A 226,079-nucleotide genomic window follows, 5' to 3' on the forward strand; every position below is an offset into this window, starting at 1 on the left:
CCTCCGTCGGCGCCCTCGGGTCGGCCCCCGGCGGAGCGGTCCCCTCGTGACGGTCTACATCGACCCGCCCACCTGGCCGGGACACGGCCGTATGTGGTCCCACCTCGTGAGCGACGTGTCGTACGACGAACTGCACGGCTTCGCCGAGGAGTTGGGCGTGCCCCGGCGCGCCTTCGAGCGGGATCACTACGACATCCCGTCGCATCGTTACGCGGATGCGGTGGCCGCCGGGGCGGTGGAGGTCAGCAGCCGGGATGTGGTGCGGCTGCTGACGGGGGCGGGGCTGCGGAGGCCGAAGGGGCGGCCCTAGGGCCTGTCCGGCGGATCATGCCGGTGTCGCGGGGCCTGGCACGCACATCTGCGGCGTTGTCGTCGGTTGACGACGCTCCGCGTCGCCGCCCTCCTCCGCCTTGCAGCTGCACGCACCAGGCCCCGCTCACCCGCGCTGACAGGCACCGCTTACTAAGGCCGGCCTGATCCGCCGGACAGGCCCTAGCCTCGGAGTTCGTGGATGAACAGTCCGTCGTCCTCGCCCACCTTGGTGAATCCGGCGCGGGTCACCACGCGCTGCGACGGCAGATTGTCCTGTTCGACCTTCGCGAGGATCCGCCGTACGTCGTCCCGGGCCAGGGCCCACGTCGACAGTGTGCGCAGCGCCTCCGTGGCGTAGCCGCTGCCACGGCCGCCCTCGACCAGGTCGTAGCCGATCTCCACCTCGCCCGCCTCGTCCGGCGCCGCGTGGAAGCCCATCCCGCCGACCGCACGGCCGTCCTCCCGCCGTACGAGGACGAACACACCGAACTCCGGCCGGAGCACGCCCTCTTCGTACGCCTTCAGCAGCAGCCCGGCGGCCACCCGGGTGCCCTCGAACGGCTCGCCGTCGACCCACTCGAACCCGCCGTCGCCGCCCTCGTGCAGGTCGGCGGCGGCCGCGGGGGTGACGCCCTCCAGGGTGAGGCGGTCGGCGGGGAGCACCAGGTTGTTGTGCCAGCGCCACTGGGTGACGGGCGCGCGACCGGGCAGCTCGCCGCGGCCGGTGGCCCACAGCAGGGTGGGCCAGGGGGCGGGGCCGGGGCGGACGTGCGGGAAGATCGTGGTGAGGACGAACTCGCAGAGCTCCGCGGAGGGTTCGTACGCCAGGCCCAGTCCCTCGGCGATGTCATGCGTGTGCACGAGCACCTCCGCGATCCCCATCGCCGCGAAGCCCTCGCGGTTCGCGTTGCGGAACGGGTACGGGTGGAACGCGCGCACCTCGCGAGAGGTGGTGTGCAGGGTGGCCTTGAACAGGGCGCCGGTCGTCTCGATCACGTCGAGCACGCCCGCGTTGTCGACACCGTCCTCGGGGACGATCTCGAACGGGACGTACCGATCCTGCGCACGTCCGGCGAGCTGGCCGGCGTACGCGAGCAGGTCCTCGGCGATGTGGAACGCGGTGTCGCGGCAACTCCACGTCAGCCCACCGGCCTTGACGCCCTCCCAGTCCCGGTCCGTGGCCGTCCGCAGTACGGCGACGCAGCCCGCAACGGCTTCCTGCACCCGATCCCCACCCGTGTTCCGCATGCGGTGCAGGCTAGGCGACGGACCTCAGCCGAGCGACAGCATTTCCAGCTCCGACCGCAGGTTGTACCGGGCCGTCGCCTCCCACTCCCGCTCGCCGTACGGCGTGTGGAACAGACGGGGCAGGTCGAGGAGCTGACGGAGGATCGCCGAACGGCCGTCGCGGAAGGCGTCGTTCGGCACGAAGTGGTACTCCTCGCGGACGGCCGCGGTGTAGGCGGCGTACCCGGACGGCGCGGACGCGAGGATCGCCAGGTCGGCGTCGCACAGCACCTGGCCGTCACGGTCCTCGCCGACCGGGGCGTGGGTGACGGTGAGCCGGACCAGCCGGGCGACCTCGGCGGTCTTCGCGGCGGACAGACCACCCTCCGGCAGCGCGCGCTCGGCGAGACGCGCCGACCGCTCCTCGTTCTCGGACCGGTCCGGGAGGTACACCGCGTCATGGAACCACGCCGCCAGCCGTACGACGTCCGGGTCGTCCGCGTGCTTCTCCAGGACGTCGATGTGGTCGAGGACCGCGGTGAGGTGCGTGAGCGTGTGGTACCGGCGCTGGGGTTCCTGCCAGCGGGTGAGGAGGTCGTTCGCGTACGGGGCGGGGTCGGGGGAGTCCACGGGCGCGCGGGCCGCTCGCAGGGCCCCGGTGAAGCGGGTGCGGAGGGCGTCGAGGTCGGGCATGTGTCCATTCTCCCGTGACGAGGGCCGTGCGCCCTAGCGTGTGGGGCATGACTTCTGCTGACGTACGCGACCCTGAACTGCCCGGACGGCTGCTGACGATCGAGCGGGACGCGCTGGTTCCGCTGCTGCGGGGGCGGCCGGACCCGGACTACGCGCTGCCGGTCGCCGCCTGTCCGGGGTGGAGTGTGCGGGATGTGCTGGCGCACTGTTCGGCCGCGCTGCTGCGGGTGGTGGAGAACCGGTTCGAGCAGGGCGTCTTCTCGCCCGAGGCGAACGACCGGGACATCGCCGAGCGCGCCGACCGGACGAACGCGCAGATCGTCGACGAGCTGGAGCGCGGGATGACCGGCGCAGGGCCGGTGATCGCCGGTGCGGGCGGGGCGCTGGACGGCATCGCGCTCGGCGAGTGGGTGCACGCCGGGGACGTCCGGGAGGCGTGGGGGGAGCCGGGAGCGTATGCCGGTGCGGGGCTGCCGGACGCGCTGGAACTGCTGGTCCGGGTGACCCGCGACCGGGGGCATCTGCCGTTGCACGCCGACCTCGACGACGTCGACGAGCCGGTGCGGCTGGGCGACGTGTCCGGGGTGCGCACACCGGCGCGGTTCATCGGCGACGCGCCGACGCTCCTGCGGCTGTACTCGGGCCGTCCGGCCTCGGGCGCCGCGTACGAGCTGGCGGGGGTGAAGGAGGGGGAGCTCAACATCTTCGGGTGAGCGGCGTCGGGCCCGGCGGGCGGGCGTAGTCTTTGATTGGACTAGACCTGTAGCCGCCCGACGAATGGGGTCCCATGAGCAAGCGTGCAGTCCTGGAGGTGATCGCCCTCGACGCCGAGGACGCGGTCGCCGCCCAGGCCGGAGGCGCCGATCGCCTCGAACTGGTCACCGACATGGCGGCGGACGGCCTCACCCCGTCCGCCACGACCTTCGCCGGGATCCGTTCCGCGGTCGACATCGACCTGCGCGTGATGCTGCGACTCGCGGACGGCTTCGCCGCGGGCGATGTCGGACGGCTGGTGGGCGTCGCCCGCGAGCTGCGGGAGGCGGGGGCGGACCAGTTCGTGCTCGGATTCCTGGACGCGGAGGGCGACGTGGACCTCGACGCCGTGGAACGGGTCGTGGCCGAGCTGGACGGCTGCCGCTGGACCTTCCATCGGGCGATCGACCGGGCCGGCGACCGCGACGCCCTGCGCAAGCACATCGCCGACCTGCCGGGCCTCGACACCTACCTCACGGCCGGTTCCGCAACGGGCGTCGACGACGGCCTCCCCACGCTGCTCGCAGAGGCGTCACGACGCGGTGAGCCGGGGTACGAGCAGCAGATCCTGGTGGGCGGCGCCCTACGGCTGGACCATGTGACGGTGCTCCAAGCCGCCGGGATCGACGCATTCCACATCGGCGGCGCGGCGAGGCCACAGGGCTGGGAGCACCCGGTCTCGGCGGAAGCGGTACGAGAGTGGCGCCAAGTCCTGGACGAACGCTGACCGAATCGCCCTTAGGGGCGCGGGGAACTGCGCGACCAGCCCTCACCGGCCGGCACCCGACAAACAACCGAAAAACTCACAACTCCGCCGGCAAGGCGCCCGCATGCGTCACGATCAACCCCGAGACCGCCCGGGTCAGCCCCACATACAACCGCCGCAGCCCCGTCCGCTCATCCGGCTCACCATTCACCACCGCCTGCGGCTCATCGAGCACCACGTAGTCGTACTCAAGCCCCTTCGCAAGCGACGCCGGGACCAGCGTCAGGCGGGTCTCGGCCGTCGTCTCCTCACCCGGCGCCAGGTAACCGATCCCGGCCTCCGCCAGCGCCTCGGCCAGCACGGCGACCCGCGCGTCCGCCGCGATCAGGCCCGTGGACCCCTCATTGCGCAGCAACTCCTCGCAGGCAGCCACCACTTCCTCCGAGCCGGAGACCGGACGGACCTCGAAGAACCCCGGGTTCTCCCGGACCGACGCCACCGGCGTCAGCCCCGGCGCAATGTGCGGAAGCAGCTTGGACGCGTACGTGATGACGTCCGTCGGCACACGGAAACCGGCCGTCAGCTCCTCGACGACGGCGTCCGTCTTCCCCAGGTGGCCGAGCGCCTCGTCCCAACTCCGTGTCGCCCAGGGCGTCGTACCCTGCGCCAGATCGCCGAGGACCGTCGCCGAACCGGTGGTGCAGCGGCGGCCGACCGCGCGGTACTGCATGGGGGAGAGGTCCTGCGCCTCGTCCAGCACCACATGCCCGAGTGAGTGCGTGCGCTGCACCAGATCCGTCGCCTCGTCGATCAGCACGGCGTCCGCGGCGGACCACTTGGCGGCCTTGACCGACCGCACCGGCTTCGACCACTGGATCGTCTTCTGCTCGTCCTCGGTGAGGACACCCGCCGCGTGCACGGCGAGGAAGTCCGCGTCCGTCAGCAGCCGCAGCACCAGCTTCGCCGGGTCCACCGGCGGCCAGATCCCCTTCACGGCCGCCTTCACCGCGGCGTTGCGGGCGACGGCGTCCTGCACTCGGTCGTCCGGGGCCTCCCCGGAGCGTTCCATCTGCACCAGGACGGCGTGCGCGATGCGCTGGGGGAGGGCCTCGCGGGCGGCGCCGTAGCGGATGTCGCGGTCGAGCAACTCACTGACGATGCCCGCCAGTTCGTACGCCGGGACCCGCCACCGGCGCGAACCGCGCACGACGACGACCGGCTCGGTGGGCATGGTCACATGGGAGCGGACGGCGCGTCGCAGTACGCCCGCCATCCTCGCGTCGCCCTTGATCACCGCGGCCGCCGAGTCATCGGTGCCCCGCACCTCGACGTGCGCCACGAGGTCGTCGACCGTCGCCTGGCGGACCGCCAACTCCCCCAGGGCGGGGAGCACTTGCTCGATGTAGTGCAGGAAGGAGCGGTTCGGCCCGATGACGAGCGTGCCGGTGCGGGCGAGCCGCTCGCGGTGGGCGTAGAGGAGGTAGGCCACCCGGTGCAGGCCGACGGCCGTCTTTCCGGTGCCCGGCCCGCCCTGTACGCACACGGTCCCGCCCAGGCCGCTTCGTACGATCTCGTCCTGCTCCGGCTGGATCGTCGCCACGATGTCGCGCATCGGGCCGACGCGCGGGCGCTCGATCTCCTGCTGGAGCAGCTTGCTGGTGCGGGCCGCCTCAGCAGGGTCGGAGAGGTGCTCGTCCTCGTACGCGGTGAGATCGCCGCCCGTGTACCCGAAGCGGCGGCGCAGCGCGATGTCCATCGGGTCCTTCTTCGAGGCCCGGTAGAAGGGTTGGGACACCGGAGCGCGCCAGTCGATGACCATGGGGTCGCCGTCGTGGTCGTGCACATGTCGGCGCCCGATGTAGAACCGCTCGCCCTCGGCCCCCTCCGCCCGCTCGGCACCCGGTGCGTGCAGATAGTCCAGCCGGCCGAAGAACAGCGGGGTGTCACTGAGGTCGGCGAGGGCCTTGATGCGCTCGCCGATCTGGTGGGCCAGCACCTCGGCGTTGACCCAGTTCGCGGTGACGTCGTTGATGTCGAGGGACTCGACGTCCTCGCGCATCGCCCGCAGGGCGGCACGGGAGGAGGAGAGATGGGAGCGCTCTCGTGAGAGGGGATCGGCGGACGACGGCGTGGACAAGGGGTGCCTCCGTTGGATCCAGACAAGAGCGGAGATTCTAGGTCGGCGCGAGAGGCGGATGCCAACGGTTTTTCCGTCCCGCCCGTCATCCCCTAGGGGAACGCGCTCTCCGCCCTAAGGGGCATGGCTAGGCCCGGAGGCGTACGAACGGGCGGTACGGGTTCGCCCCAGAGACCGATGCCCTCCTTATGGGGGGAGAGTCACCATGGATACATGAGCGCAGCAACCTTCACCCCAGCCCCCGGCCGCGCCTCAGGTGCGACCTCCGTGACTCCCGCCCAGCACCGTCACCGCCTCGGCGACGCCCTGCGTGCCGTCAAGGTCTTCGCGGGCGCCGCCCTCGACGTCGTCATCCTCGGCGAGTACAGCGAGGAAGTCGGCGTCCGCCGCAGGAACTGAGTCAGCTCTCCGCCAGCAACTCGTCCGCGTCGATGATCCGGTAGGCGTACCCCTGCTCCGCGAGGAACCGCTGCCGGTGCGCGGCGAAGTCCTGGTCGATCGTGTCCCGCGCCACCACCGAGTAGAAGTGGGCCTGGTGTCCGTCGGCCTTGGGCCTGAGCACCCGTCCCAGCCGCTGCGCCTCCTCCTGACGCGACCCGAAGGTCCCCGACACCTGGATGGCGACCGTCGCCTCCGGCAGGTCGATGGAGAAGTTCGCGACCTTCGAGACGACCAGGACGCTGATCTCGCCCTGCCGGAAGGCCTCGAAGAGCTTCTCGCGCTGGGCGTTGGAGGTCTCGCCCTTGATCACGGGGGCGTTCAAGTGCTCGCCCAGCTCGTCGAGTTGGTCGATGTACTGGCCGATGACCAGGGTCTGCATCCCGGCGAAACGCCGGACCAGCGCCTCCGTGACCTTGCGCTTGGTGTCGGTCGTCGCGCAGAAGCGGTACTTCTCCTCCTGCTCGGCGGTGGCGTACGCCAGCCGCTCGGCGTCGGTGAGATTGACCCGTACCTCCACGCAGTCGGCGGGCGCGATATAGCCCTGCGCCTCGATCTCCTTCCAGGGAGCGTCAAAACGCTTCGGCCCGATCAGCGAGAACACGTCCGACTCCCGGCCGTCCTCCCGGACCAGCGTCGCCGTCAGCCCGAGCCGGCGCCGCGCCTGAAGATCCGCCGTGAACTTGAAGACCGGCGCGGGCAGCAGATGCACCTCGTCGTAGAGGATCAGCCCCCAGTCGCGGGAGTCGAACAGCTCCAGGTGCGGATAGACGCCCTTCCGCTTGGTCGTCAGCACCTGGTACGTCGCGATGGTGACCGGCCGGATCTCCTTCTTCGTGCCGCTGTACTCGCCGATCTCGTCCTCGGTCAGCGAGGTCCGCTTCACCAGCTCGTGCTTCCACTGCCGGGCCGAGACGGTGTTGGTGACGAGGATCAGGGTGGTGGACTTCGCCTGGGCCATGGACCCGGCGCCGACCAGCGTCTTACCGGCCCCGCAGGGCAGCACGACGACACCGCTGCCGCCGTGCCAGAAGTTCTCCACGGCCTGCTTCTGGTACGGCCGGAGCGCCCAGCCGTCCTCGTGCAGCTCGATCGGGTGCGCCTCGCCGTCGACGTATCCGGCGAGGTCCTCGGCCGGCCAGCCCAGCTTCAGCAGCGTCTGCTTGATCTGCCCGCGCTCGGAGGGGTGCACGGCGACGGTGTCCGGGTCGATCCGGGCGCCGACCAGCGGGGCGACCCGCTTGGAGCGCAGGATCTCCTCCAGGACCGGGCGGTCGGTGGTCGTCAGGACCAGGCCGTGCGTCGGGTGCTTGGACAGGGTCAGCCGCCCGTACCGGTCCATCGTCTCGGCGACGTCGACCAGCAGCGCGTGCGGCACCGGGTAGCGGCTGTACTGCACCAGCGCGTCGACGACCTGCTCGGCGTCGTGTCCGGCCGCCCGCGCGTTCCACAGTCCGAGGGGCGTCACCCGGTAGGTGTGGATGTGCTCCGGTGCCCGCTCCAGCTCGGCGAAGGGCGCGATGGCGCGACGGCAGTCGTCGGCCTGCTCGTGGTCGACTTCCAGGAGCAGCGTCTTGTCGGACTGGACGATGAGGGGACCGTTCACGCGCGGCATCCTTCCGTAAGGCCGAGTCGGCCAAACGTCCAGTGTGCCTGATCGTTTCCCGGTCAGGGCGGGGTCGGGTGTCCCGTCGTACAGGATGTCTATTCATTCCTGTGAGTGGCGTGGTTTCACCTGTACGGCGGCGAATGCGAAGAATGGCCGACCGTGCAGCTCCTCACCCGTGATCCGTCCACGCCCTCCACCACTCTGGGGTACGCCCTGTTCGCCACTCGCTGGCTTCAGGCCCCGCTGTACTTCGGCCTGGTGGCCGCCCAGGGGGTCTATGTCTACAAGTTCTTCAACGAGCTGTGGACCTTAATCCTGCGGTGCGTCACCGGGCAGGCGAACGAGACCTACGTCATGCTCGCCGTGCTGAAACTGGTCGACGTCGTCATGATCGCCAATCTGCTGATCATGGTGATCGTCGGCGGCTACGAGACCTTCGTGTCGCGCATCGGCCTCCAGGGCCACCGCGACCAGCCGGAATGGCTCTCGCACGTCAACTCCAACGTGCTGAAGGTCAAGCTCGCCACCGCCATCGTGGGCATCTCCTCCGTCCATCTGCTCCAGATGTTCGTGGATGTGCACCACACCCCGCGGCACTCGCTGCTGTGGGGGACGGTGATCCATATGGCGTTCATCGCCTCGGCGGCGATTCTGGCGTACATGTCGGGGCCGATGGCCGCACATGCCGAGCGTGACCGGCACCGGCCGCACGAACACCGGGCCGTCCCGCCTCCCGCCGCGCCGATTCCGGCCCAGGCGGGACCGCCCGCCGTGGAGACGGGGGCCGAGGAGCGGATCCGGGCCGCCGGGTTCCCGGCCCGGAAGCTGCTGGAGGAGTTCGACGCCGAGCATCCCCGGGCCTTCGACCGGGAGACGGTGGCGCGGCTCGGCAAGCTGGACTTCGTCGGGGACCGCGCCAACGTGGTGTTCGTCGGGCCGCCCGGCACCGGCAAGACACATCTGGCCCTCGCGCTCGGCGTGCGCGCCTGCGAGGCCGGACACCGGGTGCTCTTCGACACGGCCGCCGGATGGGCCGCCCGCCTGACCGCCGCGCACACCGCGGGCCGGCTCCCCGAGCAACTGGCCGACCTCGACGCCTGCCCCCTGCTGATCGTCGACGAGATCGGCTACGTCCCCTTCGAAGCGGACACCTCCCGACTCTTCTTCCAACTGGTCGCCCACCGCTACGAACGGGGATCGCTGATCGTCACCAGCGACCGCCCGCTCGACAGATGGGACGAGGTCTTCGGCGGCCCCACCGCCCCGGCGATGGTGGACCGCCTGGCCCACCACGCCGAGCTCGTGCGGCTGGAGGGGGACAGCTACCGCTTGCGGCGGACGGCTTCGGACTGGGCGGGCCGGGTGTGACCTGCGGACGTCTGCCTCGGCGGTCGGTCGCCCTCAGCGACGGCGGACCGGGCGGCTCGGCATGCCGAGGTTGTGCGGCTGGAGTGGGGACAGCCATCGGTGCGCCGGGTTGCTTCGGACTGGGCGGGCCGGGTGTGACCTGCGGACGTCTGGCCTGGCGGTCGGGCTACTTCAGGTGGGGCAGGTCGAGGTTGTTGACCAGGGGCTGGGCGAAGACGTGTCCGTCGACGTTGACGAGAGGGTCGCCGGCGGCTCCGGCGATGGAGAGGGGAAGCGGGAGGGCGGGGGCTGCTGAGGCCTCGGGGGCGAGGGCGGCGAGGAGTGCTGCCACGGAGACCAGTGCGGCGGCGGAGATGACGACGGCGGTGGAACGGGTGCGTGTGGGGAGCTTGGCAGACATGGGGACGTCAGGGACCTTTCACATCACGTACGGGGGATCGATCGGGGAGGGCCGGACCGGGGGACACCGGGACCGGCCCTGGGAGTAGGAGCGGGCGGGTCAGATGGCCGGTGTCTCGAGGACCAGGCCGGCGACATCGATGCCGATGGCCGCGGCCTGGGTGGCGAAGGCGCCGATCATCACGGCGGTGGCGGTCAGGACGGCGGCGGCACGACGGACAGCACGCATGGGCGGGGTTTCCTTTCGACTGCACTTCCGTCCGAGCCCCCTGCCGGGCGGCTCGGACTTGATCAGGACACCCCGTGACTGCCCGGCGCCCCACCCCGGAATGCGGGATGACCTGCGGGTTCCCTCATGGGTGGGAAGTGCACGGCGTGGCGTGCATGAACGCGTGCGTACACCCGTCCGAGCGAACCCGTGATCACATCTGGTCGTCGGCCAGCTCGGAGACGCCGGTGATCCGGTGCAGCGGATAGGTGCGGACCTCGTCCGCGGTGTGGTCGTACGCCGTCACGAAGCCGCCCTCGACCCGGATCGGGGCGATGACGCGCTGGCTGGCGGAGCCCTCGGCGTTCACGTAGCCGATCCACAGCGCCTCGCCGGTGAGGACGGCGGCCTGCATGGTGGCGAGGGTCTCGGCGGACCCGGTGCGCGGGAGCGTGCCGTTCGCCACGGGGGTCTGCTTGCGCGGGGTCGTCGAGGCCAGGTCGCCCGCCCGGATCGCACGGATCGCGGCCGTCAGGAGCGTCGCGTCGGGCGCCGGAGGGCCGTCCGGGACCGGCTCGGGGGCCGTGCGGGGAGGCGTGCGGTGGGCATGGGCGCGGGTGATCAGGACGTCGCCCTCGGCGGACTCCGCGGCCGGCGCGAACCCCATCGCACGCAGGCCCTCCAGCAGCGTCGCCGGATCGGCCTGGGCGGCCAGCACGGTCGGGGCGAGGCGACGCAGCGACAGGCCGGCGGCGCGCTTGTCGGCGAGGATCTCGTTCAGCACGGCGTCGTCGTCGCAGCGGACGTACGCCGACGCGGCGCCGATGCGGAGATGGCCGTGCTTGCGGGCCACGTCGTCGATCAGATACGCGAGCGGCTGCGGAACCGGCGTACGCGAGTGCGCGGTGAGGAAGGCGTGCAGGTCGGAGGCGCTGCGGCCGGCGTCCAGCGCACGGCGTACCGAACCCGGCGTGAACCGGTAGACCGTCGCCCCGCCCTTGGACTCCACGTCGGCGAGGACACCGAGCATGTCGGCGAGCGGGCGCTGGAGCGGGCCGGGGGCGACCGCCGTCAGGTCGGCCTGGAGGAGGACGTGGTCCAGCGGCTCGGGGAGGAGCGGGGCGAGCAGACGGGTGGCGGTGGCGGAGGCGACGGTCTGTTCGGCGGGGGTGAGGGGTTCGCGGGCCGGGATCCGCAGGTGCTTGTGGTGGACGGGGAGCTTGGCGCCGGGGCCCGACGGCTCGTCCGCGGCCGGCTTCGCGGCGGGCGCCCCGATCAGCGCCCGCCCGTGCGCGGACAGCGCGCCGCGGCCGGTGATGCCGAGCTGCTCCGCCTCCGAGATCGTCCACCGGGCGAGCCGGGTACGCAGGTTGTCGTCGCGTTGCGGGCCGCGCAGCGGGCGCTCCCAGCGCAGCCGGGCCAGCACGGACTCGGCGGACGGCGCGGCGCCTTCGGGCAGTTCGGCGAGCAGGTCCAGCACCCGGTGCCGTACGTCCGGCGTGGCGGAGCGGTCCAGGCCGGGGCCGAGGGCCGACAGCGTGCGGTCCTTGGCGTCCCGGCCGCCGACCAGGCCCGCCGTGCGGGTCGCCGCCAGCCACGCCTGAGCGAGCTGCGCCCAGCGCCGGCCTGCGGGCTGCTCCAGCCACTCGTCGTAGGCCGGGGTCGCCGCGTACCGCTCCTCCGCCTCGCCGTCCGACGCGATGAGGCCCGCCGCGTACGCCAGTTCCACCCAGAACGCCGCGACCGGCTCCGTCACATCGAGGGCGACGGCCGTCCGCTTCAGGTCCCGGACGCTCAGGCCGCCCGCCCGCAGCACGGCAGGACCGCCCTCGTCCCAGTCCTTCAGCAGCTCCTCGACGGTCGCCAGCGCCGTGTACGCCTGCCCGGCCGCCGTCCCGTCCACAACCTGTGGACGATACGTGCCGGCCGGCTCGATGAGGGGCGGCAGCGGCTCGGTGGCACGGTGGGCGCGGCCGTCACGCAGGCGCAGGGCCACTTCGCGGGGGAGCACGACGGTCCCCGGCGCCGTCGGCAGCAGCAGCCCGCGGTCGAGGAGCCACCGCAGCCGGGGCGCGGGATCGGCGGTGACCTGCCCGTACGGCGGGCCCCAGACCAGGCGGTGCAGGACCTCCAGGGACTCCTCGGGGGCGTCGGCGAGCAGGGCCGTCATCCGCTTGCGGTTCTTGAACAGGGAGGTGAGCGCCGTGACCGCCGACACCGCGTCGTGCGTGGACGTCAGCCCGGCCGCCGTGACGATCTCCTGGATACGCCCCGGCGACATGCCCGCCGTCGCCTCCTGGACGGTGGGGCCCAGGCCCGTCGGGGACGGGTGCTGAGGGGACGGGGACAGCAGCTCACTGGCCGTGCGGACAAGACGGAGCCGGTCGTCGGGGCCCCAGACCAGGGCCTGTTCGCGGAGGGTGGCGAGGGCGTGGGGAAGCGCGGCGGCGACGGTCTCGTCCCGCTCGTCGCCGGTCAAAAGGCCGAGGAGTTCTTCGTACGGTGCCGGGTCCGCGGCGACGGCCAGCGCCTCCGCCGTCTGCAGCGCGAAGCGGTCCAGCCGCTCCAGGGCACGCACGACCGAGGCCCGGGTGCCGGCGCGGGTCGCGAGTTGCGTGAGGTCCGTCGGGACGGGGGTGATGAGGTCGGGGCGGCTGCGCAGAAGCGCGGCCAGGGCGGCGTCGTCCTGCCCGCGGAGCGCCTCCGCGAGCGATCGCGGGGCGGCCGGCTTGTCCACGGTGCTCATCCGCCTCACGGTAGCGGGTTGCCTCCGGCGGTTGCGCGGCCCAGGTGCGGTTCGGTCCGGCCCCGTCCCCGAACGCCGGACGGGCCGAGCGTGCTCGGCCTGCATCAAGAGCGGTAACGTCACTCCCCACGGGGTATCCAACGCAGCCGCCCCGGAGGGGACTTCGTGGGGATCGAGAGCGACCAGGTCGTCTACGAGTATCTGAGCCGCGTCGGTGACGTGGCTCAGCAGCAACAGTTGCCGTCGGCCACACGGATGCGGCTGGTGTCGGAGTTGCGGAACGAGATCGACCGGCGCCGGTCGAAGGCGCCGGTCGACAGTCCCGCCGCCGTTCGCCGCATCCTCGCCCGGCTGGGCAGCCCGGACGAGGTCGTCGCGGCGGCCGACGGCGGCGGCGGTGCGTTCGAGGCGCCGGAGGCCGCCGTCCCCGTACAGCGCAGGGGGTTGCGTCGTGTCGTGCCCCGGCCCCGGCCCGCCGAGGACAGCGGCCCTTCCGACGTGCCCGCCCCGCCGCACCTCGCCGGTGCGGACGAGCTGGGTGGCAGTGCGACGCAGCCCGACTGGTGGCGGGTGGGCGACAGCCCGTTCGGGCTCGGGGACGAGGTCCCCGGGTTCGTCGGCGGGGTGGAGATCCCGGAGCTGCTGAAGCCTCCGCCGCCGAAGGAGACCGAGAAGACCGGCAAGGGGGAGAAGGGGGCGAAGAAGGAGGTCGTCGAGGACGAGCCCGTCGCTGTGGAGGAGGCCGAGGAGGCCGCGTCCAGGCGCCGTCTGCGCCTTCCCCGCCCCGGGAACTGGAGCAACCCCCTTCTCCTGATCGGCGCCGCCCTCCTCGTCGCCGGTGCCGTCCTGGGGAACCTGCTCGTGCTCCTCTTCGGCTGGCTCATCGCCTACGCCTCCCGGCGGCTGACCCCGGCGGAGCGGAAGTGGGCCGTCATCGTGCTGCCGGGCGCGGCGCTCTCCGCCGGGATCGTCTGGCTGTGGGGACGCAACGAGGGGCGGTGGGGTGACCCCATCGCGGAGGGGCACATGAACGACGCCGTCTCCGACACCTGGCCGTGGGTCATCAGGGGCGCCGCGATCGCCTCCGCGCTCTATGTGGTGTGGCGGTCCCAGCGGCAGCGGTGACGCTCCGCTGGGTTGTGCCGCTGTGGGTCGTTGGTCGTCTGCGGCGCCGTTGTGGCTGGTCGCGCCCACGCGGCGGAGCCGCATATCAGATACAGCCCCGCGCCCCTTTGCGGCGCTGCCGAACCGCCCGGACTTCGCCAGACCCGCCTGAAGCAGCCGTTGTCTTGATCGGTGGCCCGCCTGGGCACAATGGCTCATATGACTTCTCCCTCCCTCACCGTCGGCTTCGACCTCGACATGACGCTCATCGACTCCCGCCCCGGCATCCACGCCTGCTACACGGCGCTCGCCGAGCGGACGGGGACGTTCATCGATGCCGACCTGGCGATCACGAGGCTCGGGCCGCCGCTCGCGGAGGAGTTGATCAACTGGTTCCCGGCGGAGCGGATCGAGGAGATGGGGGATCTGTACCGCTCCATGTACCCGACGATCGCCATCGCCGCCACACCCGCCCTGCCCGGCGCCCGTGAGGCGATCGCCGCGGTGCGCGCGGCCGGCGGTCGGGCGATCGTCGTCACCGCCAAGTACGAGCCCAACGCCAAACTGCACCTGGAGCACCTCCGCATCGACGCCGACGCGGTGATCGGCGACCTGTGGGCCGAGCAGAAGGCGCAGGCGCTGCGGGAACACGGTGCGGGGGTGTACGTCGGCGACCACATCGGCGACGTGCGCGGCGCCCGTACCGCCGAAGCCCTGTCCGTGGCAGTGGCGACCGGGCCGTGCGACGGCGACGAACTGCGCGCGGCCGGAGCGGATGTGGTCCTGCCGGACCTCACCCACTTCCCGGCCTGGCTCGCGGACTACCGTCCGGCCCGCGCCTGACGGCGGCCGGCCGCGATCGATTGCAGGACCCCGGCACCGGCCACCAGGAACCCGACGCCCATGAGCATGCTCAATCCGAACATGTACGTCGGAAATGGCGTCGTACCGAGAAGAAGCGGGGCCACGGTGACGAGTGTGGCCACGGCACCGATGAAGAAGACGATGGCTCCGGCACGGATCAGTCGGTCACCGGGCGCGGCGGAATTCGTTTGGGTTTTGTCACGCACCGGACCAGGGTAGTTCCCTGCCCGAAGGAACAACCGGGTGACGTCTTGTCACCGGGTGGAAGACCATTAGCCTTGGTACCGGCGGGTCCACACGACCCGCCCCAGTGCTATCAAGAGCAGTTCCTGAGCGGTTTCCGAAGCAGTTTTCCGACGAGTACGAGGACGAGGACAGACGTGCCTACCGGCAAGGTCAAGTGGTTCAACAGCGAGAAGGGCTTCGGCTTTCTCTCCCGTGACGACGGCGGCGACGTCTTCGTCCATTCCTCGGTCCTCCCCGCCGGAGTCGAGACGCTCAAGCCGGGCCAGCGAGTTGAGTTCGGGGTCGTCGCCGGGCAGCGCGGTGACCAGGCACTTTCGGTCACGATCCTTGACCCGACCCCTTCTGTCGCCGCCGCCACTCGCAAGAAACCGGACGAGTTGGCCTCTATCGTCCAGGATTTGACGACTCTCCTCGAGAACATCACGCCGATGCTCGAGAGAGGCCGTTACCCCGACAAGGCCGCCGGCTCGAAGATCGCCGGTCTGCTGCGGGCGGTGGCCGACCAGCTCGACGTATAGATCCTGTAGAACCTCTGGATTTCTAGGGGAAATCCAGTGCATCCGGGCCGAGGGGCGGCAACAGCCCCTCGGCCGCTGCGCGTGTGAGCAGACCCCTGACCGCCGCGTAGCCGTCCACGCCGAGGTCGTGGGTGAACTCGTTGACGTACAGGCCGATGTGCTGGTCGGCGACGGACGGGTCCATCTCCTGGGCGTGTTCCATGACATACGGGCGGGAGGCCTCGGGGTCGTCCCAGGCGGCCTTCACGGACGTACGGATGGACTCGGCGAGCAGCCGCAGCGTGTCCGCGCCCAGCGACCTCTTCGCGATGATCGCGCCCAGCGGGATCGGCAGCCCGGTGGTGTTCTCCCAGTGCTCGCCCATGTCCGCGAGCTTGTGCAGACCGTAGTTCTGGTACGTGAAACGCGCCTCGTGGATGACGAGTCCCGCGTCGACCTTCCCGTCCCGCACGGCCGGCATGATCTCGTGGAACGGCATGACCACGATCTCGCCGACCCCGCCGGGGATCGTGTCCGCCGCCCACAGCCGGAACAGCAGATACGCCGTCGACCGCTCGCTCGGCACGGCGACCGTACGCCCCGTCAGGTCTCCTGGCCCCCGGGTGAGGACGAGCGGGCCGCAACCCCGGCCCAGCGCACCCCCGCACGGCAGCAGCGTGTACTCGTCGAGGACGTACGGCAGCACGGCGTACGACACCTTCAGCACGTCGAACTCGCCGCGCTCGGCCATGCCGTTGGTGATGTCGATGTCCGCGAACGTCACGTCGAGCGCGGGGGCGCCCGGCACGCGGCCGTGGGCGAGGGCGTCGAAGACGAAGGTGTCGTTCGGGCAGGGGGAGTACGCGATCTTCAGAGGCTCAGCGGTCATGCCTGTTCCAACTCTCCAGTACGGGCGCGAGCTTCCCGAAACCCTCGGTGAGGGCCGCGAGGGCGTCGCCGATGCGCCAGGCGGCGCGGTCGCGCGGGCCGACGGGGTTGGAGACGGCGCGGATCTCCAGCACGGGAACGCCGTGCGCGGCGGCCGCCTCGGCGACGCCGAAGCCCTCCATCGCCTCGGCGAGGGCGGTCGGATGACGGTCGAGGAGCGCGGCGGCACGGGCGGCGGTGCCGGTCACCGTGGAGACGGTCAGTACCGCGCCGGCACGGGCTCCGGTGGCCGCCGCGACGTCTCGTACGAGTGATTCCGGCGGACGGTGGGTGACGGTGCCGAAACCCAGCTCCGTGACCGGCAGAAAGCCGTCGGGTGTCTCGGCGCCCAGATCGGCGGCGGTGATCTCGTCGGCGACGACGAGGGAGCCGACGGGGGCGAACGGCTGGAAACCACCGGCGATTCCGGCCGAGATCACCAGGTCGTACGGGGCTCCCGCGAGGGCCGTCGCGGTGGTGGCCGCGGCGCGGGCGGGACCGACGCCGACGGCGCGGACGTCACCCGGGAACGTGCCCGTGAACGCCTGCGCCACCGCGTCCCGTTCGGCGGGGACGGCGGTGGCCACGAGGACGCGTACGGCAGACGTGGTCAGTCGTCCTTCTTCAGCTTGAAGGACCACAGGCCGGTGACCGTCTGGCTCTCCTTCTTGCCGTCGGCCGCCTTGATGGAGACGAGGGTGGAGTTGCCCTGGGCGCCGTACTGGGCGTTGAAGAACACGCTGCCCGGGATCGTGCGGTACGTCTTGTCGGTGTCCTCGGTGAGCGGCTGACCGTTCATCAGGATCGTCCAGCGCTTGTCGGCGACCTCGGGGTCGACACCGAAGCGGACGGTCTCGTCCGGGTCCACGGTGATGGACTTGATGTCGGTGTCCTTCAGGCACTGCGTCAGCTCCGCCGACTTCAGGGCGTCGCCCTCACCGCCACAGGTGGCCTCCTCGCTGACCGAGGACCTGCCGACGGTGATCGTGGACAGCGGCGTCGGCTTGTCGCAGGCCGACAGGACGAGCAGTCCGGCGGATACGGCGCCGGCGGCGGCGAGCGCGCGGCGGCGTCGCACAGCGGATTGCATGGTCATGGGCGAAGGCTATCGGGCACGTGCCGCGGGGCTGCCATGCGGGGTCCGGCGTGCCGGGCGCTCCGCGGGGTGGGCCGGGATGGGTTGTCGGTCGGCTGCGGGCCGGTGGGGGCTGGTCGCGCAGTTCCCCGCGCCCCTTCGGGGCGCTGTCGTTACTCCACGCGTGTGCGTGGGCCGTTGCCGTGCCTGGCCGAGGCGAGGAGGCCGCGGACCGTGCTCAGCCAGCCGACGGCGACGATGGTGGCGGCCACCGACAGGCCGAGGGTGCCGTTGAGCGGGAGGACGATGCCGATCGAGCCGCCGAGCACCCACGCCACCTGGAGCAGCGTCTCGGAGCGGGCGAAGGCGGAGGGACGGACCGTCTCCGGTACGTCCCGCTGGATCAGCGCGTCCAGGGACAGCTTGGCCAGCGCCTGCGCGAACCCGGCGATCGCCGCGAGACACGCCACCATCGCCGCCCCGAAGAAGAGCGCCGCGACGATCGCCGCGCCCAGTACGAACGCCACCACCGTCACGACGATGATCTCGGGGGCGCGTGATCTGAGCCAGGCCCCCACCGCCGTACCGATCGCGTTGCCCGTGCCCGCCGAGACCGCCACTATGCCCAGCGACACCGCCGCGCTCTCGCCGGTCAGCGGATGCTCGCGCAGCAGGAAAGCCAGGAAGAAGATCAGGAAGCCGGAGAGACAGCGCAGGGCGGCGTTGGCGCCGAGGGCATGGGTGACGGCGGTGCCCACGGTGCGCAGGCCGGGGCGCTGGACGGGCTTGCGGTGCGGGCCGTGCAGATGCTGCTCGTCGGCGGCGAGCAGGGCGGTGTCCTCGCCCTTCGCCGAGTCGACCTTCGGCGGGAGCGAGAAGGAGAGGAACATACCCGCGATGAAGATCACGAAGGCGCCGTAGAGGGGCCATCGGGGCCCGATGGCCTGTAGCCCCGCCCCGATGGGCGCCGCCACACCGGTGGCGAGCAATCCGCCGAGCGTGACCCGTGAGTTGGCTTTCACCAGGGAGAAGCGGGGTGGCAGGAGCCGGGGTACGACGGCGCTGCGGACGACGCCGTACGACTTGGACGCGACGAGTACACCCAGTGCGGCCGGGTACAGCTCGATGCCGCCGGTGATCACCGCGCCCGAGAGGATCAGCGCGAGCAGCGCCCGGGCGAGCATCGCCATCGCCATCGCCGCACGACGGCCGTGCGGGATGCGGTCGAGGAGCGGGCCGATGACGGGCGCGAGAAGCGTGAACGGCGCCATGGTGATGCCGAGGTAGAGCGCGACCCGGCCGCGGGCCTCGTCGGTCGGCACCGAGAAGAAGACGGTGGAGGCGAGGGCCACGGTGATCATGACGTCACCTGCGCCGTTCACCGCGTGCAGCTCGATCAGCTTGCCGAGGCCGGACTCGCCCGCGCCGTGCGCGTGCGTCGCCTTGCGGATCCCGCGCGCGGGCCCCGTCACCGGCAGGTGGAGGGCACGGCCGACCGCGCGGAGGGGGCCGCCCACCCGACCCGATCCGCTGCTCCGACTGCTCCCCTTGACCCCACCGACACCGGTGGCACCCTGGGGCGACCTTGCGGCTGCCATTCCGCCATAGTGCCCCGAGATGGGGGTTGGTATCGCGGTTACGGCACGGATGGCGTTGTACTTTTGCGGCACTTTCCAACCGGGCGAGTCCGGTGCGGGGGTGGGAAACAACCCGTCGGTGTAGGCCCAGCGGCAGCGAGCAGGTAGCGTGCGTAGCGCGTCGTGGCGAACGTTCTCGGCCGCGCGCCTCTCAGTCATCCCGCAGAATGGATGGAGTAGGTGCGCCCGAGCGCGATCGGGCGTGGACGTTGACGCGGCCCAATGGTCCGCTCCGTTCCGCCTGACCGCCTTCAGGCAAGGCGCACCCGAGAGACGGCGTAGGAGAGAAGCGATACCTGTGAGCGCAGCGACCACGCGAAGCCGCACCCCCGACCGTCTGTGTGCCGAGGCCGTCGACCTCGCCCGCGCCGCCGCCGAGGAGGCTGCCGCGCCAGGAGTTGTGGGAGAGCACGCGGGACTCGTCTCGGAGGGCGACCGCGTCGTCACGCACTACTTCGAGTGCAAGGAGTTCGGCTACCGCGGCTGGCGCTGGGCCGTGACGGTGGCCCGCGCCTCCCGCGCCAAGGTCGTCACGCTGGACGAGGTGGTCCTCCTCCCCGGCCCCGACGCCCTGCTGGCCCCCGAGTGGGTCCCGTGGAGCGAGCGCCTGCGCCCCGGCGACATGGGCCCCGGCGACCTGCTCCCGACCGACGCCGAGGATCTGCGCCTGGAGCCCGGTTTCTCCGACGAGGACGATCCACGTCTGGAGCCCGGCTACTCCGGCGAGGACGAGCCGTCGCCCAACGCCGCCGTCTCCCACGAGATGGCCGAGCTGGTCGAGGCGGAGGACGCGGAGGTGACGGCCGGGCCGCCGGCGAACTTCCCGATCGCCCCCTCGCGCGGCTCCATCGCGGCGGTCGCCGAGGAACTCGGCATGCGCCGGGCCCGTGTCCTGTCCCGCTACGGCCTGCATGTCGCCGCCGACCGCTGGGAAGACTCGTACGGCCCCAAGACCGCGATGGCCCAGGCGGCCCCGGCGTCCTGTGTGAGCTGCGGCTTCCTCGCCCCGATCGGCGGCTCGATGGGCCAGGCCTTCGGCGTCTGCGCCAACGAGTTCTCCCCGGCCGACGGCCGCGTCGTCTCCCTCGCCTACGGCTGCGGCGGCCACTCCGAGGCCGCGGTCATGCCCAAGCCCCCACGTCCGGCTCCCCCGGTCATCGACGAGACCCGCGTGGACCCGTTCCCGCTGCGACCCTCGCCGGATTCGGGGTCGGTGTCGGTGGGGGCGGATGAGGACTCGGGGGAGTTGGGGCACTCGTAGGGCCCTGACTTCTACGCCCGCCACGGCTGGAGTCACCTCCCCGATGGTGGAGCTCTCCTCCTCGGTCTGCCGCCCACGCTCAGCCATGCCGACCGACCTCGGTGATGAGTTTTCGCGCTCACTCCCGTCACACCTACGACGGGACACGACGAGGCGGAAGGATGACGTGATGAGTGCGGACACGCTGCTGGAGGAGCTGGGCGTGAGCAGTCTGGGCGAGGTCGACGAGCCGGCGTTCTCGGGGCTGGCGGAGCGGTACCGGCGGGAGCTGCACGTGCACTGCTACCGGATGCTCGGGTCGTTCGAGGACGCCGAGGACACCGTGCAGGAGACGTTCCTGCGTGCCTGGCGGCGGCGGGAGACCTTCGAGGGGCGGTCGACGTTCCGTGCCTGGCTGTACCGGATCGCCACCAACGCCTGCCTGGACCTGCTCGCCAAGCACCGGCCCGAGCCCGCGACCGGCGGCGAGGTGCTGTGGCTCCAGCCCTACCCGGACCGGCTGCTCGACGAACTGCCCGCGGGCGACACGGACGAGCCGGAGACCGTCGCCGTCGCACGGGAGACGATCGAGCTGGCGTACCTGGTCGCGGTCCAGCACCTCGCGCCGCGCCCGCGGGCCGTGCTGATCCTGCGGGACGTGCTCGGCTGGCCGGCGAAGGAGGTCGCGGGGCTCCTCGGGGACTCCGTCAACTCCGTGAACAGCGCGCTGCAACGGGCCCGCGCCGGCATGCGGGAGCACCTGCCCGCCGAGCGGCAGGACTGGACCGGCGGCGAACAGGACGCCGGGACGCGCGAGCTGGTGCGCCGTTACACCGACGCCAGCGTCGCCACGGACGTTCCGGCGCTCGCGGCGATGCTGCGGGACGACGTCCGCAGCTCGATGCCGCCCACGCCGGGCCTGTACGTCGGCCGTGACACGGTCGTGAACTACTGGGTCGAGAGCGGCTTCGAGGGCATGAAGGGCCTGCGTGCCGTCCCCACCTCCGTGAACCGGCAGCCCGCCATCGCCTTCTACCTCTGGCAGCAGCAGGAGAACGCGTACCTGCCGCTGACGATCGACGTCCTGCGCGTCACCGGCGGGGCGATCGCCGAGATCGTCACGTTCCACGACGACCAGTTCCCGCGGCTCGGGGTGCCGGAGCGCCTGCCGGCGGACGGCACGGAGTAGTCCCGGTGCGGACACTCACGCTGCGCGGTGGCGCGCGCGTGGCGGTGGTCGCGGCCCAGTGGCACGACGCGTTCGGCGTCGTCACCCGCGGGCGGGTGCAGCTGGAGCTGCGCGACGGCGAGCCAGGGCCGGTCCTCGGACCCGACGCCGGCTTCTGGCTCCGCGGCACCGGCGTCCGCGCCCTGCGCAACCCCGGCCGCCGCACGGCGAGGGTGCGCATCGTCACACGCCGGTCACCGAACGAAGGAGGAACGACGTGAGCAGGACGCATGACCCAGGTGCCGTCGCAGGCCCGGCATCGGGCGAGACCAGCCGCCCCCACCCCCACCGATTCCGCGGGCTCGCCGGCACCGGCCTGATCGCCACCTTCGCGGCGACGGTGGCCACCACCCTCGCCGCGGCGCTTGCCCGGGCCGCCGGCGTCGACTTCGAGGTCTCCGACGGCGGCGAGACGATCCCGTTGTCCGGGTTCGCCGTGGTGACCGGCTTCTTCTCTCTCGTGGGCCTCGTCATCGCCGTCGCTCTTCTTCGCTGGAGCGCTCGCCCCGCCGAGCGATTCATCTGGACGGCAGTGTCACTGACCGCGATCTCACTGATCCCGCCCCTCCTCTCCGGGGCAACCGCCACCACGACCACCGCCCTCCTCGGGCTGCACCTCGTGCCCGCGGCGGTGATGATCCCCATCCTGACGCGGAGCGTCCGCGCTCGCACCGATTGACGATCCCGGACGCGCGGCGAGGTTCGTGTCAGCCGCTCTCCGCGTCCAGGAAACCGGGTTCGAAGCCCAGTGCCTGAACATCCCTCCGTACCGTGGCCACGAATTCCTGGATGGACCAGCCTCGGTTTGCTGGATGCGGAGGGTGCCTTTCTCCTCGTAACTCATCGACTCCCATTCGAAGTCCGCACTCTGGAAGTGGGGCAGCCTCGATGTTCACCAGCAACTCGGCGAAGATCGTGCCGCGGCGGGTGGACCCGTTCCCGCTGCGGCCCTCGCCGGATTCGGGGTCGGTGTCGGTGGGGGCGGATGAGGAGTCGGGGGAGGTGGGGCACTCTTAGCGAGGCGGTTCAGAAGCCCAGGTAGGTGATCTGGACGATGTAGACCCGCTCGCTTCGTACAACCACCTGGTACCGGATCATGCCTCCGGAGACGGGGAGCTGGCGGCCTTGAGGGTTGAGGCCCTCATGGGCCCGGCCTTGGACATGAAGAGCTTCAGCCGCCCTGACCAACTCGTCGGCCGCGGCTTCGATGGTGGCCAGGAAGTCCGGCGGGAGGGAACTGGCGGCCTCTGAGGCTCCGAAGGCGTACTCCCATTTCCAGCTCACTCGCGAACTGCCTTCATCGCCTCGTCGAGAACGGCGCTCAGCTCGCGAAGGGCTTCCCATGCGATGGCCGGATCCTCGTGTTCCAGCTTGCTCTGCGCCTGGGCGTAGCGAGCGGATAGGGCTGGGCGACGGGCGATCTCGATCTCCTGAGCCCAGATCAGGACCCAGCTCTGGACAGGGCTCAGAGACTGCCACTCGACTGCCTTGGCGAAGGCCTCGTCCTTCATGGCCTGCATCTCGTCCAGGCGACCTGGCGCGACGACGGCAAGGGCTGCACGCAGGGCATCAGGGGTCAGTTCGGGACGAGGGATGAGTTCGTTTCCGTGGTCGGCCTGAGTGCTCATGGTGTCCTCCAGGGGGTGCCCCGGCCAGACTAGCCGGGCTGAGGCACGGGAACGGGACACAACGGGCTCAGACGGCGGCGGCAGCGGGAGTGCGGCAGTCATGGCAGCGTCCTGGGGTCGGGGAACGGAAGGCGCGGTCGCAGCCATCGCAGTTCTGGAGTGGGTATCGGACCGTCGGCGGTGGTACCGGGGCATGGAACGGCGGCGGTGGGGGCAGCTGGGCGGCGAGACGGTGGGCCAGGAGGGCGGCAGGCCGTCGTAGGCCTTCGGGTGGGAGGTCGGTGGTGAGTGCGTGCCGTACGGCGGTGGCGGCGACGTCTCGCTCCAGCCATGCGGCGACGCCGGAGGCGAGGTGGGCCGTGTCGCAGGTGGAGAGGAGGAGGCGTGGCTCATCGCGACGGAGGCCGGCGAGGAGGTGAGTGGCCTTCTGGAGGAGCGTGGGGGAGGGGTAGGCCGGTTGCGGTACGGCGCAGAGAGCCTTTTTGCGGGGCGGTCGGCGTTTCTTCGCCGGGGCGTGTTCCGTGTGGCTGCGGCCGGGCTGGTTGCAGGAGATCGTGCGGGTGACGATGCGGCCGCCGGGGATGCGTTCGCGCTCTCGGCGGAGGTAGCCGTGGGCCTCCAGCTCGCGTAGCGCGGCGGCGATCCTGGTCGCTCCCTCGGGGAATCGGGCGGCGAGGGTCTTGATGTCGACGCGGGCGCGTGCGGGGAGGGACTGGATGTACAGGGCCAGCCCCCTTGCGACGAGCGAGAGTTCGGGGTGCTGGGCGAGGTGGTTGCCGATCACCGTGAAGCGGGTGGTGTGGCGGGTGTGGTCGTGTTCGAGTCCGCCGGCGCGGGCGTCCCGGTGAGGGTGGTTTTTGCCCGCGATACGGGACTGGGTGCGCGGGGGCGCGCTAAGGTCGTTCGTGTCCATCGGGAAGGGGCTTTCTTCCTTGGTGGTCAGGCCCTCGCACTGGGATGCCAGTCCCGGCGAGGGCCGTTGCATGTCTGCGGTTGTGTTGCGCTGAGAGTAAGGCAGGCAACCGGGCCGAAATCCAGCCGAGTTGGTGATGTTCACCCGCGAGGGTGAGCGGCGGCTGTGGGCGGGTGGAGCGGGCGGGTGGGGTGGGGCTTGGTGGGGGTTCTTTCCCTCTCAGGTCCTTTGGGAATGACCGCCGGTGGCACCGGAGCACGGGTTTCTGGAGTGCGGTGGAAGAGCGACTTCGGCCCAGACGGTCTTGCGCGGGGCGGGCCCTTCGGCAACTCCCCAGCGGTCGGCGAGCGCGCCGACGAGGAGGAGACCGCGGCCCGATTCGGCATCCGGGGCGGGGTCTTGGGGGCGGGGCGGACGTTCCCCGGCGGTGTCGGTGACCTCGATGCGCAGGGTGTCGCCGATGACGTAGAGGGTGAGCCGGAAGTCGCGGCCCTGGACGCGGCCGTGGGTGGCGGCGTTGGCCGCGAGTTCGGCGACGACCTGGCCCGCCGGGTCCAACGGGAGCCCCCAGCTTCGGAGTTGCTCGGTGGCGAGCAGGCGCGCGAGGCGGGCTCCGCGGGCTGTGGGGGACAGCTGCACGCTGAAGTTGCGGACGGGGGCGGCGGGTTCAGCGGGTTCGGCGGATTCCTGGATCACGTCACTCAGAGTGGCCGTGGACGCCTACCGTAACCAGTGACGACGCCGTTGCGTACGGTGACTGTCCGGAGGTTGTCCGGTCGTGTCCGGGCTGTCGGGACGGGTCGCAGGGGTAAGGGCCGTCGTGATTCGGTGGTACGGCGGAGGGGTGCGGGATGTCGGTGGAGGCGGACGCGGGGCGGCTCAAGACGGAGGCGGATGAGCCGGGGTGGGAGGTGGATCCGGACGATGAGTGGGGTGTCGCCGTCGTCGCGACCGTGGGACGGCAGCTGAAGCTGCGCCGGGAGGCGGTGGGGATGCGGGCCGCCGAGTTCGGGAGGGCCCTCGGGTACGGCGAGGACTTGGTCTACAAGATCGAGGGTGGGAAGCGGATTCCCAGGCAGGATTATCTGGACAGGGCCGACGAGGTCCTGGACGCAGGTGGGCTGATCTCCGCCGCGTGGGAGGACGTGAAGAAGGTCCGGTATCCGAAGAAGGTGCGGGACCTGGCGCAGATGGAGGGCAAGGCGGTCGAGCTCCAGCTCTACGACCCGCTGAACATCCACGGGTTGTTGCAGACGCCGGAGTACGCACGCGGGCTGCTCCTCATGCGACGCCCCGCGTACACCGAGGACGAGGTGGAGCGGTTCATCTCGGCGCGCGTGGCCCGCAAGGCGGTATTCGAGCGAGACCCGGTACCCGAACTCAGCTTCGTCCTGGAGGAGTGGACGCTTCGGCGCCCGCTCGGAGGACGGGAGGTGCTGCGCGGCCAGCTTGAACATCTGCTGGAGGCTGGGCGGTTGAGGAATGTCGAGCTTCAGGTGATGCCGATGGATCGCGAGGAGCACGCGGGACTGGCGGGTGGCATTGAGGTGCTGAAATTCGAGGACGGCTCCGCGGTGGGGCGTACACAAGCGGTGGCCAACGGCCGACCGGCCTCCGAACCCAAGCAGCTCCGTATCCTTGAACTGCGGTATGGCATCATCCGAGCCCAGGCTCTCACGCCCCGTGAGTCGACGGCCTTCATCGAGCAACTGCTGGGGGAAACATGATTCGTAGCACCTCGGCCGGGGACGCCTCCGATCTGGCGTGGTTCAAGAGCAGCTACAGCAGCAGCAGCGAAGGCGACTCCTGCGTCGAGATCGCGGCAGCGCCCCGCACCATCCACGTCCGCGACTCCAAGCACACCGACGGCCCCCGACTCACGCTCACCCCGCAGGCCTGGGCCGACTTCCTGCCGTACATCTCCGAATGACGCCGCTGCGCTCCGCGCGCCCCGCCGACGTGGACGGCATCACCGACCTGCACACCCGGGCCCGTACGGCGTACTACCGGGCGGGTGGCTGGTCCGATGCCGGGCTCACCTCCCCCGACGCGTGTGCCGAGCGGCGGGAGGGCTGGGCGTCCTGGCGAGGGGCCCGCCCTACGAAGCCGACGTCGATGCCGCCACGGTGGGTCAGCTATACCAGGTCCATGTCCGTCCCGGTCTGTGGGGACAGGGCGTAGGCAGCCACCTGCACGCCGCATTCGTGAAGTTCCTCCGCGACGCGTCCCTCTCGTCGGGTGTGTTGGAGGCATGGGAGCGCAACAGCCGGGCCCAGGTCTTCTACGCCCGCCACGGCTGGAAGCCGGACGGACACCATCGGCCCGGTCCGGATGACGTGAACTGCGTTCGCCAGGCCGAGTGATCTCCCTCGCGCACCTTGTCTTGGTGCGGGTCCGAAAGGAGCTCCGCCTACCCGGACCTGTCATCCACGCGGTAGGCCATGCACCGATCCCAGCCGTGACGACCGTGCACGACGTCAAAGACACCGTCATGGGCGTACAGCCTGCAGTTCGCCGCCCTGCCCCGGAGAAAGTCCGCGTCGGCGCCACCGGCCACAGCGTCGTGGCCATCTCCGCCATCAAGCCTGTCGTCGCCGTCTCCGCAGATGATGTCCCTTCCCGGCCCGGCGTTGATGCCGTAGCAGCGCGGCGGGTTCGCGGCGGCGGCGTCCGTCTGGGTGGCCGCCGTGGCTGCCAGGGCGAGCGCTGCTGCGCCGGCCCCCGCGAGGATCTTTGTTCGGTTGGTCCTCGGCTTGGTTCGTCCGTTCATGGGCCCTCCCCCTTCATGGCCCCCGGTCGAGGGGGCGGATGTTCTGTGGTCCACGGTGGCTCCGCCCCCTCCTGACCACCATTCGCCAATCCGCGAATCCTCCGGACCCCGGACCCCGGACCCCGACGAAGGGCGTACCTTCGAAGCAGGTCGGGGCTGTCGACAGGGGGCGCGGCCATGAGCCGTCACTCGATCACCGAGCGCCATATGCGGGCGATGCTCGACGTCATCGACGAGGCACGGCACGACAAGGGGGACGAGGTCCCGCCGCTGTCGTTGCTGGAGGGGCTGGGGCGGCTGGTGCCCTGCGACCTGGCGGAGTTCGGCGAGGTGGATCTGCCTACCCGGTGCTTCTTCGGGGACCAGGAGGTGGAGTACGGCGGCCACTACCCCGTGCCGGACAGCGAGATCTGGTGGCGCTTCAAGCACCAGCATCCCCACTGCGTCGCGGTCGAGCACAGCCACGGTGATCTGGAGGTTTCCCAGCTGACGGACTGGATGGCCACGCGGGAGTTCCGGAACCTGGCCCTGTACACCGACTACTTACGCCCCTTCCCCAACATGCTCGTGGTGCCCCTGCCCACCGCCCCCGGACGCATCCGCATGTACACCTTCAGCCGCGAGAGCACGCGTCCCTTCAGCGAACGGGACCGGCTCACACTGGAGTTGATACGCCCGCATCTGTACGACATCTACCGCGAGGCCGCCCTGCGCCGGCGGACGCCCGTACGGCTGACGCTCCGCGAGCTCGACGTCATGCGGGCCGTGGCGAAGGGCCTGAGCAACGGTGCCATCGCCGGGCAGCTCGTGGTCGAGCCGAGCACCGTCCGCAAACACCTGGAGAACGTCTACCGCAAACTCGGGGTGTCGAGCCGTACGGCCGCGGTCGCGAGGCTGTTCCCCGAGACACCGTGACACCAGGGCAGGCCGCCGGGCGAGTCACTCCACCCTCATCGCGCGGTACCTTCATCGCGACGCCGATGAGGAGAGTGAAGGTACGTGAGTAAGTTCGTGCGGCCGGCTGCCGAGGGGGCGGACCCCTTCGGGACGGCCCGCCTGCGTCGCGGCGTGCTCGACGCCTGGGCCACCAGCCCCGCCCGGTTCCGCGAGGACGCCAACGCCGAGGAGGACCTCGTCCTCGGCGGCTATCGGGACCGGCTCGTCGTCGAGCTCGCGCAGAACGCCGCCGATGCCGCGGCCAGGGCAGGCGTGCCCGGGCGGCTCCGGCTCACCCTCCGCGACGGCGTCCTGTTCGCCGCCAACACCGGCGCTCCCCTGGACGCGGCGGGCGTCGAGTCCCTGGCCACTCTCCGTGCCTCCGCCAAACGGGACGCCCGCGATACGGCGGTCGGCCGCTTCGGCGTCGGATTCGCCGCCGTACTCGCCGTGACCGACGAGCCCGCGGTCGTCGGCCGGCACGGCGGTGTCCGCTGGTCCCTCGTCGAGGCCCGCGAGCTGGCCGCGGAGACGGCACGGCACAGCCCCGGCCTCGGGGACGAGATCCGGCGGCGCGACGGGCATGTCCCGCTCCTCCGGCTCCCCTTCGCCGCCGAGGGCACGGCCCCGGACCCGTACGACACCGTCGTCATCCTCCCGCTCCGCGACACGGCCGCCGCCGACCTCGCCGAGCGCCTCCTGCACGCCGTCGACGACGCCCTCCTCCTCGCCCTGCCCGGCCTCGAAGAGGTCGTGATCGAGACCGATGACGTCCGCACCCTGCGCCGCCGCACCGAGGGCGCCCTGACGGTCGTAGAGGACAGCAGGGAGGGCACGACGGGGTGGCGCAGCGTGTCCGCGCACGGTCCGCTCACGCCCGAACTGCTCGCCGACCGGCCCACCGAGGAGCGCCTGCGCCCGCACTGGTCCGTCACCTGGGCCGTCCCGGTCGACGACGACGGTTCCCCGGCCCGCCCCCGCACCAGCGCCGTCGTCCACGCGCCCACCCCCAGCGACGAGCCCCTCGGCGTGCCCGCGCTGCTCATCGCCTCCTTCCCCCTCGACACCACCCGGCGGCACACCGCCCCCGGCCCGCTGACCGACTTCCTCGTTCAGAAGGCCGCCGACGCGTACGCCGAACTGCTCGCCGACTGGCGCCCGGTGAGCACCGGCATCATCGGCCTCGTCCCCGGGCCGCTAGGCAAGGGCGAGCTGGACGGCGCGCTGCGGCAGGCGATCCTCGATCGCCTGCCGCGTACGTCGTTCCTGCCCCCTGCCGTCCACGGCACCGAAGACGACGAACTGCCCGAGTCGCTCCGCCCCCGTGACGCCGAGATCGTCGAGGGCGCCGGTGCCGACACGGTGAGCGTCCTCGCCGAGGTGCTGCCCACGCTGCTGCCCGCCGGGCTCGAACGGCGGGTGGAGCTGCGGACGTTGGGGGTCGCGCGGGTTCCGTTGACCGATGCGATCGATCGCCTCGCCGGGCTGGAGAAGGAGCCGGGCTGGTGGCGGCGGTTGTACGACAGCCTCGCCGGGGTCGACCCGGACCGGCTCTCCGGCCTCCCGGTCCCGCTCGCCGACGGACGTACGACCATCGGCCCCCGGCAGGTCCTGCTCCCCACCTCGGACGCCTCCCGTATCGACCCGGAGATGCTCGCCCGGCTCGGGCTCAAGGTCGCCCATCCGGACGGCGCGCATCCGCTCCTGGAGAAGCTGGGCGCCCTGCCCGCGACCCCGCGCGCCGTGCTCACCACTCCGCAGGTACGGGCCGCCGTCGCCGCTTCCCTGGACGAGGACGGCGGGCTCTCCTGGGAGGAGGACGCCGCGCTCGACGCCGAGGAGCTGGCCGACACCGTCCTCGCGCTCGTACGGGATGCGGCGCTGGAGCCCGGCGACGAGCCGTGGCTCGGTGCCCTGGCCCTGCCGGACGAGGAGGGGGATCTGGCCCCCGCGGGCGAACTCGTCCTCCCCGGCAGCCCGTTCGCCCAGGTCATGCGGGAAGGGGAACTGGCCGCGGTCGACACCGAGCTGGCCGAGAAATGGGGCGAGCAGCCGCTCGCGGCCTGCGGCGTACTGGCCGGCTTCGCGCTCGTACGGGCCACGGACGTCGTCCTGGATCCCGATGAACTGGAGCCGCGCGAGGGCGACTTCGCCGAGCCCGACGACGCGGGTCTGCTGGACGCGGTGGACGTCTGGTGCGAGGACATCCTCGACCGCTTCCCGGACACGCCCGTACCGCCGGTGGCCACGGAGCTGGTGGCCGTACGGGACCTGGACCTGGTGGACGACGACAGCTGGCCCCAGGCCCTCGCCCTGCTGTCGAAGCCGCCGCTGCGCGACGCGATCGTCGAGCCCGTCCGGATCCTCCTCCCCGACGGCACGCACGAGACCGTACGGCCGTACACCGCATGGTGGCTGCGCGGGAACCCTGTCCTGGACGGCCGCCGCCCGGCCGGTCTGCTGGCCGCCGGCGGCGACCCCCTCCTCCGTGGCCTCTACGACGAGGCCGACGCGACCGGGTTCGAGGACGAACAGGTACTGCGGGCACTCGGCGTACGGACCTCTGTCGCCGCCCTCCTCGACGAGCCCGGCGGCGCCGCCGAACTCCTGGACCGCCTCGCCGACCCCGACCGCGAAGTCACCGGCGCCCAACTGCACGCCCTGTACAGCGCGTTGGCCGACCTGGACCCCGAGCAGGTGACCCTGCCGGACGACCTGCGAGCGGTGGTCGACGGCGACGTGGTCGTGGTGGACGCGGCCGACGCGGTCGTGGTCGACTCCCCCGACCTGCTCCCCTTCACGGACGGCGTGCCCTTGCTGCCGGTCCGCCCGTCCCGAGCGGCAGAGCTGGCCGAACTGTTCCAGGTACGGCGGTTGAGCGAGTCCGTCACCGGTTCAGTGGACTCGGAGGGCACCGAACACGAGGTACCCGATTCGGTACGCGTACTCCTGGGCGCGCTGACCCCGTCCTCGTACGTCGAACACGACGAACTCGTCGTCGACGGCGTGGAAATCGACTGGCGGCTGACGACTGACGGCGTCCTGCACGCCGCAACCCTGGAAGGCGTCGCCGCGGGCCTTGCCTGGGCGTCCCGTCAGTGGCCTCGGCGGTTCGAGGTGGCGGCGTTGCTGGAGGATGCTTCGCGGACGGAGGAGCTGGCTCGGGATCGGTGGTTCGACTGAGCCCGAAACGGCCGGCCCACCGGAGGGGAATCCGGTGGGCCGGCCGTCTGCGTAGTGCAGCCGGTCTCGGCTAGTCGCCCACCCGCTCGGCCAGGAAGGCGAGCAGTAGATCGAACAGGTGGTCCACGGCGGGCTGTTGCTGGCTCTCCGTCAGAGACTTCCAGTGCCGGATGCCGGTTCCGGGGAAGGCGTCCTCGAGGACGGTTGGGATCCATGTGAAGCTGCTCTCCTCGCCCTTGCGAGCGAGAAGCCACTCACGGAACCCCTCCAGCAACTTCCCTGACGTGCCGATGTCAAGGCCGGTGATGAACATGGCCGTCGGATAGTAGGTGCCGTCCAGGCCGTACATCCCCGGCCGGTCGCGGATCTTCTCAATGAACTTCTTGTCGTTCACTTGCCTCCCAGCACCCGATCCGCGAAGCACTCCTCCGTCACCTCGCGAACAACTGGCGTTCACTCAGCGCGAGTTCGCAAGCGAGTTCACCGTATCCGTACAACCTTTCACGACTGCTACGGATCTCCTCACGGGAGTCAACAGACTCCACCATCACTTGGGTCCCGCGCCGATGACGAGCCGTGAGGAACGACCGGTGTCGGGGTCCGCACACCACGTGGGGAACGCATGCGCATACGAACCACCGTGGCCGCCCTCTCCGGCGTCCTGGCCCTCTCCGCCTTCGCTGTTCCGGCCGCTCAGGCCGACGTGCAGGGCACCGTGAGCATCGACAAGCCGAGTGCCCAGGAGCGCTTCGGGGGCTCCTCGGCCAGGTCCGGGTTCGCCGCCCAGGCGGCGCCCGAGGTGTCCAACGTGACCGTCAACGCCGGCAAGGCGCTGGTCTTCGGCACCACGACCGTCAGAACCTTCGAGGTGTCCCTGACCGCCAGCCACCCCAGCGGCATCGTGGATGCCTACATGGACCTCTGGCACGGCACGGACCCCGAGAACGACATCGACGGCTACCTCCCGCCGAACGAGGAGGCGGCCACCTGCACGGCGATCAGCGCCACGACGTCGACCTGCAAGCTCACCATCACGGCCTCGCCCGGTCTGCACGGCGACGGGGTCGGCGAGTTGTACGCCAACGCGCTGGCCGGTACCTGGCACGTCACCGCGGCTGCCCTGTCCGCGGATGGCGAGGTCTACGCGAACGACTTCTACAAGACCCACAAGGTCCAGCGCCTCGCGAAGCTGACCACCGACGCCGCACCGGAGCCGGTGAACGCGGGCCAGACCATCTCGGTGACGGGCAAGCTGACCCGCGCCGACTGGGAGACCGGCAAGTACGTCGGCCTCAGCGGCCAGGCGCTGCACCTGCAGTTCCGTGAGTCGGGTGCCAGTGCCTACGCGACCGTGAAGGGCATCAAGTCCACCACGGGCGGTGCCGCGAAGACGACCACGACGGCGACCGTCGACGGTCACCACCGCTTGAGCTACCCGGGTATCTCCAGCACCGCGCAGGCCGTCGCAACCGGCGACTACGTCGGCGTGCGGTAGGCATCGCACGTTTGTAGTCCGGCCCCGGAGCCGTCCGGGGCCGGACTCGTGAGGGACCTTGATATTTTCCGTACAAATCTCGCGCCATCCGCACAACCATTCCACTACGCCGCAAATCTGATCACGCGAGTCAACAGACTCCATGATCACTTGGGTCCCGTGCCGACGACGAGCCGTAGGGAACGAACAGTGCCGGGACCCCCTTCTCCACTTGGGGAATGCATGCGCACAAGAGCCACCGTGGCCGCCGTCACCGGCGTCCTGGCCCTCTCCGCCTTCGCCGTTCCGGCCGCAGAGGCCGCCGACGCACCCTCCGGCAAGGCAACGTTCAGCTCCGCCTCCGCCGATGCGGCGTCCAGCGCCGCCGCTGACACGCTGGACGTCACCTTCTCCAACATGAAGGTCAACAAGGGCAAGGCGATCGTCGTCGGTGCGACGGCCCAGGTCACGGTTACCGCCACCTACACCGTTACGCACCCCGCGAGCCTCAGCGCCGGCTCCTTCGACAGCGGCCCGCTGCTCTACCGCGGCACGTCGGTCACCTCGCCGACGGACCTCTTCGGTGGCGACAACCCTGGCACCTGCACCGCCGCATCCTCGACCGTCCTCAACTGCACGGCCAAGATCCAGTTCCGCCCGGCTTCCTCGAACGAGGACGCGGACCTGGCCAACGGCAGGGCCGGCACCTGGAAGGTCGGCGCCCTCGCCCTCGGTGACAGCGACTACAAGTGGCAAGGCGACCTGGGCACCCAGAAGGTCCAGCGCCTGTCGAAGCTGACGGTCAACGCCTCGCCGGAGCCGGTGAAGAAGGGCAAGACCATCACGGTCACCGGCAAGCTGACCCGCGCCAACTGGGACACCAACACCTACGCGGGCTATGGCAGCCAGAAGGTGGTCCTGCAGTTCCGCAAGGCAGGCACCACCAACTACACCAACGTCAAGGGCATCACGTCGACCTCGACGGGCGCCCTGAAGACCACGGTCACGGCCGCCACGGACGGTTACTACCGCTTTACCTTCGCGGGTTCGGCGACAACGGCACCAGCGACTGTCGCCGGTGACTACGTAGACGTGCAGTAGAACGCGCCCCTTTGGGGGCGCGGGGAACTGCGCGATCAGCCACGACGGTGCCGCAGCCGAAAGCGGACCGTCGTGGCTGATGCCGAGCGCTAAGCGGAGAAGTGGCGGTCGACCCACCTCCACAGCACCTCCAGGGCGGCCGCCGCGACCACGGCGATGCCGACGGCGATCCACGGCATCGTGACGCCCACCAGCTTCAGGGCGAAGAAGTTCTGGAGCCAGGGGACGATCAGGACGATCAGGAAGCCGGCGCCCATGGCGGCGACGAGGAGGATGCGCCACCAGGTGTAGGGGCGGGCGATGATGGCCAGTACCCACATGGAGATCAGGAACAGGGTGAGGGTGGCGGCGCTGGTCTCCGCGTCCAGGGCGCCGTCGCCGGTGTAGTAGTGGCGGGCTATCAGGTAGGTGGCGAAGGTGGCCAGGCCTGCGAGGACGCCGCCGGGGATCGAGTAGCGCATCACCCTGCGCACGAAGTGTGGCCTCGCCCGTTCCTTGTTGGGCGCCAGGGCGAGGAAGAACGCCGGGATGCCGATGGTCAACGTCGACAGCAAGGTCAAGTGGCGAGGCAGGAACGGGTATTCGACCTGCCAGCAGACCACCAGGATCGCCAGCAGGACCGAGTAGACCGTCTTGACCAGGAACAGGGTCGCCACCCGCGTGATGTTGCCGATGACCCGTCGGCCCTCCGCCACCACCGAGGGCAGCGTGGCGAAGCTGTTGTTCAGCAGCACGATCTGGGCTACGGCTTTTGTGGCTTCCGAGCCCGAGCCCATGGACACGCCGATGTCGGCGTCCTTCAGGGCGAGTACGTCGTTCACGCCGTCGCCGGTCATCGCGACCGTGTGGCCGTGGGACTGGAGGGCCCCGACCATGTCCCGCTTCTGCTGCGGGGTGACCCGCCCGAACACCGTGCCCTCGTCGAGGGCCTGCGCCATGCCGGTCTTGTCGGTGGGGAGGCGGCGCGCGTCCACCGTCGTGCCAGAAAGGCCCAGCTTGCTCGCCACCGCGCCCACCGACACCGCGTTGTCGCCGGAGATGACCTTGGCGCGGACGTTCTGCTCCTCGAAGTAGCGCAGGGTGTCGGCGGCGTCGGGGCGCAGTCGCTGCTCCAGGACGACCAGGGCGGTGGGGTGGGCGTCCGCCGCGACCTCGGGGTCGTCCAGGTCGCGGGAGACGCGGGCGAGCAGCAGTACTCGTAGGCCCTGTTCGTTGAGGCGGTCCGTCTCGGCGAGGGTCGGGTCGTCGTCGGTCAGTAGAACGTCCGGGGCGCCCAGGAGCCATGTGCTGGACTCGCCGTTGCCCTCGCTGAAGGAGGCGCCGCTGTACTTGCGGGCGGAGGAAAAGGGGAGGGACTCGGTGCAGCGCCAGGAGTCGGAGTCGGGGTAGGCGTTGATGATCGCCTGCAAGGACGCGTTCGGGCGGGGGTCCGACTCGCCGAGCGCGCCCAGCACCTGGCGTATGTACGGCTCCTCCGCGCCCTGGAGGGGGCGGAGTTCCGTGACGTCCATGCCGCCCTCGGTGAGCGTGCCCGTCTTGTCGAGGCAGACGGTGTCGACGCGGGCGAGGCCCTCGATGGCGGGGAGTTCCTGGACGAGGCACTGTTTCCGGCCAAGGCGGATGACGCCGATCGCGAAGGCGACCGAGGTGAGCAGGACCAGGCCCTCGGGGACCATGGGGACGATGCCGCCGACGGTGCGGGCGATGGAGTCCTTGAAGTCGTTGTCCTTGACGACCAGTTGGGTGATGATCAGGCCGATCGCGGCCGGGATCATCATCCACGTCACGTACTTGAGGATCTCGGAGATGCCGGTGCGCAGCTCGGAGTGGACCAGCGTGAAGCGGGAGGCCTCCTCGGCGAGCTGGGCGGCGTAGGCCTCACGGCCCACCTTGGTCGCCTGGAACGCGCCGCCGCCCGCGACGACGAAGCTGCCGGACATCACCTGGTCCCCGGGCCGCTTGAGGACCGGATCGGCCTCGCCGGTGAGCAGCGACTCGTCGATCTCGAGACCGTCGGCCTCGATGCACACCCCGTCGACGACGGCCTTGTCGCCCGGCCCGATCTCGATCAGGTCGTTCAGGACGATGTCCGACGTACTGACCTCGGAGGCCACCCCGTCCCGCCGTACCGTCGGCCGGGCCTCGCCGATTACCGCCAGGGAGTCGAGGGTCTTCTTCGCCCGCCACTCCTGGACGATGCCGATCGCGGTGTTGGCGAGGATCACAAAGCCGAACAGGCTGTCCTGGACCGGCGCGACGAACAGCATGATCACCCAGAGCACGCCGATGATCGCGTTGAACCGGGTGAAGACGTTGGCGCGGACGATGTCGACGGTGGAGCGGCTGCTGCGCACCGGGACGTCGTTGACCTCCCCGCGCGCGACCCGCTCGGCCACCTCGGCCGCGGTGAGCCCGGTCACCGCCACGTCGGTGGGTATGGGGTGCACGGGATCGAGTTCGGCGCCCGCGTCGATGTGCGTCATGCATTCGACGGTACGTGCGGATTTACGCCTTCACCCGCCGAGTGGGCGGAAGTTCCGACTTGGGGAGGAGGGGTGTCGTGCCCTGGTTGTAGGGCGCGGACTCATCAGGACGACTGGGGTTCGCCGGTCGTTTCCCTGGGCTGATCGAGAGCCGCTCGCTTGAGCGCCGCGTCGCGGCCCCGGACGTACCAGATTCCGATGAGGCCGAGGCCGCCGCCGGCCAGACAGGTCCACAGCCACCAGGTGTGGCCATGGTCGTCGAACCAGCCGTAGAAGGGCAGCTGTGCCAGGAAGAGGACGAACCAGAGGATCGTGCCGCCCGTGACCGTACCGACCACGGGGCCCTCCAGGGGCTCCGGCGCCTCGCGTGTTGGGGTCCACTTCGCCATGCAGGACAGCTTACGAGGTAGATCTGTCTACGCGCGGAGATAGCGCCTATCGAGTCATACGTTCATACTGAAACCGTTTGTCTTTGACCACTTCTGTTCGTAGGAAAGACCAAATCGGGCTTGGGGGAGTCCGCTGGTGATGAGGAACCGCATGTCCACCTCGGCCCCTGCCAAGGCCCCCGCGCCCGAAGGGCCGGGCGCACAGCCCGGCTACGGCGCACTCGACCGCTTCTTCAAGATCTCCGAGCGGGGCAGCTCGCTGCCGCGCGAGATCCGCGGCGGTTTCGCCACCTTCTTCGCGATGGCCTACATCATCGTGCTGAACCCGATCATCCTGGGCAGCGCGAAGGACATGTACGGCAACCAGCTCGACAACGGTCAGCTGGTCACCGCGACGGCCCTGACGGCGGCGTTCACCACGCTGCTCATGGGCGTCATCGGCAATGTGCCGATCGCGCTGGCCGCCGGTCTGGGCGTGAACTCGGTGGTCGCGCTCCAGCTCGCCCCGCGGATGTCGTGGCCGGACGCGATGGGCATGGTGGTCCTGGCCGGTTTCGTCGTGATGCTGCTGGTGGCCACCGGGCTGCGTGAGCGCGTCATGAACGCCGTGCCGTACAGCCTCCGCAAGGCCATCTCGATCGGTATCGGCCTGTTCATCATGCTGATCGGCCTGGTCGACTCCGGTTTCATCTCCCGCATCCCGGACGCCGCCCAGACCACCGTCCCGCTCCAGCTCGGCGCCGACGGTCACCTCAACGGCTGGCCGGTGCTGATCTTCATCCTCGGCACGCTGCTCACGCTGGCGCTGATCGTGCGCAAGGTGTCCGGCGCGATCCTGATCTCGATCGTCGCGATGACGGCACTGGCCGTCATCATCAACGCGGTCGCGGACATCCCCTCCTGGGGCCTGACGACGCCGACCTGGCCCGGAAACCCGGTCGCCACCCCCGACTTCGGCCTGATCGGCGAGGTCAGCCTGTTCGGCGGCTTCGGGAAGGTCGGCATCCTCACCGGCGTCCTCTTCGTCTTCACGGTCCTGCTGTCGTGCTTCTTCGACGCGATGGGCACGATCATGGGCGTCAGCGACGAGGCGAAGCTGACCGACGCGCAGGGCCAGATGCCCGGCATCAACAAGGTCCTCTTCGTCGACGGCATCGCGGTCGCCGCGGGCGGTGCCAGCTCCTCCTCGGCCACCACCTGCTTCGTGGAGTCCACGGCCGGCGTCGGCGAGGGTGCCCGTACCGGCTTCGCGAACGTCATCACCGGCGCGTTGTTCGCCGTGGCGCTGTTCCTGACGCCCGTCGCGACGATGGTCCCGTCCCAGGCGGCCACTCCGGCGCTGCTCGCGGTCGGCTTCCTGATCCTGGCCGGCTCGGTCAAGGAGATCGACTGGGCCGACTACACGGTCGCCATCCCGGCCTTCGTGACGATGCTGCTGATGCCCTTCACCTACTCGATCACCAACGGCATCGGCATGGGCTTCATCACCTTCGTCGTCCTGCGCCTGGCGGCCGGCCGCGGCAAGGAGATCCCGGTGGCGATGTACGTCGTGTCGGCGGTGTTCGCGTTCTACTACCTGATGCCGGCGCTCGGCCTGACGTGAGCGGCGCTCACGTGACCCCGTAGAACCTCTCCGTCTCCTCGACGGCGGTCTGGAACCGCTCGTCGAAGTCGTCGCGAATGAGCGTCCGGACCACATAGTCCTGGACGCTCATTCCCCTTTTCGCCGCATGGTCACGGAGCCGGTCGAGCAGCTCCCCGTCTATCCGCAGGCTGAGCACGCTGGTCCCCATGCGTACGAGGGTCGCCGGATCGAACCGGGCGCCGCGTCACTTTCCGGAATCAACTCACCCGTACGGGTGACGAGAGGGTTCCGTGGCCGGGGTCATGGGCATTTGCGCGCACGGGAGTGGTCTTTAGAGAGGGTAATGAGTTACGCTAAAGAACATGTCGGACCTTAACCATGGCGACGACGCTGCCGCCGTGAACTCCTTGCGATCTGCCGTCATGCGGCTGTCCCGTCGGCTCAAGCACCAGCGCGTCGACGAATCGCTGAGCCCCACCGAGATGTCGGTGCTCGGCACCCTCGCCCGCTGCGGCACCGCGACCCCGGGCGAACTCGCCCGCAAGGAGCATGTGCAGCCGCCCTCGATGACCCGCATCGTCGCGCTGCTCGAAGCCAAGGGGCTGGTCCGCCTTGAGCCGCACCCCGAGGACCGGCGGCAGAAGGTCGTCACCCAGACCGAGCAGGCCGAGGCGATGCTCGAGGAGAGCCGCCGCAAGCGGAACGCTTTCCTGGCCACCCTGACCGACGGGCTCGACGAGGACGAGTGGGCGAAACTGCGCGCCGCCGCCCCCGTGCTGGAGAAGCTCGCACATCTGTAGAAGTCAAAAGAGGAGGCGAACGCTGTTGAGTACGGGACCCGGAGCAGACTCCGCACCCGCACCGACCACCCCCGACACCCCTGACGATCCCGTGGCACGCAAGTCCTCGATGTTCAGCTCGCTCAAGGTCCGGAACTACCGCCTCTTCTTCATGGGCCAGGTCGTCTCCAACACCGGCACCTGGATGCAGCGCATCGCCCAGGACTGGCTGGTGCTCAGTCTCACCGGCTCCTCCACGGCCGTAGGCATCACGACCGCTCTCCAGTTCCTCCCGATGCTGCTCTTCGGTCTGTACGGAGGCGTCCTCGTCGACCGTCTGCCCAAGCGCCCCACGCTGCTGGTGACGCAGACGGCGATGGGCCTGACCGGCCTGGCGCTGGCGTTCCTCACACTCTCCGGCCACGTCGAGGTCTGGCATGTCTACCTCGCCGCTTTCGTGGTCGGTCTGGCCACGGTCGTCGACAACCCGGCCCGCCAGTCCTTCGTCTCCGAGATGGTCGGCCCCGACCAGCTCCAGAACGCGGTCAGCCTGAACTCCGCGAACTTCCAGTCCGCCCGCCTGATCGGCCCCGCCGTGGCGGGCGTCCTGATCACCGGCGTCGGCACCGGCTGGGCGTTCCTCTTCAACGGCCTGTCGTTCATCGCCCCCATGACGGGTCTGCTGCTGATGCGGGCGCGTGAGCTGCACGTCGTCGAGCGCGCCCCGCGCGGCAAGGGTCAGCTCCGCGAGGGTCTGCGGTATGTCGCGGGCCGTCCCGAACTGATCTGGCCGATCGTCCTGGTCGGCTTCACCGGCACGTTCGCCTTCAACTTCCCGGTGTATCTGTCGGCCTTCGCGGACGACATCTTCCATGCGGGCGCCGGCTCCTACAGCCTCTTCAACACGCTGATGGCCGTGGGCTCGGTGGCGGGAGCGCTGCTCGCGGCCCGCCGGGGCACGGCGAAGATGCGGGTGCTGATCGCGGCGGCCGTGGCCTTCGGTCTGCTGGAGGTGGTGGCCGCGCTGGCCCCGTCGCTGTGGCTGTTCGCCCTGCTGATGGTCCCGATCGGCGTCTTCGCGATGACGGTGAACGTCACCACGAACACCAGCATCCAGATGGGCACCGACCCGGCCATGCGCGGCCGGGTGATGTCCCTCTACATGATGGTGTTCCTCGGCGGCTCGCCGGTCGGCGCACCGATCGTCGGCTGGATCACGGACGCGTACGGCGCCCGGGTCGGCTTCGCCATCGGCGGCACCATCGCCGCCACGGCCGCCGCCGTGATCGGCCTGATCCTGGCCCGCGCGGGCAATCTGCGCCTGTCGGTGGGCTGGACCCGTGGGTACCCGGTGGTGCGGTTCGTCCCGAGGGAGCAGCAGGAGGAACTGACGGCGGTGGCATGAGCACCTGACGGGGGCGGCGCAGGGACGCGGCTCCGGCGGGCTACACCCGCCGGGCCAGCACCTGCCCCGGCCAGTCGCCCTTCGCCTGGTACGCCTCGGTGCGGACGAAGCCGTTGCTCTCGTAGTAGCGGACGAGCTTGCCGTCGTCGCCCGCATAGCAGTCGACCCGCAGCAGTGAGACGCCCGCCCGCCGGGTCTCCTCGGCCGCGTGCGCGATGAGGGCGCTGCCCACGCCGTGGCCCTTGAAGCGGCGGTCGGAGGCGAGCCAGTGGATGTACCGCTCGGGTTCGCCGGGCGGCGGGAGGTGGGCCAGATAGGCGCCGGGCGAGTCGGTGAGGGTGAGGGTGGCGGCCGGCACGCCGTCGACGTCGGCGATGAAGACGTCGCCCTCGTCCATGTACCGGACGACCGACTCCACCGTGTTCGAGTGCTCCGACAGGGGCTTCGTCCCCCACTGTCCCGGGCGCCCCTGCGCGACCAGCCACTCCACGCAGCTGTCGAGCATGCCGAGTATCGCGGGGACGTCGTCGGGCCCGCCTTCTCTGATGGTGATCTCCATGCCCCCATGGTGACAGGCTGGACCCCATGAGACTCTTCGCCGCCGTACTGCCGCCCGAGGATGTCGTCCGCGAACTCGCCGCCGAGATCGACGAGTTGCACAAACTGCCCGGAGCGGACGCGCTGCGCTGGACCGGCCGCCCCGGCTGGCACTTCACGCTCGCGTTCTACGGTGAGGTCGACGACGACCTCGTACCGGATCTGTCGGCCCGGCTGGAGCGCGTCGCTCACCGCAGCGAGCCGTTTCCGCTGGCCGTACAGGGTGGTGGGCAGTTCGGGCGCGGGAAGGCGCTGTGGGCGGGAGCGGAAGGGAACCTCGCGGCACTGCGGCTGCTGGCGGAGCGTGCGGAGGCCGCCGCGCGGAAGGCCGGGGTGCCGATGGGGGAGCACCGGCGGTACAAGGCTCATCTGACGGTGGCGAGGAGCCGGGACGCGGTGGATGTACGGCCGTATGCCGAGGCCCTCGACGGGTTCACCGGCCGGACCTGGTCGGTGGACGAACTGGCGCTGGTCCGCAGTAATCTGCCCAAATCGGGCGCGCCGGGGGAGCGGCCGCGGTATGAGGTGGTCGCCCGTTGGGTGCTGGGGGCGGCCGGTTAGTCTCGATGCGTGGAACCGAAAATCCGGAACCGGATCATGGCCGGTGCGCTTGTTCTTTTGTTCATTGTCGTTGCGTTGGCTTCCGCGCTCGGCAGGTAGCGCGTAGTGCGTAGTGCTCTGCGGTGGGGCTGGGGAACTGCGGGTCGTGGTGACCTGCGGGCCGGTGGGGGCTCGTCGCGCAGTTCCCCGCGCCCCTGAAGGGGCGCTCCTGTCGCCGGGGTTGCCGGGCGCGGGCCCGGAGAGGGTCCGGGCCAGCGGGTCTGTGGTGACCTGCGGGTCCGGTGGGGGCTTGTCGCGCCCACGCGGTTGAGCCGCAGATCAACACAGCCCCTCGCCGGGGTTTACCAGGCGAAGGCCTCCGGGGAGGGGCCCGGGCCGGGGAAGATCTCGTCTAGGCCGGTCAGCAGGTCTTCGCTCAGCTCCAGCTCGACCGCCCGCAGCGCGGACTCCAGCTGCTCGGCGGTTCGGGGGCCCACGATGGGACCGGTCACGCCGGGGCGGGTGAGCAGCCAGGCGAGAGCGGCCTCACCCGGCTCGACGCCGTGCTTCTCCAGCAGGTCCTCGTACGACTGGACCTGCGCCCGGGTGGCGGGGTTGGCGAGGTAGTCGGCGGCCCGGCCGCTCGCCCGGCGACCGCCCTCGACCTCCTTCTTGATGACCCCGCCCAGCACACCGCCGTGCAGCGGTGACCAGGGGATGACCCCGAGGCCGTAGTCCTGCGCGGCCGGGATGACCTCCATCTCGGCGCGCCGCTCGGCCAGGTTGTAGAGGCACTGCTCGCTCACGAGGCCGATGGTGCCGTCGCGCCGGGCGGCCAGCTCGTTGGCCTGGGCGATCTTGTAGCCGGGGAAATTGGACGAGCCGACGTAAAGAATCTTCCCCTGCTGCACCAGCACGTCGATGGCCTGCCAGATCTCCTCGAAGGGAGTGGCTCGATCGATGTGGTGGAACTGGTAGACGTCGATGTAGTCGGTCTGTAGCCGCTTCAGGCTGGCGTCGACCGCCCGCCGGATGTTGACCGCCGACAGCTTGTCGTGGTTCGGCCAGGCGGGGGCGCCGTCCGCGGCCATGTTGCCGTAGACCTTGGTGGCGAGCACGACCTTGTCGCGCCGCTCGCCGCCCTTCGCGAACCAGTTGCCGATGATCGATTCGGTACGGCCCTTGTTCTCGCCCCAGCCGTAGACGTTGGCCGTGTCGAAGAAGTTGATACCCGCGTCCAGCGCCGCGTCCATGATGACGTGGCTGTCCGCCTCGTTGGTCTGCGGACCGAAGTTCATGGTGCCGAGAACGATTCGGCTGACCTTCAGTCCCGTGCGTCCTAGCTGCGTGTACTTCATGACTACCTAGCCAACGTCGTGGAGTGCGCTCTAGGCAAGCGACGCGAGGAAGGTGGACCAGGTGGTCGGGGTGAGACGGAGGGTGGGGGCGGTGGGGGTTTTGGAGTCGCGGATGTGGATGGTGGTGGGGGTGTGGGCCACTTCGACGCACTCGCCGCCCTGGCCGCTGCTGTAGCTGCTCTTGAACCAGTTCAGGTCCGTGCTCATAGCCTGCCCGCCACCTCGCTGATCAACTGCGCCGACTCCTCGGGATTGAGGGCCTGCGCTCGCAGAATGCCATATCGCGCGAACATGTGGCCCAGGTCGGGCTGTTCGCCGACGAAGTAGCCATTGCTGGGTCCTTCGACGTAGGCGATCCGGCCGTCGTCCTTGGTCTCCAGCAGGATCATTGGACCGTCGAGCCCTGCGTGGATCAGGCGGTCAGTTGGCATCACCTGGATCTCGACGTTGCGCCGTTGGCCGACCTCCAGGATGTGGCCCAACTGCTCCTTGAGGGACTGTTCGCCGCCGAGCGGGCGTTTGAGGACGTGCTCCTCCAGTACGAAGCCCACGACCGGCAGGGGTTTGCGCGCCAAGACCTGTTGCCGGTCGAGGCGCGCCGCCAGGCGGGCCTCGATTTCGTCGTCCTCCAGGGGCGGTCGGTAGACGTCGAAGGTTGCTCGTCCGTAGGCCGCGGTCTGGAGCAACCCGGGGATCACGTGGTTCGCGTACATATAGATCGCGGTCGCCTTCGCCTCCAGCTCCGCGTAGTCCTCGAACCACGACGGAAACCGGCTTGCCTTCAGCTTCCTGCCCGCCGCCAGAAGTGCACCTTGTGCACCGAGGACCTCGTCCGCGATTTCGATGAGCTTGCCCTTGGGTGGTCGTTCTCCCCGCTCCACCATGGCCACCTGGGACTTGGAGTACTGGACGTAGCCGCCCAGGTTCTCCTGTGTCATCCCGGCGCGCTCGCGATAGAACCGCAGCAACGAGCCGAACATTTCAAGGTTTCCCGAGCCCCGTTCACCGGAGTGCACAACAACCTCCCCAACTGCACAGCCCCGCACCACCCTTGCAAACCCCTGGTCACAGTATGTGAGCGCCCGGAACCATTTGCGGCATGAACGAGGGAATCGCCGCCCCCTGGATCCCGGCCTGGATCCCCGCGTCCGGCCACGCCCTTCGACACGCCGGCATCCACTTCGATGCCGTACGCATCAGAGGAGCTGAAGGGGAACGCGTCGCCAACGAGCTGATGTCCGCCACGGACTTCGACGCGGGACCGGTCGTCCAGGAGTTCACGGGCGAGCGGAACATGTACTTCCTGTTGCCTCCGCAAACCGCGTCCGCGCACCGCTGGCCGCCCGGCGTCCGTGCTCTCACGCGCGGTGACGGCATCCTGGCGTACGTGGGCGTACCGGCACTGACGGGGGTCACGTGGCCGTTGGGGTGGCGGTCGGTGCCGTCGGCTGAAGTGCCGTTCGTGGTGGGGGAGTTGTTGTCGGCGGTGGTGGCGGCCGCCTGACGGTCAGGCGCCGACGGACACGAACAGACCGCGGGTCCGTGAGCCGTCCGGCAGGTTCCAGGCGCCGATGACGTGGCCGAAGGCTCCCTGGGGAGGGACGGCGGTGGCGGGACGCAGGACCCGGCGGAGACGGAGAGGCGTGCCGTCCTGGGCCAGCAGTTCGGTGCCCTCTTCGTCGTCCTTGGCGGAGGCGATCGTGGGGAGGGGGCCGTCGCCGGTGTAGGAGCGGGTGACCTCGCGGTCGGGGGTGTCGCTGGTGCTCTGCGCCTGGGCCTGCGTCCGGCCCTCGATCAGGGCGAGCAGCTGCGCGGCCGACACCGGGTCGTGGCAGCCGTCGTAGGCCCAGCGGGGGCCCAGGACGCCGTGCTCCATGGTGCCGATGAGGGCGGCTTCCGCGCCGGGCAGCGGGGCGCCGCGGTAGGTGAGGGGCACCAGGTAGGCGGTGGGGTGAGGGCCCGAGGTGTCCATGGCCACCATGAACTCGATACCGACCTCACCTGCCGGATCGTCGAGCCGGAAGCCGCCGGCCTTCGTCAATTCCGGTGTGCCCTGACCGACGTACCACGGGCGGGTGGGCAGCCAGGTGGTGAGCAGTTCCAGCTTGGTGGGCTTGAGGGTGGTGCGGTGGATGATCGCCATGCGACGGGATTCTGTCAGTCGCGGGGGAACTCGTCGGTCTTGAGGGTGAGGTCGACGACGGTGCCGGTCAGGTCGATGTCGGTGCCGAAGTCGACCCTCGTCCTCGTGATGTAGTCGCCTGCCTTGGGCTGGGTGTAGACGTAGCACGTGCCCTTGTAGGGGTCGGCGATGACGTACACGGGGACTTCGGCGGTGGCGTAGGCGGTCTTCTTGGGGCCGTAGTCGTTGGCCGCGGTGCCCTTGGAAATGACCTCGGCGACGAACTCGACGTCTTCGTGGCGCCAGTGGCCCTTCTCTGTCTTTGCCGCGCCCTCCTTCACGACCGTCACGTCGGTGGCGAAGCCGTTGAGATGACCCGGGTAGTCGATCCGGACGTCGGATTTCACTCGCTTCCGGGGGTACTTGGTCCGCAACTGCTCGACGATGTCCAGGATGATCTCCCAGTGGGTGTCCCGCTGCGGCGACATGTAGACGGTCCCCTCGACGATCTCGACCTTGTATCCCTCGGGGACGGGCATCGTCTCGAGCCGGTCGAACATCTCGTCGAGCGTGCTCTCGTTGTCGCTCTCGGCCATCGCGATCCTGTCTTCAAGGACGGTCATCGTGGCGCTCCTCCCCGGCTGACCCATGCACCAGCCCAGCCGCGCAGTACAACGATACGCACGGCGACCTGGGCACTGAGAGGAAAGCCACACCCCGGTCGAAGGTCAGGCCTCGTACGGCTCGCCCACGTCCCACGCCTGATACATCGCGTCCGCGAAAGCCTCCGCGATCTTGTGCTCGCCGCTCGCGTTCGGGTGGGTGCCGTCGTAGGTGTCGAGGTTGATGTCGTACGACGACGGCGGCGAGGCCAGCAGAAGGGGTGAGCGGGGCTCGTCCAGGTCGGCGACCGCCTTCGCCAGCAGCTCGTTGAAGCGGGCGACCTCCGCGGCGAAGGGGGCGTCCGTCTCGGCCCGGACGTTCGGGATCACCGGAAGGATCGCCATCCGCACCCGCGGGCGCGCCGCCCTCGCCTCGGCCACGAAGCGGTGGACGTTCTCCGCGGTCTGCTCCGCGTTCGTGTAGAAGCCCAGGTCGATCAGGCCGAGCGCGACGAGCAGCACGTCCGCCTTGCACGACCGCACCGCCTCGCCGATCAGCGGAGCCATCTGCAGCCAGCCCTCGCCCCAGCCCGCCAGGTGGGCGCGGGGGAATTCGGGGTCGGCGTACTCGTACGACGTGGGGACGCCCGTCGCCTTGTCGTAGAGCGTCTCGCGCGGGCCGACCAGGGCGAAGGGGCCGCCGTATGTCTCGCGCAGGTGCTGCCACATTCGGTAGCGCCATGTGTGTTCGCCCGCGCTTCCGATCGTCTGGGAGTCGCCGACGGGCATGAACCTGAGCATCCGCTCATGATGGACGATCAGCGGAGCGGGTGGGGTGTGAGGCCCGCCACCTCCCTCGAACCAACGGCCGGGATGGCAGTCTTGGGGACATGCGCCGACTGCTCGCGTTCCTTGCCGGGGTCCTCCTCGTGGGTGCCTTCACCGTGCCCGCCTCCGCCGCCGACGGCGACGAGACCTTCACCATCAGCGACCCCCGCATCACCGAGTCCAGCGGCCTCGCCGCCTCCCGCCAGCACCCCGGCATCTACTGGACGCACAACGACCAGGACGACGGCGCCTACCTCTACGCCGTGGACAGCGGCACCGGCAAGACCGTCGCGACGATCACCATGACCGGTGTGGGCACGCCGCGTGACGTCGAGGCCATCGCGATCGGTCCGGACAACCAGATCTGGGTCGGCGACATCGGCGACAACGACGGAGTCACCTGGCCCTATGTGTGGATCTACCAGCTGCCCGAGCCCAAGAACCTCACCGACCAGAGCGTCAAGGCCACGCAGTACGTGGTGAAGTACTCGAACGGCTCCCGTGACGCCGAGTCGATGGTCGTCCACCCCAAGACCGGCCGCGTCTACATCATCGACAAGCAGGAGGACGGCGGGCATCTCTACGAGGGGCCGGCCAAGCTCTCCTCCTCCGGGACCAATGTCTTCAAGCCCACCGTCGCCGTCGACCTGTGGGCCACGGACGCCGCCTTCTCGCCCGACGGCGAACAGCTCGCCGTACGCGGATACTTCGGCGGGATCTCCTACGAATGGAACGGCGGGAAGATCAAACGCCAGGGGCGGATCAGCGTGCCGCTCGGGCAGGGGGAGTCCGTCACCTACAGCGTCGACGGGAAGAAGCTGATGCTCGGGAGCGAGGGGGCGGGCAGCGAGGTGGAGGCGAAGGACGTGCCCTACGGCTCCTCCGGGTCCTCCGACTCCCCTTCCGGCAGCGGGAGTTCGGCGGCGGGCGGTGACGGGGACAACGACAACCTCAAGGTCGGCGCCCTCGCCGTCGCCGTAGGACTCGCCGTCGTACTCGGGTTCAAGAGGCTGCTGCGGCGACGGTCGTAGGCCTGTCCGCTTCAGTCCTGCGGCTTCTCCTCCACCGGCCGTACCTCGTAGTGCAGCGTGCGCGTCCGCATCACCTTGTGGGTCAGTGGCACGAACACCCCCTGCATGAAGGGGTACTTCTTCCGCAGCAGCTGGGAGGCGTGCTTGTCCTCCTCGCTGCCCTGGTCCAGCAGCCGGGCCCGCGCGTGGATCTCCGGGCCGGTCGGGGCGCCGCGGACGGTCGAGGGGGCGATCTCCACCTCGGGGTTGTTGCGCAGGCGCTTGACCTTTCCGGCGCTGCCCGGGGTGCGGAAGTACGCGTGGTCACCCTCGACGGCGATGCCCACGGGGGTGCCGACACCGGTGCCGTCCCTCTTGTGGCTGGTGAGGAGGACGGCCCATTGCTTGATGAAGGGGGTGAGCTCGGGGCTCGTACTCGGGGTATTCATGCCTTCCATACAGGCACTGATCGCTCGCTTTGTCACCCTTTGCCGCGCTGGGCGACGAACACCTCCAGCCCGTCCAGGATCCGCTGGAGCCCGAATTCGAAGTGGTCGAAGTCGGGGCCGAACGTGTCCTCGGAGAGGGAGGCCATGACCGGGTAGCGGCCCGACGCGAGGACCTTCTCCAGCGTCGGCACCTGGGCCTGCCAGAACTCCGCGTCCGTGAGGCCGGTCCGGCGCTCCGCCTCCTGGTGGTACAGCTGCGTGCGGGCGGCGCCGACGACGTACCCGTCGATCGCGATGATCGCCGACACCAGCTCGGGGTCGGTCAGTCCCATCGGCCGGATGAGCGAGAGCACCTTCTCCATGCCGTCGAGCGCACTCGGGCCGAGGATCGGGCGGGACTGGTTGACCTGGAGCAGCCAGGGGTGGCGCCGGTAGAGGGCGAGGGTGGCGTGGCCCAGGCTCTCCAGGGCCGAGCGCCAGCTGCCGTCGCCGAGATCGGCCGGGTTCTCGGAGGGCTTCTGGACGCGGTCCAGCATCAGGTCGAGCAGCTCGCCCTTGCCGGGGACATAGCGGTAGAGGGACATGGTGCCGGTGCCGAGTTCGGTGGCGACGCGGCGCATCGAGACCGCGTCCAGGCCCTCCGCGTCCGCGACCCGGACGGCCGCCTCCACGATCTGGTCAGGGCTCAGCCCCGGTTTCGGGCCGCGACTGGGGCGCCGGCCGGTGTCCCAGAGCAGTTTCAGCGTGCGCCCGATGTCGCCGCTGCCGCTGGTCTCCGTACCGCCCTTGCCGCTCGTCATGCCGCTCAGCTTAAATCCTCGGCGAAAAACTGGGTACGGTGTACGCGCAATCGGGTACGGTGTACTCAGTTGAGGAGAAGGGGGACCCATGAGTGACGGTTACGCGGTGCAGGCGGAGGGCCTGGAGAAGCGGTACGGCGAGAAACACGCCCTCGACGGCTTCGACCTGGCCGTGCGCGAGGGCACCGTGCACGGGCTGCTCGGACCGAACGGCGCGGGCAAGACCACCGCGGTCCGCATCCTGTCCACGCTGCTGCGACTGGACGGCGGACAGGCGACGGTGGCCGGCCTGGACGTCGTACGACAGCCGCGCGAGGTGCGGGCGAGGATCGGGCTGACCGGGCAGTACGCCGCCGTGGACGAGGTGCTCACCGGGCGGCAGAACCTGGAGATGTTCGGCCGGCTGTTCCACCTGGGCGGGAAGCGGGCGCGGCTGCGGGCCACCGAGCTGCTGGCGCAGTTCGACCTGACCGACGCCGCCGACAAGGGCGTCGGCGCCTACAGCGGCGGCATGCGGCGCCGCCTCGACCTCGCCGCGTCGATGATCCTCACCCCGGCGGTCCTCTTCCTGGACGAGCCGACGACGGGCCTTGATCCCCGTGGGCGGGGTGAAGTCTGGGAATCCGTAAGGGCGTTGGTGGCCGGCGGCACCACGGTGCTGCTGACCACGCAGTACCTGGAGGAGGCCGACAAGCTCGCCTCCCGCATCACCGTCATCGACCAGGGCCGGTCGATCGCCGACGACTCCCCGGAGGGTCTGAAGGACCGCGTCGGCGGCGACCGCATCGAGGTCGTCCTCAGCGAACGCGCCGACATCGCGCGGGCGGTGAAGGTCGTCGCCCGGGTCTGTGACGGCGAACCGGAGACCGACGAGACCGAACTGCGCGTGCACGCCCCGGTGACCGACCGCGTGTCGGCCCTCACCGAGGTGGCCCGCACACTCCAGGACGAGGGCGTGCCGGTCGAGGACATCGGGCTGCGCAGGCCGAGCCTGGACGACGTGTTCCTGCGGCTGACCGGACATCGTACGGAGACCACGGACTCCAAGGAGGCGGCGAAGTGAGCACGTTGGACCTGACCGGGCCCCCCACGCGCAGCCGCACCCACTGGGCTCTCGTCGACTGCTGGAACATCGTCCGCCGCGGCCTCACCCACTACCAGCGCCAGCCCGTCAACATCGCCTGGCAGCTGGGCTTCCCGATCCTGTCCGTCCTGCTGTACGGCTATGTCTTCGGCAGCGCGATGAAGGTGCCCGGCGGCGGTGACTACAAGGACTTCCTGATGCCGGGCATGTTCGTGATGACCATGGCGTTCGGCTTCATCAACACGGCGACGGTCGTGGTGTACGACTCCACCAAGGGCGTCATCGACCGGTTCCGCTCCATGCCGATGGCGTCGTCCGCGGTGGTCGCCGGACGCGGGGTGACCGACCTGCTGGTGGCCTGCGCGGAGCTCGGCATCATGATGCTGACGGCGTTCGCGATGGGCTGGCGGCCGGACGGCGGATTCGGCTTCCTCGCGGCCTTCGGCCTGCTCCTGTGGCTGCGGTTCGCGCTGATCTGGATCGGCGTGTGGCTGGGCCTGCTCGTGCCCAACCCCGAGGCGGCGGGCGGACTTTTCGCGGTCGCCTTCCCCCTGACGATGATCTCCAGCATCTTCGTCGCCCCGCAGCTGATGCCGGACTGGCTCGGCTGGGTCGCGGCCTGGAACCCGATCTCCTCCACGGCGGCGGCCACCCGCGACCTGTTCGGCTCACCGGGCGCGGTCGGCGACTCCTGGGTCGAGCAGCACGCACTGCTGATGGCCGGGGTGTGGCCGGTGGTGCTGACGCTGATCTTCCTGCCGCTCGCGGTGCGGCGCTTCCGAAAGCTGAGCCGCTGAGCTGTGCGGATGTGCGGGGTGCCGCCCCCGGGCGGAGACTGGAAGGGGGATGAGTCAGGAGGAATCATGACGGCTGCGACGAAGGAAGGTACCGCGGTCGCCCTTGAGGGTGACGGTGTGGAGCTGCGCAAGGCCGAGATCGGCGGCGAGATGAGCGTGGCCTTCATCCACCTGCCGAAGGGCACCGACATGACCCCGGGTGTGAAGGGCCTGCCCGGCGACATGTGCCAGTGCCCCCACTGGGGCTATGTGTTCAAGGGCCGTCTACAGCTGAAGACGACCGAGGGCGACGAGACCTACGAGGCGGGCCAGGCGTTCTACTGGAGGCCCGGCCACATTCCGGTCGCTCTGGAGGACGTCGAGTTCATCGACTTCTCGCCGACCCTGGAGTTCGACCGCGTCCTCGACCACGTGAAGTCCCAGATGAGCTGATCAGGCCCCGGCGACACGAGGGGCGCCCCGGGAAGTTCCGGGGCGCCCCTCATCGTCGTACCGCTGCGATCAGAGCTTCTCGATCACGTAGTCGACGCACTTCGTCAGCGCCTCGATGTCGGCCGGGTCGATCGCCGGGAACATGGCGACGCGGAGCTGGTTGCGGCCGAGCTTGCGGTAGGGCTCGGTGTCGACGATGCCGTTGGCGCGCAGGACCTTGGCGATGGCGGCGGCGTCGATGTCGTCCACGAAGTCGATGGTGCCGATGACCTGCGAGCGCTTGGCCGGGTCGGTGACGAAGGGGTTCGCGAACTTGATGTCCTCGGCCCAGCCGTACAGGGTGCGTGCGGAGGTGGCCGTGCGGCGGACCGACCAGTCCAGGCCGCCCTGGCCGTTGATCCACTCCAGCTGGTCGTTGAGGAGGAAGAGGGTGGCGAGGGCGGGGGTGTTGTACGTCTGGTTCTTGAGGGAGTTGTCGATCGCCGTGGGGAGCGAGAAGAACTCCGGCACGTGACGTCCGCTCGCGTGGATGCGCTCGGCGCGCTCGATCGCGGCGGGGGAGAAGACGCCGATCCACAGGCCGCCGTCGGAGGCGAAGGACTTCTGCGGGGCGAAGTAGTAGACGTCGGTCTCGGCGATGTCGACGGGCAGGCCGCCGGCACCGGACGTGGCGTCCACGAGGACGAGGGCGCCTTCGTCGGCGCCGGCCACGCGCTTGATCGGCATGGCGACGCCGGTCGAGGTCTCGTTGTGCGTGTAGGCGTAGACGTCGACGCCCGCCTCGGCGACTGGCTCGGGGTGCGTGCCGGGGTCGGCGGAGATGACGTCCGGTTCGGCCAGCCAGGGGGCGAGCTTCGCGGCCTTGGCGAACTTGGAGGAGAACTCGCCGAACGTGAGGTGCTGCGACTTGTTCTCGATCAGTCCGTGCGTCGCGACGTCCCAGAACGCCGTCGAGCCGCCGTTGCCGAGCACGACCTCATAGCCGTCGGGCAGCTGGAACAGCTCACGGACACCCTCGCGCACCTTGCCGACCAGGTTTTTCACCGGGGCCTGGCGGTGGGAGGTGCCCATGAGGGACGTACCGGTGGCGGCCAGCGCGTCCAGCGCTTCCGTCCGCACCTTGGAGGGGCCCGCGCCGAAACGTCCGTCGGCGGGCTTGATGTCAGCGGGAATCTGGATCTCAGCCACGGAAGGGAGGGTAGCCGTTGGGGGAAACCTGGGCGAAACGTGGTCCGTCGGGTGAGACGGGGTCGGTGATTGGGTTGACATATGTCTGATCTTGAAGCGGAGCTGCGCAGGGCCGTCCGGGGTGAGGTCGGTTTCGACGTCACGTCCCGGGCGCTGGTCACCATGGACGCGTCCAACTACCGGCGGGTCCCGCTCGGCGTGGTGGCGCCGCGGGACGCCGATGACGTGGCCGCCGTACTGGAGGTGTGCCGGGAGCACGGGGTGCCGGTGGTGGCGCGCGGCGGAGGCACCTCCATCGCGGGCCAGGCCACCGGCACGGGCGTGGTGCTGGACTTCACCCGGCACATGAACCGGCTGGTGTCCCTCGATGCGGAGGCGCGTACGGCCGTCGTCCAACCGGGCCTCGTCCTGGACAGTCTCCAGCAGGCCGCCGCCCCGCACGGGCTCCGGTTCGGCCCCGACCCGTCCACCCACAGTCGCTGCACGCTCGGCGGGATGATCGGGAACAACTCGTGCGGGTCGCACTCGGTGGCGTGGGGGACGACCGCGGACAGCGTGCGGGAGCTGGACGTGGTCACCGCGCGGGGTGACCGGCACCGGCTGGGGCAGGGCTGGGCGGGCGCGCCGGAAGGGCTACGGGCGCTCGTGGACGGGGAGTTGGCGCGGCTGCGCACCGGGTTCCCGGACCTGCCCCGCCGTATCTCCGGATACGCACTGGACGCGCTGCTGCCCGAGAAGGGCGCCGACGTCGCCCGTTCCTTCTGCGGCTCCGAAGGCACGCTGGGCGTGCTGACCGAGGCGGTCGTACGACTGGTCGAGGCGCCACGCGCGCGTGCGCTGGCCGTGCTGGCGTACGCCGACGAGGGCGCGGCGGCCGAGGCGGCGGCCGGGCTGCTGCCGTACCGGCCGCTGACGGTCGAGGGCATGGCGGCGGACCTGGTGCCTCCCCCAGAGGGGGTACCCCCAGCGGCCGCGCTGCCCCGGGGCGGTGCCTGGCTGTTCGTGGAGACGGGCGGGTCGGACGCGGCGGAGGCACGCGCGCGTGCGGAGGCGATCGTGCGGGCCGCCGATGTCGTGGACTCCCTGGTGGTGACGGACGGCGCCGGACAGCGGGCGCTGTGGCGGATCCGGGAGGACGCGAGCGGTACGGCGACACGGATGCCGGACGGGAGCGAGGCATGGCCCGGGTGGGAGGACTGTGCGGTGCCGCCGGAGCGGCTGGGAGCCTATCTGCGCGACTTCCGCGGCCTGTTGAACGCACACGGCCTGCGCGGCACGCCGTACGGGCACTTCGGCGACGGCTGCATCCACGTCCGTATCGACTTCGACCTGATGACGGACGCGGGCGTCGGCCGCTTCCGGCGCTTCTCGGAGGAGCTGGCGGAGGTCGTCGTGGCGCACGGCGGCTCGTTGTCGGGGGAGCACGGGGACGGCCAGGCGCGGGCCGAGCTGCTGCCCAGGATGTACGGCGACGAGATGGTGAGCCTCTTCGAGCGCGCGAAGGGCGTATGGGATCCGGACGACCTGCTCAACCCGGGGATGCTGGTCCGGCCGTCCCCGCTGGACGCGAACCTCCGCTTCTCCGTCCTGCCACGGAAGCCGGTCGACGTGGAGTTCGGCTACCCGTCCGACGGCGGCGACTTCTCCGCCGCCGTCCGGCGATGCGTGGGGGTCGCGAAGTGCCGTACGACGTCGGTGTCGGGGCCCGCGGTCATGTGCCCGTCCTTCCGCGCGACCGGCGAGGAACGCCACTCCACGCGCGGGCGTGCCCGGCTGCTGCACGAGATGCTGGCGGGCGACGTGGTGACGGACGGCTGGCGTTCTCAGGAGGTGCGGGACGCGCTCGACCTGTGCCTGTCCTGCAAGGGGTGCCGCTCCGACTGCCCGGTCGAGGTCGACATGGCCACGTACAAGGCGGAGTTCCTGCACCACCACTACGCGGGGCGCCGCCGCCCGGCCGCGCACTACAGCATGGGGTGGCTGCCGGTGTGGCTGCGGGCGGTGGCGCGGATGCGCGCGGCACGGCTGGTCAATGCGCTGGCAGGCATCCGGCCGTTGGCCTGGGCGGCCAAACGGCTGGGCGGGATCGCGCCCGAACGGCAGATTCCGCGGATGGCGACGGAGACGTTCAGCCGGTGGTGGGGACGGCGGGTCCACGAGCGGGCCGGCCGAGTGCTGAGGCCCGTCACCGAAGGCGACCCCTCCTTCGGCGACGGCCTGCACACGGTCGCCCTCCTGTGGCCCGACACCTTCACCGAGCACCTGTCGCCGTCGGTGGGCCAGGCGGCCGTACGGGTCCTGGAGGCGGCGGGCATCTCGGCGGTACTGCCGCCGACGAAGACCCTCGCGGGACGCCGGGGCCGCGTCTGCTGCGGTCTGACGTACGTCTCGACGGGCCAACTCGACCGGGCGCGCGCCGTGTTGGGCCGCACGCTCGATCTCCTGGAGCCCCTGCTGGAACGGCCCGTACCGGTCATCGTCCTGGAACCGAGCTGCGCGGCCGCCCTCCGCGCCGACCTCCCCGAACTCCTCCCCGACGACCCCCGCTCCCACCGCCTGGCCGACCGCGTCCTGACCTTCGCCGAGGCGCTGGAGCAACTCGCGCCCGACTGGACACCGCCCCGCCTGGACCGGCCGGCCGTCGGCCAGACCCACTGTCACCAGCACGCGGTCCTGGGAGACGCGGCCGATCAGCGGTTGCGTCAATCGGCCGGACTGACAGGTGACTTGACCGGTGGGTGCTGCGGCCTCGCCGGCAACTTCGGCTTCGAAGAAGGGCACTTCGAGGTGTCGGTGGCCTGCGCGGAGGAGCAGCTGCTGCCGGCGGTGCGGGAAGCGGGCGAGGGGACGGTGGTGCTGGCGGACGGGTTCTCCTGCCGGACGCAGTTGGAGCAGGTGGCGGGGGTGCGGGGGTGGCATTTGGCGGAGGTGTTGGGGGAGGGGGTGGATGGGGGGTGATGTTTCACCACAAGGAATCCCACAGTTCGAGGACTGCGGGGAACATGGCGCATAACTGTGCCGCGCGGTGAAGCAGGGGCCAGTGAGCCCGGGTGAGGGCATTGAGGCCGGTGAGGTTCTCAATGCGGCCAGTGCGGTACCGGACCGTCTTTTCATGGATGTTCAGGGCCGCTGCCACAGCGCGCACAGAACCGTCGTGCCGGTCCAGGGACTCCAGGGTTTCCAGCAGCGGAATCCGCTGGTTCTCGGGAAGCCGCAGGATGGGGCCGATCACTTCTTCGACGTAGTCGCTGACGAACTCGACCTGCTGGTTCGCGAGCATTCGATGCCAGAGCAGCCTTCTGGCATCGATGATCCGGTCGCCTTGGTTGGCCGAGTCGGCGTGCGGGAGGACATCCCAGGCCGCGGCGTACCGGGCGGGCGCTTCGTCGAATGCGACGGCTCGGGTGTACACGGTCGTCGTAGTGACAGTTCGGCGGAGCCATGCAGTGAAGGCGCTGATGTCGCCGGCCGAGCAGAGCATGAGCGTGTGCGGTTCCGGCACGGAGACAGGCGCGACGATCACGTGGACGGACCGACCGATCCGGATGGTCGTGGCCTCGGTGTGCTCGAAGACGTGGCCGCGGGCGATGGCGATGGAACCGGGGAAGACCGAGTCCAGCCCACCTTCCAGGACGATCTTCGTCAGGTAGGAGCGTCGCCACGACTGCGTCGGTTCGGTGATCAGGGCGCAGAGTGCGTCGATCGGCCGAAGATGCTCACCACTCTGGTGACGGGAGTGACGTTGCTCCGCGTATCCATCCGCAATGAGGTTGACCATCTCCTCACTAATTTCCAGAAGTCGCTTCCCGTGCCGCTCCAGCCGTGCGGTCTCGGCCGTGACGAGGCCACTCTCGTCACAGGTGCGAAGGGCCTCGCTGTGCCCGAGAAGAAGGATGCTGTGGATGACCACCAGGCTTGGTGGGCGCCCGCCCGACTGGGCGATCCGCTCCCCGAGCCGGTGCAGTTCATCGCGTTCCTGGTCATGGAACGGCCGCTCCTGGAGGCAAGCTCCCAAGCCGATGCGCAGACAGCGTCCGATGCGGTTGAGCAGGTGTGACTCTTCGGGAGCGGCCCGGTCAAAGATGGCTCCGGCGAGAGCCCTCACGCGTGGGGCGGCGGCACTCGTCAACAACGCGATGCGCTCTGCGTCAGGAAGGCCATTGGGATCGTCGGGAAGCTGGTCGGCAAGGTCGTCGGATGGTCTCCGCATTCCTGTGTTCCCCCTGTATGTGCACGCGCGTAGAACCACAACGCACATCTCAGGTATCGACCATCGCTGACGGAGGACCAGGGTTCCATGAGTGCCACGGGATGATCACCAAGATCGCCCGAGACGGACATGACGGTCTTTCAAGTTCTTCACATGACGAAAACCGCAAGTCAAAGTGATGACCTGCGGCTTCCGGTGGTGCGGTGGGGATCGAGCGTGCAGAGGGTCAGCGGCTCATAACGCTTTCGAAGAGTTCAAACGCCTGGTTGAGCTGAGGCCAGTGACTCCGAGTGAGGGCATTCAGCCCCGTGAGTGCTTCTATACGGCCCACTCGATAGCGGAGTGTTTTCTCATGGATGCTGAGGGCCGCGGCCGCCGCGCGCACCGAGCCGCCGTGTTTGTCGAGGCAGTCGAGGGTCTCGAGGAGTGGGATGCGCTGGGTTTCCGGCAGTTGAAGGATGGGGCCGATCACCTCCTCGACGTAGTCGCCGACGTGCTCGATGCGCTGGTTGGCCAGCATGCGTTGCCAGAACAGTCTCCTGGCATCGATGTAGCGACCGTCGTGATCGTTCGTGTCGCTTACCGCGAGGATGTCGCGGGTTGCCGAGTAACGGGCCGGTGCTTCTTCGAACGTCACGGCCCGGGTGTACACAGTGGTGGTGGTGACCGTCTGTCGAAGCCACTTCATGAAGGCGTCAGCCCTGGCGCTCGGGCAGAGAATGAGCGTGTGGGGGTCGGGAGCGGCGACGGGGGCGACGACAATGTTTGCGGAGTTGCCCATCCGTACGATTTCCGGTTCGGTTCCTGTCCCGACATGTCCATCAGCAATGGCCATGACCGCCGGGAATAATCCGTCGAGACCGCCCTTTCGGACGATCTTGGTGAGGTAGGAGTGTCGCCATGACTCGGTGGGCCCGGTAATGAGGGAACAAAGGGCGTCGACAGGGCGCCTTGTCCGCCCAGTTCTGCTGCGGCCGAAGCGTTCGTCCGCATATCCGTCCATGATGCAGTTGGCCATTCTCTCGCTCAGCTCGAGGAGCCGCTTGGCCCCGTCTTCCAGCCGAGCGGTAAAGGACGGGGGCAGTGCGTTTTCCTGGCAGGCACGGATGGCTTCGCCGTGCCCGAGGAGCAACACGCTGTGGATGCCGACGAGTGCTGGGGGACGTGCTCCGGAGGCAGCGATCGCCTTGCCGATGCGGCGGAGTTCGTGGCGTTCGTCCTTCAGGAAGGGACGTTCGTGCAGGCAGGCGGCCAGCCCGATGCGCAGACAGTGGGTGATGCGGTGCAGCAGGTGCGACTCGTCGGAAGCGGTTCGGTCGAAGATCGCTCCGGCGAGGGCGGCTACCCGTGGTGCGACGGCCCTGGCCAGGAGAGCTGTGCGTTCCCGGTCCGCGACCGTGAGTTCTTGTCCTGCGGGTTTCGGTCGTGGCACCCGTTCTCCCACCCCGTTGTACACAGTCTTCCCAATCCTTGAGTAGGCGGCTTCGGTTGCACCGGGCCGGATCGCATCATGAGATCCCCGTCAGAGCTTGGGAATGATCTGCAGCCGCTCGTCCATGTCATTGAGGTCCTCCTGCATGCTGGACAGAGTGGTGTTCATTCCTCCCATCTGAGTGGAAAGATCCTTGATGCTCGACTTCATCGACTCGACGTTCTTGGCCACCGTGGGGAGCGACGAAGCGTCCTTCTCCAAGGCGCTGACGCTGCTGTTGAGGTCCGAGATCTGAGTACTCAGCGTCGATATCTTCGAGGCCATTCCGGGAAGCGGCTCCATCAGCTTCCGCATGGCTGTCATGCTCTGATTGAGCAGCAGCATCCGCTGCTTGAGGTCGCCCAGCGCGTTGAGCTTCCTGTTCGTTGTGCCCAATTGCTTGTTGGTGACGGCGAGTTGTTTGTTCGTCGTCCCCAACTGACTGTTGGTCGAGTCGAGCTTCCTGTTGGTCTCGGTGAGCTGCTCGTTGGTCGAATTCAGCTTCTTGTTCGTCTCGCTCAGCTGCTCGTTCGTCAACTCGAGCCCGGACGTCGTGCCGCCTTCGATGTGCACGAGCGCGTCGTGCATCCGGGAGAAGTTGAACTGCAGGACGCTGAGGATTCCGAGGTAAAGCAGTGGGGCGATGAAGAAGATCCGGCGAGGCATCCCCCCGCCGGTGGGCTTCCTCTTCTCGCGTGCCTCGTTCTCCTCTTCGGTCCCGGACGGGGAATCGAGCCCGTCTTCCCTGGCGGGGACCGCGGTCAGCTTGTCGCTCATGGGTAACCTCGTCGTTCCGTGGGGGGATGGCGATCGGCGTCCTAAGCCGACGGGAGCGCGTCGTCGCGCAGGCAGGTGTGCAGGATGAGCCGGGAACAGATGTCGGTGGCCTCCTCGTCGCTGAGGTGGGTCCACGGAGGCAGGTGCAGGCCTTCGATCAACCCACACACAGCAATGGCCAGTTGGTCCAGATCGATCTCCGGACGCATCCCGGGGTGAGCGGAGAGCAGCTCCAGACGGTCCCGCAGCTGCTTGATGATGCTGTCGCGGATGCTGGTCTCCAGTTCGCGCATCTCGGGATGATCGATGCAGGCGTCGGCCCATGCGGTCAGCAGGCCGGCCGCTCCGCGACGGCGAGTCACCACCAGGGCGACGGTTGCTCTGAGCCCGTCGGCCGGGTCATGGAGGAGTTCGGTGAACTCGGTCGTCTCGACCAGTCCGGTGATCTCCTCAAGTCGTTCGCCCACGACCGCGAGCAGCAGGTCGCGCTTGCTGCCGAAGCGGGTGTACACGCTGCCCACCGACGTTCCGGCCGCCGCCGCCACCCGTTCGACGGAGGTTCCGCGCCAGCCGTCGGCGCTGAAGCCGGCATCCGCCGCGCGGAGCAGAGCGGCGTGTGTCTCCTGGCTGCGCCGTTGTTGCGGCTTGCCCGGGCCGCGGGCGAGCGGTCGGCTCCCGTACGAGCTCATCGCAGCTCCAAAATCTGAATTCGGATTCGTAAGTCGGATTCATGTTTCTCCGTGCTGCCCGGATGTGTCAACCGTCGACCCAGTGGGGTGTCCGGCCGCCGGAGCTCCGAGTAGGGGTCCTGACCTGCGATGTTCGTCCCCGGGTACCAAACCTGGGAGACGCCGATCTGGGTAGTGGTGATATTGCTGGTGGCTCTTCCCGACAGAGAGGCTGCAGACGTCGCACAGCACGTCGACCAGCACGAGGTCGCACGACAACGGGGAGAGCTGTCGAGATGATCACTGGGCCGCGCATCCTGGCGTTCGGTCACTATCGGCCCGAGCGCATGGTCACCAATGAGGAACTGGCCGCTCGGGTGGACACCAGTGACGAGTGGATACGCAGTCGTGTCGGGGTTTCCAACCCACACATCGCGGCTCCACAGGAGTCAGTGACCGACATGGCCGTGTCTGCCGGAGCGAAGGCGATGGCCGCAAACGGACTGCCGTCCGACGAGATCGACCTGGTGGTCGTGGCGACCTGCAGACAAGAGCCCCAGATATCCGCCGCCGCGCCTGGGGTCGCGCACCGGCTGGGGATCGAGGCGCCCGGGGCCCACGACATCGTCGACTCCGGCAACACCTCCGCCGCCTCGGTCCCGCTGGCGCTGTCCCGGATGACCGAGCAGGGCCGATTGCACTCCGACGATCCCGTGCTGCTCCTGGGCTTCGGCCAAGGCCTCACCTGTGCGGCCCAGGTCATCACCGCCCCCTGATCAGCCCTTCGCTTCCCCTCTCGCATCTCACCCGCCGCGCTATCCGGAGGACAGGTATGTCCGAATGCACCAGTTACCTCGGCCCCAACGCCCTATTCGACTGGCTCGATGCGCAGGACGGCCAAGGGACCGTCGATGTGGTCCTGCTGACGCATCCCCGTGACGAGGGGGACGCCCCGCGCCTGTTCCCCTTCATCGACAAACTGGCCCCGCATGAGGTCGCGGGACTGCAGCGCCACCTCAACCCCATGTTCGGCGAGATCATCAGCACCGGTTCGTTCACCGTCGGCATCATGTTCCTGCCCTTCTTTGCCCACGAGTTGATCGAGCCCAAGAGCCGCCGGCGCTGCGCACAGATCCTCCAGGAGGACGCTGTCCGCATGGCCGCCAAGGTCGGGGCGAAGATTCTCTGCCTCGGAGGGCTGACGGGGGCTCTGTCCCTCTACGGCCGCCGCCTGGTCGAGCCGGCTGAACGGGCGGGAATGACGCTGACCACGGGCCACGCCCTCACCGCCGTTGGCGTCCACCAGACCTATGGTCAGGCACTCAAGGAACTGCACCGGGATCCCGGCATGCAGCGTCTGACCGTGCTCGGCGTCGGCAGCATCGGCCGCGCCTTCACAGAGTTGCTGGCGGCGAGCGGGCATCCGCCCAGGGAGTTGGTCCTGGTGGACCGACCCCAGGCCGCGGGCAAACTGGAAATGCTGGCCCGCGAGTTTCAAGAGCGGACCGGTACCGTCACGCGCACCGAAGTGACCGACGCCATGGGTGCCCTCGTCCCGGGGACCGCCTGCTACGACACCGACGTTCTGGTCAGCGCCGTCAGCACCCCGTATGTCGTGGATATCGACAAGGTCGCGCCCGGCACCGTCCTGGTTGACGACAGTCAGCCGTACTGCTGGGACCGAGAGAAAGCGTGGCAGCGCTGCGTCGACGCGGCCGACATCGTCCCGTGCGACGCGGGCCTGGTCGACTGCGCGAGCCTCGGCTACTCGTCCCGCTTCTCCTTCGACTTCGCCGACATGGACGCCGACGGAGCCAGCACCACGGCCTGGACCTGCCAGACCGAGGGGATGCTCCTCGCGCTGGACGAGCGGCTGCCGCGCACGGTGGGCGAGCCGTCCATCGAGACGATCCTCGCCTATGAGGACGCCTTCCTTGGCAAGGGGCTGCGCATCCCCACGCTGCAGTGCGGCCCCAACCCCCTGCCCGTCGACAAGATCCTGGCTGCCGCCGCCTCCGGCACCGCCGCCTGATTCTCAAGGGAGCAGACAGTGACGACACCGACACCTGACGACTCCGTCTGCCGACGGTGCGGTATGCCGTTGGCGTACGACGCCTTCCTCCTCTCCGCTCAGGGAAAGCCGGCCTCGCCCGATCCCGAGCTGTGCATGCACTGCTCCACCGGAGTCAAGGTCGAGGACCGGACCGGGCAGAGCGCCGACAACAAGTGGATCCTCGACCTGATCCTGCGCACCTACCAGGCCAAGAGCCGCGGCACCCGGGGCCTGGCCTCCGTCCTCGGCAAGGTCAACTCCGTGCTGCCGTCCGGCATCCGCTCGCTGACCGAACTCGTGGGCAGCGTGCCGGACAAGAGGCCGGGCACTGTCGACGCCATGGTGCTCTACAGCGGCGGCAAGGACTCCAGCTGGATGCTCATCGAACTGGCGAAGCGCCAGGAGTTGAACGTCGTCGCCTGGATGCTGGACCAGGGCTACCAGTCACCGGCCGCAATCCGGAACGCGCAGAAACTGTGCGACAAGTTGGGCGTCGAACTCGTCATAGCCAAGCCGCCTCGTGACCCGATGGACACACTGTTCCGGCTCGGCTTCACCGTGAACGAGACCGGTGACCCGGAACTGATGCGGTCGGCCATGACGTACGGCTCGGCCTGCTGGCCGTGCTTTGCCACCATCGCCGCACAGGCCACGCTGTACTGCCACGAGAACGACGTCGCCTTTTGCTTCATCGGCACCCAGAAGGGCCAGAACCGGATGGACCTGGCTGGTTCCCCGGCGCTGTCCGGCGGCGCGCTTCCCCCGGTGATGAGCATGCTGGACAAGTTCGTCGCCCCGATGCGGCAGCACGCGGAGGCCAACGCACCCGCCTCCGCCCAACTGTTGCAGACCGCCGAATGCCGCAGCGTGCTCATCCCGTTCTATGAGTTCGTCGAAAAGCCCCCGTTCAAGGAACAGATCGCCGACTTGGAGAAGGCGGGCTGGCACATGCCGAAGAACACCGGTGCCTGCAGCACGAACTGCATGATGAACGAACTAGGTCGCAAGGTCATGCGGAACCAATACGGCTTCGACCTCTACCAGATCATCGACGCCCACGAGCGGCGGCTCAGCGATGATCCGACGCCGGCCCCTGTCGCCGCGGTCGACGAGGACGCGGTCCGGACGGGCGCGAAGCTCATCGAGTTGACGCCCGTGGAGCGCCTGAAGTTCGGGGTGGACACGTGACGAACACCTCGGGCACGCAGAAGAACAGGGCGGACATCGGCGGCTACCGTTTCGTCGATCACGTCGCCCGCCGAGCGGTCAGCTCGCTCTCCCACGTCATCGGCGTCAAGAACGTCACCCGGCCGTTCTGGAACCGCTGGCGCATGTCCGGCATCGATGACGAGACCCTCATGAGGTTCCTGTCCGGCATCGAAAGCATCGACGACTGGCCGTACGCCGCAATGGAGTTGGTGTATCTGGCCGAGCGCGAGCTGGGGACATCGACGACCCACACTCGCGAGCGGCGGGTGGAGCTCCTGCGGCGGCTGTCGTATCTCGCGCACATGGCCCAGTGGGGCTCGCTGCCCATGACCGACCTCAAGCGTGACGCTTACCGGAAGTCGCGCGACTACTACATCGAGGCCGAGACGCTGGTCTGGGGCGAGAACTACCTGCGGGTCCGCGTCCCTTTCGACGGCCACGAATACGCCGCCAACCTGCACCTTCCGGAGAAGCCCGAAGATGCGGAACGAGGCCTCCCGCTCATCGTGATCCTCCATGGCATGGACGACACGAAGGAAGAGCACCTGGCCACCGAGAACGAGCTGTGCCAGGCGGGTTTCGCCGTGCTCGGCATCGACGGGCCGGGCCAGGGCGAGAGCCTCATCCTCGACGAGAAGACCTGGCCAGGAAATTTCCACCAGATCGTTCCGGCCGCAGTCGACGCCCTGGCCGGTCCTTACGGCCTCGACCCGAATCGGGTCGGCGTGATCGGTATCAGCTGGGGCGGCCTGTGGGCCCTCAAGGCCGCCGCGGCCGACGAACGCGTGGCAGCCGTCTACGACCTCGGCGGCCCCGTCGACGCAGGCCGCTGGAAGAAGCTGCCGTACTTCCTCAAGAGCAAGTACGGCCAGGTCCTCGGGATCGAGTCGCCGGACGAACTCCCCGACTACCAGAGCGTCTTCTCCATCACCGATCCCGAGGTGTTGCGCCGGGTCCGGGTGCCGGTGCGCATCGTTCACGGCGCCAAGGACCCGCTCGTCAAGGTCCGCGACAAGCAATGGCTCCGCGAGACGCTCCTGACCATGCACCCCGAACAGGACGTGACCCTGCTGACCTTTGCGGACGGCGACCACTGCTGCACCGCCCACGGGGCCGAGATCCGCGCCGACGGCGCCGCCTTCTTCAGCCGTGTACTCGGTGTGTCCCAGCCCTCGCAGCTCACCTTCTGACCCGCAGCGGTCGCCGTAGCCGCTGCAGAAGAGAAAGGAACGGAACATGGCCACCGACATATCAGCCACCACCGGGATGAGCACCGAACAGCAGGAGGTGCTCACCAAGCTCGCGGAGATCATCGAGGAGATCGCCGAAGTCCCCGCCGGCGACATCTCCTTGGACAAGCGCTTCGTCGACGATCTGGACATCGACTCCCTGTCCATGATCGAGATCGCCGCGCAGACCGAGGCCACCTTCGAACTCGACATCGCGATCGAGGCCCTGGCGGAGCTCCTCACCGTGGGCGACGCGGTGGATCTCGTCCTGGCCAAACGGCCCTGACGATCCTCTATCCGCGCGGAGGGAGCCATGAGCGACAACGACATCGTCGTCACCGGCCTGGGAGCGACCACTCCTCTCGGCGGTGACGTCTGGTCCACCTGGAACGAGATGCTGACCGGACGCAGCGGCGTGCGAAGACTGGACGCCGACTTCGTCGGGAAGTACCGGCTGCCGGTCACGATCGGGGCTCCGCTCGTGGTGGACCCCGCCGCCGTCCTGCCGCGCGGCGTGGCCCGCAGGCTGGACCGCTGTGCCCAAGCGGCGCTCGTGGCCGCCGAAGACGCCTGGGAGGACGCCAAGGCCAGGGATCAGGCTGATCCGGACCGGATCGGTGTCGTCGTCGGAACCGGTATCGGAGGTGTGCGGACGCTCCTGGAGCAGGCCGAGTTGTTGGCCAGGGACGGTCTGCGCCAGATGTCCCCGCTGACGGTGCCGATGCTGATGCCCAACGGACCCGCCGCGCACGTCGCTCTGGTCCTCGGCGCACAGGCCGGCGTGCACGCACCGGTCTCGGCGTGCGCGTCCGGAGCCGAAGCCTTGGTCTGGGCCTGGCGGATGCTGCGCGCGAACGAGGCGGACATCGTGGTGGCCGGCGGGGCGGAGGCGAGCCTCACCGGCGTCACGATGGCCGCGTTCGCCCGGGCTCGCACCCTGAGCCTGCGCAATGACGACCCCGAGAGAGCGTCGCGGCCCTGGGACGCCGACCGGGACGGATTCGTCCTCGGCGAGGGTGCAGGGATCCTGGTGCTCGAGCGGGCTGAACACGCAAGGGCCAGAGGCGCCAAGGTATACGCGCGCCTGGCCGGCGTCGGCACGAGTGCGGACGCCCACCACATCACGGCTCCCGACCCGACCGGGCGGGGCCAGGCAAGGGCCATCCGGGCCGCGGTGCGCAGCGCCGGCCTGCGCCCCACCGATGTGGGACACGTCAACGCGCACGCCACGTCCACGGTGGTCGGTGACATTCCTGAGACGGTCGCGATCCGGTCCGCGCTCGGCGACCACCCCGTACTGACCGGTCCGAAGGGCGCTTTGGGGCATCTTCTCGGCGCCGCGGGAGCCGTCGAGGCGATTGCCACGGTGCTGACGCTTCATCACGGAGTCATCCCGCCGACCGCCAACCTGGAGCGGCTCGACCCCGAGGTGCAGCTGGATGTCGTGGCCGGTGAACCCCGGCAGACCGGCACGGCTGCCGCCGTCACCGACTCCTTCGGCTTCGGCGGCCACAACGTCACGTTGACGTTCACGAAGGCCTGACCACGGAGGAGAAGAACGGGAACGTGACGCAACTACGCATCGCCCTGGCCCAGATCAACACCGTTGTCGGCGACCTGAACGGGAATGCCGACAGAGTCGTCGAATGGACACAGCGCTCCGCCGAGGCAGGGGCGCACCTCGTGGTCTTCCCCGAGATGGCGGTCACCGGTTATCCGGTGGAGGACCTGGCCCTGCGGCCGTCGTTCGTCGACGCCTCGATCGAGAAGCTCGACTCCACGGCGCGCCGCCTGGCCGCCGAAGGCCTCGGTGGCCTTCCGGTAGTCCTCGGCTACCTCGACCGGCGGGAAACAGGGACCGGTCCTTCTGCTCTGAACGCCGCCGCACTGCTGCACCGAGGACAGGTCGTGCTGCGCACGGCCAAGCACCATCTGCCCACCTACGGTGTGTTCGACGAAACCCGTTACTTTGCCCCGGGCCGCCGACTGCCGGTGTTCCGCCTGCACGGCATCGACATCGCCGTCGCCATCTGTGAGGACCTCTGGCAGGACGGAGGCCCGGTGGCGCTGACCCGCGACACCGGAGCCCGGCTGCTGGTCGTGCTCAACGCCTCGCCGTACGAACGCGGCAAGAGCGAGGTGCGTCGGGAGCTGTGCGCGCGCAGGGCCCGGGAAACCGGGGCGGCACTGGCCTACTGCAACCTGGTCGGCGGACAGGACGAACTGGTCTTCGACGGAGCCTCGATGATTGTTGACGGCTCCGGCGAGCTGCTGGCCCGCGCCTGCCAGTTCGAAGAGCAGTTGCTGGTGGCCGATTTGGATCTGCCGGCCCCCGCGCGGGCCAGGGCGGTCAGGCCCTGGCGGACGCTGCCCGGACTGGCGGAGACCGGCACCGCGTACCCCTCGCTCACGGTCGAGCGGACCGTCGTATCGCACACCCCTCCTCCGCCGTACGAACCTGCGCCTCAGCCTCGCGCCCAACTCCTCGGCGAGCTCGACGAGGTGTACGCGGCACTGGTTCTGGGGGTGCGGGACTACGTCCGTAAGAACGGATTCGGGTCGGTGCTTCTCGGCCTGTCGGGCGGTGTCGACTCCGCCCTGGTCGCCACGATCGCCGCGGACGCGATCGGCCCGGACAACGTCCATGTCGTCCTGCTGCCCAGCCGATATTCCAGCGAGCACTCGATCACCGATGCGGACGAACTGGTCAAGCGGCAGGGGCTGAACGCCCGGACGGTTGCAATCCGCAGTGTCGTCGACGCCTTCGAGGCCGAGATCGACGTACACGGGCTCGCGGCCGAGAACCTCCAGGCGCGCGTGCGGGCCGCGATCTGGATGGCTCTGTCCAACGAGCACGGTCATCTTGTACTCACCACCGGCAACAAGAGCGAGATCGCGACCGGATACTCCACGCTGTACGGCGACTCCGCGGGCGGTTTTGCCCCGCTCAAGGACGTACCGAAAACTCTGGTCTGGCGGCTGTGCCGTTGGCGGAACGAGCAGACCGGCCACACCGCATGGCTGCACCCGTTCGGTGTGGCCCCGATTCCGCAGCACATCATCGAAAAACCGCCGTCGGCGGAGCTGCGCCCCGACCAACTCGACAGCGACTCGCTTCCCCCGTACGACGTCCTGGACGCACTCCTTCAGGACTACGTCGAGAACGACGTGGGGAGCCGGGCGCTGATCGAGGCGGGCCATGATCCCGACCTCGTGGCCCGCGTCGTCCGGCTGGTGGACCTGGCCGAGCACAAACGGCGCCAGTACCCGCCCGGCCCGAAGATCACGCCGAGGAACTTCGGCCGCGACCGCCGGCTGCCCATCACCAACGGCTGGCGTGAGGGCGCCGGCCGGCTTCGCGAGAGGAAGACCGATCATGCAAAAGGCCCCGCAGCAGACGCCGTTTGAACAGGACCGTGACGACCTGGTCACCGTCCTGCGCAGATGGGCCGGCGAGCAGGGCGACCGTGTCGCCACGGTCTATCTGGAGGACGGCACACCGGGGTCGGGCGAGATCGTCTCGAGCTATGCCGACCTGGACCGGAGCGCCCGCCGTATCGCCGCCTGGCTGCAGGCCCGTACGCGTCCCGGTGATCGGGTGTTGCTGGCCCATCTGCCCGGGCCGGCGTTCCTGGACGCGTTCCTGGGATGCCTGTACGCGGGCGTGATCGCCGTGCCCGCGCCGCCCCCCGACGGCCGCCGACGCAGTCTCGCCCGCCTGTCCGGCATTGTGGCGGACGCCGGTATCGGCCATTTGCTGACCGATACCCCGACCATGCCCCTGCTGCGGGAGTGGCTGGACTCCGGCGACACCGGCCTGGAGTACGTCGCTTCCGACGATCTGGACGCCTGCTCCGAGGACTGGCAGCCGCCTCGACTCGACGGCGACACCGTCGCGTTCCTGCAGTACACCTCGGGTTCGACCAGCACGCCCAAGGGGGTGATCGTCACTCATGGAAACATCGTCGCCAACCACGAGGCCATCCGTGAGGCCGCCGAGTCCACGAGCGAGATCCGGGGGGTGGGCTGGCTGCCGCACTTCCACGACATGGGACTGATCGGGCAACTCCTGCACCCCCTCTACGTGGGCGGCACCCTGTACTACATGTCGCCGCTGGCCTTCCTCAAGCGTCCCTGCTCCTGGCTCGAGGCCATCAGCCACTACCGCGCCACCATCACCCCGGCCCCCAACTTCGCCTACGAGCTGGCCGCTCGCCGGGTCAGCGACGAGCAACTGGCCCAACTCGACCTGTCGTCGCTGGAAGTGGCGCTCAACGGTGCGGAACCGATCAGCATCCCCGTGCTGGAGCGCTTCGCCCGCCGATTCGCCCCGGCCGGCCTACGAGCCGAGTCCCTGAGCCCGTGCTACGGCCTGGCCGAGGCAACCCTGCTGGTGACCGGGACCCCGCGACTGCGCGGCCTGCGCACTTATGCCGCCGACGCGGCGTCCTTCCAGCAGGGGTGGCTGACGCCGGCGTCATCGGGCGCAGCCGTCCAGCATCTGGTCAGCAGCGGGCGCGCGGGCATCCTGAGCGTACGCATCGTCGACCCCGCCACCCTTTCGGGGCTTCCCGAGGGACGGATCGGGGAGATCTGGGTGACCGGCCCCAGTGTCGGTGCCGGTTATTGGAACAATCCCGAGCTGACGGAGGAGACCTTCGCCGGCACCACCGCCGACGGACAGAGCGGCTTCCTGCGCACCGGGGACCTGGGCGTGCTGCTGGATGGGGAGCTGTACGTCACCGGCCGCATCAAGGACCTGATCATCGTCAACGGGCGCAACCTCTACCCCCACGACATCGAGGAGTCCGTACGCTCCCTGCACCCGGCACTGGCCACGGGGGCAGCCGCGGCCTTTTCGCTCGGCGGCCACCCCGAGCACGTGGTCCTGGTCCAGGAGATCAAGCCCAGGTACCTCGACGGCACGGGTACCGCTGAACTGGCCGCCACTGTGGCCAGCCACATCCGGCACACCTTCCAGATACCGCGGGCCTCGACGCTGCTGGTCGCACCGGGTTCGGTGGAACGCACGACGAGCGGGAAGATTCAGCGGGGCAGGATGCGGGAGTTGTATCTGCGGGATGCGTTGACTGCGTTGGAGGTCGCTCCTGCTGAGGAGACGGTCAGCGCTGGGGGTTGATGAGGAGGGGCCGCAGCCCAAGCAGCAGCGCTTCTTCGGCCAGCCGGGTCCGGCGCCCCGGTGTGAGGCGGGCCGACAACCAGGCCCATGCCGCCGCGGCAAGCGGGGCGAAGTGCTCGGGAGCGCAGTGTGTGGCACCGCGGATGATCCACACTGTGGTGCCCGTCCGCCCGCCCAGGCCGGTGACGTCGGCCCGCGGAATGTACTGGTCGTCGGAGCCATTGGCGGCGAGGAGTGGCGAGCCGCCTGTCGCCGCCAGCAGCCCTTGCCGGCGCAGCGAGAACTGCCCGAACAGGTCCGCGAAGGCCTCGTCGTCGGGCAGCTCGTCCAGGCCGAGAGCGTTGCCGACGATGCCCGGCATTCCATAGGGCATGGCCATGAGCTCCTGGGGGCTTCGGTCGGCGATGCCCGTCGGCCCGCCCACGTCGACTGCGGCATCGACCCGGCCGAGCAGGGCGAGCTTGGCGGCCCAGTGACCCCCGAAGCTCAGGCCGAGGAAGCCGACCGGCTTCCCGTACTGCTTACGCAGCAGATCGATGACGCCGGAGAGGACGGAGTCGCTGTCAGGCCTGAGTGGCAGTGCCGACTCGCCCGTACCGGGCATGTCCATCGCGACCACGAGCAGACCGGTGGCCAGCGAGGACCCGACTAGGAGCCGGTGCAGGTCCATCTTCCAGGTGTCGACTCCGCCGGAGACCAGGAGCACTGCACGAGGTTCGGGCGCTCCACCACCGCGGCGTCGGAACAGATGCACGGGGACCGGGGTCGTCCCTGTGCCGTGCGGCACATCGAGGACCAGCCGTTGGAAGCGTACGGGGAAGTGACGGGCGGCCTTCAGGTAGCAGTCCAGCTGCCGCTCCTGGGCCGATTGCCGCTCGGGCGTGGCGAGTGCGGGGAAGCGGGCTGCGCCCCAGCACAGCGAAGCCAGCAGCAACTTTCCTTCCAACTCGGCGCGTTCGGCCTGGCGAGCCCACAGCGGCACCCAGTCTGCGTTTCGCGTCCCCCACATTTCGTCGATCTCCGCAGCCGCCCGCGCCACGAGGGCGGCCGGGATGCCGAGCCTGGTCAGCTGCCGGGTGCGCTCCTGCAACAGGGCCTGGGGATCGAGGGGGAAGGTGAACACGGCTTCTCCTGTCCGGGCTGCCGACACCGGCTGCCGACAAAAGGGTCGCTCCTGCGGCCGGTGCGGCCGCAGGAGCACGGATACGAGTCGCCGACGCCGGCTACAGCGGTTCCATGACGAAATCGCTCTTGGCGGCGCCGCATTCGGGGCAGAGCCAGTCCTCGGGGACATCCTCCCAGCGAGTACCGGGCGGAATTCCGTCTTCAGGAGCGCCCAACTCCTCGTAGTAGACCCAGCCGCACAGCAGACACATCCACGCTCGCCGGGCGGTCCGGCCACTGAGATCGCTCATGGAGCCCTTCAGCCTGCCTGTTCGGGAAGTCCGAGCTCCTTGGCCAGGTGACCGCTCAGTTCATCGATGGTCGGGTACTCGTAGAGCAACCCTGGAGAAAGCCTCTGCTCGACGACCTTCTCCAGTGCGCCGGAGAATTGAACTGCAACCCGGGAGTCGAGCCCAAGCGATTCGAAGCTGAGCGAGGTATCGATATCGTCCTTGGCGATCTTGAGATGGTCGGCGACGTGGTCGACCAGCCATTCGCGCAGCGCGTCCCGCGTCAGTGGGCGGCTCTGCCTGACAGTCTTCTTCTTGAACATGCCGACTACTCCGCCTTCTTGGTGGTGGAGCGGGCGGCGGACGTTGCCGGTGCCCGCTCACGCTTCTTCCGTATCTGCTCCCTGGACGGTTCGCGCATGTCCCACACCACACCGGCCTTGCCGAGACCGGCGAGGATCCATCCGCTGAGGTCCGGCTCCAGCCAGCTGACGCCGTGCCGGTATGAGCCAGGAAATGCGTGATGGTTGTTCTGCAGGCCCTCGCCGAACGTGAGCAGTGCCACCGGCCAGTTGTTGGCGCTGCGGTCCTCGTTCGCAAACGGACGCCCGCCTATGGCGTGGCAGATGGAACCGACCATCCAGGCTGCCTGGTTGGCCAGGAAGATCCGAGCCAGGCCACCGAACACGAATCCGGTGAGGGCGGACATGGCCGTCCCTTCGGCGGCCCAGCCGATCAGCCCCGGGAGGATCACACCGCTGATGACCCAGATCGGGTAGGTGCGGTGGAAATACATCAGCCGACGGCTGCGCAGGACATCCGGGGCGAACACCGACCACCTCGAGTTCTCGGCACTGAGCATCCACGGCATGTGGGCGTACCACAGGCCGTGCAGCCGCTGTTTGAGAGCGATCCCGTGCAGATTGGGTGAGTGGGGGTCGCCTTCCCGGTCACTGAACCGATGGTGGCGACGGTGTGTTGTCACCCACCACATCAGGGGGCCCTGGGCTCCCATCGAACCGGTGATCATCAAGATTGCTTCGAACGCCGGCGCGGTACGGAACGCCTTGTGCGCCAGGTACCGATGGAAACCCACCGTGATGCCAAACATGTGGACGAAGTACATTCCCGCGAACAGCCATATGTCGATGGCCGTGAAACGGCCGGTCAGCAGGAACAACGCTGCCGCAGCGGTACCGGCCAGCGGCAGGATCATCGTGGTCAGTGCGGCGAACCGCTTGGTTCGGAGGCTGATCGGGTCCAGTCGGACGATGGCTTTCGTCAACACCGCCGAGTCGGTACCGGTTGTGGACATCACGCAACTTCCTTTCGTCTCAAAGGCTTTCGCTCGGGGTAGCGCACATCGGAGACCAGGCCGAGCATGTCCAGGACTCGGATGACGGTTCCGGTCGGGTCGAGCTGCCAGAATCCGTGTCGGTTGTGCGCGAGTGAGGGACGGGCATGGTGGTTGTTGTGCCAGGCACCACCGACCGAAATCGGCACCAGCGGCGGCACGTTCCTGCTGCCGTCGCGGGTGCGGTAGGGCCGGTTCCCGAGCGTGTGACCGATGGAGTTGACGGCCCATGTCACATGATCGAGCAGGAAGATCCGCGCCAGGCCGCCCCACAGCAAACCGCCCAGGGCCCCGCGGGCTGTCCCCGTCAGGAGCCAGCCGAGCAGAGTGGGCAGCGCCAGGCCCAGCAGCACCCACCCGAAGTAGTACTGGTTCAGCCGCATAACCAGTCGGCTGCGCACCAGATCGGGGACGCGTTTGGCCCAGTCCTGCCGACGCACCTTGAAGAGCCAGCCCACATGCCCGTGCCAGAGACCTCGCAGTGGAGCCAGGCGGCCGTTGCCCAGCGGTCTGGGCGAGTGCGGGTCACCCTCCCGGTCTGTGAAGGCATGGTGCTGGCGGTGGATCGCCACCCAGAACACCACGGGCCCTTGGGCGGCCATGCTGCCCGCGATTGCCCACAAGGAGGTCATCACCGGTCTGGCGGAGAACGAGCGGTGGGAGAAGAAGCGGTGGAAGCCGCCCTCGACGCCCAGTGACGTCACCATGTACATGCCTGCCAGCAACAGGAAGTCCACTCGGCTGAATCCGTGGCGCAGCGCGAACACCACCGCGGCGATGGTGCCCAGTGTCGGGACGCCCACGGTCACATAGGCGAGCCGCCGTGCCGCGACATCGACGTCACCCTCTTCGAGTTCGTGCCCGGCCACGGCCGTCATCGTGCGGCTCCACCGGCGGACGGCACAGACGCCACTGACGGCCGTGCGAAACGCTTCAATCGGCCTTGCAGGAAGGCGTCCCGAGTCGCCCGACGCCGAACCTTGCCGCTCGTCGTCGTCAACACCGTGCCGGGCGGGCCGAAGTACAGCTCGGCGGGCCGCACCCCGTGGTCGGCGGTCACTGCCGCGATCACTTCGGTACGCAGCATCCGCTCCATTGACGCGAACTGCCGGGACCGTCCCCAGTATTCGGCGACGACAACCACCCGCTCCTCCTCTGCATTGCCCGTTGCCCCGCCGGGCATGGAGAAGGCTGCGGCCCGCCGCAGCTCCTCACGGCAGCGCTCGACCGACGCCTCGAGATCCTGCGGATACAGATTGCGGCCGTTGACGACGATCACGTCCTTCAGCCGCCCGGTCACGAACAGTTCACCGTCATGTACGAAGCCCAGGTCACCGGTGCGCAAGTACGCCTGGTCCGTCTCGCCCGACCCGGACAAACGGGCGCCGAAGGTTTCGGCACTCAGCTCCGGCCGCCGCCAGTATCCCGTCGTGACATTCGGACCCGCTGCCCAGATCTCACCGACCTGTCCGTCCGGCAGTGCCTTGGCGGTCTCGGGATCGACCACCAGGACCTCATGGTCCGCAGCCGTGACCCCACAACTGACCACCCGGGTGCCGGATTCGGCGCCGAGAACCGGCTCCGTCCGCACGGCACCACTCGTAGCCCGCGGCCTGCCTGTGACGAACAAGGTTGCTTCGGCCAGCCCGTAGCACGGAATGACCGCAGCCTCGTCGTACCCGCAACGGGCGAACCGCTCCCGGAACCGTTCCAGCGTGGCGGCGGACACGGGCTCGCTGCCGCAGAACACCTGGCGTAGCGAGGACAGATCGAGCTCGGTGAGAGTCTCGTCGGGGATCGACGAAGCGCACAGGTCGAAAGCGAAGTTGGGGCCCACGGTGATCGTCACCCGGTACTCGGTGACCGCCTTCAGCCAGCGGTGCGGATCCTGTACGAAGTGCCCCGGCGCCATCATGACCAGTGGCCAACCCCCATGGACGGCCAGCATGATGGTGCCCATCAGACCCATGTCGTGATACGGCGGCAGCCAGGAGCACCCGACCCGGTCGGGTTCCATTCCCACATGCGCCTCCAGAGTCCGGCAGTTCGCTGCCAGATGCTCGTGCGTCAGCACGATGCCCTTGGGATCGCCGGTCGAGCCGGAGCTGTACTGGATCAGGGCCGGGTCCGCGAGTTCGGGTGACGCCTCGGCATCGATGTCGCAGGCAGGAAGCGGTTCGTCAGGGAAGATCCACTGGACCCCTCGGCGGGGGCCGTCGTCCGCGAAGGAGCTTTCGAACTCGGATGTCTTCGAGGCGAACCGGCCGTCGGTGAGTACCGCCCGGGGCTCACAGTCCGCAAGGATGGACCGAAAGCGCGCCACCGCACGGCGACCGGACGGCGGGAACGAAGGCACCGCGGTGCACCCGGCCCGGAGGATGCCGAACAGACCAGCCACGTAGTCGAGTCCGGGATCGAGCGCCAGAACCACCCGACCACCCTCGATCCCACGTCGACGAAGATCTTCACGCACCGCGCGTGACCTTCGATCTACATCCCGGTACGTCCAGTCCACCGGGTGATCCGTCGTACCGTCGGGCAGAAAGCGGAACGCCAGGGCCTCCGGGTGCGCCTGCGCACGGGCCACGAGAATGTCCGGCAGTGAGAGTCCACCGGGCGGACTTGCGCTTGGTTCCATCGGGCCACTCCCGTTCGCCGTTCGACCGACGAACTGCAGCCTGGCTTCCGTCGAGCGCTGCGGACAATGGCACCGATGCCCAGAATCGGGCGGCCCGGGCTTTCCCTCTCGCGTGGATCCCGCAGGTCACACGGGCTGCTGTGGCTCGGCCTCAGAAGTCCCCGCCCGCGAAGCGGTCCTGGCTGAGCCTGAGTTCGCCACCCCGGCCCCGCCACCCCGTGCCCGCCCGCCCCAATGCTGCAATCGCATCCGAGGACTGCCGTCGGCCGCCCCCGGCGCTGCGAGTCAGGCGAGCCAGTCGGTGTAGCGCGTCGCGGCGAGGTGGGCGTCCTTGTCGGTGAGGACGTCGCCCTTGACCGCGGCGAACATGCCGGCGGTGGGGTCGATGACGACGGTTCGCTTGTCGCCCTTGTGGGACAGGGTGATCCGGCCCAGCTCGTCCAGGGAGAAGATCTCGGGGCCGCCGATGTTGTGAATGCCGTTGAGCGGGGTGCCCATGGCGACCTCCGTCACCGCCCGGGCCACGTCCTTGGCGGCGATCGGCTGGATCGGCGTGGCGGGCAACCGGACGGTGTCGCCGTCGGCGGTCCAGGACAGGACGGCGTCCATGAACTCCATGAACTGCGTCGCTCGGACGATCGAGTAGGGGATCGGCCCGGCCGCGAGGATGGTCTCCTGGAGTGTCTTGGCGCGGTAGTAGTCCAAGGCCGGCACCTGGTCCACGCCGACGATCGAGAGGATGACGAAGTGGCCGACGCCGCCCTTGTGGGCCGCGGCCAGCAGGTTGTCCATCGAGGTCTGGAAGAAGGCCGGGGACGCTTCGTCGAAGGTCGGGGAGTTCGTCAGGTTGACGACGACGTCGGCTCCCGCCACCGCCTCGTCCAGTCCCTGGCCGCTGATGACGTCGACTCCGGTGGACTGCGAGTGCGGCACCGCCTCGTGCCCGGCGGCGTTCAGATTCCTGACGACCTGCGACCCGATGAGCCCGGTACCGCCGATGACCGCGAACTTCATGGCATGCCTTTCGTCTTTCGTCGGAGATTTATCCGCAATGTCGCATGTGAATGCCCGGGTGGGCAGTGCACGCGTCTAACTCGGATAAGTTCTGTCCGAGACTATACCCGGACAAGGTTTGTCCGAGTCAAGGTGGCTGATTAGAGTGGCCGGGTGAAGATGTCCGGCGGAGTCGAGTGGGCCCTGCACTGCTGCGTCGTGCTCACGTCGGTCGAGGAACCCGTCCCGGCGACCAGGCTGGCGGAACTGCACGACGTATCGGCGAGCTACCTGGCCAAACAGCTTCAGGCGCTCTCCCGGGCCGGGCTGGTGCGCTCGGTCCAGGGCAAGGCGGGCGGCTATGTGCTCACCCGGGAACCCGCCTCGATCACGGTGCTCGACGTGGTCGAAGCGGTGGACGGTACCGAACGGGCGTTCACCTGCACGGAGATCCGCCGACGCGGCCCCTTCGCCACCCCGGCCGAGGCGTGCACGGTGCCCTGTCCGATCGCCCGCGCGATGACCGCGGCGGACGCGGCCTGGCGAGAGGCGCTGCGTGCCGTCTCGATCGCCGATCTGGTCCAGGACGTCGCGTCCGACTCCGGTCCCGACGCGATCGCCCGGATCGGTACGTGGCTTTCGGCGCCGCAGGTCTGAGGGCTCGGCGTCGGCGACCGTCCGCGAACGTGACCCGGTGACCCGGTGACCCGGTGACCCGGTGACCCGGTGACCCGGTGACCTGGCGGCTCCGGCCGCTCGGGCTGCTACCGCCGCTCCGTCCGTCCAGACTTCGAGACAGCTGCATAACGGGTTCACGCGCCTGACGAAGTCCACTACCCTGGACCGAGCAGTGCATCATGATGAACGCGAACCTCGAGTCAAGTCATTGGAAGGCCCCGTGAGCACCCCCAGCGCCGCCGCCCCGTCCGACCCGACGTCGGTCGGCCCCGTGGCGGATCATGTGCCCGCTTCCGTCGGCGCCCCGCGTCGTCGGGGTTCCCTCGGGCCGGTGGGCCTGGTGCTCGCCGGAGGTGTCTCCGTGCAGTTCGGCGGGGCCCTGGCCGTGACGTTGATGCCGCGGGCAGGTGCCCTGGGTGTGGTGACGCTGCGGCTGCTGGCGGCCGCGATCGTGCTGCTGCTGATCTGCCGCCCCCGGCTGCGCGGTCACTCCCGCACCGACTGGGGCACGGTCGTCGTCTTCGGCGTCACGATGGCCGCGATGAACGGCCTCTTCTACCAGGCCGTCGATCGCATCCCGCTGGGCGCCGCCGTCACCCTGGAGGTGCTCGGCCCGCTCGCCCTCTCGGTCCTGGCCTCCCGTCGAGCCGTCAACCTCATCTGGGCCGGACTCGCCCTCGCCGGCGTCTTCCTCCTCGGCGGCGGAGGCTTCAGCAGCCTCGACCCCATAGGAGTGGCCTTCGCCCTGGGGGCCGGCGCCATGTGGGCCACATACATAGTCTTCAGCGCGCGTACGGGCCGACGCTTCCCGCAGGCCGACGGCCTCGCCCTCGCGATGGCGGTCGCGGCGCTGCTGTTCCTGCCCCTGGGCGTCGCCGAGTCCGGGACGAAGCTCCTCGAACCGAAGACCCTCGCGCTGGGCTCCGCCGTGGCGATCCTGTCGTCCGTCCTCCCCTACACCCTCGAACTCCTCGCCCTCCGCCGCCTCCCCGCCTCCACCTTCGCCATCCTCATGAGCCTGGAACCGGCCATCGCCGCGACAGCGGGCTTCCTCATCCTCCACCAGTCCCTCTCCGCCATGGAGGCCGCCGCAATCGCCCTGGTCATCGCCGCCAGCATGGGCGCGGTGCGGACGCAGGTGGGGCGGGGGAAGGCGAAGGGGTTGGGGAGCGGTTCCTGAGCCGAGCCCGCGCCGGTCCGGCCTCGCGGCTCGCCGGGGAAAAATGAATGCAAGCACGCTTGCTTGTTTTTCGCCCCGCTGCCATGCTCCGTAGCGCACCAACCCCGCACCACCCCGCACATCGCCGTGCACGAGGGGAGCGCTCCGTGTCCGAGACGATGCCTGTCATCGATGACCTGCGTGAGGAGAGCGAGGAACTCGATCGACTTGTGGGGGAGTTGAGTGAGGGGGAGTGGGCGCTGGTGACCCCGGCCGTGGGCTGGACCGTTGCTCACCAGGTCGCGCACCTCGCCTGGACCGACCGTCGGGCGCTTCAGGCCATGACGGACCCGGACACCTTTCGCCGTGAGATCGAGAAGGCGCTCGCCGCGCCGGACTCCTTCGTCGACGAGGGTGCACAGGAGGGCGCGGCCCGGCCTCCCGCCGAGTTGCTCGCCGACTGGCGGGCCGGGCGCAAGGCCCTCGACGACGCGCTGCGGTCGGCACACAAGGGTGCGCGCTTTCCCTGGTACGGCCCGCCCATGTCGGCAGCCTCCATGGCAACCGGCCGACTTATGGAGACCTGGGCCCATGGGCAGGACGTCGCGGACACGCTCGGTGTGATCCGCCCACCTACGGACCGGCTCCGGCATGTGGTCCGCATCGGGGTGCGGGCCCGGGACTATGCCTTCGGTGTGCGTGGCCTCACGCCGCCTGCCGATGAGTTCCGCGTGGAAGTCCTCGGTCCTTCCGGAGAGTTGTGGACCTACGGTCCCGAAGACGCCGCCCAACGCGTCACCGGCCCCGCCCTCGACTTCTGCCTCCTGGTCACCCGGCGCGCCCACCGCGCCGACCTCGCCGTACGGGCCGAGGGGCGGGACGCCGACCGCTGGCTGGACATCGCCCAGGCCTTCGCGGGCCCGGCCGGCGCCGGACGCCCGCCGAAGGGAGCCGAGGCGTGACCCTTCGGATCGGCAACGCCTCCGGCTTCTACGGCGACCGCTTCGACGCCATGCGCGAGATGCTCACCGGCGGTGAACTGGACGTCCTCACCGGCGACTACCTCGCCGAACTCACCATGCTCATCCTGGGCCGGGACCGGCTGAAGGACCCCACCGCCGGTTACGCCCGCACCTTCCTCCGCCAGCTGGAGGAGTGCCTCGGCCTCGCCCACGAGCGCGGCGTCAAGATCGTCACCAATGCCGGCGGGCTCAACCCGGCCGGACTCGCGGACGCCGTAAGGAAGTTGGCGGACAAGCTCGGCATCCCCCTGCGCATCGCGCACGTCGAGGGCGACGACCTCACCGCACAGCACCCCGGCAGCCTCGCCGCCCACGCCTACCTCGGCGGATTCGGTATCGCGGCCTGTCTGCGGGAGGGCGCCGACATCGTGGTGACCGGGCGGGTGACGGACGCGGCCCTGGTCATGGGGCCCGCAGTCGCGCACTTCGGCTGGCAGCCGGGGGAGTACGACCGGCTCGCCGGCGCCGTCGTCGCCGGGCATGTGCTGGAGTGCGGAGCGCAGGCAACCGGCGGCAACTACGCGTTCTTCCACGACGGCGACATCCGCCGCCCCGGCTTCCCGCTCGCCGAGCTCCACGAGGACGGCAGCTGCGTCATCACCAAACACCCCGGCACCGGCGGATTCGTCGACGTGGGCACGGTCACCGCCCAACTCCTGTACGAGACCGGCGGCGCCCGGTACGCCGGACCCGACGTCACCGCCCGGCTGGACACCGTACGGCTGACCCGGGACGCCCCCGACCGCGTCCGTATCGACGGCGTACGCGGCGAGGCCCCGCCCCCGACCCTCAAGGTCGGCCTCAACCGGCTCGGCGGCTTCCGCAACGAGGTCGCCTTCGTCCTCACCGGACTCGACATCGAGGCGAAGGCCGGTCTCGTCCGGGAACAGATGTCGCAGACGCTGGCCAAGTCCCCGCCTGCCGACGTCCGTTGGGATCTCGTCCGCACCGACCGGCCCGACGCCCCGACGGAGGAGACCGCGAGCGCCCTGCTCCGGCTCGTCGTACGCGACCCCGACCAGGACACCGTCGGACGGGCGCTCTCCAGCGCCGCCGTGGAGCTGGCGCTGGCCAGCTACCCCGGATTCCATGTGCTCGCGCCACCCGGAAAGGGCGCGCCCTATGGGGTCTTCGAGGATGTGTACGTCCCCCATGGCGCCGTCCCACATATGGCCGTCCTCCATGACGGGCGCCGCATCCCTGTGCCCGCGGCCCACGACACCGCCGTCCTCGATGACGCCGTGCCGAAGCCATCGCTTCCTGAGCCGCCGCTGCCCGAGCCGCTTCCGGGCGGGCCGACGCGGCACGCCCCCCTCGGTCTCGTCGCCGGGGCCCGTAGCGGGGACAAGGGCGGGAACGCCAACGTCGGTGTGTGGGTGCGGACGGACGAGGCGTGGCGGTGGCTCGCGCATGAGCTGACCACGGACCGATTCCGGCAGCTGATCCCCGAAAGCCGCACGCTGACCGTCACCCGGCACGTCCTGCCCGACCTCCGTGCCCTCAACTTCGTCGTCGAGGGCATCCTCGGTGAGGGCGTCGCCGCCCAGCACCGTTTCGACCCGCAGGCCAAGGCCCTCGGCGAATGGCTGCGCTCCCGCCACCTGGACATCCCGGAGGCCCTCCTGTGACGGTTCTCAGTACCGCCCTCGACCTCAACGGCACGGACTACCAGGCGAACCGCGACGCCATGCTGGCCAAGCTCGCCGACCTCGACGCCGAGCATGCGAAGGCGCTCGCCGGGGGTGGTCCGAAGTACGTCGAGCGGCATCGCAAACGCGGCAAACTCCTCGCCCGCGAACGCATCGAGCTGCTCCTCGACCCCGACACGCCCTTCCTGGAGCTGTCGCCGCTGGCCGCCTGGGGCAGCGAGTACACGGTCGGCGCCTCCCTCGTCACCGGCATCGGTGTCGTCGAGGGCGTGGAGTGCCTGATCACCGCCAACGACCCGACCGTACGCGGCGGCGCCAGCAACCCCTGGAGCCTGAAGAAGGCCCTGCGCGCGAACGACATCGCGCTCGCCAACCGGCTGCCCTGCATCAGCCTGGTGGAGTCCGGCGGCGCCGATCTCCCGTCCCAGAAGGAGATCTTCATCCCGGGCGGGGCCATCTTCCGTGACCTCACCCGGCTCTCCGCCGCCGGGATCCCGACCCTCGCCGTGGTCTTCGGGAACTCGACCGCCGGCGGCGCGTACATCCCCGGCATGTCCGACCACGTGATCATGGTCAAGGAACGCGCGAAGGTGTTCCTCGGCGGACCGCCGCTGGTGAAGATGGCCACCGGCGAGGAGAGCGACGACGAGTCCCTGGGCGGCGCCGAGATGCACGCGCGCGTGTCGGGTCTCGCGGACTACTTCGCCGTGGACGAGCAGGACGCGCTCCGGCAGGCGCGCCGCGTCGTGGCCCGCCTCAACCACCGCAAGGCGTACGAGGATCCGGGCCCGTCGGCACCCCCCAAGTACGACGAGGACGAGCTGCTCGGGATCGTGCCCGGAGACCTTCGCACCCCCTTCGACCCGCGCGAGGTGATCGCCCGGATCGTCGACGCCTCCGACTTCGACGAGTTCAAGCCGCTGTACGGGAGCAGCCTGGTCACCGGCTGGGCGACACTCCACGGCTATCCCGTCGGGGTGCTGGCGAACGCCCAAGGGGTCCTCTTCAGCGAGGAGTCCCAGAAGGCCGCCCAGTTCATCCAACTGGCCGACCAGCGCGACATCCCGCTCCTCTTCCTGCACAACACCACCGGCTACATGGTCGGCAAGGAGTACGAGCAGGGCGGCATCATCAAGCACGGCGCGATGATGATCAACGCGGTGTCCAACAGCAGGGTTCCGCATCTGTCCGTGCTCATGGGGGCCTCGTACGGCGCCGGGCACTACGGCATGTGCGGCCGCGCCTACGACCCCCGTTTCCTCTTCGCCTGGCCCAGCGCCAAGTCCGCCGTCATGGGCCCGCAGCAGCTCGCCGGCGTGCTCTCGATCGTCGCCCGCCAGTCGGCCGCCGCGAAGGGACAGCCGTACGACGAAGAGGGCGACGCGGCGCTGCGGGCGATGGTGGAGCAGCAGATCGAGTCCGAGTCCCTGCCGATGTTCCTGTCGGGGCGGCTGTACGACGACGGAGTCATCGACCCCCGCGACACCCGCACCGTCCTCGGCCTGTGCCTGTCGGCCGTCCACACCGCCCGCTACGAGGGCGCCCGCGGTGGCTTCGGCGTCTTCCGCATGTGAGGAACACCAGAGAACGAGGGATCAGCAGTGATCACTTCTGTACTTGTGGCCAACCGGGGCGAGATCGCCTGCCGGGTCTTCCGCACCTGCCGTGAGCTGGGCATCCGGACGGTCGCCGTGCACTCGGACGCCGACGAGAACGCCCTCCACGCGCGCGTGGCCGACACGGCGGTACGGCTGCCGGGGGCGGCGCCCTCCGAGACGTATCTGCGCGGCGACCTGATCGTGAAGGCGGCCCTGAACGCCGGCGCGGACGCCGTGCACCCCGGCTACGGCTTCCTCTCCGAGAACCCCGGCTTCGCCCGCGCGGTCCTCGACGCGGGCCTCACCTGGATCGGGCCGCCCCCGGAGGCGATCGAGGCGATGGCGTCCAAGACGCGCGCCAAGGAACTCATGGGCATCGAGCCGCTGCGCGAGGTCACCGAGGCGGATCTGCCGGTGCTGGTGAAGGCGGCGGCGGGCGGCGGGGGGCGCGGGATGCGGGTCGTGCGCCGGCTCGACGACCTGGCCGCCGCGCTCGAAAGCGCCCGCGCCGAGGCCCACAGCGCCTTCGGCGACGGCGAGGTCTTCGTCGAGCCCTACGTGGAGGACGGCCGCCACGTCGAAGTGCAGATCCTCGCCGACGAACACGGCACGGTATGGGCGCTCGGCACCCGGGACTGCTCCCTCCAACGACGCCACCAGAAGGTCATCGAGGAGGCCCCGGCACCGGGACTGAAACCCGAACTGACCGGCTCCCTGTACGAGATGGCCGTACGAGCCGCCCGCGCCGTCGGCTACACGGGCGCCGGCACCGTCGAGTTCCTCGTCGCCGGCGACACCGCCCACTTCCTCGAAATGAACACCCGCCTCCAGGTCGAACACCCCGTGACGGAAGCCGTGTACGGCATCGACCTCGTCGCCCTCCAACTCCGCGTCGCCGAAGGCCACGCCCTCGACATCGACCCTCCACGCGCGCGTGGCCACGCCGTCGAGGCCCGCCTCTACGCCGAGGACCCGGCCCGCGACTGGGCCCCGCAGACCGGCACCCTGCACCGCCTCGCCGTCCCCGACGGCGTCCGGCTGGACACCGGCTTCACCGACGGCGACGAGATCGGCGTCCACTACGACCCGATGCTCGCCAAGGCCGTCACCCACGCCCCCACGCGCGCGGAAGCCATCCGCAAACTCGCCGGCGCCCTCGAACGCGCCGCCGTCCACGGCCCGCCCACCAACCGCGACCTCCTCGTCCGCTCCCTGCGGCACAAGGAGTTCACCACCGCCCGCATGGACACCGGCTTCTACGGCCGCCACCTGCCCGAATTGACGGAGCCACACCCCGACCCCCACGCCCCACTGGCCGCCGCCCTCGCCGACGCCCACGGCCACTCCCGCTTCGGCGGCTGGCGCAACGTTCCCTCACAGCCGCAGATCAAGCGGTACGAGAGGGCGGGTGAGGAGGTCGAGGCCCGTTACCGGCACACGCGCGCGGGCCTGGAGGCGGACGGCGTGCGGGTCGTCCACGCCGACGCGCGTCTCGTCGTACTCGAAGTGGACGGCGTGCAACGGAAGTTCACGGTGGCCAGATACGGCGACGACGTGTACGTCAACGACACCGCCCTGAAAACCCTGCCCCGCTTCCCCGACCCGACGGCGCAACACGCGCCGGGTTCCCTGCTGGCTCCCATGCCGGGAACGGTGATCCGGATCGCCGAGGGCATGGCCGTAGGAGCCGCCGTGGAGACCGGACAGCCCCTCCTGTGGCTGGAGGCGATGAAGATGGAACACAAGGTCACGGCCCCTGTGACGGGGACGCTGAGCGCCTTGGACGTATTGCCTGGCCAACAGGTGACGGTCGGCCAACTGCTGGCGGTGGTTGAAGGCGCCCCTTAGGGGCGCGGGGCTGTATCAATATGCGGCTCCGCCGCGTGAGCGCGACCAGCCACACACAACCCGCACCCGGGAGGAGTCCCATGCCCACCACTCTCGAATCCGAAGAGCACAAGGCCCTACGCGCAGCTGTATCCGCCCTCGGCAACCGCCACGGCCGCAGCTACGACCGCGAAGCCCTCTGGTCGGAGGCAGCCAAGCTCGGCTACCTCGGCGTCAACCTCCCCGAGGAATACGGAGGCGGAGGCGGCGGCATCGCCGAACTCTCCATCGTCCTCGAAGAACTCGGCGCCGCAGGCTGCCCCCTGCTCATGATGGTCGTCTCCCCGGCGATCTGCGGCACGGTGATCGCCCGCTTCGGCACGGAAGAACAGAAGCGCGAGTGGCTCCCCGCCCTCGCCGACGGCTCCCGCACCATGGCCTTCGGCATCACCGAACCCGACGCCGGCTCCAACAGCCACCGCATCACCACCACCGCCCGCCGAGATGGCACCGACTGGCTGCTCACGGGCCGTAAGGTCTTCATCTCCGGCGTCGACATAGCCGACGCGACCCTCATAGTGGGCCGCACGGCAGACGCCCGCACCGGCAACCTCAAGCCCTGCCTGTTCGTCGTCCCGAGGGACGCCGAAGGCTTCCAGCGGCGCCAGATCGACATGGAACTCCACGCCGCGGAGAAGCAGTTCGAGCTGACCCTCGACGACGTACGACTCCCCGCCGACGCACTCGTCGGCGACGAGGACGCAGGGCTCCTGCAGCTCTTCGCCGGCCTCAACCCCGAACGCATCATGACGGCCGCCTTCGCGATCGGCATGGGACGCTACGCCCTCGCGCAAGCCGTCGCGTACGCGCGCGAACGCACCGTGTGGAAGGCCCCCATCGGCGCCCACCAGGCGATCGCACACCCCCTCGCGCAGGCGCACATCGAGCTCGAACTCGCCCGCCTGATGATGCAGAAAGCGGCCTACGCCTACGACGCCGGGGACGACGTCGGTGCGGGGGAGGCCGCCAACATGGCCAAGTACGCGGCCGGGGAGGCGTGCGTGAAGGCCGTCGACCAGGCCGTGCACACCCTCGGCGGAAACGGCCTCACCCGGGAATTCGGCCTCGCTTCATTGATAACGGCCGCCCGCGTGTCTCGTATTGCTCCGGTGAGCCGGGAGATGATTCTCAACTACGTCTCCCACCAGACCCTGGGCCTGCCCAAGTCGTACTAAGGCCGTCTTGGAGGAACCGTGTTCCGCAGCGAGTACGCAGACGTTCCGCCCGTCGAACTCCCGATCCACGAAGTCGTGCTGGGCAGGGCCGCCGAGTTCGGCGACCTCCCCGCGCTGATCGACGGAACCAACGGCATGACCCTCACGTATGCGCAGGTGGACCAGTTCCACCGGCGGATCGCGGCCGCGCTGGCCGAGTCGGGCGTGCGCAAGGGCGACGTGCTCGCCCTGCACAGCCCGAACACGGTGGCGTTCCCGACCGCCTTCTACGCCGCCACGCGCGCGGGGGCGACCGTCACGACCGTGCACCCGCTCTCCACCGCCGAGGAGTTCGGCAAGCAGCTGCGCGACTCGGCCGCCCGCTGGATCGTCACCGTCTCGCCGCTGCTGGAGACCGCCCGCAGGGCCGCCGAACTCGCGGGCGGCATCCAGGAGATCTTCGTCTGCGACCAAGCGCCCGGGCACCGCTCCCTCATCGACATGCTCGCCTCGACCGCCCCCGAACCACAGATCGACATCGACCCCGTGACGGACGTGGCGGTCCTCCCGTACTCCTCGGGAACCACCGGCGTCCCCAAGGGCGTGATGCTCACGCACCGCCAGATCGCCACCAACCTCGCCCAGCTCGAACCCGCCATCTCCGCCGGCCCCGGCGAACGTGTCCTCGCCGTGCTGCCCTTCTTCCACATCTACGGGCTCACGGCACTGATGAACGCGCCCCTGCGACTGGGCGCCACCGTGGTCGTGCTGCCGCGCTTCGACCTGGAGACCTTCCTCGCGGCCATCCAGAACCACCGCATCACCGCCCTGTACGTCGCCCCGCCGATCGTCCTCGCCCTCGCCAAGCACCCACTGGTCGCCGAGTACGACCTGTCGTCCCTGAAGTTCCTCATCAGCGCCGCCGCACCGCTCGACGCCCGGCTCGCCGCGGCCTGCTCCCAGCGCCTGAACCTGCCGCCGATCGGCCAGGCGTACGGCATGACGGAACTGTCGCCCGGCACCCACGTCGTCCCCCTGGACGCCATGCACCAGGCGCCGCCCGGCACCGTCGGCAGGCTCATCGCCGGCACCGAGATGCGCATCGTCTCCCTCGACGACCCCGACAAGGACCTCGGCATCGGCGAAGCCGGCGAGATCCTCATCCGCGGCCCCCAGATCATGAAGGGCTACCTGGGCCGCCCCGACGCCACCGACGCGATGATCGACACCGACGGCTGGCTGCACACCGGTGACGTCGGCCATGTCGACGCCGACGGCTGGCTGTTCGTCGTCGACCGCGTCAAGGAACTCATCAAGTACAAGGGGTTCCAGGTGGCGCCCGCCGAACTGGAGGCACTCCTGCTCACCCACCCCGGCATAGCCGACGCCGCCGTCATCGGCGCCTACAACGACGAGGGCAACGAAGTCCCGCACGCCTATGTGGTCCGCCAGCCCGCCGCCGACCTCTCCGAAAGCGAGGTCATGATGTACGTCGCCGAACGCGTCGCCCCCTACAAGCGCGTACGCCAGGTCACCTTCATCGACGGAGTGCCGCGGGCCGCCTCCGGCAAGATCCTGCGCCGGGAACTCAGGGAGCGCATGTGACGTTGATCGGCCGTACACGCGCGCGTGGCGTCGAATCGCTCAGCCTCGACTCCCCGCACAACCGCAACGCCCTGTCGGCGGCCCTCGTCGCGGAGCTCGCGGACGCGCTCACCGACTGCGGCAAGGACGGCGACATCCGCGCGGTCGTCCTCACCCACACCGGCAACACCTTCAGCGCGGGCGCGGACCTGCGTGACCCGCCGCCCCCGGACGCACTCGTCGGCCTGCTCCGGCAGATCGTCGAACTGCCCAAACCCGTCGTCGCCCGCGTCACCGGACACGTCCGCGCGGGCGGCCTCGGACTGCTCGGCGCCTGCGACATCGCCGCCGCATCGAGCGAGGCGACCTTCGCCTTCACCGAGGTACGGATCGGAGTCGCCCCCGCGGTGATCTCCCTGCCGCTGCTGCCCCGCACCGACCCCCGCGCCCTCGCCCGCCACTACCTCACCGGCGAACGCTTCGACGCCGCGGAGGCGGCCCGTATCGGCCTGCTGACCGTGGCGGGCGACGACGTGGACGCCGTACTGGAACCGATCCTGGACGGTCTGCGCAAGGCCTCCCCACAGGCACTGGCGGAGACGAAACAGCTGCTCACAGCTAGGGTGCTGGAAGCCTTCGACCGGGACGCGGCCGACCTGACCGCGCTCTCGGCCCGGCTGTTCGCCTCCGCCGACGCCCGCGAGGGCATGACGGCCTTCCTAGAACGACGGGATCCGCCATGGGTGCTGTGAGCACGGTCGACCGTGTGCCCAAACAGGACCGCAGCCGAGCCACCCGGCAACGGCTCCTCGAAGCCGCCGTCGCCTGTCTCGCCGAACACGGCTGGGCAGGCTCCACGGTCTCCGTCGTCGCCGAACGTGCCGGAGTCTCCCGCGGCGCCGCCCAACACCACTTCCCGACCCGCGAGGACCTCTTCACCGCGGCCGTCGAGTACGTCGCCGAGGAGCGCTCGACGGCGCTGCGGGCGCTGTTCCCCGAGGGCGCGGCGGAGGACCGCCGGGCGGTGATCACGGCGTTGGTCGACCTCTACACCGGTCCGCTGTTCCGCGCCGCGCTGCACCTGTGGGTCGCCGCCTCGAACGAGGAGCAGCTACGGCCCCAGGTCACCGAACTCGAAGCCCGCGTGGGCCGCGAGACCCATCGCATCGCCGTGGACCTCCTGGGCGCCGACGAAACCCGCCCCGGCGTCCGCGAAACCGTCCAGGGCCTCCTCGACATGGCCCGCGGGCTGGGGCTGGCCAATCTCCTCACGGACGACGCGGGGCGCCGCGAGCGGGTGGTGGCGCAGTGGGCCGTACTACTGGACGAGGTCCTCACGGACTGAGCCACTGGAGCAGGTCCTCACGGACTGAGCCGCTCCACCCGCCAGCTCCCGTCCGCCTCCGCCACATACCGCAACCGGTCGTGCAGCCGGTTCTCGCGGCCCTGCCAGAACTCCACCGACTGCGGAGCCACCCGGAAACCACCCCAGTTCGGCGGCACCGGCACCTGCTCGCCCTCCGGATAGCGGGCCGCCAACTCGGTGTACGAGGCGTCGAGTTCGGCGCGCGTCGCGATCACCGAGGACTGGGCGCTGGCCCAGGCCCCGAGCTGCGAACCGTGCGGCCGGGTACGGAAGTAGGCGGCCGTCTCGTCCCGGCCGGTGCGCCGCGCCACTCCGGAGACGATGACCTGCCGGGCCATCGGATGCCACGGGAACAACAGCGAGACATACGGGTTCTCGGCCAGGTCACGGCCCTTGCGGGAGTCGTAGTTGGTGTAGAAGACGAAACCCTGCTCGTCGAACTGCTTCAACAGCACCGTACGAGTGCTGGGCCGCCCCTCCGCGTCCGCCGTCGAGACGACCATCGCGTTCGGCTCGAACAGATGAGCCTCCGTCGCGGCCTGCTTGAACCAGCGCGCGAACTGCTCCACCGGCGTGCCGGCCAGCTGGGACTCGGCCAGGCCCTCGGCCCGGTACTGCTTGCGCATCGACGCGGGATCAAGGGGGACTGCGGGCTCGGCGTCTCGGTCGTTCACGCGGTCATCTTGCCGTATCCGCGGGCGCCGTTCGCCACGGTGTCCTTCATCACTGCGTGGCACTGAGTGCCGCGAGATCTCCCCAAGGGTGGCACTCGGAGATATCGTTCAGATTCCGCTCCGGTTGGGTGACCGCCGACCGCACGGGGCATCAGAGGGGTGACCGCCCAGGACCGCGAGTCTGCGCAGACCGATGACCGCGGATCCACCGGGCGGGAGACGTTCCCGAACAAACGACAACGGTCGTCCCACTCTCCACCGAACAACTTCAGCAACACCGTCCCCACAAGCCACAGCCACCTGTCGCACGCATCATGAGGAGCCGCCTGATGTCCGACTTCGTACCCGGACTCGAGGGAGTCGTCGCGTTCGAGACGGAGATCGCCGAACCGGATAAGGAGGGCGGCGCTCTCCGGTACCGAGGCGTCGACATCGAGGACCTGGTCGGCCACGTCTCGTTCGGCAACGTCTGGGGCCTGCTCGTCGACGGCGCCTTCAACCCCGGCCTGCCGCCCGCCGAACCCTTCCCGATCCCCGTGCACTCCGGCGACATCCGCGTGGACGTCCAGTCGGCACTGGCCATGCTGGCGCCCGTCTGGGGCCTCAAACCACTGCTCGACATCGACGCCGAACAGGCCCGCGCCGACCTGGCCCGCGCGGCCGTCATGGCCCTCTCCTACGTCGCCCAGTCCGCCCGCGGCCAAGGCCGGCCCATGGTCCCGCAACGCGAGATCGACAAGGCCAACTCCGTCGTCGAACGCTTCATGATCCGCTGGCGCGGCGAGCCCGACCCCAAGCACGTGGCGGCGGTCGACGCGTACTGGACGTCGGCGGCCGAGCACGGCATGAACGCCTCCACCTTCACCGCGCGCGTGATCGCCTCGACCGGCGCGGACGTGGCCGCGGCCCTCTCCGGCGCCGTAGGAGCCATGAGCGGCCCGCTCCACGGCGGTGCCCCCTCCCGCGTCCTCGGCATGATCGAGGAGATCGAGCGCACCGGCGACGCCGAGGCCTACGTCAAGCAGGCCCTCGACAAGGGCGAACGCCTCATGGGCTTCGGCCACCGCGTCTACCGAGCCGAGGACCCCCGCGCACGGGTCCTGCGCCGCACCGCCCGCGAACTGGGCGCCCCCCGATTCGAGGTCGCCGAAGCCCTGGAGAAGGCAGCCCTGGCAGAACTGCACAGCCGCCGCCCGGACCGTGTCCTCGCCACCAACGTCGAATTCTGGGCCGCCATCGTCCTCGACTTCGCCGAGGTCCCGGCCCACATGTTCACATCCATGTTCACCTGCGCCCGCACGGCCGGCTGGTCCGCCCACATCCTCGAACAGAAGCGCACGGGCCGCCTGGTCCGTCCTTCCGCCCGGTACGTCGGGCCGGGATCTCGCGATCCGCGGGAGATCGAGGGGTACGGGGACATCGCGCGCTGAGCGTGGTCGGAAACGGCTGAGAAGGGCCGTAGACGCAGACGACCCGCGAGTCTGGTTCCTCCGGTGGAGGAGCCGGCCGGATGTTACCGGCGACTCGCGGGTCGGGTGACTGCGTTGGTTTGGGCCGGCTGCGTGTTTCGCGCACACGCTGGTCCGGCACCGCACTGAGTGGGGTGGCGGGCCGCTAGCCCGCAGCCACCTCGCGCATCCGGGTTTCACTCATGTACCCGATCACCTCCTCTCTCGGCGTAAGCCACACCCTAGGAAGCGGTCGGGCACCAATCAACCGCTTTTCCGGGATGTTGACCCGACTGGTTCTGGTCGACTGCTGTAGCCGTATCCGTCGCCTCGCTGTAGGAGTCGGAGATTCCGGTGGGAGACGTTCAAACGCCCCGTCGGTGTGGTGAGGCTGTGCTGCCCTCTTGCACGGACGGCGATGCGCCCGGTCCATGTGCCCGCCCACCTGCCGGGCGGCACATTGGCTCGTACCAGGTCCCCGGTGACGTATCCGAAATGCTGCTTCGTGCGAGCCCGGCGGAGCCGCGGGAATCCGAAGCGATCCGGAGTGGTGCGGGCGTACGATCCGCGTCCGGTGGCTTTGACGACGAGCACCTGCCCCGGAAACCGCACGATGACATGGCCACTCTCATGATCCAGACGTCCGACGCACAGCGCGTCCAGGGTGTGGGTCTTCTCCAGCCCCGTAGCGCCGCGGTTCCACTTCGTACGGTTGCCCGACCAGGCGTGCACTGGTCTGCCGAGTTCGTCCAAGCGGCGTTTTGACCTGCTGGAGAATTGCTGCTAGGCGTTCGGGCCGATGGGCGAGGAAGACTTCGACGCGGGCATTGTTCTTCGCCTGGTTGCAGGGGGCGCAGGCGAGGACGAGGTTGGAGATGCGGTTGGAGCCTCCTCGGCTACGGGGTCTGAGGTGGTCGATGTTCAGCGGGACGCCGGTAGCGTCGCAGTATGCGCAGGCGCTGTTCCACTTGGCGCGGAGGTAGGCGCGGGCTTCGGCTCCGGCGAGAGTTCCTTGCCGGTACTCGGTTTGGGTGAGGGGTCTGCCCGCGCTCATGGCGTGCGTGTCGAAGGCGACGCGTTCGACGTGGATCTCGGTGATGGGTGCGTAGCGGCAGAGGCGTGCTGCCTGGGAGAGGGCGGTGTCGACCCGGTGGGTCCGCTCGCCTGCGGGGAACGTAGTCATCGGGGCACCTCCCTGATCTTGCGGATCGTGATGACTTGGGCTGGTCACTCGGCCTGACATCTCATGGGAAGACAGGCTCCAGCGGGCGGCTGGTGGAGCGAGTGACCTCCTTTCCGAAATGTGATGGCAACGCTAGTGATCAAATTGTTGGCGCTCGTCCAAATCGATACGATGCGCTCATTCGTGCGAAGTGCCCCGATTCCTCGGACATACGGTCGACGTTGCTGCTAGGTGCCGTCTCCGCACCTCTGGCAGCAAGGCCGGGGTCCCCTCAGGAATCCGCCTAGGATCGGCCCATGATCGCCGACCTTCAGTGCGTTGTACTGGACTGCCCTGACCCGGCGGAACTCGCCGCGTTCTACCACTCCCTGCTGGGTGGGACCGTCAATCAGCAGGACGAGCGGTGGGGGCTCGATGACGAGTGGGCGACGTTGCACACGCCGTCCGGGCTTGTTCTTGCCTTTCAGCGGGTGGCGGACTATCTGCCGCCGGCGTGGCCCGACCCTGCCCGGCCCCAGCAGTTTCATCTGGACTTCGGTGTCGCAGACCTGGATCAAGCCGAGGAGCAGGTCTTGGCCCGCGGGGCGACGGTCTTGGACGACGGTGTGGCCGCGCGGAGCTGGCGTGTGTATGCCGATCCGGCCGGGCATCCGTTCTGCCTGGTCCGGCACTGAGGGGGGACATCGGACGCCGGCGGCCGTATTGACACCGCGATGGTCCAGACCGCACCGTGATCCGCAACACATCGCCGCGCACGCCTCCACGCCCGCTCCCCGAAGGGACCCCGCATGAGCGACAGCAAGCCGGCCGGTCAGTTCTTCGACGCCGCGATCGGGCTGTTGCAGCGGGTGCGGGACGAGGAGGGCGAGAGCATCGCGGCGGCCGGGTCGCTTCTTGCGGACGCCGTCGTGGAAGGTGGTCGGCTGTTCGCCTTCGGCGCCGGGCACTCGTCGCTCGCCGCGCAGGACGTCGTCTACCGGGCCGGCGGCCTTGCGTTGATGAACCTGCTCGCGGTCCCGGGTGTCGTGGGAGTCGACGTCATGCCGGCGACCCTCGGCTCTGCCCTGGAGCGGGTCGACGGCCTCGCGAGCGCCGTCCTCGACACGTCCCCGCTGCGTGCGGGTGACGTCCTGGTGATCATCTCGCTGTCCGGACGCAATGCGCTGCCTGTGGAGATGGCCATGAGCGCCCGCGCCCGGGGCGTGCGGGTGATCGGCGTGACGTCGGTGGCGTACGCGTCGGAGACCACGTCCAGGAACGCCTCGGGGACGTTCCTGAAGGACCACTGCGATGTCGTACTCGACTCGAAGATCGCGGTCGGCGACGCGGAACTCACCCTCGACACGGTCCCCGCGCCCTTCGCCCCGGCGTCCACGGTCGTCACCTCGGCCCTGCTCCAGGCGGTCATGGCCGAAACGGCCGCCGCGCTGGCCGCCCGCGGCGTCGAACCCCCGCTGCTGCGCTCCGGCAACGTCGACGGCGGCCACGACTGGAACAACCGCGTGATGGAGGAGTACGGCGAACGGATCTTCTACCGCCACTGAGCCGCATATCGATAGAGCCCCGCGCCCCCCTCGGGGCGTTGTACCGCAGCTCAGCTACCGCCGAGACTGTTCAGAAACGGCTCGATCGCCGCGCGCCACGCCTCCGGCTGGTCGTAGTGGACGAGGTGGCCGGCGTCGGCCACCTCCGCGTACTCGCCGAGGGGCAGTACCCGCACCATCTCCTGGGCCTCCGCACGGCCGAGCTCACCGTCGAGACCGCGGACGACGAGGGCCGGGCACTGCACCTGCGCAAGCTCCTCCCAGTGCGCGTCGTACACCCACGTCTCCCGGGACTTGAGCATCTGGTCGGGTTCGAAGGCCGGCCGCCAACCGTCGGACGACTCGTGCATCACCTCGGCGTAGAACTCGCCGCGTGACGGAATGGGCCGCTCCACCCAGGGGTCGTCCTCACCGAACCACTTGCGGACGTCGGCGAGCGTGGCGAACGGAACCGGCCAGGACTTGAACCACTGGGCCCACTCCCGCTGCGAGGCCGCGCCGAGTGCGGAGGCCCGCATATCGCAGATGATCACTCCGCGCACCAGATCGGGGCGTTTGGCGGCGAGCTGCCAGGCGGTCAGTGCGCCCATGGCGTGGCCGATGAGGACGGCCGGACCGAGGTCGAGCTGTTCGAGGGCGGCTTCGGCGTCCTCGACGTAGGCCTCGCGGGTGAAGGAGGCCTGCGGGGGCTTGTCGCTCTGGCCGTGGCCGCGCTGGTCGAGTGCGACGGCGCGATGGCGCTCGGCGAGCCAGCGGGCGGTGGAGGCCCAGTGCGAGGCGCGGCCCATCAGGCCGTGCAATAAGAGCACGCCGGAAAAACGGTCCTGTTCGGCGGGGCCGGGCGGCTGGTCCGACGCGGAGCGGGCCGCATGGTCGGTGTGTCCCGTCGCGTCCCTCGCCGGGTCCGGCTTGGGAGGGTCGCCGAACTCCCAGGCGGCAAGGCGTACGCCACCCGCCCCCGTCACGTCGATGCGCCGCGCCATGGATCCTGGCACCCCCCTAGCTCCGCTCGGACCGCTCGAGCCGCCGGTCCAGTGAACCGTGTCCTGCCCTGCCGTGGTACCGCTTTCTGCCGGGGCCGGTCGGGGCCCTCGCTCGGGCAGATCGCGCGGGTTCCTCACCTCCCGCGTATGCCTGCCGCTCACCTCCCTGACCTGCCGCACGCACTCCTGAAGCGCAGATTCCGCGTGCCGTGTCACCCTCAGGCTATCGAATACGCATTCGAAGATGCGGGGTCTGCGGGCAACACCCCTCGTACGAGTGACCTCGGTCGGGGATTGACCGTCGCCGCCGAGGGGAGATCTTCTGCGGGAGGCGGACCGCTCGGGGAAACCGGTCCGAGGGGAATGACCCTGGGAGCTCGGGGCTCCGGGTCAGCACAGGGGAGGACAGGCCCCGGCGCCGCACGGCGCCGGGGCCCTCTCCACTTCTACGGCACATCCGTCCCGCCCCCTCCCCGGCCGGGCGACATCACCATCCCTGTCGCACCACGGCCAAGAGCCCTCAGGTCATATGCCTCACGCGACAGCCTCGCATGTGAACCGTCCCAGCGCTGCGATTCGACGCAGTGAATCCCGGAATCGACGAAACCACCGCCGCGCCGCAACTGCCTCTCCGGCCCCGGAAGTTGACAGCACCTGGCGCCCGGTCGGCGCTCAGCGCCCGCTCAGCGCCTGCCGCTCGGTCAGCGCTTGGCGACGAACACGTGGGAGGCGACGTCCGACTCCAGCTCGGCCGCCTCGCCGCCGCTGCCCACCAGCACCCCGCCGGCCGACTCCGTCACGCTCACCACCGAGCCGGGCTGCACACCCGCGCGACGCAGCGTGTACATCAGCTGCGCATCCGTCTGGATCGGCTCACCGATACGGCGCACGACGACCGTCTTGCCCTCCAGACCCGGATCCAGGTCGGCCAGCGACACCATGCCCTCGTCCAGGAACGGATCGGCGCCGTCCTTCTCGCCCAGCTCCTCCAGACCCGGGATCGGGTTGCCGTACGGCGACTCGGTGGGGTGGCGCAGCAGCTCCAGGACCCGCCGCTCCACGGCCTCGCTCATCACGTGCTCCCAGCGGCATGCCTCGGCGTGCACCTGCTCCCACTCCAAGCCGATCACATCGACGAGGAGACACTCCGCGAGGCGGTGCTTGCGCATCACGCGCGTCGCCAGCCGGCGGCCCTCGTCCGTAAGCTCCAGATGCCGGTCGCTGGCGACGGACACCAGCCCGTCACGCTCCATCCGCGCCACGGTCTGGCTGACCGTCGGCCCGCTCTGGTCCAGCCGCTCGGCGATCCGGGCGCGCATGGGGACCACACCTTCCTCCTCCAGCTCGAGGATGGTGCGGAGATACATCTCCGTGGTGTCGATCAGTCCGGACATACGTGCCCCTCGATTAGCTTGCCGATTGAGCCGAAAGCACCCAGGCTTCACGGCGCGTGCGCTGGCCCTGGCTTCAATTCTGACGCATACCACCGACAAGCGTGCCGCGCCGGTGAAACCGGGGGCTTGCGCCGACGTGCACCGGGGAGGGTGACGCGCGTAGCCAAGTCGGCGATCTTGACACTCGACGCGGCGGCACCCGATCACCTAGCGTTCCGCGCATGAGCGAGCGGCGAGCGATTCTCCGACTGGAGCCCGTGGCCGGCGACGCCATGCTCGAGCAGTGGCGGCACGTCCACAACGTGATCGTGCCGCCCGCCGCCCTGGACCTCGAAGAGGTGCGGGAGCGCAGTGGCCGCTACCGGCTGGAGAACGCGTATCTCGGCGACGAGCTCGTGGGCTGCTCCACCGTGCGGCCGCCCCAGGGCGAGCAGGCCGTGGCGACGGTGATCGCACGGGTGCTGCCGCAGCATCGACGGCAGGGATTCGGGAAGGCGCTGTACGAGAAAGGGCTCGAGCACGCGCGCGTGCTCGGTGCCGACGTGATCGAGACCTGTGTGCTGGCCGCCAACGAGGACGGGGTGCGGTTTGCCGAGGCGCGCGGATTCGTGGAGGTCGAGCGGTATGTGCTGCCAGGTGAGAACGACCAATGGATCGATCTCCGGCTCGCGACCTCCGGACCGTAAGGAGAGGTTCACGTCGAGTTTCCGGCGTGCAACGATTCTCTCAATCTTGCGGGAACTCGATGTGTGCTGCGTCACGTTCGAGTTGAATGATTGTTAGTGAGCGAGCCGACGTGCCGTACGTACGGACGCAGCCTGCAGGGGGTCCAGGTGAGTGCTTCCCGGCGTAGTGGGACCACCGACGAGCTGGGTCCGGACGAGCCCGAGCGGGACGGTCCGGAGGGCTCGGGCGGTTCCGACCTGCTGGCCGCCCTGCTGGACGGCATGGACGCGGCCCTGTGCGCCTTCGACGCCGACGGCGTCGTCACCCACTGGAACCGCGAGGCCGAGCGGATCCTCGGCTGGACCGCCGCCGAGGCCGTGGGCCGGCACGGCTTCGCCGGCTGGGCCGTACGGACCGCGGACGCCGAAGAGGTCGAGTCCCGGCTGATGGCCGCCATGCACGCCCCCGGACGCCAGGTCCACGAGTTCGCGCTGCTCACCAAGGACGGCGGCCGGGTCCTCGTACGCACCCAGTCCGCGGCCGTCCGCGGGCCCGACGGAAAGCCCGCCGGCCTGTACTGCGCCTTCAGCGAAGTCCACACACAGATCGACCTCGAACGGTCCATCGCGCTGAGCGAAGCCCTCTTCGACGACGCGAGCTGGGGCGTCGTCCTCGTCGACGCCGACCTGCGGCCCGCCGTCGTGAACGCGCACGCCGCCCGCGCACTGGGCATCGGCCGCACCGCCGTACTCGGCAGACCACTCGGCGACCTGCTCGCCCAAGGCGTCGAGGAACTCGAAAGCGCCCTCACCCATGTGCTCGCCGAGGGCGCCCCGCCCGCGCCCGCCGAGATCTGGGTCGGCGTACGCACCCCGGAGGGCGACAAGCGGCGCTGCTGGCGCTGCGGCTTCGTACGGCTCGCCTCACCCCTCGCCGAGGAGCCGGTCCCGCTCGGCGTCGGCTGGCTCTTCAACGACGTCACGGAGGCCAAGCAGAGCGAGCAGGAGGCCGCGCTGCTCCGCTTCCGCACCAACCAGCTGCACCGCGCCGCACGGGCCGCAGGCGAGTGCGAGGACCCCGCCGAGGCCGCCACCGTCCACCTCGACTTCGCTCTCGCCGGCTTCGCCGACCACGCCCTGATCGACCGCGTGACGGGCGACGCGGTCACCGGCCCGGAGGCCACCGAGCCCGTACGGCTGGTACGCATCGCCGCCACACCCGCGGGCGCGCCCGGACCCAGCCTGGTCACCGGACAGGCCGGGCTGCCCATCCGCTACGGCGAGGGCCACCCCGCCGTCCAGTGCGTGGAACGGAGCGGGTCCGTACGGGCCAGCGTCGGTTCCGTACCCGCCGAACAGGCACGCGTATGGGCCAAGGCACGCCAGTGGCCGGCCGACTCGGTCCACGCACTGTGCGCGGTGCTGCGCAGCCGCGGGCGGACGCTGGGAGTCGTGACGTTCCTCCGCGGGGGCGGGCGGAGCTCCTTCGAACGGTCCGACGCGGCCTACGCCGAGGACGTGGCCGCACGGATCGCGGCGGCGCTGGATCTGGCGGGGGCGGTACGAGAGGGCTGGCCGCCGGAGGGGGACGGGTAGGAGCCTTTTCGCCTGCCGGGTGGCCGTGGGTTGGCGGCTGCGGGTCTTGTCGTGGCTGTCGCGCTACTTGGGGCGTTGCGGGGCTGTACGTCAAGGAGAACCCGTCAGCCCTTGCTTACCGCCGCCAAGATTTCCGGCAGTCTCCCCGCCGTGCGCGGTGCCGCCAGCCGCAGCCCCAGCAGGGTGATCGCGGCCCCGTATGCGACTCCCGCCGGCAGCAGGAGCCAGGTCCAGTCGCTGCCGTCGGCGCTGACGTTCAGCCAGATCGTCAGTGCGATGACCGGTGCGCATAGGAGGGCGGCGCCGACCATTCCGCCGAAGATCGCGATCCAGGCGAGTCCGGCCTGCCCGGGGGCGACGTTCTTGTAGCCCTCCTGCGGGATGGAGTAGGGAAAGCGCGCCGACGCCCAGGCCCCGGTCGCCAGCATCGCGCCGAGCAGGGCGAAGGACAGCCCCAGCACCTCGGGCAGCTTGTCCCAGTCGCCGAGCAGCGCCGTCGTCAGGACGGTGACGAGTGCGGCGTACGGCAGGGTGATCACCAGCAACGCATAGGCACGCGCGCGCAGTTCGACGTAGGCGTCCTTCGTGGACGAGATCGTCATCGCGACCATCCAGAACGCGGAGGTGTCCTGCCCGAACTGGTTGTACATCTGGATGCCGAGCATCCCGGCGGCGAAGCAGGCGAAGTAGATCGAGCCGGTGCCCTGCAGCGCGTTGAACAGCGGCACGATCAGACCGATGGCCAGCGAAGTCACCCAGGCGGCCTTGGTCTTGGGGTCGCGCCACACATAGCGCAGGCTGCGCTCCATGACCGTGCCGGTACGTCCGACGGGCAGGAAACGCGACAGTCCGGAGGACGTCCGCTCGCGGGCGACGGCCTCGGAGGTTTGCAGGGTGGACCCGTCGGGCGCGGTCATCAGCCGGTTCAGAAGCCCCGACCAGTGCCGCAGCAGCAGCCACAACGCCAGTGCACTCAGAGCGAGTTGAAGAAAGGCGATCCCGTACGACCCCTCGCTCGCGGAGTCCGCCGCCCCGATCGCGGAGGCGGGCGGCACCCACTTCAGCACATCGGCGAAGGGGTCGAGCTGCCCGAGCCCGGCCGAACCCAGCCGCTGCGCCCCGAAGTTGACGAGCTGCGCCCCGATGGCGACGACGAGTCCGCTCAGCACCGCGAGATCACGGCCCCGGCGACTGGTCAGCAAGCGGACGTTGGCGGCCGCGACGGCCCGCGCGAGCGCCACGCACACGAGCAGTGCGAGCACGACACCGATGACGCCGACGACGTACGCCACACCCCCGTGCGCCACCGCGACCACCGAACCGGCGAGCATGCACACCGTGAACAGCGGCCCGATCCCCACCAGCGAGGCCACCAGCAGCGCCCGCACGAGCGGACGGGGCCGCAGCGGCAGCATCACCAGACGGGTGGGGTCGAGGGTCTCGTCGCCGCTGGGGAAGAACAGCGGCATCACCGCCCAGCCCAGCGCCAGCACCGCCACCAGGAGCACCACCACCGAGGCCGCATGCTCGTTGCCGCGCAGCACGATCAGCCCGAGCAGTTGCAGCGCGGCGAAGAGCAGGGTGATGACGGCCGACGCGATGTAGGCGGCCTTGCGTCCACCGGACTGCCGCAGTCCGTTGCGCAACAGCGACAGCTTCAGCTGCACGACGACAGAGGTGACCGGGGTGATGTCGGCGGTCATCGCGCCCCGCCGCCCAGCCAGTCGAGATCGGACCCGGTGTTCCGCCCGTTCGCCCCCACGAGCTCCAGAAACGCCTGCTGCAACGAGGCGGCTTCGCCGCGTACCTCGGCCAGCGGCCCGTGCGCCCGGATGCGCCCCGCGGCCATCACGGCCACCCAGTCGCACAGCGACTCGACGAGCTCCATCACATGGGAGGAGAAGACGACGGTCGCCCCGGAGGCGGTGTACCGCTCCAGCACGCCCCTGATGGTCTGCGCGGACACCGGGTCGACACCCTCGAACGGCTCGTCCAGGAACAGCACTTCGGGGTTGTGCAGCAGTGCCGTCGCGAGCCCGATCTTCTTCCTCATCCCGGTCGAGTAGTCGACCACGAGCTTGTGCTGGGCCCCGGCGAGATCGAGCACATCGAGCAGCTGTGTCGCCCGCTTGTCCACTTCGGCACCGGGCAGCCCCCGCAACCGCCCGGAGTAGGCGAGCAGTTCCCGCCCGGAGAGCCGCTCGAAGAGCCGCAGCCCTTCCGGCAGCACGCCGATCCGGGCCTTCACCTCGACGGGGTCCCGCCAGACGTCGTGCCCGACGACCTCGACGGACCCCTGATCGGGCCGGAGCAGTCCGGTCACCATGGAGAGAGTGGTGGTCTTCCCGGCCCCATTGGGTCCGACCAGCCCGATGAACTTCCCCGCGGGCAGCTCAAGATCGACCCCGGCGACAGCGACCTGCTGACCGAACCGTTTCCAGAGCCCCCGCACCACCACAGCAGATGACGTCATGGCTGCACCCTACGTGGGCGGCAGCGCCCCCTCGGGGGCGCGGGCGAACGGCTACCGATCCCGCCCACACGCGTACGCGAGCGGCGAGATCAACTCCTCCGCGTCCGGCAGCCACCGATTCGCCGGCGTGGGCCGACAGGCCCACTGCACGGCCCCCCGGGACCCGAACCGCGTAGGAGGCGCAGCCACCCACGCCCCTTCTCCGAGCGCCACAAGATCAAGCGAGGCGACCGCCCACCCCAGCTTGCGCACCAGCTCGGGAACCTTCACCGAAGCCCCCGGCAGTACGAAGAACTCCATCCGCCGGTCCGGGGTCAGCGTCACCGGCCCCAGCGTCAACTCCATCCGCTCCATCCGGGCCAGCGCCAGAAACCCCGCCGTCTCCGGAACGGAAATCGCGTCGAACGTGCGCCCCGTCGGCAGCAGAATCGACGACGTCGGCTGCTTCTGCCACATCCGGCGCGCAACGGTCGCACTGCCCGTGGCCTGGGTCGCCCAGTCCGGCCGCGTCGGATGCGCGCCGGGCGCGGCGCACGCGGCGTCGCCGCACGAGCAGCGCTGCACCCCGTCGACGGCTTCCAGCCAGCTGCCCGGGAACACGTCCCAGTGGCGCTCCTCGGCATAGCGAACGGCGGTGTCCTGCAGCGATTCCCCACGCTGCTTCGGAATCTGGGCGGTTTCGGTGCTCGCGATCGTCTCTTCCACGCTCATCACAACTCCCGCACCCACCCTGAGTTACGGGCGTAGCGCGCGCGGGGGAGGAGCATTGATTCCGCAACTGGGGCGCATGGATGCACGTGTGGGGGCGCGCAGGAGGATCCATGGCCGCAGGTGGGTAGCCACGAGTGGGGTCGGCTTCCGCCTTTACCCCGGCAATCCTCACAAGCCTCGCATTTTCGCCGTCTCGACGGGGCATTGATCTTCACGGCCGGATCCTTTCGCTCATCGGAACGGGCTCGGACGCGGAAGACACATCAACTCGGTGCGTGGGCAGGCACCGCAGCCACAGGGGGTACGCCATGGCCGCAAGGCCTCTCGTCGCGCGGCAGCCGAACGAACGGCTGCAGGCGCTCATCCAGGAAGCGGGCTGCTCGAACGCCGGGCTGGCCCGCCGAGTGAACATGTGCGGCGCCGAACACGGCCTCGATCTGCGCTACGACAAGACGTCCGTCGCCCGCTGGCTGCGCGGCCAGCAGCCACGGGGACGCGCTCCGGCGATCATCGCCGAGGCACTCGGTCGCAAACTGGGCCGTACGGTCACGATCGACGAGATCGGCATGGCCAACGGCAAGAACCTCGCCTCGGGTGTCGGCCTCCAGTTCTCGCCGACGGTACTGGGCGCCATCGAGCAGGTCTGCGAGCTGTGGCGCAGCGACGTCGGCCGGCGGGACTTCCTGTCCGGCTCCTCCGTCGCCGCGTCCGCGCTCGTCGAGCCGAGCCGTGACTGGCTGATCTCCTCGCCCGACTCGCAGGTGGCGCGCTCGGCCGGCCCGCGGGTGGGGGAGTCCGACGTGGCGGCCGTGAAGGCCATGACCCAGGCGCTGGTCGACCTGGACCACCAGTACGGCAGCGGGCATGTCCGCCCGGTCGTCGTGCACTACCTGAACAGCGTCGTCTCCGGTCTGCTGGCGGGGTCGTACCGGGAGGCCGTGGGGCGTGAACTCTTCGCCGCGGTGGCCCGTTTGACCGAGCTCGCGGGCTATATGGCCATCGACACCGGGCAACCCGGCCTCGCCCAGCGCTACTACATCCAGGCGCTGCGCCTGGCACAGGCGGCGGGCGACCGGGCGTACGGCGGGTATGTGCTCGCCGCGTCCATGAGCCATCTCGCCGCTCAGCTCGGAAACCCGCGGGAGATCGCGCAGTTGGCGCGGGCGGCGCAGGAGGGGGCGCGTGGTCGGGTGACCCCGCGCGCGGAGGCCATGTTCTACGCGGCCGAGGCCCGGGGCCACGCGTTGATGGGAGACGCGCGGGCCGCCCAGCTGGCCTCCGGGCGGGCGGTGAGCGCGCTGGAGTCGGCCGATCCGTCCTCCGGCGACGACCCGGCGTGGATCGCGCACTTCGACGAGGCCTATCTGGCCGACGAGTTGGCGCACTGCCACCGTGATCTGGGGCAGGCCGAGGCGGCGGCGCGGCGGGCGGAGGAGTGCCTGTCCGTCCTTCCTGAGTCGCGGGCCCGGCGCCGGGCGATCGGCTATGTGCTGCTCGCCACCGCACAGGTCCAGCAGCGCGAGGTCGAACAGGCCGTGCACACGGGCCTGAAGGCCGTGGAACTGCTGGAGACCCTGCGCTCCAACCGGGGCGCCGAGTATCTGGAGGACTTCCAGCAGCGGTTGGAGCCCTTCCGGGACGAGCCGGTGGTAAGGGAGTTCGGGGCGCGGCTGGAGTTGCAGGCGGCTGCGTGAATGACGGGGGTACACCGGCGTGAACGGGCGGGAAACGAAGGCGCCGGTGGTGCGGGAGGGGCGTATACAGCGGATGAGGCCCCGGTTTTGTTACGGCGGTCACAGGGAAGGAGGTCAGGTCCTGTGCTGCATGGCACGGGGCTCAGGGGACCCGGTAGCGTGAGCCGACGATTCCGAAGGTCCCCCATTCGTAGGAGTCCCGGTGACGCAGAGTGGACAGGGCGAGGAGCCCCCGCCGCGGCAAGCGCGTGAAGGCATCGTGCTGCCATCGGACGGTGGCGAGCCCCTGCTGCCGGGCATGACGGGCGGCCCGGACGGCCCGCAGTACGGCCGCCCCGTCCCGCCGACGCCCGCCTCGGCGCCGCCCGAGGGCCAGGCGTGGGGCACCCCCTGGGGCCCCGACCAGCACCAGCCCCCGCCCTCACCGCCGGGCCAGGGCTGGGTCTCAGGCCCCGCCGAGCCATGGGGCTCCCAGGACCCGTACCAGCAGCCGGCACCGGCCGCCTGGGGCACACAGGACCCCGCGAACGCGATCCCGCCCCAACCGCAGCCGACGCAGGGTGCGGCATACGGCGGTGAGGCGCAGCCGGGATCGGGTGCGCACCCGACGTACGCGCCGCAGGAGCCCGGACCTCAGCCGTCGTACCCGTCACAGGCGTACGCGCCGCAGGAGCCCGCACCTCAGCCGTCGTACGGCGTGCAGGAGCCCGCACCCCGGTCGTCGTACCCGTCGCAAGTGCCGGGTGCTCAGCCGTCGTTCGCCTCTCCGCCGCCGACGGCCGAGTCGGCGTACGCCCCGAACGGGCAGTCGCCCACGGGTGGTCATGGTGCGCTGCCGCCCGCCGCCGGTTACGGCCCTCCGGCCGATGCCTACGGCACCCCGGCCCCCGGCGCGTATGGCGCCGGTGCTCCGCTGCCGCCTGCCGGGCCCGGGACCTTCGGGGCCCCGTTGCCGCCCGCCGATGAGGGCGCCACTCAGTACATACCCCCCGTCGGAGGCGGGGGTGCGCAGGTCTCGCCGGACGGGGCGACGCAGTTCATACCGCCCGTTCCGGCAGCGGCGTCCGGCCCCGACTCCGCCGATGAGGGTGCGACGCAGTTCATACCGCCCGTGGGGCCCGGCGCGCTGCCGCCCGAGGTGCCTGCTGAGGCGTCCGGCGACGCGACCCGCTATCTGGGGCGGATGCAGCAGAACCCCGGCCCGCTGCCGCCCGCCAATCCCGATGCCGAGGCGACGCAGTACATACCGCCGGTGACGACCGGTCAGGACCGGCAGCCGCCCGCCGAGTTCGACAGCCTCTTCCGGACCGAGCGCGGGGCGGAGGGTCCGGCCGGGGCCACCCAGCAAATGCCCCGGTTCGAGCCGCCGCAGGCACACGCACATGCCCAGCCCGCCTACGCCCCGCCCGCCGCCGACGACCGCCGTGGCCGCGGTGGCCGTACCGGTTCGCGGGTGCCGCTCATCGCGGCCATCGGGGTCGGTATCGCCGTCCTCGGCGTCGGCGCGGGCGCGCTGCTGGCGAGCGGGGGAGACGACCAGGGCGACGACAACAACCAGACCGTGTCCGCCACCGCCCCCGCGACCGAGGGTTCCCCCTCGCCGTCCGTGGATGCGGCCAAGCAGCAGGCCATCGCCCTGGACAAGTTGCTGGCCGACAGCGGCGACAGCCGGACCACGGTGATCAACGCGGTCGCCCATGTGAAGTCGTGCGACAAGCTCGGCCAGGCGGCCGCGGATCTGCGCGACGCGGCCGGTCAGCGCACCGGTCTGGTCGCGAGCCTGGCGAAGCTGTCCGTCGACAAGCTGCCCAACCACGCCGCGCTGACCACCGCCCTCAACAGCGCGTGGAAGGCGTCGGCGTCGGCCGACAACCACTACGCGGCCTGGGCCGACCAGGTCGCGAAGAACAAGAAGGGCTGCCCCAAGGGCCAGGCCCGCACCACCGGCCAGACCGCGGCCGGCAACACCGCGAGCGGCACCGCGAGCACGCAGAAGGCCAAGGCGGCCCAGCTGTGGAACGCGATCGCCAAGACGTACGGCCTGACTCAGCGCCAGCCGACCCAGCTGTAAGAGGCCCTGAAGAGGCGGCTCAGCTCACGTCCGCCTTCTTCAGCGTCTCCGTCATGTCGGTGAAGCCCTTCTTCGCCGCGACGAGCTGGCCGTTGCGTACGACCTGGAGGGTCACATCGGCGTTCACCATGCGCGGGAAGCCGACGGCGGCGAGCTCGTCCTGGAACTGCCAGCGCAGGGTCGGCGTGAGCCCGCCGGTGGAGACCTTGAGCCCCTTGTCGAGGGCGTGCCGCACGGTGTCGGCACTCACCTCGCCGTCACCGAGCGACTCGACGACCGCCTTGAACACGGTGTAGGCGATCCAGGTGGTCTGTACGCCGGCGTCCCCGACGTCGATGCGGTTGTCGCCGAAGGCGTGCTTGTTGATGACCTGCTTCATCTCGTCCCACCGCTTGTCGGTCGAGACCGGGTACCAGCCCGTGATGTACGAGCCCTCGTACGGCGACGAAGCGCCGCCGTTCGCGTTGATCACCGTCTGGTCGACGCTGCCCAGCACGGTGCCGGTGCGCACGTCGGGGTAGTCCGCGCGGGCACGGCGGAAGGAGTCCATGAAGGTGCTGGTGCGGTCGCCGAGGGAGGGCACCACACAGCCGGTCTCCGCCGGGTCGGCGGAGGCGTAGTCGAGGGCCTTCTTGGCCGGCGTCGAGTACTCGGTGGCGTCTTCCTTGGCCAGCTGGTCGCCGGCCGACGCGTGTCCGCCTGCCTTCAGGCCGGAGTTGAGCATCGACGGCAGCTCGTCGCCGGCGATGGTGTCGGGCCGGATCAGGGAGACGGGCCCGCAGTTCTTGGAGAGCGCCTGCCCGAGGCCGGCCAGCAGAGCGGGCTGGCCGCCGTTGATGGGGTAGGACAGCGGGCTGGTGAACTCGGTTTCCGTGAGGCCGTATCCGCCTATGTACGGAATGCCCGCGCCCTCCAGGGGAGGGAAGAAGGAGTCGGAGTACTGGCTGTAGGACCCGACGACCGCGACCACGTTCTCCTTGACCGCGCGCCGCCCGCAGTTCGCGGCGTCCACGGTGTCGTTGTGGTCGTTGCAGATCAGGATCTTCAGCTTGTGCCCGTTGATGCCGCCGTTGGCGTTGACCCAGCGGGCGTACGCGAGGGCGAGTGCGGGCATGCCGGGCTTGTTCGTGGCGCTGGTCTGGCTGGGCGCCCAGGTCATGACGGTGATGGGGCTGTCCCCGGCGCCCCCCGAGACACCGGGGATGACCCCGCAACCGACGGCGAGCGACGCACACGCGACCAGGGCCGCCGCTCTGTGAACGGTGGCTCTGGCGGGCCGGGTGAACGCGGAGAGGTGGGCCTTGCGGTGGTGACGCCTGCCGGTCATGGAAACGCACGATTCCGCCACACCACTAACCCAGGAGTGACCTTCGGTCAACGAGAGGTGACGCAAAGGTGAATTGCGGGGGTGGCTGAGGGCCGTCTGAGAGAGAACGTACGATCGGTGACCGTGCAAGGTTCGGAGAACTCTTCCCGTCGCGGCCGTCGCTCCCCCACCATGGGCGACATGCCACTGAACGACATGCCGTGGTGGCGCTGGCGCAGCAACGTGCGTTCCGCGCTGCACATGCTCTCCGATCCGGTGTTCCAGCAAGAAGTCTGGCTGGCCGGTGTCGACGGGTACGGGGACGTCACCGACGCCGTGTACCGCCTCGTCGAGGACACCTGGCTGGACAACTGGTCCGCCGAGAAATACGTGGGCACGATCTTCCGGGACTCGCAGGAGGCGGCGCTGGTCGACACCGCCGTGCTGCGGGTGCTGCGGATCATGCACCAGGTCGGGCCGGACGCCCAGGTCGCCGCCTACGTCGAACACCAGGGGTGGCCGGAGGCGGTGCGGGCGGCCCGGGACGCGCACGTACGGATGGCGACGGCCGACGCGGACGACCCGGACTCGCCGCCCCGCACGCTCGAGGTGCTGCGGATCATGACGTCGTCCGCGTAACGGACGACAGCCCGCCCGGCTTGCTCGATATGGGACCCTGTCCTGCATGAACGAGCAGTCCGACCGAGCCGCGGTCCCCTCCGACCAGTACGTCCTCACCCTGTCCTGCCCCGACAAGCAGGGCATCGTGCACGCCGTGTCGAGCTACCTCTTCATGACCGGATGCAACATCGAGGACAGCCAGCAGTTCGGCGACCACGACACGGGACTGTTCTTCATGCGGGTCCACTTCTCGGCGGAGGCGCCGGTGACCGTGGACAAGCTGCGGGCCAGCTTCGCCGCGATCGGTGACTCCTTCCAGATGGACTGGCAGATCAACCGGGCCGACGAGAAGATGCGCGTCGTCCTGATGGTCAGCAAGTTCGGCCACTGTCTGAACGACCTGCTGTTCCGGGCCCGGATCGGGGCGCTGCCGGTGGAGATCGCCGCGGTGGTGTCCAACCACACCGACTTTGCCGAGTTGGTGGGCTCGTACGACATTCCCTTCCACCACATCCCGGTGACCAAGGACAGCAAGCCGCAGGCCGAGGCGCGGGTGCTGGAGCTGGTGCGCGAGGAGAACGTCGAGCTGGTGGTGCTCGCCCGCTATATGCAGGTGCTGTCCGACGACTTCTGCAAGGCGCTCAGCGGCCGGATCATCAACATCCACCACTCCTTCCTGCCGAGCTTCAAGGGTGCGAAGCCGTATCACCAGGCGCATGCGAGGGGCGTGAAGCTGATCGGGGCGACCGCGCACTATGTCACCGCCGACCTGGACGAGGGGCCGATCATCGAGCAGGAGGTCGAGCGGGTGGCGCATGACGTCACGCCGGATCAGCTGGTTGCGGTCGGGCGGGACGTGGAGTGCCAGGCGCTGGCGCGGGCCGTGAAGTGGCACGCTGAGCGGAGGATTCTGCTCAACGGACGCCGGACGGTTGTGTTCGCCTAGGCGGTCGGGCGGCTGCGGGTGCGTGAGGGCCGTTCGCGCGCCCCTGAGGCACGTGCAGTGGACGCCCCTTTAGGGGCGCGGGGAACTGCGCGACCAGCCCACGACTACCCGCGGCCGTCCCCGAAACAGCCACCCACCCCTACATCCGGCTCAAGCTCGCCGCAGCGAACAGCACATCCCTGATCGCATCCCGGTCACCGACCTGCCCCGCCGCCGCCTCCGTCGGAGACACATGTCCCGCAGCCAGCCGGCAGAACTCCACGCCGTCCAGCGCGACGTGGGCGACCTCGTGCTCGGCCGAGCCCACCGCCACCGGCGAGTCCAGGGGGATCAGCCACTCTCCGCCGCCCAGACCCTCGATCTCCAGGCGGAGGCTGCGGCCGGGCTCCCCGGCAGGGGCGAGGTGCCGCCCCCGGCGGGAGGAGGCCGGCCCCGACCGTCGCCGCCCGGCCAGCACACCGGGCAGCATGCGCGCCGCGAGGTCGATCATGTGGTGCAGATGGCGTGGGGCCGGCGGCTCGTACGGATAGTCGACCGCCTCGGCGATGTCCTCCGCGTGGACCCAGCACTCGAAGGCCCGGTCCAGCATCGCGTCCCGCAGCGGCAGCTCGAAGGGGCCGTACGGCACAGGCAGCGAGCCGGAGCTGCTCCCGGTGAAGGACACCGTCCGCACCAGGTCGTGGCTCTGCTCCCGCCAGGGTCCCCGCACGGAGCGGGTGGGCGGGAAGTGCGACGCCGCCCAGTACGCCTCCGTGCGCCCCGCAGGGGTCGGCGCGACGGCCGGGGTGTCGCCCAGCGGGTCGTCCAGGCCGAGGGCCAGCGCCACGATCCCGTCGACGGTCAGCAGATGCGCGATGACCCCGGCGACGGTCGTACGCCGGCTCGTCACCTCGTCGGCCTCGAACCACCGCAGCCGCACGGGCGCGTGCCACTCGGCGTCCCCTATGTCCTGGAGCAGGGCGTCGAGGCGTGCGGTCTCGGCGTCGTACGGACCGGCCCACTCGGGCACCGGGATGCGCGGTGGCCGCCGGTCGAGGCAGACCGCCAGGACGCGGGTGCGCAGGCCCGGATCGAGGTCGAGGCTCTCGGCGGGATGCAGCAGTCCGACCGCGCCGCGCAGCCGCAGCGCCTCGTCGGCGCAGGAGCCGCAGTCGCCGAGGTGCTCCTCGACGGCGGCTGTCTCCTCCGGTGAGCAGGCGGCCAGCGCCCACGCCCCGAGCAGCGCTTTGAGGACATGGTGCTCCAGCGTCGGCGGGGCGGGCCGCGGTGCCAGGTCGCCCAGTTCCTCCAGGGAGGGCAGCGACCGCCCGCCGTCCTCGACGGAGGAGCGCGGCAGAGGTATGCGGGGCGGGTGGCCGGGGTTCTGCCCGCCGCCGTTCTCGGGGCCGTGGGGTCCGTCCGAGCCGCCGTATCCGGAAGGCTCGCCGTGTCCCTCGAGTTCTTCGCGTCCCCCGTGTCCCCCGTGTTCCTCGTTTTCTTCGAACGACTCGAACCGCTCCGGCCCGCTCACACCGCACCTCCGTATCCCGGCGGTGCCCCGGGGGCGCCGGCGTCATGGGCGGTGGAGAGCAGTTGCAGGCCGAGGCGGAGGCGGCGGCGGGCCTCGTCCTCGGTGACGCCGAGGTCGGCGGCGGTCTGGCGGTAGTCGCGGCGCTGGAAGTAGGCCAGCTCCAGGGCGGCACGCAGCGGGACGGGCATGGCCTGGACGATGTAGTCGGCGCGGGCGGCGACCGAGGCGTGGCGGACCTTGCGCTCCAGTTCCTCGGTGGAGCCGCCGCCGCGGGTCAGGGCGGCGGTCTCGGTGGCACGCAGCCGCTGCACGGCCAGGCGGTGGGTCAGTGTGGCGACCCAGGAGCGCAGGGGGCCCTGCTTGGGGTCGTACGCCTCCGGATGCTGCCAGACATGGGCGAAGACTTCCCGGGTGATGCCGTCGGCCGCGCGCTCGTCTCCGAGCACGCGGTGGGCGAGTCCGTGCACGAGCGAAGCGAATCGGTCGTACAGCTCACCGAGGGCGGCCGCCTCGCCGCGTGCGAGCCGCTGCTGCATCTTGCGGTCCCAGCGGGGCGGTGCGTCCTTCTTCGCCATACGGCCCCCTCACCCTGCTCGTCCCCGGTCCGGTCTGCGTCCGCCGTCATCTCGAATGTAGTCGGCACCTCCGACAGCGCACGCCCCTTTATGGCAATGGGCGCCCCCTGAAGAGCGGCAGGTGGTAGGGGACCTTGAAGGCCGACTCCGGCCCCGTCCTCACCCTGTCCTACCGCGCGCCTACCCACTGTGCACGCGCCCAGACTCGATCGAACAGGATCGAATACGACTGAATCAAGCCTCTTCTGATTGTTTTCCGTTTCCTGCGCCTGGTTTCGGGGAACGGCCGCTGGGCAGCCGCGCTGCAAGGAAGCGTAGGTAAGGCTTCCGTTTCCGGCGAGCGAGGGGTTTGGTGGTGGCGTTCTACGTGACCGGCGACGAGCACGGCGAATGGGCCGTGCTCCAAGTGTCGGGCGAGCTGGATCTGGTGACGTCGCCGGTGCTGCGTCAGCGGGTGCACGACGTGGTGGCCGAGGGGCGCCACAGTCTCGTCCTCGACCTCTCCGAGGTCCTGTTCTGCGACTCCAGCGGTGTCGGCGTCCTCATCGCGTCCCGCCGTCTCATCCGTTCCTGCCAGGGCAGCCTGCGGCTGATACTGCCCGCACAGGGGGCGGTGGACGGCTCCCACGTCAACAGGGTGCTCGGCGCCCTCGGCGTGCGACGCCTGTTCGAGGTCTATCCGGACCTGGACGCGGCGGTCGACGACGGGACCGAGCCGCTCTCGGCGTGACCCGCCGCCATGGAGCCCCTGCGCTCGGTACACGGCGCGCGTCGCTCTGCCACACCGTTGTCGCAAAATTAGCCCGGTCTTGGCACAAGCGACGTTTTCGGCTCCAGGCCGGCTCCGGGCGTCGTACGCTCCGTGCCAGAAGCACCCCACGTGAGGTAAGGCGGCACGAAGAGACATGGTCAGCAGCGAGTACGAGCGCAGGATCGCCGCCCGGTTCGCCACCTTCGATCAGGACGGCAACGGCTACATCGACCGCGAGGACTTCAGCGCGGCGGCCAAGAGGCTGCTCGCGGAGTTCGGTATGGCGGCCCGCTCCGACAAGGGGCAGGCCCTGTACATCGGAGCCGAGGCGTTCTGGCAGGGCATGGCCGGCATTGCGGACCGGGACGGCGACCAGCGGATCACCCGGGACGAGTTCGTGGGCGGCGCGGTCAAGCGCCTGCGCGACAACCCGGACCGGTTCGCCGAGATCGCCCGCCCCTTCCTGCACGCCGTCCTGGCGATCGCCGACCCGGACGGCGACGGATCGGCCACCGTCGCCGACACCTCGCGCGTGCTCACCGCCCTCGGCGTGAGCCAGGAGATCGCCACGACAGCCGCCGCCAGCCTCGACACGGACGGTGACGGCAAGATCGGCGAGGCGGAGATCGTCTCCGCCTTCGCCCGCTACTTCACCGTGCCGGAATAGAGCCACCGCTCCGTGCGCGAGCAGCTGTTTCCCGCTGGTTCCCGCTATTTCCCGGGCCTCGAATAGCGCTCGCGCAGCTTGTACTTGAGCACCTTCCGCAAGGTCTCGTTGCGCGGAAGGGCGTCCACCACCTCAAGCCGCTCCGGCAGCTTGTGGACCGACAGCCCTTCCGCGCGCAGGTACGACGTCACCGCCTGAAGTGTCAGCTCACCGGCGTTCGGTGGCTGTGCCCCCATCTCGATCACCGCACAGACCAGCTCCCCGCGCTCGGCGTCCGGCAGCCCGATCACGGCCACGTCCCCGACGGCCGGGTGCCGGTGCAGCAGGTCCTCGATCTCCTTCGCCGAGATGTTCTCGCCCTTGCGGATGATCACGTCCTTCAGCCGCCCGGTCAGCACCAGATGCCCGCTGTCGGTCAGCCGCCCGAGGTCACCGGTCCGCAGGAACCCCTCCGCGTCGAACGCCTCCGCCGTCTGCGCGGGATCCAGGTACCCCCGGCACACCGCCTCTCCGCGCAGCCGCACCTCCCCCCCGTCCACGATCCGTATCTCCATCCCGTCCGGCGGCCGCCCCTCGGTCGTCGCCAGGTTCTCGACCGTGTCGTCCGGCGCCCCCATCGTGATCATCGGCACCTCGGTCATGCCGTACCCGTGCGTGAGCTGCGCGCCCAGCTCGCGTACGACGGCGTGATAGACCTCGGGCGGCTTCGGCGCCCCGCCGCCCGCGAGCAGCCGCAGGCTGGGGATGAGCTTCTCCTCGGGCCGCTTGCGCTGCTCGGTGAGGAACATCGAGTAGAAGGCCGTGGACCCGCCCGCCATGGTCACCCCGTGCTTGCGGTACCCCGCCAGTGCGTCCGGCAGCGCGAACTGCTCGAACAGCACCGCGGGGAAGCCGTACAGCAGCAGCATCACCATGTAGTCGGGGCCGCCGATATGGGCGTACGGGAAGGCGATCGAGCCGACGTCGGCGGACGTGGGGCGCAGTGCGTGCGCGAGGCAGGAGCCGCCCGCGAGCAGTGAACGGTCCGTGTGCAGCACGCCCTTGGGGTCGGAGGTGGTGCCGGAGGTCCAGTAGATCCAGCGGACGTCCGTGCCGTCGGCGGGCGGCGCGGGCAGTGCGGAGGGATCGCCGTCGGGCAGGACGTCGTACGCCTCGAAGATCCCCCGCGCGCCGAGCCGCCGCGCCATCGCCGTGTGGTCGAAGCCGCGCCACTCGCCGGGCACGGCGAAGTACTCGGCCTTGGACTCCCGCACCGCGAAGCCCACTTCGCGGTCCCGGTAGAACGGGATGACCGGCGACTGCACGGCGCCCAGGCGGGCCAGCGCGAAGGACAGCAGGGCGGTTTCGATGCGGGTGGGCAGCTGCCAGGCGACGACCGTGCCGGGGCGTACGCCCATGCCGTACAGGCCGGCCGCCACTCGCTCGGCGCGGTCGTGGAGTTCGCCGAAGGTGAGGGTGCGGTCGTCCTGGAGGAGGGCGGGGCGGTCGGGGGTCAGTTCGGCGCGGCGTGCGACCAGTTCCCAGAGTGTGCGCGAGGAACCCAGGGCGTGTGCGGTGTCGTTCACGACGACCCCCTCTGGCTGACGGTGTGTCAGATCGTGCGGAGAGCGTAGGGCTCGGCGCCTTGTCGGTCCAGGGGTGCGGGGCTAGCCTGCTGGTGAATCTGACGGATCGTCAGGCAGGTGACGGATGGACCTCACGTACACGCCCGAAGAGGAGGAGTTCCGGGCGCGGTTGAGGGAGTGGCTGGGCAAGGCCCTCCCCGCCCTGCCGCCGAAGCCGTCCCCGGACGACTGGCCCGCGCGCAGGGCGTACGACCTGGGCTGGCAGCGCATGCTGTACGACGCCGGGTACGCGCATGTGCACTGGGACGCCTCCCCGACGCTGCGGCTGATCTTCCTGGAGGAGACCGAGAAGGCGGGCGCACCCTACGTGGGGGCGAACTTCGTCGGGCTGCTGCACGCCGGGCCCACCATCGCAGCCGAGGGCACCGGGGAGCAGCGGGCGCGCTGGCTGCCGCCGGTCCTCAGGGGCGAGGAGGTCTGGTGCCAGGGCTTCAGCGAACCGGACGCCGGATCGGACCTGGCGGCGCTGCGCACGCGCGCGTGCCGGGACGGCGACGACTACGTGGTGAGCGGGTCCAAGATCTGGACCTCCCACGCCGAAGTCGCCGACTGGTGCGAACTGTTGGTCCGCACCGACTCCTCCGCGCCCAAGCACCGCGGCATCACCTGGCTCGCCATGCCCATGGACGCCCCGGGCATCACCGTACGTCCGCTGCGCACGCTCGCCGGTTCCGCCGAGTTCGCCGAGGTGTTCCTGGACGAGGTCCGGATCCCGGTCGCCAACAGGGTCGGCGACGAGAACGACGGCTGGCGCGTGACGATGGTGACGCTGTCCTTCGAGCGCGGCACGGCCTTCGTCGGCGAGGTCGTCGCCTGCCGCCGCGTCCTCGGCGAACTCGCCGCCGAGGCCCGGAAGAACGGCCGCTGGGACGATCCGCTGCTGCGGCGCAGGCTGGGCCGGCTGAACGCCGAGTTCCGGGCGCTGTGGCGGCTGACGCAGTGGAATGTCAGCGAGGCGGAGAGCGGGGTCCCCGGAGTCGGGGGTTCGGTTTTCAAGCTGAGGTATTCGCAGGCGCGGCAGGAGCTGTACGACGCCGCGGCCGACGTCCTGGGCGCCGATGCCCTCGACCTGGACCGGCCCTGGACGCTGGACCGGCTGTCGTCCCTCTCCTACACGATCGCCGCCGGCACCTCGCAGATCCAGCAGAACATCGTGGCCGAGCGGATCCTCGGGCTGCCGAAGGGGCGGTGACCACGCGCATGAGATTCCAACTCACCGAAGATCAGCGAGCGTTGCGGGACGGCGTACGACAACTGCTGGCACGGCGTTTCGACGGTGTTGCACTGCGGGCGGCCGTGACGGCGCCCGGTCTCGACCGAGGGCTGTGGCGGGCCCTCGGCGAGGTGGGCTTCTTCGCGCTGCGGCTGCCGGAGGCGGACGGCGGGGTCGGACTCGGGCTGCCGGAAGCGGTGTTGGCCTTCGAGGAGACGGGCCGGGCGCTGCTGCCGGGGCCGCTGGTGGCCACGCAGCTGGCCGCGGGGGAGGTGGCGGGCGCCGCGGACGGGGAGACGGTGGTCGCGGCCGTGGACGGGGGCGGGTTCGTGGAGTGGCTGGCCGAGGCGGATGTCGTACGAGGGGACGCCGCCGGGGCCGTACCGCTGCGGTCGGTCGACCCGCTGACCCCGCTGCACCGGGTGCGAGGCGGCGGGGCTGCCGTGGACTCCGTGGCCGTTCTCCTGACCGCCGCCGAACAACTCGGGACCGCCGGGCGGGTGTGCGAACTGGCGGTGCAACACGCCCGGACCCGTGAGCAGTTCGGGCAGCCGATCGGGGCCTTCCAGGCGATCAAGCATCTGTGCGCGGGGATGCTGGTGCGAGCGGAGGTGGCCCGGGCGGCGGTATATGCCGCTGCCGTCACCGCCGACCGGGCGGACATCGCCGCGGCCCGGCTGCTCGCCGACGAGGCCGCGGTGCGCGGCGCCCGCGACTGTCTCCAGGTGCACGGCGGTATGGGCTTCACCTGGGAGTCCGAGGTGCATCTGCATCTGAAGCGGGCGTGGGTGCGGGCTCAGCGTGGCGGTGATGTCACGGAGAGTGAGGAGTTGCTTGCGGCCGACCTGGTGGCCTGAGGGGCGGCGAAGGCGCTGGGCTGCGGTATCGCGAAAGCGCGCGGAATGGATGTCGCGGATTGTGGCATACCGGAATTACGGAGCGTTGATATCGGGTTGTGTCCTAAGGGTGACTCGTCACGGCCTGGAGTCGGCGTCCTGCTCCGGTACCTTGTGTGGGATGCGAGTGGTTCCGAGCACGAGCCATGCCGGTGTTGCCCTTGAGGCGGCCCCGGATCCGGCGATGCGCGCCTGTTCGACTCGCCGCAGCGAGCGTCGCACAGTATGCCGCACGGGTACTCCTTCGCGCTGGAATATGCCCGAAGCGCTTGTTGGGGTGACTGTACGTCAACCATGCTGTCTCGTAAGGGATTCACGTTCTGTGAGCCCGGCTCTGGCCATTGTTCTGGTCATGCAAGAAATGGCTACGATTGTGGCGCTCGTGTGGCGCGAGGTCATGTGTCCGCCGGTTCGGATGGTGTGAGCGGTGCAGGTGCTTCAAGTGCAGCTGGAGATCCGGCCCGACCCCGCAGAGGTGGGGCGCGCCCGGCGGTGGGCCCGTTCGCGGCTCGCCGGGTCCGGGATAGGGGCCGATGAGCCGCTCGCCGAGACGCTGATCCTGCTCGTCTCCGAACTGGTCACCAACGCCGTGGTGCACACCGGCTGTCCGGCCGTACTGCGGCTCTCGCTGCCCGCGGCGGCGGCCGAGTCGGCGGCCCCGGTCCGCCTGGAGGTGGCCGACGCCAGCGACTGCGCTCCGGTCCGCCGGTGTGTGGACGGCGACGAGACGGGCGGTCGCGGTCTCGCTCTCGTCGACGGTCTCGCCGACCGCTGGGGCTGGAGCCCCGAGGGGGCGGGCAAGCGCATCTGGTGCGAACTGGACCGCTGCACACAGCCGCCGGAGGCGGCGACGGCGTTCACCGGTGGAGCCTCGGCGTACGAAGGGTATGAAGGGCTGGCGTACGAGGCTGTGTAGCCGTGAGCCGTCCTGTCTTCCCGTGCTGTTGTGGTGTGCCCCCCGGCGCATGGTCGCGGGCGTGGCGGCAAACGCTTACCGGCCTTACCCGCCCGGCCGGGGTATGCGCCCGGAAATGCTTCCGTGCGCGGCCGCCGAAAACGGGATGTAAGTGATTAATCTCCGTTCGGGTGTTGACTCGGCGTGACCGTTTGATCACTCTGGTGGTCAGCGATTCGCCGCGAGGGGACGACGAGGGTTTCGGTGACGGGAGCCCTCGGCGAGCGTGGGTCGTGATTCGGCGTCGGTTCCCTCGGGGCCATGGGGAACGCCGGAGCCGGATGGCGGCGCGCGAGACCGTGCTCGGGGCGGGCGCGGCGCGTCGCCAGCCGGCATCACCCGGGGGCGGACGCGAGACCGGCGACTAGAGAACGGCCACCGGGGCCACCGGAGTTCCCGTGGCGCCGACGAACGGCTCGGGCATCGCCGACAGCAGGAAGTCGAACCTCCCGACTTCTCCACAGGCTGTGGACAACTCTTCGAGATTCCAGTTCTGGCCTTGCAGCATCCCCATCTCCACGAGATCGAGCGCATGCACGGGCAGCCACAAATCCTCGATCTCGGGCGGAAATATCTCAAACGTCAGGGTGTCGTTCGCGACGGCCGCGACATCGCGCGCGTGGAACCACTCGGGGGTGCGGATCGACAGTCCGGGTGACGGATAGCCGTACGCGTGCTTGTCCCCGGCGAGATACACCTGCACCTGTCCGGTCCGTACGAGCACGATGTCACCGGCACGCACGCGCGTGCCCGCGAGTTCCTCGGCGGCGTCCAGGTCCTCCGGCGTGACGGCGTGCCCCCCGTCGAGACGGTCCACGCCGTGTGCCTTCGCCACATCGAGCAGCACTCCCCGCGAGACGATGTGCCGGGTCTTGTCGATGCCGCCGAACTCGGCGCCGCCGTGCGGGGTGACGGTGTCGGCCGGGCGGCCGTTGTAGAGCCGGCCCGAGTGCGAGGCGTGGGCGAGCGCGTCCCAGTGGGTGCCGGCCTGCAACCCCATGGTCACCACGTCGTCGCTGCACGCGATCGTTCCCGGGCCGAAGACCTCCTGGTTGATCTGCACCATGGCGTGCAGCGGATTGACCCGCCCCGGAATCATCCCGGTCTGGACGCCGTCCTGCCTCAGAGGAAGGGCGAGCGGAACCCGCCGCCCGCTCCGGACGCATGCGGCGGCCTCGCGCACGACCTCGTCGGTGATGAGGTTGAGCGTCCCGATCTCGTCGTCGGTCCCCCAACGGCCCCAGTTGCTGACGCGCTTGGCGATGTCATGAAACTCGGCCGGTAGTGACATGTGAGCCTCCCCGGGGCTTGTCTCCAGGTATCCGACAGGCCATAAAATCTAACGGTCCGTCAGAAACCGCGGGAAGGGGCCGGACGTGGGGAACTTCTTGGCAGGCAGGGTCGTCGCCGTGACCGGCGCCGGCCGGGGCATCGGCCGGGCGGTCGCGCTCGCGGCCGCCGCCGAGGGCGCACGGGTCGTCGTCAACGACTACGGCGTCGCGATCGACGGCGCCTCCCCGACCAGCGAGGTCGCCGAGGCCGTGGTCAAGGAGATCGAGGCGGCCGGCGGCGAGGCGGTCGCCGTGGCCGACGACGTCGCCACGATGGCGGGCGGGCAGCGCGTGGTCGACGCGGCGCTGGAGTCGTACGGCCGCCTCGACGGTGTGGTGTGCGTGGCCGGGATCCTGCGCGAGCGGATGCTGTTCAACATGACCGAGGAGGAGTGGGACCCGGTCGTGGCCACGCATCTGAAGGGCACGTTCACGGTGTTCCGGGCGGCGTCGGCGGTGATGCGGAAGCAGCGGTCCGGGACGCTGATCGGCTTCACCAGCGGCAATCATCAGGGCTCCGTCTCCCAGGCCAACTACAGCGCCGCGAAGGGCGGGATCATCTCGCTGGTACGGAGCGCCGCGCTGGGGCTGCACAAGTACGGCGTGAGCGCCAACGCGGTGGCGCCGGTCGCTCGTACGCGGATGTCGGCGAACGTGCCGATGGAGCTGGCGGAGATCGGGGAGCCGGAGGATGTGGCGGCGCTCGTGGTCTACCTGTTGTCGGAGCGGGCCGAGGAGGTCACCGGGCAGGTGTACACGATCGCCGGGCCGAAGATCGCGGTGTGGGCTCAGCCGAGGGAGCTGCGTGCCGCTTATGCGGAGGGGGCCTGGACGCCGGAGCGGATTGCGGAGTTCTTGCCGGGGTCGGTGGGGGTGGATCCGATGCCGATGCTTTCGCAGGTGGCGGGGATGGAGAGGGCTGCGCGAGATGGTGACCGGCCTAACGCCCAATAGCTCGGGGCTTGCTCTGGGTTGGCGGCTGCGGGTTGTCGGTGGCTTGTCGCGCAGTTCCCCGCGCCCCTGAAGGGGCGCTGTAGTTGGCCGGTACTACTAGGGAGGCCCCTTATGGACTTCGGGTTCGCGTCGGAGGATGAGGCGTTTCGTGCGGAAGCGCGGGCGTGGCTCGAGGAACACGCGGGGGGTGGGCAGGACCGGCGTAGTTGGGAACGGGCCCTCGGTGGCGCCGGGTGGATAGGGCTTGCCTGGTCTGAGGCCGGTTACGGCAACCGGTCTGCGAGTCTTACCCAACAGGTCGCCTGGGCCGAGGAGTACGCGCGTTCCTCGGCGCCCCCGCGTTCGGGGCACATCGGGGAGAACCTTCTCGCGCCCACGCTGATAGCGCACGGCAGCCCCGAGCAGAAGGCCCGGTTTCTGCCGGCGGTCGCCGCGGGCGAGGAACTCTGGTGTCAGGGGTACAGCGAACCCGGCGCAGGGTCCGACCTGGCGGGGATCCGTACGACGGCGACGCGGGAGCCGCAGGGGGCGTACCGCATCACCGGGCAGAAGATCTGGACGTCGCTCGCGCACGAGGCGGACTGGTGCTTTGTGCTGGCGCGTACGGATGCGGAGTCCCGTCGCCACCGAGGGCTGAGTTTCCTGCTGGTCCCGATGGATCAGTCGGACCACATAGACGTCCGCCCCATCCGACAGATGACCGGCACGAGCGACTTCAACGAGGTGTTCTTCGAGGGTGCGCACGCGCGCGTGGAGCACGTCGTCGGCGGTGAGGGGAACGGCTGGCGGGTGGCGATGAGCCTGCTCGGTTTCGAGCGCGGTGTCTCCACCCTCGCCCAGCAGATCGGCTTCGCACAGGAGTTGGCGCAGATCGTGCGCACGGCCGTGGAGACGGGGGCGGCGGCCGATCCGGTCGTACGGGACCGGATCGTGCGGCAGTGGGCCGAGTTGCGCACGATGCGCTGGAACGCTCTGCGCACGCTGGGCAGTTCCGGCGACGCGGGCGCGCCCAGCGTGGCCAAGCTGCTGTGGGCCGGCTGGCATCAGCGGCTCGGCGAGCTGGCGATGCAGGTGCGGGGCGCGTCGGCGAGCGTGGGTCCGGCGGACTGGACGCCCTCGGCGCCGTATGAACTGGACCCGCTCCAGCACTTGTTCCTGTTCTCCCGGGCCGACACCGTCTACGGCGGCTCGGACCAGGTGCAGCGCACGATCATCGCCGAGCGGGTGCTCGGTCTGCCCAGGGAACCCAAGGGGGTCGTCTGATGCGTGCAGTGGTGTTCGACGGGAAGCGGGTCGAGGTCGTCGACGACCTGGAGGTGAGGGATCCGGGGCCCGGCGAGGTGCGGGTGGCGATCTCGGCGGCCGGGCTGTGCCACAGCGATCTGTCGGTGTTGGACGGGACCATACCTTTCCCGGTTCCTGTGGTGCTGGGCCATGAGGGTGCGGGCGTCGTGGACGCGGTGGGTGTGGGCGTCACCCATGTCGCGCCCGGTGATCATGTCGCGCTGTCCACGCTGGCGAACTGCGGGACATGCGCGGAGTGCGACCGGGGGCGGCCCACGATGTGCCGGCGGGCGATCGGACGGCCGGGGCAGCCCTTCACCCGGGACGGCCGGCCGCTGTACCAGTTCGCCGCAAACTCGGCCTTCGCGGAACGGACCGTGGTGAAAGCGGTCCAGGCGATCCGTATCCCCGAGGACATCCCGCTGCCGTCGGCCGCGCTGATCGGCTGTGGCGTACTGACCGGAGTCGGCGCCGTGCTCAACCGGGCGAAGGTGGACCGCGGGGACAGCGTCCTCGTGATCGGTACCGGCGGCATCGGTCTCAACGTCATCCAGGGCGCCCGTATCGCCGGCGCCCTGCGGATCGTCGCCGTCGACGCCAACCCGGCGAAGGAGAAGGTCGCCCGGAGCTTCGGCGCGACGGACTTCCTGACCTCGACGGACGGCGTACGGGACATCCTGCCCACGGGCGCCGACCACGCCTTCGAATGCGTCGGCCGGGTGGAGCTGATCCGCCAGGCCATCGACCTGCTCGACCGGCACGGCCAGGCTGTCCTGCTCGGCGTCCCCCCGGCCACCGCCGAGGCGTCCTTCCTCGTCTCCTCCATGTACCTGGACAAGTCCATCCTCGGCTGCCGGTACGGCTCGTCGCGTCCGCAGCGTGATGTCGCCGTGTATGCCGAGCTGTACCGCCAAGGGCGCCTGATGCTGGATGAGTTGGTCACGGAGACCTACCCGGTCGAGGACTTCGAGAAGGCGCGGGCGGACGCGGAGGCGGGACGGGTGGCGCGAGGGGTGCTGACCTTCTGACGGGGCCGGCGAGGGCGGCCGGTGCGTCGATTTCAGGGCGGATACGAGAAGTTGTCCACAGGCCGGGGAAATCCTGTCGTCCACTGTCGGTGCCGCCACCTAACGTCGTCCCATGGCCTACCGCGATGTCGCCTCGAAGCAGGTCCTGACCTGGTCCTGCGTGGCCATCGGCGCCCGAATGCCGGTGGCCATGGCTCCGCTTGCCCTGGTCTTCCTGGTCCGCGAGCGCCCCGGCGGCTACTCGCTGGGCGCGACCCTGGCCGCGGCCTATGTGATCGGCGAGATCATCGGCGCACCCGTCCTCGGTATGCGCCTGAATCCAGCACGGGCCCGACCCCACCTGGCCGTCGGCCTCGCCGCCGGCGCCGTCGGTTTCGCGGGCCTCGGGGCCTTTCCGGGCGCGCACCCCGCGATACTCGGCGGGTTCGCCTTCCTCGCCGGTGCCGCCCCCGCCGCGGCCCCCGGCGGTCTGCGCGCCCTGCTGACCTCTCTGGTCCCGGGACGCGCGGCGGCACAGGCCTTGTCCCTGGAGTCGATCCTCACGTTCGGCGTGTGGGCGTTGTCCCCCGCCACCGTCGCCGGTCTCGCCCTGGGCGTGGCCCCGGGTCTCCCGCTGCTGCTCGCGGCTGCCCTGATGGCCTGGTCGGTCGCGGGCCTGTGGCTCCTGCCCGCGGGATGGGAGGCGGACGGGCAGGACGGGGCGGGCTTCTCGAAACTCCGGGTGCTGACCGGCGCTTGGCCGGTGTATGTCACGGGTGCGGCGAGCCTGTCGCTGCTCGCCCTCGCCGAACTCGTACTGCCCGCCCTGCTGGAACAACGCGGCATCGGCGTCGGCTGGTCGGGGCCGCTGCTCATGGGCATGGCGCTGGCCGCGGCCGGCGGCGCGTTCCTGTACGGGCTGCGGTCCTGGCCGGGGCGGCTGCGCACCCGCAGCGTCGTACTCATGACCGGGATGTCGGCCGCCGTCGCCCTGGTGGCGCTGATACCGGGCGCGCCCGGCATCGCGACCGCGCTGGGCGTCGCGGGCCTGCTCCAGTCGGGCGCGATGCTCACCCGCACCCTCTCCCTGCGCGAGGCTCTCCCACCGAGCGCCCTGGCCGCCGGCTACTCCGTCATGTACGCCGCGGTCGGCGCCGGTTACGCCGCCACGGGCTCCCTTGCCGGTGCCCTGCTCACCGTCGCCGCCCCCTCGACGGCGATCCTGTCGGGCGTGGCCCTGACCATGGTGCTCACGGCGGTCGGTTGGTGGGGGGAGATACGCACGGCCCGTTCAGCGCAGGGCGTCGGCCCTGCCGTCCTCGACACCGCCGCCCCCGGACCGGAAGGTCCTCCGGTAGGCGGTGGGTGTGACCCCGAGCGCAGCCTGTAGGTGCTGCCGCATCGACTGGGCCGTGCCGAAGCCGGAGTCGCCGGCGACCTGGTCGACGGACAGATCGGTGGACTCCAGCAGATGCCGGGCGCGTTCCACCCGCTGCTGGGTGAGCCACTGGCCGGGGCTGACGCCGACCTCCTCGCGGAAGCGGCGCGTGAAGGTGCGTACGGACATGGCCTCCTGCTCCGCCAGGTCGCGCAGTTGGATGGGCTCGTGGAGGCGACCGAGGGCCCAGGCGCGGGCCGCGGTGGTGGACGCCTGCTGCGGCTCGGGCACCGGGCGGTGGATGTACTGCGCCTGGCCGCCGTCGCGGTGGGGCGGTACGACCGTGCGGCGGGCCACCTCGTTGGCGATCGCGGTGCCGTGGTCGCGGCGCACCATGTGCAGGCACAGGTCGATCCCGGCGGCGACGCCCGCCGAGGTCAGTACGTCGCCGTCGTCGACGAACAGGACGTCGGCGTCGACCTTGATCTGCGGGAACAGCTGCTGGAAACGCTCGGAGTCGGCCCAGTGGGTGGTCGCCGGGCGGCCGTCCAGCCGGCCCGCGGCGGCGAGGACGTACACGCCGGTGCAGATGGATGCGAGCCGGGTGCCGGGGCGGATGTGGGCGAGGGCGGCGGCCAGTTCGTCGGTCAGCACGCCCTTCTCGAAGACCGGGCCGAGTTCGTACGACGCGGGGATGATCACGGTGTCGGCGGTGGCCAGGGTCTCCGGGCCGTGCGGTACGTGGATGGAGAAGTCGGCGTCGGTCACGACCGGGCCCGGCGGCCGCACCGAGCAGGTGACGACCTCGTACAGGTGCCGTCCCTCGGTGTCCTTGGGGCGTCCGAAGATGCGGTGCGGGATGCCCAGCTCGAAGGGGAGCAGTCCGTCGAGGGCGAGGACGACGATGCGGTGCGGGCGGAACTCCGGCTCACCGCGCATGGCTCGATCGTTGGTGGCCCGATCCTCCGTGACTCGATCCTTCATGGCCCGATCCTAGCGAATGCTGTCCTTCGGGCCAATGGAACTGCGGGCGCGCAGGCCCGAAGCTCGTTGTCGTGACGCAGACAACCGAAGCCACCGCCGTCGACCGGACCCCGCCGAGGCCACGTCGTACCCGCATCCATCGCGCTTGGTTCGTCGCAGCCGTCGCCTTCGTGACGATCCTCGGGGCGGCGGCGTTCCGTTCGTTGCCGGGGCTGCTCATCGACCCGCTGCACCAGGAGTTCGGCTGGTCGCGCGGCACGATCGCGGCCGCGGTCTCCATCAACCTCGCCCTGTACGGCCTGACCGCCCCCTTCGCCGCCGCCCTCATGGACCGCTTCGGCATCCGGCGCGTGGTCGCGGTCGCGCTCACCGTGATCGCGCTCGGCTCGGGCCTGACCGTGTGGATGACGGCGCCGTGGCAGCTGCTGCTGTGCTGGGGCCTGCTGGTCGGCCTGGGATCCGGTTCGATGGCGCTGGCCTTCGCGGCGACGGTCACCAACCGCTGGTTCACCGAACGGCGCGGCCTGGTCACCGGCATCCTCACCGCCGCCTCGGCCTCCGGCCAGCTGATCTTCCTGCCCGTGCTGTCCTTGATGGTCGAGGCGGGTCACTGGCGCCCGGCGGCCGTCACGGTCGCCCTTGCGGCCCTCGCGGTCGTCCCCTTCGTCTGGCTGCTGCTGCGCGACCATCCGGCGGACGTGGGCCTGAAGCCGTACGGCGCGAAGGAGTTCGTACCGAAGCCGGACCCGATGCCGGGTGCCGCGCGCCGTGCCGTGAGCGTCCTGTTCAAGGCGGCCCGCACCGGCCCGTTCTGGCTGCTCGCCGGCACCTTCGCGATCTGCGGCGCCTCCACCAACGGCCTGATCCAGACCCACTTCGTGCCCGCCGCCCACGACCACGGCATGCCCGTCACGGCGGCGGCCTCGCTGCTCGCGGTCATCGGCGTGTTCGACGTCGTCGGCACCATCGCCTCCGGCTGGTTCACCGACCGCTACGAACCGCGCCGACTGCTCGCCGTCTACTACGCGCTGCGCGGGATCTCGCTTCTGTTCCTGCCCATGCTGCTGGCGCCCGGCGTCCACCCGCCGATGCTCTTCTTCATCGTCTTCTACGGCCTCGACTGGGTCGCCACCGTCCCGCCCACCGTGGCTCTGTGCCGGGAGCAGTACGGCGACGACAGCGCGATCGTCTTCGGCTGGGTCCTCGCCTCCCACCAGGTCGGCGCCGCGCTGGTCGCCTTCCTCGGCGGCGTCGCACGCGATGTCTTCGGCTCGTACGACATGGTCTGGTACGCGTCGGGCGCGCTGTGCGCGGCGGCGGCGCTGATGGCGCTGGTGATCCGACGCCGCCCGGCCGATGCGGTGCCGGCCGTCTAGCGGAACCGGCCCCGGTGGAACAGCAGGGGCGCCTCGTCCCCGTCGTCCGCTCCGAGGGCGTCCACTCGGCCGACGACGATGAGGTGGTCGCCGCCCGTGTGCACCGCGTGGATCGTGCAGTCGATCCACGCGTGCGTGCCCGCCAGGCGTGGGGAGCCGGACACGGGAGCGGCGTCGTAGGCGACCCCCGCGAACTTGTCCGCGCCGCTCACCGCGAAGGCGCGGCACAGCTCGCCCTGGTGGGCGCTGAGGACGTTGACGCAGAAGACGCCCGCGCGCGCGATGCGCGGCCAGGTCGTCGACGTACGGCCGACCATGAAGGCGACGAGGGGCGGGTCGAGGGAGAGGGAGGAGAAGGACTGGCAGGCGAAGCCGGCGGGGGAGTCGTCGACGGCCGGTGCGGTGATCACCGTCACGCCGGTCGCGAACTTCCCCAGCACACGCCGGAACTCCCCCTGATCGGCCGGCGCCCGCTCGTCCTCGCCGACACACCGCAACTCCGGGCGCGGCAGCGGTTCTACGGGGCGGGCGGCGGCCCCGGACCTGAGGTAACGAACGGCGGCGGCGGCCATCCCTGCGTGTCCCATCACACCGACCATTGAAGCTGACGGTGTGTCAGATTGGAAGGGGGGCGGCGGACCCCGCAAGACCCCTGCGTACGCTCCACGGCATGGGGTGGGGAAACATCCGCAGGCCGGTTCGCCGTGCTCGGTCGAGCTGGACGGACGCAGACCTGAACACGGCCGCCGCGGTGTGCGCGGCCCAGCTTCCGGCGGCGGGACTGGTCCGGTGGATCGACGTCGAACTCGGTGACGACCACGGCATCGGCTACGGCGGCGCATTCGCCCTGCTCTGCCCGCTCCTGTTCGCCCCGGTGTTGCTGCCGCTCCTGGGACTGTTGCACGCGGCCGTGCACATCGCACCGGCGGCCGTGCTGGCCCGTCTCGTGCCCGGACGCGGGCCGGACTGGGTACGGCATCTGGCGTGCGCCGTGGCGCTCTGCCTGGTCTTGGCGGCCCTGCCGGCCGTCCTCTGGGGCTGGCCGTACGGCACCACGGCTTTGGTGCCGGTGGCGCTGTCCGTCCTGCCGGTGCTCGGCGTCGCGTATGTCCGCCGCGCCAGGGTCACGGGACGGCAGTGGGGAAGCCGGGACCTCTGGTTCCGCTGCGCGATGGTGTCCTTCGGCCTGTGCGTGCTGGTCGTCGTCGGCGGGGTGCTGGCCACGGTGACGGGCGTGGTTCGGGAGTACGAGCCCCCTGTGCTCTCCTCCGGACAGCTCACCGGTGTCTGGCGGGGCGAGCAGGGCGCGGTACTGAGGCTGCTTCCGGGTGGCCGGGCCCAACTCGCCGACCTGCCTGCCGAGCCTGAGCTCGAAGCGGAGTCCGCCGAGGACATCGCCGTGTGCGACGGCACCGGCACCTGGTCCCTGACAAGGGAGAACCCCGCCGGCTGGGTCGAGGAGCGCGACGGGGTCGCGCTGATTCTCGACGCGGGATGCGGGCGGGACACGTTCTGGACGATCGGCGGCAGCGAGCGCGATCCCGAACTCTTCGTCCTGTTCGGCGACCCGGACGCAGGCGACCTGCACATCCTGAAGCGGGACTGACCACTCACCGCCCCCGGTACTCCGGACCCCTGCGTTCCACGAAGCTCGCCACTCCCTCCCTCGCGTCCTCCGTCGTCATGTTGATCTCCTGGGCCCAGGCCTCCGCCGCGAACGCCGTGGTGCGGTCGCTGTCGAGGGAGGTGTTCACCAGTTGCTTGGTCAGGGCGAGGGCGCGGGTGGGGCCGGTGGCCAGGCGTTCGGCCCATTCGCGGGTTGTTTTGTCCAGCTCGGCGTCCGGGACGACGCGGTTGACGAGGCCGAGGCGTTCGGCGTCCGAGGGGGTGAGGGCGTCGCCGAAGAACATCAGTTCCTTCGTGCGCCGGGGGCCGATGAGGCGGGGCAGGAGGTAGGCGCCGCCGCCGTCGGGGACGAGGCCGCGTCGGACGAACACCTCGATGAACTTGGCGGATTCGGCGGCGAGTACGAGGTCGCAGGCGAGGGCGAGATGGGCGCCGAGGCCGGCCGCCGTGCCGTTGACGGCGGCGAGCACCGGCTTCTCGCAGTCGAGGACGGCGGCGATCAGACGCTGGGCGCCGAGGCGGAGGGTGCGGGCCACGTCGCCCGCGATCCGCTCGCCGGGCGGCGGGCCGCCCCGCAGGTCCGCCCCCGCGCAGAAGCCGCGGCCCGTGCCCGTGACGACCACGGCCCGTACGTCCGGGTCGGCCGAGGCGTCCGAGAGCAGGGCGATGACGCGGTCGCGCTGCCCGGGGGTGATGGCGTTGAGGGACTCGGGCCTGTTGAGCGTGATGTACGAGACCTGCCCGGCGGTCTCGTGCAGCACCCATGTCTCCTCCATCAGCGGCACACCGCCAACGCGTCCAGCGCCACCGCTCCCTGCCCCCTGGGCAGCACCATCAGCGGGTTGATGTCGAGCTCCGCGAGGTCGTCGCCGAGTTCGAGTGCCATGCGCTCCACGCGCAGGACGACTTCGACGAGGGCGTCGAGATCGGCCGGGGGGCGGCCCCGGACCCCGTCCAGGAGGGCCCGTCCGCGCAGTTCGGTGAGCATGTCCCGGGCCTGTTCCTCGCCGAAGGGCGGCACGCGTACGGCCGCGTCCCGCAGGACCTCGACGAGGACACCGCCGAGCCCGACGGTGACGGTCGGTCCGAAGAGCTGGTCGTGGGTGACGCCGACGACCATCTCCACGCCCCGCTCGACCATCTGGCACACCAGGACGCCGTCCAGCGAGACGTCCTCGTAGCGGGCGATGTCGGTCAACTCCCGGTAGGCGTCGCGGACCTGGCTGGCCGAGGTCAGGCCGATCTTCACCAGACCCAGCTCGGTCTTGTGGGCGATCTGCGCGCCGGACGCCTTCATGACCACGGGGTAGCCGACCAGGCCCGCCGCGCGCACGGCCGCCGCCGCGCTGGTCACCAACTGCTCGCGCGGCACCCGGATTCCGTAGGCGCGCAGGAGCTGCTTCGCCGCGTGTTCGCTCAGCTGCTGTCCTGGGCGCATCAGGGCCTGGGCCTTGCGGAAGGAGGGGGAGTGGGTGCGGGGTGCCTCGTCGAAGGGGGAGCGGTAGCCGGTGACGAACCGGTGGTGGTCGAGGTGGGCGCGGACGGCGGTCAGACAGTTCGCGACCGTGCGGAAGGTGGCCACGCGCGAGGAGCCGAGCAGTACGTCGCGGTACGCCGGCTCGGTGCCGACCGGCGACCCCCACACCACGCACACCAGCTTGTCGGTCTGCTCGGCCGCGTCCACCAGGTCCCGCACGAGCCGGTCGCTGAGCGGTGGGAAGGGACCGGTGACCGGGCAGATCAGCACCCCGACCTCCGGGTCGTCGAGGATCGCGTCGATGATCTTCCGGCCGCGCAGGTCCCCGACCGGATGCCCGCCGTTGTCGACCGGATTGGCGACGCTGAGGTACTCCGGTATCCACTGGTGCAGCTCGGCCTGCTTGGCCTGCGACAGCTCCGGCAGCCGCAGACCCGCCTCGCTCGCCAGGTCGGCGACGTGCGCGCCCGTGCCGCCCGAGATCGAACAGACGACGACACCGTCGGCGAGGGGCGGGCGTGCCCGGGCCAACAGGGTTGCGGTGTCCTGGAGTTCGTCCAGGCCGTCCACCCGGATCACCCCGAACTGCCGCATCGCGGCGTCGACGACCTCGTCCGCGCCGGTCAGCTTGCCGGTGTGCGAGGCGGCCGTGCGGGCGCCGGTCTCGGTGCGGCCCACCTTGACCGCGACGACCGGCACCCGGCGCCGGGCGGCCCGGTCGGCGGCGAGGAGGAACGAGCGGCCGTCCTTCAGACCTTCCATGTAGCAGGCGATGGCGCCGACTTCGGGCTGCTCGGCGAAGTAGGAGATGAAGTCGGCGGTCTCCAGGTCGGCCTCGTTGCCGGTGGGCGCCCAGTGGGAGAGCCGGATGCCGAGTTCCTGGAGGGCGAAGACGGGGCGTCCCTGGTGCCCGGACTGGGTGATGAGGGCGATGGCGGGACCGTCGAGGTCGTCCCGGAAGCGCTCGAAGGCGTTCAGGTTGGTGTTGGGGCCGAGCAACCGCACACCGGCCCGCTTCACGGCGGCCGCGAGTCGGCCCTGCACCACGGCACCCTCGTCCCCCGTCTCCGCGAACCCGGAGGCGAAGGCGACGGCGAACTTCACCTTGGCCTCGCCCAGTTCCTCGATCACGGGAAGGGGATCGGCGACCAGCAGCACGGCGAGATCGACCTGCTCGGGCAGGTCGCGGACGGAGGGAGAGCAGGAGATGCCGAAGACGGAGTCCCGCGAGGGATGCACCGGATACAGTCGCGCCCCGACCCGCTCGGCCCAGGACAACAGCTGCCGGGTGACCCCGGTGTTGGGCCGGCCCTCCCCGTCCGAGGCGCCGATCACGGCGACGGACTCGGGCCGGAAGAACCGGTCCAGGTCGGGGACGCCGGCATACAGCGGACGTCCGCTGACGTCGTAGTCGTCCACGTCGGCCGGGCGGCCGTGGACGGCGGGTGCGGGCTGCTCGCCGCAGGCGACGACCCGGCCCCGGCGGGAGTCGGTGGTAAGGGTGCCGTGGGTTGATCCAAGCATCGGTCCGCCCCGCTCCTGTGTGACAGTAACTAACTGACGCTGTGTCAGATTAACTGAACTGACACAGCGTCAGGAAGCCGTCGGACCGGGACCGTCCTGCAAAGGCGACCGTCACAGGGCAGCCGGCACCTCATCGGCGACCCGTTCCGCGCCGGACAGGATGACGCCCTCCACCCTCAGACAGGCAGTCGCGACACCGCACCCGCCCCACGCTTCGCGATGACCTTCGCGATCTTCTCCGCGTCGATCGCCAGCTCGCGGAGCATGCCGCTGATGGGGTTGGTGAAGCCGGTGAAGTACAGGCCGGGGGCGTGCTGCGGGGTGCGGGCTCCGTGGACGAGCGGTCTGCCGCGCCCGTCCAGTACGTCGAGGTGGCCGACGAGCCCGTCCAGTGCGCGGCCGTAGCCGGTGGCGGCGATCACCGTGTCCGGGCCGATGCGGTCGCCGCCGGTGAGGACGACCTTGCCGTCCTCGAAGGCGTCCACGGCGGCCACGACCTCGACGTCGCCCTTGCGGACGGCGTCGATGAGGCCGACGTCCTGTACCGGGATCGCCCCTTCGTTGACCCGGCTGTAGAGGCCGGTGTCGGGGCGGGGCAGGCCGTGTTCCGAGAGGTCGGGCACGCTGAGCTTGGCCAGGGGGCGGGCGAGCCGGTCGACGAGGCCGACCGGGAGCCGTCGGCACAGCACCCCCGTGTACTGCGCGGCCCAGCCCGCGGTCGACCGGCGCACGATGTGCGGGGCGGTGCGGACGGACAGCCGTACCCGGGAGGCCCCGCCCGCCACCAGGTCCACGGCGATCTCGGCGCCGGTGTTGCCGACGCCGACGACGAGGACGTCACGGCCGGCGTAGGGCTCGGCGTTGCGGTAGTCGCAGGCGTGCAGGAGCTCGCCGGTGTAGGAGTCGCGGCCGGGCCAGTCGGGGAGGTGGGGGGTGTGGTTGTACCCGGTGGCGACGATGATCGCGGCGCCGGTGAGTTCCCGGCCGCCGGTGGCGTGCAGCAGCCAGCCGGTGCCGTCGGGTGCGCGGTCGATACGGGAGACCTCGACGCCGGTGACGATCTCCAGCTCGTGGTGCTCGGCGTACTTCTCCAGATACCGGATGACGTCGTCCCGGGACACCCAGCGGCCGAACCGGCGCGGCATCGGCAGTCCGGGCAGGCCCGAAAGGCGCCGGGTGGTGTGCAGGTGCAGCCGGTCGTAGTGGCGTCGCCAGGACGCTCCCACCCGGTCGGACTTCTCCAGGACGACAGCGCGTATGCCCTGGGCGCGCAGCGCATGGGCGGCGGCGAGCCCGCCGGGGCCGCCGCCGATGACGTACACCGGGCGGTCTGCGGGGGTGTGCGCCGCCGGGTTCGAGGTGCTGTGCGCCGCTGGGTTCGCGGGAGATGCGGACGCTGTGGAGTCGGCCATGAGCGCGAGCGTAACCACGCGTCTCGTTGATGGGTCTCGGTCAAGACCGGAATTGGTTGCGGATTGATCACGTGTGTAGGAGGAGTGGGTGGGACCGGTGGCGTAGGGCGCCTCATTGTGTGGGTCTGCGCCGGGCCGTGGGGCTGCGGGAAATGCCGCGACGCCGAGCCCGGGTGGTGCGCAGGGGCTCGGCGTCGTGGTTCGGCGCGCGCTCTGATGACGGGAAACGACGCCTCGTTCGTGGGGAGGGGGCCGTACGAGGCCGCCGGTCTCCCGGTCGTCGCCTCTCGGCCCGGTCGCTACTTCTTGGTCCGGGCCCCGCCCTTGAAGCCGGTGACCTCGGCGATCCAGGTGATGAAGTCGCCGGGGTCGGTGTTCGCGCCGTGTCCCTCGTCCCAGTAGTACAGATGGTTGACGTCGTCGCCGAGGTTGTCCGCGGCGGCGGCGATGTTGGCGGCGACCGTCAGCGAGGTGTCGGAATCCTCGGTGCCGAGGCGGATCCACCAGTGCTTCGAGCGGGCCGGGTTCTTGTTCCCGAGGTGGTGCATCGGGTTCATCAGGTCGAGCAGCTCGGGGATGTCGCCGGGGACGCGCTTGCTGCTGAGCCCGGTGGTGTCGTTCTTGGCGCCGTACGCCGTGAAGTGGCGGGACTCGGTGGTGTCCTTGCCGAACAGGTTGTTCTCGCCGGCGGACAGGTCGAAGGCGTCGAAGGCCGGGACGGTCTTCTTGCGGGCGCCGACGTGGGTGAGGAAGTCGGCCCAGGTGAAGGTGGCCTTCTTGCCGTCCCAGGTGATGAAGGTGTTCTCGGCCAGATACGTCGTCCGGTCCGACTCCGACAGGGCGGCCAGGTAGGTGGTGGCCGAGGGCTGGAGGTAGGTCGTCAACAGGTAGTCGTCGTAGTTGCGGGCGGTGAGGGCGCCGTAGCGGTTCAGGCCGCGGAGCTTCAGGGACGCCTGGTACTCGGCGAACTGCGACTGGAGTTCCTTGGAGACGGTCTGGTCGACCTGCTTGCCGGTGCTGAGCTTGTTGGTGCCCCAGTTCCACTCGTAGGAGCCGTCGGCGTGCTCCAGGTCGGTGATCGGGCACCAGGCGCCGGTCGCGAAGATCGCGTCGGAGGCGTCGGCGGCACCGATCTCCTTGAGGTACTTGTCGTAGATCTTGCTGTCGCCGGAGGCGCCCAGCAGGGAGGACAGGGCGCCGCCCGCGCTGGTGCCGGCGGAGACGATGCGGTCGGTGTTGCCCGGGATGCGGCCCTTGTTGGAGCGGACGTAGCGGACGGCGGCCTTCAGGTCGATGATCGCGGCCGGGGCGGTGCCGTAGTACTCGCCGCTGGAGTTCTTGAGGGTGCGGCCGCGGGCGCCGGGCTCCACGACGACGTAGCCGGCCGCCAGGGCCAGGAGCTGGTTGGAGGCCAGGGCGCCGCCGGTGGCGTTGGTGTTGCCGCCCGCTCCGGGGGCCGACGCGCTCGCCGAAGCGCTGGGCGATGCGCTGCTCGACGGTGCGCCACTGGGGGCGCCGCCGCCCCCGCCGGACGTGCCTCCGCCACCGACGCCGGTGGCCTCCGCCACCGAGGACGGCAGGTAGCCGCCGACCGAGTTGGCGAACAGGATCGGGGCGTCGGTGGCGTCCACCGCCGTGCCGTCGATCTTGACCGGGGCGCTGACGATCAGGCTCTGGTAGGTCTCGTCGACCGGCTCGGTGACGTAGGTGATGGCCTTCCAGAAGTGGTAGACGACCTCGTGGTCCGTGCCGTCGGTGTCCGTGATGGTCGTTGTCAGCTCGGTGTAGGCGTCCTTGTCGAACACCAGGGCGTCCGAGGACGAGGCCGAGGAGCTGGAGCCGCTTGTGCCGCTCGACGCCTGTGCGCTCAGTGCGATGCCGCCCACCGCGGCCACACCCGCGGTCGCGCCGATCCCCATGACGACGCTCCTGCGCTTGACTGCCCTGTGCTTCACCTGGTGCTCCCGAGTTCGCTGCGGGTGGCGGCTCGTGGCCGTCTCTCCTTGACGTTTGCGAACGTAGTTCGGGGCCAACAAAATCGTCAACAATCCATGGATGTTCTACGGGTTTCCTCATTGAATTCAAGGCGGGCGCACAGATTCACGGCGATTCGACAGGTGGCCGACAGCCCCTTGTGCACACGCGCTCGGCCTGCTGAACTGACGTACCGTCAGTTTTCGCCGTCACGGGGAGCGCGCATGAACGTCCCTGGGATCGACACGTTCACGAGGGCGTACTGGGACGCGGCCGCGGCGGGCAGACTGCTGATCCGCCGCTGCGGGGCCTGCGGCCGGGCCCATCACTACCCCCGCGAGTTCTGCCCCCACTGCTGGAGCGAGGACGTCACCTGGGAGCCCGCGACCGGCCGCGCCACCCTCTACACCTGGTCCGTCGTCCACCGCAACGACCTGCCGCCCTTCGGCGAGCGCACACCGTACGTCGCCGCGGTCGTCGACCTCGCGGAGGGGCCGCGGATGATGACGGAGGTAGTGGGGGGCGGGGAGCTGCGGGTGGGGATGGAGCTGGAGGTGGCGTTCCGGGAGGGGGTGCCGGTGTTCCGGGCGCCCGGCGGGGCGGTGCTGTAGCAGTTCACGGCCACAGCAGCTCCTTGGCCCAACCCCCTTCCGTGCGACGGTAGTTCAGCCGCACGTGGCGTCGCTGGGCGTCCCCCTGGAAGAACTCCACCGTCTCCGGCCGGAGGTGGTACAGGGTCCAGGTGGGGACCGGGGTGTCCGGGTTGTGCTGGGCCCGCTGCCAGGCCGCACCGGACTCCGTCGCCAACTCCTCCAGAGAGCCCAGGACTTCGCTCTGGCGGCCGGTGAGGGCTGCGGCCAGGGCGCCCGTGGAGCGGGCGTGCAGGTCGGACTGGGACTCCTCGGCGGGGGCGGCGGTGACCGGGCCGCGCAGACGGATCTGGCGGCCCTGGAGCGGCCAGTAGAAGCCCAGGGCGGCATACGGGCGGGCCGTCAGCTGGCGTCCTTTGCTGCTGCTCACATGGGTGGCGAAGGACCAGCCGGACGGGTCGGCGCCGTGCAGCATGACCGTCCGTACGTCCGGCAGGCCCTCTTCGTCCGCCGTCGCCAGCGACATGGTGTGCGGCTCCGGCTGGCCTGCCGCCACCGCCTCCGCGAACCAGGTGGTGAAGAGCGGGAGGGGGGCGGCGGGTGCCGTGGCCGGGTCGAAGGGGCGGAGTTCGGTGACCCCGGCCTCCCAGACGCGCAACGACTTCAGCAGACGTACAAACTCGGAGTCCATGCTCCGATTGTCACCGCCGCCCGCCGCCCGGTGGCTGCTACACCGTGCCGAGGTCCGACGACACCCAGCGCTCGGGGCGCATCCGGACGATGATCATCTCGCCGTGGTTGTTCCAGGAGAAGTCGACATAGCCCTCGACCTTGTCGGCGGGGAGGTAGCGGGCCGAGATCTCGCGGAGCCTGTCGATGGTGGCGGGTGTGGTGTCGACGACCGGGCCCTCCACCGACACATACCGGATCGTGGGTTCCAGCCGGTCCACCATCAGGGAGAACCTGCCCGCCTTGCTGATCAGCTCATGCTTGCGGGAGTCCAGCCCGGTCAGGATCCATACCGTGCCGTCGGACTCGTACTGGTACCAGATCGGCACGGTGAGCGGTGCGCGTCCCTCCTCGGCGTCCACCGCCAGCGCGGCGATGTGCGGCTCGGCCAGGAACTGCTCGCGCTCCTCGCGGGTCAGGGCCATGTCGGGTTCCTCCAGCGGCTCGAGTCTCCTGTGCTCCGTCTGTATTCACAACGTGTCGCACGGGGTACCCGTTCCCCACCGGCTGACCGTCGCCTGTCGTTGGGCCGCTCGTCACCAGGTTTCCCTACTGTGCCCGCCATGAGAAGACTCTCGATCATGTTCAGCGCCGTCGCGCTGACCGTCGGCCTCGCGGCGCCCGCCGCCCTGGCCGGCGAGAAGACGAAGACCGACGACTTCGGTCAGGCCACGCTCACCGGGTGGGCGTCGCTGCCGGCCCAGACGTTCGTGCCGGGCAGCGAGCCGTCCGGGGCCGCCATAGGCGCGGGACCGTTCAACGGCATCGCGGCGCCCTTCGCGGGCCAGCCCGTGCAGGGCTTCAGCGGCGTCGTGAACCGGCACGACGGCACGTACGACGTGCTGTCGGACAACGGCTACGGCCAGAAGGCCAACAGCGCCGACTTCCTGCTCCGCGTCCACCGCATCAAGCCGGACACGCGCACCGGGAACGTCAAGGTGGTCGGCGGGTTCAACCTGACCGACCCGTACCACAAGGTGCCGTTCGCGCTCACCCGCGCCGACCGCACCTTGACCGGCGCCGACTTCGACGTCGAGTCGATCGTGCGGGCGTACGACGGCACGTACTGGATGGGCGATGAGTTCGGCCCGTTCCTGCTGCACTTCTCGCGTACCGGGAAGCTGCTTCAGGCGCCGGTCTCCCTCGACGGCGTGAAGGCGCCCGAGAACCCCTACCTGAACGGCCAGACGCCCAACGCCGCCAGCAGCAAGGGCTTCGAGGGCATGGCCCGGGGCGTCGACGGGCGGTACCTCTACCCGCTGCTCGAAGGCACGGTGACCGGTGACACCCCCGGTGACCTGCGCATCAACGAGTTCGACCTGAAGGCCGGCAAGTACAGCGGCAAGCGCTGGACCTACCGCCTGGAGTCCAAGGACAACGCGATCGGTGACGCCATCGCGGTCGACAAGAACCGCTTCCTGGTCATCGAGCGGGACGGCGGCCAGGGCGACACCGCCAAGTTCAAGCGGATCTACCTCGCCGACAAGCGTGACCGCAACGGCGACGGCGTGATGGACAAGACCCTCGTCGCCGACCTGATGAACATCGCCAACCCGAAGAAGCTCGGCGGCTTCGGCGAGACGTTCACCTTCCCGTTCCAGACGATCGAGGACGTCGTCCTGCTCGACGACCGCACCCTCGCCGTCCTGAACGACAACAACTTCCCCTTCTCCACCGGCCGCTCGGCGACGAAGGCGGACGACAACGAGTTCATCACCATCCGGCTCGGCGACCGTCTGCACGCGGACTGGCGCGCGTTCATCTAGGACTCCATCAGGACGCGCCGAGCACTCACTGGCGCCCCAGCACGACCGTCCCGGACGAGCAGAACCACCCGCCCGTCCCGGACGCCACCGCGAGGCGCGGCAACCGCCCATCGGGCCTACGCACCTGCCGCGCCTCGCCCGCCTCCCCGCGCAACTGCCGCACCGCCTCCACCAGCAGGAACAGGCCCCGCATCCCGGGGTGCTGAGCCGACAGCCCGCCGCCGTCCGTGTTCACGGGCAGTTCCCCGCCCACGACGTTCAGCCGGCCCTTCTCCACGAACGCCCCGCCCTCGCCCTTCCCGCAGAACCCCAGGTCCTCCAGCGTCACCAGCGTCATATAGGTGAACGCGTCGTAGATCTCCGCGAAGTCGATCTCCTCCGGGCGTACGCCCGCCCGCTCGAAGGCGAGGCGACCGCTCACCGCGGCCGGGGACACGGTGAAGTCCGGCCACTCGGACATCGTCGTGTGCGAGACGTGCTCCCCGGTGCCGAGCACCCACACAGGCGCCGTACGGCAGTCCCGTACGTACTCCTCCGCCGCCAGCAGCACCGCCGCCCCGCCGTCGGACCGTAGGCAGCAGTGCAGCTTGGTGAAGGGGTCGGCGATCATCGGACCGTCGAGGACGTCGTCGACCGTGATCGGGGTCCGGAACATCGCCTCCGGGTTCAGGGCGGCGTTCGCCCGCGCCTGGACCGCCACCTGCGCCAACTGCTCGATGGTCGTGCCGTGTTCGTGCATGTGGCGGCGGGCGGCCATGGCGTACTTGGCGATGAGGGTGTGGCCGTAGGGGACCTCGAACTGGAGCGGGCCCCGTGCGCCGAAGGAGAGGTTGCCGGTCCGGCGGCCCGCCTTGATGTCGGCGCGGGCGGTCGAGCCGTAGACGAGGAGCACGGCATCGGCGTGCCCGGCCGCTATCGCGTCAGTGGCGTGGGCCGCCATCACCTCCCAGGTGGAGCCGCCCACCGAGGTCGAGTCGACCCAGGTGGGGCGCAGGCCCAGGTACTCGGCCACCTCCGCCGGGGCCAGGGTGCCGAGGCCCGCCGACGCGAAGCCGTCGATCACGCCCTTGTCCAGGCCCGCGTCGGCCAGGGCGCGGCGGGCGGCCTGGGCGTGCAGCGCGTACGGGGTCGTGTCGTCCACGCGGCCGCAGTCGGAGAGGGCGACACCGACCACGGCGACTTTCCGGCTGCCGGGAATCATGAGAGGCCTCCTGCCCCTGGGCATATCGTTGTGAGGCTCCTAATATGACGGCCCGTCAGATCGGGAGGGAAGAGCCATGGACGCCAGCTTCACCACCGAGCAGGACGAGATCCGCCGCACCCTGCGCGAACTGCTCCACAAGCGGTGCGGAGCGGAAGAACTGCGCGCGGCCCTCGACACCCCCGCCGGTCACGACCCCCTTCTGTGGGCCGCCCTCGCCGAACAGCTCGGCCTCCCGGGGCTCGCCCTTCCCGAGACGTACGGCGGTGTCGGCTGCTCGGTGACCGAGCTCGCCCTCGCGGGAGAGGAGACGGGCCGGGCTCTCGCACCCTCTCCGCTGCTCGCGACAGCCGTACTGAGTGCGCCTTTGCTGTTCACCCTCGGTACGGACGTCCAGCGGGCCGAGCTGCTGCCCCGGATCGCCGCGGGCTCGCTCACCGCGGCCCTCGCCGTGCCCGGCGCCGCGCTCGCCGCCGTGCTCGGGCTGACCGGCGACAACGGCGGCGACTGGGCCGGAGGAGGGCGTGCGGGGGGTGTCCAGGCCCGGCGGACGGACAAGGGCTGGCGGCTGTACGGGCAGGTCGACCAGGTGCTCGACGGGCACAGTGCGGGGCTGCTGATCGTCGCCGCCCACGCCGGGGGCTTCGCCCGCTCGCGCACGCTGCTGTTCCTCGTCCCCGGGGACTCGGCGCGGCTCGTCCGCACCCGGCAGACCGCGCTCGACGCGACCCGTCCGCAGGCCCGCCTTCAACTGCGGGACGTCGACGCCGAGTTGCTGGGGGATGAAGACGCCGACGTCCTGGGCGCCCTCTCCCGCAGCGGCGACACCGCCGCCGCCGTGCTCGCCTGCGAGGCCGTCGGGGCCGCCGACCGGGTGCTGGAGCGGACCGTGGAGTACGTGGGGCAGCGGGAGCAGTTCGGGCGGGCGATCGGGTCCTTCCAGGCGGTCAAGCACCGGCTGGCCGATGTGTACGTCCAGGTGCAGGCCGCCCGCTCGGCCGCGTACTACGCCGCGTGGGCCACGGCCGGCGGCGCGAGAGCGGGCGGGCTCGCCCTCGCGCAGGCGCTTCAGGCCCTGCGGGGTGCGGCGGCCGAGGGGATGCAGCTGCACGGCGGTATCGGTTTCACCTGGGAGCACGAGGCCCACCTGTACTTCAAGCGGGCCGCGGGCGACGAGCTGCTCTTCGGGCCGGTGCATCGGCTGCGGGCGCATGCCGCCGACGCGGCGCGGCTCTTCGAGGGCGGGGAGGTGACCGTCTGATGGGCGTCGGGGTGCGTCTCGTCCAGAAGGTGTCCGCCACGCCGGGCTTCGCCAGGGTCGCCCCGCATGTCGTCCCGGCGCTGGACCGCGCAGTCCACCGGCTCACCCGCGGCAAGGTGCTGCTCAGCGCGCAGATGCTGCCGGGGGTGATCCTGACGGCGACGGGGGCGAAGAGCGGACGGGCCCGGCGTACGCCGCTCGCCTGTATGCCGGAGGACGGCGGGCGCAGCTGGATCCTCGTCGGCTCCAACTTCGGCCGCACCGGCCACCCCGCCTGGACCCACAACCTCCTCGCCCATCCGGACGCCGAGGTCAGCTGGAAGGGGCGGGACATCCCGGTCCGGGCCCGGCTGCTGGAGGGGGAGGAGCGGGCAGCGGTCTGGCAGACGGCGCTGGCGTTCTGGCCGCCGTATGCGACGTATCAGGCGCGGGTGGAGCGGGAGATCCGGGTGTTCAGGATCGTGCGGCGACAGCTTTCAGGCGGCAGCCCACCTGAGTGAACCACCGCCTGCGAGACAGGACTTGGGGCCGAAGAAGGAGAACGAGAAGGAGAAGGGGGAAGGCACAAGGGGGAGAAGCGACGGGCGCTATTTCGTCGGCTTCTTCCCGGTCACGCCCAGGTGCACCAACAGGGCGAGGTTCGGCTTGAGTTCGGCCTGTTTGACGCCCCAGGACTGGAAGCCCTTCTGGTGCGAGGCGACGGCCGCGAGCATCGCGACCAGCGAACCCGCGACCGCGGCGGGGTTCACGTCCTTGTCGACCCGGCCCTTGGACTGGAGTTCGGCGACCGCGTCGGAGAGGGAGTTGTTCACCGAGTTCAGGATCTTCATACGGATCTTGTAGAACCGTTTGTCGCCCTCGGCGGCACCCAGGTCGACGACCCTGAGGATCGCGTCGTTCCGGCGCCAGAACTCCAGGAAACCGTCCACGAGTTCCTGCGCGGTCTGCCAGCCGGCCTTGCCGACCCAGGAGCGGCCCGCGAGCAGCTCGGTCAACCCGGCGCCCTCGGTGGCCATTTGCTCGGCGATCTCCAGGACGGCGCCTTCGACGTCCGGGAAGTACTGGTAGAAGGTCGCGGGCGAAGTGCCCGCCTTCCGGGCGACATCGATGACTTTGACGTCCCGGTACGGGGAGGAGCTGAGCATCTCGCTGAGGCAGTCGAGCAGCTTCTGCCGGGTCGCCTGCCCACGCCGGCCGGCCACGCGGCCGTCGACGGTACGCACTTGTCCTGTCATGACGTCAGCTTACCGAGGGGTGATCGGAGCGCGATTCGGCCGACTGCAAATGGGGTGTACAAGGGCGGAGAACGTGGTGTGCCTGGTCTGCGGGGTGCGTGAGAGGCCGTTACTTTGGCGACATGGCCGAAAACAGGGCATCCGCGGGCGAAGAGGCATACGCCGAGGGCGTCGCGTGCTGGGTCGAGGCCCAGCTTCCCGATGTGGAGGCGGGCAAGCGGTTCTACGGCGAACTTTTCGGGTGGACCTTCGAGGACCGGCCGGAGGCGTCCGGCGGCGCCGTCTGGGCCCGGCAGGGCGGAGCGCCCGTCGCCGAGCTCGCGTACAAGGCGGACGGCCGTATGCCCACCGTGTGGACGGTGTACTTCGCGACGCCGGACGCGGAGGCGCTCGCCGTGCGGGTGCAGATGGCCGGCGGTCAGGTCGTCACCGCGCCCCTGCCGGTCGGTGACCTGGGCACGGCCGCACTGGTCGCGGACCCGGAGGGCGCTGTCTTCGGCCTCTGGCAGGCGGCTGAGCACCAGGGCTTCGGCAGCCGGCACAAGCCCGGCACCTTCATCTGGACCGAGCTGTACACACGGGACACCGAGGGCGCCAACAACTTCTACGGCGGTCTGTTCACCGACGCGCTGTTCGGACCGGACGCCGAGCCCGACTTCGGCCGCGCCCCCGTCTCCGACGTCTTCCCGGCCGAGATGCCGCCCCACCTCCTCGTCCATTTCGGTGTCGACGACTGCGACGCCGTACTCGGGACGGTGCGGCGGCTCGGCGGACGGGTACAGGCACCCCCTTTCGACGCGTCATACGGCAGGGTGGCCGTTGTCACGGACAATCAGGGGGCGTCCTTCGCGCTGCTGCAACGCTGATCCCACGTCGAGATGGTGCGTCCAGCATGCGAAAGGGGCCTTTGCGCGGGGCGGAACCTGTGTTTTTGTCCCAAGGCACTGTGTTTTTGTCCAAGACACCCCGATCCGCGCCCGGGTTCGCAACCAGTGCCCGAGACAGGAAGAATCAGGGTGCGTGCCGCCAAGGCGGTGCGGTGGTGAGACGCTGCACTTCGGTCGCGTACATATGTGGAGTGACGCGGCTCGTACGGGGAGGTGGCAGGCAAGTGGTGGATCAGCTGACGCAGCACGATCCGCGGCGGATCGGGCCGTTCGAGGTGCTGGGACGGCTGGGTGCCGGCGGCATGGGGCTGGTCTATCTCGCGCGCTCGGCTTCGGGCCGGCGTGTGGCGATCAAGACGGTCCGGACGGAGCTGGCCGAGGACCAGCTCTTCCGTGTCCGCTTCACGCGCGAGGTCGAGGCGGCACGGGCGGTCTCCGGGTTCTATACGGCGGCCGTGGTCGACGCCGATCCGCGCGCGGCCGTGCCCTGGCTGGCCACCGCGTATGTGCCCGCGCCCTCGCTCGAGGAAATAGTGAACGAGTGCGGTCCGATGCCGGCGCAGGCGGTGCGCTGGCTGGCGGCGGGGGTCGCGGAGGCCCTCCAGTCCATTCACGGGGCCGGGCTGGTCCACCGTGACCTCAAGCCCTCGAACGTCCTGGTCGTCGAGGACGGGCCCCGGGTCATCGACTTCGGTATCGCCTCCGGTGTATCGAACACGCGTTTGACGATGACCAACGTCGCCGTGGGGACGCCCGCCTATATGTCCCCGGAGCAGGCCAAGGACTCGCGGAGCGTGACCGGCGCGAGCGATGTGTTCTCGCTGGGCTCGATGCTCGTCTTCGCCGCCACCGGCCACGCGCCCTTCCACGGCGCCAACCCCGTCGAAACCGTCTTCATGCTGCTCCGGGAGGGCCCGGACCTCGAAGGCCTGCCGGCGGAGCTGCGCCCCCTCATCGAGTCCTGTATGCAGATGGAGGCGACCGGCCGCCCCAACCCGGCCGACCTCCAGGCCCAGCTGGCCCCCCATCTCTTCGGCTCCGGCTCCGACGACAGCGGTACGGCGTCCGCGTGGCTGCCCGAGCGGGCGGTCAGCCTCATCGAGGCGCGCCGCAACGGACGCCCGCCGGCCAAGTCCACGCCCGGTTCCGGCCGCAGCGGCGGTCGGGCCGCCGTCCCGCACCCGCCCCCGCCCTCGCACGACCCGGTCATCCCGGCGCCGGTGCCCGCCCCGGTCGGCGCGCCCGACACCGGCCCGGTGCGGCTGGCGGGCGCGGCGGTGCCGATCGGCCCCGGACCGCGCGTCGCCGACGCCCGTGCCGCCGCCGTGAAGGCACCTCCTCCGGAGGCCGGCCTGGTCGCCTCCTGGTCGAGGCCCCGTCCCGGCGTCAACGGCACCGACCCTGCCGTGGGCCCTGCCGTGACCGCGCCGCCGCCCGCACCCCCGGAGACGGCGTCCGGCTGGCGCCCCTGGCGCTTCCGCATGTCGAACGACGTCTGGGGCACCCCCTCCGTCTCCGACGACCTCGTCTACGTCACCTCCTTCGAAGTGCACGCCCTGGACGTGTCCACGGGCCGCCGACGGTTCAAGACGCGGGACGTGGCCTGGTCGATGGCGGTCGCTGACGGCCGTATCCACGCCTCCGACGGGCCCACGCTGTACGCCCTCGACGCCCGGGAGGGCGCCGACCTCTGGCGGCTGTCCACCGATGCCTGGGTGTACTCGCTCAAGGCCGACCGGGGAACGGTGATCACCGGCACGCGCGGCGGCGGCGTCCAGGCGTGGGACTCCGCGGGCGGGCAGAAGCTGTGGGAGCTCGCCGGCGCCCAGACCGACTTCGAGTCCCCGGAGGCCGGGCCCGCGCTCCACGACGGCACGGTCTTCGTCTGGCAGGACGCCCGGCTGCGCGCCCTGGACGCCCGTACCGGTGACGAGCGCTGGTCGTACCCGATCGGCGACGCGGCCTCCTGCGGCGGCGTTCCGGTGCGGGTGGCGCAGGCCCACGACGGATACGTCTATGTGTCGGCCGGGACGCGTGTCCTCGCCATCGACGCGACCTCCGGTCGCGTCCGCTGGCACTTCGAGGCCCCGGCGGTCTTCCTGTGCCCGCCGACGTTCGTACCGGGCCCGGCCGTCACCGGTGGCGGGGTCTACCTCGCCGACTACCTCGGCACCGTGTACGCCCTGGACGCCGCCGACGGCCGTGACCGCTGGCGGATCGCGACCGAGTCCCGCGCCTCGATCGAGCCGGTGCTGGTGGCGGCCGGTCACGTCCACGTGGGCAGCGGCAAGGGGCTCTACACCCTGGACGCGGTCACGGGCACGCCCAAGTGGCGGTTCCAGGCGGGCGGCGACATCGTCGGTGCGCCGTCCGTGGCCGAGGGGCGTATCCACTTCGGCTCCACCGACCATCTGCTGTACACGCTGAAGGCCGACGACGGACGGCTGCGGTGGAAGCTGGCGACGGGCGGGGAGATCACCGGGTCGCCGGTGGTGCGGGACGGCGTGGTGTACGCGTGCAGCAAGGATCGGTGCGTGTACGCGTTGGACGCGGAGAAGGGGACCGGGACGGCACGTACCGCGTAGCGGGGTTCGGTGTCGGCTGCGGGCCGGTGGGGGCTTGTCGCGCAGTTCCCCGCGCCCCTAAAGGGGCGCTGCAGTGCGGGCTCGTTTTTTCCCGGGACGGCCGTCGTGCCGGGCGCACGGAAGGGTTGTCCGGACGGCGGCCGTCGTTTCGGGGAACGCCTCGTTCGGCGCTCTCAGGGCAGACGCTACGCCCGGTGCGTGTGCCCCGCCATGCGGCGCCGTTCAGCGCAGCCGGAACGCACGGCCGCGGCTCCGGAACAACTGCGTCTGCCGCTCTCCCGGCAGGTTACCGAGCGCGACGAGATGAGGCGCCTGCGCGAACCCCTGGGCAACGGCCCCCTCCCGGGCGGTCCACAGGGCTCGTACGGTTCCCTGTACCGCCTCCGCCGGGTACCCGGCGATCACCGTCGCGCACTCGGTCGCGGCCGCCAAGGCCCCGCCGGGCTCGGTGAGTTCGGAGACGAGGCCGATGTCGTAGGCGCGCTGGGCCGAGATGCGTTCCGCGGTTCCCATCAGGGCCATGCGTGCGGCCTCGCCGTAGGGCATCCGTTGTGCCATCAGCACCGACTCGTAGGCGCTGACCATGCCGTATGTGGTGTGCGGGTCGAAGAAGGTGGCGGTCCGGTCGGCGACGAGGAAGTCGGACTCGCCGAGGAGGTAGAAGGCGCCGCCGCAGGCCATGCCCTGCACGGCGGAGATCACCGGCTTCCACAGGTCGTTCGACTTCGGCCCGATGCGGGACAGCGGATCGTCCGCCATGTACGGCGAGTTCGGCTGCGGCACGACCGTGTCCCGGTCGATCCCCGTGCAGAACGCCCGCTCCCCGGCCCCGGTGAGGACGACGGCCCGCATGGAGTCGTCGAACCGCAACTCCCGCCAGGCGTCGTGCAGTTCGGCAGCCGTCGTCAGGTCGATCGCGTTGAGGCGGTCCGGCCGGTCGAGGGTGACGACCGCGACGCCGGTGTCCTTGTCGGTCGTGATGGCCAGGCTCATGGGCGCTCCAGGATCCATTGGGGCAGACCGGTGCCGGTGAACACGACCTGGACCCGGGCGCCGATGCGAACGCGGTCCGGGGAGAGGGAGTTGAGCGCCGCTCCGGCCTCCGTGACCAGGTTTCCCACGAGCCGTATCCGGGGGGAGTCGGTGAGTTCGACGACGATGACGTTGTACGGCGCCTGCTCCGCGTAGTCGGGGAGCAGGGGCGGGTGGGGGACGACGTACGACCAGATGCGGCCGCGTCCGCTGACCTGCCGCCATTCCGTGGCGAAGGACTGGCAGTGGGGGCAGCAGGGGCGGGGCGGGAAGCGGGGTTCGCCGCAGTCGGCGCAGGACTGGACACGGAGTTCGCCCTGGGCGGCGTACTGCCAGAAGGGGGCGCCGTCGGCGTCGGTGACGGGGGTGAGCATCGGCTCAGCTCCTCAGGAGAAGGGCGGAGGTGGGGACGCCCTCGCCCGCCGTGACAAGACAGGTGGCGGCCCCCGGCACTTGGGCGGTGCTCGTCCCGCGCAGCTGCTTCACGCCCTCGTTGATGAGGTTGAAGCCATGGACGTACGCCTCGGAGAGCCCGCCGCCCCCGGTGTTGAGCGGCAGCCGCCCGCCGATCTCCAGGGCGCCGCCCTCCGTGAAGGCCCCGCCCTCGCCGCGCCCGCAGAAGCCGTAGCCCTCCAGGGAGAGCGGGATGAGGGGCGTGAACGCGTCGTAGATCTGGGCGACTTCGACGTCCTGCGGGGTGAAGTCGGCGTGTTTCCACAGATGCCGGGCGGCGGTCCAGGCGGGGCCGGTGAGCGGGTCGTCGTTCCAGTAGTTGACCATGCCGTGGTGCTGGGCGGGCAGGCCCTGGGCGGCGGAGTGGACGTAGGCGGGGGTGTGGCGGCAGTCCCGGGCCCGCTCCCTGCTGACCAGCACACACGCCAACGCCCCGTCCGTCTCCAGGCAGTTGTCGAACAGGCAGAGGGGCTCGCTGATCCAGCGGGAGGTCATGTACATCTCGCGGGTGAGCGGGCGGTCGTACATGATCGCGGCGGGGTTCTGGTTGGCCCGGTTGCGGCAGGCGAGGGCGACGTTGAAGAGATGGTCGCGGGTCGCGCCGTACTCGTGCATATAGCGGCGGGTGAGCATGGCTATCTCGTCGGCGGGCCGGAGCAGACCGAAGGGGCGGGTCCACTGGGCGGGCGTCGGCAGCTGTACGTCGGTGTCGGTCCACGGCCGCGGTCCGCTGCCGCGCTTGCGGGACCGCCAGGCGACCCCCACCGTCGCCTGGCCGGTGGCGATGGCGGCGGCGAGATGGGCGACCGTGGCGCAGGAACCGCCGCCGCCGTACCCGACCTTGCTGAAGAAGGTGAGGTCGCCGAGGCCGAGGGTCTTCGCCAGCTCCACCTCGTCCGTCTGCTCCATCGTGTACGAGGCGAGCGCGTCGACCTCGCCGGGCGCGATGCCGGCGTCGTCCAGGGCGGCCAGGACGGCACGGCAGGCGAGGCTCCGCTCGTCGTCGGGCAGGTGCTTGGCGAAAGGGGTCTGTCCGATGCCGACGATGGCGGTGGCGTCCTTGAGCCCGGCCATGTGCACACCTCCACACCGTGACTTGTCTGCTGACAGGGCGTCAGGCTACAGCTAATCTGACGGTCAGTCAGCTAGTGGTTCGGGAGGCTGTTGTGCGCGGTGACTTGGAGTGGGGGAGCATCCCAGGACTCGTCCGGTCCGCGGCAGAGCGATACGCGGACGCCGAGGCGGTGGTGGAGGGCCGCACCCGGATCTCGTACGCCGAACTGGGCGCCCGCGTCGAGCGGTCGGCGGCGGCCTGTATGGCGAACGGGATCGAACCCGGCGACCGGGTCGCGATCTGGGCGCCGAACACCCTGGACTGGATCGTGGCGGCGCTCGGCGCGGTGTCGGCCGGCGCGGTGCTGGTCCCCGTCAACACCCGCTTCAAGGGCGTGGAGGCGGCGGATGTGCTGCGCAGGTGCGGGGCGCGGCTGCTGTTCGTGACGGGGACGTTCCTGGGGACGTCGTATGTGGCGTCGCTGCGGCGGGCGGTCGCGGAGGGGCCGGGGCTGCCGGAGCTGGAGCAGGTGGTCGTGCTGTCGGACGACGCGCCGCCCGACTACCGCACCTGGAAGGACTTCCTGGCCGACGGCGAGGGGGTGGAGCCGTCCGAGGTGCGGACACGCTCGGCGGCGGTGGACGGATCGTGGCCGTCGGACATCGTCTTCACGTCCGGGACGACCGGCCGGCCCAAGGGCGCGGTGATCACCCATGCGCAGACCCTGCGGGCTTACGAAGTCTGGTGCGAACTCGCGGGGTTGCGGCAGGGCGACCGCTATCTGATCGTGAACCCCTTCTTCCACACCTTCGGTTACAAGGCGGGCGTCCTCGCCTGTCTCATGCGCGGCGCGACGATGATCCCCCAGCCCGTGTTCAACGTCGGCACGGCGCTGGCGAACATCGCGGCGGAGCGGGTGTCGGTGCTGCCGGGCCCGCCCACCCTGCACCAGTCGCTGCTGGACCACGCCTCGCGGGACACCTACGACCTCTCGGCGCTGCGGCTGGTCGTGACGGGGGCGGCGGTGGTGCCGTTGCGCCTGGTGGAGCGGTTGCGGAGCGAGTTGGGCGTGGAGACGGTCCTGACGGCGTACGGCCTCTCGGAGGCCAGCGGCATCGTGAGCATGTGCCGGCGGGAGGACTCGTTGCCGGTCATCGCGTCGACGTCGGGCCGGGCGATACCGGGCACCGAGGTACGGGTCGAGGCACCGGTCGGCGAGCCCGGCGAGGTCCTGGTCCGCGGCTTCAACGTCATGCGCGGCTACTACGAGGACCAGGCGGCGACGGCGGAGGTGCTGGGGGAGGACGGGTGGCTGCGGACGGGCGACGTCGGCGTGCTGGACGAGGCGGGGAACCTGCGGATCACGGACCGCATCAAGGACATGTTCATCGTCGGCGGCTTCAACGCCTACCCGGCGGAGATAGAGCAACTGCTCGGCCTGCACCCCGATGTGGCGGACGTGGCCGTGATCGGAGTCGCGGACGCACGGCTCGGCGAGGTCGGGAAGGCGTACGTGGTGCGGCGGCCGGGGGCCGTGGCCACCGGGGACGACCTGATCGCGTGGGCGCGGCGGGAGATGGCGAACTACAAGGTGCCGCGGGAGGTGGAGTTCGTGGGCGAGCTGCCGAGGAACGCGAGCGGCAAGGTGGTGAAGGGGGAGCTGCGGGCGGGGTGATCAGGGTGAGGGCAGCGGCTGCTGGTGCTGCCGAGGCGGTGCCGACTGCGGCTGCGCACCGTGGCGGCGCCGGCTGACGGAAGCGGTCGCCGTGGTGCTCGGCCGTTCCGGGGACTCCCCCATGACGACGGCCAGGACGACCCAGAACAGGATGTCGATCCGGTCCAGGTTGGCCGGGTGGTCCATCATCGTCATCAGGAAGAACCCGGTCAGCGAGGCCAGCCCGACGGTGCCGAGGACCGACTTCGCGCGCGCGATGCGGGCGGCGTGCAGCCAGGCGACGACGGTCACGGCGAGAATCGCCAGGAGACCCAGGGCGCCCGTCTCGACGAGCCAGTTCAGCCACATGTTGTGGGCGTGCACGAAGACGCGGTCGCCGGGGGCGGTCGCGGAGATGGCGGCGCCGGAGCGGCCCAGACCGACGCCGAGGGGATTCTCCTTGGCCAGCGTGAGCGCGGCGTCCCAGGCCTGGCCGCGCACGCCGAGCGAGTTCCCGGCCTGCGACACGGCCCAGATGACGGCGGCGGCGCCCGCGAGCCCCAGCGCCCCGAGCGCCCCGACGAGCCGGCGCTGCGCACGGTCCGCGAGACGGGGGGCCAGCCAGTAGGCGCCGGCCAGGACGAGGAGACCGGCGGCGCCGGCGACGTACCCGGCGCGGGAGAAGGTGGTGAGCATCGCCGCGTATCCGAGGACTCCGACCAGCACGATCACGGTACGGGCCGTGCGCTCGTCGACCGAGACGGCGGCGAGCAGCACGAAGGGGAGCAGCAGGACGAGGAACGCGGCCAGCAGATTGGGGTTGGCGAAGGTGCCGATGGCCCGGATGAGGACGTCGCCGCCGGTGTCGGCGCAGGAGATGTCCGTGAGCAGCCCGGTACGGCAGAAGCCGGTCGGCGTGTCATTCGTGAACTGCGAGAACGCCGAGGTCGCGGCCGCGCCCACGCCGACCAGCGCGAGCAGCCCGATCGCCCGCCAGGACTCCGGCTGGGTGCGGCGCACTCCGACGACGAGGTAGTAGCAGGCGAGGACCGTGATCAGACCGCGGAGCGGGGCGGTGGGATGGCCGCCGTGGACGGTGGCCGCGGCCGCCGCCAGCAGCAGCACGCCGATGGGGATGTCGAGCCGCGAACGGAAGTCCCGTATTCGGGCCCGCGACGGCGAGGGCAGCAGCAGGGCGACGAACCCGACGACGATCAGCAGCCGCAGCGGGGTCACGATCCCGACGAGCGGATCGTCGGGGAAGAAGTCGGTCGCCGCGTCGACCACGATCACAGCGACCACGGCGAGCGGCACGAACTGCACGAACCTCTGAAAGACCCCCGGCTGCGCCTGGCGGCCCGGCGTTGCCGTCGTCCGGTCGTATGCCATGACACCCGAGCGTGGCGGTGAGGGGCGTACGGGGGGTGTCGATGGGACGAACGGGGTGGAGCGGGTGCGGGGACGGTGGCTGGCGGTGCCCGTCCGGCCCGTGGCATGCATCGGCCGCGGCGGCTCCCCTCCGTGCCGCCGCGGCCGATCCCCGTGTGGAGTGAGGTCTGCTCAGGCCTTTTCGCCCGTGGCGTGGTTGTCCAGCGGGGTCACCGTGCCGCCCGTCGCGTGGTTGTCGAGCGTGGTGATCTCTTCGTCGGTCGCGTGGTTGTCCTGCGTGGTGACGTCCGTGACGTCCGTGGCGTGGTTGTCGAGCGGCTTCACCACGGTGTCCTTCTTGGCATCGCTCATGGACTGGCAACTCCCGTTCATTGATGGGCGATGCCCGTCCGGCAGCTCCCCCGCGGGTTGCCGGACGGGCATATCAGGGTCGTACACCCTAGCGGTGGTGATCACCGCTGACCCGTCTGCCCCCCGACGCGACGGATCGACAAGAGACACAGTGCCGTGGCGGGATAAACGAACGATGAACGCATCGCCGCGGCTCAGGCGGCCGCCGCCGGTGTGAGCAGCAGCCGCACCTCGTCGGCCTCCGGGGACTGAAGCGAGTCGAAGATGGAGAGGGCCTCCTGCCAGCAGGCGCGTGCCCGGCCGGTCTGGTTCAGGTCGCTGAGCGCCCGGCCGAGAACGGTGAGGATGTTGCCTCGCCGCCATTCACCGCCGATGCCCCGCAGGACGGCCTGTGCCTGTTCCGCCAGGGCCGCGGCCTCGGCGGGCTTGCGTGCCGCGAGTTGGGCTTCGGCGATCCGGAAGAGCGTCATCCCTTCCCAGAGCCGCTGTCTGCTGTCGCGGAACACCTCCAGGGCCTCGGTGAGCCGGTCGACGGCCGCAGTCAGCCCGCCCTGGCCGGTGAGCGCCATCCCCAGCGCGTAGCGGCCGTTGGCACCCCGCAGCGTGTGGCCCAGGCGGTCGTAGATGGTGATGCCCTGCTGCGCGAGTTCCACCGCGCTGCCGACCCGGCCCAGGGCCAGGTGGATACGCGAGAGATTGCACAGTGCGCTGGCTTCTCCGGCGAGGTTCTCGTCCTGACGGAAGCTGTCGATGGCCTGCCGCAGATACGCCTCACCGTCCGCGTAGCGGTTCTGGTAGAGCGCGATGATGCCGCGGTCGTTGGCGGCCCAGCACTTGGGTGCCAGGTCGTCCACGATGTGGGCCAGCTCCATGGCACGTCGTGCTTCCTCGTCCGCCTCGCTGAAGCGTCCGGCCACGAGATGGACGTTGGTGAGGGTCGTGAGCGCCCGGCTCAGGGCCTGGGGGTCCTCGGCCCGATCGGCCGCACCCTTCAGCGTGCAGGCGACATCCTCGTACTGCTTGGAGTTGGCGCCCGACTCGGCGAGATCCTTCGCCGCCCACAACAGGTCGACCGCCCGCCGCAGCACCGCGACACCGGTGCACTGCCGGGTGAACGCGAGCAGGGCATGGGCCTCGGAGTACAACCAGTCCTGCGCCTCATGCCGGTCGTCGAAGCCCAGTCCCGGGTGGTTGGTGACCTCCAGGTGATCCACCAGCCGGTCCCCGGGCCGCTCGATCGCATAGACCCCGGCCGCCGTGGCCAAGTAGAAGTCCAGCAGCCGGGACAGGGCCGCTCCCTGCTCACTCGACGGCCGTTCGTCCCGCTCGGCGCACGCACGCGCGTAGAGCCGCACCAGATCGTGGTACCGGTACCGTCCGGGAGCCGCGGATTCCAGCAACGACGTGTCGACGAGGGACTCCAGCAGGTCCTCCGCCTCCTCCACCGGCAGGTCGAGCACCGCCGCGGCCGCCGCGAGGGAGATGTCCGGTCCGTCCGGCAGGCCGAGCAGGCGGAACGCGCGGGCCTGGGCGGGCTCCAGCGCTCCGTATCCGAGCTCGAAGGTCGCCTTCACGGCCAGGTCGCCGGCCTGGAGTTCGTCCAGGCGGCGGCGTTCGTCCGCCAGCTTGGCCGCGAGGACCGAGACGGTCCAGGTGCGGCGGGCCGCCAGGCGGGACGCCGCGATGCGGATCGCCAGCGGCAGGAAGCCGCAGGCCGCGACGACGTCCAGCGCGGCCTCCCGCTCGGACGCGACCCGCTCCTCGCCCACGATCTTCGTGAAGAGGGACAGCGCCTCCTCGGGGGACATCACGTCCAGGTCGACCAGGTGGGCCCCGGCCAGATCCACCATCCGCACCCGCGATGTCACCAGCGCCGCGCAGCCCTCCGTGCCCGGCAGCAGCGGACGTACCTGGGCGGCGTCGTGGGCGTTGTCCAGCAGCACCAGCACCCGGCGGCCGTCCAGCACGGACCGGTACAGCGCCGAGCGTTCCTCCAGGGAGTCCGGGATCGCCGAATCCGCCGTGCCCAACGCCCGTAGGAACGAGCCCAGTACCGTCTCCGGCTCCGCCGCCCGTGCGCCCGCGCCCTGGAGGTCCACGTACAACTGGCCGTCCGGGAAGGACGCCCGCGCCTGGTGGGCCACGTGTACGGCGAGGGTCGTCTTGCCGACGCCGCCGATCCCGGCCAGCGCCGAGACCGCCATCACCCGGCCCTCCGCCGAGGCCAGGACCTCGCTCAGCTCGGAAACGAAGGAGACGCGGCCGGTGAAGTCCGGGACCGTCGCCGGGAGTTGCGCCGGGCGGACGGGGACGACGGGCGGTTCCGCCGCCGGTGCCGAGGGTTCCGCCAGGCCGGGGTCCGCCTGCAGGATGCGCTGCTGGAGTTCCCGCAGGCCCGGGCGCGGGTCCACGCCCAGCTCCTCCGCCAGCAGTCGCCGGGTGTCTGCGTACACCGCCAGCGCCTCCGCCTGGCGCCCGGACCGGTACAGCGCCAGCATCAGCAGCTCACGCAGCCGTTCCCGCAGCGGATGCTCCGCCGTCAGTGCCGTCAGCTCGGACACGGCCTCCGCGTGGCAGCCCTGTTCCAGGTCCATGTCCAGGCGGGATTCGAGCAGTTGGAGCCGCCACTCCTCCAGCCGTACCCGCTGCGCCTCCGCGTACGGGCCGGGTACGCCGGCCAGCACCTCCCCGTCCCACAGCGCGAGCGCCCGGCCCAGCACGTCCCGTGCATGGCACAGGTCCCCGGCGCTGCGGGCCTTCTCCGCCTCGGTCGCCAGGTCCTGGGCCACCGCCAGGTCCAGGGAGCCCTCCGGCAGGCCGCGGATCGCGTAGCCGCCGGACTCGCTCACCAGGACCTCGGGATTGAGCACCTTGCGCAGCCGGGAGGCGTACGTCCGCAGCGCCGCCAGCGCCTGCGACGGGGACTCCTCGCCCCAGACGGCGTCGATCAGTTCCGCGGCGGTCGCCGTACGGCCGTCGCGGAGCAGCAGGGCGGCCAGCAGGGCGCGTTGCTGCGGGGAGCCGGTGGTCAGCGGCTCACCGCCCCGCCACGCGCGTACCGGTCCGAGCACGCTGAAGCGCAGCGCGACCTGCTCCTGGGAGGAGCCTGGACTCCGCTGTTGAGGCACCCGCGGTACTCCGTCCATGCAGTCCCCCTAGCCATCCCGACCAACCAAGCGACCCCGAGCAAGTGCGGGCACGCCCCGGGGCCGCTAGGCCAGTTTGCCTTGTGCATGCCGGGTGCGTCAGCCGTCGGAGACCGCAGTCACAGGTGGGCGCGCGGGATACCACAAAGCCCACACACGCTCTCCGCACACTTCCGCACAGACCCGACCACCGCCAACCCGTGACCGCACAGCTGACGGACCGTCAGATCGGCGCTACCGTGAGCGCCATGGAGACCACACCGGCATTCCCGAAGATCATCTCCGTCGACGACCACACCGTGGAGCCCGCGGACGTGTGGCAGAACCGGCTTCCGAAGAAGTACCTGGACATCGGACCCCGCATAGTCAGGGCCCCGTTGAAGGAAATGTCCTTCCTCGGCGGCCGCTTCAAGCCCGTCATGGGCACCCCCGGCGGCGACGACGGCCCCATCGGCGACTGGTGGATCTACGAAGATCTGCACCGGCCCCTCACCCGCCTCGACACCGCCGTCGGCTACAGCAGGGACGAGATCAAACTCGAAGTCATCACGTACGAGCAGATGCGCGTCGGTTCGTACGACGTCCCCGCCCGTCTCGCCGACATGGACGTCAACCACGTCCAGTCCGCCCTCTGCTTCCCCACCTTCCCCCGCTTCTGCGGCCAGACCTTCACCGAAGCCCAGGACCATGAGCTGGGGCTCCTGTGCATCCAGGCCTACAACGACTGGATGGTGGAGGAGTGGTGCGGTCCGGAGGCGCACGGGCGGCTCATACCGCTCACCCTCATCCCCCTCTGGGACGCCGAGCTGGCGGCGGCGGAGGTCCGCCGCAACGCCGCCCGCGGCGTCCGTGCCGTCGCCTTCTCCGAGATACCCCCGCACCTGGGCCTGCCCTCCGTCCACACCGACGCATGGGACCCCTTCCTCGCGGCCTGCGCGGAGACCGGCACCGTCGTCGCCATGCACATCGGCTCCAGCAGCCGGATGCCCTCCACCTCCGCCGACGCCCCGCCCGCCGTCGGCTCCACCATCACCTTCGCCAACTGCTGCTTCTCGATGGTCGACTGGCTGATGAGCGGCAAGTTCGAGCGCTTCCCCGGGCTCAAGGTCATGTACGCCGAGGGGCAGATCGGGTGGATCCCGTACATCCTGGAACGCGCCGACATCGTCTGGGAGGAGAACCGCGGGTGGGGCGGAGTCGCGGACAAGGTCCACCGGCCGCCGTCCGAGCTCTTCGCCGAGCACGTCTACGGCTGCTTCTTCGACGACGCCTTCGGGCTGCGCAACCTCGACTCCATCGGGGTCGGCAACGTGCTCTACGAGACCGACTACCCCCACTCCGACTCCACCTGGCCCGAGTCCCGCAAGGTCGGCGAGACACAGATGGGGCACCTGGAGGCGGACGTCGTGGAGCGGATCGTACGGCGTAACGCGATCGAGCTGCTGGGGCTCACGGACGACGGACTGTGGGCGGGCCCCTGAACCGGCTCACCCCTGGTCGGCGGGCGCGCGGGTCCGCGACGACGGCGACATCGCGGGCGTACGCAGGACGGAGAGGTGGTTGCCCTGGGTGGCCAGCATCTGGCGGACCACGGGCTCCGGCATACGGATCACCACCGGGCGGGCCAGGGTCGTCTCCCGTACCGCGGTGCTCGTGCGGCCGCCTCGGACCCGGTTGGTCACCTGAGCCACCACCCTGACGTCCAGCGTGAACTGGACCAGGACCGACTTCATCTTCGGCTTGGCCACCGGCATCGAGCCGGAGGAGTTCGCCGTGGCGTCGGTCGCGCCGCCGGAGCCGCCCGCGTTGCCCATCAGCTGGTTGAGGCGGAACTGGTCAGCGTTGAGCACCCCCGCGCCGAACAGCCCGCGGGCCGACCTGCTGTGGTCGGTGGAGCTCTGGCCGTCCGACTGGGTGGGGCGGGGGGCGTCGAGATCGCTCTGGCCGATCGTCTCGAAGGTCATCTTGTCGCCGACGCCCAGCGCGATGCCGTTGCGCAGCCGCGCGTGCAGGGAGGCGTTCAGGTTCTGGCCCTCCGCGCCGGAGGCGTGCACCGGCGGCAGGTCGACTCCGGCGGAGGCGAGCAGCGGCAGCGCGGAGATCATCCACTCGGTGGAGACCGCTTCGTTGAGGGCGTACGCGGCGGCCTGTCCCTTGTCGCGGAACCGGTCACCGCCGCCCGCCTGCCGGACCGCGGCGGTCAGCAACTGCCGGACCTGAGTGATCCCTTGGAAGCCGTTGACCTGTGCCTCCATAGGCAGCCGGGCACCGCCCGCGCGCCAGGACGCGAGGCCGACCGTGCCGTCGTCGCGCCGCGAACCCCGGGCGACGAGCGCGACATCCTCCCTCGGCAGCTCCACCTTGGAGAGCGCGGCCAGGTCCGCGTTCAGGACGCGATGGGTCAACGCCAGATTGTCCAGCACGGCAAGGCCCACCCGGGAGTTGCCCCGGTACAGCTCCAGGCTCGCCCGGACCGGCACCCGCATCTTCGCCGACGGCACCGTGCTCGCGTCCGCGACCGTCTTCATGCCGAGCTGGCCCCGCTTCACACCGCCGCTGCGCCGTGAGTGACCGGACGCGAGACCGAGGCCCCCCGCGCCGCCCACGCTCTTCAACTGCCCCGCCCCGCCGTCCGGTCTGGCCGAGCCCGCGACGATGCCCTCGGCGCCGGTCACCACGCCCTCGTCGTGGGAGGCGGCCTCCTGGGTGACGGCCGAGGTGATGTACTCCATGTCCCGCTTGTCGTTCGCGTCGGCCATGAACGTGCCGTCACCCACCCGGTCCACCTTGAACACCGCCCAGTACGGCGTTTTGCGCCCGTCGAAGAGCTCGACGGTGACTCCGCCGTCCATGGCGCCGGACAGCAGTCCCGCGGAGCCGTCGCGGTCCAGGACGCGCAGCAGCCGCTGCACGTTGTCGTTGCGGTCGTCGAGCTGCCGGCGGGGCAGCAGGTCGTCGGCGAGGTCCTGCCGCCGGCCGGCGATCAGCCGGGAACGCAGCTGTCCCAGCAGCGGGGCGAAGTCCGGGAGGTCCTCGATCATGCCGAACCCGAGCGGCAGTTCGCGGCGGAACGTCGGGCCGGTGCCGGCGGGCGGCGTGGACGAGGAGGAACCTGCTGCCGTGTCCGCCGCGGCCCGCCCGGCGGCCATCCGGGAACTCTCCGCCGGGCTCTCGTCCTGCACGGCCGAGGACGCCGTGGCCTGCTTCGGGGCGTCCAGCCCCAACTCCTGCCGTATCCCGGCCGGCAGCTGCGCCTCCGTCAGCCACACCCCAGCCGCGGCCGGCAGCGTCTGGGCGCCCTTCGACACATAGGGGCCGCCGCCGGTGACCTTGACCTCCGCGATCATGTCCACCAGCACATCGCACTGGACCAGATAGAGCGGGGCCTTCTTCGGGGTGTGGGCGTTGCGCTCGACCGTGCCGGACAGAGCGTACGACTGGGCGTCGCCCTCGCTCGACGTACGGAACGCCGTCAGGCCCTGGCCGGCCCGCCACATGGTGCCCTGCTCCGTGCCGGTGGCGCCGAACTGCCAGGTGCTGGTGGTGCCCTCGCCCTTCTGTCCGGCGGACTGGTGGCCGCCGAGCACGAAGGTCTCGGTGCCCGGGCCCGCGCCCTTGTGCACGAACCTCGGGTTGGCCAGGGAGAGCCGGGTGCCGACCGCGCCCTTGAGGGCCGCGAGGCGGCGCGGGTAGCGGAGGTTCTTCACGACCCAGCCGGAGGACGCGGCCTGCCGCAGCGCCCCCTGCACCGACCGCTCGCCGAACCGCTCCTCGATCGCCTGCCGCGGCGCCAGCCCTTCCGTCGCCAGCGCCGGGTCCTCGCGCAGGCCCCTGTTGCGGGCGGCGGCCCTGGACAGCAGCGCGAAGGCGAGCTCCCGGACGGGCCCCGCATCGAGGGACTCCACCAGCTGCCAGTCCCGCAGCACCGACCCGGTGGCCGGCTGCGGTACGAGCGTGGCCAGGTCGCCGATGCCCTCGGCGTTGAAATCGGTGGCGGGCGCAGCCGCTCCACGGGCCGCGTTCACCGCGTCGAGCCGGTCCCTGCCCTCCTGGTCCAGCGTGAACTCGGTCGGCGTGAGCAGCCGTACGTCCTGGCTCGCGAGGTCCATGGACGCCAGCCGCTCGGGCTCCGGCACATCCCGGCCCGGGGCGCCGACGGTGACACCGCGGGCCAGCTTGCGGGGGCGGGAGGTCATGGTGGCCTGCACGTTGAGCCGCAGGGCCGCCCGGAAGGCGCTGGCCGTGTCGGAGCCGTTGGCCACGACGTCCGTACGGCCGGTCGTGCCGGCCTGGTTGCGATGGGCGCCGGTGCTGTGCCGCTCGTAGCGGGCCGAGCCGGTCAGCACGCCGGGGACGATCCGGGCCTGGCCGAGCACCAGACCGCCGATCGACCGCGAACTGCTGCGCCCGCTCTGCGCGTTGCCGGTGACACCGGAGTGGCCGCGCACCGACCAGTCCTTGATGTCGCCCTCGTAGGCGGTGTCGCTCAGCCGGCCCGTGACGAGGATCTGCACGTCGTGGGCGTGCATGGTCGTCTTGCGGCGCAGCCGCACCCGGATGCCGGTGGACAGCAACTGGTCCTTGTTCACCCGCAGGTTGGTCTCCGACAGGGCCGTCATCAGCTCGCGGTGGTTCTGCCGCTGCGCCTCGTCCTCCTCGTTGCCGATACGGCCGGCGGGCCGGGCGGTGCCGAAGGCGGGGAGGTAGCCGGCCAGCCGGGGGTCCATGTCGAACATCTGGCGCACCGCCTGCACCATGGGGCCGGTGTCCAGTTGGCTCAGCGCGACGCCGGCGCCCTTCCCGTCGTAGGGGAGATGGCGCTCGACGTCCTGCTCCTCGCCGTCCTCGTCGATCTGCTTCGGCTTCCGGACGAAGTCCTCGGCCGTCATCCCGGGCGGCAACGGCAGCCCGAAGGACTGCGCCTCGTCGGCCCGCAGGCTGATCCACACGTTCATGGTGTGCCGGGCGACCCGGGTCTGGGGGTGCAGGACCGCCTGGGCGGAGCGGGGGCCCGTGCCCTCCGCGGTGAACGTCACCGTGCCGACGTAGAGGGCCTTCTCGCCCCGGATCTCCGCGCCCTGCCGGCTGGAGACGCTCTGTTCGGTCGTGGTGAAGCGTGCCTTGCGGGCGGCGGCGACCGGCATGGCCGTGCCCCGTACGACGGCCGCGTTGGCCACCGCGCCGACGCCGATCGCCGGGCCCACGCCGCCCGCCACGGACCGCCCCTTGCCCGCGCTCTCCGTGACCGAGGTCTGGCTCTGCTGGTGGGTGCGCAGCTGGGTCCTGCCGGTGCCCCAGGCCGGGGAGAGGCCGGTGATCGCGGCCCGCAGACGGTAACTGCCCGCGGTCCTGTCGTCCCTGGAGTGCAGATCCTCGCCGACCACGCCGTCGCGCAGCAGCCGGGGCATGTCCTCCAGGACGGTCGCCGTGGACGTCGCCTCGTACAGCCGGCTCCGGCCCGGTGCGCCGGGTGCGGTGAGCGAGGGGTGCAGGACGGAGGCGACGGCGTCGAAGAGACCGCCGCCGCCCTGGTGCGGGGCGGCGTCGTCGGCCACGCCGACCGGCGCCAGGGAGTCGGCGAGCGAGACGAGCCGGGCGGTGTCCGCGCCTACGGGCTGTGACGGGGCGGGCGCCGCCATGCCGGTCCGCACCAGATGCTCGGTCGGCACACGCTGGGTGAGCGCGCCGGAGTCCGCGTAGGTCTGCGCGTCATCGGTGCCGTGCCGCTGGACCCGTACCTCGAAACGCACCTTGCGCCGCACCTCGACCGTGCCCTTGTCGCTGCGCAGCACGCGCGGTTCGGCCACGTTCTTCTGGTGGCGGGACTCCCGGGAGGACTGCCAGGGCTGCGCGTTGGCCATGCCGGCCCCGCCCAGCCACAGGCCCGGGACGACGGGCGCGAGCCCGAAGGCGAGGCCTCCGGCGCCATGGCTGGAGTTCCCGCCGCCCGTGGAGCTGACGGCGGCGGCCGTGTTGTGGTGGACGTCGAGCTTGGTGTCCTTGCCCACGGGGTCCTCAAGCCGGGCCTTCGCCGCGCCGTCGGTCTCCGAGGAGGCGTCGGCCAGGTCGTTCTGCTGGAAGACGGGCGGCTTGTCGTCGGCGGCCCGGGAGATGGTGACCGTGACGTCGTACCACTCCCTGCCCGTCCGGCCCTCGACGGCGAAGGCGCGGCCCCGCCCGAAGAAGCTCTCCGGCCGTCCGGCCAGTTCCGCCGCGATGTCGGCGACCGTGCCGTCGGCGTGCCCGACGACCGCGGACACCGCGTGCCGCACGAACTCGTGCCCGGTCAGCCCGTATGTCGAGGAGAGGCCGCCCGCCTGGAGGTTCATCAGGTACGGCGGCAGCTCGAACTCGATCTCGGGGCGCTCGTCGATGTCCGGCAGGTCGGGGCGGACACTCACGGTCCGCGCGCGTTGCACCGCACGCGAGGTGGCCGCGTTGCCCGCGGACCGCTGGAGTGCGAGCAGGGCGGGGGGAGCGGTGCCTGGGCCGTGTGGTCTGGCGTTGGGGCGCACCTGGGACTCCTGCTGGGAGTCGCCGGTCCTGCCGTTCCCTGCCTGCTGCTGATGCCGCACGGCCTCAACGTAGCCATCGGCGGAGCGATTGGAGATCGCTCCGCCGACTCCTGACCCATTCGCCGCTGACGCGGCATCAGTGCGTCAACTCCGGTACACCGAAAGGCCATTTGACTTCACGGCCTCTTTGTCGGAGGCCGTGCGGGCCGTCCTTGTCAGCCGAGGAACACCGACGAGATCGTGTTGTCGAAACCGATGGCCGCCAGGTCGGCGATGTTGCCCTCGACGACCTTGGACTCGCCCTTGCAGTCCTTCTCCGACCAGATCTTCAGCGTGCCGGACGCCTGGAGGGAGGAGGCGGAGTCGTCGCGGGCGACGTTCTGGCAGCCGGAGCCGGCCACGCCCTCGGAGGGGTCGCCGAAGTTCGGCTCGTCGGAGAGGGTGACGCTGGTGGCGGGGGAACCGCCGCCCGCTTCGGCACCGGCACCGGCCTCCTCCTCGGCGGCGGCCCCCGCCTTCTGCCCGTCCGGCGTCACGCCGAACCAAGTCCCGCCCACACCCTGTCCGTTGGTGTCGCCGGGCTTGAGGTCCTTGCTGAAGCGGTAGACCGGCCAGCCGCCGACGGTCACCTGGAGGTTGCCGTCGTCGCGCTTGACGACGCCGACGGCGGACTTGTCCACGCCGTCGATGAAGATCTTGCCGCCGGGGGCGACGACGACGGGCGGCCAGGTGGTGGCGCAGTCGCCGTTGCAGTTCGACTTGGACGGGTCGGCGGTGTCGTTGTCGAAGCGGTAGAGGGTGAAGCCGGCGCCGTTGACGACGACCGGGTTCAGGTCGCCCGCCCGGGCCGCGCTCAGCTGCACCCACTTCTTGGCGGCCGGCGCCGCCGCGGGCTTACCGGGGCTGTTGGCCCAGTCGCCGGTCTTCGGGGCGGCGTCGTTCTGCTTCGCCGTGCCGCTGTTGAAGTTCAGGCTCTGGAGCGCGGAGCCCGCGGACGCGGCGGCGTCGCTCGCGCCGGTGCCGTTGCAGGCGGTCAGCAGCAGGGACGCGGCGGCTGCGGCGGCGGCGATCGCGGCGATGCGGTTGCGGATCATTTCGGTCTCCCCGTTGTCTCGGTCGTCAGGCGGCGACCCGGACTTCCCGAGCCGCCACCAGCCAGTACGAGCCCTGGTCGGACCGCCCTCACCCGGTGACGTGCCTGAGACATGAACGCGACGACCTCAGGTCAATCGGTCGGAGAAGCGGACATTCGTCACCGGACGATCACCGTCCCCCACCCTTGTCTGACGGAGCGTCAGGCAAGACGATGGCTCCGACGGTTCCGATATGACGGGACGTCAGATATTTAGGAGGGCATGTGTCCACCCAAGTCCCGCCGGACGGACGGATGGCCATCGGGATGCAGCTCCCGGTCCAGTCCCAGAGCACCATCTACGCCGAGGGCTGGGAGGCGGCCGCCGGGGCCGGCGACCTCGTCGAGATCGCCCGTGCCGCCGACCGCGCCGGCTTCGCCTACATCGCGAGCTGCGACCACGTGGCCATCCCGCGCCGTCTCGCGCCCGCGATGAGCACGGTCTGGTACGACCCCGTCGCCACCCTCTCCTTCCTCGCGGGCGTCACCGAACACGTCCGGCTGCTCAGCCACGTGGCCGTCGTCGGACTGCGGCACCCGCTCATCACCGCCAAGCAGTACGCGACCCTCGACCACCTCTCCGGCGGCCGGCTGATCCTCGGGGTCGGCGCGGGGCACGTGGAGGAGGAGTTCGAGGCGGTGGGCGCGGACTTCCGGCACCGGGGCGCCGTACTCGACGAGTCGATCGACGCCCTGAGGTCCGCTCTCGGCCCGGACGAATTCCCCGTCCACCACGGCAAGTTGTACGACTTCGAAGGACTCGGACAGCTTCCCCGTCCGGTACAGGACCGGGTCCCCCTCTGGGTCGGCGGCTCCTCGCCCGCCGCCGTGCGCCGGGCCGCGCTGAAGGGGGACGGCTGGCTGCCGCAGGGTGACTCACGGGAGCGGCTGCCCGCGCAGATCGCCCGGATCAGGGAGATGCGCGAAAAGGCCGCCGTCGAGGGGCCGTTCGTCTTCGGCGCCATCACCGAGCCGCTGTACGTCGGTGAGCCCACCTGGGACGTCGGGCGCCGGACGATCAGCGGCCCGCCCGATGCCCTCGCCGAGTCCCTGCGGGCGTACCGCGCGATGGGCGTGGACCAGATCCAGGTGCGGTTCCGAAGTCGGGGCCGGAGCGAACTCACCGACCAGATCGCGGCGTTCGGCGCCGAGGTGGGGCCGTCGCTGACCTGAACCCCAGAACTTGAACCTTGGAACTTGAACTTTTGAACTTCTCCGCTCCGGGTCGCGTATGTACGGACGTACGGACGTCATGGCTCCGGCGGAAGGACCCCTGAAGTGCGTTCCCTCCAACGACTCCTGGTCGCCCTGTCCTCTTCGGACGACACCTGGCCGCGGGAGGACTGGCCGGCCCCGGACGATCCGTACGTGAGCGGGGTGCTGCGCGTCTCCCCGCCCTACCGCGGGCTGCGGGAGACGGCGCCGGACGTCGTCGTGCTGCGCTGCGACGATCCGGCGGCGTCCCTTCCGGGGCTGCTGAAGGCCCTCGGCGACCGGAACGTTCCGATGATCGTCGTCAGCCCGCGCACGGACACCGAAACGGTGGTCGAGGTGTTCCGGGTCGGGGCGGGCTATCTCGTCGAGGGCGACTACTGCGGCGGAGACGGTGACCGCATGCTGTCCTCGGCGGCCATGGCGGTCTCCGTCGGCCACACCTACCTCTCACCGTCCGCGTCCGTCGCCCTGCGGGAAGGAGCCCGGCGGATGGCGGCGACCGACGACGCGATGGAGCGGCTGCGGGCCCTGCTCTCGCCGCGCGAGCAACAGATCATGGAGCTGCTGTCGACGGGTCTGGGCGCGGCGCAGATCGGGCAGCGGCTCCGGCTGAGCGAGAAGACCGTCCGCAACAACCTCAGCAACATCTACGCCAAGCTGGACGCCCGGGGCGGCACGGACGCGGTCCTGCGGTGGCTGGGAGCCACGCCCGTGCTTCGCACCTGAGAACGGTCAGGGTGCCGGAATCTCCGACGCCGGGATTTCCACGTCGGTGACGTTGCCACCGCCCTCGCCGAATCCGGGTTCCGCCCTGAGGCTGTTACCCGAGTTCAGGATTCCGTTGGCCTCGGGAGTGCCGCATTTCACATTCCGCAGCCACAACCGTCCGTCGGGCGTTCCGTTCAGCAGGATCTGCGGATAGAAGACGTGCACGGTCGCGGCGCCCTCGCCAGGGGAGAAGAACACCGTCTGGCCGTCCTGCGGCTCCTTGTACGTGGCCTTGAGGAATCCGCTCACGTCGGTGCGCTTGTGGGACCACATGAAGAACGCGATGCTGTCCGCCTGCACGGTGTCCGTCCGGGTGAATTCCAGGCCGGTCGCCGTGGTGTCACGCGTGATGGTGTACGACGTGGTGCTGAACTTCGCGCCGATCTCGAAGAACGAGTTTCCCAGTTTCGATTCCGCCGAGGCGCTGAATCCGTCCTCCAGCTCAATGACCCTGGTGACGCTCGCGCTCACGCTGAAGGACTTCGACGCGGTGCCCGTCGAACCGCAGTTGTCGGTCACCGCGGAGACGCGCTCGTTGGGTCCGAGACTGTCCGCCTTGGCCTGGACGTCGACGAACTCGCAGTTCTCCAGTTTGTCGGAGTCCGCGGCGCAGTCGGCGGTCACCTCCGAGGGGGTCGCGGCGCCCGCCTGGTTCATCAGCGGGACGATCACCGCGAGCGCCGCCACGGGGGCCAGGGCCAGGGTGATGCGCTTCTTCTTGCTCCGGTGGCTTCTCGTGCGGCCGGTCCGGGTCATGGCTGTCTCCTGTGGGGTGTACGGATGTTGAGCTGTGGATTCGTCCGGTTTCCGTTCGGTTCCTGAGGACCGGCGCGGGGCTCAGCAGTCCTCCAGGACCGCCTTGGAGGTGCCGTCGGCGATCCCGGGAGCGCCCGCGGCGCCCGGCAGGATGACGGGTCCCTCGACGACGTCCGGAGCCGCGAAGTTCTCCTCGGGGCTGGCCGGCAGGACGGTGGTCTGCTCGCGGGCGTCGATCCGCACCCGCCATTCTCCGGTCATGCGCTGCAACTTCGGCGTGAACTCCATGTGGAGCACCTTGCCGACCGGTACCTCCCGCTGTTCCGTGTCGCTCGCCGTCGCCGAATCCAGGGTCATGTCCAGGGTGCCCTTGTGCTTGACCCAGGACCCGCTCAGGAATCCGAAGAGGCCACCGCCGCCGCCCTGTTGGGTGGAGGTGTACTTTCCCTCTCCCTGCCCGACCGTCGCCGACCAGGTGATGGAGACCGTCGCCGGATCGGTGGCGTTCGGCTCGCAGTTCGGGAAATCGATGGACGACTTCTGGGTGGGGCCGTCGAAGGTCTCGAAGTTCGTCTCGACGTATTCGCAGTTGTCGGCCTGGAATCCGTCCGCGAAGGCGCCGCCGAAATCCTCCACGGATCGTTGTTCGCCGTTGATCACGGCGGACCTTTCGCACATGGTCATGATCTCGTCCGGCGTCTTCTCGTCGGCCGCGTTGGCCGAGGGAAGGAGACTGACGATGGCGCCGCCGGTCGCGAGTGCCGCACCGATCGCCACGTACCTGACTTTCCTGTTGCGCATTCTCCGCTTTGCCATACCTGGAATTGTTGGAGTCAAGCGAAGGTATGGCCAGAGTCAAATGTCCCTACTCCGCGGTCACTTGATGTGCGCTTGTGCAAGCCTCCCCTCCATATCTGACGCTGCGTCAGGTCCGGCGGTACGATGACCCGCATCCACCGATCGCGAGGAGGCCCGCATGGGCAAGCTGGACGGACGCGTCGTTCTCGTCACCGGGGCCGCCCGCGGCCAGGGGGAGCAGGAGGCCCGTCTCTTCAGAGCGGAGGGCGCCGCGGTCGTCGTCGCCGACGTCCTCGACGACCGGGGCGAGTCCCTCGCCGAGGAGATCGGAGCGGCGTACGTCCATCTCGACGTGGGCGAGGAAGCCGACTGGCACTCCGCGGTCGCCGCGGCGAAGAGCGCGTACGGCCATGTCGACGGCCTGGTCAACAACGCCGGCATCCTGCGCTTCAACTCCCTGGTGGACACGCCTCTCGATGAGTTCATGCAGGTCGTCCGGGTGAACCAGGTCGGCTGCTTCCTCGGCATCAAGACCGTCGGGCCCGCCATCGCGTCGGCCGGCGGGGGCACGATCGTCAACACGGCCTCGTACACCGGGGTGACCGGGATGGCCGCGGTGGGGACGTACGCGGCGACCAAGCACGCCATCCTCGGCCTCACCCGCGTCGCCGCCCTGGAGCTGGCCCCGCAGGGCATACGCGTCAACGCCATGTGCCCCGGCGCCATCGACACCGCCATGTCCAACCCGGCCCAGCTCGACCCGGCGGCCGATGCCGAGCGGATGAGCCAGGCCCTCGACGAGCTCTACCGCAAGCTCGTGCCGCTGGGCCGGATCGGGCGGCCGGAGGAGGTGGCGCGGCTCGCGCTGTTCCTGACGGGCGAGGACTCCTCGTACATCACCGGGCAGCCGTTCGTCATCGACGGGGGGTGGCTGGCGGGCGTGAGCGTCATCTGACGTGCAGTCAGCTATTGACGGTGTACGAGAGCGGTGCCACAGTCGGCGGCAAGTGAATCTGACGGAACGTCAGAAACGAACTGGGGACGGTGAACCTCCTTGGAATTCGGGCTCTTTGTACAGGGATATGTGGGCAAGCGCGCCGAGACGGACCCGCTGGCCGAGCACAAGGCGCTGATGGAGGAGACCGAGTACGTCATCCAGGCCGACAAGTCCGGCTTCAAGTACGCCTGGGCCTCCGAGCACCACTTCCTGGAGGAGTACTCCCACCTCTCCGCCAACGACGTGTTCCTCGGGTACCTGGCGCACGCGACGGACCGGATCCATCTGGGGTCGGGGATCTTCAACCCGCTCGCCCAGGTCAACCACCCCGTGAAGGTCGCCGAGAAGGTCGCCATGCTCGACCATCTCACCGGCAACCGCTTCGAGTTCGGGAGCGGGCGAGGGGCCGGTTCGCACGAGATCCTCGGCTTCCTTCCCGGCATCACCGACATGAACTACACCAAGGAGATCTGGGAAGAGACCATCGCCGAGTTCCCCAAGATGTGGCTCCAGGACGAGTACGTCGGCTTCCAGGGCAAGCACTGGCAGCTGCCGCCGCGGAAGGTCCTGCCGAAGCCGTACGGGAAGTCGCACCCCGCGATGTGGTACGCCGCCGGGTCGCCCCCGTCGTACGCCATGGCGGCGCGCAAGGGGCTCGGCGTGCTCGGGTTCAGCATCCAGAAGGTCTCCGACATGGAGTGGGTGCTGGAGCAGTACAAGACGGCGATCGTGAACGCGGAACCCGTCGGGGAGTTCGTGAACGACAACGTGATGGTGACGACGACGGCGATCTGTGCGCCTACGCACGCCGAGGCGATCGAGATCGCCCTGCACGGTGGGCTGCACTATCTGCCGTCTCTGGTGTTCCGGTACCACGACACGTTTCCTCGGCCCGAGGGGTTTCCGGTGTGGCCGGAGACGCTGCCCGAGTACACCGCGGAGTTCGTCGAGGTCCTCATCGAGGAGGAGCTGCTCATCTGCGGCGATCCGGACGAGGTGCTCACGCAGTGCAAGCGGTGGGAGCAGGCGGGGGCGGATCAGTTGTCGTTCGGGTTGCCGGTCGGGATGCCGAAGGAGAAGACGCTTCAGACGATTCGGCTGATCGGGGAGCACGTGATTCCGAAGATCGATACGGATCCTGTTCATCGGACGTCCCGGTTTCGGCAGAGCGCCTGATCGCCGTGGGGTTGCGGGTCGTCCGGCGACTGCGGGCTCGTCGTGGCCTGTCGCGCAGTTCCCCGCGCCCCTAGGTAGGCACGCATACCGCAGCTCAGGAGGTGAGCCCTGTGCTCGATCACGTCATCACGGGCGCGACCGTCGTCGATGGGACCGGCGCGCCCGCCTTCACCGCCGACGTGGGGATACGCGACGGCCGTGTCGCCGTCATCGGCGTCATCACCGAGGAGTCCCGGACGTCCGAGGACGCCACTGGTCTCGTCCTCGCCCCAGGCTTCGTCGACCCCCACACCCACTACGACGCCCAGCTGTTCTGGGACCCGTATGCCACCCCGTCCCTGAACCACGGGGTGACCACGGTCGTTGCCGGGAACTGTGGGTTCACGCTCGCTCCGCTCAACCCCGAGCGGCCGGACGACGCCGACTACACGCGGCGCATGATGTCCAAGGTCGAGGGGATGTCGCTGGTGGCGCTGGAGGAGGGGGCGCCGTGGAGTTGGAGTGGATTCGGGGAGTATCTGGATGCCCTGGAAGGGCGTATCGCTGTCAACGCGGGCTTCATGGTGGGGCATTGTGCGCTGCGGCGGTATGTGATGGGGGCGGATGCCGTGGGCGGGCAGCCTACGGAGGAGCAACTCGCTGCCATGCTCCGGCTTTTCCATGCGGCGATGGATGCCGGGGCCTGGGGTTTCTCGACGACTCAGTCGTCCACGCACTCCGACGGGGACGGGCAGCCCGTCGCCTCCCGCCATGCGCGACCGGCCGAGCTGCTGGCGCTGTCCCAGGCGGTCGGTGAGCACGAGGGCACGCAGATCGAGGCGATCGTCGCGGGGTGTCTCGATCAGTTCAGCGACGCGGAGATCGATCTGTTCGTGGAGATGAGCGCGGCGGCGGGACGGCCGTTGAACTGGAACGTCCTGACCATCGACTCCGCGGTCCCGGAGCGGGTGCCGAGGCAGCTCATGGCGAGTGAGCGGGCGCGGAAGGCGGGCGGGCGGGTGGTGGCCCTCACCATGCCGATCCTCACGCCGATGAACATGTCGCTGGGTACTTTCTGCGCGCTGAACCTCATCCCCGGGTGGGGGCCGGTTCTCGGGCTGCCGGTGGCGGAGCGGATCGCGCGGCTCCGGGATCCCGACGTCCGGGCGGAGTTGCTCCAGCGGGCGACCAGCAAGGAGGCGGGCGTCTTCCGGCGGCTGACGAACTTCGGGCGGTACGTCATCGGCGACACGTACAGCGAGGCGAACCGCGGTCTGAGCGGGCGGGTCGTGGAGGACATCGCGGCGGAACGCGGCCAGGAACCCTTCCAGTGCCTGGTGGAGATCTGCGCGGCCGACGACCTGCGTACGGTCCTGTGGCCGATGCCGACCGACAACGACCCGGCGTCCTGGGCGATGCGCGCGGAGGCCTGGCAGCACGAGGACGTGATGCTCGGCGGGTCGGACGCGGGGGCGCATCTGGACCGCATGTGCGGAGCGCCGTACACGACCCGTTTCCTCGGGGACTGTCTGCGCGGCCGGAAGCTGGCCGGGCTGGAGCAGGCGGTGAAGATGCTGACCGACGACCCGGCGCGGCTGTTCGGGCTGCGGGAGCGGGGCCGGGTGGCGGAGGGCTTCCATGCGGACCTGGTCCTCTTCGACCCGGAACGGATCGACGCCGGCAAGGCCACCCTGGTGCACGACCTGCCGGGTGACAGTCCGCGGCTGGACTCCAAGGCGCTCGGCATCCGGGCCGTCTGGGTCAACGGCGTCGAGGCGATCCGCGACGACGTGGTGACGGGGGCGGTGCCGGGCAAGGTGCTGCGGTCCGGACAGGACACGAGGACTGTGAGCACCAAGTGACCGACGGGCAGAGGCTGTTCATCGGCGGCCGGTGGGTCGAGCCGGACGGCGGTCACTACGAGGTGATCGACCCGGCCACGGAGGAGACCGTCGGACGGGCCCCGGAGGCCTCGCGGGATCAGGTGCACGCGGCGGCCGCCGCGGCCCGCGAGGCCTTCGGTCCGTGGTCGCGTACGACGCCGGAGGAGCGGGCGGCGGTGCTCGGCCGGGCCGCGGACATCATCCGCGGCCACCTGGAGCCGTACGCCCGGCTCGCCCAGGCGGAGACCGGCGCGACGACCGGGACGGCGTACGGCATGCAGGTCGGCGTGGGCGCGGCCCGTTTCCGGCGGTACGCGAAGGTCGAGCCGGCCGAGTGGGCGATCCCGCCGCAGGTCATCGAGGCGGGCCCGATGGGGCGGGCGGGTGTGATGGGAGCCCTTGCCGTACGCCAGCCCGTCGGTGTCGTCACCTGCATCACCTCGTACAACAACCCCTGGGCCAACCCGGCCGGAAAGATCGCCCCCGCGCTGGCCATGGGCAACACGGTCGTCGTGAAACCGGCCCCGCAGGACCCGCTGTCGGTGTTCCGGATGGCGGAGGCGCTGGAGACGGCGGGAGTTCCGGCGGGCGTGCTGAACGTGGTCTGCGGCCGGTCGGCGGACGTCGGCGAGGCCGCGGTCTCGTCCCCCGACGTCGACATGGTCAGCTTCACCGGCTCCACCGCCGTGGGCCAGCGCATCGCCGAGGTGTGCGGGCGGGACATGAAACGCCAGTTGATGGAGCTGGGCGGGAAGGGCGCGGCGGTCGTCTTCGACGACGCGGACCTCGGCTCGGCGGTGGCGGGGATCGGCACCACCTTCTCCTTCTACAGCGGCCAGATCTGCACGGCACCGACACGGGTGCTGGCGCAGCGCGGGGTGTACGACCGGCTGGTCGAGCAACTGGCGGTGTATGCGGGCCGGTTGAAGGTGGGGGACCCGAGGGAGCCGGGGACCGTGGTCGGTCCGGTGATCTCGGCGGAACACCGGGAGCGGGTGGAGTCCTACGTCGAGCTGGGCCGGAAGGAGGGCGCGACGGTACTGACCGGCGGCGAACGCCCGCCCCAGGACCGGGGCTTCTACGTCTCCCCGACCCTCCTGGCCGACTGCACCTCCCCGATGCGCGTGACCCGGGAGGAGATCTTCGGCCCGGTGGTCTGCGTCATCCCCTTCGAGGAGGAGGAAGAGGGCATAGCCCTGGCCAACGACAGCGACTACGGCCTCATCGACTACGTGTGGTCCGGGGACGTGGCCCGGGCCTTCCGGGTGGCCCGGCAGCTGAGGGCAGGCGGGGTGGGCGTGAACACCGTCGGACGGAACATGGAGGCGCCGTTCGGGGGGTTCAAGAAGAGCGGTGTCGGCCGCGACGTCGGCTCGTACGCCCTGCATGCGTACAGCGAGGTGCAGGCGATCGTGTGGCCGGGGTGAGCGCGCTCGCTCGGCGGGCGGGGCTGAGCGTCAGCCGTCCAGGTCCACCCGCACCGTGAGCAACGCCGCCCCCACCATCCGTACCGCCGCACTGTTCATCCGGGGCAGACTCCGCAGCCGGGCCACCGCGTCGTCGTCCGGCAGGAGATGGGCGGTGCCGTCGTGCCAGCGCCCCCGGATCCGGACCCGCACCCTCGGATTCGCCTTGATGTTGCGGATGTACTGCGACCGCTCCCCGAACTCCGACACCAGCCAGAAGGAGTCCCCGACGCGGCTGCCGCCGATGGGGGTGCGGCGAGGGAGGCCGGACGTCCGGCCCGTGGTTTCCAGGAGGGTGTGGGTCGGCAGGCTGCGCGTCAGGCGGTTGAGGTGGCGTTGGACGGCCGTGACGGCCCGGTACTTGCGTTCGGAGTGACGGAGCATTGTTTCCGGATCTCCTGTGTCGGGTCGGTGACAGGACTCCATCATTGCTCTCAGGAGAGAGCGGCAGGGCAGAGGGGCGGTGATGGGGCCGTGCGCGTCGTGACCTGGAATCTGTGGTGGCGGTTCGGGCCTTGGGAGGCGCGGCAGAAAGCGATTCTCGGCGTGCTGCGTGAACTGCGCCCCGATGTCGTCGGGTTGCAGGAGGTCTGGTCGGCGGGCCGGGAGAACCTCGCCGAGTGGCTGGCCGCGGAGCTCGGTATGCACTGGGCGTGGGGTCCCTCGCCCGCGCCTGAACGCTGGCAGCGCAAGGTCGGGGACGCGACGGTCGGGATCGGGGACGCCGTCCTCAGCCGGTGGCCGGTCGCGGACCATGCGGTGCTGCCGCTTCCGGCGCCCGCGGACGTGGCCGACGGCCGTGTGGCCCTGCACGCCCGCCTGGCCACACCTGACTACGACATCCCCTTCTTCACCACCCACCTCACCTCCGCCCCGCACGCGTCGGCCGTCCGCTGCCGTCAGGTCAGGGCGCTGGCCGAGTTCGTGGCGGAGCGTCGCGGCGGCACCCCCTTCCCGCCCGTCGTCACCGGCGACTTCAACGCCTGGCCCGACTCCGACGAGATCCGCCTCTTCGGCGGCCACCGGACCGCCCCCGCCGTCCCCGGCCAGGTCTTCTACGACGCCTGGGAGTACGCCGACCCGACCGCTCCCGCGTTCACCTGGGACTCGGCGAACCCGTACGCCGCCGTCGCTCTGTGCCCCAGCTCCCGCATCGACTACATCCACGTGGGGCCTCCCGGTCCCGGCGGACTCGGCCATGTGCGCGGTGTGCGGCGCGCGGGCGACGGTCCCGTGGACGGGGTGTGGCCCTCCGACCACGCGGCGGTCGTGGCGGACCTCGACGGCGGGTGACGTACGGCGGTCCGGCGCCCTCCTTGACAGCCCCTCCACCCGTCCCGTCACCCTGATGAGGTGACCGAACCAGCAAGGCGGACCCTGCTGCGAGTCGCCGCCGCTGCCGGGCTCGGGCTCGTCGGCTGCACCTCTGAGGAGGCCCACGAGGAGCCCGGTCCCTCGGGCACGCCTCCACCCAAGCCGACCTCGGTGTCTCCGACGCCGAGTGAAATCCCGCTCCCCTCCGCCTCCCCGTGGCCCTTCGCCCGCACCGAAGTCGAACCGCAGGCCAAGCGGTCCGCCGTACGGCTGCTCGAAGCCCTCGGTACCTGGCCGGCCGGGCAGGAGGGAACCGGGCCTGCCGGAGAGCGGGCGCAGGCGCAGGGCGTGCCCTCGGCGTCCGCCCCCGGCCTCGTCGCCCAGGCCGGCCCCCTCCTCGCCGCCGGTTCCGAAGCCACCACCCGTGTCATCGCCGCGCAGTACGGCGGGTTGCTCGCGACCCGGGCCAGCGTTCTCGTCGCCCTGCGGCAGTGGGGGCGTGGGGCGGACGGAGGAGTCGAGGCGGGCGGCGTCACCGTCGACGTACGGCTGGACCGGCGGCCGGGCGGCTGGCAGGTCGGTGAGCTGAACCCGTCCCGCCCCGCGCCGGCGCTCGCCCGGCCGGGCGCGCTGATCGAGCGGGTCGTCGGGCACGACCGCATCCGTCTCCCGCCCGCCGCCGACGCCGACGTACGGGCCGGGCAGCTACGGCCCAAGCCGTTGCGGGCGCTGCTCACGCTCGCGGAGACGTACGAGATCGACGTGAGCGTCGTGCACACCGGGCATCCGCGGAACGTCTTCGGCACGAGCCGCCTCAGCGATCACACCCGGATGCGCGCCTTCGACGTGTGGGCGGTCAACGGGCGGGCGGTGATCGATCCGGAGACCCCGGACTCACTCGTCGACCGCTTCATGCGGGCCGCGGCACGCGCGGGCGCGTACAACATCGGCGGGCCACGGCTGCTCGGAGGCGGGGGATTCTTCTCCGATCGCGTGCATCGGGATCATCTGCACATCGCCTTCGACAGCGACACCTAGCGACCCACCGGAAGCGCGGAAAGCGCTTCGAGGGGAAGCAGCCCGGATCCGCTGCCGTACTCGCTGTCGAAGGTCTCACGTCCCAGTTCCGCCACCAGCCGCTCCCGAAGTGACGCGTCCTCGATGGCGTCATCGGGGTCGAGAATCTGGTCGTTCTCGCCCAGTGCCGTCGAAACCACCGCAAGAAGTCGGGCGGCCTGCCGGTACGAGCCGTCGGAAACGGCTATCGCCGCGGCGCTCAATAGCGCGTACGGGACGAACTCCCGGTATTCGTTTTGCAGCACGTAAAGCCGGACCGCCGCGAAAAGTTCGCGAGCCCGGTCGGCATTGTTCGCCTGTAGTTCCATCCAGCCGAGATTGTGCTGCTCGCGCACTGCCCTGGCCTTGTTCCCGAGGGACTCGTTGAGAGCGATGCTCTCCTCGTACAGGGCGCGTGCCGCCGCGACGTCGCCCGCCATCCGCGCCGCTCCCGCCAGCATGTGCCTCGGCGCTTCTTCGAGGCTCCGGTCGCCGGAGCGCAGCGCCACCGCGAGGGCCTCCTCGCCCAACTGCCGCGTCGTCGCCGCGTCGTGTGCCCGCATCGCCACGGCGGCAAGCCCGTAGAGGGCATCGATCTCACCCGCCGGGTCCTTGCTTTCGCGTGCACGTGAAAGCTCGGCACGACTCATTTGCTCGACCACGTCCGTCTCACCGCGTGTGAAGGCGGCGCGCATCTCCTCGATAAAACTCATAGTCCCCTCCTCGATATAAATCGTGATTCCAGCGTACTTGCGCATGGGTGCTCGACGGACGGCGCTATTGGTCAAACAAAGCCCAATAAATTCATGGGGCAGAAGGGCGTCTCGCCTCCATCTCGGCGAGCGCGCGGTCGAGGGCCCGGGACAGTCCGTCTCCGCCGCCCTGGACGTGCGTGTACAGCGTGCCGCCCTGGAGGGCGGTGAGCAGCGCGAGTCCCGCGTCGTCGGGGTCGGTGTCCGGGGCGACGAGGTTCGCGGTGCGCGCCCGGCCGACGAGCCCGGCGAGCGCCGCCCGCCAGCCCTCGAAGAGCTCCGCGAGGACGGCGCGCAGCGCGGGATCGCCGTCCACCTGGCCGGCGAAGGCGCCCAGCGGGCAGTTCGCGTAGCCGGACCGGGCATGCGCGGCGAGTACGTCGTCCCGCCAGCGGAACAGGTCCACGGCGGCCGGGTCGGTCAGCGACGGCTGGTTGGCGAGCACCCTCTCGTACTGGTGGTGGAGCATCGCGGCGGCCAGGTCGTCCTTGCCGTCGAAGTAGTGGTACAGCTGCGACTTTCCCGCGCCGGACTCGGCGAGCACGTCGTCCAGCGATGTCGCCGCGATGCCCCGCTGGTGCATGAGCCGGGCGGCCGCGGCGGTGATGGCCGTGCGCGTCCGGCGCCCCTTCTCGGTGGCGGGAAGTGCCTTGCCCATCCGGCCCTCCGATCCTGTCCCTTGCAGTAAATGTACCAAGGAGTACACTCGACAGTAAATGTACCAAGCAGTACAGTCTGCGCGGCACGGGCGCAGAGATCACGAACCGCTCGGAACGAGAGGCAGGGGCGACGACCATGAACGACGGCTTCCTCGTCAGCACGGACTGGCTCCAGGCCCACCTGGACCGCCCCGGTGTCCGCGTCGTGGACATCCGCGGCTCCGTTCCGCCCCTGCCCGAGCCCCCGTCCGCGGAGGGGACAGCGCCTGCCGCCCCCTCCGCCGGCCTGGGCTACGAGGGCTCGCGGGACGCCTACGACAAGGGCCACATCCCCGGCGCCGTCTTCATCGACTGGACGAGCGACATCGTGGACCCCGACGACCCGGTGCCGGTGCAGCTGGCCTCCGCCGAGCGGTTCGCCGCCGCCATGCGGGACGCGGGAATCGGCGACGGGGACCTCGTGGTCGCGTACGACACCCATCCGGCGGCCACGTTCGCCGCGCGCCTCTGGTGGGCGCTGCGCTACTACGGACACGACCAGGTCGTGCTGCTCGACGGCGGTCTGCCGAAGTGGGAGCGGGAGGGCCGTCCGGTGGACGACACCCCCGTCACGCCCCGCCCCGCCGAGTTCACCCCCCGGCCCCGGCCCCGGCTGGGGGCCTCCGTCGACGACGTCCTCGCGGTGCTGCGCGACGGCGGCGCGACCCTGGTCGACGCGCGCGACGCCGGCCAGTACGACGGCACCACCGCCCGCGAGGGCAACCGGCCGGGGCACATCCCCGGCGCGGTCAACGTGCCACGCGACGATCTCGTGGACACCACCACCGGCACCTGGCGCCCGCGCGAGGAACTGCGCCGCATCTTCGCGGACGCGCGGTTGCAGCCCGACGAGCCGGTGGTCGCCTACTGCAACGGCGGGGTCGCCGCGCCGGCCGTGCTGTTCGGCCTCGCCCGGGCCGGCTACGCGACGGAGAACGCCGCGAACTACGACGGCTCGTGGAACGAGTGGAGCGCCCGCGAGGACCTCCCCGTGGAGACGAGCCGCTGATGGTCACTGAACTGGCACTGATCACCGCCCTGCCCGGCAGGGCCGACGAGCTCGGAAAGGCGATCTCCGAGGGAATCGGCTTCATCCGGCAGCACCCCGGGTGCCTGGAGGTGCGCGTCGGCCGCTGTGTCGAGGACGAGAGCCGGTACGTCGTGGAGGTCGACTGGACGTCCCTGGAGGCGCACACCGAGGACTTCAGGGAGAGCCCGCTGTTCGCACAGTGGATCGGCACGATCGCCGGGCTGCTGGACCGCTCCCTCCTGGAAACCCGCCACTACGCGCCGCAGTGACGCCCTACGCGAACGGCTCCCCGCTCGCCCGCCACACATCCGCGAGGATCTCGCGCGCCTCGCCGCTCCCGGCCCCCAGGAAATACGGCACGTGGTCGTCCCCGATCCGCACCGGCAGCAGCCTCGCCGCCATCGCCCGCGCTCCCCAGAACACCAGCTCCAGCACCACGCCCTGCCGTACCTGGCGCGAGAAGTCCATGTCGAAGACGAAGTTGCCGAGGGAGTGCGCGACGAGCCGGTCCCGGTAGAGCTCCATGCCCTGGACCCAGTGCGGATGCGAGGCGATCACCGCGTCCGCGCCCGCGTCGACGAGCCGCCGGGCGACCGTGTGCTGTTCGCTCACAGGGCGGTGCGTGTACTGCTGCCCCCAGTGCGGGCAGACGACGACCACGTCCACCCGGCCCCGCACCTCACGCACCGACGCCTCCAGCGCCGCCAGGTCGGACGCGTTCAGCGGACCCGTCCGCGGTGGCATCCGGAGCCGCACCGCCCCCGGCGTCGTCCGTCCCGCCGCCGGTGTCTCGCCGATCGCGTTGAAGGCGAGGATCCCGAAGCGCACGCCCCGCGCCCGTACGACCGCCGGTTCCCGCGCCGCCGCCAGGTTCTCGCCCGCTCCGGTCACCGCGAAACCCGCCTCGCGCACCGCCCGGACGGTCCGGCGCAGCGCCTGTGGGCCGAAGTCGCCGAGGTGGTTGTTGGCCAGCGTGAGGACGTCGAAGCCGGCCCCGCGCAGCGCCCCGAGCACGGCAGGGTCGGCGGCGAAGGAGTCGCCGCCCTGGGTGGGCGGCCCGGCGCGGGACAGGGTGCACTCCAGGTTCCCGACGGTCAGATCGGCCGCCGCCAGCCGCCGCCCGGTCCGCGAGAAGGGGAGCGCCGGATCACGGGCCCGCGCGATCCCTTCCCCCACCCGCCTGCCGAGCATGATGTCGCCGGCCCACAGGGTGGTGACGACCGTGCCCGGTCCCTCGTCCGAAGCGACGGTCACCGGATAGCCGCCCGGCTCCGTCACCGGGTCCCGGCCGTCGACCGGCAGCGCGGCCACCCCCGGGTCCAGTGCGTCGGCCCGTACGACGGCGATGGCGTCCGGGTCGTCCCGTACGGCCAGGACCGCGTCCCGGTCGGACCCCGAGGCCCCGCGTACGACCCGTGCGCGACCGCCCGTACCGCCCAGTTGCTCCCAGGTCACCGGTCCGCCGTCCCGTACATCCGCCAGCAGCCCCCGGCCGGCGGTCAGTCCGGGCGCCCGGGTGGGATGGACGGCGAGAGCCAGCGGAAGACGCGCGCCCGGCCGGGTCGGCGCAGGAGTCGTGCCACTGGGACCAGGGCTCGGGCTCGGTGACGGACGGGAAGCGCACCCGGCCGACACGGTCGCCGCGGCCGTCAGGGCCAGGGCCTCCCGCCGGGACGGGGCCCGGGCCGGGTCTCTGGAGGACATACCGCGATTCTTCGGTACCCGCGACGGCCCGTGAAGGGGGCGGCTCGTGTCACACAGGAAGAATTGGAATCGGACATACCGGGCCGCGCTGCGGTTCCCGCCTATCGGACGGTCGCTGGATGACCTGGTCTCGGCAGCTCAGCGGTGCCCGAGGAAGATCGGATTGCTGAACGCCGCCAACGCCCCCGGCAACGGCCCGATCGCCGTCTCGTGCCGCAGCTCCACACGGACGTACGCCGCGTAGGACGGCGTCGTCCGCCACTCCACGCTCCCCGCCCCCGACACCGGCAGCGGCGCGCTCGTGAACAGCACGCCCTGGTCGGTGACGAGGCGGACCGTGCAGCGCGGGGCGCCGGTGACGTCCACGCGGACGGTCACCGGGGTGTCGCGGCCGACCTCCAGCCGCTCACCGATGCCCGCGTGTTCGCCGCGCCCGCCGGACGCGGTGAAGGCCAGTGAGACGTGCTGGGACTCGGCGACGTACGAGCGGCCGGACCGGATGCCCGCCTGGATCGCCTCGCGGCTCAGGTCGTCGGCCAGCACGACCGTCTGGGGGAGGCCCACGACGTCCGGGTCCCGATGGGCGTCGCTGTTGCCCATGGCCGGGATCCAGTCCCGGCCCTCGGACCGCACGGACGCCACCAGCATGCCGTCCCAGTCCGCCAGCGCGACCTCGTCGTCGGGCGTCCACGGGCCGTTCCACACCTCGACCGCGTCCGCCTCGCCGAACCCGAACTTCCAGTTGCAGCCGATGCAGGTGGCGTGCGGGTGGGCCGGGACGACGAGTCCTCCGGCGCGACGGATCTGACGGGCGAACCGGCCGAAACGGTTGTCGCGGGCGCGGTAGCGCCAGTCCACGAAGGTGCCGGGGTCCGTGCCGAGCGCGACCACGTGGCCGTTCCTCGTCGTGACCTCCTCGCCGAGCATGATCAGCAGGCCGTCCCCGGCCTCCTCGGCCCAATGGGCGTGTGCCGAATGCGTGTTGTGCTCCGAGGTGTTGATGAAGTCCAGCCCCGCGGCCCGCGCGAGCGCCGCGATCTCGGCGGGGGTGCGGCGGCCGTCGGAGTACCAGGAGTGCAGATGGCAGTCGCCCCGGTACCAGGCGCGGCCCCGTCCCTTCGCGCGCGAGGGCGGGTATGTCGGCTCGACGACGGCGCCCGGTTCGCCGTAGGCCAGCGTGATCGTGATCTCGTACGGCAGTCCCTGCGGCGCCACCGTGTACGGGCCGAGCGCGATGTGCCAGGTGCCGGGGCGGACCGGCCCGGGGATGTATCCGGGCGTGGCGTCGTCCGCGCGGAGGAAGAACTCCGTGCGGGCCCCGCCCGACCAGCCCCGGAAGCCGCGGCCGCCCAGCTCGGTGCCGCGTTCGTCGAAGATGCCGATGTCGAGGGCGTTGCCCTGAGTGCCGGCCGGGACGGCGGGCCTGTCGTAGGTGTACGCGACCTTGATCTCCCGTACGCCGGACGGGACTTCGAGCGGCAGGTACACGAAGTCGGGCGATCCGGTCGGCAGCGTGCCGCGTACCGTCCTCGTCTCCTGGGTCCGGCCGCCCTCGGCCGAGGCGAAGCTCACGCTGTCCAACGTAAGCGCCGTGGCCGCTCCCGTCACGAAGAGCGCGCGTCTGCCGATGCCGTGGTCGTCCTCGCACATGTGCACAACTCTGGCCCTCTGACGTGAACTGCCGTACAAGGAAAGGGGATCCACAGGCGTCCGGTGCGGGGATCGGCGAGGATGCCGACTGGTCGGTATGGACATCCGAGGTCTGCCACGGTACAGATGGGCCATGCGCCTCTCCGCCACGATCTTCCTCACCGACGAGACGATCACCCCGACCCGGCTCGCCCGCGAGCTGGAGCAGCGGGGCTTCGCCGGGCTGTATCTGCCCGAGCACACGCACATCCCCGTCGAGCGGGCGACCCCGTACCCCGCGGGCGGTGACCTGCCGCCCGAGTACGGCCGTACGCTCGACCCGTTCGTCGCGCTCGGCCAGGCCGCCGCCGTGACCGACCGCCTGGGCCTCGGCACCGGCATCACCCTCGTCGCCCAGCACGACCCGATCGACCTGGCGAAGCAGATCGCCACGCTCGACCATCTGTCGGGCGGCCGGTTCACGCTGGGCCTCGGCTTCGGCTGGAACGTGGAGGAGGCCGCCGACCACGGGGTGCAGTGGCGGACGCGTCGCGAGCTGGTCCGGGACCGGATGGCGCTGATGCGGGCGCTGTGGACGGAGGAACCGACCGCGTACGAGGGCGAGTTCGGGAGCGTGCGGCCGAGTTCCGCATACCCCAAGCCCGCGCAGAAGCCGCGCGGCCCGGTCGTCGGTCCGCGCACACTGGTCGGCGGCGCGGCCGGTCCGAAGCTGTTCACGCACATCTGCGAGTACGCCGACGGATGGATGCCGATCGGCGGGCGGGGCCTGTCGGAGACGATGCCGGTGCTGCGGTCCGCCTGGGCGGACGCGGGCCGTGACCCGGCGGCGCTCCAGGTCGTGCCGTACGCCGTCTACCCCAACCCGGGGAAGCTGGCGCACTACGCCGACCTGGGCATCGAGGAGACCGTGGTGCAGTTGCCGCCGGCGGGGGAGGCGGAGGTGCTGCGGGTGCTGGACGAGTACGCGGCGTACTTGTAGCCGACCTCGTGGCCGACAGGCAGCGCACCGCGGCCTCCAAGGCCCCCCGACCTCGCTGAACCGGTGGAGCCCCTCCGTATGCTCGAAGGATGACGACCACCGCGAGCTCCGGAACCGGCCCCACCGAGAACTCCATGCGTCGCGCCCTCAAACGCGCCCGGGACGGCGTCGCCCTCGACGTCGACGAGGCGGCGGTGCTCCTCCAGGCCCGCGGCGAGGCCCTCGACGACCTCACCGCGTCCGCCGCCCGGGTGCGGGACGCGGGCCTCGACGCGGCCGGCCGCCCCGGGGTCATCACGTACTCGAAGAGCGTCTTCATCCCCCTCACCCGGCTGTGCCGGGACAAGTGCCACTACTGCACGTTCGTGACCGTCCCCGGCAAGCTGCGCCGGGCCGGACACGGGATGTTCATGTCGCCGGACGAGGTCCTGGACATCGCCCGCAAGGGTGCGGCCCTCGGCTGCAAGGAAGCCCTCATCACCCTCGGCGACAAGCCCGAGGACCGGTGGCCCGAGGCCCGCGAATGGCTCGACGCGCACGGCTACGACGACACCATCGCGTACGTCCGCGCCATCTCCATCCGGATCCTGGAGGAGACGGGCCTGCTGCCCCATCTCAATCCGGGGGTCATGTCGTGGACCGACTTCCAGCGGCTGAAGCCGGTGGCGCCGAGCATGGGCATGATGCTGGAGACGACGGCGGTGCGGCTGTGGTCCGAGCCGGGCGGTCCGCACTACGGATCGCCCGACAAGGAGCCCGCCGTACGGCTGCGGGTGCTGGAGGACGCCGGACGGTCCTCGGTCCCCTTCACCTCCGGGCTCCTGATCGGGATCGGGGAGACGTACGAGGAGCGCGCCGAGTCGCTGTTCGCGCTGCGCCGCGTCTCCCGGTCCTACCACGGCATCCAGGAACTGATCATCCAGAACTTCCGTGCCAAGCCGGACACCGCGATGCGCGGCATGCCGGACGCGGAGCTGGACGAGCTGGTCGCGACGGTGGCGGTGGCCCGGCACATCATGGGCCCGAGCGCCTGCCTCCAGGCCCCGCCGAACCTCGTCGACTCCGAGTACGAGCGGCTGATCGGCGCCGGGATCGACGACTGGGGCGGGGTGTCGCCCCTGACGATCGACCACGTCAACCCGGAACGCCCGTGGCCGCAGATCGAGGAGCTCGCGTCGAAGTCGGCCGCAGTGGGCTTCGAACTGCGTGAACGGCTGTGTGTCTACCCGGAGTTCGTGCAGCGCGGCGAGCCCTGGCTGGACCCGCGGCTGCTGCCGCACGTCCGTGCGCTGGCCGACCCGGAGACCGGACTGGCGCGCGAGGACGCGGTGGTCGAGGGTCACCCCTGGCAGGAGCCGGAGGAGGTGTTCGTCCCCTCCGGCCGTACGGATCTGCACACGTCCATCGACACCGAGGGCCGTACGTCCGACCGGCGTGACGACTTCGACGAGGTGTACGGCGACTGGGGCGCCCTGCGCGAGGCGGCGGCGCCGGGCATGGTGCCGTCCCGGATCGACACGGACGTACGCGCCGCCCTGGCGACCGCGGCGGACGATCCGACGAAGCTGACCGACGAGGAGGCGCTGGCGCTGCTGCACGCGGACGGTCCGGCGCTGGACGCGCTGTGCTCGGTGGCCGACGACGTACGCAAGTCGGTGGTCGGCGACGACGTCACCTACATCGTCACCCGGAACATCAACTTCACCAACGTCTGCTACACGGGCTGCCGTTTCTGCGCCTTCGCCCAGCGCCGCACGGACGCGGACGCGTACACGCTCTCCCTGGACCAGGTGGCCGACCGTGCCCAACAGGCGTGGGACGTCGGGGCGGTGGAGGTGTGCATGCAGGGCGGCATCCACCCCGACCTCCCCGGCACGGCGTACTTCGACATCGCCAAGGCGGTGAAGGCCCGCGTCCCCGGCATGCACGTGCACGCCTTCTCCCCGATGGAGGTGGTGAACGGCGCGACCCGGACCGGGCTTTCGATCCGCGAGTGGCTGACCGCGGCGAAGGAGGCGGGCCTCGACTCCGTCCCCGGCACGGCGGCGGAGATCCTCGACGACGAGGTCCGCTGGGTCCTGACGAAGGGCAAGCTGCCGACGGCGACCTGGATCGAGGTGATCTCGACGGCGCACGAGGTCGGCATCCGGTCCTCGTCGACGATGATGTACGGCCATGTGGATCAGCCGAGGCACTGGCTGGGGCACCTGAGGACGCTGGCCGGGATCCAGGAACGCACCGGCGGCTTCACGGAGTTCGTCACGCTCCCCTTCATCCACACGAACGCGCCGGTGTACCTCGCGGGCATCGCCAGGCCGGGTCCGTCGATGCGGGACAACCGTGCGGTGACGGCCATGGCACGGCTGCTGCTGCACCCGCACATCCCCAACATCCAGACGAGCTGGGTGAAGCTCGGGACGGAGGGCGCGGCCGAGATGCTCCGCTCGGGCGCGAACGACCTCGGCGGCACGCTGATGGAGGAGACGATCTCGCGGATGGCGGGGTCGTCGTACGGCTCGTACAAGTCGGTACGCGATCTGGTGGCCGTGGCCGAGGCGGCCGGCCGGCCGGCGAAGCCGCGCACGACGCTGTACGGCGAGGTGCCGGAGGAGCGGCAGCGGGCGGCTCAGGCGTCGGACGGGCATCTGCCGGAGCTGTTGCCGGTGCTGGAGTAAGAGGCAGGAACAGGAGGCTGGAGGAGGAGGCAGGAGTAGGAGGCCGGAGCCCCGCAGTACGATGATCCGACCCTGTCGGTGAGCTGAGGAGATGCGTGCCCGTGCCTGCTCCCAAGGTCTGGGTGACCGCTCTGACGGTGGCAGCGATCGCCGCCGTCACCGTCCTGGCCGTACAGGCCGACAAGGGCCCGCGTCCCACGGCGACGGCGGCGCGGCCCAGCGCGTCCGCGAGTGCACAGCCGAAGCCCTCCGCCTCCGCGCCGGCCGCGATACCGGACGATTCCGGCACCGGCCGGCGCATCGTCTACTCCCTCGGACAGCGCCGGGTATGGCTCGTCGACGCGAGCGCCGCCGCCCGCCGCACCTTCGCGGTCTGGCCGGGGACGGTGGCCCCCGACCCCGGCACCTACTCCGTCGTCTCCCGCCGCGACGCGACGACCGGCTCGGACGGGGTGGCGATCGAGAACATCGTGTACTTCGCCACCAAGTCCGGCCTCAACATCGCCTTCTCCAACGCCGTGGACGGCTCCTCACCCCCGCCGGCCTCCGGCACCCAGACCGGCGGCATCCGGATGCGCAAGGCCGACGGGTCGGCGGTGTGGACGTTCGGCTCTCAGGGGACGACGGTCGTGGTCGTCGGCTAGTCCCTCTGCTCGCTCCGGCCGATGGGCAGCTGTACGACGAGCAGCACGACCCCGCTGAACAGGAACGCCCGCGTCGCCGCGTCGAGCCCGTTCCAGTCGCCCGACTGCCACATCGCGAACCACTCCCCGCCGATCGCGATGAACCCGGCGCCGAAGAGCACCATGACCATCAGCAGGCCGTAGGTGGAGAAGCGGCGGGCGCGGGGGTCGTCGCGGCGGAACCAGAGCCAGGTTCCGTAGCTGAGGGCGAGGGCGGCGACCGTCTCCCAGACGATGATCGCCACGTACGCCGTGTTCTGAAGTCCCTTGCTGGTGATGGCTCTCCACATCAGGTCGTCGTCCTTGAACGTCGTATCCATCGCCAGGACATGCTGAACGAACTGCTGGTTCGTCCCGAAGTCCGTGATGTTCCCGAAGGCGACGAGCGCTATGTAGAGCGCGACGGTCGCGGTGAGGAGGGTGGCGGTGAGATGGAGGGCGCTTCGTGGGGATGTTTTAGGCATGGTCGTCATCTTCCCGAAGCGGGGCGGAGTGTTCCAGGTCAATCGAGCTGGAAACGATGTCCCCTAAACCGGAGTTCGGGCAAGCCGGACGAACTGCTGCCAGAATTCGGACGGACGGGCTACGGGGGTGGAGCGGATGAGGCCGACGCGGCCGTCGATGCAGGAGCTGATCCGGCAGCGCAGGCGGGCCGGGTTCGTGGGGCGGAGTGACGAGCGGGCGGCGTTCCGGCAGAACCTCGACCTTCCGCCGGAGGATGAGCGGCACCGGTTCCTCTTCCATGTGCACGGCCAGGCCGGGGTGGGAAAGACGTTCCTGGTCAGGGAGCTCGAGCAACTGGCCCGCGAGAAGGGGGCGCTGACCGCGTACGTCGACGAGCGCGTCGGCAGCGTGCCGGAGGCGATGGCGGCGATCAGCCGCGAATTCGCCGGCCAGGGCCAGAAGTTCAAGGAACTGGAGCGGCTGCTCGCCGCGCACCGGGAGCGGCGGCACGAGGCCGAGACGGCCGCCCTGGTCGACCCCGAGCCCGAGGGACCGTCGGCAGGCGGTTCGGCCATTGCGCGCGCCGGGCTGGTCGGGCTGGGACTGGTGCCGGGAGTGGGCGCCTTCACCGGTGTGCTGGACGCCGATCAACTCGCCAGAGGAGCCGACCGAGTCCGCGCAGGTCTCAGCGCACGCTTCCGCAACCAGGAGGACGTGCAGCTGGTGCTGTCGCCGGAGCGGGTACTGACCCCTGTGCTGCTGACGGAGTTGTCCGACGCCGCATCCGACCTGCCCTGGATCGTCCTGTTCTTCGACACCTACGAGCGGACCGGCCCGTTTCTCGACGGCTGGCTGCACGACGTGATGACGAGCGACCGGTACGGCACTCTTCCCGGCCATGTCGTCGTGGTCACCGCCGGCCGACGTCCCTTCGACACCGCCCGCTGGGGGGCCTGCTCCGACCTCATGACGGACCTGCCGCTCGGGCCGTTCACGGAGGAAGAGGCGCGGGGGCTGCTCGCGAGCAAGGGTGTGGTGGATCGGCCGGTCGTCGAGGAGGTACTCCGGCTCACCGGCGGACTCCCGGTCCTCGTGTCGACGCTCGCGGAAGCGCGGCCCGTCGATCCGGACGACGTGGGGGACCCGAGCGCCTCGGCGGTGGAAAGGTTCCTGAAGTGGGAGCAGGATCCGGTACGTCAGGCCGTCGCCCTGGTCTGCGCGTTGCCCCGGTGGCTGGACGCGGACGTGTTCCGGGCCGTCGTGGACTGCGCGGACGAGGAGGTCGATGCGCTTCTCACCTGGCTGAGAGGCATGCCGTTCGTCAGCGAGCGCGGGGAGAAGGCGCAGTACCACGACGTGGTGCGGGGGCCGATGCTGCGGTTGCAGCGGCTGCGCTCCCCTCGGGGCTGGGCCGAGCGCCATGCGCGTCTCGCGGAGACGTTCGAGCGGTGGCGGGTGGAGGCCGAAACGGACCTGGCCTCCGATGAGTTGTGGGTGGACGAAGGATGGCGGGAGGTACGGCTCACGGAGTCGTACCACCTCCTGTGCGCGAAACCGCGAGTTGCTCTGCCGGTGGTCCTGCGGGACACCGTGGACGCCTGCGGGGAGGGCGACGTGGTGGCCCGGCAGTGGGCGCAGGCCCTGGTGCAGGCCGGGGAGGACGCCGGCGCGGAGGCCATCGGTGCCTGGGGGCGTGACGTGCTGGAGGCGATCGAGCGGGGCGGCGTGCTCGAAGCGCTCGGTGTGTTGCTGGCCCGGGGCGGCTTCGACACCCGGGGGCAGGCCGTGGCCTGTCAGCTGCGGGGCGTGGAACTCGGAGGGGCCGGACACCATGCCCGGGCACTGATCGAGTTCGATCGCGCTCTGGCACTCGATCCCGGCCTCGCGGCCGCGTACCACGGCAGGGGGTACGCACGAGCTCAGGAAGGCGACTACGCCGCTGCCGTGGCCGACCTCTCCCGAGCCGACGAACTCGCCCCAGGCAAGGCGACCACCCTGATGCTGCGCGGCGAGTACCAGCGGCTGCTGGGGGACTACGAGGCTTCGGTCAGGGATCTGGACCAGGCGATCGGGATACACGGGACGCGAGCGTTCGCGTGGGCTTCCCGGGGCGCCGCCAAGCACAGCCTCGGCGAGCTCGATGCGGCGGCCGCGGATCTGGACCGGGCGTTGGAACTGGACCCGGAGTACGTCTGGGCGTGGGTCCGCCGGGCACGTGTCCGGCGCTCTCGGCGCGACCATGCGCGGCGCCTTTCGGACCTGGACCGTGCGGTCGCGCTGAGTCCGGACAGCCCTTGGCTCTACTGCGAGCGGGGCGACGCCCTGACCGCCTCCCGCCGCTTCGAGGAGGCCATCGCCGACTTCGACCGGGCGATCGAGCTGGACGACGAGTACGCCTCGGCCTACGCGAGCCGCGGCGCCTGCCGGGCCACGATGGGCCACCACGGCGAGGCGCTCACCGATCTGGACCGTTCCCTCGAACTCGCTCCGGACTACGGATGGGCCCTCTGCCAACGGGCGATGCTGCATTTGCAACTCGGCCATGGCGATTCGGCGTTGGCCGACCTGGACCGGGCAAAGCAGCAACAGCCCCTCGACGCCCGGGTGCTCGCCTGGCGCGGCAGAGCACTGGACGCCGTAGAGCGATTCGAAGAAGCCCGCACGGAGTTGAGCCGTGCCCTTGAACTGAGTCCCGACTACGCGATGGCATACGGCTATCGAGGCGCACTCCTCCTGAAACAGGGTCTCCTCGCGGAGGCCCTGGCAGACACCGCACACTTCCTCGCACTCGTGGCCTCCCAGCCCATGAACCCAATGGACGTCATCCGGATGGAAGCGCCGGTCAGAGGACTCCTCGACCAGCTGGTCGAGCTCGTCGAGCGGCTACGACATCTCCCCGGCGCCGACGCAACGGCCCTCGATCCGGTACTCGCCCAGCTGACGACGGCGCGTGAAATGCCCTGGCCCCAGTCCGTTGAGTAGCGGCCGGCCCCAGTCCGCACTCCCCGAACCCCGCCCATAAGAGATCACTCCCGATCACTCGGTTCACATCTCGCATATCGATCCGCCCCCTGAACCGACCGTTCCCGGTCGATTACAGTGCTGAGCTGTCATATATCCGGGCGATGCCGTGGGGAGGTCTTGGTGGGTGCGACAGCCGGGGCCGTCTGGGGACGTGCCGAGCAGCAGGACTTTCGGAGTCGGGTGCGTGGGACGTTGCTCGGCGTGGCGCTGGGGGATGCGTTGGGGGCGCCCGTCGACGGGCTCTCGACCGAGGAGATCCGGGCGGCGTACGGCGCCGAAGGGCTCGTCGATCTTGCCAACGGGTACGGGAGACGCGGGGCCGTCACCCATCTCACCCAGCTCAGCCTGTTCTCCGTCGACGGGCTGATACGCGCCCAGGTGCGCCGGGACACCGGTGCCTGGCATCCGCCGACCGATCTGCATCGGGCGTATCTGCGATGGGCCGCGACGCAGCGGGACTGGGGGCCCGACGAGCGGCGCAAGGACGACGGGTGGCTGGCCCGGGAGGAGTGGCTGTACGCCCGGCGGGACCCGGCGCGCTCCCTGATCGTCGGGTTCGGGGACGACAACATGGCCACGCTCGACGCTCCCAGGAACCCCGGTGAGACCGGGCCGGAGGCCGCCGCCCGTTCCGCGCCCTTCGGGCTGCTCGTGGGATGGGAGCCGCAGCTGGTCGTGCAGCTCGCCGTGGAGTGTGCCGCGCAGACGCACGGCCACCCCGCCGCTTATCTGTCCGCGGGCGCGTACGCCGTGATCGTGCACTCCCTGGCCCGCGGCGAGGGCCTCGACGGCGCCGTGCAGCGGGCCCTCGCGCTGCTCGCCGCCCGTCCGGGGCACCAACCCGTCTCCGACTCCCTCCAGCACGCCCTGGGTGCCGTACGACAGGGCATGCCCACGCCCTCGCGGGTCGAGGAACTGGCGGGGGACGGGACGGCCGACGGTTTGCTGGCCGCGGCCGTGTACTGCGCGCTGGTCGGGGAGGACGTCCGGCACGGGCTCTGCCTCGCCGTGAACCAGGCCGGGCCCTCGGGGGCGGCCGGCGCGCTGACCGGCGGCCTGCTGGGCGCCCTGCACGGCGAAACGGCCCTCCCACCGGCCTGGCTGGCCGAGCTGGAGGGCCGTCCCACGATCCTGGAACTGGCCGACGACTTCGCCATGGAGATGACCCAGGGGCCCGCGCTGCACGGCCCGGCCGGCTCGGCCCCCGGATGGATCACGCGGTATCCGAGGGCCTGAGGGTCTGCGGTCCTGAGGCTCAGTCCTTTGTCGTCGTGCGCACCACGTCGTCCCCCGCACCCGCCGGAGCCGGTACGGCGGCAGCCGCCGCGTCGTCGCCGTCGGTGTTGATCTTCTCGATGATCGCGAGCCGCTCCGGGGTGTCCTCCGGCTTGAGGAAGCCGATGAGGATGTACAGGACCAGCGACACGGCCAGCGGGATCGACACCTGGTACTGGAGCGGGACGCCGCCCTCGACGCTCCAGTTGATCGGGTAGTTGACCAGCCAGAAGGCGAGCAGTCCGGCGGCCCAGCTGGTGAGCGCGGCCGTCGGTCCCGAGCGGCGGAACGGGCGCAGCAGGCCCAGCATCATCGGGATCGCGATCGGGCCCATGAGACCGGCGACCCACTTGATCACGACGGTGATGATGTCCTTGAAGGTGGGGGAGTTGACCTGGGTCGCCACCGCCATGGACAGGCCGAGGAAGACGACCGTGGTCACCCGGGCCGCGATCAGGCCGGACCGCTCGCCCCACGCCCGCGCCTGCTTCGACAGCACCGGCGCCACGTCCCGGGTGAAAACGGCCGCGATCGCGTTGGCGTCGGAGGAGCACATGGCCATGGTGTGCGAGAAGAACCCGACGATGACGAGGCCCAACAGGCCGTGTGGGAGGAGCTGTTCGGTCATCAGGCCGTACGAGTCGGAGCCGTCCGTCTTCTGCGACTGGACCAGCAGCGGCGACATCCACATCGGGAAGAACAGCACCACCGGCCAGACCAGCCACAGCACCGCCGACAGCCGCGCCGACCGCTCGGCCTCGCGCGGGGTGGCCGTGGCCATGTAGCGCTGGGCCTGGTTGAGCATGCCGCCGTTGTACTCGAAGAGCTTGATGAAGAGGAAGGCGAGCAGGAAGACGGTTCCGTACGGTCCGACCAGCGGCTCGCCGTGGCCCTGGAGCGCGGGCTCGTCCCAGGCGCCGAAGAACCCGATGCCCTTGTCGTTGAGTTCCATGACCACCGCGACGAACATCGCGACACCGGCCAGGAGTTGGATGACGAACTGGCCGAGCTCGGTCAGCGCGTCCGCCCACAGACCGCCGATGGTGCAGTAGACGGCGGTGATGCAGCCGGTGATGAGGATGCCCTGGTTCAGGGACACACCCGTGAACACCGACAGCAGCGTCGCGATGGCCGCCCACTTCGCGCCCACGTCCACGATCTTCAGCAGCATGCCGGACCAGGCCAGCGCCTGCTGGGTCTTGAGGTCGTAGCGGTTCTTCAGGTACTCGAGCGGGGACGCCACATGCAGCCGTGACCGCAGCCGGTTGATCCGCGGAGCGAACAGCTTCGACCCGATGGCGATACCGATGGCGATGGGGAAGGACCACGTCACGAAGGACGTGACGCCATAGGTGTAGGCGATGCCCGCGTAGCCGGTGAACATCACCGCGCTGTAGCCCGACATGTGGTGCGAGATGCCGGAGAGCCACCAGGGCATCTTCCCGCCGGCCGTGAAGAAGTCGCTTACGTTGTCCACGCGCTTGTGCGACCAGACGCCGATGGCGACCATCACACCGAAATAGCCGATGAGTACGGCCCAGTCGAGACTGTTCATGAGCCCCCTTCCAGAGTCCGCCATGTGAACGGCCCGCTCATCGTGAGTGCGTTTACGCGGGCACGACAAGGAAGCGTCAGGTCAAGGGAGAGTAAAAATGTTCTCCTTGATGACCTGCGTTCATGGATATGAACTCCGGGAAATGGCTCAGCGCATCAGCTCACCCGCATTGACCAGCAGAGACTGCCCTGTGATCGCCCGTGCCCGGTCCGACGCCAGGAAAACCGCCGCGTCCGCCACGTCCCCGTCCGTGGCCAGCTCCGGCAGCGCCATCCGATCCGTCAGCCGTTGCCGTACGTCCGCCTCCGGCACCTTCTCGGTATGCGCCGCGAACTGGACGTAGGCCTGCACCGGCGGCCCCCACATCCACCCCGGCAGCACGGTGTTCACCCGGATCCTGGCCGGCCCGAGCTCCCGGGCCAGCGAGTACATCGCACTCGTCAGCGCCCCCTTGGAGGCCGCGTACGCCGCCTGCCGCACCTGCGAGGGCGCCGCCACCGCCGACTGCGTCCCGATGAACACCACCGAGCCCCCGCGCTCCTTCAGTGCGGGCAGACAGGCGCGCGTCATCCGCAGCGACCCCAGCAGATTCACGTCGATCACCGACTGCCAGGTCGTGAAGTCCGCGTCCTCCAGACCCCCGAAGTAGCCGTCCCAGGCGGCCACATGGACGACCGCGTCGATCCCACCGAACCGCTCCCGCGCCAGCCCCGCCAGCGCCTCGCACTGCGCCTCGTCGGTGATGTCGGTCGTCCGGTACGCCGTGTGCGCCCCGTCCGGATCGATCTCCGCGACGCTCTTGGCGAGGTTCGCCTCCGTCCGCGCTCCCAACGCGGCATTGCCCCCGTCCCGTACGACGGCCGCCGCGACCTGGTGCCCGAGCCCGGCCCCGACCCCCGACACCACGACCGTCTTACCCGCGAGCAGTGACATCCCGATCCCTCCCGCCTCCAGGGCCTGTCCTGAGTTCCCCGCCTGCGCCCCGCCGCCCGGCACGCACGCTCGCCGCACGGCGCCGCAGGACAGGTGGCTCCGCCACATGACCTGCGACACCGCACGCCGATCGCACGCACCGAACGCCGCTGCGCCCGCGCGCCGCGCGGACGACGGGGAACTCAGGACAGGCCCTGGCGCTCTATCTGACGAAGCGTCAGAGTATGGGCGACGGTACGAAAGGGGAACCGCATGAGCGACGACACCCGCAGCGAGACCTACGCCGAGCTGGCCGCCGTAGGCCCGTACGGTGTCCACCCGGGCCACGCCCTGATCACCATGGTCGAACCGCACCCGGGGCATGAGTACGCCTACAACCGCTGGTACGAGGACGACCACTACTACGCCGGCGCGATGGCCATGCCCTGGATGTACGCCGGCCGTCGCTGGGTGGCCACCCGTGACCTCCAACTCCTTCGCTACCCCGAGAAGTCGGCGATCGCCCAGCCGGTCACCGCCGGCTGCTACCTCTCGACGTACTGGATCACCGACGGACGCCACGACGACCACATGAAGTGGACCGTCGGCATCAACAAGCGTCTCAACCGCGACGGTCGCGTCTATCAGGACCGTACGCATGTCTTCACGGCGTTCCAGGACCACGAGGCGACGGTGTACCGGGACGGTGCCGCCGGGCCCCGGGACTTCCATGCCCTCGACCACCCCTACGCCGGACTGGTCGTCGAGGTCATCGACGCCGAATCGGCCGGGCAGCGGGCCGAGTTGCTGGAGTGGCTGTGTGCGCGCCGACTGCCGAAGCGGCTCGCGGGCTCACCGGCGGCGATGGTGACGGTCTTCCGGCCGACCCCGCTGCCGGGGGACCGGATGTCGTACGTGAAGCAGGTCGAGGGCGTCGATACGCGGCTGACCCTGCTGTGGTTCCTGGAGGCGGATCCGCGGGAGTGCTGGGAGGGGTACTTCACCGGGCTCGACACGGCGGTCGGGGAGGCCGGACTGGGGAGGGTGGAGCTGGTGGCGCCGTTCGTTCCGACCGTGCCGGGGACGGACAGGTACGTGGACCGGCTGAGGTAGCGGGAGAGGGCAAAAGCCGAGCCCCCTCGGCAAGGACGGCGGGCTAGTCGAGAGGGCTCTTCCTGTGGTGCTTATGGAGTTGTGAGAGACGGTGCCGCATCAGCCGAGGTCGAAAGTCCCCCGGCCGACCTGAGCCACGAAGACGTTCCACGAGTTCGCCGGGAAGGCGAGCGTGGGGCCCTCGGGGACCTTGGAGTCCCGGACGGCCATGGCCGCGAGAACCGGTGACTTGATTTCGACGCACGCGCCGTTTCCCGTGGAGTACGAGGACTTGGTCCACGTGTCCGTGGCGCCCTGACGAATTGCCATGTTCGCTCCGCATTGCCAGTTGATGAGTTGCTGCGATTGCGCCAATCGGTGTTACTCGATGGCGTGATCGACGCTACTCGCCAACATCGGCTGATGAAGCGACCATTCACTCGACTGGATGGCATATTCCAATGGGGCTTCCATCTTGGCTGGGCGACGGTGTACTGTGCGCCGCCTTCTGCCCAGGACGGGCCCGGGGACACTCAGCGGGCGTACTCCTTCGCGATGTCCGCGATGAACTGCCGGGACTGATCCACATTCAGCGCCTGGGCCCGCAGATGCTCGTACATCACCGCGTACTTCTGCACGTCGTTCGCCTTCTCCAGGTACAGATCGCTGGTGACGCCCTCGATGTAGACGACGCTGGAGTCCGACGCGTCCGGGAACTCCAGGATCGCGTACTGGCCGTTCAGGCCCGGATGCGCGCCCATCTCGAAGGGGATCACCTGCACGGTGACGTGTGGCAGCTGGGACTGCTCGACCAGGTACTCCAACTGCTCGCGCATCAGCGAACGGTTGCCGACCAGCCGGCGCAGCGCCGCCTCGTCCAGGACCGACCACAGGCGGAGCGGGTTGTCCGGGGCGGTGATTCGTTCCTGCCGACGCAGCCGCACCTGCACGCGCTTGTCGACATCGGCCGCCGCCGTCTCCGGCAGCGCGCCCGCGATCAGCGCCTCCGCGTACGGCCGGGTCTGGAGCAGACCGGGGACGACCTGCGGGTCGTACACCCGAAGGCTCGCCGCGTCCGTCTCCAGCCCGATGTACACGCTGTACGGGATGTCACCGAACGAATGCCACCAGCCCTGCTGGCGGGAGTCCTTGGCCATTTGCATCAGCGAGTCGACGATCCGGTGGTCCTCCACCTCGTAGACCCCGCACAGATCGCGGACGTCGCGCTGGCTGATGCTGCGTCGCCCGTTCTCCAGCCGGCTGATCTTCGACTGGGAGACCAGGAGCCGTTCCGCCACCTCTTCGGCCGTCATGCCCTTGAGCTCACGGAGCCTGCGCAGCTCCTGGCCCAGCCGGCGTCGCCTGACGGTGGGATTGACATTGGACGCCACGGGACGTGCACCTCCGGCTGCGTGCCTTGCTTGCCACTTTGCGTATCTGCTGTTGAGCAGACTGCCACCAAGGTGCTTCTTACCGCTGGGAAACGGTGGATATACGGGCGGGTACACGCCAGTTCAAACGCGGGTGGCGCCGGGTGGCGCGGCACGAGGACACCGTTACGCACGACCGCGCGGGGCGGTGAGACCGCGTCGTCGTCCAGGACGTGCGGCCTCGTTGCCCCGCGCGGTCCAGCGGCTCCCGTACCGGTCCGGGGGATGCGGTGCGGCGCTGATGTGCGTGGTGCGGTGGTGCGGTGTTGCTGCGGTTCGAGTGGTGCTGCTCGTGTCGTGGGACTGCGGCTCAGTGGGCCACGACACGCGTCATGGAACCGCGGTGCGGTTGCATCGGAACGCCGCGCGCGGGTTCCGGTGCGGGCCTGCCACCGGGGGCGGCCTGGCGGCCGGCCGGTGCCGGGCTGCGGCGTGGCTGGGCCGCCACGCCGTTCTGGACGTCCATCACGGCGTGCGCCACGAGGCCGCCCATCGGGTCGTGCCTGATCAGGTCCCGTAGCCGGGAGCGGGACGAGCGTCCCTCATTGCCCGGATACAGGTGCTTGCCGAGGCCGACCGCGTGCGCCAGAGCGGCGAGCGCCGCGGTCCGCGGGTCCGGCGGGACGCCGGTACGGATCGCGGAGTCCAGTCGGGATCTGATCTCCCGGCTGATCTCGGTCTGACTCGCTTGGTAGCGAGTCGTCGGCAGCACTCCGCACATCTGGCCCGCCACGGCATGCACCATGCCGCACCGCTCCAGATGCGAGAGGTAGGTCTGGCGTAGGCCTAGACGCGGCCCGCCAATCCAGTGGACCGCCCGCACCGGAGCGCCGCGCCTTCGCAGCAACTCCAACGCGCAGTCCAAAGTCGGATCTCCAGTCGGCCGTGGGGACACCACGGCGATACGATCCCCGTCTGGGGCTATCCGTCCGGCCAGCGCCAGCTCCACTAGCTGTGCTCCGGCCAGACCAAGGTCGAGCGACTGCGGCTGTGCAGTGGTACCCGTGGTCGGGTCCAATGCCAGCAACAGAAGCTCCTCCGGAAGTGTTCTGCGGCTCCTGCCCATCCATGCCTCCCCGCGTGGATGAATGACAGGGTGACCCCTCTCACATTGGTCTGTCGAGAGTGCGTGACCGGAATGTAGTGGAACCGGCAGGTATGTCGTTCTCGTCTACCGCAGGGGGTAAGCCCCCACACAGGACACTGGTACATGGTTCGGACAGGGGTAGGGATGCGGTGTCCGGGCGACGATTCACGGTTCGGTACGCGTGCGGAAGGTTCCGTGCGGCGCATGGAGGAGGCATCGGTGGCGGGCGAGTCCCCCGACAGGTCCAAGCAGCGCGAGTCGTCGGCAGAACCGACGCCGGGGAGCGCGAGTCCGGTTCCCGAAGCCAGGAGCGAGGCCGTCGATCCGCGGCTCGCGGTGGCACGGGACGCGGGGGCCGCGACGTCGTCGTCCTCGGCGTCCGTGTCGTCCTCGGAACCCGAGGCGCGTGGTGGCGTGGACACGGCGACGAAGATCTTCTCGGTACGGGATCTTCCGAAGGATGTGCGGGGGGTCGAGGGCGAGGCGGAGGCCGAGGGTGAGGGCGAGGCGGCTGCCGGCGAGGAGAGCTCTTCCGACGGTCCGGAGGATTCTTCCGCCGGTGACGGGACGGATGACGCCGGTGACGCCGGTGATGGTGCCGGTGACGTGGCGGATGCTGCCGGTGACGCCGACGACGCTGTAGGCGACAGCGCGGATGCCGGGGGTGAGGACCGGCTGCGGGCGGCTGTGGCGGCCTGGGTGGCCGGGGCGGACGACCCCGAGGCCGCTGACGCGGTGACGTCCGAGGAGGGCGACGCCGGGGGCGTGGTGACGTCGGGAGACGGCGAGGGCGCCGATGGTGGCGCGGAGGCGTCCGAGGGCGCCGATGAGGGCGCGGAGGGCGGTGACGAGGCCGCTGGTGAGGTCGAGGCGGAAGCCGAGGTCGACGCCGAGACGGGCGCCGACTCCGGGAGCGACGCCGGCAGCGACAGCGAGGGTGAGGCCGCGGCCGAGTCCGAAGCCGAGCCGGAGTCCGAAGCCGAGCCGGAGTCCGAAGCCGAGCCGGAGTCCGAAGCCGAGCCGGAGTCCGAAGCCGAGCCGGAGGCTGGCGCCGAGCCGCAGGACGCGACCGGCACCGACGAGGACGACGCCGACGCGGCTCCCGATGCCGATGCCGACGCCACCCCCAAGGCCGACAAGCCCCCCGTAGACCAGCCCACCGCCGTCTTCAAGGCCGTGCGGCCCTCCGCTCCCGCCGTCGATCAGCCGACCGCCATGCTGAAGCTGGGCGACGCGCCCAAGCCGTCCGTGCCCGAGGACGGCGACAAGCCCGGCGCGGGCAGCCCGCCCGAGGCCGAAGTCGAGCGCACCAGCAAGTTCGTCGCGCTCAAGCCGCTCGACGAGCCGCGTCCGGACGCGGCGAAGCCGGCGACGCCGGACGCAACCAAGGCCGTGCCGCAGGTCGGGCCGGAGCGGACGACGCAGCAGCCGTTGCCGCCGAAGCCGCCGCTGGATCTGCTGGCGGAGTTGACGAACACGCCGCCGCCCCCGCAGACACCGCTGCGGACGGCTGCGCGCCGGGTCAAGATCTGGACGCCGCTGGCTTTGCTGCTGGCGATCGTCTTTGCGGTCGTACAGGCTGTGCGCCCGCTGCCGACGCCGGAGCTCGCGCTCACCGCCGAGGACGCCTACACCTTTGAGGGCGGCAAGGTCGACATCCCGTGGCCTTCCGACGGGCAGGCCGCCCTCAACGTCCAGGGCATCGGCACGTTCGGCAGTTCCGGCGACCAGAAGCCGGTCCCCATCGCCAGCGTCGCCAAGGTCATGACGGCGTACATCATCCTCAAGGACCACCCGCTCAAGAGCGGCGACGACGGCCCGAAGATCAAGATCGACCAGACCGCGCAGGATCAGTCCGACGCCGGCCAGGAGTCCACCGTCGACGTCACCGCGGGCGACTCGATCACCCAACGCGAGGCGCTGGAAAGCATCCTCATCGCATCGGCCAACAACGTCGCCCGTCTCCTCGCCCGCTGGGACGTGGGCTCGGAGAAGGCGTTCGTGGAGAAGATGAACGCCGCCGCCGAGGACCTCGGCATGACCAATACGACGTACACCGACCCCTCCGGGCTGAACGACACCACTGTCAGCACCGCCGTGGACCAGGTGAAGCTCGCCGAGGCCGCCATGGAGGAACCCGCCTTCCGCGAGGTCGCCGCGATGATGTCGTACGACGACTACAAGGGTGTCAACCGCTCGAACTGGAACCAGCTCGTCGGCAAGAACGGCGTCGTCGGCATCAAGACCGGCACCACCACCTCCGCCCTCGGCAACCTCGTCTTCGCCGCGAAGAAGGACGTCGGCGGCGAGACCCGCACCATCATCGGGGCGGTCGTCCGACAGCCCGCCGGCGGCCCGGAGAACACCATCCTCAGTGCCGCACTCGACGGCGGCGACAAGCTGATCCGCGCCGCCCAGAGCGCCCTGCAGGCCGCGACCATCATCAAGAAGGGGGAAGTGGTCGGTTACGTCGACGACGGCCTCGGTGGCCACACCCCGGTCGTCGCCACCAAGGACGTCACCGCCGTCGGCTGGTCCAGCCTGAAGGTCAAGCTGGACTTCACCGCCGACGCCGTACCGCACACCGCGAAGGCCGGCACCAAGGTCGGCACACTCACCGTCGGCGACGGCGGCACGGCCGGTGCCGTGAAGGTGCCGGTGGCGCTTCAGACGGACCTCGCCGAGCCGGGCTTCACGGACAAGTTGACGCGCCTCACCTGATCCCGGGCGTGCTGTCCTCTGCCGTGGCCCGTCGTACGGCCCCACCCGGGAGCCGTGCGGCGGGCCACGTGTTAGCGTCGCGAATCGGGGCAGGTCACCGCTCAGGGGACGCGGCCGGGAAAGCCGCAGGGACGCGGCAGGCAACGGCCGGGGAACGGGACGCGTCCTGAAGAGAACAGAAGACAGGACACGGGGAGTGCCTTCAGGTGGCCACTGCGGAGCCGAAACACGCAGACGAAGCCGATCCGGACCCAGGATCCGGCCCGCGAATACGCGTGCCCGCACCGCAGACCGACACTGAGCACGGCGGTACGGCATCAGCGGTCGGCCGCGTCGTCCTGGCCCTCCGGGAACGGCTTCTGCGCCACCCCGTCCTGTCCGTCACCGCCCTCTCCGGCGTCCTCCACATCGTCTGGTTCTTCACGTTCGCGAACAGCGGCGGCGACCTCGCGGCGCAGGACGCCTGGGCCGAGTTCGTCGGCCGGCACCCGGACTCGGCGTACAACCTCGCCTGGTACGGCGGTATGCACCCGGTGTCGTACAGCGTGGTGTCGCCGTATCTGATGTCCGTCCTCGGTGTCCGTACGACGATGATGATCGCGGGGACGATCTCCGCGGGCCTGCTGACGCTGATCCTGCTGCGCAGCCGATCGGTGAAGAACCCGCTGTGGGCGGCGGTCGCGGGTGTGTTCGCGTTTCTGTGCAATGCCGCGTCGGGGCGGGTGACGTTCGGGCTGGGCACGGTGTTCGCACTGGGTGCGGTCGCGGTGGTGTTCTGCTGGCCGTACCGCTGGCGCTACAAACGCTGGGCGAAGGCGCTGTGCGCGGCCCCGCTGGCCGCGCTCGCCACGATGGCCTCGCCGGTGGCGGGTCTCTTCGTGGGGCTGGTGGCCGTCGCCCTCTTCCTCCAGAAGCGCCGGCCGGGCGCCTGGGCGCTGGGACTGGCGCCCGCGGCCGTGGTCGCCGTGTCCGCCTGGATGTTCCCCTTCGCCGGCACCCAGCCGATGTCCTTCGGCTCGGCTTCGCTGCCGCTGCTCTACTCGGTCATCGTCCTCTTCGCGGTACCGCGCGAGTGGAAGACGGTGCGGATCACCTCCGCCGTGTACGGACTCTCGGTCCTGCTGGTGTGGCTGATCAGCTCGCAGATCGGCTCCAACATCACGCGGCTGCCGATGCTGTTCGCGGGGGTCGCGCTGGTCGCCGCGCTGCCGTTCACGGTGCCGCGCACCCGCAAGTGGTACGCGCTCGTCGTGACCGTCGTCGGATTCAACGCGTGGATCGGCTTCAAGTCCGTCGACGACGTCGTGAACACGACCCCGACCGCCTCCTGGGCCCGCGAGCTGGCGCCGCTCGTCAACGAACTCCAGGAGGTCGGCGCCGAGAAGGGCCGCGTCGAGGTGGTCCCGGCCAGCTCCCACCGCGAGGCCTCCGCGCTCGCCCCGTACGTCAACCTGGCCCGCGGCTGGAACCGCCAGGCCGACATGGAACGCAACCCGCTCTTCTACGACGACACCCTCAACTCCGCGAACTACTACGAGTGGCTCAGGCGCTGGGCCGTCCACTTCGTCGTCCTGCCCAAGGGCAAGGCGGACGGCGACGGCGGGGAGCGCGAGCGGGATCTCGTCCAGCGCGGGATGCCGTATCTGAACCAGATCTGGGGCGACGCCAACTGGCAGCTGTTCCAGGTCACCGACCCGACGTCGATCGCCGAGCCGAACGCCGTCGTCGAGCGCACCGAGCAGACCGAGCTGACGATGAAGGTCACCGTGCCCGGCCGCATCCTCGTCCGCATCCCGTACTCGCCGTGGCTGAGCATCGTCGACGCCGAGGGCAAGAAGCTCAAGCCCCCGCAGGAGACGGAGGCCTCCAAGGACCGCCCCGACGGCACCGCGAAGACGTACAACAACCTCAACGGCTGCCTGATGGAGGCGGACGAGGACGCGGACGGGGACAAGTGGACGGTGCTGCTGGCCCCGAAGGCGGGGACCTACCGGCTGGGGGCGCCCTATGTGCTGCCACGGGGGACGCCGTGTCCGGACGAGCTCCGGTAGCGCCCCGCGCCCCTTTGGGGCGCGTTCAGCGGGCCTACTTCACCGGGCCTACTTCACTGGGAACGCCACATCGCACGCCGGGTCCTCCGCCCCCGCCGCCTCCCAGTCGGCGAAGTACACCTCGCGGCACGGCCCCGACTGCTCCAGGCCCTGCGCGGCGATCCACTGCTCCACCGCCTCAAACGCGGCCAGGATCTGCGGATGGGCGACCTGAGCCTTGGTGATCCGGGTGTAGGCGAGGCGTTGTGCGGGCTCGGCCCTGACCCGGGTCTCCCAGGCCCGTCCGTGCCCCTCGGCCCACGCCCGGGCCGCGGCCTCGTCGGCAATGGGGACGCAGGCCTCGGCGGGCCCGTCGCTCTCCATCGACACCTCGGAGTGGTAGACGACGAACGGCGCCGCGGTGATGCCGCCGCACTCCCGTGAGGCCGCCTCCAGGCGTCCCAGCGAGGCACCGATCCACGCCGGCAGTTCGCCCGCCAGCGTGTGCCGGGTCTCGGTGATGACCACCCGGGCCGGCACGTCGACCGTCTCGACCTCGAATTTTCCGTACATCTCGGAGTTCCTCCCCGACAGTCGTCCACGGAGGTACTCGGCGAGCGTCCGCTGCCCCGCCACCCGCGCCTCGACGTCCGCCCAGTACCCGGCGAGCAGTCGCGCGGCCTGGTCACCGTCGGCCGCCGCGACGACCTCGGCGATCCGGGCGAGCGGCATGTCCAGCTGTCGCAGCAGAGCCACGAGCCGGGCGGGTTCGGCCTGGTCGGCACGGTAGTAGCGGTAGCCGCTGGCCTCGTCCACATGGGCCGGGGTCAGCAGCCCGAGCCGGTCGTACAGCCGCAGGGCCTTGGCCGAGAGGCGGGCCTTCGCGGCGAACGCCCCGATGGTGAGCAGGTCCTTGTCGTCCACCACAGCATCCTCCGTCACCGGGCGCCTTCCGCCCGGTGACAAGGACGCTCACGCTTGCCCCAAGGGCAAGGTCAACCGGCCAGCTGAGCCTCCACCGCGGCGACGATCTCCGCCGACTCCGGCTCGGTCTGCGGCGAGAAGCGGGCGACGACCCGGCCGTCCCGGCCGATCAGGAACTTCTCGAAGTTCCAGCGGATGTCGCCGGTGTGCCCCTCGGCGTCGGCGAAGCCGGTCAGCCGGTCGTACAGCGCATGCCGCCCGTCCCCGTTGACCTCGACCTTCTCGGTCATCGGGAAGGTCACGCCGTACGTCGCCGAGCAGAACTCGGCGATCTCCTCGGAGCTGCCGGGCTCCTGGCCCATGAACTGGTTGCAGGGCACGCCGAGCACGGTGAAGCCACGGTCCGCGTACTGCTCCTGAAGCTTTTCCAGGCCCGCGTACTGCGGGGTCAGCCCGCACTTGGAGGCCACGTTCACGATGAGGACGGCCTTGCCCTTGTACTGGCCGAGGTCCGCCGCACCGCCCTGGAGCGCCGCGATGTCGATGTCGAGTACGGAGTCGCCGGTGGTGTCAGTAGTCATAAACGGATGCTAACTCCGGTAGGTGTCGACACCGCCCTGAGCCTCGACCAGAACGTCACCGGCAGCCGTCCGCGAGTACAGCCCCGCCCGCCCCGCCCGCCGCCGCTCCACCAGCCCCGCGTCCAGCAGCACCCGCAGATGCCGCCCGACCGAACCCAGCCCCTGCCCGGTCACGGCGGTCAGCTGGGTCGTGCTCAGGGGAGAGGCGAGGAGGACGAGGACGGTGGCGCGGGCGGTGCCGAGCAGGGCGCCGAGGCTCGCGGGCGGGGGCTTCTCGGTCACGTCGGCCAGGGCGCCCGTGCACGGGTAGATCACGGCGTACCGGCCGGGTTCCTCCCAGGACACCCAGCCCGCCTTCGGCGTCACCGGCACGAACACCAGCTCCGCGCCGGTGATCTCGCGGGGCGGGTACTCGTGCAGGTTGACCTGGAACCGGCTCTCGCCGAGCCAGCGCGTCCCCGGCCGCAGTCCGTCCAGTACGGCCGCCCAGCCGCCCCGGCTGACCTGTGTGAGCCGGGCGACCACATCGGCCTCCAGGATGCGCCGGCGCCGGGGCCAGTACGGCCGTACGGTCTCCGTCCAGACGTAGGCGAGGAGGTCGGCCGCGCGGTCGGGGAGGTCGTCGAGGTCGAGGGCGGCGGGGAGCGGGCCGGCGAGGGAGACCCTGAGATTCGCGCGGGCCTCTTCCGGGCGGGCCGTGCGGACCTGCGCGAGGGCCTCCTCGAAGGTCTCGCCGTCCCTCGGGGTGGGGGTGAGGAAGTCGGCGATCCAGTCGCGGCCGAGTCCGGCGCGGACCAGAAGTGCGGTGACGGGGTCCAACCGCTGCCGGTAGGCGGGGAGATGGGCGCGCAGCCAGGCCTGTTCGCCGGGGTGCGCGGCCGTGCCCGCGTGCAGCAGCTTCAGGCTCGCGAAGGTCTCGGCGAGCGGGGAGAGGACGAAGCGGCTGCGGGCGAGGGTGTCGGCGTTGATCTGCCACCAGCCCATGGACGTAACCCACCTTTCGCCTGTCCGCGAAACGATAACTCCCGCGTCCGGAGCCGCCCGAGACTCCGCTCATGACCGGCTACAAGTCCCTTTTCCGCACACCGGAGTTCACCCCGCTCCTGCTCACCTCCGCGGCAAGCGTCGCCGCCCAGACGACGGCCGGGCTGGCGCTCGGCACGCTCGTCTACCGGGCGACCGAGTCACCGCTGCTGTCGGCGGTGAGCATGTTCGGGCCGTCGCTGGCGCAGATGCTCGGCGCGACGCTGCTGATGTCGGGCGCGGACCGGCTGCCGCCGAGGGCGACGCTGGCGGGCATCTCGGCCGCCTTCGCGGTGGCCACGGCGGTGACGGCCGTGCCGGGACTGCCGATCTGGGCTGTTTTCGCCGTCGTCCTCGCGCAGGGGCTGATCGCGTCGCTCGGCGGGGGAGTGCGCTGGGGGCTGGTGAACGAGGTGGTCGCCAAGGGCGGTTTCATGCTGGGGCGTTCGGTGTTCAACATGATGAGCGGGCTCGTGCAGATCACCGGATACGCCGCGGGCGGCGCGCTGTTGGCGGTCCTGTCCCCGCGTACGGTCCTGCTGCTCGCGGCGGCACTGCACATCACGGCCGCGATCGGTCTCCGGCTCGGTCTGACGGCCCGCCCGCCGCGCGCCTCGGGCCGCCCTTCGGTGGCGGCTACCTGGCGCGCGAACGCCCTGCTGTGGTCCTCCCGCCCACGCCGGTACGTCTTTCTCGCCCTCTGGATCCCCAACGGCCTGGTGGTCGGCTGCGAGTCGCTGTACGTCTCCTACGCCCCCGCCCACGCGGGCACGCTGTTCGCCTGCGCGGCGCTGGGGATGTTCGTCGGGGACGTGACGGTCGGCCGGCTGCTGCCGCGCGGGGTGCGCGGGCGGCTGGGCGTACCGCTGCTGGTCCTGCTGGCGACGCCGTACGTCTTCTTCTTCCTGCACCCGCCGCTCCCGCTGGCCGCGGTCGCGGTCACCGTCGCGTCGGTCGGGTTCGGCGCCAGCCTGGTGCAGCAGGAGCGCCTGATGTCCCTGACCCCGGACGAACTGGCGGGCCAGGCCCTGGGGTTGCACGGCTCCGGCATGCTCACCATGCAGGGCGTGAGCGCGGCACTGGCGGGCTCGGTGGCCCAACTCACCTCCCCCGCCACGGCGATGACGGTCATGGCGATCACGTCGCTCGGGGTGACGGGGGCGTTGAGCGGTCTCGGTGACCTCCGGTCGCGTACCGCGGTCCGGTAACGGGCGCTCTACGCCTTGTGCGCCACCGCGCAGTAGGCGTCGACGGCGACCGTGGGGGCGGCCGAGTCCCCGGTGTCCGGGCGCCACTCGGTCACCTGGACGACGCCCGGCTCGACCAGTTCCAGGTCGTCGAAGAACCCGGCGATCTCCCCGATGCTGCGTACGTAGTACGGCACCGCGCCGCTCGCGTTGTAGGCCTCCGACGCGGCGATCATGCCCTCGCTGGTGGCGGTGCTGTCGCTGATCACCAGGTAACTGTCCGACGGCAGGCCCGCCATGAACGCGCGCACGAGTCCGCGCGCCTGCTCGTAATCGGCGACGTGACCGAGGGTGTTGAGGATCATCAGGGCGACCGGCCGGGAGAGGTCGAGCGTGCCCGCGGCGGCCTCCAGGACGGCCTTGGGGTCGTACAGGTCGGCGTCCAGATAGGCGGTCGTGCCCTCGGGGGTGCTGGTGAGCAGGGCGTTCGCGTGGGTCAGCACGATGGGGTCGTTGTCGACGTACACGATCCGGGCGTCCGGCGCCACGCGCTGGGCCACCTCGTGCGTGTTGTCGGCGGTCGGCAGTCCCGTACCCACGTCCAGGAACTGCCGGATGCCCTGCTCACCGGCGAGGTGGCGGACGGCACGCCCCAGGAAGAGCCGGCTCGTGACCGCAACGTCGACGAGACCGGGGAAGATCTCCTTGATGTGGTCCCCGATCTCCCGGTCGGCCGGGTAGTTGTCCTTGCCGCCGACGAAGTAGTTCCAGAACCTGGCCGAGTGCGGCTTGGTCGTGTCGATCCGGGCGCGTATCTCAGCGGCGGCGGCGACGTCGGGGGTGGAGTCCGGCACGGGGAGCCTCCTGCACCTTGAAGTGGGTGGGCGGGTGGTGGGTGATCAGGTACCAACTTAAATCAACTCACCGTGCGAACAGGGCCGTTCGGAGAACCGCGTGCGCGACGCCTTGACGTGTCCCTGCCCGGGTGGGTTCATGGGAGCGCTCCCATGATTCCGCCGATTGTCTGGAGTTTCGAGTGAGAACCTTGTCCGTAGTCCCCGTGCGAACCGCGAGAAGCAGCACGAAGAGTCCCGTCGCCGCGTTACTCGCCCTCCTCGTGGGGATGGTGGTCCTCGGCGCCCTGACCGCGGCACCCGCCCACGCGGAGCCGCCCCGCGCCCGCGCCACCGGCATCCACATCGACAACGGCCGTCTGCTCGAAGGCAACGGCAACGACTTCGTCATGCGCGGCGTGAACCACGCCCACACCTGGTACCCCGGCGAGACACAGTCGCTGGCCGACATCAAGTCCTTCGGCGCCAACACCGTCCGGGTCGTCCTCTCCAACGGCCACCGCTGGACGCGGAACAGCGCCGCGGACGTGGCCGCGGTCGTCGCCGACTGCAAGGCCAACCGTCTGATCTGCGTCCTGGAGGTGCACGACACCACCGGCTACGGCGAGGAGGCCGCGGCCGCCTCCCTCGACTCGGCGGCCGACTACTGGATCGGCCTGAAGAACGTCCTGGCCGGCCAGGAGGACTACGTCCTCATCAACATCGGCAACGAGCCGTGGGGCAACACGAACCCCGCGGGCTGGACCGACCCGACCGTCGCCGCCGTACAGAAACTGCGCGCCGCCGGCTTCGAGCACACGATCATGGTGGACGCGCCCAACTGGGGCCAGGACTGGCAGGGCGTCATGCGCGCCAACGCCCGGACCGTGTACGACGCCGACCCCACCGGCAACCTGATCTTCTCGATCCACATGTACAGCGTCTACGACACCGCACAGGAGATCACCGACTACCTCAACGCGTTCGTGACCGCCGGACTGCCCATCCTGGTCGGCGAGTTCGGAGGCCCCGCCGACCAGTACGGCGACCCCGACGAGGACACGATGATGGCCGCGGCCGAACAACTCGACCTCGGCTATCTGGCCTGGTCCTGGAGCGGCAACACCGACCCGATCCTCGACCTGGCGATCGGCTTCGACCCGGATCAGCTCAGCTCCTGGGGCCGGCGCGTCTTCAACGGCGCGAACGGCATCGTCCAGACGTCGAAGGAAGCCACGGTCTTCGGCGGCACCGGCGCCGACACCCAGGCCCCGACCACGCCCGGTACGCCGACAGCCTCCGCGGTCACCTCGACGTCGGCCACCCTGACGTGGCCCGCCGCCACGGACAACGTCGGCGTGACCGCGTACGACGTGGTGCGGGTCGCGGGCACCGCCGACGTACCGGTCGCCGCCTCCACCACCAACACCGTCACCCTGACCGGCCTCACCGCCGGCACGACGTACACCTTCGCCGTCCACGCCCGCGACGCCGCCGGCAACCGCTCGGCCCGCTCGGCGACGGTGACCGTCACGACGGACGCGGGCGGGGGAGTGGGCTGCACGGTCGGCTACCGGGCGGTGAACGAGTGGCCGGGCGGCTTCCAGGGCGAGATCGTGATCCGCAACACCGGTGCGACGGCGCTCAGCGGCTGGTCCCTGGCCTTCTCCTTCCCCGACGGCCAGACCATCACCAACATGTGGGGCGGGACCCCGGCCCAGACCGGCGGCGCGGTGACGGTGACGCCGGCGTCCTACACGTCCACCATTCCGGCGGCGGGGTCCGTGACGGTGGGGTTCACCGGGAGCAAGGGGGCCACGAATACGGCGCCGGCGGGCTTCGCCCTCAATGGGGTGGGGTGCGGGAGCGCCTGAACTGCCTGAGCTACGGGGCTTCGCGGCGGGTGCGGGCGTCGTGGGCTTCGAGTACGGACTGGAACTGCTCGCGTGCCCTGTCGATGCGGCCGGCCGCCAGGTACATGAGGCCGAGGCGGCTGTGGATGTCCATCTCCAGCCAGTCGTAGGCGGGTTCCGTGAGCGGGGACAACAACTGGTGCTGTTCGAGGGCCAGGCAGTGGAAGGCCGTGGCCGCGCTCAGGTCTCCCTCGCCCTGCTCCGCCGTGCCCAGCCTGGTCAGGCTGCGTGCGAGGTGGAAGATGTCCCCGCCCCTTTCGAGCAGGTCGACGGCCTGGCGGAGAAGGCGCTTGGCCTCACCGCACCGGCCGAGGCGGAGATGGACGTCGGCCGCGGAGCTCAGGACCCAGCCGAGCATTTGCGGTCTGCCGACCATCTCGGCGTGGGTCCGGGCTTCGGCGAAGGAGGCCAGCGCCGCCTCGTTCTGTTGCTCGTACTGGTGGGCGAGGCCCTGAATGAGGAGCGCCATCGTGGCGAGCCAGGCGTCGTGCCGCCGTCGGCACAGGTCTGCCGAAGTGGTGACATAGGAGATCGCCTCCTTGCCCTGGCCCAGGCTCAGGGCGGTGGCCGCCAGCCCGGTGAGAGCCCGAGCGCCTTCGCCCGGGTAGGCGTGGCGTCGGCTGCTGTGCAGCACCTCGGTGCACAAGGCTCGTGCCTCTCCGTACCGGCGCTGGTATATGCGGGTGTAGCCCAGGCAGTTCCGCACCGCGAGGGCCATCCGCGGGTCGGTGGCCTCCGCCACGTGCCCGAGCGCGATCTCCAGAGCCGTCTGGGCCTCGTGGTACCGGCCCTGCCGTACGAAGTAGTCGCACAGCGCCTCGGCGATCCAGCAGGCGTGGTCGAACTCGCCGAGTGCCACGGCGTGTCCGACGACGTCGGGCAGCTCTCCGCCCGCCGTGTCCAGCCAGGCCTCGGCGTCCTGCCAGTTCCTGAAAGGCGTTTCGGCGGGCTGGGGTCCGGTGGGGAATCCCACGGTGCCCCAGTCACTGGTGATGCGGGCGGCGTCCAGATAGAGGCGGAGTGCGGCCCTGCGTGCGGTGGCGGCCTCGTCGGGCACGGCTTCCGCGACGCGTCGTGCGTGCACGCGCACCAGGTCGTGCAGCCGGTAGCGCCCCGGCCGCGGCTCCTGCACCAGACTCGCGTCGACCAGGCTCTCCAGGACCCGCTCGGTGTCGTACGACGGCCGGCCGAGCATCGTCGCAGGCGCCAGTACGTCGAACTCGACCGTGGGCGCCAGGCCCAGCGCCCGGTATCCGCGCTGCTGCTCGGGTGTGAGCTGGTCGTACGACACCTGGAAGGTGGCCTCGACGCTACGGTCCCCGATGCTCAGTTCGCCGAGCCGCTGCCGCTCGTCGCCCGCCATACGGCCCACCAGGTGCCCCACCGTCCAGCTGCCGCGGTTCTGCAGCCGCGACCCGGCGATGCGCAGCGCCAGCGGCAGCCCGTCGCACAGTCCGACCAGCCGCTCTGTCGCCTCCGGTTCCCGGCTCGCGCGCTCCGTTCCGATGAGGTGGGTGAGCAGGGACACCGCGTCCCCGCTCGCCAGCGGCTCCAGGGTGATCCGTCGGTCGGTGTCCAGTTCGGCGAGCCGTCGGCGGCCGGCCACCAGGACCCGGCTGCCCGCTCCGGCGGGCACCAGCGGTCGGATCTGGTCGGCGTCCAGGGCGTCGTCCAGCACCAGCAGGAGACGTAGCGGGCTGGTCGTGGCGCGCCAGACGGCGGTGAGTTCGTCGAGGTCGCTCGGCAGCTCACCGGTGACCGCGCCGAGTGAGCGCAGCAGCCGCTGAAGGGCCTGCTCCGGCGTCTGCCGACGCCGGGTGCTGTGCGCGCGGAGGTCCATGAACAGGCAGCCGTCGGGGTACTGGGCGCTGAGCTCGCGGGCCGCGCGTACGACGAGCGCGGTCTTGCCGACGCCGGCGGTGCCGTCCACGGTCACGATCGACACGGATCCGGGCGCGGAGGGCGCGATCAGCTGGGCCAGTTCGGCTGTCCGCCCGGCCAAGTGCCCTGCGTCGCCCGGGAGTTCATTGACGGTACGGCGAGGTCTGGGGACCCGGCCGATCAGACGTGCGTCGTCCCTGCGCAGCACCGCCTCGTGCACGCGCCGGAGTTCCGGCCCGGGATCGACCCCGAGCTCCTCGCGCAGGCGCTCGCGCACGCCCTGATAGACGGTCAGCGCCTCCGCCTGGCGTTCGCTGCCGTACAGGGCGCGCATCCTGAGCGCCGTGACCGACTCGTCGTACGGGCTGGACAGCGACAGGGCGGCGAGGTCGTCCAGCGCGTCGGTGCAACGGCCGAGCAGCACCAGGCACTCGAGCCGCTCCACCTGCACCGTGCGCAGGCGCTGCGCCAGCCGTTGCCGCTCGACGTCGGCGAAGGGTCCGGGCAGTCCGGCCAGTGGCTCGCCGCGGAACAGGGCGAGCGCCCCGGAAAACCGGTCCAGCGCGGTGCCCGGATCACCGGCCGCCTTCGCCCGCCGGGCGCGGTCGACCTGCTCGGCCAGGTCCGTCACATCCAGTTGTACGGCGTCGGAGGTGAGCCGGTACCCGCCCCGTTCCCCGCGGATCACCGAGTCGGCGGGACCGGTGCCGTGGGCGTCGAGGGTCTGCCGTAACGCGTAGACATAGCTGGGCAGTACGCTGCGGCCGGTCTTCGGCGGATCGGCTCCCCAGACCCCGTCGAGCAGCTGTTCATGGCTCACCAGCAGGCCCGGACGCAGCGCGAGTGCGGCCAGCACGGCCTGGCGCCGGACGGGACCCAGATCCAGCGCTGCGCCGTCACGCCAGGCCAGCACGGGCCCGAGCAACGCGAGCCGAAGCCTCTGAGGAGTCGGCTGAGGCGTGGGCTGAGACGTCGGCTGAGCAAGCCGTTGAGGAAGGTGTTGAGAAGATCCCCCGCCCACCCGAAGCCTCCGCCCCGTTCCGCGCATCATCAGAATTTCATCGGCATTGCAGCGTCTGCCGCCACGGTTTGCAAGTGCCCGTCGGATCCCGCGGAAAACCGCGGGGCGGTGCCGGTGGGTGCGCCGTACCGGGCGGCGGCCGTTTGCGGGGGGAACGGCCGCCGCCCTCTCAGGAAAGGAACACGGACGTGGCGGTCGACGACGGTTCTCTCACGGGCTTGCTGCAACAGCGGAGGCTGTTCCTCACGCCGGAGCGCAGGCGTGCGGGGGTGGTGGTGTACGTATGCGTCGACGACGGGTTTCCCGGCGGGTTCCCGGTCGGTCGCGTCATCCCGTCCGAGGCCGGGACGTGGTCCGCGTACGCCCGGGTCCGTTCCGGCCGCGTCTTCGCCGACGACCGGGTGTCGGCCGGGTTGCCGAGCCTGGAGGAGGCCGTACGGGCCGTGGTGGCTCACGCCCGGTACGGCGATGTGCTGCTCGCCCTGGAGGAGGCACCGGCCCGATAGCGCCGGCTCTACTCGTCGTCGTCGCCGACGCGCACGACCGCCAGGGTGATGTTGTCGGGGCCGCCCGCCTCGATGGCGGCCTTCCACAGTTCGAAGGCCGCGCGTCCGTCGTCGTACTTGCGCATCACCTCGTCGATCACGTCCTCGGTCAGCGGGTCGGTCAGACCGTCCGTGCAGACGAGGAAGCGGTCGCCGGGCGACAGGGGCACGGACCCCACGTGGGGGCGGACCTCGCGGTAGAGGGGGCTGCCGCCCAGGCACTGGGTGACGAGGGAGGTGGTGCGCTGCCCGGGTTCGAGCGGCGGGCTGTCGTCGACGCTCACCTGACGCAGCCCGTCCCGGGAGGCCGCGAAGACCCGGCTGTCGCCCACGTTGAACGTCAGCAGCGAGTCGGGCCGGACGACGACGCCGGCCACCGTCGTCCCCATGGTCGACAGCTCGCCGCCCTCGTCGCCGCCCGCCGCCTCGTACACGGCGCGATTGCAGGCGTTCAAGGCGTCGCGCACGGCGTCCTCGCTGCTCAGGGTGGGTCCGGCCGACGCGATCCGGCGGGCCACCAGGGCGCTCGCGACCTCACCGCCGGGATGCCCGCCGAGGCCGTCGGCGACGGCGACGGCGAGGGGCGTTCCGAGCGGGAAGGCCAGGGTCTGCGGACTCTCGGTCACCGTGGCGCACAGCGTCCACGGGCCGACGACGAGGCTGTCCTCGTTCCGGTCCCGCAGCAGCCCGGGATGGCTCACCGCGCTCACGGCGATGTACGGCACTGGCACCACCCCTCACCGCTCCAGTTCCACGTACTCCTTGAAGTGCTCCAGATCGCTCCGGACGAGCCGCTCGATCGCGTTCGCCTGGGCGAACCCCCTCGGCCCGCCGAAGGTCTCCCTGATGGTGTCGGGGTCGTACTCGAGCCGCGCTTGAACCCGGGTGTGGTTCCCGTCGATGGGCTGGAGCGAGAAGGAGCCCGTCAGCTCCGGGGCGCCCGTGGTGCGCCACTCCATCACGCGTTCGTCGCCGCGGTCGGATACCTCGGCCGCGAACTGCCGGGTCTCCCCGTCGGCCTCGACGTCCAGACGCGCTCGGCCCCCCGCCTCCGTGTGCGCGTCGCGCACTCCCGCCACGAAGCGCGGATAGTTCTCCACCCGGTGCAGGCCGTCCCAGGCCGTGTCGACCGGGACGCCGACATCGATGTGTTCTTCGAGGGTGCTCATGGCCCACCTCCGGGTTCGGCGCATGATGCATGACGCATGACCTTCTGCTTCCAGTGTGCGCCCCGAACGCATCGGCAGAAGCCTCCGCATCGGCTGATCGCCGACAGTGGGTCCGGTCCGCTTACCCGCCGGGTAATCGACCCCGGCCCGCCCGCCTGCCACGCTCCAGGCATACGGAGCCCGACCGACCGGAAGGACACCATGCCCGCCTACGTCCTGGCCAACCTGAGAGAAGCCGCCCCGCACCCGGAGATCGCCGACTACATCGAGCGCATCGCCGCCACCTTCGAGCCCTACGGCGGCCGATTCCTCGTACACGTCACTCAGCACGAGGTGAAGGAGGGCAGCTGGCCCGGAAACGTCGTGATGATCGGCTTTCCCGGGATCACCGAGGCGCGGTCCTGGTGGGACTCCCCGGCCTACCAGGAGATCGCGCCCTTGCGCTCGCGGCACATCAAAGGCGACATCATCCTGATCGAAGGCGTCCCCGACGACTACGACCCGACTGCCACCGCAAGAGCGATGCGGGAGGCACTCCCCGCCGAGTAACCCTCCAGGTCTCGGCCGGGCCCAGAGCAGACCACGACCTGACGCGCTGACGAGGACCACAGGTCAGACCGGACGCGGCACGATGCTCACCGCGCGATAGTCGTAGCCGTCCTGTTTGAAGCCCGGGGCTTCCCGGGTGAGGTCCACTCGCTGTCCGGGCGACAGCCTGCGGAACCCGGTCATCCGTATGTCGGAGAAGTGGCCGAAGCAGCCGCCGGGGGTCTCGGGCGAGTCGAGCACACCCCACCCCTCCTCGTCACGCCACTCACGCACCGTCGCGGTCACCATGAGCGGAACGCTACGGCTTTGTCCGCGGCGGCGTCGGTTCGAGGGCACGCAGCGGCTGCTCCGAGCACGCCTTCGGGCCGGGCTATTTCTCACCGAGCCGCTGCAACACCGTCCCTCCGACCTCCATGCCGCTGTCACGAGAGGTGTCGACGGACTCGGTGATGATGCCCGCCCAGTACAGGGAGTTGCCGGTCGGCTCGTAGATCACGTCCTCGCCCGGGATGCCGTACTTGGAGTAGGGGGCGCGGGCGAACGGGTCCTTGAACCATTCGTGCTCAAGGAACTTGACGGGTCGGAGCTTGGGGTCACCCATGAAGTCCCGGATCACGCCCAGGACTTCCGCATAGCGGCGTTCGCGCGGCAGGGCCAGTGCCCGGGTGGTCTCCTCGCCTTCGATCAGCGCAGTGAATACCCGCCCCTTGGGACCGGGCGTGCCTTGAGGAGGGCCCAGCACGTACCACGGCGTGCTGTCGTCCTGGATGACGTCGGCCTCGCTGAGGGCGGCGGAATCCCTGGGAAACACCGAGTGGTCGAATGCAACGATCACCTTGTGGATGGATTCCTGCGGCACGGACTTGAAGATCTCCGCCTTCGCCTTCGGCAGCGGCGGCGAGAACTCGATGGTGTCTGCGGCAAGCACGGCGACGGGAATGGCGACGACCGCGGCGCGGGCCTTGTAGGTGACGGGGCGGCCCTGTCGCTCGGTGGTGACGACGACTCCGGTCGAGGAGTACTCCACGCGTTTGACGACGGTCTTCAGGCGGATGGACAGCTTGTCGGCGATCGGAGCCAGGATCTGGTCGTAGCCGCCGACGATCCGGTAGTTCTTGTAGTCGGGTCGGGGGTCGTCCTGGACGGACTTCTTCCATGGGCCGCCCGGTCGTTCACGGGTGGCGATGACGGTGTCGTGGTGGGTCTTCAACTTGAGCGCGTGGACCAGGTCCCAGGTCGACGCGTCCCGTCCGTGGATCCATTCGCATCCGAGATCGACCGGCACCGGCATCGAGGTGCGGTCGGTGAACATACGACCACCGATACGGTCCCGCGCCTCGACCACCACGACCTTCTTGCCGCCGTCGGTCAATTCCCGGGCCGCGGCCAGTCCCGCGACTCCGGCGCCGATGACGACGACATCGAAGTCCGCGTGCCCGGCGCCGGCCCCGCTCTCCTTCTTCTCTCCCGGGGAGCACGCGGCGAGGGAGCCGGCGGCTATTCCTGCGCCGGCACCGATGAGGAGCGTACGACGGCTTATCGGGCGGGGTTTGTATTCCACTTCGCCTCAGTCTTTCCATGCGTAAGGCAGTGTGCAGATGCGTAGAAGCGCAGATGTGCTGTGTGGTCCTCGTCTCAGCGACGGGGTCACTGAGGCGAGGTCTGTCCCAGCCGGCTGAGGAGTTGGGCGCCCGCCCGCTTGCCGCTGTCGTGGGAGAAGTCGATCTGATCGGTGACGACGCCGGCCCAGAACAGGGTGTCGTCGACCGGTTCGTAGATTTTCCGGACGCCGGTGACTTTCCAGGAGTGCGGAAAGGCCGCGCGGGCGAAGGGGTCCCGGGCCCATTCGTGCTCCAGGACCTTCACGGGTGTGAGGCTGCGGTCGCCCGCGATGCCTCGGAGCACGTCGAGGTACTCCTGATGTCGCTGCTCCGCCGGCATGGCCAACAGCCGCTCGGCCTCGTCCATTTCGGCACCCGCGATGATGATCCGCCCCGAGTGACGGGGATTTCCCATGGCGCCGTTCATCAGCCACATCTGCTGGTCGGCTTCGACGACGTGGTCGGCGTCGTCCGGGAACACCGGCCGGTCGAACTCCATGACGGCCTTGGAGATCGCGACATGCGGCACGGCCCGGAAAGCGTCCACCTTCGCCTTCGGCAACTCCGGGGCGAACTGGACCGCGCCGGCGTTCAATACGGCCACCGGCAACGCCACCACCACGGCACGGGCCCGGTAGATCACGCGGCGCCCCTCATGCTCGGTGTGCACGACGACTTGGCCGGGCGAATGCTCCACCAGGTGCACCACGGTGTTGAGCTGGATGGACAACCCGTGGGCGAGCGGGGCGAGTATCTGGTTGTAGCCGCCGACGACCTGGAAGTTGTAGGGGAACCTGAGGTTCTTCTTCTTCCACGGGTCTCCCACGCGCGTACGGGAGAACGTATTGCCGTGCGTGTGCGTCGCCAGCCCCTGCTCACGCACCAGTTCCCAGGTCGAGGCATTCCTTCCGTGGATGAACTGCGCTCCGAGTTCGACCGGAATGGACATCGCTCCCGTGTGGGTCCACATACGGCCGCCGATACGGTCCCGGGCCTCGACGACGACGACATTTCTGCCGGCGTCCGCCAGAACGCGGGCGGCGCTCAGTCCCGCGATTCCGGCACCGATGACGATGACATCGAGATCGCCGCCCCGCGATCCTGCCGTGTTCGGCCTCGGCCTCGACCTCGGCTCTGGCTTCGGCGGCACAGCGCGTGCCGCGTTCGACCGAGCCTGTTCGGCGGGCTCCGTGCCGGACGACCACGCGGCACGGACGTGGGCCACTGCTTCCTCAGCGACTCCGACGGCGAGGCCGAGACGACCTACTCGGGGGATCTTGTGTTCCATTCGCTTCGGCCTTTCCTCCGTGCACAGTGCGCGCACGTATTGCGGCGCACCACCCACGCTGGCCGAGCGGCCCCGAGCCCCGCCATCCGCCACCCGGCCGCCGGACCCCCGCCGGATGGGGGGAGCTGCGTCCGCGGACCCGACTGTCCTGCTCGACCTGCCTTCGTGCAGTGTGTTGACCCACGGAGAGACAAGATCGGGTGATGTGTCGGCATCCGCGTCTCGTCCGGCCTTCCCCGTGGTCGGTCCGGTGGCTCGTAGCCGAACAGCCCCTACTGACGAAGAAGATCGGCATTCAGCGGGCTCTCCGTCACTCTCCGCAGCTCTTCGTTGCTCTCAGTCCGATCCGTGTCTTGGTAGACATACGGCGATCGGGATTCGACGCCTCATGACGAGGCCAGGAAGAGCACTTGGGGGACCCACCAGCATGGGCCTGAACAAGATCATTTCCGGTTTGGGGGCAACGGCAGCGGCCGTCGGCCTCATTCTGGCCGCCGGCCCGCCCGCAGCCGCTGCGGGCAAGTGGTGCAACCACTCGGTCTGCATCGAGACCTACGACATCGGCACCTACCTCGGCAGGGTGGAGGTGTCGGTCACCAACACGAACCAGCCGAACAGGATCAGCGCACGGGTGTGGACCACGAACGGCTGGAGCGCCAACACCAAGGTCGAGGACGTCGCCAAGTTCCGGACCTACAGGGACCAGGCCTATCCCCAACGCCACTTCCCTGCAGGCACCCGACTCTGCGCAGAGGGCTTCCGCGGCGGTGCCGGCGTGGGGCTCCCCTGCGTCACGATCACGAATTGACCTGACGCCGTCGGCCCCGGACCGGTGGCCCGGGCCTTGCCTGGGATGACAGAGCTGTCCGCCGTCCCGTCTCAACCGGACTGGTCCACGCGCAAGCGACCGGACCAGTCGCTTGAGACGGGTGCCGGTGTACCGATGTGCTTGGTTGTACCGGTTGTACAGGTTGTACCGGTTGGTTGGTTCGAATGCCAGTTGCCGCTAGCGACGCACCTTGAACCTCATGTGCAGCACCCCGTGGCCCTGGACGACCACATGCGGATCCTCCAGCAGGTGCTGCCCATCGATGCTGCCGAAGTAGCGCTTACCCGACCCGAACACCACCGGCACCACGTCCAGCGCCACCTCGTCCACGAGGCCGGCCGCGAGGATCTGGCCGCCCACTTCACCGGCGTTCACACCGATGGTTCGGTCCCCGGCGAGTTTCTGGGCCTTGTCGATCGCGGCTGTCACACCATCGACGAAATGGTACGAGGCCTCGGGGTGCCAGCCCTCGGGCTTGGGCCGGTGGGACACCACGACCACGTGGTCACCCGCGGGCGGCTTACCCTCCCAGCCGTTCACCAGGTCGAAGAGGTGGCGGCCCATCACGATCGTGCCGATCGCCTCCCACATCGGCCGGACGTACGCCGCCGAGGCACGTGAGACCTTGAAGACGCTGCCGGCGCCGGAATGGTCGTATTGCTGGTCGCCGCCCTGGGTGATCGGGGTGTCCCCGTTGAAGTACCAATCGTGGAGTGGCCCGACCTGGTCGTTCTCGTCGGCGATGAAGCCGTCCACCGACATCACGCTGTGCATGACTACCGTGCCCACAGGTCCTCCTCGAATCTCCTCGCGCGTCCACCTCCGATCTTGTCGCCCCGCGAGGCGACGAGGCTTGCAAAAAATCAATCGGCGGGCATCGGACCGCTGTCCGGCGGGAACCCCGGCTCGGCGGGGAACCGGCGCCGCAGGGCCAGGTACTGCGTCGGGGTGTGGCCGGTGAAGTCCTTGAACTCCCTGCTGAAGTGGGCCTGGTCGAAGTAGCCCGCGGTTTGGGCGAGTTCCGCCCAGTCGACCGGACGCAGGGTGTCCACGGACAGGATCAGCCGGGCAAAGCGGTAGATCCGCGCCACCCGCTTCGGGGTGACCCCGATATGAGACTTGAACTGCGTGGCCAGGTGATTGCCGCTCACCCCGGCCGCCTCGGTCAGCGCGGCGACCGGGACCGCACCGTGGGCGGTCTCCAAACGCCCGCCCGTGTGCTGGACCAGGTCGAGCCCGCGCGACGGTGCCTCGGCAAGCCGCGATCGCAGCTCCGCTTCCAACGCCCGCAGTGTCTCGGTGGCCGATGAGACATCGCCGACCTGGTTTCGGATCCGATCCACAGACCCTCCCCAGACGGCGTCGACCGGCAGCCATCGGTCCCGCAGCTCGGTGGCCGGCACATCGACGAACGGCGAGATCCCCCAGGGCTTGAAGTGCACCCCCACGACCTGCACTCGTGCGGGGTACTCGACGATGAAACGCCTGGTCCACACCCCCATGAACCACCCATCGACGAACACCGACGGCGGCACCGAGGCAACGGAATCCCACAGGCGGACGGGGTCGCCCAGATTGAGGAACAGATGCGCCGACGGCATCGGCGGAACATTCATCCGACGGTGCCGCGGCACCCCGGTCAAGACGTAGATGTCGTCGATGAATCGGTCGAGCGGCGGGGCAGGAACCCGCCCGACGTATTCCATGCAACCCAGTGTGACCGACAAGGCCCCAGCACGCGAGGGAGGCCGCAGGCCCTGCCATTTCGGTCGTCTGATGCCTTCCCTGTCTGCCACCCAGTGCCGACTCACGGCCGTGGGCGGATGCTGCCTGTGTGAAGCTGAATGAGACGGAAATTGAGACGGGCGGCGGAGACGGGCTCGATAGCATCCTCGGTGTCGAGGGGGGGAACATGGCACTGGTCCGCAAAGGCGCGCGGCGCATTGTTGTCGACGGCACGGGCTATCGCTGGAGCCTGCGAGGCAGGCCTACCTACTGCCAGGGTCTGGCCTGGTCGCCGTGCTCGTTCGCGGTCGAGCACGCGGATACCCCAGGGACAACGCTCGTCGTCACCACCAACCAGCCGCATGCGAGCAACTGGATAGGTCGTGAGGCCGTACCTGTGAAGCCATCCGACGTTGCAGCGGCCATTCGGCTGGCCCTGCGCGAAGGATGGACTCCTACGGCACCGGGCTCTGCGTTCCCACTCGACCAGTCAGCCGGCTTCACGCCCGGCTTCTGAGCCAGGAAGGGAAGAGACGGTGCCTGTGTCTCAGCCGACGACAGTCGGCCCCGCCGTCGGGTGCCGTTGACCAGGCTTCTGGCGGCCGGTGGCGGAACACACGGCTCCGGAGGGTCCGTCGATTCAGGCCGTACGGGCAGGTCACCGACGTCCTCAGACCACCCCGACGCCGAGACATCGCTGCGCCTACGCGTCCACGGCGCAGCCGATGTCGAGCAAGACCGGGGGAGAGAGATCGTGGACCGACCACTGCTGTTCCTCGACATGGACGGGCCACTCAACCCCTATGCGGCCAAGCCGGAGAAGCGCTCCGATGGCTACACCACACACAGAGTGCCCCAGGACCGCGGAACTCCAGACGAACACAGAGGACTCTCGGCCCGGCGGCGCCCCCTGCGGGTCTGGCTCAACCCAGAGCACGGGCGATCCCTGCTCCAGCTCGGCTACGAACTGTGCTGGGCCACCACATGGATGGACGACGCCAACCGGTGGATCGCCCCGGTGCTCAGCCTTCCCGAACTCCCCTTCGTGGACTTCGGCGACGCGTTGTTCCAGGACCGCCCCGACGGGGTCCACTGGAAGACCGGTCCTCTGGTGGACCACGCCAACGGCCGTCCTTTCGCCTGGGTGGACGACGAACAGAGCGATCTGGACCAGGCATACGTGACCGCCCACCACCGCGGGCCCGGGCTGCTGCACCACGTCAACGCGCGAATCGGTCTGCGCGAGGACGACTTCCGCACGCTCGCCGACTTCGCCCGTTCCCTGGGCGCTCCACGAGCCACCGACTGAGCGCGTCCCCCGTCCTTCAGAAAGCCCTGTGCTCGGTTCCGAGCCTGGAACACAGGGTCGTGGTCTTCGGAATCGGTCCCCGATCCCATTCAGGCATCGACATGCGTCGGCGTACCGTGGAGGCAGCCGGGGGTGCCGGGGGGCGTGATGAGTGTCGAATACGACGACCATTTTGACTTCAGAGGCGGGCAGTTCACAGGGCCGGTGATCGGCAGGGCGGACTATCAGCCGTATGTGCCCGCGCCCACCGCTGTCGATTCTCTGCCTGCCAGGACGGTCGGCTTCACCGGCCGCGACGACGAACTGCGCAAGCTGCTGGAGGCTTTGGATCCGGCGCAGCCGGGGCCTCAGGCCGTGCTGGTCGCCGCGGTGTCGGGACTCGGTGGCATCGGCAAGACAGCCCTCGCGGTGGAGGCCGCCCATGAGGCGCAGGCTCGGGGGTGGTTTCCTGGCGGCACGCTCTTTGTCGATCTGCACGGCTACGACGAGTCGCCGATCAGTGCCGATGTGGCATTGCAGTTGCTGCTGCGGGCGCTGGGCACCCGGCCGGAGCACATCCCGGTACAAGCCGAGGAACGTTCCGCGTTCTACCGCGCGGCGCTCGCCCGTCGCGCGCGGGAGAGCGGACCAGTACTGGTGGTGGCAGACAACGCTTCGTCGGTCAGCCAGGTGCGACCGCTGCTGCCCGGCGACTTTCGCCACCGCATGCTGACGACGTCACGACACAGGTTCCCCACCCTGGGCGCTCGACTGCTCGCCTTGGACGAGTTGTCGACGCAGGGCGCCTGCGAACTGCTCGACCGCGCGCTGCATGCGGCAGATCCCGCCGATGCGCGGATGGCGGGCCATGCCTCGCAGGCATCCGCTCTGGCCGCGCTGTGCGGCTGCCTGCCGCTTGCCCTTCAGATCGCCGCGGCCCTGCTGATCGCGGACCACAGCATGTCCCTGAGTGAATTCGGCCGCGACCTGACAGCGTCGCGCAGCCTTCTGGACCAACTGGATGACGGGGAGCGCAGCGTGCGGGCCACCTTCGAGCTCTCCTATCGCGCTCTTCCGGCCCAGCAGGCCAGGTTGCTGCGGCTGTTGGCACTCGCACCGGGACCGGAGACCGGAATCGAGGCCATCACCGCGCTACTGGGCGAAGCCAACTCGCCGCGCGCCGACCTCGCTGTGCTGGAGCGCGCCCATCTCATACAGCGCGGCAGCAGCCGACACCGATGGCGTATGCACGATCTCGTGAGGGAGTACGCGGCCCAGGTTGCCGAGAGCAATGACGTCTTGGCCGAAGAGTCCGCGGCCGCACGGGAGCGAGTGCTGGAGCACTATGTGCAACGCACGGCCGCCGCCGTCGACCTGGTCCGCTGGTGGACTGACACGCCTGTGCCTCAACAGGTGTTCAGCAGCCGAGCGCAGGCCGTCACCTGGCTCGACACCGAGCGCGCGAATCTGCTGGCCACGATGCACGGCACGGCGCAGCCACGCCACGGCACTCTCCTGGTCCGGCTGGGCCTGCTGCTGGGCACCTACCTGTATTTCCGCCGCTACTACGACGACTTCGTCACCGTCAGCCGTCACACACAGGACACGGCCCGCCTCATCGGCGACCGCGTGGCCGAAGCCCAAGCCTGCAACTACCTCGGCCTGGCGCTGCGCTCGGCGGACCGGCCGGTCGAAGCCATCGATGCTCTCACCCGTGCCCGCGACCTGCTGGCAGCAGTCGGCGACCGGACCGGAGAGGCCTTCGCCTGGAACTTCCTCGGCTCCGCACTGCGTGTCGCCGGCAGCCCCAGTGAGGCCCTCCCGGTCCTGGAACGGGCGGGTGAGCTGTTCCGGGCCCTCAGTGACAGCAATGGGCAGGCCTACGTGTTCAACAACACGGGATTCGCCCTGATGGACCTTGGCCGCCCTCACGACGCCATCGACGCCCACACCCGGGCACGGAAACTGTTCCGCACAGCCGGCAACCGCGACCGTGAAGCCAAGGCCTGGCGCAACACCGGCATCGCGCTACAGGCCACCGGCAACACCGCTGAAGCCGTCGACGCCTACACCAAAGCCCTCACCATCCAGCACGAGTTCGAGGACTGGCACGCCATCGGCACCACCCACCAACACCTCGCCGACGCCCACGAGAACGCCGGCCACCTCGACGAAGCCCGCCACCACTGGCTCGCCGCCGCCGACGCCTACCAACAAGCCGACGCCGAACCAGAAGCCGTCCAAGCCCGTGAGCGAGCCACCGCGCTGCCTCCCCCCGACCGCCCCACCCCACCGCCGACCAGTAGCGAGTGACGAGAATCGAACTCGCGTGTTTCGGACTCACCTACCTGGAGCCGCGTGGTCCCGGAGCGGCAGCACGGGCGGGCGCCGGATTACCGATGAGGCCCTCGCCTTGGGCAGGATGGGCGCCATGACCGAGATCCGCACACCCCGCCTCCTCCTGCGTCGCTGGCATGACGACGACCTCGCGCCGATGGCGGACATCAACGCGGACCCGCGGGTCATGCGCTGGATCGACGACGGCTCGGTGCGCGACCTGGACCACACGGCAGAGGACATCGAACAGTGGGAGGAGGAGTGGGACGAGGAGGGTTTCGGACTCTTCGCCGTCGAACTGCTGGCCTCCGGTGAACTGGCAGGCTTCACGGGACTGTCCGTGCCCGAGTTCCTGCCGGAAGTACTGCCCGCCGTGGCCATCAGCTGGCGGCTCGGCTCACCGTTCTGGGGCCAGGGCTACGCATCCGAAGCCGCCCACGCCACGCTGGAGTTCGCGCTCCAGGACCGCGGCCTCGACCGCATCATCAGCATCAGCCGGGTGGGAGACGACGCCTCCGAGAACGTCATCCGAAAGCTCGGCATGGGCCTCGAGCGAGAGACGACGCACCCGGTCCATGCCTATCCACTGCACGTTCACACCATCGACCTCACCGAGTTCCAGGCGTGAAGGGGCGCACAGGTTCGACGACTTCTGCAAGGCAGATGATCCCGCACAGGTCGCCCTGGGCGGCCCCGGCGTGTCTGTCATCCGTCCGGCACGCTGCGCTGCACGACCAGGCGACGTGAACCGCCGCGGAACCTGAGCCGTAGGACGCACCGAACACCGAACGCCGAACGGCGGTTGGATTAGACGCTTCTGCGGTGAACGGACCGGGTCTACGCTCCGTATGCCTATCCGATCGAGGTGTGTATCCGGACGAACCACTCGATCTTCATGGAGTTTGTACATACGGGTCGCGTGCCGCGGCCCCGGGGGATGTGGGGCAACCATGGCGACGGCGAGTAACACGGTGCGCACAGGCACTGTGCTTCCGGTGGATGCGGCGCGTTGGGCGATGTGGACGTTCGTCATCGTCAACGTGGTGATCGTCGAGGCGCTGTTCCTCAGCGCCGGTTCGGGTAAGAACGGGGTGCTCACGGTCGCCAAGTTCTTCGGACTGCACGCGGCCCTGCTGATCCTGTTCCAACTGCTGCTGGTGGCCCGGCTGCCCTGGCTGGACCGTCGCATAGGCATGGACAGGCTCACGGTGTGGCACCGCTGGGTCGGCTTCACCCTGCTCTGGACGGTCCTCACCCACGCCACGCTGGTGGTGCTCGGCTACGCGACACTCGACGACGCGTCCATGGGGAAGACGTTCGTCGCGCTGAGCGGGGTGCCGGCCTCCCTGCTGGGCATGCTGGCCGCGGCTGTCATCGTCGTGATCGGCGCGATCTCGATCCGGCCCTTGCGGCGACGGCTGCGGTACGAGGTCTGGCACGGTCTGCACCTGCTGCTCTACGTGGCCCTCGGCCTGGCGTTCGTCCACCAGTTGCAGGAGACCACGACCTTCACGTCCTCCGCGTTCGCCGAGGCCTACTGGTGGCTCCTGTGGCTGTTCGCCTTCGGCGCCCTGCTGACCGGGCGTCTCGTCGTGCCGTTGTGGCGCAACGCGTACCACCGGTTCCGCGTCGCGGCGGTGGTGCCGGAGTCGGACAACGTGGTCTCGGTGTACGTCACCGGCCGACACCTCGACAAACTCCCCGCCCGCGCGGGCCAGTTCTGCATCTGGCGGTTCCCCGGACACAACAACTGGTGGCTGGCCAACCCCTTCTCGCTGTCTGCGGCGCCAGGCGCACTAGGGCTGCGCCTCACGGCGAAGGCGGTGGGCACCACCAGCGCGGGACTGCGGAACGTCCCGGTCGGCAGCCGCGCCTTCGTCGAGGGACCGTACGGAGCGTTCACCTCCCTGCACCGGAGCCGGCCCGGCGCCCTCCTGATCGCAGGCGGCGTGGGCATCACGCCCGTGCGGGCCATGCTGGAAGAACAGGCGACCGGCGACGTCGTCGTGCTGTACCGAGTACGCAGCGAGGCCGACGCCGTGCTCCTGAACGAGGTGCGTCACCTGGTCTCCCTCCGCGGCGGACGGTTGCACCTCCTCACCGGCCGAACCGGCGAGGCCGGCACCCCGCCGCCTTTCGCCCCGGCCGGCCTGCACCGGCTGGTCCCCGACATCACCGAACGCGACGTGTACGTCTGCGGCCCGCCCGCCATGACCAGCGCCGTACTCTCCGGCCTACGAGACCTGCGGGTCCCCGCGCGACAGGTACACGCCGAGAAGTTCGGCCTGGCCTGAACGGTCGCTCACGCAGCGGGACGCGCCGTGCCCCCGGCAGGATTCGAACCTGCGACACCCGCTTCAGGAGTTTCCCTTGGGCAGGGTTGTGACCTGTGGAAATGTCGAGCATCGAGTGTCTGGCCCCGGAAATCGCCCCTCCGTGGTTCTCACCTGTTCGCGGGGTTTCCCGTCCTCATGTGTGCTGGATGCGCAGTGCCTGTTCAGGCAGTCCGGTGGGTCATACCCAGGTCTGACCCTGCGGTTCAACTCCTGGTCCGACGCCCCGCAGGGGCCGCGAAGGCATCGTCGTTGGCATGACGAACACGGAGACATCCACAGCCATCCCGGCCACGACGATCGGCGCCCGACTGCGTGGCGCGCTGACCGTGGAACGGTGGGAGACCACCGGCTTTCCCGGGCGCTGGGTGGGCGGCACTGCCATGGTGCTCGGCCCGCTCCTGATGCTGACCGGCGCGTTGCTGCGGGTCCGCTTCCACTTCTTCTACCCCGACCAACTCGCCGCGTACGAGCGGCATCCCGTCCTGATGGCCACGGCTTACGGCCTCTTTGCCGCAGGTGGTCTGCTGCTCTGGCCCGCCGTGGCCGTGGTGGCCGCACGGATCGGGGCGCGCAGCGCCGGTTGGGGGCTGTGGGGCGGGGTGCTGGTCATGTTCGGACTGTTCGCCCGCGCCTTCCACGCGGGGGTGGACCATCTGGCCTTTCAGCTGGTGCGTTCCGAGGGGGCCGGGCCCGCCACCGAAGCGGTCTCCGCCGGCTACGGCGCCTTCCACGTCTTCGCCACGCTGAACCTCGCCATCCTCGCCGGGTGGATCGTCCTTGCCCTGGGGGCCTGGCGCACCCGGGTGCTCGGCCCGGTCCGCGCTGCCGCACTGGGCCTCACAGCGGCGCTGCCCCTCGGCGTGCTCAAGGGGACCACCCCCCTGTCGCTGGTGGCCCTGGCGGGACTGTGCGCCGCACTGGTGCCACTGGGCCTGGCGCTACTGCGCGAAGCGCCCCGTCCCCGCCGGGCGGCGGTACTGCGCTGGGTGCCGCTGACCCTGGTGACGCTCGGGCTGATGGTGCTGCTCGGACAGGCCGGTTGAGTGTATGCGTACAGGTACGGTCGGACCATGAAGGCCCAGCGGCAGCACCATCTCCACGCCCTCGACCTCGGCGTGGCCCTGGCCCTGACCGCCGTGTACATCGGCTTCGCCCGACTGACCGGCGCCGACGACGGCCAGCCCGTCTACACGGGACCGTTCTGGCTCGGCTGCCTGATCGCCGCCGCGGTCGGGCTGCCGATCGCCGTACGCCGCCGTTGGCCGCTCGCGGTCCTGGCGACCGTGCTGGCCGCGCTGGCCACGGCATCGCTCCTCGACATCCCACGTGAGCCGTACACCGCCGCCGGGCTTGCCGCCTACCTCGTCGCACTGGCCGAACCCCTCCGCCGGTCAGTGCCCGCCCTCGCGATGACGCTGCCGGTGGCGGCCGGTGCCGTGTATCTCGGCGAGGCGGTGGTCACTCCCGCCGAAGACGGGCGGGGTGCCGTGGGAGTGGCCGGGCTCGTGCTCCTGGTGATCTGCGGGGCCTGGGGCGCGGGGTTCACCGTGCGCAACCGCCGGGCCGGGGCCGTACGGGAACAGCGGCGCCGTTCGGAGCACGCGCTGACCGAGGAACGCCTGCGGATCGCCCGGGAGTTGCACGACATCGTCTCGCACAACCTCAGCCTGATCGCCGTCAAGGCGGGTGTCGCCGGGCATGTGGCGGAGGCCGATCCGCAGGAGGCGCGGGCCGCCCTCAAGGTCATCGAGGAGACAAGCCGTTCCGCGCTCACCGAGATGCGGCGCACGCTCGGCGTGCTGCGCACCGAGGGTGCGCCCCTGGGACCCGTACCGGGCCTGGACCGCCTCGACTCGCTCGCGGAGGAGGCGAAGCGGGCAGGGGTGGCCGTCGACCTTACGGTGCGCGTCGCGGAGGCCCTTGCAGAGGGAACACAGCTGACCGTCTACCGGATCGTCCAGGAGTCCCTCACCAACGCGGTCCGGCACGCCGCCCCGACCGACTGCCGGGTCACCGTCGAGGCGGACGAACGAGAGATCCGTATCGATGTCGTGGACGAGGGGCCACCGTCCGCGCCCGGGCATCCCGTCCGCGAACTGCCGGGCGGGCACGGACTCTTGGGCATACGTGAACGGGTGATGATGTACGGCGGCAGCTTCGCGGCGGGCCCCCGGACGGAGGGCGGCTTCGCGGTGTCCGTCCGTCTGCCTGCCGAAGGGAACCAACGAACATGACCGACGTGCCCCCGGTCCGGGTACTGATCGCCGACGACCAGGCGATGGTGCGCGGCAGCTTCCGGGTCCTCGTCGACCACACGCCCGGCATGACGGCCGTGGGCGAGGCCGCGAACGGAGCCGAAGCCGTCGAACTCGCCCGCCGTGAGCGGCCGGACGTCGTGCTGATGGACATCCGCATGCCCGACCTCGACGGCATCGAGGCGACCCGCCGGATCTGCTCGGACCCGGCGCTGTCCGAGGTCCGCGTCCTCATCCTCACCACGTTCGACCTGGACGAGTACGTCTACGCCGCCCTGCGCGCCGGCGCGGCGGGCTTTCTGCTCAAGGACACCCCGCCGACCGACGTCCTCACCGCTGTCGGCGTCGTCGCCGCGGGCGAGGCACTGCTCGCTCCCTCGGTGACCCGCCGTCTGATCGCGGAGTTCGCCCGCCGCCCGGAGCCCGCGCGCCCACCCAGCCGCTTGCTGGACGGAGTCACAGACCGGGAGTTGGAGGTGCTCGGCCTGATCGCGAGGGGGTTGTCCAACACGGAGATCGCAGGGCACCTCCATCTGAGCCTGGCCACGGTCAAGACCCATATCGGCCGCCTGCTCACCAAGCTGCGTGCGCGCGACCGTGCCCAGCTGGTGATCGTCGCCTATGAGACCGGCCTCGTGGGCGCCCGCCGCGGAGTGTGACCTTCAGAGGACGGCGGCCCCTCATCGGAGGTGCAGGGCGGTCGATCAAGTCGTGGTTCCTGCGTCGGGCCGGCACGTCCTGGAGCGGAGTCGTGTCACCAGCGGAGTTTGATCGATCATTTCTCGGCTATTGACGCCTGCTTCACGTGCAGGCAACATCCACCTTGCTCATCAAGCGATAATCGTTATCACACAATGAGAAACCCCTGGTGGGTGGCGAGGAGGCCACGCATGCGTGTCGGAGTGCTCGGGCTGGGCGAGGCGGGAAACCTGTATGCAACGGGGTTCCTGGAGAACGGCTGGTCGGTGGCCGGGTACGACCCGGGGGACGTGCCCACCCCGGCGGGCGTGGAACGCGCGGACAGTGTCGAAGCCACCGTCCGCGACTGCGACCTGGTGCTCGGCCTGACCGGGGCCAAGGCCGCCCTGGCGGTGGCCCGGGCGGCGGCCCCGCACCTGGGGGCCTCCACGGTGTACGCGGACATGAACGCCGGTGCCCCGGGGCTGAAGCGGGAGATCGCGCAGGCCGTGAGCTCCTCGGCGGAGTCGCAGTCGCAGCCGAAGGCCCTCTTCGCGGACGTGTCGGTGATCGGTCCCGTTCCCACGCACCGGCACCGCACCGCTCTGGTGACCAGCGGCCCGGGCGCCACGGTGATCGCGGACCACTTCGGCACGCTCGGTGCGCCGGTGGAGAACCTGGGCGGCGAGCCCGGAGCGGCCTCGGCCCGCAAGCTGCTGCGCAGTGTGTTCATGAAGGGCCTGGGCGCGATCATCGTGCAGACCGTGGAGGCGGGCCGGGCCGCCGGGGACGAGCTGTGGGTGCGCGAGCAGATCGCCGCCGAGCTCGCCGGGGGCGAGAGCACGCTGGAGCGCCTGTACGCGGGGACCGCCAAGCACGGCGTACGCCGGGCGTACGAGGCGTTGGCGGCCTCCGATCTGATGGCCGATCTCGACCTGGACGCCGAGCTGACCCGCGCGATCAGCCATGTGCACACGCTGGCGGCCCGCCCGGAAGGGCTGCGGGACGTTCCGCGGGTCTCCGACGAGCTGCTGGCCGCGCACCGGGACGTGGCCACCGCGAACATCGGCGACGCGGTGGACCGTCTCGCCCTGCTCGACTCGGGTGTCCGGCCCCTGTGGCCCGGCGCGCGGGCGATCGGGCGGGCACTGACGGTGTGGACGCGGGCCGGGGACAACCAGGCCATCCACGAGGCCATCAAGGTGGCGGCACCCGGAGACCTCATCGTGGTCAACGGCGAGGGGGACACGTCCCGCGCGCTCATCGGCGAACTGATCGCCGAACGCGCCAAGGCCCGCGGCGTCGTGGGCATGGTCCTGGACGCCGCGGCCCGCGACGTCGACGTACTCGCCGAGATCGGCTTCCCGGTGTGGGCGCGGGCGGTGACCCCGGCCGGGCCTTACAAGTTCGGCCCCGGACACGTCAACGTGCCCGTGGCGGTGGGCGGGCTCGTCTGCCGGCCCGGTGACCTGGTCGTGGCGGACAGCGACGGAGTTGCCGTGGTCGCCGCCGAGCAGGCAGAGTCGGTGCTCGCCGCCGCCCGCGCGGTCGAGGCCGACGAGGCAGGCCGCCGTGCCCGGATCCGCGCCACCGCGGGTGGCGGCAACGGAACGGGAGGCGCCTCATGATCGCCGTATGGGCGTTGGGCTGCTACATAGCGGCCATCATCGTGTGGAACTCCGTCCTCAAGCGCAACATCGGCGAGGCGCTGATCGTCGGACTCCTGGTCACCGGCCTGTTCTCCGGCGGTGACATCGGCCACGTGCTGTGGAGCAGTCTCGCCGAGGCGATGCAGGAGGAGGTGACCTTCGCCGCCCTGGCCTTCGTGTTCATGAGCTACGTACTGGCGCGCACCCCCGTCCTGGACCATCTCCTGGACATCCTCAACTCGCTCCTAGGACGCCTGCGCGGCGGCCCCATCTACACCTCGACCGTCGCCGCGGGCGTGTTCGGCGCCATCGCGCACGTGGGCGCCGCGGTCACCGCGGCCGTCGGTTCGGTCACGATCCCCTGGATGAAGCGGTCGAACGTCAGCGGCGAACTCGCCGCCACCGTCGCGGCCGGCGGCGCGGGCATGGGCGTCACCTTCCCCTTCAGCTCCACCATGTTCATCCTCCTGGGTTCGGCCGGTGTCGCCTCGGTGGTGTCCACCGACGACATCGTGCTGCCGCTCTTCCTGGGCGGGCTGTGGTGCCTGGGCTACCGGATGATCGCGGCGTTCGTCATGATCCGCCGCCACGGCATCCAGCCCGTCGACACCGGCGAGCTCAAGCCGCTGCGCCGCACGCTGGGTGTGGGCTGGACCAGCCTGCTGCTGTTCGGCGGGATCGTCCTCCCGCTGCTGCTGACCCGCGGGCCACTCGCCGGCGCGCTGGGCCGCTACCTCGACGGTGTGAAGATGTCCGACGCGATCAGCCTGATCACCTGGATACCGGTCCTGATGATCACCATCGTGCTGCTGCTCGGCCGTCGCCACCTGCCGCGCACCGGGCGGGGATGGTGGGACCTGCTGGGCGGGGCCGCCCCGCAGTTCGGTGTCCTCGGCGTCACCATCGTGGCCGCGTTCTCCGCGGCCAACGCACTGGGCGAACTCGGCCTGCCCGAGCAACTGACCGACCTGTTGTCCGGTGTGGACGCGCCCCTGTGGGTCATGGCCCTGGTCGTCGGCATCCTCGTGGTCGGTGTCGCGATCCCGCTCACCGCAAGCGCCACCATGGCGGCCATCGGCCCGGTCGCGGTCTCCGCGCTGATCGGTGCCGGGGTCTCCCCGGCCACCGCCTGCGTCGCCGTCCTGATCTTCGCCTCCACCGAGGGCGCCTCGCCCCCCTCGGGCGCGCCCATCTACGTGGCGAGCGGCATCGCGGGCGTCGACCCGTCGCGCACCTTCAAGCCGCTCCTCACCTACTACTGCGTCCCCATCCTGTTCATCGGCGCCGCCGTGGCCACCGGCGTCCTGCCCGTCTGAAACCCGAACCCGAAACCCGAACCCGAAACCCGAACCTGAACTCGAACCCGAAACCGGAATCTGAGACCCGAACCTGAAACCGGAGGCCACCCATGACCGTCCGCACACTCCAACTCCTCTTCCGCCTCACCGTCATCGGCTTCCTCGCCGGCGGTTTCCTCATCGTCATCGGCCAGGCCCTGGGCATCGCCCTGGGCGACGCCGGCTGGGTCGCCGCCGTCGAGGAGCATGCCGGACCGCCCACCTTCATCGTCGCCGGCGTCAGCGGACTGCTCGCCTTCGTCCTCTCCTACCTGACGACGGAGGAGCGGCCGGACAGGGCCACCCTGCCGGCCGGGCAGGACCTCCAGCCCGTGGCTGGGACCCGCCCGGAATAGCAGGCCCGGCGCCCCCGGTACGGCTCCGTACGGGCACCCACCGTCTGATAACTCTTATCGGACTACGGCACACCGGGTGCCGTGCCGACCGTCCAGGAGCCCACCGCCCATGGCTGCCATCTCCGCCTCCCCCATGCGTTCGGTCGACAGGGCCTTCGACGTGCTGGGCGTCCTCGAGGACGCCCGGCACCCGCTGCGCCTGAGTGACGTCGCCCGCCGCGCGGAGCTGCACGTGGCCACCGCCCAGCGCATCCTGAACGTCCTGGTCGACCGCGGTTACGCGGCCAAGGAGGACTCCGGCTACGTGGCCGGCCCGGCCGCCGTCGCCACCGCTCACGCGTTCCTGGTCAACAACCGGCTCAGCCCCGTGGCCCTGCCCGTCCTCCAGGAACTGGCCGCCACCACCGGGCTCACGCCGACCCTGTACGTGCGCGTCGGATCCGCCCGGGTGCCGATCGCCCGCGTCGAGGGCCGCAACCCGCTGCGCTACCAACTGCCCATCGGGGACAAGCTCCCCCTGCACCTGGGTGCCGGAAAGGCACTGCTGGCCTGGCTGCCCGAGGACGAACGCGCGACCTGTGTCGCCGCCGCGGCGCCCTTCACCCGAGCCTCCGGCGAACAGACCACCGCCGAGGACCTGACCGCCGAACTGCGCAACGTCAGACAGGACGGCTACGCCCTCTCCCGGAGCGAACGCGTCCAGGGCGTCACCTCCGTCAGCGCACCCATCCTCAAGGGCGACACCTTGCTGGGCGCCCTCAGCATCACCGGATCCAGCAGCGACCTGCCCGAGAGCGAGCACCCGCGCATCATCACCGAAGTCCGCCACGCGGCGGAGGCCATCGCGGCCCGCTGCCCCTGACCGAAAGCCACTCCTGTGCCGCTGCCTGTACCGACGTACGACGAACTCCTCCACCGCACCGACGCACCACCCGGATCCAGTTGGCACCTCTTCGCCGACCAGCCCGAACGCGGCATGGCCAACTTCGCGGGCCCGCAGCAGATCCTGCGCGCCGCCCAGTGCGTACGCGACGGCCGCGCCCTCAACCTCGACCACCCCCTCGACGCCTTCGATCCGCCCATGTCCATGGCGCGCGGCATCCCCCACCACCGCATCACGGCCAAGCACGACCAGGCCCGCGACGACGTCCTGGACAACTTCCACCTCCAGGCGAGCACCCAGATCGACGGGCTGCGCCACCGCCGCGCCTCCGGACACGGCTTCTACAACGGCGTACCCGACGACGACATCAAACCGCGCAGCCCGCGCCTGGGAGTCCAGCTCTGGGCGGAGACACCGCTGGCCGGACGTGCCCTCCTCATCGACGTCGAAGGACTCCTACGAGCACACGGCACCCCGCTCGACCACGCCACGGGCCCCGCCCTCACGCCGTCCCTGCTCGACCAGGCACTCGACGCACAGGGCTGCCGTGTCGAGGACGGCGACCTCGTCCTCGTCCACACCGGGTGGGCCCACTGGTACCTCACCACCGACCCCGCCACCCGCGCGGAGACCCGAACGGCCCGGCGCGCCACAGGCTTCGCCCAGTCCCGCGCCTTCGCCGCCTGGTGCTGGGACCACCGCATCGCCCTGATGGCCACCGACACCTTCGCCGTCGAAGTCCTGCCCGTACTACCGGAGAGCGACTTTCAGCAGAGCGCGCCTGAAGACGCCGGGATGATGCACCAGGAGCTGATCGCCAAACTCGGCCTTCCC

Annotated in this window: 210 protein-coding genes and 1 pseudogene (2 of these 211 cut by a window edge); 114 read left to right on the forward strand and 97 right to left on the reverse strand. The window is 70.3% G+C overall.

The genetic code is table 11. From position 1 onward, the window contains the following. On the forward strand, nt 1-50 hold the 3' portion of the coding sequence (locus ACIHFB_RS32160) for a hypothetical protein (RefSeq protein WP_400128800.1). It extends 346 nt beyond the left edge of the window; only the last 50 of its 396 coding nucleotides appear in the window; the start codon falls outside the window, past its left edge; its stop codon occupies nt 48-50. Further along, nucleotides 47-310 carry a DUF4031 domain-containing protein gene (locus tag ACIHFB_RS32165; protein WP_400128801.1) on the forward strand — a complete coding sequence of 88 codons (264 nt, stop codon included), beginning with the start codon at nt 47-49 and terminating at the stop codon, nt 308-310. The genes ACIHFB_RS32160 and ACIHFB_RS32165 overlap by 4 nt, the downstream gene beginning before the upstream one ends. Nucleotides 311-492: 182 nt before the next feature. Here the strand turns inward: ACIHFB_RS32165 and ACIHFB_RS32170 are convergent, their stop codons facing one another. Both ACIHFB_RS32170 and ACIHFB_RS32175 read right to left on the reverse strand, forming a co-directional pair. Beyond that, nucleotides 493-1,560 (reverse strand): GNAT family N-acetyltransferase, encoded by a 1,068-nt coding sequence (locus ACIHFB_RS32170; RefSeq protein ID WP_400128802.1) that lies wholly within the window; start codon nt 1,558-1,560, stop codon nt 493-495. A 24-nt stretch (nt 1,561-1,584) separates the two neighbouring features. After that, nucleotides 1,585-2,232 (reverse strand): hypothetical protein, encoded by a 648-nt coding sequence (locus ACIHFB_RS32175; RefSeq protein ID WP_400128803.1) that lies wholly within the window; start codon nt 2,230-2,232, stop codon nt 1,585-1,587. A 47-nt stretch (nt 2,233-2,279) separates the two neighbouring features. Here ACIHFB_RS32175 and ACIHFB_RS32180 point away from each other — a divergent pair, with 47 nt between their 5' ends. Both ACIHFB_RS32180 and ACIHFB_RS32185 read left to right on the forward strand, forming a co-directional pair. Beyond that, entirely contained in the window at nt 2,280-2,945 is a 666-nt protein-coding gene (locus ACIHFB_RS32180; protein WP_400128804.1) for a maleylpyruvate isomerase family mycothiol-dependent enzyme, read from the forward strand. A 74-nt stretch (nt 2,946-3,019) separates the two neighbouring features. Further along, nucleotides 3,020-3,712: a copper homeostasis protein CutC gene (locus tag ACIHFB_RS32185; protein ID WP_365275617.1), complete on the forward strand. Its 693-nt coding sequence runs from the start codon at nt 3,020-3,022 to the stop codon at nt 3,710-3,712. 76 nt (nt 3,713-3,788) lie between these two features. Here ACIHFB_RS32185 and ACIHFB_RS32190 read toward each other — a convergent pair whose 3' ends face one another. Beyond that, the gene (locus ACIHFB_RS32190; protein ID WP_400128805.1) at nt 3,789-5,828 is read right to left on the reverse strand and encodes a HelD family protein; all 2,040 of its coding nucleotides are present in this window, start codon (nt 5,826-5,828) and stop codon (nt 3,789-3,791) included. 213 nt (nt 5,829-6,041) lie between these two features. On the opposite strand from ACIHFB_RS32190, the gene ACIHFB_RS32195 reads away from it, so the two are divergent. Then, nucleotides 6,042-6,227: a hypothetical protein gene (locus ACIHFB_RS32195; RefSeq protein WP_365275623.1), complete on the forward strand. Its 186-nt coding sequence runs from the start codon at nt 6,042-6,044 to the stop codon at nt 6,225-6,227. Nucleotide 6,228: 1 nt separating this feature from the next. Here the strand turns inward: ACIHFB_RS32195 and ACIHFB_RS32200 are convergent, their stop codons facing one another. Further along, on the reverse strand, nt 6,229-7,872 hold the full coding sequence (locus ACIHFB_RS32200) for a DNA repair helicase XPB (RefSeq protein WP_365275626.1): 1,644 nt from the start codon (nt 7,870-7,872) through the stop codon (nt 6,229-6,231). Between the two features lie 162 nt (nt 7,873-8,034). Between ACIHFB_RS32200 and istB the strand changes: the two genes are divergently transcribed. Continuing rightward, on the forward strand, nt 8,035-9,243 hold the full coding sequence (istB, locus tag ACIHFB_RS32205) for an IS21-like element helper ATPase IstB (RefSeq protein ID WP_365275629.1): 1,209 nt from the start codon (nt 8,035-8,037) through the stop codon (nt 9,241-9,243). A 166-nt stretch (nt 9,244-9,409) separates the two neighbouring features. On the opposite strand, the gene ACIHFB_RS32210 is transcribed toward istB, so the two are convergent. From ACIHFB_RS32210 to ACIHFB_RS32220, 3 genes are all read right to left on the reverse strand, one after another. After that, nucleotides 9,410-9,643, reverse strand: coding sequence for a hypothetical protein (locus tag ACIHFB_RS32210; RefSeq protein WP_400128806.1), 234 nt, complete (start codon nt 9,641-9,643; stop codon nt 9,410-9,412). 99 nt (nt 9,644-9,742) lie between these two features. Beyond that, nucleotides 9,743-9,871 (reverse strand): hypothetical protein, encoded by a 129-nt coding sequence (locus ACIHFB_RS32215; RefSeq protein ID WP_365275635.1) that lies wholly within the window; start codon nt 9,869-9,871, stop codon nt 9,743-9,745. Between the two features lie 193 nt (nt 9,872-10,064). Beyond that, nucleotides 10,065-12,596, reverse strand: coding sequence for a helicase-associated domain-containing protein (locus ACIHFB_RS32220; protein ID WP_400128807.1), 2,532 nt, complete (start codon nt 12,594-12,596; stop codon nt 10,065-10,067). A gap of 165 nt (nt 12,597-12,761) precedes the next feature. Here ACIHFB_RS32220 and ACIHFB_RS32225 point away from each other — a divergent pair, with 165 nt between their 5' ends. Together ACIHFB_RS32225 and ACIHFB_RS32230 are read left to right on the forward strand one after the other, a co-directional pair. After that, the gene (locus tag ACIHFB_RS32225; protein ID WP_365275641.1) at nt 12,762-13,721 is read left to right on the forward strand and encodes a hypothetical protein; all 960 of its coding nucleotides are present in this window, start codon (nt 12,762-12,764) and stop codon (nt 13,719-13,721) included. Between the two features lie 189 nt (nt 13,722-13,910). Further along, nucleotides 13,911-14,543, forward strand: a complete 633-nt coding sequence (locus tag ACIHFB_RS32230; RefSeq protein ID WP_365275644.1) for a haloacid dehalogenase-like hydrolase — start codon at nt 13,911-13,913, stop codon at nt 14,541-14,543. On the opposite strand, the gene ACIHFB_RS32235 is transcribed toward ACIHFB_RS32230, so the two are convergent. Beyond that, a complete protein-coding gene (locus ACIHFB_RS32235; protein ID WP_365275647.1) occupies nt 14,522-14,770 on the reverse strand; it encodes a hypothetical protein in 249 nt (82 codons plus the stop codon). The two genes, ACIHFB_RS32230 and ACIHFB_RS32235, sit on opposite strands and share 22 nt — an antisense overlap. 174 nt (nt 14,771-14,944) lie before the next feature. Here ACIHFB_RS32235 and ACIHFB_RS32240 point away from each other — a divergent pair, with 174 nt between their 5' ends. Then, nucleotides 14,945-15,328 carry a cold-shock protein gene (locus ACIHFB_RS32240; RefSeq protein WP_365275650.1) on the forward strand — a complete coding sequence of 128 codons (384 nt, stop codon included), beginning with the start codon at nt 14,945-14,947 and terminating at the stop codon, nt 15,326-15,328. 22 nt (nt 15,329-15,350) lie between these two features. Here the strand turns inward: ACIHFB_RS32240 and ACIHFB_RS32245 are convergent, their stop codons facing one another. From ACIHFB_RS32245 to ACIHFB_RS32260, 4 genes are all read right to left on the reverse strand, one after another. Next, nucleotides 15,351-16,196: a 1,4-dihydroxy-6-naphthoate synthase gene (locus ACIHFB_RS32245; RefSeq protein WP_365275653.1), complete on the reverse strand. Its 846-nt coding sequence runs from the start codon at nt 16,194-16,196 to the stop codon at nt 15,351-15,353. Continuing rightward, the gene (locus ACIHFB_RS32250; protein WP_365275656.1) at nt 16,186-16,875 is read right to left on the reverse strand and encodes a futalosine hydrolase; all 690 of its coding nucleotides are present in this window, start codon (nt 16,873-16,875) and stop codon (nt 16,186-16,188) included. The genes ACIHFB_RS32245 and ACIHFB_RS32250 overlap by 11 nt, the downstream gene beginning before the upstream one ends. Beyond that, nucleotides 16,845-17,330 (reverse strand): DUF2771 domain-containing protein, encoded by a 486-nt coding sequence (locus ACIHFB_RS32255; protein WP_400128808.1) that lies wholly within the window; start codon nt 17,328-17,330, stop codon nt 16,845-16,847. Before ACIHFB_RS32255 ends, ACIHFB_RS32250 begins: the two co-directional genes overlap by 31 nt. A gap of 152 nt (nt 17,331-17,482) precedes the next feature. Further along, complete coding sequence (locus ACIHFB_RS32260) at nt 17,483-18,907, reverse strand: MFS transporter (protein ID WP_365275658.1); 1,425 nt, start codon at nt 18,905-18,907, stop codon at nt 17,483-17,485. A 337-nt stretch (nt 18,908-19,244) separates the two neighbouring features. Here ACIHFB_RS32260 and ACIHFB_RS32265 point away from each other — a divergent pair, with 337 nt between their 5' ends. The 5 genes and pseudogenes from ACIHFB_RS32265 to ACIHFB_RS32285 all read left to right on the forward strand — a co-directional run. After that, nucleotides 19,245-20,207: a DUF3027 domain-containing protein gene (locus ACIHFB_RS32265; protein WP_365275661.1), complete on the forward strand. Its 963-nt coding sequence runs from the start codon at nt 19,245-19,247 to the stop codon at nt 20,205-20,207. 169 nt (nt 20,208-20,376) lie between these two features. Continuing rightward, entirely contained in the window at nt 20,377-21,375 is a 999-nt protein-coding gene (locus ACIHFB_RS32270) for an RNA polymerase subunit sigma-70 (protein WP_400128809.1), read from the forward strand. A gap of 5 nt (nt 21,376-21,380) precedes the next feature. Continuing rightward, the gene (locus ACIHFB_RS32275) at nt 21,381-21,635 is read left to right on the forward strand and encodes a hypothetical protein (RefSeq protein ID WP_365275667.1); all 255 of its coding nucleotides are present in this window, start codon (nt 21,381-21,383) and stop codon (nt 21,633-21,635) included. After that, the gene (locus ACIHFB_RS32280; protein WP_400128810.1) at nt 21,632-22,093 is read left to right on the forward strand and encodes a DUF6069 family protein; all 462 of its coding nucleotides are present in this window, start codon (nt 21,632-21,634) and stop codon (nt 22,091-22,093) included. Before ACIHFB_RS32275 ends, ACIHFB_RS32280 begins: the two co-directional genes overlap by 4 nt. 245 nt (nt 22,094-22,338) lie before the next feature. Then, nucleotides 22,339-22,431: pseudogene (locus tag ACIHFB_RS32285) on the forward strand (DUF3027 domain-containing protein); the annotation flags it as partial. Between the two features lie 9 nt (nt 22,432-22,440). On the opposite strand, the gene ACIHFB_RS32290 reads toward ACIHFB_RS32285, so the two are convergent. The 4 genes from ACIHFB_RS32290 to ACIHFB_RS32305 all read right to left on the reverse strand — a co-directional run bounded on the left by ACIHFB_RS32290 (nt 22,441) and on the right by ACIHFB_RS32305 (nt 24,651). After that, nucleotides 22,441-22,698, reverse strand: a complete 258-nt coding sequence (locus ACIHFB_RS32290) for a hypothetical protein (protein ID WP_400128811.1) — start codon at nt 22,696-22,698, stop codon at nt 22,441-22,443. Further along, entirely contained in the window at nt 22,695-23,042 is a 348-nt protein-coding gene (locus ACIHFB_RS32295) for a hypothetical protein (RefSeq protein ID WP_365275675.1), read from the reverse strand. The genes ACIHFB_RS32290 and ACIHFB_RS32295 overlap by 4 nt, the downstream gene beginning before the upstream one ends. A 67-nt stretch (nt 23,043-23,109) precedes the next feature. Beyond that, complete coding sequence (locus ACIHFB_RS32300) at nt 23,110-23,955, reverse strand: helix-turn-helix domain-containing protein (RefSeq protein ID WP_400128965.1); 846 nt, start codon at nt 23,953-23,955, stop codon at nt 23,110-23,112. Between the two features lie 219 nt (nt 23,956-24,174). Further along, complete coding sequence (locus tag ACIHFB_RS32305; RefSeq protein ID WP_400128812.1) at nt 24,175-24,651, reverse strand: ATP-binding protein; 477 nt, start codon at nt 24,649-24,651, stop codon at nt 24,175-24,177. 155 nt (nt 24,652-24,806) lie between these two features. On the opposite strand from ACIHFB_RS32305, the gene ACIHFB_RS32310 reads away from it, so the two are divergent. From ACIHFB_RS32310 to ACIHFB_RS32325, 4 genes are read left to right on the forward strand one after another with little or no spacing between them, the layout of a single operon-like run. Continuing rightward, nucleotides 24,807-25,682, forward strand: a complete 876-nt coding sequence (locus ACIHFB_RS32310; protein WP_400128813.1) for a helix-turn-helix domain-containing protein — start codon at nt 24,807-24,809, stop codon at nt 25,680-25,682. Then, nucleotides 25,679-25,885: a DUF397 domain-containing protein gene (locus ACIHFB_RS32315; RefSeq protein WP_365275683.1), complete on the forward strand. Its 207-nt coding sequence runs from the start codon at nt 25,679-25,681 to the stop codon at nt 25,883-25,885. The genes ACIHFB_RS32310 and ACIHFB_RS32315 overlap by 4 nt, the downstream gene beginning before the upstream one ends. Then, complete coding sequence (locus ACIHFB_RS32320) at nt 25,882-26,136, forward strand: hypothetical protein (protein WP_400128974.1); 255 nt, start codon at nt 25,882-25,884, stop codon at nt 26,134-26,136. Before ACIHFB_RS32315 ends, ACIHFB_RS32320 begins: the two co-directional genes overlap by 4 nt. After that, on the forward strand, nt 26,082-26,318 hold the full coding sequence (locus tag ACIHFB_RS32325) for a GNAT family N-acetyltransferase (protein ID WP_365275685.1): 237 nt from the start codon (nt 26,082-26,084) through the stop codon (nt 26,316-26,318). Before ACIHFB_RS32320 ends, ACIHFB_RS32325 begins: the two co-directional genes overlap by 55 nt. A gap of 47 nt (nt 26,319-26,365) precedes the next feature. Here the strand turns inward: ACIHFB_RS32325 and ACIHFB_RS32330 are convergent, their stop codons facing one another. After that, complete coding sequence (locus tag ACIHFB_RS32330) at nt 26,366-26,725, reverse strand: hypothetical protein (RefSeq protein ID WP_400128814.1); 360 nt, start codon at nt 26,723-26,725, stop codon at nt 26,366-26,368. Between the two features lie 177 nt (nt 26,726-26,902). Here ACIHFB_RS32330 and ACIHFB_RS32335 point away from each other — a divergent pair, with 177 nt between their 5' ends. Both ACIHFB_RS32335 and ACIHFB_RS32340 read left to right on the forward strand, forming a co-directional pair. Further along, nucleotides 26,903-27,640, forward strand: a complete 738-nt coding sequence (locus ACIHFB_RS32335; protein ID WP_400128815.1) for a LuxR C-terminal-related transcriptional regulator — start codon at nt 26,903-26,905, stop codon at nt 27,638-27,640. 84 nt (nt 27,641-27,724) lie between these two features. Next, nucleotides 27,725-30,844: a sacsin N-terminal ATP-binding-like domain-containing protein gene (locus ACIHFB_RS32340; protein ID WP_400128816.1), complete on the forward strand. Its 3,120-nt coding sequence runs from the start codon at nt 27,725-27,727 to the stop codon at nt 30,842-30,844. A 70-nt stretch (nt 30,845-30,914) separates the two neighbouring features. Here the strand turns inward: ACIHFB_RS32340 and ACIHFB_RS32345 are convergent, their stop codons facing one another. Beyond that, a complete protein-coding gene (locus ACIHFB_RS32345) occupies nt 30,915-31,238 on the reverse strand; it encodes a hypothetical protein (RefSeq protein WP_365275696.1) in 324 nt (107 codons plus the stop codon). A 228-nt stretch (nt 31,239-31,466) separates the two neighbouring features. On the opposite strand from ACIHFB_RS32345, the gene ACIHFB_RS32350 reads away from it, so the two are divergent. Both ACIHFB_RS32350 and ACIHFB_RS32355 read left to right on the forward strand, forming a co-directional pair. Then, nucleotides 31,467-32,339 carry a calcium-binding protein gene (locus tag ACIHFB_RS32350; protein ID WP_365275699.1) on the forward strand — a complete coding sequence of 291 codons (873 nt, stop codon included), beginning with the start codon at nt 31,467-31,469 and terminating at the stop codon, nt 32,337-32,339. A 222-nt stretch (nt 32,340-32,561) separates the two neighbouring features. After that, complete coding sequence (locus ACIHFB_RS32355) at nt 32,562-33,419, forward strand: hypothetical protein (protein ID WP_365275701.1); 858 nt, start codon at nt 32,562-32,564, stop codon at nt 33,417-33,419. An 89-nt stretch (nt 33,420-33,508) separates the two neighbouring features. On the opposite strand, the gene ACIHFB_RS32360 is transcribed toward ACIHFB_RS32355, so the two are convergent. Continuing rightward, a complete protein-coding gene (locus tag ACIHFB_RS32360) occupies nt 33,509-35,902 on the reverse strand; it encodes an HAD-IC family P-type ATPase (protein WP_400128817.1) in 2,394 nt (797 codons plus the stop codon). 104 nt (nt 35,903-36,006) lie between these two features. Beyond that, nucleotides 36,007-36,291 carry a DUF2530 domain-containing protein gene (locus ACIHFB_RS32365; RefSeq protein ID WP_365275707.1) on the reverse strand — a complete coding sequence of 95 codons (285 nt, stop codon included), beginning with the start codon at nt 36,289-36,291 and terminating at the stop codon, nt 36,007-36,009. A 151-nt stretch (nt 36,292-36,442) separates the two neighbouring features. On the opposite strand from ACIHFB_RS32365, the gene ACIHFB_RS32370 reads away from it, so the two are divergent. Next, nucleotides 36,443-37,894, forward strand: a complete 1,452-nt coding sequence (locus ACIHFB_RS32370; RefSeq protein ID WP_365275709.1) for an NCS2 family permease — start codon at nt 36,443-36,445, stop codon at nt 37,892-37,894. Nucleotides 37,895-37,901: 7 nt separating this feature from the next. On the opposite strand, the gene ACIHFB_RS32375 is transcribed toward ACIHFB_RS32370, so the two are convergent. Then, nucleotides 37,902-38,084 carry a ribbon-helix-helix protein, CopG family gene (locus tag ACIHFB_RS32375; RefSeq protein WP_210588969.1) on the reverse strand — a complete coding sequence of 61 codons (183 nt, stop codon included), beginning with the start codon at nt 38,082-38,084 and terminating at the stop codon, nt 37,902-37,904. 154 nt (nt 38,085-38,238) lie between these two features. Here ACIHFB_RS32375 and ACIHFB_RS32380 point away from each other — a divergent pair, with 154 nt between their 5' ends. Both ACIHFB_RS32380 and ACIHFB_RS32385 read left to right on the forward strand, forming a co-directional pair. Beyond that, nucleotides 38,239-38,676 (forward strand): MarR family transcriptional regulator, encoded by a 438-nt coding sequence (locus tag ACIHFB_RS32380; RefSeq protein ID WP_365275712.1) that lies wholly within the window; start codon nt 38,239-38,241, stop codon nt 38,674-38,676. A 25-nt stretch (nt 38,677-38,701) separates the two neighbouring features. Continuing rightward, nucleotides 38,702-40,060, forward strand: coding sequence for an MFS transporter (locus ACIHFB_RS32385; protein WP_365275714.1), 1,359 nt, complete (start codon nt 38,702-38,704; stop codon nt 40,058-40,060). Nucleotides 40,061-40,100: 40 nt separating this feature from the next. On the opposite strand, the gene ACIHFB_RS32390 is transcribed toward ACIHFB_RS32385, so the two are convergent. After that, a complete protein-coding gene (locus ACIHFB_RS32390) occupies nt 40,101-40,619 on the reverse strand; it encodes a GNAT family N-acetyltransferase (protein ID WP_365275717.1) in 519 nt (172 codons plus the stop codon). Nucleotides 40,620-40,645: 26 nt separating this feature from the next. On the opposite strand from ACIHFB_RS32390, the gene thpR reads away from it, so the two are divergent. Further along, a complete protein-coding gene (gene thpR / locus ACIHFB_RS32395; protein WP_400128818.1) occupies nt 40,646-41,218 on the forward strand; it encodes an RNA 2',3'-cyclic phosphodiesterase in 573 nt (190 codons plus the stop codon). A gap of 341 nt (nt 41,219-41,559) precedes the next feature. On the opposite strand, the gene ACIHFB_RS32400 is transcribed toward thpR, so the two are convergent. From ACIHFB_RS32400 to ACIHFB_RS32410, 3 genes are read right to left on the reverse strand one after another with little or no spacing between them, the layout of a single operon-like run. Next, nucleotides 41,560-42,555, reverse strand: a complete 996-nt coding sequence (locus ACIHFB_RS32400) for an aldo/keto reductase (protein ID WP_400128819.1) — start codon at nt 42,553-42,555, stop codon at nt 41,560-41,562. 30 nt (nt 42,556-42,585) lie between these two features. Further along, entirely contained in the window at nt 42,586-42,762 is a 177-nt protein-coding gene (locus ACIHFB_RS32405; RefSeq protein ID WP_400128820.1) for a DUF397 domain-containing protein, read from the reverse strand. Then, entirely contained in the window at nt 42,759-43,535 is a 777-nt protein-coding gene (locus ACIHFB_RS32410; RefSeq protein ID WP_400128821.1) for a Scr1 family TA system antitoxin-like transcriptional regulator, read from the reverse strand. The genes ACIHFB_RS32405 and ACIHFB_RS32410 overlap by 4 nt, the downstream gene beginning before the upstream one ends. A gap of 119 nt (nt 43,536-43,654) precedes the next feature. On the opposite strand from ACIHFB_RS32410, the gene ACIHFB_RS32415 reads away from it, so the two are divergent. Next, on the forward strand, nt 43,655-44,059 hold the full coding sequence (locus ACIHFB_RS32415; RefSeq protein ID WP_400128822.1) for a hypothetical protein: 405 nt from the start codon (nt 43,655-43,657) through the stop codon (nt 44,057-44,059). Between the two features lie 3 nt (nt 44,060-44,062). Here ACIHFB_RS32415 and ACIHFB_RS32420 read toward each other — a convergent pair whose 3' ends face one another. From ACIHFB_RS32420 to ACIHFB_RS32430, 3 genes are all read right to left on the reverse strand, one after another. Next, complete coding sequence (locus ACIHFB_RS32420; RefSeq protein WP_400128823.1) at nt 44,063-44,698, reverse strand: 1,4-alpha-glucan branching protein; 636 nt, start codon at nt 44,696-44,698, stop codon at nt 44,063-44,065. Nucleotides 44,699-44,712: 14 nt separating this feature from the next. Continuing rightward, nucleotides 44,713-45,300, reverse strand: coding sequence for a Uma2 family endonuclease (locus ACIHFB_RS32425; RefSeq protein ID WP_400128824.1), 588 nt, complete (start codon nt 45,298-45,300; stop codon nt 44,713-44,715). 105 nt (nt 45,301-45,405) lie between these two features. Next, entirely contained in the window at nt 45,406-46,080 is a 675-nt protein-coding gene (locus ACIHFB_RS32430) for an SGNH/GDSL hydrolase family protein (RefSeq protein ID WP_400128825.1), read from the reverse strand. An 89-nt stretch (nt 46,081-46,169) separates the two neighbouring features. Here ACIHFB_RS32430 and ACIHFB_RS32435 point away from each other — a divergent pair, with 89 nt between their 5' ends. After that, nucleotides 46,170-47,138 carry a WD40 repeat domain-containing protein gene (locus tag ACIHFB_RS32435; protein WP_400128826.1) on the forward strand — a complete coding sequence of 323 codons (969 nt, stop codon included), beginning with the start codon at nt 46,170-46,172 and terminating at the stop codon, nt 47,136-47,138. Nucleotides 47,139-47,149: 11 nt separating this feature from the next. Here the strand turns inward: ACIHFB_RS32435 and ACIHFB_RS32440 are convergent, their stop codons facing one another. Beyond that, complete coding sequence (locus ACIHFB_RS32440) at nt 47,150-47,566, reverse strand: PPOX class F420-dependent oxidoreductase (protein ID WP_365275746.1); 417 nt, start codon at nt 47,564-47,566, stop codon at nt 47,150-47,152. Nucleotides 47,567-47,598: 32 nt separating this feature from the next. Beyond that, complete coding sequence (locus ACIHFB_RS32445) at nt 47,599-48,366, reverse strand: TetR/AcrR family transcriptional regulator (protein ID WP_365275749.1); 768 nt, start codon at nt 48,364-48,366, stop codon at nt 47,599-47,601. 88 nt (nt 48,367-48,454) lie between these two features. Here ACIHFB_RS32445 and ACIHFB_RS32450 point away from each other — a divergent pair, with 88 nt between their 5' ends. The 3 genes from ACIHFB_RS32450 (at nt 48,455) to ACIHFB_RS32460 (ending at nt 50,679) form a co-directional block, all read left to right on the forward strand. After that, the gene (locus tag ACIHFB_RS32450) at nt 48,455-49,429 is read left to right on the forward strand and encodes an ATP-binding cassette domain-containing protein (RefSeq protein ID WP_365275751.1); all 975 of its coding nucleotides are present in this window, start codon (nt 48,455-48,457) and stop codon (nt 49,427-49,429) included. Beyond that, nucleotides 49,426-50,247: an ABC transporter permease gene (locus ACIHFB_RS32455; protein ID WP_365275753.1), complete on the forward strand. Its 822-nt coding sequence runs from the start codon at nt 49,426-49,428 to the stop codon at nt 50,245-50,247. The genes ACIHFB_RS32450 and ACIHFB_RS32455 overlap by 4 nt, the downstream gene beginning before the upstream one ends. A gap of 66 nt (nt 50,248-50,313) precedes the next feature. Next, nucleotides 50,314-50,679, forward strand: coding sequence for a hypothetical protein (locus tag ACIHFB_RS32460; RefSeq protein ID WP_365275756.1), 366 nt, complete (start codon nt 50,314-50,316; stop codon nt 50,677-50,679). A 69-nt stretch (nt 50,680-50,748) separates the two neighbouring features. On the opposite strand, the gene serC is transcribed toward ACIHFB_RS32460, so the two are convergent. Continuing rightward, nucleotides 50,749-51,867: a phosphoserine transaminase gene (gene serC / locus ACIHFB_RS32465; protein ID WP_365275759.1), complete on the reverse strand. Its 1,119-nt coding sequence runs from the start codon at nt 51,865-51,867 to the stop codon at nt 50,749-50,751. Between the two features lie 81 nt (nt 51,868-51,948). On the opposite strand from serC, the gene ACIHFB_RS32470 reads away from it, so the two are divergent. Next, nucleotides 51,949-54,825, forward strand: coding sequence for an FAD-binding and (Fe-S)-binding domain-containing protein (locus ACIHFB_RS32470; RefSeq protein ID WP_365275762.1), 2,877 nt, complete (start codon nt 51,949-51,951; stop codon nt 54,823-54,825). A gap of 4 nt (nt 54,826-54,829) precedes the next feature. On the opposite strand, the gene ACIHFB_RS32475 is transcribed toward ACIHFB_RS32470, so the two are convergent. The 4 genes from ACIHFB_RS32475 to ACIHFB_RS32490 form a co-directional block, all read right to left on the reverse strand. Continuing rightward, entirely contained in the window at nt 54,830-56,077 is a 1,248-nt protein-coding gene (locus ACIHFB_RS32475) for a helix-turn-helix domain-containing protein (RefSeq protein ID WP_400128827.1), read from the reverse strand. 226 nt (nt 56,078-56,303) lie between these two features. Next, a complete protein-coding gene (locus ACIHFB_RS32480) occupies nt 56,304-57,533 on the reverse strand; it encodes a helix-turn-helix domain-containing protein (protein ID WP_365275768.1) in 1,230 nt (409 codons plus the stop codon). 66 nt (nt 57,534-57,599) lie between these two features. Next, a complete protein-coding gene (locus ACIHFB_RS32485; RefSeq protein WP_365275771.1) occupies nt 57,600-58,325 on the reverse strand; it encodes a hypothetical protein in 726 nt (241 codons plus the stop codon). A 41-nt stretch (nt 58,326-58,366) separates the two neighbouring features. Then, a complete protein-coding gene (locus ACIHFB_RS32490; RefSeq protein ID WP_365275773.1) occupies nt 58,367-59,014 on the reverse strand; it encodes a TetR/AcrR family transcriptional regulator in 648 nt (215 codons plus the stop codon). 275 nt (nt 59,015-59,289) lie between these two features. Here ACIHFB_RS32490 and ACIHFB_RS32495 point away from each other — a divergent pair, with 275 nt between their 5' ends. The 8 genes from ACIHFB_RS32495 to ACIHFB_RS32530 are packed head-to-tail and all read left to right on the forward strand — an operon-like array spanning nt 59,290 to nt 68,624. Next, nucleotides 59,290-59,769: a 3-oxoacyl-[acyl-carrier-protein] synthase III C-terminal domain-containing protein gene (locus ACIHFB_RS32495; RefSeq protein WP_365275776.1), complete on the forward strand. Its 480-nt coding sequence runs from the start codon at nt 59,290-59,292 to the stop codon at nt 59,767-59,769. Nucleotides 59,770-59,825: 56 nt separating this feature from the next. Continuing rightward, the gene (locus ACIHFB_RS32500) at nt 59,826-61,025 is read left to right on the forward strand and encodes a hypothetical protein (protein WP_365275779.1); all 1,200 of its coding nucleotides are present in this window, start codon (nt 59,826-59,828) and stop codon (nt 61,023-61,025) included. Between the two features lie 18 nt (nt 61,026-61,043). Continuing rightward, nucleotides 61,044-62,234 (forward strand): hypothetical protein, encoded by a 1,191-nt coding sequence (locus ACIHFB_RS32505; protein WP_365275782.1) that lies wholly within the window; start codon nt 61,044-61,046, stop codon nt 62,232-62,234. Continuing rightward, nucleotides 62,231-63,445: an alpha/beta hydrolase family protein gene (locus ACIHFB_RS32510; protein WP_400128828.1), complete on the forward strand. Its 1,215-nt coding sequence runs from the start codon at nt 62,231-62,233 to the stop codon at nt 63,443-63,445. The genes ACIHFB_RS32505 and ACIHFB_RS32510 overlap by 4 nt, the downstream gene beginning before the upstream one ends. A 46-nt stretch (nt 63,446-63,491) precedes the next feature. Next, nucleotides 63,492-63,770, forward strand: a complete 279-nt coding sequence (locus tag ACIHFB_RS32515; RefSeq protein WP_365275789.1) for an acyl carrier protein — start codon at nt 63,492-63,494, stop codon at nt 63,768-63,770. Nucleotides 63,771-63,797: 27 nt separating this feature from the next. Then, complete coding sequence (locus ACIHFB_RS32520) at nt 63,798-65,027, forward strand: beta-ketoacyl-[acyl-carrier-protein] synthase family protein (RefSeq protein ID WP_365275792.1); 1,230 nt, start codon at nt 63,798-63,800, stop codon at nt 65,025-65,027. Between the two features lie 23 nt (nt 65,028-65,050). After that, nucleotides 65,051-66,892, forward strand: coding sequence for an NAD+ synthase (locus tag ACIHFB_RS32525; RefSeq protein ID WP_365275795.1), 1,842 nt, complete (start codon nt 65,051-65,053; stop codon nt 66,890-66,892). Then, the gene (locus tag ACIHFB_RS32530; protein ID WP_365275798.1) at nt 66,861-68,624 is read left to right on the forward strand and encodes a fatty acyl-AMP ligase; all 1,764 of its coding nucleotides are present in this window, start codon (nt 66,861-66,863) and stop codon (nt 68,622-68,624) included. Before ACIHFB_RS32525 ends, ACIHFB_RS32530 begins: the two co-directional genes overlap by 32 nt. Here ACIHFB_RS32530 and ACIHFB_RS32535 read toward each other — a convergent pair. From ACIHFB_RS32535 to ACIHFB_RS32565, 7 genes are all read right to left on the reverse strand, one after another. Then, complete coding sequence (locus tag ACIHFB_RS32535) at nt 68,608-69,747, reverse strand: alpha/beta fold hydrolase (RefSeq protein WP_365275801.1); 1,140 nt, start codon at nt 69,745-69,747, stop codon at nt 68,608-68,610. The two genes, ACIHFB_RS32530 and ACIHFB_RS32535, sit on opposite strands and share 17 nt — an antisense overlap. 100 nt (nt 69,748-69,847) lie before the next feature. Further along, the gene (locus ACIHFB_RS32540) at nt 69,848-70,039 is read right to left on the reverse strand and encodes a rubredoxin (RefSeq protein WP_365275804.1); all 192 of its coding nucleotides are present in this window, start codon (nt 70,037-70,039) and stop codon (nt 69,848-69,850) included. An 8-nt stretch (nt 70,040-70,047) separates the two neighbouring features. Continuing rightward, nucleotides 70,048-70,341, reverse strand: a complete 294-nt coding sequence (locus ACIHFB_RS32545; RefSeq protein ID WP_365275807.1) for an acyl carrier protein — start codon at nt 70,339-70,341, stop codon at nt 70,048-70,050. Nucleotides 70,342-70,346: 5 nt separating this feature from the next. Further along, nucleotides 70,347-71,333, reverse strand: coding sequence for an acyl-CoA desaturase (locus ACIHFB_RS32550; protein WP_365275810.1), 987 nt, complete (start codon nt 71,331-71,333; stop codon nt 70,347-70,349). Beyond that, complete coding sequence (locus ACIHFB_RS32555; RefSeq protein WP_365275813.1) at nt 71,333-72,250, reverse strand: acyl-CoA desaturase; 918 nt, start codon at nt 72,248-72,250, stop codon at nt 71,333-71,335. Before ACIHFB_RS32555 ends, ACIHFB_RS32550 begins: the two co-directional genes overlap by 1 nt. After that, the gene (locus ACIHFB_RS32560; protein ID WP_365275816.1) at nt 72,247-74,010 is read right to left on the reverse strand and encodes a fatty acyl-AMP ligase; all 1,764 of its coding nucleotides are present in this window, start codon (nt 74,008-74,010) and stop codon (nt 72,247-72,249) included. Before ACIHFB_RS32560 ends, ACIHFB_RS32555 begins: the two co-directional genes overlap by 4 nt. 285 nt (nt 74,011-74,295) lie before the next feature. Continuing rightward, complete coding sequence (locus ACIHFB_RS32565) at nt 74,296-75,024, reverse strand: NAD(P)H-binding protein (RefSeq protein ID WP_365275819.1); 729 nt, start codon at nt 75,022-75,024, stop codon at nt 74,296-74,298. A 159-nt stretch (nt 75,025-75,183) separates the two neighbouring features. Between ACIHFB_RS32565 and ACIHFB_RS32570 the strand changes: the two genes are divergently transcribed. The 10 genes from ACIHFB_RS32570 (at nt 75,184) to ACIHFB_RS32615 (ending at nt 87,079) form a co-directional block, all read left to right on the forward strand. Continuing rightward, entirely contained in the window at nt 75,184-75,660 is a 477-nt protein-coding gene (locus ACIHFB_RS32570; RefSeq protein ID WP_365276768.1) for an Rrf2 family transcriptional regulator, read from the forward strand. Between the two features lie 241 nt (nt 75,661-75,901). Next, the gene (locus tag ACIHFB_RS32575; RefSeq protein ID WP_400128829.1) at nt 75,902-76,861 is read left to right on the forward strand and encodes an EamA family transporter; all 960 of its coding nucleotides are present in this window, start codon (nt 75,902-75,904) and stop codon (nt 76,859-76,861) included. Nucleotides 76,862-77,007: 146 nt separating this feature from the next. Further along, nucleotides 77,008-77,802 (forward strand): TIGR03084 family metal-binding protein, encoded by a 795-nt coding sequence (locus tag ACIHFB_RS32580; RefSeq protein WP_400128830.1) that lies wholly within the window; start codon nt 77,008-77,010, stop codon nt 77,800-77,802. After that, nucleotides 77,799-79,490, forward strand: a complete 1,692-nt coding sequence (locus ACIHFB_RS32585) for an acyclic terpene utilization AtuA family protein (protein ID WP_400128832.1) — start codon at nt 77,799-77,801, stop codon at nt 79,488-79,490. The genes ACIHFB_RS32580 and ACIHFB_RS32585 overlap by 4 nt, the downstream gene beginning before the upstream one ends. Beyond that, nucleotides 79,487-81,085: an acyl-CoA carboxylase subunit beta gene (locus ACIHFB_RS32590; protein WP_400128833.1), complete on the forward strand. Its 1,599-nt coding sequence runs from the start codon at nt 79,487-79,489 to the stop codon at nt 81,083-81,085. The genes ACIHFB_RS32585 and ACIHFB_RS32590 overlap by 4 nt, the downstream gene beginning before the upstream one ends. A 27-nt stretch (nt 81,086-81,112) precedes the next feature. Continuing rightward, on the forward strand, nt 81,113-82,957 hold the full coding sequence (locus ACIHFB_RS32595) for a biotin carboxylase N-terminal domain-containing protein (RefSeq protein ID WP_400128834.1): 1,845 nt from the start codon (nt 81,113-81,115) through the stop codon (nt 82,955-82,957). 80 nt (nt 82,958-83,037) lie between these two features. Then, nucleotides 83,038-84,171, forward strand: a complete 1,134-nt coding sequence (locus ACIHFB_RS32600; RefSeq protein WP_400128835.1) for an acyl-CoA dehydrogenase family protein — start codon at nt 83,038-83,040, stop codon at nt 84,169-84,171. 18 nt (nt 84,172-84,189) lie between these two features. Then, entirely contained in the window at nt 84,190-85,755 is a 1,566-nt protein-coding gene (locus ACIHFB_RS32605) for a 4-coumarate--CoA ligase family protein (RefSeq protein WP_400128836.1), read from the forward strand. Further along, complete coding sequence (locus ACIHFB_RS32610) at nt 85,752-86,486, forward strand: enoyl-CoA hydratase family protein (protein ID WP_400128837.1); 735 nt, start codon at nt 85,752-85,754, stop codon at nt 86,484-86,486. Before ACIHFB_RS32605 ends, ACIHFB_RS32610 begins: the two co-directional genes overlap by 4 nt. After that, complete coding sequence (locus tag ACIHFB_RS32615) at nt 86,474-87,079, forward strand: TetR/AcrR family transcriptional regulator (RefSeq protein ID WP_365275844.1); 606 nt, start codon at nt 86,474-86,476, stop codon at nt 87,077-87,079. Before ACIHFB_RS32610 ends, ACIHFB_RS32615 begins: the two co-directional genes overlap by 13 nt. A 17-nt stretch (nt 87,080-87,096) precedes the next feature. On the opposite strand, the gene pdxH is transcribed toward ACIHFB_RS32615, so the two are convergent. Further along, entirely contained in the window at nt 87,097-87,774 is a 678-nt protein-coding gene (gene pdxH, locus ACIHFB_RS32620; protein WP_365275846.1) for a pyridoxamine 5'-phosphate oxidase, read from the reverse strand. A gap of 329 nt (nt 87,775-88,103) precedes the next feature. On the opposite strand from pdxH, the gene ACIHFB_RS32625 reads away from it, so the two are divergent. Continuing rightward, nucleotides 88,104-89,204 (forward strand): citrate synthase 2, encoded by a 1,101-nt coding sequence (locus ACIHFB_RS32625; protein WP_365275849.1) that lies wholly within the window; start codon nt 88,104-88,106, stop codon nt 89,202-89,204. 646 nt (nt 89,205-89,850) lie between these two features. Here ACIHFB_RS32625 and ACIHFB_RS32630 read toward each other — a convergent pair. Next, nucleotides 89,851-90,405: an HNH endonuclease gene (locus tag ACIHFB_RS32630; RefSeq protein WP_400128838.1), complete on the reverse strand. Its 555-nt coding sequence runs from the start codon at nt 90,403-90,405 to the stop codon at nt 89,851-89,853. A gap of 296 nt (nt 90,406-90,701) precedes the next feature. On the opposite strand from ACIHFB_RS32630, the gene ACIHFB_RS32635 reads away from it, so the two are divergent. Together ACIHFB_RS32635 and ACIHFB_RS32640 are read left to right on the forward strand one after the other, a co-directional pair. Continuing rightward, on the forward strand, nt 90,702-91,079 hold the full coding sequence (locus ACIHFB_RS32635) for a VOC family protein (protein WP_400128839.1): 378 nt from the start codon (nt 90,702-90,704) through the stop codon (nt 91,077-91,079). A gap of 114 nt (nt 91,080-91,193) precedes the next feature. Beyond that, the gene (locus tag ACIHFB_RS32640; RefSeq protein WP_365275858.1) at nt 91,194-91,949 is read left to right on the forward strand and encodes an SIS domain-containing protein; all 756 of its coding nucleotides are present in this window, start codon (nt 91,194-91,196) and stop codon (nt 91,947-91,949) included. A 50-nt stretch (nt 91,950-91,999) separates the two neighbouring features. Here the strand turns inward: ACIHFB_RS32640 and ACIHFB_RS32645 are convergent, their stop codons facing one another. Next, nucleotides 92,000-92,932 (reverse strand): alpha/beta hydrolase, encoded by a 933-nt coding sequence (locus ACIHFB_RS32645; RefSeq protein ID WP_365275861.1) that lies wholly within the window; start codon nt 92,930-92,932, stop codon nt 92,000-92,002. 701 nt (nt 92,933-93,633) lie between these two features. Continuing rightward, nucleotides 93,634-94,326: a metal-dependent transcriptional regulator gene (locus tag ACIHFB_RS32650; protein ID WP_020130217.1), complete on the reverse strand. Its 693-nt coding sequence runs from the start codon at nt 94,324-94,326 to the stop codon at nt 93,634-93,636. A 221-nt stretch (nt 94,327-94,547) separates the two neighbouring features. On the opposite strand from ACIHFB_RS32650, the gene ACIHFB_RS32655 reads away from it, so the two are divergent. Together ACIHFB_RS32655 and ACIHFB_RS32660 are read left to right on the forward strand one after the other, a co-directional pair. Beyond that, the gene (locus tag ACIHFB_RS32655) at nt 94,548-95,012 is read left to right on the forward strand and encodes a GNAT family N-acetyltransferase (protein ID WP_400128840.1); all 465 of its coding nucleotides are present in this window, start codon (nt 94,548-94,550) and stop codon (nt 95,010-95,012) included. Nucleotides 95,013-95,159: 147 nt separating this feature from the next. Next, nucleotides 95,160-96,587, forward strand: coding sequence for a PAS domain-containing protein (locus tag ACIHFB_RS32660; RefSeq protein ID WP_365275867.1), 1,428 nt, complete (start codon nt 95,160-95,162; stop codon nt 96,585-96,587). A 104-nt stretch (nt 96,588-96,691) separates the two neighbouring features. Here ACIHFB_RS32660 and ACIHFB_RS32665 read toward each other — a convergent pair whose 3' ends face one another. From ACIHFB_RS32665 to ACIHFB_RS32675, 3 genes are read right to left on the reverse strand one after another with little or no spacing between them, the layout of a single operon-like run. Next, the gene (locus ACIHFB_RS32665; RefSeq protein WP_365275870.1) at nt 96,692-98,290 is read right to left on the reverse strand and encodes a transporter; all 1,599 of its coding nucleotides are present in this window, start codon (nt 98,288-98,290) and stop codon (nt 96,692-96,694) included. After that, on the reverse strand, nt 98,287-99,060 hold the full coding sequence (locus ACIHFB_RS32670; protein WP_365275873.1) for an ABC transporter ATP-binding protein: 774 nt from the start codon (nt 99,058-99,060) through the stop codon (nt 98,287-98,289). Before ACIHFB_RS32670 ends, ACIHFB_RS32665 begins: the two co-directional genes overlap by 4 nt. Nucleotides 99,061-99,111: 51 nt before the next feature. Beyond that, the gene (locus ACIHFB_RS32675) at nt 99,112-99,774 is read right to left on the reverse strand and encodes a bifunctional DNA primase/polymerase (RefSeq protein WP_400128841.1); all 663 of its coding nucleotides are present in this window, start codon (nt 99,772-99,774) and stop codon (nt 99,112-99,114) included. A 305-nt stretch (nt 99,775-100,079) separates the two neighbouring features. Between ACIHFB_RS32675 and ACIHFB_RS32680 the strand changes: the two genes are divergently transcribed. Together ACIHFB_RS32680 and ACIHFB_RS32685 are read left to right on the forward strand one after the other, a co-directional pair. Continuing rightward, entirely contained in the window at nt 100,080-101,465 is a 1,386-nt protein-coding gene (locus ACIHFB_RS32680; RefSeq protein WP_365275879.1) for a transcriptional regulator, read from the forward strand. A 202-nt stretch (nt 101,466-101,667) separates the two neighbouring features. Continuing rightward, on the forward strand, nt 101,668-103,536 hold the full coding sequence (locus ACIHFB_RS32685) for a hypothetical protein (protein WP_400128842.1): 1,869 nt from the start codon (nt 101,668-101,670) through the stop codon (nt 103,534-103,536). A 19-nt stretch (nt 103,537-103,555) separates the two neighbouring features. Here ACIHFB_RS32685 and ACIHFB_RS32690 read toward each other — a convergent pair whose 3' ends face one another. After that, nucleotides 103,556-104,863, reverse strand: coding sequence for an ABC transporter substrate-binding protein (locus ACIHFB_RS32690; RefSeq protein WP_365275884.1), 1,308 nt, complete (start codon nt 104,861-104,863; stop codon nt 103,556-103,558). A 117-nt stretch (nt 104,864-104,980) separates the two neighbouring features. Between ACIHFB_RS32690 and ACIHFB_RS32695 the strand changes: the two genes are divergently transcribed. Continuing rightward, complete coding sequence (locus ACIHFB_RS32695; protein WP_365275887.1) at nt 104,981-105,481, forward strand: hypothetical protein; 501 nt, start codon at nt 104,981-104,983, stop codon at nt 105,479-105,481. Nucleotides 105,482-105,527: 46 nt separating this feature from the next. Next, nucleotides 105,528-106,409, forward strand: a complete 882-nt coding sequence (gene purU / locus ACIHFB_RS32700; RefSeq protein ID WP_365275890.1) for a formyltetrahydrofolate deformylase — start codon at nt 105,528-105,530, stop codon at nt 106,407-106,409. A gap of 139 nt (nt 106,410-106,548) precedes the next feature. On the opposite strand, the gene ACIHFB_RS32705 is transcribed toward purU, so the two are convergent. Both ACIHFB_RS32705 and ACIHFB_RS32710 read right to left on the reverse strand, forming a co-directional pair. After that, a complete protein-coding gene (locus tag ACIHFB_RS32705) occupies nt 106,549-107,919 on the reverse strand; it encodes a zf-HC2 domain-containing protein (RefSeq protein ID WP_400128843.1) in 1,371 nt (456 codons plus the stop codon). Continuing rightward, complete coding sequence (locus ACIHFB_RS32710; protein ID WP_365275896.1) at nt 107,916-108,494, reverse strand: sigma-70 family RNA polymerase sigma factor; 579 nt, start codon at nt 108,492-108,494, stop codon at nt 107,916-107,918. The genes ACIHFB_RS32705 and ACIHFB_RS32710 overlap by 4 nt, the downstream gene beginning before the upstream one ends. 349 nt (nt 108,495-108,843) lie before the next feature. On the opposite strand from ACIHFB_RS32710, the gene ACIHFB_RS32715 reads away from it, so the two are divergent. Both ACIHFB_RS32715 and ACIHFB_RS32720 read left to right on the forward strand, forming a co-directional pair. Next, a complete protein-coding gene (locus tag ACIHFB_RS32715; protein WP_210588922.1) occupies nt 108,844-109,224 on the forward strand; it encodes an STAS domain-containing protein in 381 nt (126 codons plus the stop codon). Nucleotides 109,225-109,399: 175 nt separating this feature from the next. Beyond that, a complete protein-coding gene (locus ACIHFB_RS32720; protein ID WP_365275899.1) occupies nt 109,400-109,912 on the forward strand; it encodes an EF-hand domain-containing protein in 513 nt (170 codons plus the stop codon). Between the two features lie 44 nt (nt 109,913-109,956). On the opposite strand, the gene ACIHFB_RS32725 is transcribed toward ACIHFB_RS32720, so the two are convergent. Continuing rightward, nucleotides 109,957-111,477, reverse strand: coding sequence for a class I adenylate-forming enzyme family protein (locus ACIHFB_RS32725; RefSeq protein WP_400128844.1), 1,521 nt, complete (start codon nt 111,475-111,477; stop codon nt 109,957-109,959). A gap of 124 nt (nt 111,478-111,601) precedes the next feature. On the opposite strand from ACIHFB_RS32725, the gene ACIHFB_RS32730 reads away from it, so the two are divergent. From ACIHFB_RS32730 to ACIHFB_RS32740, 3 genes are all read left to right on the forward strand, one after another. Beyond that, a complete protein-coding gene (locus ACIHFB_RS32730; RefSeq protein WP_400128845.1) occupies nt 111,602-112,729 on the forward strand; it encodes an acyl-CoA dehydrogenase family protein in 1,128 nt (375 codons plus the stop codon). An 8-nt stretch (nt 112,730-112,737) separates the two neighbouring features. Next, nucleotides 112,738-113,607, forward strand: a complete 870-nt coding sequence (locus tag ACIHFB_RS32735; protein ID WP_400128846.1) for an acyl-CoA dehydrogenase family protein — start codon at nt 112,738-112,740, stop codon at nt 113,605-113,607. A 481-nt stretch (nt 113,608-114,088) separates the two neighbouring features. After that, nucleotides 114,089-114,562, forward strand: a complete 474-nt coding sequence (locus tag ACIHFB_RS32740; protein ID WP_365276771.1) for an ATP-binding protein — start codon at nt 114,089-114,091, stop codon at nt 114,560-114,562. A gap of 403 nt (nt 114,563-114,965) precedes the next feature. Here ACIHFB_RS32740 and ACIHFB_RS32745 read toward each other — a convergent pair whose 3' ends face one another. Further along, a complete protein-coding gene (locus ACIHFB_RS32745) occupies nt 114,966-115,892 on the reverse strand; it encodes a cyclase family protein (protein WP_365275910.1) in 927 nt (308 codons plus the stop codon). Nucleotides 115,893-115,977: 85 nt separating this feature from the next. On the opposite strand from ACIHFB_RS32745, the gene ACIHFB_RS32750 reads away from it, so the two are divergent. The 4 genes from ACIHFB_RS32750 to ACIHFB_RS32765 all read left to right on the forward strand — a co-directional run bounded on the left by ACIHFB_RS32750 (nt 115,978) and on the right by ACIHFB_RS32765 (nt 120,567). Further along, on the forward strand, nt 115,978-116,886 hold the full coding sequence (locus ACIHFB_RS32750) for an SDR family oxidoreductase (protein ID WP_365275913.1): 909 nt from the start codon (nt 115,978-115,980) through the stop codon (nt 116,884-116,886). A gap of 111 nt (nt 116,887-116,997) precedes the next feature. Beyond that, complete coding sequence (locus tag ACIHFB_RS32755; RefSeq protein ID WP_365275916.1) at nt 116,998-118,149, forward strand: acyl-CoA dehydrogenase family protein; 1,152 nt, start codon at nt 116,998-117,000, stop codon at nt 118,147-118,149. After that, nucleotides 118,149-119,198 (forward strand): Zn-dependent alcohol dehydrogenase, encoded by a 1,050-nt coding sequence (locus ACIHFB_RS32760; protein WP_365275919.1) that lies wholly within the window; start codon nt 118,149-118,151, stop codon nt 119,196-119,198. The genes ACIHFB_RS32755 and ACIHFB_RS32760 overlap by 1 nt, the downstream gene beginning before the upstream one ends. A 112-nt stretch (nt 119,199-119,310) precedes the next feature. Further along, nucleotides 119,311-120,567 carry an MFS transporter gene (locus ACIHFB_RS32765; protein WP_365275922.1) on the forward strand — a complete coding sequence of 419 codons (1,257 nt, stop codon included), beginning with the start codon at nt 119,311-119,313 and terminating at the stop codon, nt 120,565-120,567. Here the strand turns inward: ACIHFB_RS32765 and ACIHFB_RS32770 are convergent. After that, nucleotides 120,469-121,494 (reverse strand): helix-turn-helix domain-containing protein, encoded by a 1,026-nt coding sequence (locus ACIHFB_RS32770; RefSeq protein WP_365276774.1) that lies wholly within the window; start codon nt 121,492-121,494, stop codon nt 120,469-120,471. The two genes, ACIHFB_RS32765 and ACIHFB_RS32770, sit on opposite strands and share 99 nt — an antisense overlap. 116 nt (nt 121,495-121,610) lie before the next feature. Here ACIHFB_RS32770 and ACIHFB_RS32775 point away from each other — a divergent pair, with 116 nt between their 5' ends. Next, the gene (locus ACIHFB_RS32775; RefSeq protein WP_365275925.1) at nt 121,611-122,915 is read left to right on the forward strand and encodes an MFS transporter; all 1,305 of its coding nucleotides are present in this window, start codon (nt 121,611-121,613) and stop codon (nt 122,913-122,915) included. On the opposite strand, the gene ACIHFB_RS32780 is transcribed toward ACIHFB_RS32775, so the two are convergent. After that, nucleotides 122,912-123,502, reverse strand: a complete 591-nt coding sequence (locus ACIHFB_RS32780) for a flavin reductase family protein (protein WP_365275927.1) — start codon at nt 123,500-123,502, stop codon at nt 122,912-122,914. The genes ACIHFB_RS32775 and ACIHFB_RS32780 overlap by 4 nt on opposite strands. A gap of 83 nt (nt 123,503-123,585) precedes the next feature. On the opposite strand from ACIHFB_RS32780, the gene ACIHFB_RS32785 reads away from it, so the two are divergent. Further along, nucleotides 123,586-124,521 carry a hypothetical protein gene (locus tag ACIHFB_RS32785; protein WP_365275930.1) on the forward strand — a complete coding sequence of 312 codons (936 nt, stop codon included), beginning with the start codon at nt 123,586-123,588 and terminating at the stop codon, nt 124,519-124,521. 4 nt (nt 124,522-124,525) lie between these two features. On the opposite strand, the gene ACIHFB_RS32790 is transcribed toward ACIHFB_RS32785, so the two are convergent. From ACIHFB_RS32790 to ACIHFB_RS32805, 4 genes are all read right to left on the reverse strand, one after another. Continuing rightward, a complete protein-coding gene (locus tag ACIHFB_RS32790; RefSeq protein ID WP_365275933.1) occupies nt 124,526-125,317 on the reverse strand; it encodes an enoyl-CoA hydratase-related protein in 792 nt (263 codons plus the stop codon). Next, nucleotides 125,317-127,542, reverse strand: a complete 2,226-nt coding sequence (locus ACIHFB_RS32795) for an acetate--CoA ligase family protein (RefSeq protein ID WP_365275936.1) — start codon at nt 127,540-127,542, stop codon at nt 125,317-125,319. Before ACIHFB_RS32795 ends, ACIHFB_RS32790 begins: the two co-directional genes overlap by 1 nt. A gap of 176 nt (nt 127,543-127,718) precedes the next feature. Continuing rightward, the gene (locus tag ACIHFB_RS32800; RefSeq protein WP_365275939.1) at nt 127,719-128,954 is read right to left on the reverse strand and encodes an NAD(P)/FAD-dependent oxidoreductase; all 1,236 of its coding nucleotides are present in this window, start codon (nt 128,952-128,954) and stop codon (nt 127,719-127,721) included. Nucleotides 128,955-129,253: 299 nt separating this feature from the next. Then, entirely contained in the window at nt 129,254-130,873 is a 1,620-nt protein-coding gene (locus ACIHFB_RS32805) for a subtype B tannase (protein WP_365276777.1), read from the reverse strand. 279 nt (nt 130,874-131,152) lie between these two features. Here ACIHFB_RS32805 and ACIHFB_RS32810 point away from each other — a divergent pair, with 279 nt between their 5' ends. Further along, a complete protein-coding gene (locus ACIHFB_RS32810; protein WP_365275942.1) occupies nt 131,153-131,539 on the forward strand; it encodes a Zn-ribbon domain-containing OB-fold protein in 387 nt (128 codons plus the stop codon). A gap of 4 nt (nt 131,540-131,543) precedes the next feature. Here ACIHFB_RS32810 and ACIHFB_RS32815 read toward each other — a convergent pair whose 3' ends face one another. Both ACIHFB_RS32815 and ACIHFB_RS32820 read right to left on the reverse strand, forming a co-directional pair. Continuing rightward, on the reverse strand, nt 131,544-132,209 hold the full coding sequence (locus ACIHFB_RS32815) for a pyridoxal 5'-phosphate synthase (RefSeq protein WP_365275945.1): 666 nt from the start codon (nt 132,207-132,209) through the stop codon (nt 131,544-131,546). 37 nt (nt 132,210-132,246) lie between these two features. Further along, entirely contained in the window at nt 132,247-132,672 is a 426-nt protein-coding gene (locus ACIHFB_RS32820) for a pyridoxamine 5'-phosphate oxidase family protein (protein ID WP_365275947.1), read from the reverse strand. 138 nt (nt 132,673-132,810) lie between these two features. Between ACIHFB_RS32820 and ACIHFB_RS32825 the strand changes: the two genes are divergently transcribed. After that, nucleotides 132,811-134,013 carry an esterase-like activity of phytase family protein gene (locus ACIHFB_RS32825; protein ID WP_400128847.1) on the forward strand — a complete coding sequence of 401 codons (1,203 nt, stop codon included), beginning with the start codon at nt 132,811-132,813 and terminating at the stop codon, nt 134,011-134,013. A gap of 25 nt (nt 134,014-134,038) precedes the next feature. On the opposite strand, the gene ACIHFB_RS32830 is transcribed toward ACIHFB_RS32825, so the two are convergent. Then, the gene (locus tag ACIHFB_RS32830) at nt 134,039-135,214 is read right to left on the reverse strand and encodes a thiolase C-terminal domain-containing protein (RefSeq protein ID WP_365275952.1); all 1,176 of its coding nucleotides are present in this window, start codon (nt 135,212-135,214) and stop codon (nt 134,039-134,041) included. Nucleotides 135,215-135,290: 76 nt separating this feature from the next. Between ACIHFB_RS32830 and ACIHFB_RS32835 the strand changes: the two genes are divergently transcribed. Further along, the gene (locus ACIHFB_RS32835) at nt 135,291-136,475 is read left to right on the forward strand and encodes an acyl-CoA dehydrogenase family protein (RefSeq protein WP_400128848.1); all 1,185 of its coding nucleotides are present in this window, start codon (nt 135,291-135,293) and stop codon (nt 136,473-136,475) included. Then, nucleotides 136,475-136,975 carry a nitroreductase/quinone reductase family protein gene (locus ACIHFB_RS32840; protein WP_365275959.1) on the forward strand — a complete coding sequence of 167 codons (501 nt, stop codon included), beginning with the start codon at nt 136,475-136,477 and terminating at the stop codon, nt 136,973-136,975. The genes ACIHFB_RS32835 and ACIHFB_RS32840 overlap by 1 nt, the downstream gene beginning before the upstream one ends. 87 nt (nt 136,976-137,062) lie before the next feature. Here ACIHFB_RS32840 and ACIHFB_RS32845 read toward each other — a convergent pair whose 3' ends face one another. Beyond that, nucleotides 137,063-137,698: a TetR family transcriptional regulator gene (locus ACIHFB_RS32845; protein WP_210589021.1), complete on the reverse strand. Its 636-nt coding sequence runs from the start codon at nt 137,696-137,698 to the stop codon at nt 137,063-137,065. A gap of 134 nt (nt 137,699-137,832) precedes the next feature. On the opposite strand from ACIHFB_RS32845, the gene ACIHFB_RS32850 reads away from it, so the two are divergent. Then, nucleotides 137,833-138,576 carry a VOC family protein gene (locus ACIHFB_RS32850; protein WP_365275962.1) on the forward strand — a complete coding sequence of 248 codons (744 nt, stop codon included), beginning with the start codon at nt 137,833-137,835 and terminating at the stop codon, nt 138,574-138,576. A 245-nt stretch (nt 138,577-138,821) separates the two neighbouring features. Next, nucleotides 138,822-141,182, forward strand: a complete 2,361-nt coding sequence (locus ACIHFB_RS32855; protein ID WP_400128849.1) for a PQQ-binding-like beta-propeller repeat protein — start codon at nt 138,822-138,824, stop codon at nt 141,180-141,182. Between the two features lie 222 nt (nt 141,183-141,404). Here ACIHFB_RS32855 and ACIHFB_RS32860 read toward each other — a convergent pair whose 3' ends face one another. From ACIHFB_RS32860 to ACIHFB_RS32870, 3 genes are read right to left on the reverse strand one after another with little or no spacing between them, the layout of a single operon-like run. After that, the gene (locus tag ACIHFB_RS32860; protein ID WP_400128850.1) at nt 141,405-142,175 is read right to left on the reverse strand and encodes an enoyl-CoA hydratase/isomerase family protein; all 771 of its coding nucleotides are present in this window, start codon (nt 142,173-142,175) and stop codon (nt 141,405-141,407) included. Beyond that, nucleotides 142,172-142,588 (reverse strand): Zn-ribbon domain-containing OB-fold protein, encoded by a 417-nt coding sequence (locus ACIHFB_RS32865; RefSeq protein WP_400128851.1) that lies wholly within the window; start codon nt 142,586-142,588, stop codon nt 142,172-142,174. Before ACIHFB_RS32865 ends, ACIHFB_RS32860 begins: the two co-directional genes overlap by 4 nt. Nucleotides 142,589-142,592: 4 nt before the next feature. Beyond that, nucleotides 142,593-143,741: a lipid-transfer protein gene (locus ACIHFB_RS32870; RefSeq protein ID WP_400128852.1), complete on the reverse strand. Its 1,149-nt coding sequence runs from the start codon at nt 143,739-143,741 to the stop codon at nt 142,593-142,595. 92 nt (nt 143,742-143,833) lie between these two features. Here ACIHFB_RS32870 and ACIHFB_RS32875 point away from each other — a divergent pair, with 92 nt between their 5' ends. Next, nucleotides 143,834-145,396, forward strand: a complete 1,563-nt coding sequence (locus ACIHFB_RS32875) for a FadD3 family acyl-CoA ligase (protein ID WP_365275975.1) — start codon at nt 143,834-143,836, stop codon at nt 145,394-145,396. On the opposite strand, the gene ACIHFB_RS32880 is transcribed toward ACIHFB_RS32875, so the two are convergent. The 3 genes from ACIHFB_RS32880 to ACIHFB_RS32890 form a co-directional block, all read right to left on the reverse strand. Next, nucleotides 145,397-146,764, reverse strand: coding sequence for an O-antigen ligase family protein (locus ACIHFB_RS32880; protein WP_400128853.1), 1,368 nt, complete (start codon nt 146,762-146,764; stop codon nt 145,397-145,399). A gap of 171 nt (nt 146,765-146,935) precedes the next feature. After that, the gene (locus tag ACIHFB_RS32885; protein WP_365275981.1) at nt 146,936-147,115 is read right to left on the reverse strand and encodes a hypothetical protein; all 180 of its coding nucleotides are present in this window, start codon (nt 147,113-147,115) and stop codon (nt 146,936-146,938) included. 194 nt (nt 147,116-147,309) lie between these two features. Next, nucleotides 147,310-150,261: a BTAD domain-containing putative transcriptional regulator gene (locus ACIHFB_RS32890; protein ID WP_400128854.1), complete on the reverse strand. Its 2,952-nt coding sequence runs from the start codon at nt 150,259-150,261 to the stop codon at nt 147,310-147,312. Nucleotides 150,262-150,509: 248 nt separating this feature from the next. On the opposite strand from ACIHFB_RS32890, the gene ACIHFB_RS32895 reads away from it, so the two are divergent. After that, nucleotides 150,510-151,742 carry an amidohydrolase family protein gene (locus ACIHFB_RS32895; protein ID WP_400128855.1) on the forward strand — a complete coding sequence of 411 codons (1,233 nt, stop codon included), beginning with the start codon at nt 150,510-150,512 and terminating at the stop codon, nt 151,740-151,742. A 6-nt stretch (nt 151,743-151,748) separates the two neighbouring features. On the opposite strand, the gene ACIHFB_RS32900 is transcribed toward ACIHFB_RS32895, so the two are convergent. Both ACIHFB_RS32900 and ACIHFB_RS32905 read right to left on the reverse strand, forming a co-directional pair. Further along, nucleotides 151,749-156,836, reverse strand: coding sequence for a hypothetical protein (locus tag ACIHFB_RS32900; protein ID WP_400128856.1), 5,088 nt, complete (start codon nt 156,834-156,836; stop codon nt 151,749-151,751). A 155-nt stretch (nt 156,837-156,991) separates the two neighbouring features. After that, nucleotides 156,992-157,870 carry a hypothetical protein gene (locus tag ACIHFB_RS32905; RefSeq protein WP_400128857.1) on the reverse strand — a complete coding sequence of 293 codons (879 nt, stop codon included), beginning with the start codon at nt 157,868-157,870 and terminating at the stop codon, nt 156,992-156,994. A 293-nt stretch (nt 157,871-158,163) separates the two neighbouring features. On the opposite strand from ACIHFB_RS32905, the gene ACIHFB_RS32910 reads away from it, so the two are divergent. Together ACIHFB_RS32910 and ACIHFB_RS32915 are read left to right on the forward strand one after the other, a co-directional pair. Next, nucleotides 158,164-159,081 (forward strand): LLM class F420-dependent oxidoreductase, encoded by a 918-nt coding sequence (locus ACIHFB_RS32910; protein ID WP_400128966.1) that lies wholly within the window; start codon nt 158,164-158,166, stop codon nt 159,079-159,081. 105 nt (nt 159,082-159,186) lie between these two features. Continuing rightward, nucleotides 159,187-159,849 carry a response regulator transcription factor gene (locus tag ACIHFB_RS32915; protein ID WP_400128858.1) on the forward strand — a complete coding sequence of 221 codons (663 nt, stop codon included), beginning with the start codon at nt 159,187-159,189 and terminating at the stop codon, nt 159,847-159,849. 6 nt (nt 159,850-159,855) lie between these two features. On the opposite strand, the gene ACIHFB_RS32920 is transcribed toward ACIHFB_RS32915, so the two are convergent. Together ACIHFB_RS32920 and ACIHFB_RS32925 are read right to left on the reverse strand one after the other, a co-directional pair. Continuing rightward, nucleotides 159,856-160,647, reverse strand: a complete 792-nt coding sequence (locus ACIHFB_RS32920) for a hypothetical protein (RefSeq protein ID WP_400128859.1) — start codon at nt 160,645-160,647, stop codon at nt 159,856-159,858. An 81-nt stretch (nt 160,648-160,728) separates the two neighbouring features. After that, nucleotides 160,729-161,463 carry a hypothetical protein gene (locus tag ACIHFB_RS32925; RefSeq protein WP_365275998.1) on the reverse strand — a complete coding sequence of 245 codons (735 nt, stop codon included), beginning with the start codon at nt 161,461-161,463 and terminating at the stop codon, nt 160,729-160,731. Nucleotides 161,464-161,623: 160 nt separating this feature from the next. Between ACIHFB_RS32925 and ACIHFB_RS32930 the strand changes: the two genes are divergently transcribed. The 4 genes from ACIHFB_RS32930 (at nt 161,624) to ACIHFB_RS32945 (ending at nt 166,907) form a co-directional block, all read left to right on the forward strand. Beyond that, nucleotides 161,624-162,400, forward strand: coding sequence for a glucose 1-dehydrogenase (locus tag ACIHFB_RS32930; protein ID WP_365276001.1), 777 nt, complete (start codon nt 161,624-161,626; stop codon nt 162,398-162,400). A gap of 99 nt (nt 162,401-162,499) precedes the next feature. Then, complete coding sequence (locus tag ACIHFB_RS32935) at nt 162,500-163,618, forward strand: LLM class flavin-dependent oxidoreductase (protein WP_400128860.1); 1,119 nt, start codon at nt 162,500-162,502, stop codon at nt 163,616-163,618. Nucleotides 163,619-163,728: 110 nt separating this feature from the next. Then, the gene (locus tag ACIHFB_RS32940; RefSeq protein ID WP_400128861.1) at nt 163,729-165,459 is read left to right on the forward strand and encodes an amidohydrolase family protein; all 1,731 of its coding nucleotides are present in this window, start codon (nt 163,729-163,731) and stop codon (nt 165,457-165,459) included. Beyond that, nucleotides 165,456-166,907, forward strand: a complete 1,452-nt coding sequence (locus ACIHFB_RS32945) for an aldehyde dehydrogenase family protein (RefSeq protein ID WP_400128862.1) — start codon at nt 165,456-165,458, stop codon at nt 166,905-166,907. Before ACIHFB_RS32940 ends, ACIHFB_RS32945 begins: the two co-directional genes overlap by 4 nt. Nucleotides 166,908-166,937: 30 nt before the next feature. Here ACIHFB_RS32945 and ACIHFB_RS32950 read toward each other — a convergent pair whose 3' ends face one another. Then, nucleotides 166,938-167,330, reverse strand: a complete 393-nt coding sequence (locus tag ACIHFB_RS32950) for a nitroreductase/quinone reductase family protein (protein WP_400128863.1) — start codon at nt 167,328-167,330, stop codon at nt 166,938-166,940. A gap of 90 nt (nt 167,331-167,420) precedes the next feature. On the opposite strand from ACIHFB_RS32950, the gene ACIHFB_RS32955 reads away from it, so the two are divergent. Together ACIHFB_RS32955 and ACIHFB_RS32960 are read left to right on the forward strand one after the other, a co-directional pair. Then, complete coding sequence (locus ACIHFB_RS32955; protein WP_400128864.1) at nt 167,421-168,239, forward strand: endonuclease/exonuclease/phosphatase family protein; 819 nt, start codon at nt 167,421-167,423, stop codon at nt 168,237-168,239. Between the two features lie 60 nt (nt 168,240-168,299). Continuing rightward, the gene (locus ACIHFB_RS32960) at nt 168,300-169,298 is read left to right on the forward strand and encodes a hypothetical protein (protein WP_400128865.1); all 999 of its coding nucleotides are present in this window, start codon (nt 168,300-168,302) and stop codon (nt 169,296-169,298) included. Here ACIHFB_RS32960 and ACIHFB_RS32965 read toward each other — a convergent pair. Beyond that, nucleotides 169,295-170,029 carry a hypothetical protein gene (locus ACIHFB_RS32965; protein ID WP_400128866.1) on the reverse strand — a complete coding sequence of 245 codons (735 nt, stop codon included), beginning with the start codon at nt 170,027-170,029 and terminating at the stop codon, nt 169,295-169,297. The genes ACIHFB_RS32960 and ACIHFB_RS32965 overlap by 4 nt on opposite strands. 91 nt (nt 170,030-170,120) lie before the next feature. Continuing rightward, entirely contained in the window at nt 170,121-170,726 is a 606-nt protein-coding gene (locus ACIHFB_RS32970) for a TetR/AcrR family transcriptional regulator (protein ID WP_365276024.1), read from the reverse strand. Nucleotides 170,727-170,863: 137 nt separating this feature from the next. On the opposite strand from ACIHFB_RS32970, the gene ACIHFB_RS32975 reads away from it, so the two are divergent. After that, a complete protein-coding gene (locus ACIHFB_RS32975; RefSeq protein ID WP_365276027.1) occupies nt 170,864-171,775 on the forward strand; it encodes a sulfurtransferase in 912 nt (303 codons plus the stop codon). Beyond that, on the forward strand, nt 171,775-172,065 hold the full coding sequence (locus ACIHFB_RS32980) for an antibiotic biosynthesis monooxygenase family protein (protein WP_400128867.1): 291 nt from the start codon (nt 171,775-171,777) through the stop codon (nt 172,063-172,065). The genes ACIHFB_RS32975 and ACIHFB_RS32980 overlap by 1 nt, the downstream gene beginning before the upstream one ends. A 4-nt stretch (nt 172,066-172,069) precedes the next feature. Here ACIHFB_RS32980 and ACIHFB_RS32985 read toward each other — a convergent pair whose 3' ends face one another. After that, nucleotides 172,070-173,500, reverse strand: coding sequence for a CapA family protein (locus ACIHFB_RS32985; protein ID WP_400128868.1), 1,431 nt, complete (start codon nt 173,498-173,500; stop codon nt 172,070-172,072). Between the two features lie 138 nt (nt 173,501-173,638). Continuing rightward, complete coding sequence (locus ACIHFB_RS32990; protein ID WP_400128869.1) at nt 173,639-175,150, reverse strand: CehA/McbA family metallohydrolase; 1,512 nt, start codon at nt 175,148-175,150, stop codon at nt 173,639-173,641. A 133-nt stretch (nt 175,151-175,283) separates the two neighbouring features. On the opposite strand from ACIHFB_RS32990, the gene ACIHFB_RS32995 reads away from it, so the two are divergent. The 3 genes from ACIHFB_RS32995 (at nt 175,284) to ACIHFB_RS33005 (ending at nt 179,448) form a co-directional block, all read left to right on the forward strand. Beyond that, nucleotides 175,284-176,129: an LLM class F420-dependent oxidoreductase gene (locus ACIHFB_RS32995; protein ID WP_365276039.1), complete on the forward strand. Its 846-nt coding sequence runs from the start codon at nt 175,284-175,286 to the stop codon at nt 176,127-176,129. 89 nt (nt 176,130-176,218) lie between these two features. After that, nucleotides 176,219-178,804 (forward strand): bifunctional FO biosynthesis protein CofGH, encoded by a 2,586-nt coding sequence (locus tag ACIHFB_RS33000; protein ID WP_400128870.1) that lies wholly within the window; start codon nt 176,219-176,221, stop codon nt 178,802-178,804. A gap of 101 nt (nt 178,805-178,905) precedes the next feature. Then, on the forward strand, nt 178,906-179,448 hold the full coding sequence (locus tag ACIHFB_RS33005) for a hypothetical protein (protein ID WP_400128871.1): 543 nt from the start codon (nt 178,906-178,908) through the stop codon (nt 179,446-179,448). Here the strand turns inward: ACIHFB_RS33005 and ACIHFB_RS33010 are convergent. Next, the gene (locus tag ACIHFB_RS33010; RefSeq protein WP_365276048.1) at nt 179,445-179,951 is read right to left on the reverse strand and encodes a DUF2165 domain-containing protein; all 507 of its coding nucleotides are present in this window, start codon (nt 179,949-179,951) and stop codon (nt 179,445-179,447) included. The genes ACIHFB_RS33005 and ACIHFB_RS33010 overlap by 4 nt on opposite strands. 136 nt (nt 179,952-180,087) lie before the next feature. Here ACIHFB_RS33010 and ACIHFB_RS33015 point away from each other — a divergent pair, with 136 nt between their 5' ends. Both ACIHFB_RS33015 and ACIHFB_RS33020 read left to right on the forward strand, forming a co-directional pair. Beyond that, nucleotides 180,088-182,913: a tetratricopeptide repeat protein gene (locus ACIHFB_RS33015; RefSeq protein ID WP_400128872.1), complete on the forward strand. Its 2,826-nt coding sequence runs from the start codon at nt 180,088-180,090 to the stop codon at nt 182,911-182,913. A 162-nt stretch (nt 182,914-183,075) separates the two neighbouring features. After that, nucleotides 183,076-184,191, forward strand: coding sequence for an ADP-ribosylglycohydrolase family protein (locus ACIHFB_RS33020; RefSeq protein ID WP_365276053.1), 1,116 nt, complete (start codon nt 183,076-183,078; stop codon nt 184,189-184,191). Nucleotides 184,192-184,210: 19 nt separating this feature from the next. Here the strand turns inward: ACIHFB_RS33020 and ACIHFB_RS33025 are convergent, their stop codons facing one another. Both ACIHFB_RS33025 and ACIHFB_RS33030 read right to left on the reverse strand, forming a co-directional pair. Continuing rightward, nucleotides 184,211-185,785, reverse strand: coding sequence for a sodium:solute symporter family protein (locus ACIHFB_RS33025; protein WP_365276056.1), 1,575 nt, complete (start codon nt 185,783-185,785; stop codon nt 184,211-184,213). A gap of 147 nt (nt 185,786-185,932) precedes the next feature. After that, nucleotides 185,933-186,718 carry an SDR family oxidoreductase gene (locus ACIHFB_RS33030; RefSeq protein ID WP_400128873.1) on the reverse strand — a complete coding sequence of 262 codons (786 nt, stop codon included), beginning with the start codon at nt 186,716-186,718 and terminating at the stop codon, nt 185,933-185,935. A gap of 252 nt (nt 186,719-186,970) precedes the next feature. On the opposite strand from ACIHFB_RS33030, the gene ACIHFB_RS33035 reads away from it, so the two are divergent. Next, complete coding sequence (locus tag ACIHFB_RS33035) at nt 186,971-187,810, forward strand: hypothetical protein (protein WP_400128875.1); 840 nt, start codon at nt 186,971-186,973, stop codon at nt 187,808-187,810. 99 nt (nt 187,811-187,909) lie between these two features. On the opposite strand, the gene ACIHFB_RS33040 is transcribed toward ACIHFB_RS33035, so the two are convergent. From ACIHFB_RS33040 to ACIHFB_RS33050, 3 genes are all read right to left on the reverse strand, one after another. Continuing rightward, entirely contained in the window at nt 187,910-188,119 is a 210-nt protein-coding gene (locus ACIHFB_RS33040) for a DUF397 domain-containing protein (RefSeq protein ID WP_210588858.1), read from the reverse strand. A gap of 203 nt (nt 188,120-188,322) precedes the next feature. After that, nucleotides 188,323-189,180, reverse strand: a complete 858-nt coding sequence (locus ACIHFB_RS33045) for a helix-turn-helix transcriptional regulator (protein WP_365276066.1) — start codon at nt 189,178-189,180, stop codon at nt 188,323-188,325. 349 nt (nt 189,181-189,529) lie between these two features. Then, nucleotides 189,530-190,285, reverse strand: a complete 756-nt coding sequence (locus ACIHFB_RS33050) for a GPP34 family phosphoprotein (protein WP_210588856.1) — start codon at nt 190,283-190,285, stop codon at nt 189,530-189,532. Nucleotides 190,286-190,510: 225 nt separating this feature from the next. On the opposite strand from ACIHFB_RS33050, the gene ACIHFB_RS33055 reads away from it, so the two are divergent. Next, on the forward strand, nt 190,511-193,027 hold the full coding sequence (locus ACIHFB_RS33055) for a serine hydrolase (RefSeq protein WP_400128876.1): 2,517 nt from the start codon (nt 190,511-190,513) through the stop codon (nt 193,025-193,027). 206 nt (nt 193,028-193,233) lie between these two features. After that, complete coding sequence (locus ACIHFB_RS33060) at nt 193,234-195,078, forward strand: MFS transporter (protein ID WP_365276073.1); 1,845 nt, start codon at nt 193,234-193,236, stop codon at nt 195,076-195,078. Nucleotides 195,079-195,126: 48 nt separating this feature from the next. Here ACIHFB_RS33060 and ACIHFB_RS33065 read toward each other — a convergent pair whose 3' ends face one another. The 3 genes from ACIHFB_RS33065 to ACIHFB_RS33075 are packed head-to-tail and all read right to left on the reverse strand — an operon-like array spanning nt 195,127 to nt 197,546. Continuing rightward, nucleotides 195,127-195,999: a MerR family transcriptional regulator gene (locus tag ACIHFB_RS33065; protein WP_400128877.1), complete on the reverse strand. Its 873-nt coding sequence runs from the start codon at nt 195,997-195,999 to the stop codon at nt 195,127-195,129. A 53-nt stretch (nt 196,000-196,052) separates the two neighbouring features. Then, complete coding sequence (locus ACIHFB_RS33070; RefSeq protein WP_365276078.1) at nt 196,053-196,562, reverse strand: glutathione peroxidase; 510 nt, start codon at nt 196,560-196,562, stop codon at nt 196,053-196,055. Nucleotides 196,563-196,571: 9 nt separating this feature from the next. After that, nucleotides 196,572-197,546, reverse strand: coding sequence for an ArsR family transcriptional regulator (locus tag ACIHFB_RS33075; RefSeq protein WP_365276081.1), 975 nt, complete (start codon nt 197,544-197,546; stop codon nt 196,572-196,574). Nucleotides 197,547-197,617: 71 nt separating this feature from the next. On the opposite strand from ACIHFB_RS33075, the gene ACIHFB_RS33080 reads away from it, so the two are divergent. Further along, nucleotides 197,618-198,793: an MFS transporter gene (locus ACIHFB_RS33080; RefSeq protein WP_365276084.1), complete on the forward strand. Its 1,176-nt coding sequence runs from the start codon at nt 197,618-197,620 to the stop codon at nt 198,791-198,793. A gap of 8 nt (nt 198,794-198,801) precedes the next feature. Here ACIHFB_RS33080 and ACIHFB_RS33085 read toward each other — a convergent pair whose 3' ends face one another. Beyond that, nucleotides 198,802-199,626: an SAM-dependent methyltransferase gene (locus ACIHFB_RS33085; protein ID WP_400128878.1), complete on the reverse strand. Its 825-nt coding sequence runs from the start codon at nt 199,624-199,626 to the stop codon at nt 198,802-198,804. A gap of 206 nt (nt 199,627-199,832) precedes the next feature. Between ACIHFB_RS33085 and ACIHFB_RS33090 the strand changes: the two genes are divergently transcribed. Further along, nucleotides 199,833-201,479 (forward strand): cellulase family glycosylhydrolase, encoded by a 1,647-nt coding sequence (locus ACIHFB_RS33090; protein WP_400128879.1) that lies wholly within the window; start codon nt 199,833-199,835, stop codon nt 201,477-201,479. 10 nt (nt 201,480-201,489) lie between these two features. Here ACIHFB_RS33090 and ACIHFB_RS33095 read toward each other — a convergent pair whose 3' ends face one another. After that, the gene (locus ACIHFB_RS33095) at nt 201,490-204,312 is read right to left on the reverse strand and encodes a BTAD domain-containing putative transcriptional regulator (RefSeq protein ID WP_365276092.1); all 2,823 of its coding nucleotides are present in this window, start codon (nt 204,310-204,312) and stop codon (nt 201,490-201,492) included. Nucleotides 204,313-204,608: 296 nt separating this feature from the next. Here ACIHFB_RS33095 and ACIHFB_RS33100 point away from each other — a divergent pair, with 296 nt between their 5' ends. Then, nucleotides 204,609-204,926 carry a hypothetical protein gene (locus ACIHFB_RS33100; protein ID WP_365276095.1) on the forward strand — a complete coding sequence of 106 codons (318 nt, stop codon included), beginning with the start codon at nt 204,609-204,611 and terminating at the stop codon, nt 204,924-204,926. Nucleotides 204,927-204,934: 8 nt separating this feature from the next. On the opposite strand, the gene ACIHFB_RS33105 is transcribed toward ACIHFB_RS33100, so the two are convergent. After that, nucleotides 204,935-205,690: a PP2C family protein-serine/threonine phosphatase gene (locus ACIHFB_RS33105; protein ID WP_400128880.1), complete on the reverse strand. Its 756-nt coding sequence runs from the start codon at nt 205,688-205,690 to the stop codon at nt 204,935-204,937. A 12-nt stretch (nt 205,691-205,702) separates the two neighbouring features. Next, nucleotides 205,703-206,134 carry an SRPBCC family protein gene (locus ACIHFB_RS33110; RefSeq protein ID WP_400128881.1) on the reverse strand — a complete coding sequence of 144 codons (432 nt, stop codon included), beginning with the start codon at nt 206,132-206,134 and terminating at the stop codon, nt 205,703-205,705. Between the two features lie 201 nt (nt 206,135-206,335). Here ACIHFB_RS33110 and ACIHFB_RS33115 point away from each other — a divergent pair, with 201 nt between their 5' ends. Then, on the forward strand, nt 206,336-206,683 hold the full coding sequence (locus tag ACIHFB_RS33115) for a DUF1330 domain-containing protein (protein WP_365276104.1): 348 nt from the start codon (nt 206,336-206,338) through the stop codon (nt 206,681-206,683). A 63-nt stretch (nt 206,684-206,746) separates the two neighbouring features. Here ACIHFB_RS33115 and ACIHFB_RS33120 read toward each other — a convergent pair whose 3' ends face one another. From ACIHFB_RS33120 to ACIHFB_RS33130, 3 genes are all read right to left on the reverse strand, one after another. Further along, nucleotides 206,747-206,971 carry a cold-shock protein gene (locus ACIHFB_RS33120; RefSeq protein ID WP_400128882.1) on the reverse strand — a complete coding sequence of 75 codons (225 nt, stop codon included), beginning with the start codon at nt 206,969-206,971 and terminating at the stop codon, nt 206,747-206,749. 82 nt (nt 206,972-207,053) lie between these two features. Continuing rightward, the gene (locus ACIHFB_RS33125) at nt 207,054-208,244 is read right to left on the reverse strand and encodes a flavin monoamine oxidase family protein (RefSeq protein WP_400128883.1); all 1,191 of its coding nucleotides are present in this window, start codon (nt 208,242-208,244) and stop codon (nt 207,054-207,056) included. An 86-nt stretch (nt 208,245-208,330) separates the two neighbouring features. Next, nucleotides 208,331-209,572 carry an NAD(P)/FAD-dependent oxidoreductase gene (locus tag ACIHFB_RS33130; protein WP_365276113.1) on the reverse strand — a complete coding sequence of 414 codons (1,242 nt, stop codon included), beginning with the start codon at nt 209,570-209,572 and terminating at the stop codon, nt 208,331-208,333. Nucleotides 209,573-209,999: 427 nt separating this feature from the next. Here ACIHFB_RS33130 and ACIHFB_RS33135 point away from each other — a divergent pair, with 427 nt between their 5' ends. Further along, the gene (locus tag ACIHFB_RS33135; RefSeq protein ID WP_365276116.1) at nt 210,000-210,380 is read left to right on the forward strand and encodes a hypothetical protein; all 381 of its coding nucleotides are present in this window, start codon (nt 210,000-210,002) and stop codon (nt 210,378-210,380) included. Nucleotides 210,381-210,578: 198 nt separating this feature from the next. On the opposite strand, the gene ACIHFB_RS33140 is transcribed toward ACIHFB_RS33135, so the two are convergent. Both ACIHFB_RS33140 and ACIHFB_RS33145 read right to left on the reverse strand, forming a co-directional pair. Continuing rightward, on the reverse strand, nt 210,579-211,190 hold the full coding sequence (locus ACIHFB_RS33140; protein WP_400128884.1) for a dihydrofolate reductase family protein: 612 nt from the start codon (nt 211,188-211,190) through the stop codon (nt 210,579-210,581). Nucleotides 211,191-211,264: 74 nt separating this feature from the next. Beyond that, on the reverse strand, nt 211,265-212,107 hold the full coding sequence (locus ACIHFB_RS33145; RefSeq protein ID WP_365276122.1) for a helix-turn-helix domain-containing protein: 843 nt from the start codon (nt 212,105-212,107) through the stop codon (nt 211,265-211,267). A gap of 206 nt (nt 212,108-212,313) precedes the next feature. On the opposite strand from ACIHFB_RS33145, the gene ACIHFB_RS33150 reads away from it, so the two are divergent. The 13 genes from ACIHFB_RS33150 to ACIHFB_RS33210 all read left to right on the forward strand — a co-directional run. Beyond that, entirely contained in the window at nt 212,314-212,643 is a 330-nt protein-coding gene (locus ACIHFB_RS33150) for a hypothetical protein (protein WP_365276786.1), read from the forward strand. Nucleotides 212,644-212,880: 237 nt separating this feature from the next. Next, the gene (locus tag ACIHFB_RS33155; RefSeq protein WP_400128885.1) at nt 212,881-213,435 is read left to right on the forward strand and encodes a hypothetical protein; all 555 of its coding nucleotides are present in this window, start codon (nt 212,881-212,883) and stop codon (nt 213,433-213,435) included. A gap of 147 nt (nt 213,436-213,582) precedes the next feature. Beyond that, nucleotides 213,583-215,727 carry a tetratricopeptide repeat protein gene (locus ACIHFB_RS33160; RefSeq protein WP_400128886.1) on the forward strand — a complete coding sequence of 715 codons (2,145 nt, stop codon included), beginning with the start codon at nt 213,583-213,585 and terminating at the stop codon, nt 215,725-215,727. A 118-nt stretch (nt 215,728-215,845) separates the two neighbouring features. Further along, nucleotides 215,846-216,379: a GNAT family N-acetyltransferase gene (locus tag ACIHFB_RS33165; RefSeq protein WP_365276131.1), complete on the forward strand. Its 534-nt coding sequence runs from the start codon at nt 215,846-215,848 to the stop codon at nt 216,377-216,379. Nucleotides 216,380-216,701: 322 nt separating this feature from the next. Continuing rightward, complete coding sequence (locus ACIHFB_RS33170) at nt 216,702-218,045, forward strand: ferric reductase-like transmembrane domain-containing protein (RefSeq protein ID WP_400128887.1); 1,344 nt, start codon at nt 216,702-216,704, stop codon at nt 218,043-218,045. A gap of 296 nt (nt 218,046-218,341) precedes the next feature. After that, complete coding sequence (locus ACIHFB_RS33175) at nt 218,342-219,130, forward strand: hypothetical protein (RefSeq protein WP_400128888.1); 789 nt, start codon at nt 218,342-218,344, stop codon at nt 219,128-219,130. Between the two features lie 27 nt (nt 219,131-219,157). Next, on the forward strand, nt 219,158-220,321 hold the full coding sequence (locus ACIHFB_RS33180) for a sensor histidine kinase (RefSeq protein ID WP_400128889.1): 1,164 nt from the start codon (nt 219,158-219,160) through the stop codon (nt 220,319-220,321). Continuing rightward, a complete protein-coding gene (locus ACIHFB_RS33185) occupies nt 220,318-221,001 on the forward strand; it encodes a response regulator transcription factor (protein WP_365276140.1) in 684 nt (227 codons plus the stop codon). The genes ACIHFB_RS33180 and ACIHFB_RS33185 overlap by 4 nt, the downstream gene beginning before the upstream one ends. 231 nt (nt 221,002-221,232) lie before the next feature. Next, entirely contained in the window at nt 221,233-222,648 is a 1,416-nt protein-coding gene (locus tag ACIHFB_RS33190) for a DUF1932 domain-containing protein (RefSeq protein WP_400128890.1), read from the forward strand. Then, nucleotides 222,645-223,985, forward strand: coding sequence for a TRAP transporter large permease subunit (locus ACIHFB_RS33195; protein ID WP_365276146.1), 1,341 nt, complete (start codon nt 222,645-222,647; stop codon nt 223,983-223,985). The genes ACIHFB_RS33190 and ACIHFB_RS33195 overlap by 4 nt, the downstream gene beginning before the upstream one ends. A gap of 92 nt (nt 223,986-224,077) precedes the next feature. After that, the gene (locus ACIHFB_RS33200; protein WP_365276149.1) at nt 224,078-224,362 is read left to right on the forward strand and encodes a hypothetical protein; all 285 of its coding nucleotides are present in this window, start codon (nt 224,078-224,080) and stop codon (nt 224,360-224,362) included. A 109-nt stretch (nt 224,363-224,471) separates the two neighbouring features. After that, nucleotides 224,472-225,224 carry an IclR family transcriptional regulator gene (locus ACIHFB_RS33205; RefSeq protein ID WP_365276152.1) on the forward strand — a complete coding sequence of 251 codons (753 nt, stop codon included), beginning with the start codon at nt 224,472-224,474 and terminating at the stop codon, nt 225,222-225,224. Between the two features lie 15 nt (nt 225,225-225,239). After that, nucleotides 225,240-226,079 carry the 5' portion of a cyclase family protein gene (locus tag ACIHFB_RS33210; RefSeq protein WP_400128891.1) on the forward strand. The gene runs 138 nt beyond the window's last position, so 840 of the gene's 978 nt are visible here — the first part of the coding sequence; it begins with the start codon at nt 225,240-225,242; its stop codon lies beyond the right edge, outside the window.

Source organism: Streptomyces sp. NPDC051963, assembly GCF_044593495.1.
In the GTDB taxonomy this organism is placed as follows: domain Bacteria; phylum Actinomycetota; class Actinomycetes; order Streptomycetales; family Streptomycetaceae; genus Streptomyces.

Coding starts and splice junctions, on each gene's coding strand:
- ACIHFB_RS32170 (WP_400128802.1), bottom strand. CDS start 1,560: ATGCGGAACACGGGTGGGGATCGGGTGCAGGAAGCCGTTGCGGGCTGC.
- ACIHFB_RS32175 (WP_400128803.1), bottom strand. CDS start 2,232: ATGCCCGACCTCGACGCCCTCCGCACCCGCTTCACCGGGGCCCTGCGA.
- ACIHFB_RS32180 (WP_400128804.1), top strand. CDS start 2,280: ATGACTTCTGCTGACGTACGCGACCCTGAACTGCCCGGACGGCTGCTG.
- ACIHFB_RS32185 (WP_365275617.1), top strand. CDS start 3,020: ATGAGCAAGCGTGCAGTCCTGGAGGTGATCGCCCTCGACGCCGAGGAC.
- ACIHFB_RS32195 (WP_365275623.1), top strand. CDS start 6,042: ATGAGCGCAGCAACCTTCACCCCAGCCCCCGGCCGCGCCTCAGGTGCG.
- ACIHFB_RS32210 (WP_400128806.1), bottom strand. CDS start 9,643: ATGTCTGCCAAGCTCCCCACACGCACCCGTTCCACCGCCGTCGTCATC.
- ACIHFB_RS32215 (WP_365275635.1), bottom strand. CDS start 9,871: ATGCGTGCTGTCCGTCGTGCCGCCGCCGTCCTGACCGCCACCGCCGTG.
- ACIHFB_RS32220 (WP_400128807.1), bottom strand. CDS start 12,596: ATGAGCACCGTGGACAAGCCGGCCGCCCCGCGATCGCTCGCGGAGGCG.
- ACIHFB_RS32230 (WP_365275644.1), top strand. CDS start 13,911: ATGGCTCATATGACTTCTCCCTCCCTCACCGTCGGCTTCGACCTCGAC.
- ACIHFB_RS32245 (WP_365275653.1), bottom strand. CDS start 16,196: ATGACCGCTGAGCCTCTGAAGATCGCGTACTCCCCCTGCCCGAACGAC.
- ACIHFB_RS32255 (WP_400128808.1), bottom strand. CDS start 17,330: ATGACCATGCAATCCGCTGTGCGACGCCGCCGCGCGCTCGCCGCCGCC.
- ACIHFB_RS32260 (WP_365275658.1), bottom strand. CDS start 18,907: ATGGCAGCCGCAAGGTCGCCCCAGGGTGCCACCGGTGTCGGTGGGGTC.
- ACIHFB_RS32270 (WP_400128809.1), top strand. CDS start 20,377: ATGAGTGCGGACACGCTGCTGGAGGAGCTGGGCGTGAGCAGTCTGGGC.
- ACIHFB_RS32295 (WP_365275675.1), bottom strand. CDS start 23,042: ATGAGCACTCAGGCCGACCACGGAAACGAACTCATCCCTCGTCCCGAA.
- ACIHFB_RS32300 (WP_400128965.1), bottom strand. CDS start 23,955: ATGGACACGAACGACCTTAGCGCGCCCCCGCGCACCCAGTCCCGTATC.
- ACIHFB_RS32310 (WP_400128813.1), top strand. CDS start 24,807: ATGTCGGTGGAGGCGGACGCGGGGCGGCTCAAGACGGAGGCGGATGAG.
- ACIHFB_RS32315 (WP_365275683.1), top strand. CDS start 25,679: ATGATTCGTAGCACCTCGGCCGGGGACGCCTCCGATCTGGCGTGGTTC.
- ACIHFB_RS32320 (WP_400128974.1), top strand. CDS start 25,882: ATGACGCCGCTGCGCTCCGCGCGCCCCGCCGACGTGGACGGCATCACC.
- ACIHFB_RS32330 (WP_400128814.1), bottom strand. CDS start 26,725: ATGAACGGACGAACCAAGCCGAGGACCAACCGAACAAAGATCCTCGCG.
- ACIHFB_RS32335 (WP_400128815.1), top strand. CDS start 26,903: ATGAGCCGTCACTCGATCACCGAGCGCCATATGCGGGCGATGCTCGAC.
- ACIHFB_RS32350 (WP_365275699.1), top strand. CDS start 31,467: ATGCGCATACGAACCACCGTGGCCGCCCTCTCCGGCGTCCTGGCCCTC.
- ACIHFB_RS32355 (WP_365275701.1), top strand. CDS start 32,562: ATGCGCACAAGAGCCACCGTGGCCGCCGTCACCGGCGTCCTGGCCCTC.
- ACIHFB_RS32360 (WP_400128817.1), bottom strand. CDS start 35,902: ATGACGCACATCGACGCGGGCGCCGAACTCGATCCCGTGCACCCCATA.
- ACIHFB_RS32365 (WP_365275707.1), bottom strand. CDS start 36,291: ATGGCGAAGTGGACCCCAACACGCGAGGCGCCGGAGCCCCTGGAGGGC.
- ACIHFB_RS32370 (WP_365275709.1), top strand. CDS start 36,443: ATGTCCACCTCGGCCCCTGCCAAGGCCCCCGCGCCCGAAGGGCCGGGC.
- ACIHFB_RS32375 (WP_210588969.1), bottom strand. CDS start 38,084: ATGGGGACCAGCGTGCTCAGCCTGCGGATAGACGGGGAGCTGCTCGAC.
- ACIHFB_RS32380 (WP_365275712.1), top strand. CDS start 38,239: ATGTCGGACCTTAACCATGGCGACGACGCTGCCGCCGTGAACTCCTTG.
- ACIHFB_RS32390 (WP_365275717.1), bottom strand. CDS start 40,619: ATGGAGATCACCATCAGAGAAGGCGGGCCCGACGACGTCCCCGCGATA.
- thpR (WP_400128818.1), top strand. CDS start 40,646: ATGAGACTCTTCGCCGCCGTACTGCCGCCCGAGGATGTCGTCCGCGAA.
- ACIHFB_RS32400 (WP_400128819.1), bottom strand. CDS start 42,555: ATGAAGTACACGCAGCTAGGACGCACGGGACTGAAGGTCAGCCGAATC.
- ACIHFB_RS32405 (WP_400128820.1), bottom strand. CDS start 42,762: ATGAGCACGGACCTGAACTGGTTCAAGAGCAGCTACAGCAGCGGCCAG.
- ACIHFB_RS32410 (WP_400128821.1), bottom strand. CDS start 43,535: ATGTTCGGCTCGTTGCTGCGGTTCTATCGCGAGCGCGCCGGGATGACA.
- ACIHFB_RS32415 (WP_400128822.1), top strand. CDS start 43,655: ATGAACGAGGGAATCGCCGCCCCCTGGATCCCGGCCTGGATCCCCGCG.
- ACIHFB_RS32420 (WP_400128823.1), bottom strand. CDS start 44,698: ATGGCGATCATCCACCGCACCACCCTCAAGCCCACCAAGCTGGAACTG.
- ACIHFB_RS32425 (WP_400128824.1), bottom strand. CDS start 45,300: ATGACCGTCCTTGAAGACAGGATCGCGATGGCCGAGAGCGACAACGAG.
- ACIHFB_RS32430 (WP_400128825.1), bottom strand. CDS start 46,080: ATGCTCAGGTTCATGCCCGTCGGCGACTCCCAGACGATCGGAAGCGCG.
- ACIHFB_RS32435 (WP_400128826.1), top strand. CDS start 46,170: ATGCGCCGACTGCTCGCGTTCCTTGCCGGGGTCCTCCTCGTGGGTGCC.
- ACIHFB_RS32440 (WP_365275746.1), bottom strand. CDS start 47,566: ATGAATACCCCGAGTACGAGCCCCGAGCTCACCCCCTTCATCAAGCAA.
- ACIHFB_RS32445 (WP_365275749.1), bottom strand. CDS start 48,366: ATGACGAGCGGCAAGGGCGGTACGGAGACCAGCGGCAGCGGCGACATC.
- ACIHFB_RS32450 (WP_365275751.1), top strand. CDS start 48,455: ATGAGTGACGGTTACGCGGTGCAGGCGGAGGGCCTGGAGAAGCGGTAC.
- ACIHFB_RS32460 (WP_365275756.1), top strand. CDS start 50,314: ATGACGGCTGCGACGAAGGAAGGTACCGCGGTCGCCCTTGAGGGTGAC.
- ACIHFB_RS32470 (WP_365275762.1), top strand. CDS start 51,949: ATGTCTGATCTTGAAGCGGAGCTGCGCAGGGCCGTCCGGGGTGAGGTC.
- ACIHFB_RS32475 (WP_400128827.1), bottom strand. CDS start 56,077: ATGCGGAGACCATCCGACGACCTTGCCGACCAGCTTCCCGACGATCCC.
- ACIHFB_RS32485 (WP_365275771.1), bottom strand. CDS start 58,325: ATGAGCGACAAGCTGACCGCGGTCCCCGCCAGGGAAGACGGGCTCGAT.
- ACIHFB_RS32490 (WP_365275773.1), bottom strand. CDS start 59,014: ATGAGCTCGTACGGGAGCCGACCGCTCGCCCGCGGCCCGGGCAAGCCG.
- ACIHFB_RS32495 (WP_365275776.1), top strand. CDS start 59,290: ATGATCACTGGGCCGCGCATCCTGGCGTTCGGTCACTATCGGCCCGAG.
- ACIHFB_RS32500 (WP_365275779.1), top strand. CDS start 59,826: ATGTCCGAATGCACCAGTTACCTCGGCCCCAACGCCCTATTCGACTGG.
- ACIHFB_RS32515 (WP_365275789.1), top strand. CDS start 63,492: ATGGCCACCGACATATCAGCCACCACCGGGATGAGCACCGAACAGCAG.
- ACIHFB_RS32520 (WP_365275792.1), top strand. CDS start 63,798: ATGAGCGACAACGACATCGTCGTCACCGGCCTGGGAGCGACCACTCCT.
- ACIHFB_RS32530 (WP_365275798.1), top strand. CDS start 66,861: ATGCAAAAGGCCCCGCAGCAGACGCCGTTTGAACAGGACCGTGACGAC.
- ACIHFB_RS32540 (WP_365275804.1), bottom strand. CDS start 70,039: ATGAGCGATCTCAGTGGCCGGACCGCCCGGCGAGCGTGGATGTGTCTG.
- ACIHFB_RS32545 (WP_365275807.1), bottom strand. CDS start 70,341: ATGTTCAAGAAGAAGACTGTCAGGCAGAGCCGCCCACTGACGCGGGAC.
- ACIHFB_RS32550 (WP_365275810.1), bottom strand. CDS start 71,333: ATGTCCACAACCGGTACCGACTCGGCGGTGTTGACGAAAGCCATCGTC.
- ACIHFB_RS32555 (WP_365275813.1), bottom strand. CDS start 72,250: ATGACGGCCGTGGCCGGGCACGAACTCGAAGAGGGTGACGTCGATGTC.
- ACIHFB_RS32560 (WP_365275816.1), bottom strand. CDS start 74,010: ATGGAACCAAGCGCAAGTCCGCCCGGTGGACTCTCACTGCCGGACATT.
- ACIHFB_RS32565 (WP_365275819.1), bottom strand. CDS start 75,024: ATGAAGTTCGCGGTCATCGGCGGTACCGGGCTCATCGGGTCGCAGGTC.
- ACIHFB_RS32570 (WP_365276768.1), top strand. CDS start 75,184: ATGTCCGGCGGAGTCGAGTGGGCCCTGCACTGCTGCGTCGTGCTCACG.
- ACIHFB_RS32600 (WP_400128835.1), top strand. CDS start 83,038: ATGCCCACCACTCTCGAATCCGAAGAGCACAAGGCCCTACGCGCAGCT.
- ACIHFB_RS32615 (WP_365275844.1), top strand. CDS start 86,474: ATGGGTGCTGTGAGCACGGTCGACCGTGTGCCCAAACAGGACCGCAGC.
- ACIHFB_RS32625 (WP_365275849.1), top strand. CDS start 88,104: ATGTCCGACTTCGTACCCGGACTCGAGGGAGTCGTCGCGTTCGAGACG.
- ACIHFB_RS32630 (WP_400128838.1), bottom strand. CDS start 90,405: ATGACTACGTTCCCCGCAGGCGAGCGGACCCACCGGGTCGACACCGCC.
- ACIHFB_RS32635 (WP_400128839.1), top strand. CDS start 90,702: ATGATCGCCGACCTTCAGTGCGTTGTACTGGACTGCCCTGACCCGGCG.
- ACIHFB_RS32640 (WP_365275858.1), top strand. CDS start 91,194: ATGAGCGACAGCAAGCCGGCCGGTCAGTTCTTCGACGCCGCGATCGGG.
- ACIHFB_RS32645 (WP_365275861.1), bottom strand. CDS start 92,932: ATGGCGCGGCGCATCGACGTGACGGGGGCGGGTGGCGTACGCCTTGCC.
- ACIHFB_RS32650 (WP_020130217.1), bottom strand. CDS start 94,326: ATGTCCGGACTGATCGACACCACGGAGATGTATCTCCGCACCATCCTC.
- ACIHFB_RS32655 (WP_400128840.1), top strand. CDS start 94,548: ATGAGCGAGCGGCGAGCGATTCTCCGACTGGAGCCCGTGGCCGGCGAC.
- ACIHFB_RS32665 (WP_365275870.1), bottom strand. CDS start 98,290: ATGACCGCCGACATCACCCCGGTCACCTCTGTCGTCGTGCAGCTGAAG.
- ACIHFB_RS32670 (WP_365275873.1), bottom strand. CDS start 99,060: ATGACGTCATCTGCTGTGGTGGTGCGGGGGCTCTGGAAACGGTTCGGT.
- ACIHFB_RS32680 (WP_365275879.1), top strand. CDS start 100,080: ATGGCCGCAAGGCCTCTCGTCGCGCGGCAGCCGAACGAACGGCTGCAG.
- ACIHFB_RS32690 (WP_365275884.1), bottom strand. CDS start 104,863: ATGACCGGCAGGCGTCACCACCGCAAGGCCCACCTCTCCGCGTTCACC.
- purU (WP_365275890.1), top strand. CDS start 105,528: ATGAACGAGCAGTCCGACCGAGCCGCGGTCCCCTCCGACCAGTACGTC.
- ACIHFB_RS32710 (WP_365275896.1), bottom strand. CDS start 108,494: ATGGCGAAGAAGGACGCACCGCCCCGCTGGGACCGCAAGATGCAGCAG.
- ACIHFB_RS32720 (WP_365275899.1), top strand. CDS start 109,400: ATGGTCAGCAGCGAGTACGAGCGCAGGATCGCCGCCCGGTTCGCCACC.
- ACIHFB_RS32730 (WP_400128845.1), top strand. CDS start 111,602: ATGGACCTCACGTACACGCCCGAAGAGGAGGAGTTCCGGGCGCGGTTG.
- ACIHFB_RS32735 (WP_400128846.1), top strand. CDS start 112,738: ATGAGATTCCAACTCACCGAAGATCAGCGAGCGTTGCGGGACGGCGTA.
- ACIHFB_RS32745 (WP_365275910.1), bottom strand. CDS start 115,892: ATGTCACTACCGGCCGAGTTTCATGACATCGCCAAGCGCGTCAGCAAC.
- ACIHFB_RS32755 (WP_365275916.1), top strand. CDS start 116,998: ATGGACTTCGGGTTCGCGTCGGAGGATGAGGCGTTTCGTGCGGAAGCG.
- ACIHFB_RS32760 (WP_365275919.1), top strand. CDS start 118,149: ATGCGTGCAGTGGTGTTCGACGGGAAGCGGGTCGAGGTCGTCGACGAC.
- ACIHFB_RS32765 (WP_365275922.1), top strand. CDS start 119,311: ATGGCCTACCGCGATGTCGCCTCGAAGCAGGTCCTGACCTGGTCCTGC.
- ACIHFB_RS32770 (WP_365276774.1), bottom strand. CDS start 121,494: ATGCGCGGTGAGCCGGAGTTCCGCCCGCACCGCATCGTCGTCCTCGCC.
- ACIHFB_RS32780 (WP_365275927.1), bottom strand. CDS start 123,502: ATGGGACACGCAGGGATGGCCGCCGCCGCCGTTCGTTACCTCAGGTCC.
- ACIHFB_RS32785 (WP_365275930.1), top strand. CDS start 123,586: ATGGGGTGGGGAAACATCCGCAGGCCGGTTCGCCGTGCTCGGTCGAGC.
- ACIHFB_RS32790 (WP_365275933.1), bottom strand. CDS start 125,317: ATGGAGGAGACATGGGTGCTGCACGAGACCGCCGGGCAGGTCTCGTAC.
- ACIHFB_RS32795 (WP_365275936.1), bottom strand. CDS start 127,542: ATGCTTGGATCAACCCACGGCACCCTTACCACCGACTCCCGCCGGGGC.
- ACIHFB_RS32800 (WP_365275939.1), bottom strand. CDS start 128,954: ATGGCCGACTCCACAGCGTCCGCATCTCCCGCGAACCCAGCGGCGCAC.
- ACIHFB_RS32805 (WP_365276777.1), bottom strand. CDS start 130,873: ATGGGGATCGGCGCGACCGCGGGTGTGGCCGCGGTGGGCGGCATCGCA.
- ACIHFB_RS32810 (WP_365275942.1), top strand. CDS start 131,153: ATGAACGTCCCTGGGATCGACACGTTCACGAGGGCGTACTGGGACGCG.
- ACIHFB_RS32815 (WP_365275945.1), bottom strand. CDS start 132,209: ATGGACTCCGAGTTTGTACGTCTGCTGAAGTCGTTGCGCGTCTGGGAG.
- ACIHFB_RS32820 (WP_365275947.1), bottom strand. CDS start 132,672: ATGGCCCTGACCCGCGAGGAGCGCGAGCAGTTCCTGGCCGAGCCGCAC.
- ACIHFB_RS32825 (WP_400128847.1), top strand. CDS start 132,811: ATGAGAAGACTCTCGATCATGTTCAGCGCCGTCGCGCTGACCGTCGGC.
- ACIHFB_RS32830 (WP_365275952.1), bottom strand. CDS start 135,214: ATGATTCCCGGCAGCCGGAAAGTCGCCGTGGTCGGTGTCGCCCTCTCC.
- ACIHFB_RS32835 (WP_400128848.1), top strand. CDS start 135,291: ATGGACGCCAGCTTCACCACCGAGCAGGACGAGATCCGCCGCACCCTG.
- ACIHFB_RS32840 (WP_365275959.1), top strand. CDS start 136,475: ATGGGCGTCGGGGTGCGTCTCGTCCAGAAGGTGTCCGCCACGCCGGGC.
- ACIHFB_RS32850 (WP_365275962.1), top strand. CDS start 137,833: ATGGCCGAAAACAGGGCATCCGCGGGCGAAGAGGCATACGCCGAGGGC.
- ACIHFB_RS32860 (WP_400128850.1), bottom strand. CDS start 142,175: ATGAGCCTGGCCATCACGACCGACAAGGACACCGGCGTCGCGGTCGTC.
- ACIHFB_RS32865 (WP_400128851.1), bottom strand. CDS start 142,588: ATGCTCACCCCCGTCACCGACGCCGACGGCGCCCCCTTCTGGCAGTAC.
- ACIHFB_RS32870 (WP_400128852.1), bottom strand. CDS start 143,741: ATGGCCGGGCTCAAGGACGCCACCGCCATCGTCGGCATCGGACAGACC.
- ACIHFB_RS32880 (WP_400128853.1), bottom strand. CDS start 146,764: ATGGCATACGACCGGACGACGGCAACGCCGGGCCGCCAGGCGCAGCCG.
- ACIHFB_RS32885 (WP_365275981.1), bottom strand. CDS start 147,115: ATGAGCGATGCCAAGAAGGACACCGTGGTGAAGCCGCTCGACAACCAC.
- ACIHFB_RS32890 (WP_400128854.1), bottom strand. CDS start 150,261: ATGGACGGAGTACCGCGGGTGCCTCAACAGCGGAGTCCAGGCTCCTCC.
- ACIHFB_RS32895 (WP_400128855.1), top strand. CDS start 150,510: ATGGAGACCACACCGGCATTCCCGAAGATCATCTCCGTCGACGACCAC.
- ACIHFB_RS32905 (WP_400128857.1), bottom strand. CDS start 157,870: ATGATCCGCAACCGCATCGCCGCGATCGCCGCCGCCGCAGCCGCCGCG.
- ACIHFB_RS32910 (WP_400128966.1), top strand. CDS start 158,164: ATGGCCATCGGGATGCAGCTCCCGGTCCAGTCCCAGAGCACCATCTAC.
- ACIHFB_RS32920 (WP_400128859.1), bottom strand. CDS start 160,647: ATGACCCGGACCGGCCGCACGAGAAGCCACCGGAGCAAGAAGAAGCGC.
- ACIHFB_RS32925 (WP_365275998.1), bottom strand. CDS start 161,463: ATGGCAAAGCGGAGAATGCGCAACAGGAAAGTCAGGTACGTGGCGATC.
- ACIHFB_RS32930 (WP_365276001.1), top strand. CDS start 161,624: ATGGGCAAGCTGGACGGACGCGTCGTTCTCGTCACCGGGGCCGCCCGC.
- ACIHFB_RS32950 (WP_400128863.1), bottom strand. CDS start 167,330: ATGCTCCGTCACTCCGAACGCAAGTACCGGGCCGTCACGGCCGTCCAA.
- ACIHFB_RS32965 (WP_400128866.1), bottom strand. CDS start 170,029: ATGAGTTTTATCGAGGAGATGCGCGCCGCCTTCACACGCGGTGAGACG.
- ACIHFB_RS32970 (WP_365276024.1), bottom strand. CDS start 170,726: ATGGGCAAGGCACTTCCCGCCACCGAGAAGGGGCGCCGGACGCGCACG.
- ACIHFB_RS32975 (WP_365276027.1), top strand. CDS start 170,864: ATGAACGACGGCTTCCTCGTCAGCACGGACTGGCTCCAGGCCCACCTG.
- ACIHFB_RS32980 (WP_400128867.1), top strand. CDS start 171,775: ATGGTCACTGAACTGGCACTGATCACCGCCCTGCCCGGCAGGGCCGAC.
- ACIHFB_RS32985 (WP_400128868.1), bottom strand. CDS start 173,500: ATGTCCTCCAGAGACCCGGCCCGGGCCCCGTCCCGGCGGGAGGCCCTG.
- ACIHFB_RS32990 (WP_400128869.1), bottom strand. CDS start 175,150: ATGTGCGAGGACGACCACGGCATCGGCAGACGCGCGCTCTTCGTGACG.
- ACIHFB_RS32995 (WP_365276039.1), top strand. CDS start 175,284: ATGCGCCTCTCCGCCACGATCTTCCTCACCGACGAGACGATCACCCCG.
- ACIHFB_RS33000 (WP_400128870.1), top strand. CDS start 176,219: ATGACGACCACCGCGAGCTCCGGAACCGGCCCCACCGAGAACTCCATG.
- ACIHFB_RS33010 (WP_365276048.1), bottom strand. CDS start 179,951: ATGCCTAAAACATCCCCACGAAGCGCCCTCCATCTCACCGCCACCCTC.
- ACIHFB_RS33015 (WP_400128872.1), top strand. CDS start 180,088: ATGAGGCCGACGCGGCCGTCGATGCAGGAGCTGATCCGGCAGCGCAGG.
- ACIHFB_RS33025 (WP_365276056.1), bottom strand. CDS start 185,785: ATGAACAGTCTCGACTGGGCCGTACTCATCGGCTATTTCGGTGTGATG.
- ACIHFB_RS33030 (WP_400128873.1), bottom strand. CDS start 186,718: ATGTCACTGCTCGCGGGTAAGACGGTCGTGGTGTCGGGGGTCGGGGCC.
- ACIHFB_RS33035 (WP_400128875.1), top strand. CDS start 186,971: ATGAGCGACGACACCCGCAGCGAGACCTACGCCGAGCTGGCCGCCGTA.
- ACIHFB_RS33040 (WP_210588858.1), bottom strand. CDS start 188,119: ATGGCAATTCGTCAGGGCGCCACGGACACGTGGACCAAGTCCTCGTAC.
- ACIHFB_RS33050 (WP_210588856.1), bottom strand. CDS start 190,285: ATGGGCAGGAGCCGCAGAACACTTCCGGAGGAGCTTCTGTTGCTGGCA.
- ACIHFB_RS33055 (WP_400128876.1), top strand. CDS start 190,511: ATGGAGGAGGCATCGGTGGCGGGCGAGTCCCCCGACAGGTCCAAGCAG.
- ACIHFB_RS33070 (WP_365276078.1), bottom strand. CDS start 196,562: ATGACTACTGACACCACCGGCGACTCCGTACTCGACATCGACATCGCG.
- ACIHFB_RS33075 (WP_365276081.1), bottom strand. CDS start 197,546: ATGGGCTGGTGGCAGATCAACGCCGACACCCTCGCCCGCAGCCGCTTC.
- ACIHFB_RS33080 (WP_365276084.1), top strand. CDS start 197,618: ATGACCGGCTACAAGTCCCTTTTCCGCACACCGGAGTTCACCCCGCTC.
- ACIHFB_RS33110 (WP_400128881.1), bottom strand. CDS start 206,134: ATGAGCACCCTCGAAGAACACATCGATGTCGGCGTCCCGGTCGACACG.
- ACIHFB_RS33115 (WP_365276104.1), top strand. CDS start 206,336: ATGCCCGCCTACGTCCTGGCCAACCTGAGAGAAGCCGCCCCGCACCCG.
- ACIHFB_RS33120 (WP_400128882.1), bottom strand. CDS start 206,971: ATGGTGACCGCGACGGTGCGTGAGTGGCGTGACGAGGAGGGGTGGGGT.
- ACIHFB_RS33130 (WP_365276113.1), bottom strand. CDS start 209,572: ATGGAACACAAGATCCCCCGAGTAGGTCGTCTCGGCCTCGCCGTCGGA.
- ACIHFB_RS33135 (WP_365276116.1), top strand. CDS start 210,000: ATGGGCCTGAACAAGATCATTTCCGGTTTGGGGGCAACGGCAGCGGCC.
- ACIHFB_RS33145 (WP_365276122.1), bottom strand. CDS start 212,107: ATGGAATACGTCGGGCGGGTTCCTGCCCCGCCGCTCGACCGATTCATC.
- ACIHFB_RS33150 (WP_365276786.1), top strand. CDS start 212,314: ATGGCACTGGTCCGCAAAGGCGCGCGGCGCATTGTTGTCGACGGCACG.
- ACIHFB_RS33160 (WP_400128886.1), top strand. CDS start 213,583: ATGAGTGTCGAATACGACGACCATTTTGACTTCAGAGGCGGGCAGTTC.
- ACIHFB_RS33165 (WP_365276131.1), top strand. CDS start 215,846: ATGACCGAGATCCGCACACCCCGCCTCCTCCTGCGTCGCTGGCATGAC.
- ACIHFB_RS33170 (WP_400128887.1), top strand. CDS start 216,702: ATGGCGACGGCGAGTAACACGGTGCGCACAGGCACTGTGCTTCCGGTG.
- ACIHFB_RS33175 (WP_400128888.1), top strand. CDS start 218,342: ATGACGAACACGGAGACATCCACAGCCATCCCGGCCACGACGATCGGC.
- ACIHFB_RS33180 (WP_400128889.1), top strand. CDS start 219,158: ATGAAGGCCCAGCGGCAGCACCATCTCCACGCCCTCGACCTCGGCGTG.
- ACIHFB_RS33185 (WP_365276140.1), top strand. CDS start 220,318: ATGACCGACGTGCCCCCGGTCCGGGTACTGATCGCCGACGACCAGGCG.
- ACIHFB_RS33190 (WP_400128890.1), top strand. CDS start 221,233: ATGCGTGTCGGAGTGCTCGGGCTGGGCGAGGCGGGAAACCTGTATGCA.
- ACIHFB_RS33195 (WP_365276146.1), top strand. CDS start 222,645: ATGATCGCCGTATGGGCGTTGGGCTGCTACATAGCGGCCATCATCGTG.
- ACIHFB_RS33200 (WP_365276149.1), top strand. CDS start 224,078: ATGACCGTCCGCACACTCCAACTCCTCTTCCGCCTCACCGTCATCGGC.
- ACIHFB_RS33205 (WP_365276152.1), top strand. CDS start 224,472: ATGGCTGCCATCTCCGCCTCCCCCATGCGTTCGGTCGACAGGGCCTTC.